The 222,890-nt window shown below is 72.8% G+C and carries 241 protein-coding genes, 4 tRNA genes and 4 pseudogenes (1 of these 249 running past the window's edge); 127 read left to right on the top strand and 122 right to left on the bottom strand.

The window, feature by feature from the left end; genetic code table 11:
- Positions 1 to 597 carry the 5' portion of a CbtA family protein gene (locus tag HOP40_RS20610; protein WP_172161030.1) on the bottom strand. 147 nt of this gene lie to the left of the window's left edge, so 597 of the gene's 744 nt are visible here — the first part of the coding sequence; the start codon lies at positions 595 to 597; the stop codon falls past the left edge of the window.
- Between the two features lie 17 nt (positions 598 to 614).
- A complete protein-coding gene (locus tag HOP40_RS20605) occupies positions 615 to 824 on the bottom strand; it encodes a CbtB domain-containing protein (protein ID WP_172161028.1) in 210 nt (69 codons plus the stop codon).
- A 130-nt stretch (positions 825 to 954) separates the two neighbouring features.
- On the opposite strand from HOP40_RS20605, the gene HOP40_RS20600 reads away from it, so the two are divergent.
- The 3 genes from HOP40_RS20600 to HOP40_RS20590 all read left to right on the top strand — a co-directional run bounded on the left by HOP40_RS20600 (position 955) and on the right by HOP40_RS20590 (position 5,064).
- Positions 955 to 1,533, top strand: a complete 579-nt coding sequence (locus tag HOP40_RS20600; protein ID WP_172161026.1) for a histidine phosphatase family protein — start codon at positions 955 to 957, stop codon at positions 1,531 to 1,533.
- 301 nt (positions 1,534 to 1,834) lie between these two features.
- Positions 1,835 to 4,093, top strand: a complete 2,259-nt coding sequence (locus tag HOP40_RS20595; RefSeq protein ID WP_172161024.1) for a heavy metal translocating P-type ATPase — start codon at positions 1,835 to 1,837, stop codon at positions 4,091 to 4,093.
- Complete coding sequence (locus HOP40_RS20590) at positions 4,093 to 5,064, top strand: cytochrome c oxidase assembly protein (protein WP_172161022.1); 972 nt, start codon at positions 4,093 to 4,095, stop codon at positions 5,062 to 5,064. The genes HOP40_RS20595 and HOP40_RS20590 overlap by 1 nt, the downstream gene beginning before the upstream one ends.
- A 147-nt stretch (positions 5,065 to 5,211) precedes the next feature.
- Here HOP40_RS20590 and HOP40_RS20585 read toward each other — a convergent pair whose 3' ends face one another.
- On the bottom strand, positions 5,212 to 5,706 hold the full coding sequence (locus HOP40_RS20585; protein WP_172161020.1) for a hypothetical protein: 495 nt from the start codon (positions 5,704 to 5,706) through the stop codon (positions 5,212 to 5,214).
- A gap of 389 nt (positions 5,707 to 6,095) precedes the next feature.
- Here HOP40_RS20585 and HOP40_RS20580 point away from each other — a divergent pair, with 389 nt between their 5' ends.
- Entirely contained in the window at positions 6,096 to 7,004 is a 909-nt protein-coding gene (locus HOP40_RS20580) for a cation diffusion facilitator family transporter (RefSeq protein ID WP_172161018.1), read from the top strand.
- A 54-nt stretch (positions 7,005 to 7,058) separates the two neighbouring features.
- Positions 7,059 to 7,334, top strand: coding sequence for a hypothetical protein (locus HOP40_RS20575; protein WP_172161016.1), 276 nt, complete (start codon positions 7,059 to 7,061; stop codon positions 7,332 to 7,334).
- Here the strand turns inward: HOP40_RS20575 and HOP40_RS20570 are convergent, their stop codons facing one another.
- Entirely contained in the window at positions 7,335 to 8,786 is a 1,452-nt protein-coding gene (locus HOP40_RS20570) for a cytochrome c oxidase assembly protein (RefSeq protein ID WP_172161014.1), read from the bottom strand.
- A 743-nt stretch (positions 8,787 to 9,529) separates the two neighbouring features.
- Between HOP40_RS20570 and HOP40_RS20565 the strand changes: the two genes are divergently transcribed.
- Positions 9,530 to 9,943, top strand: coding sequence for a hypothetical protein (locus HOP40_RS20565; RefSeq protein ID WP_172161012.1), 414 nt, complete (start codon positions 9,530 to 9,532; stop codon positions 9,941 to 9,943).
- Here the strand turns inward: HOP40_RS20565 and HOP40_RS20560 are convergent.
- Positions 9,885 to 10,691: a CPBP family intramembrane glutamic endopeptidase gene (locus HOP40_RS20560; protein ID WP_172161010.1), complete on the bottom strand. Its 807-nt coding sequence runs from the start codon at positions 10,689 to 10,691 to the stop codon at positions 9,885 to 9,887. The two genes, HOP40_RS20565 and HOP40_RS20560, sit on opposite strands and share 59 nt — an antisense overlap.
- 178 nt (positions 10,692 to 10,869) lie before the next feature.
- Here HOP40_RS20560 and HOP40_RS20555 point away from each other — a divergent pair, with 178 nt between their 5' ends.
- Together HOP40_RS20555 and HOP40_RS20550 are read left to right on the top strand one after the other, a co-directional pair.
- A complete protein-coding gene (locus HOP40_RS20555; protein WP_172161008.1) occupies positions 10,870 to 11,370 on the top strand; it encodes a L,D-transpeptidase in 501 nt (166 codons plus the stop codon).
- Positions 11,371 to 11,720: 350 nt separating this feature from the next.
- Positions 11,721 to 12,956: an IS110 family RNA-guided transposase gene (locus HOP40_RS20550; protein ID WP_172161006.1), complete on the top strand. Its 1,236-nt coding sequence runs from the start codon at positions 11,721 to 11,723 to the stop codon at positions 12,954 to 12,956.
- A 79-nt stretch (positions 12,957 to 13,035) separates the two neighbouring features.
- Here HOP40_RS20550 and mptB read toward each other — a convergent pair whose 3' ends face one another.
- The 5 genes from mptB to HOP40_RS20525 form a co-directional block, all read right to left on the bottom strand.
- Positions 13,036 to 14,514 (bottom strand): polyprenol phosphomannose-dependent alpha 1,6 mannosyltransferase MptB, encoded by a 1,479-nt coding sequence (gene mptB / locus HOP40_RS20545; protein WP_240157175.1) that lies wholly within the window; start codon positions 14,512 to 14,514, stop codon positions 13,036 to 13,038.
- A gap of 220 nt (positions 14,515 to 14,734) precedes the next feature.
- Positions 14,735 to 15,466: a DUF305 domain-containing protein gene (locus tag HOP40_RS20540; RefSeq protein ID WP_172161002.1), complete on the bottom strand. Its 732-nt coding sequence runs from the start codon at positions 15,464 to 15,466 to the stop codon at positions 14,735 to 14,737.
- Positions 15,463 to 16,260 carry a DUF3105 domain-containing protein gene (locus HOP40_RS20535; RefSeq protein WP_240157174.1) on the bottom strand — a complete coding sequence of 266 codons (798 nt, stop codon included), beginning with the start codon at positions 16,258 to 16,260 and terminating at the stop codon, positions 15,463 to 15,465. The genes HOP40_RS20540 and HOP40_RS20535 overlap by 4 nt, the downstream gene beginning before the upstream one ends.
- A 136-nt stretch (positions 16,261 to 16,396) precedes the next feature.
- On the bottom strand, positions 16,397 to 17,635 hold the full coding sequence (locus tag HOP40_RS20530) for a tetratricopeptide repeat protein (RefSeq protein ID WP_240157173.1): 1,239 nt from the start codon (positions 17,633 to 17,635) through the stop codon (positions 16,397 to 16,399).
- 233 nt (positions 17,636 to 17,868) lie between these two features.
- The gene (locus HOP40_RS20525; RefSeq protein ID WP_172160998.1) at positions 17,869 to 18,246 is read right to left on the bottom strand and encodes a hypothetical protein; all 378 of its coding nucleotides are present in this window, start codon (positions 18,244 to 18,246) and stop codon (positions 17,869 to 17,871) included.
- Between the two features lie 1,047 nt (positions 18,247 to 19,293).
- Here HOP40_RS20525 and HOP40_RS20520 point away from each other — a divergent pair.
- On the top strand, positions 19,294 to 20,529 hold the full coding sequence (locus HOP40_RS20520; protein WP_172160996.1) for an IS256 family transposase: 1,236 nt from the start codon (positions 19,294 to 19,296) through the stop codon (positions 20,527 to 20,529).
- A gap of 266 nt (positions 20,530 to 20,795) precedes the next feature.
- Here the strand turns inward: HOP40_RS20520 and HOP40_RS20515 are convergent, their stop codons facing one another.
- From HOP40_RS20515 to HOP40_RS35525, 5 genes are all read right to left on the bottom strand, one after another.
- On the bottom strand, positions 20,796 to 22,085 hold the full coding sequence (locus HOP40_RS20515; RefSeq protein WP_420821763.1) for an MFS transporter: 1,290 nt from the start codon (positions 22,083 to 22,085) through the stop codon (positions 20,796 to 20,798).
- An 87-nt stretch (positions 22,086 to 22,172) separates the two neighbouring features.
- Entirely contained in the window at positions 22,173 to 23,243 is a 1,071-nt protein-coding gene (locus HOP40_RS20510; protein WP_240157813.1) for a PLP-dependent cysteine synthase family protein, read from the bottom strand.
- A gap of 121 nt (positions 23,244 to 23,364) precedes the next feature.
- On the bottom strand, positions 23,365 to 23,751 hold the full coding sequence (locus HOP40_RS20505; protein WP_172160994.1) for a hypothetical protein: 387 nt from the start codon (positions 23,749 to 23,751) through the stop codon (positions 23,365 to 23,367).
- A 77-nt stretch (positions 23,752 to 23,828) separates the two neighbouring features.
- Positions 23,829 to 24,551: an AAA family ATPase gene (locus HOP40_RS20500; RefSeq protein ID WP_205346846.1), complete on the bottom strand. Its 723-nt coding sequence runs from the start codon at positions 24,549 to 24,551 to the stop codon at positions 23,829 to 23,831.
- 108 nt (positions 24,552 to 24,659) lie between these two features.
- Entirely contained in the window at positions 24,660 to 25,595 is a 936-nt protein-coding gene (locus HOP40_RS35525; RefSeq protein ID WP_240157812.1) for a Mu transposase C-terminal domain-containing protein, read from the bottom strand.
- Between the two features lie 4 nt (positions 25,596 to 25,599).
- Between HOP40_RS35525 and HOP40_RS35520 the strand changes: the two genes are divergently transcribed.
- Entirely contained in the window at positions 25,600 to 26,178 is a 579-nt protein-coding gene (locus tag HOP40_RS35520) for a hypothetical protein (RefSeq protein WP_205346844.1), read from the top strand.
- Here the strand turns inward: HOP40_RS35520 and HOP40_RS20490 are convergent.
- A complete protein-coding gene (locus tag HOP40_RS20490; RefSeq protein WP_172160992.1) occupies positions 26,160 to 27,518 on the bottom strand; it encodes an NAD(P)/FAD-dependent oxidoreductase in 1,359 nt (452 codons plus the stop codon). The genes HOP40_RS35520 and HOP40_RS20490 overlap by 19 nt on opposite strands.
- Before the next feature lie 71 nt (positions 27,519 to 27,589).
- Here HOP40_RS20490 and HOP40_RS20485 point away from each other — a divergent pair, with 71 nt between their 5' ends.
- Positions 27,590 to 28,300, top strand: a complete 711-nt coding sequence (locus HOP40_RS20485) for a TetR/AcrR family transcriptional regulator (protein ID WP_172160990.1) — start codon at positions 27,590 to 27,592, stop codon at positions 28,298 to 28,300.
- A gap of 152 nt (positions 28,301 to 28,452) precedes the next feature.
- On the opposite strand, the gene HOP40_RS20480 is transcribed toward HOP40_RS20485, so the two are convergent.
- The gene (locus tag HOP40_RS20480; RefSeq protein ID WP_172160988.1) at positions 28,453 to 29,787 is read right to left on the bottom strand and encodes a helix-turn-helix domain-containing protein; all 1,335 of its coding nucleotides are present in this window, start codon (positions 29,785 to 29,787) and stop codon (positions 28,453 to 28,455) included.
- Positions 29,788 to 29,982: 195 nt separating this feature from the next.
- Here HOP40_RS20480 and HOP40_RS20475 point away from each other — a divergent pair, with 195 nt between their 5' ends.
- A complete protein-coding gene (locus HOP40_RS20475; RefSeq protein ID WP_172160986.1) occupies positions 29,983 to 30,753 on the top strand; it encodes a hypothetical protein in 771 nt (256 codons plus the stop codon).
- 293 nt (positions 30,754 to 31,046) lie between these two features.
- Here the strand turns inward: HOP40_RS20475 and HOP40_RS20470 are convergent, their stop codons facing one another.
- From HOP40_RS20470 to HOP40_RS20455, 4 genes are all read right to left on the bottom strand, one after another.
- Entirely contained in the window at positions 31,047 to 31,313 is a 267-nt protein-coding gene (locus tag HOP40_RS20470; protein ID WP_172160984.1) for an alkylmercury lyase, read from the bottom strand.
- An 8-nt stretch (positions 31,314 to 31,321) separates the two neighbouring features.
- On the bottom strand, positions 31,322 to 31,609 hold the full coding sequence (locus tag HOP40_RS20465; protein ID WP_240157172.1) for a hypothetical protein: 288 nt from the start codon (positions 31,607 to 31,609) through the stop codon (positions 31,322 to 31,324).
- Positions 31,610 to 31,796: 187 nt separating this feature from the next.
- Positions 31,797 to 33,755 carry a heavy metal translocating P-type ATPase gene (locus HOP40_RS20460; protein WP_172160982.1) on the bottom strand — a complete coding sequence of 653 codons (1,959 nt, stop codon included), beginning with the start codon at positions 33,753 to 33,755 and terminating at the stop codon, positions 31,797 to 31,799.
- A complete protein-coding gene (locus HOP40_RS20455) occupies positions 33,748 to 34,119 on the bottom strand; it encodes an ArsR/SmtB family transcription factor (RefSeq protein WP_172160980.1) in 372 nt (123 codons plus the stop codon). Before HOP40_RS20455 ends, HOP40_RS20460 begins: the two co-directional genes overlap by 8 nt.
- 98 nt (positions 34,120 to 34,217) lie before the next feature.
- Here HOP40_RS20455 and HOP40_RS20450 point away from each other — a divergent pair, with 98 nt between their 5' ends.
- From HOP40_RS20450 to HOP40_RS20430, 5 genes are all read left to right on the top strand, one after another.
- The gene (locus HOP40_RS20450; RefSeq protein WP_172160978.1) at positions 34,218 to 34,859 is read left to right on the top strand and encodes a TlpA family protein disulfide reductase; all 642 of its coding nucleotides are present in this window, start codon (positions 34,218 to 34,220) and stop codon (positions 34,857 to 34,859) included.
- Positions 34,856 to 35,629, top strand: coding sequence for a cytochrome c biogenesis CcdA family protein (locus HOP40_RS20445; RefSeq protein ID WP_172160976.1), 774 nt, complete (start codon positions 34,856 to 34,858; stop codon positions 35,627 to 35,629). Before HOP40_RS20450 ends, HOP40_RS20445 begins: the two co-directional genes overlap by 4 nt.
- Positions 35,626 to 36,288 carry a TlpA family protein disulfide reductase gene (locus HOP40_RS20440; RefSeq protein WP_240157171.1) on the top strand — a complete coding sequence of 221 codons (663 nt, stop codon included), beginning with the start codon at positions 35,626 to 35,628 and terminating at the stop codon, positions 36,286 to 36,288. Before HOP40_RS20445 ends, HOP40_RS20440 begins: the two co-directional genes overlap by 4 nt.
- 16 nt (positions 36,289 to 36,304) lie before the next feature.
- Positions 36,305 to 36,688, top strand: a complete 384-nt coding sequence (locus HOP40_RS20435; RefSeq protein ID WP_205346842.1) for a BlaI/MecI/CopY family transcriptional regulator — start codon at positions 36,305 to 36,307, stop codon at positions 36,686 to 36,688.
- 69 nt (positions 36,689 to 36,757) lie between these two features.
- Complete coding sequence (locus tag HOP40_RS20430) at positions 36,758 to 37,714, top strand: M56 family metallopeptidase (RefSeq protein ID WP_172160974.1); 957 nt, start codon at positions 36,758 to 36,760, stop codon at positions 37,712 to 37,714.
- A gap of 68 nt (positions 37,715 to 37,782) precedes the next feature.
- Here the strand turns inward: HOP40_RS20430 and HOP40_RS20425 are convergent.
- Both HOP40_RS20425 and HOP40_RS20420 read right to left on the bottom strand, forming a co-directional pair.
- Positions 37,783 to 38,683 (bottom strand): annotated as a pseudogene (locus HOP40_RS20425) (cation diffusion facilitator family transporter).
- A 21-nt stretch (positions 38,684 to 38,704) separates the two neighbouring features.
- Positions 38,705 to 39,148 (bottom strand): L,D-transpeptidase, encoded by a 444-nt coding sequence (locus tag HOP40_RS20420; protein ID WP_240157170.1) that lies wholly within the window; start codon positions 39,146 to 39,148, stop codon positions 38,705 to 38,707.
- A gap of 363 nt (positions 39,149 to 39,511) precedes the next feature.
- Between HOP40_RS20420 and HOP40_RS20415 the strand changes: the two genes are divergently transcribed.
- From HOP40_RS20415 to HOP40_RS20385, 7 genes are all read left to right on the top strand, one after another.
- Positions 39,512 to 40,306, top strand: a complete 795-nt coding sequence (locus tag HOP40_RS20415) for a M23 family metallopeptidase (RefSeq protein ID WP_240157169.1) — start codon at positions 39,512 to 39,514, stop codon at positions 40,304 to 40,306.
- Positions 40,307 to 40,863: 557 nt separating this feature from the next.
- The gene (locus HOP40_RS36625) at positions 40,864 to 41,289 is read left to right on the top strand and encodes a VldE C-terminal domain-containing protein (RefSeq protein ID WP_172160970.1); all 426 of its coding nucleotides are present in this window, start codon (positions 40,864 to 40,866) and stop codon (positions 41,287 to 41,289) included.
- Between the two features lie 52 nt (positions 41,290 to 41,341).
- Positions 41,342 to 41,740, top strand: a complete 399-nt coding sequence (locus HOP40_RS20405; protein ID WP_172160968.1) for a hypothetical protein — start codon at positions 41,342 to 41,344, stop codon at positions 41,738 to 41,740.
- A 185-nt stretch (positions 41,741 to 41,925) separates the two neighbouring features.
- Positions 41,926 to 42,597, top strand: a complete 672-nt coding sequence (locus HOP40_RS20400; RefSeq protein ID WP_172160966.1) for a DsbA family protein — start codon at positions 41,926 to 41,928, stop codon at positions 42,595 to 42,597.
- A 10-nt stretch (positions 42,598 to 42,607) separates the two neighbouring features.
- Positions 42,608 to 43,225: a vitamin K epoxide reductase family protein gene (locus HOP40_RS20395; RefSeq protein WP_240157168.1), complete on the top strand. Its 618-nt coding sequence runs from the start codon at positions 42,608 to 42,610 to the stop codon at positions 43,223 to 43,225.
- Entirely contained in the window at positions 43,222 to 43,494 is a 273-nt protein-coding gene (locus HOP40_RS20390; protein WP_172160964.1) for a hypothetical protein, read from the top strand. The genes HOP40_RS20395 and HOP40_RS20390 overlap by 4 nt, the downstream gene beginning before the upstream one ends.
- Before the next feature lie 125 nt (positions 43,495 to 43,619).
- Positions 43,620 to 43,763 (top strand): hypothetical protein, encoded by a 144-nt coding sequence (locus HOP40_RS20385; protein WP_172160962.1) that lies wholly within the window; start codon positions 43,620 to 43,622, stop codon positions 43,761 to 43,763.
- On the opposite strand, the gene HOP40_RS20380 is transcribed toward HOP40_RS20385, so the two are convergent.
- From HOP40_RS20380 to HOP40_RS20350, 7 genes are all read right to left on the bottom strand, one after another.
- A complete protein-coding gene (locus tag HOP40_RS20380; RefSeq protein WP_172160960.1) occupies positions 43,749 to 45,698 on the bottom strand; it encodes a cytochrome c oxidase assembly protein in 1,950 nt (649 codons plus the stop codon). The two genes, HOP40_RS20385 and HOP40_RS20380, sit on opposite strands and share 15 nt — an antisense overlap.
- A gap of 19 nt (positions 45,699 to 45,717) precedes the next feature.
- Positions 45,718 to 46,269: a COG4315 family predicted lipoprotein gene (locus HOP40_RS20375; protein WP_172160958.1), complete on the bottom strand. Its 552-nt coding sequence runs from the start codon at positions 46,267 to 46,269 to the stop codon at positions 45,718 to 45,720.
- Positions 46,266 to 47,504, bottom strand: coding sequence for an HAD family hydrolase (locus HOP40_RS20370; RefSeq protein WP_172160956.1), 1,239 nt, complete (start codon positions 47,502 to 47,504; stop codon positions 46,266 to 46,268). The genes HOP40_RS20375 and HOP40_RS20370 overlap by 4 nt, the downstream gene beginning before the upstream one ends.
- Before the next feature lie 197 nt (positions 47,505 to 47,701).
- Entirely contained in the window at positions 47,702 to 47,950 is a 249-nt protein-coding gene (locus HOP40_RS20365) for a hypothetical protein (RefSeq protein WP_172160954.1), read from the bottom strand.
- Between the two features lie 379 nt (positions 47,951 to 48,329).
- Positions 48,330 to 49,121 (bottom strand): FkbM family methyltransferase, encoded by a 792-nt coding sequence (locus HOP40_RS20360; protein ID WP_172160952.1) that lies wholly within the window; start codon positions 49,119 to 49,121, stop codon positions 48,330 to 48,332.
- 82 nt (positions 49,122 to 49,203) lie between these two features.
- Complete coding sequence (locus tag HOP40_RS20355; protein ID WP_172160950.1) at positions 49,204 to 49,704, bottom strand: hypothetical protein; 501 nt, start codon at positions 49,702 to 49,704, stop codon at positions 49,204 to 49,206.
- A gap of 118 nt (positions 49,705 to 49,822) precedes the next feature.
- A complete protein-coding gene (locus HOP40_RS20350; RefSeq protein WP_172160948.1) occupies positions 49,823 to 50,365 on the bottom strand; it encodes a signal peptidase II in 543 nt (180 codons plus the stop codon).
- A 193-nt stretch (positions 50,366 to 50,558) separates the two neighbouring features.
- Here HOP40_RS20350 and HOP40_RS20345 point away from each other — a divergent pair, with 193 nt between their 5' ends.
- From HOP40_RS20345 to HOP40_RS20335, 3 genes are all read left to right on the top strand, one after another.
- On the top strand, positions 50,559 to 51,848 hold the full coding sequence (locus HOP40_RS20345) for an Nramp family divalent metal transporter (RefSeq protein ID WP_172160946.1): 1,290 nt from the start codon (positions 50,559 to 50,561) through the stop codon (positions 51,846 to 51,848).
- A 94-nt stretch (positions 51,849 to 51,942) separates the two neighbouring features.
- On the top strand, positions 51,943 to 53,478 hold the full coding sequence (gene lnt, locus HOP40_RS20340) for an apolipoprotein N-acyltransferase (protein ID WP_338053077.1): 1,536 nt from the start codon (positions 51,943 to 51,945) through the stop codon (positions 53,476 to 53,478).
- The gene (locus tag HOP40_RS20335; RefSeq protein WP_172160944.1) at positions 53,475 to 54,107 is read left to right on the top strand and encodes a DUF3105 domain-containing protein; all 633 of its coding nucleotides are present in this window, start codon (positions 53,475 to 53,477) and stop codon (positions 54,105 to 54,107) included. The genes lnt (HOP40_RS20340) and HOP40_RS20335 overlap by 4 nt, the downstream gene beginning before the upstream one ends.
- A gap of 25 nt (positions 54,108 to 54,132) precedes the next feature.
- On the opposite strand, the gene HOP40_RS20330 is transcribed toward HOP40_RS20335, so the two are convergent.
- The gene (locus HOP40_RS20330) at positions 54,133 to 55,992 is read right to left on the bottom strand and encodes a bifunctional copper resistance protein CopD/cytochrome c oxidase assembly protein (protein ID WP_172160942.1); all 1,860 of its coding nucleotides are present in this window, start codon (positions 55,990 to 55,992) and stop codon (positions 54,133 to 54,135) included.
- Positions 55,993 to 56,098: 106 nt separating this feature from the next.
- On the opposite strand from HOP40_RS20330, the gene HOP40_RS20325 reads away from it, so the two are divergent.
- Positions 56,099 to 56,929 carry a DUF4394 domain-containing protein gene (locus HOP40_RS20325; protein WP_172160940.1) on the top strand — a complete coding sequence of 277 codons (831 nt, stop codon included), beginning with the start codon at positions 56,099 to 56,101 and terminating at the stop codon, positions 56,927 to 56,929.
- On the opposite strand, the gene HOP40_RS20320 is transcribed toward HOP40_RS20325, so the two are convergent.
- On the bottom strand, positions 56,926 to 57,489 hold the full coding sequence (locus tag HOP40_RS20320; protein WP_172160938.1) for a copper resistance CopC family protein: 564 nt from the start codon (positions 57,487 to 57,489) through the stop codon (positions 56,926 to 56,928). The two genes, HOP40_RS20325 and HOP40_RS20320, sit on opposite strands and share 4 nt — an antisense overlap.
- A gap of 275 nt (positions 57,490 to 57,764) precedes the next feature.
- Between HOP40_RS20320 and HOP40_RS20315 the strand changes: the two genes are divergently transcribed.
- The 5 genes from HOP40_RS20315 to HOP40_RS20295 all read left to right on the top strand — a co-directional run bounded on the left by HOP40_RS20315 (position 57,765) and on the right by HOP40_RS20295 (position 61,911).
- Positions 57,765 to 58,337, top strand: a complete 573-nt coding sequence (locus HOP40_RS20315; RefSeq protein WP_172160936.1) for a hypothetical protein — start codon at positions 57,765 to 57,767, stop codon at positions 58,335 to 58,337.
- A gap of 74 nt (positions 58,338 to 58,411) precedes the next feature.
- Positions 58,412 to 59,791, top strand: a complete 1,380-nt coding sequence (locus HOP40_RS20310; RefSeq protein WP_205346840.1) for a multicopper oxidase family protein — start codon at positions 58,412 to 58,414, stop codon at positions 59,789 to 59,791.
- Between the two features lie 121 nt (positions 59,792 to 59,912).
- Positions 59,913 to 60,464 (top strand): MFS transporter, encoded by a 552-nt coding sequence (locus HOP40_RS20305; RefSeq protein WP_172168679.1) that lies wholly within the window; start codon positions 59,913 to 59,915, stop codon positions 60,462 to 60,464.
- A gap of 227 nt (positions 60,465 to 60,691) precedes the next feature.
- Entirely contained in the window at positions 60,692 to 61,429 is a 738-nt protein-coding gene (locus tag HOP40_RS20300; protein WP_338053026.1) for a thioredoxin family protein, read from the top strand.
- The gene (locus HOP40_RS20295) at positions 61,426 to 61,911 is read left to right on the top strand and encodes a MerR family transcriptional regulator (protein ID WP_172160931.1); all 486 of its coding nucleotides are present in this window, start codon (positions 61,426 to 61,428) and stop codon (positions 61,909 to 61,911) included. The genes HOP40_RS20300 and HOP40_RS20295 overlap by 4 nt, the downstream gene beginning before the upstream one ends.
- On the opposite strand, the gene HOP40_RS20290 is transcribed toward HOP40_RS20295, so the two are convergent.
- The 5 genes from HOP40_RS20290 to merA all read right to left on the bottom strand — a co-directional run bounded on the left by HOP40_RS20290 (position 61,853) and on the right by merA (position 65,689).
- Positions 61,853 to 62,821: an arsenic resistance protein gene (locus HOP40_RS20290; protein ID WP_240157165.1), complete on the bottom strand. Its 969-nt coding sequence runs from the start codon at positions 62,819 to 62,821 to the stop codon at positions 61,853 to 61,855. The two genes, HOP40_RS20295 and HOP40_RS20290, sit on opposite strands and share 59 nt — an antisense overlap.
- A 90-nt stretch (positions 62,822 to 62,911) precedes the next feature.
- Entirely contained in the window at positions 62,912 to 63,232 is a 321-nt protein-coding gene (gene fdxA, locus HOP40_RS20285) for a ferredoxin (RefSeq protein ID WP_172160927.1), read from the bottom strand.
- Positions 63,233 to 63,326: 94 nt separating this feature from the next.
- On the bottom strand, positions 63,327 to 63,566 hold the full coding sequence (locus HOP40_RS20280; protein WP_205346838.1) for a hypothetical protein: 240 nt from the start codon (positions 63,564 to 63,566) through the stop codon (positions 63,327 to 63,329).
- Positions 63,567 to 63,586: 20 nt separating this feature from the next.
- Positions 63,587 to 64,237 carry an organomercurial lyase MerB gene (gene merB / locus HOP40_RS20275; protein ID WP_240157164.1) on the bottom strand — a complete coding sequence of 217 codons (651 nt, stop codon included), beginning with the start codon at positions 64,235 to 64,237 and terminating at the stop codon, positions 63,587 to 63,589.
- A gap of 63 nt (positions 64,238 to 64,300) precedes the next feature.
- Positions 64,301 to 65,689, bottom strand: a complete 1,389-nt coding sequence (merA, locus tag HOP40_RS20270; protein ID WP_172160925.1) for a mercury(II) reductase — start codon at positions 65,687 to 65,689, stop codon at positions 64,301 to 64,303.
- Positions 65,690 to 65,884: 195 nt separating this feature from the next.
- Here merA and HOP40_RS20265 point away from each other — a divergent pair, with 195 nt between their 5' ends.
- The 4 genes from HOP40_RS20265 (at position 65,885) to HOP40_RS20250 (ending at position 68,150) form a co-directional block, all read left to right on the top strand.
- Positions 65,885 to 66,280 carry an ArsR/SmtB family transcription factor gene (locus tag HOP40_RS20265; protein WP_172160923.1) on the top strand — a complete coding sequence of 132 codons (396 nt, stop codon included), beginning with the start codon at positions 65,885 to 65,887 and terminating at the stop codon, positions 66,278 to 66,280.
- Between the two features lie 49 nt (positions 66,281 to 66,329).
- The gene (locus tag HOP40_RS20260) at positions 66,330 to 66,605 is read left to right on the top strand and encodes a hypothetical protein (RefSeq protein ID WP_240157163.1); all 276 of its coding nucleotides are present in this window, start codon (positions 66,330 to 66,332) and stop codon (positions 66,603 to 66,605) included.
- A 97-nt stretch (positions 66,606 to 66,702) separates the two neighbouring features.
- Positions 66,703 to 67,260, top strand: a complete 558-nt coding sequence (locus HOP40_RS20255; protein WP_172160919.1) for a TlpA family protein disulfide reductase — start codon at positions 66,703 to 66,705, stop codon at positions 67,258 to 67,260.
- Complete coding sequence (locus HOP40_RS20250) at positions 67,257 to 68,150, top strand: cytochrome c biogenesis CcdA family protein (RefSeq protein WP_172160917.1); 894 nt, start codon at positions 67,257 to 67,259, stop codon at positions 68,148 to 68,150. Before HOP40_RS20255 ends, HOP40_RS20250 begins: the two co-directional genes overlap by 4 nt.
- 96 nt (positions 68,151 to 68,246) lie before the next feature.
- On the opposite strand, the gene HOP40_RS20245 is transcribed toward HOP40_RS20250, so the two are convergent.
- The 3 genes from HOP40_RS20245 to HOP40_RS20235 form a co-directional block, all read right to left on the bottom strand.
- Positions 68,247 to 69,371 carry a prolipoprotein diacylglyceryl transferase family protein gene (locus HOP40_RS20245; protein WP_172160916.1) on the bottom strand — a complete coding sequence of 375 codons (1,125 nt, stop codon included), beginning with the start codon at positions 69,369 to 69,371 and terminating at the stop codon, positions 68,247 to 68,249.
- A gap of 377 nt (positions 69,372 to 69,748) precedes the next feature.
- Positions 69,749 to 69,988, bottom strand: a complete 240-nt coding sequence (locus HOP40_RS20240) for a hypothetical protein (RefSeq protein ID WP_172160914.1) — start codon at positions 69,986 to 69,988, stop codon at positions 69,749 to 69,751.
- The gene (locus HOP40_RS20235; RefSeq protein WP_172160912.1) at positions 69,988 to 70,182 is read right to left on the bottom strand and encodes a hypothetical protein; all 195 of its coding nucleotides are present in this window, start codon (positions 70,180 to 70,182) and stop codon (positions 69,988 to 69,990) included. Before HOP40_RS20235 ends, HOP40_RS20240 begins: the two co-directional genes overlap by 1 nt.
- Before the next feature lie 150 nt (positions 70,183 to 70,332).
- Here HOP40_RS20235 and HOP40_RS20230 point away from each other — a divergent pair, with 150 nt between their 5' ends.
- Positions 70,333 to 70,518 carry a zf-HC2 domain-containing protein gene (locus HOP40_RS20230; RefSeq protein WP_172160910.1) on the top strand — a complete coding sequence of 62 codons (186 nt, stop codon included), beginning with the start codon at positions 70,333 to 70,335 and terminating at the stop codon, positions 70,516 to 70,518.
- 91 nt (positions 70,519 to 70,609) lie between these two features.
- On the opposite strand, the gene HOP40_RS20225 is transcribed toward HOP40_RS20230, so the two are convergent.
- The 11 genes and pseudogenes from HOP40_RS20225 to HOP40_RS20185 all read right to left on the bottom strand — a co-directional run bounded on the left by HOP40_RS20225 (position 70,610) and on the right by HOP40_RS20185 (position 77,043).
- A complete protein-coding gene (locus tag HOP40_RS20225) occupies positions 70,610 to 70,963 on the bottom strand; it encodes a hypothetical protein (protein ID WP_172160908.1) in 354 nt (117 codons plus the stop codon).
- 44 nt (positions 70,964 to 71,007) lie between these two features.
- Positions 71,008 to 71,651, bottom strand: a pseudogene (locus HOP40_RS35515) (sensor histidine kinase).
- Entirely contained in the window at positions 71,594 to 72,340 is a 747-nt protein-coding gene (locus HOP40_RS35975) for a HAMP domain-containing protein (protein WP_240157161.1), read from the bottom strand. The pseudogene HOP40_RS35515 and the gene HOP40_RS35975 overlap by 58 nt, the downstream one beginning before the upstream one ends.
- A 79-nt stretch (positions 72,341 to 72,419) precedes the next feature.
- Positions 72,420 to 72,605: a winged helix-turn-helix domain-containing protein gene (locus tag HOP40_RS36815; protein ID WP_420821762.1), complete on the bottom strand. Its 186-nt coding sequence runs from the start codon at positions 72,603 to 72,605 to the stop codon at positions 72,420 to 72,422.
- Between the two features lie 236 nt (positions 72,606 to 72,841).
- A pseudogene (locus tag HOP40_RS36810) lies at positions 72,842 to 73,063 on the bottom strand (response regulator); the annotation flags it as partial.
- Between the two features lie 76 nt (positions 73,064 to 73,139).
- Positions 73,140 to 73,997 (bottom strand): cytochrome c biogenesis CcdA family protein, encoded by an 858-nt coding sequence (locus HOP40_RS20210; protein WP_172160906.1) that lies wholly within the window; start codon positions 73,995 to 73,997, stop codon positions 73,140 to 73,142.
- Positions 73,994 to 74,620: a TlpA family protein disulfide reductase gene (locus HOP40_RS20205; RefSeq protein WP_172168670.1), complete on the bottom strand. Its 627-nt coding sequence runs from the start codon at positions 74,618 to 74,620 to the stop codon at positions 73,994 to 73,996. The genes HOP40_RS20210 and HOP40_RS20205 overlap by 4 nt, the downstream gene beginning before the upstream one ends.
- A gap of 2 nt (positions 74,621 to 74,622) precedes the next feature.
- Positions 74,623 to 74,919: a thioredoxin domain-containing protein gene (locus HOP40_RS20200; RefSeq protein ID WP_205346835.1), complete on the bottom strand. Its 297-nt coding sequence runs from the start codon at positions 74,917 to 74,919 to the stop codon at positions 74,623 to 74,625.
- 5 nt (positions 74,920 to 74,924) lie between these two features.
- A complete protein-coding gene (locus tag HOP40_RS20195; protein WP_172160901.1) occupies positions 74,925 to 75,632 on the bottom strand; it encodes a redoxin domain-containing protein in 708 nt (235 codons plus the stop codon).
- Positions 75,632 to 76,579 (bottom strand): cytochrome c biogenesis CcdA family protein, encoded by a 948-nt coding sequence (locus HOP40_RS20190; protein ID WP_172160899.1) that lies wholly within the window; start codon positions 76,577 to 76,579, stop codon positions 75,632 to 75,634. Before HOP40_RS20190 ends, HOP40_RS20195 begins: the two co-directional genes overlap by 1 nt.
- 215 nt (positions 76,580 to 76,794) lie before the next feature.
- Positions 76,795 to 77,043: an SHOCT domain-containing protein gene (locus HOP40_RS20185; protein WP_240157160.1), complete on the bottom strand. Its 249-nt coding sequence runs from the start codon at positions 77,041 to 77,043 to the stop codon at positions 76,795 to 76,797.
- Between the two features lie 105 nt (positions 77,044 to 77,148).
- Here HOP40_RS20185 and HOP40_RS20180 point away from each other — a divergent pair, with 105 nt between their 5' ends.
- The 4 genes from HOP40_RS20180 to HOP40_RS20165 all read left to right on the top strand — a co-directional run bounded on the left by HOP40_RS20180 (position 77,149) and on the right by HOP40_RS20165 (position 79,923).
- The gene (locus tag HOP40_RS20180) at positions 77,149 to 77,550 is read left to right on the top strand and encodes a BlaI/MecI/CopY family transcriptional regulator (RefSeq protein ID WP_338053025.1); all 402 of its coding nucleotides are present in this window, start codon (positions 77,149 to 77,151) and stop codon (positions 77,548 to 77,550) included.
- A 67-nt stretch (positions 77,551 to 77,617) separates the two neighbouring features.
- The gene (locus tag HOP40_RS20175) at positions 77,618 to 78,574 is read left to right on the top strand and encodes a M56 family metallopeptidase (RefSeq protein WP_172160895.1); all 957 of its coding nucleotides are present in this window, start codon (positions 77,618 to 77,620) and stop codon (positions 78,572 to 78,574) included.
- A gap of 49 nt (positions 78,575 to 78,623) precedes the next feature.
- On the top strand, positions 78,624 to 79,325 hold the full coding sequence (locus HOP40_RS20170) for a TlpA family protein disulfide reductase (protein WP_240157158.1): 702 nt from the start codon (positions 78,624 to 78,626) through the stop codon (positions 79,323 to 79,325).
- Positions 79,326 to 79,503: 178 nt separating this feature from the next.
- Complete coding sequence (locus HOP40_RS20165; protein ID WP_172160893.1) at positions 79,504 to 79,923, top strand: hypothetical protein; 420 nt, start codon at positions 79,504 to 79,506, stop codon at positions 79,921 to 79,923.
- A 23-nt stretch (positions 79,924 to 79,946) separates the two neighbouring features.
- On the opposite strand, the gene HOP40_RS20160 is transcribed toward HOP40_RS20165, so the two are convergent.
- The 11 genes from HOP40_RS20160 to HOP40_RS20110 all read right to left on the bottom strand — a co-directional run bounded on the left by HOP40_RS20160 (position 79,947) and on the right by HOP40_RS20110 (position 91,473).
- Positions 79,947 to 80,375 carry a Rieske (2Fe-2S) protein gene (locus tag HOP40_RS20160; protein WP_172160891.1) on the bottom strand — a complete coding sequence of 143 codons (429 nt, stop codon included), beginning with the start codon at positions 80,373 to 80,375 and terminating at the stop codon, positions 79,947 to 79,949.
- The gene (locus tag HOP40_RS20155; RefSeq protein WP_205346834.1) at positions 80,372 to 81,661 is read right to left on the bottom strand and encodes a ZIP family metal transporter; all 1,290 of its coding nucleotides are present in this window, start codon (positions 81,659 to 81,661) and stop codon (positions 80,372 to 80,374) included. The genes HOP40_RS20160 and HOP40_RS20155 overlap by 4 nt, the downstream gene beginning before the upstream one ends.
- Positions 81,658 to 82,692 carry a multicopper oxidase domain-containing protein gene (locus HOP40_RS20150; RefSeq protein ID WP_205346833.1) on the bottom strand — a complete coding sequence of 345 codons (1,035 nt, stop codon included), beginning with the start codon at positions 82,690 to 82,692 and terminating at the stop codon, positions 81,658 to 81,660. The genes HOP40_RS20155 and HOP40_RS20150 overlap by 4 nt, the downstream gene beginning before the upstream one ends.
- Entirely contained in the window at positions 82,689 to 83,594 is a 906-nt protein-coding gene (locus HOP40_RS20145; RefSeq protein ID WP_172168640.1) for a metal-dependent transcriptional regulator, read from the bottom strand. The genes HOP40_RS20150 and HOP40_RS20145 overlap by 4 nt, the downstream gene beginning before the upstream one ends.
- Before the next feature lie 202 nt (positions 83,595 to 83,796).
- Complete coding sequence (locus HOP40_RS20140) at positions 83,797 to 84,453, bottom strand: DivIVA domain-containing protein (RefSeq protein WP_172160889.1); 657 nt, start codon at positions 84,451 to 84,453, stop codon at positions 83,797 to 83,799.
- A 1-nt stretch (position 84,454) separates the two neighbouring features.
- Entirely contained in the window at positions 84,455 to 87,025 is a 2,571-nt protein-coding gene (locus HOP40_RS20135; RefSeq protein ID WP_172160887.1) for a heavy metal translocating P-type ATPase, read from the bottom strand.
- The gene (locus tag HOP40_RS20130; protein WP_172160885.1) at positions 87,018 to 87,344 is read right to left on the bottom strand and encodes a metal-sensitive transcriptional regulator; all 327 of its coding nucleotides are present in this window, start codon (positions 87,342 to 87,344) and stop codon (positions 87,018 to 87,020) included. The genes HOP40_RS20135 and HOP40_RS20130 overlap by 8 nt, the downstream gene beginning before the upstream one ends.
- A 59-nt stretch (positions 87,345 to 87,403) precedes the next feature.
- On the bottom strand, positions 87,404 to 89,455 hold the full coding sequence (locus HOP40_RS20125; RefSeq protein ID WP_240157810.1) for a copper resistance CopC/CopD family protein: 2,052 nt from the start codon (positions 89,453 to 89,455) through the stop codon (positions 87,404 to 87,406).
- 78 nt (positions 89,456 to 89,533) lie between these two features.
- Positions 89,534 to 89,752, bottom strand: a complete 219-nt coding sequence (locus HOP40_RS20120; RefSeq protein WP_172160881.1) for a heavy-metal-associated domain-containing protein — start codon at positions 89,750 to 89,752, stop codon at positions 89,534 to 89,536.
- A 19-nt stretch (positions 89,753 to 89,771) separates the two neighbouring features.
- Positions 89,772 to 90,851: a sulfite exporter TauE/SafE family protein gene (locus HOP40_RS20115; RefSeq protein WP_172160879.1), complete on the bottom strand. Its 1,080-nt coding sequence runs from the start codon at positions 90,849 to 90,851 to the stop codon at positions 89,772 to 89,774.
- A 127-nt stretch (positions 90,852 to 90,978) separates the two neighbouring features.
- On the bottom strand, positions 90,979 to 91,473 hold the full coding sequence (locus tag HOP40_RS20110) for a hypothetical protein (RefSeq protein WP_172160877.1): 495 nt from the start codon (positions 91,471 to 91,473) through the stop codon (positions 90,979 to 90,981).
- A gap of 125 nt (positions 91,474 to 91,598) precedes the next feature.
- Between HOP40_RS20110 and HOP40_RS35970 the strand changes: the two are divergent.
- Positions 91,599 to 91,775: pseudogene (locus HOP40_RS35970) on the top strand (MerR family transcriptional regulator); the annotation flags it as partial.
- 587 nt (positions 91,776 to 92,362) lie between these two features.
- On the opposite strand, the gene HOP40_RS20100 reads toward HOP40_RS35970, so the two are convergent.
- Entirely contained in the window at positions 92,363 to 92,683 is a 321-nt protein-coding gene (locus HOP40_RS20100) for a signal peptidase II (protein WP_205346831.1), read from the bottom strand.
- Positions 92,684 to 92,782: 99 nt separating this feature from the next.
- Between HOP40_RS20100 and lnt (HOP40_RS20095) the strand changes: the two genes are divergently transcribed.
- Both lnt (HOP40_RS20095) and HOP40_RS20090 read left to right on the top strand, forming a co-directional pair.
- Positions 92,783 to 94,459, top strand: a complete 1,677-nt coding sequence (gene lnt, locus HOP40_RS20095) for an apolipoprotein N-acyltransferase (RefSeq protein ID WP_172168634.1) — start codon at positions 92,783 to 92,785, stop codon at positions 94,457 to 94,459.
- A 95-nt stretch (positions 94,460 to 94,554) separates the two neighbouring features.
- Positions 94,555 to 95,094: a DUF3105 domain-containing protein gene (locus HOP40_RS20090; protein ID WP_172160875.1), complete on the top strand. Its 540-nt coding sequence runs from the start codon at positions 94,555 to 94,557 to the stop codon at positions 95,092 to 95,094.
- A gap of 4 nt (positions 95,095 to 95,098) precedes the next feature.
- On the opposite strand, the gene HOP40_RS20085 is transcribed toward HOP40_RS20090, so the two are convergent.
- The 3 genes from HOP40_RS20085 to HOP40_RS20075 form a co-directional block, all read right to left on the bottom strand.
- Positions 95,099 to 95,995 (bottom strand): cytochrome c oxidase assembly protein, encoded by an 897-nt coding sequence (locus HOP40_RS20085; RefSeq protein WP_172160873.1) that lies wholly within the window; start codon positions 95,993 to 95,995, stop codon positions 95,099 to 95,101.
- A 48-nt stretch (positions 95,996 to 96,043) separates the two neighbouring features.
- Entirely contained in the window at positions 96,044 to 96,985 is a 942-nt protein-coding gene (locus HOP40_RS20080) for a copper resistance D family protein (RefSeq protein WP_172160871.1), read from the bottom strand.
- A gap of 145 nt (positions 96,986 to 97,130) precedes the next feature.
- Complete coding sequence (locus HOP40_RS20075; RefSeq protein WP_172160869.1) at positions 97,131 to 97,736, bottom strand: copper resistance CopC family protein; 606 nt, start codon at positions 97,734 to 97,736, stop codon at positions 97,131 to 97,133.
- A 108-nt stretch (positions 97,737 to 97,844) separates the two neighbouring features.
- Between HOP40_RS20075 and HOP40_RS20070 the strand changes: the two genes are divergently transcribed.
- Genes HOP40_RS20070 through HOP40_RS20060 form a run of 3 tightly spaced genes read left to right on the top strand, consistent with a single transcriptional unit; the run spans position 97,845 to position 100,244 of the window.
- On the top strand, positions 97,845 to 98,549 hold the full coding sequence (locus HOP40_RS20070) for a hypothetical protein (protein WP_172160867.1): 705 nt from the start codon (positions 97,845 to 97,847) through the stop codon (positions 98,547 to 98,549).
- Between the two features lie 49 nt (positions 98,550 to 98,598).
- Positions 98,599 to 99,180, top strand: a complete 582-nt coding sequence (locus HOP40_RS36805) for a multicopper oxidase domain-containing protein (RefSeq protein WP_172168631.1) — start codon at positions 98,599 to 98,601, stop codon at positions 99,178 to 99,180.
- A complete protein-coding gene (locus tag HOP40_RS20060) occupies positions 99,177 to 100,244 on the top strand; it encodes a flavin-containing monooxygenase (protein WP_240157157.1) in 1,068 nt (355 codons plus the stop codon). Before HOP40_RS36805 ends, HOP40_RS20060 begins: the two co-directional genes overlap by 4 nt.
- Before the next feature lie 32 nt (positions 100,245 to 100,276).
- On the opposite strand, the gene HOP40_RS36915 is transcribed toward HOP40_RS20060, so the two are convergent.
- Complete coding sequence (locus HOP40_RS36915) at positions 100,277 to 100,477, bottom strand: VldE C-terminal domain-containing protein (RefSeq protein WP_476705422.1); 201 nt, start codon at positions 100,475 to 100,477, stop codon at positions 100,277 to 100,279.
- Here HOP40_RS36915 and HOP40_RS20055 point away from each other — a divergent pair.
- Positions 100,416 to 100,817 (top strand): hypothetical protein, encoded by a 402-nt coding sequence (locus tag HOP40_RS20055; RefSeq protein WP_172160865.1) that lies wholly within the window; start codon positions 100,416 to 100,418, stop codon positions 100,815 to 100,817. The genes HOP40_RS36915 and HOP40_RS20055 overlap by 62 nt on opposite strands.
- 114 nt (positions 100,818 to 100,931) lie before the next feature.
- On the opposite strand, the gene HOP40_RS20050 is transcribed toward HOP40_RS20055, so the two are convergent.
- From HOP40_RS20050 to HOP40_RS20035, 4 genes are all read right to left on the bottom strand, one after another.
- Positions 100,932 to 101,393, bottom strand: coding sequence for a CBS domain-containing protein (locus HOP40_RS20050; RefSeq protein WP_172160863.1), 462 nt, complete (start codon positions 101,391 to 101,393; stop codon positions 100,932 to 100,934).
- 3 nt (positions 101,394 to 101,396) lie between these two features.
- The gene (locus HOP40_RS20045; RefSeq protein WP_172160861.1) at positions 101,397 to 101,597 is read right to left on the bottom strand and encodes a rhodanese-like domain-containing protein; all 201 of its coding nucleotides are present in this window, start codon (positions 101,595 to 101,597) and stop codon (positions 101,397 to 101,399) included.
- Between the two features lie 10 nt (positions 101,598 to 101,607).
- Positions 101,608 to 102,429, bottom strand: a complete 822-nt coding sequence (locus HOP40_RS20040; protein ID WP_172160859.1) for a DF family (seleno)protein — start codon at positions 102,427 to 102,429, stop codon at positions 101,608 to 101,610.
- 167 nt (positions 102,430 to 102,596) lie between these two features.
- Positions 102,597 to 103,034, bottom strand: coding sequence for a MerR family DNA-binding protein (locus tag HOP40_RS20035; protein ID WP_205346829.1), 438 nt, complete (start codon positions 103,032 to 103,034; stop codon positions 102,597 to 102,599).
- Between the two features lie 399 nt (positions 103,035 to 103,433).
- On the opposite strand from HOP40_RS20035, the gene HOP40_RS20030 reads away from it, so the two are divergent.
- Positions 103,434 to 104,060: a cadmium resistance transporter gene (locus HOP40_RS20030; RefSeq protein WP_476705421.1), complete on the top strand. Its 627-nt coding sequence runs from the start codon at positions 103,434 to 103,436 to the stop codon at positions 104,058 to 104,060.
- A gap of 216 nt (positions 104,061 to 104,276) precedes the next feature.
- Here the strand turns inward: HOP40_RS20030 and HOP40_RS20025 are convergent, their stop codons facing one another.
- On the bottom strand, positions 104,277 to 104,459 hold the full coding sequence (locus HOP40_RS20025; RefSeq protein WP_172160855.1) for a hypothetical protein: 183 nt from the start codon (positions 104,457 to 104,459) through the stop codon (positions 104,277 to 104,279).
- Between the two features lie 469 nt (positions 104,460 to 104,928).
- Between HOP40_RS20025 and HOP40_RS20020 the strand changes: the two genes are divergently transcribed.
- From HOP40_RS20020 to HOP40_RS19995, 6 genes are all read left to right on the top strand, one after another.
- Positions 104,929 to 105,510 (top strand): signal peptidase II, encoded by a 582-nt coding sequence (locus tag HOP40_RS20020; RefSeq protein ID WP_172160853.1) that lies wholly within the window; start codon positions 104,929 to 104,931, stop codon positions 105,508 to 105,510.
- A gap of 113 nt (positions 105,511 to 105,623) precedes the next feature.
- On the top strand, positions 105,624 to 106,232 hold the full coding sequence (locus HOP40_RS20015) for a TlpA family protein disulfide reductase (protein WP_240157808.1): 609 nt from the start codon (positions 105,624 to 105,626) through the stop codon (positions 106,230 to 106,232).
- The gene (locus HOP40_RS20010) at positions 106,229 to 107,023 is read left to right on the top strand and encodes a cytochrome c biogenesis CcdA family protein (RefSeq protein WP_172160851.1); all 795 of its coding nucleotides are present in this window, start codon (positions 106,229 to 106,231) and stop codon (positions 107,021 to 107,023) included. Before HOP40_RS20015 ends, HOP40_RS20010 begins: the two co-directional genes overlap by 4 nt.
- 174 nt (positions 107,024 to 107,197) lie before the next feature.
- Positions 107,198 to 107,590 (top strand): TlpA family protein disulfide reductase, encoded by a 393-nt coding sequence (locus tag HOP40_RS20005; protein WP_172160849.1) that lies wholly within the window; start codon positions 107,198 to 107,200, stop codon positions 107,588 to 107,590.
- Positions 107,587 to 107,760, top strand: a complete 174-nt coding sequence (locus HOP40_RS20000) for a hypothetical protein (RefSeq protein WP_172160847.1) — start codon at positions 107,587 to 107,589, stop codon at positions 107,758 to 107,760. Before HOP40_RS20005 ends, HOP40_RS20000 begins: the two co-directional genes overlap by 4 nt.
- A gap of 64 nt (positions 107,761 to 107,824) precedes the next feature.
- On the top strand, positions 107,825 to 108,706 hold the full coding sequence (locus HOP40_RS19995) for a F510_1955 family glycosylhydrolase (RefSeq protein ID WP_172160845.1): 882 nt from the start codon (positions 107,825 to 107,827) through the stop codon (positions 108,704 to 108,706).
- An 83-nt stretch (positions 108,707 to 108,789) separates the two neighbouring features.
- Here HOP40_RS19995 and HOP40_RS19990 read toward each other — a convergent pair whose 3' ends face one another.
- Entirely contained in the window at positions 108,790 to 110,757 is a 1,968-nt protein-coding gene (locus HOP40_RS19990) for a heavy metal translocating P-type ATPase (protein ID WP_172160843.1), read from the bottom strand.
- Complete coding sequence (locus tag HOP40_RS19985) at positions 110,750 to 111,121, bottom strand: ArsR/SmtB family transcription factor (protein ID WP_172160841.1); 372 nt, start codon at positions 111,119 to 111,121, stop codon at positions 110,750 to 110,752. Before HOP40_RS19985 ends, HOP40_RS19990 begins: the two co-directional genes overlap by 8 nt.
- A 190-nt stretch (positions 111,122 to 111,311) precedes the next feature.
- Between HOP40_RS19985 and HOP40_RS19980 the strand changes: the two genes are divergently transcribed.
- The gene (locus tag HOP40_RS19980; RefSeq protein WP_240157156.1) at positions 111,312 to 111,947 is read left to right on the top strand and encodes a class I SAM-dependent methyltransferase; all 636 of its coding nucleotides are present in this window, start codon (positions 111,312 to 111,314) and stop codon (positions 111,945 to 111,947) included.
- Between the two features lie 157 nt (positions 111,948 to 112,104).
- On the opposite strand, the gene HOP40_RS19975 is transcribed toward HOP40_RS19980, so the two are convergent.
- The 4 genes from HOP40_RS19975 to HOP40_RS19960 all read right to left on the bottom strand — a co-directional run bounded on the left by HOP40_RS19975 (position 112,105) and on the right by HOP40_RS19960 (position 116,557).
- Positions 112,105 to 113,487 carry an MDR family MFS transporter gene (locus HOP40_RS19975; protein WP_172160839.1) on the bottom strand — a complete coding sequence of 461 codons (1,383 nt, stop codon included), beginning with the start codon at positions 113,485 to 113,487 and terminating at the stop codon, positions 112,105 to 112,107.
- Positions 113,487 to 114,557, bottom strand: a complete 1,071-nt coding sequence (locus HOP40_RS19970; RefSeq protein WP_420821826.1) for a PLP-dependent cysteine synthase family protein — start codon at positions 114,555 to 114,557, stop codon at positions 113,487 to 113,489. Before HOP40_RS19970 ends, HOP40_RS19975 begins: the two co-directional genes overlap by 1 nt.
- A gap of 831 nt (positions 114,558 to 115,388) precedes the next feature.
- Positions 115,389 to 115,730: a YnfA family protein gene (locus HOP40_RS19965; RefSeq protein ID WP_172160838.1), complete on the bottom strand. Its 342-nt coding sequence runs from the start codon at positions 115,728 to 115,730 to the stop codon at positions 115,389 to 115,391.
- Complete coding sequence (locus tag HOP40_RS19960; protein ID WP_172160836.1) at positions 115,724 to 116,557, bottom strand: MerR family transcriptional regulator; 834 nt, start codon at positions 116,555 to 116,557, stop codon at positions 115,724 to 115,726. Before HOP40_RS19960 ends, HOP40_RS19965 begins: the two co-directional genes overlap by 7 nt.
- 1,126 nt (positions 116,558 to 117,683) lie before the next feature.
- Here HOP40_RS19960 and HOP40_RS19955 point away from each other — a divergent pair.
- The 8 genes from HOP40_RS19955 to HOP40_RS19920 all read left to right on the top strand — a co-directional run bounded on the left by HOP40_RS19955 (position 117,684) and on the right by HOP40_RS19920 (position 126,317).
- Complete coding sequence (locus HOP40_RS19955) at positions 117,684 to 117,980, top strand: hypothetical protein (protein ID WP_172160834.1); 297 nt, start codon at positions 117,684 to 117,686, stop codon at positions 117,978 to 117,980.
- A 12-nt stretch (positions 117,981 to 117,992) separates the two neighbouring features.
- Complete coding sequence (locus HOP40_RS19950; RefSeq protein ID WP_172160832.1) at positions 117,993 to 118,646, top strand: DUF8175 domain-containg protein; 654 nt, start codon at positions 117,993 to 117,995, stop codon at positions 118,644 to 118,646.
- A complete protein-coding gene (locus HOP40_RS19945; protein WP_172160830.1) occupies positions 118,643 to 119,797 on the top strand; it encodes a TrbL/VirB6 family protein in 1,155 nt (384 codons plus the stop codon). The genes HOP40_RS19950 and HOP40_RS19945 overlap by 4 nt, the downstream gene beginning before the upstream one ends.
- On the top strand, positions 119,794 to 121,284 hold the full coding sequence (locus HOP40_RS19940; RefSeq protein ID WP_172160828.1) for an SCO6880 family protein: 1,491 nt from the start codon (positions 119,794 to 119,796) through the stop codon (positions 121,282 to 121,284). The genes HOP40_RS19945 and HOP40_RS19940 overlap by 4 nt, the downstream gene beginning before the upstream one ends.
- Positions 121,285 to 121,308: 24 nt before the next feature.
- Complete coding sequence (locus HOP40_RS19935; RefSeq protein ID WP_172160826.1) at positions 121,309 to 122,784, top strand: hypothetical protein; 1,476 nt, start codon at positions 121,309 to 121,311, stop codon at positions 122,782 to 122,784.
- Positions 122,785 to 122,867: 83 nt separating this feature from the next.
- Positions 122,868 to 124,631 carry a type IV secretory system conjugative DNA transfer family protein gene (locus tag HOP40_RS19930; protein WP_172160824.1) on the top strand — a complete coding sequence of 588 codons (1,764 nt, stop codon included), beginning with the start codon at positions 122,868 to 122,870 and terminating at the stop codon, positions 124,629 to 124,631.
- Positions 124,628 to 125,164 (top strand): DUF4913 domain-containing protein, encoded by a 537-nt coding sequence (locus HOP40_RS19925; protein WP_172160822.1) that lies wholly within the window; start codon positions 124,628 to 124,630, stop codon positions 125,162 to 125,164. Before HOP40_RS19930 ends, HOP40_RS19925 begins: the two co-directional genes overlap by 4 nt.
- Positions 125,165 to 125,168: 4 nt before the next feature.
- Entirely contained in the window at positions 125,169 to 126,317 is a 1,149-nt protein-coding gene (locus HOP40_RS19920) for a VldE C-terminal domain-containing protein (RefSeq protein ID WP_172160820.1), read from the top strand.
- Here HOP40_RS19920 and HOP40_RS19915 read toward each other — a convergent pair.
- On the bottom strand, positions 126,304 to 126,858 hold the full coding sequence (locus HOP40_RS19915) for a hypothetical protein (protein WP_172160818.1): 555 nt from the start codon (positions 126,856 to 126,858) through the stop codon (positions 126,304 to 126,306). The genes HOP40_RS19920 and HOP40_RS19915 overlap by 14 nt on opposite strands.
- 281 nt (positions 126,859 to 127,139) lie before the next feature.
- Between HOP40_RS19915 and HOP40_RS19910 the strand changes: the two genes are divergently transcribed.
- The 13 genes from HOP40_RS19910 (at position 127,140) to HOP40_RS19850 (ending at position 138,563) form a co-directional block, all read left to right on the top strand.
- Complete coding sequence (locus HOP40_RS19910) at positions 127,140 to 127,742, top strand: hypothetical protein (RefSeq protein ID WP_172160816.1); 603 nt, start codon at positions 127,140 to 127,142, stop codon at positions 127,740 to 127,742.
- A 293-nt stretch (positions 127,743 to 128,035) separates the two neighbouring features.
- Positions 128,036 to 128,653, top strand: a complete 618-nt coding sequence (locus HOP40_RS19905; protein WP_172160814.1) for an ATP/GTP-binding protein — start codon at positions 128,036 to 128,038, stop codon at positions 128,651 to 128,653.
- Positions 128,650 to 129,297, top strand: a complete 648-nt coding sequence (locus HOP40_RS19900) for a hypothetical protein (protein WP_172160812.1) — start codon at positions 128,650 to 128,652, stop codon at positions 129,295 to 129,297. Before HOP40_RS19905 ends, HOP40_RS19900 begins: the two co-directional genes overlap by 4 nt.
- A 3-nt stretch (positions 129,298 to 129,300) precedes the next feature.
- Positions 129,301 to 130,101, top strand: coding sequence for a CpaE/TadZ family protein (locus HOP40_RS19895; RefSeq protein WP_172160810.1), 801 nt, complete (start codon positions 129,301 to 129,303; stop codon positions 130,099 to 130,101).
- A complete protein-coding gene (locus HOP40_RS19890; RefSeq protein ID WP_172160808.1) occupies positions 130,098 to 131,489 on the top strand; it encodes a TadA family conjugal transfer-associated ATPase in 1,392 nt (463 codons plus the stop codon). The genes HOP40_RS19895 and HOP40_RS19890 overlap by 4 nt, the downstream gene beginning before the upstream one ends.
- Before the next feature lie 5 nt (positions 131,490 to 131,494).
- The gene (locus tag HOP40_RS19885; RefSeq protein ID WP_172160806.1) at positions 131,495 to 132,382 is read left to right on the top strand and encodes a type II secretion system F family protein; all 888 of its coding nucleotides are present in this window, start codon (positions 131,495 to 131,497) and stop codon (positions 132,380 to 132,382) included.
- Entirely contained in the window at positions 132,379 to 133,281 is a 903-nt protein-coding gene (locus tag HOP40_RS19880) for a hypothetical protein (protein WP_172160804.1), read from the top strand. Before HOP40_RS19885 ends, HOP40_RS19880 begins: the two co-directional genes overlap by 4 nt.
- A 25-nt stretch (positions 133,282 to 133,306) precedes the next feature.
- Positions 133,307 to 133,513, top strand: coding sequence for a hypothetical protein (locus tag HOP40_RS19875; RefSeq protein WP_172160802.1), 207 nt, complete (start codon positions 133,307 to 133,309; stop codon positions 133,511 to 133,513).
- Between the two features lie 12 nt (positions 133,514 to 133,525).
- Positions 133,526 to 133,918 (top strand): TadE family protein, encoded by a 393-nt coding sequence (locus HOP40_RS19870; protein WP_172160800.1) that lies wholly within the window; start codon positions 133,526 to 133,528, stop codon positions 133,916 to 133,918.
- Positions 133,915 to 134,358: a TadE/TadG family type IV pilus assembly protein gene (locus HOP40_RS19865; protein WP_172160798.1), complete on the top strand. Its 444-nt coding sequence runs from the start codon at positions 133,915 to 133,917 to the stop codon at positions 134,356 to 134,358. The genes HOP40_RS19870 and HOP40_RS19865 overlap by 4 nt, the downstream gene beginning before the upstream one ends.
- Positions 134,355 to 134,789, top strand: coding sequence for a hypothetical protein (locus HOP40_RS19860; protein WP_172160796.1), 435 nt, complete (start codon positions 134,355 to 134,357; stop codon positions 134,787 to 134,789). The genes HOP40_RS19865 and HOP40_RS19860 overlap by 4 nt, the downstream gene beginning before the upstream one ends.
- Before the next feature lie 5 nt (positions 134,790 to 134,794).
- Complete coding sequence (locus HOP40_RS19855; RefSeq protein ID WP_172160794.1) at positions 134,795 to 137,932, top strand: AfsR/SARP family transcriptional regulator; 3,138 nt, start codon at positions 134,795 to 134,797, stop codon at positions 137,930 to 137,932.
- 7 nt (positions 137,933 to 137,939) lie between these two features.
- Entirely contained in the window at positions 137,940 to 138,563 is a 624-nt protein-coding gene (locus HOP40_RS19850) for a prepilin peptidase (RefSeq protein WP_172160792.1), read from the top strand.
- On the opposite strand, the gene HOP40_RS19845 is transcribed toward HOP40_RS19850, so the two are convergent.
- The 3 genes from HOP40_RS19845 to HOP40_RS19835 are packed head-to-tail and all read right to left on the bottom strand — an operon-like array spanning position 138,553 to position 141,547.
- Positions 138,553 to 139,443, bottom strand: a complete 891-nt coding sequence (locus HOP40_RS19845; RefSeq protein ID WP_172160790.1) for a hypothetical protein — start codon at positions 139,441 to 139,443, stop codon at positions 138,553 to 138,555. The genes HOP40_RS19850 and HOP40_RS19845 overlap by 11 nt on opposite strands.
- Positions 139,440 to 140,042: a hypothetical protein gene (locus HOP40_RS19840; RefSeq protein ID WP_172160788.1), complete on the bottom strand. Its 603-nt coding sequence runs from the start codon at positions 140,040 to 140,042 to the stop codon at positions 139,440 to 139,442. The genes HOP40_RS19845 and HOP40_RS19840 overlap by 4 nt, the downstream gene beginning before the upstream one ends.
- Before the next feature lie 32 nt (positions 140,043 to 140,074).
- The gene (locus HOP40_RS19835) at positions 140,075 to 141,547 is read right to left on the bottom strand and encodes a relaxase/mobilization nuclease domain-containing protein (RefSeq protein ID WP_172160786.1); all 1,473 of its coding nucleotides are present in this window, start codon (positions 141,545 to 141,547) and stop codon (positions 140,075 to 140,077) included.
- An 8-nt stretch (positions 141,548 to 141,555) separates the two neighbouring features.
- Here HOP40_RS19835 and HOP40_RS36465 point away from each other — a divergent pair, with 8 nt between their 5' ends.
- The 3 genes from HOP40_RS36465 (at position 141,556) to HOP40_RS19825 (ending at position 144,518) form a co-directional block, all read left to right on the top strand.
- Positions 141,556 to 141,678 carry a hypothetical protein gene (locus tag HOP40_RS36465; RefSeq protein WP_275691300.1) on the top strand — a complete coding sequence of 41 codons (123 nt, stop codon included), beginning with the start codon at positions 141,556 to 141,558 and terminating at the stop codon, positions 141,676 to 141,678.
- Between the two features lie 1,290 nt (positions 141,679 to 142,968).
- Positions 142,969 to 143,238, top strand: coding sequence for a helix-turn-helix domain-containing protein (locus HOP40_RS19830; RefSeq protein ID WP_172160784.1), 270 nt, complete (start codon positions 142,969 to 142,971; stop codon positions 143,236 to 143,238).
- On the top strand, positions 143,238 to 144,518 hold the full coding sequence (locus HOP40_RS19825) for a tyrosine-type recombinase/integrase (protein WP_172160782.1): 1,281 nt from the start codon (positions 143,238 to 143,240) through the stop codon (positions 144,516 to 144,518). Before HOP40_RS19830 ends, HOP40_RS19825 begins: the two co-directional genes overlap by 1 nt.
- Before the next feature lie 6 nt (positions 144,519 to 144,524).
- Here the strand turns inward: HOP40_RS19825 and HOP40_RS19820 are convergent.
- The 4 genes from HOP40_RS19820 to HOP40_RS19805 form a co-directional block, all read right to left on the bottom strand.
- Positions 144,525 to 144,596 (bottom strand) — tRNA-Val (locus tag HOP40_RS19820).
- Between the two features lie 22 nt (positions 144,597 to 144,618).
- A complete protein-coding gene (locus HOP40_RS19815; protein WP_172160780.1) occupies positions 144,619 to 145,032 on the bottom strand; it encodes a TIGR02611 family protein in 414 nt (137 codons plus the stop codon).
- The gene (locus HOP40_RS19810; RefSeq protein WP_172160778.1) at positions 145,029 to 145,856 is read right to left on the bottom strand and encodes an anti-sigma factor; all 828 of its coding nucleotides are present in this window, start codon (positions 145,854 to 145,856) and stop codon (positions 145,029 to 145,031) included. Before HOP40_RS19810 ends, HOP40_RS19815 begins: the two co-directional genes overlap by 4 nt.
- A gap of 20 nt (positions 145,857 to 145,876) precedes the next feature.
- A complete protein-coding gene (locus HOP40_RS19805) occupies positions 145,877 to 146,533 on the bottom strand; it encodes an RNA polymerase sigma factor (RefSeq protein ID WP_172160776.1) in 657 nt (218 codons plus the stop codon).
- A gap of 261 nt (positions 146,534 to 146,794) precedes the next feature.
- Between HOP40_RS19805 and HOP40_RS19800 the strand changes: the two genes are divergently transcribed.
- The 4 genes from HOP40_RS19800 (at position 146,795) to HOP40_RS19785 (ending at position 147,608) form a co-directional block, all read left to right on the top strand.
- Positions 146,795 to 147,232: an SsgA family sporulation/cell division regulator gene (locus tag HOP40_RS19800; protein ID WP_172160774.1), complete on the top strand. Its 438-nt coding sequence runs from the start codon at positions 146,795 to 146,797 to the stop codon at positions 147,230 to 147,232.
- Between the two features lie 105 nt (positions 147,233 to 147,337).
- Positions 147,338 to 147,409: transfer RNA gene (locus HOP40_RS19795), tRNA-Gly, on the top strand.
- A 51-nt stretch (positions 147,410 to 147,460) separates the two neighbouring features.
- Positions 147,461 to 147,532, top strand: a tRNA-Cys gene (locus HOP40_RS19790).
- Between the two features lies 1 nt (position 147,533).
- A tRNA-Val gene (locus tag HOP40_RS19785) sits at positions 147,534 to 147,608 on the top strand.
- Between the two features lie 12 nt (positions 147,609 to 147,620).
- On the opposite strand, the gene HOP40_RS19780 is transcribed toward HOP40_RS19785, so the two are convergent.
- The 4 genes from HOP40_RS19780 to HOP40_RS19765 form a co-directional block, all read right to left on the bottom strand.
- Positions 147,621 to 148,586, bottom strand: coding sequence for a site-specific integrase (locus HOP40_RS19780; protein WP_240157155.1), 966 nt, complete (start codon positions 148,584 to 148,586; stop codon positions 147,621 to 147,623).
- Positions 148,587 to 148,842: 256 nt separating this feature from the next.
- Positions 148,843 to 149,064, bottom strand: a complete 222-nt coding sequence (locus HOP40_RS19775; protein WP_172160770.1) for a helix-turn-helix domain-containing protein — start codon at positions 149,062 to 149,064, stop codon at positions 148,843 to 148,845.
- An 87-nt stretch (positions 149,065 to 149,151) separates the two neighbouring features.
- Complete coding sequence (locus tag HOP40_RS19770; RefSeq protein WP_172160768.1) at positions 149,152 to 150,597, bottom strand: relaxase/mobilization nuclease domain-containing protein; 1,446 nt, start codon at positions 150,595 to 150,597, stop codon at positions 149,152 to 149,154.
- Between the two features lie 2 nt (positions 150,598 to 150,599).
- Positions 150,600 to 150,896: a hypothetical protein gene (locus HOP40_RS19765; protein ID WP_172160766.1), complete on the bottom strand. Its 297-nt coding sequence runs from the start codon at positions 150,894 to 150,896 to the stop codon at positions 150,600 to 150,602.
- A gap of 742 nt (positions 150,897 to 151,638) precedes the next feature.
- Here HOP40_RS19765 and HOP40_RS19760 point away from each other — a divergent pair.
- Positions 151,639 to 151,896: an ATP-binding protein gene (locus tag HOP40_RS19760; RefSeq protein ID WP_172160764.1), complete on the top strand. Its 258-nt coding sequence runs from the start codon at positions 151,639 to 151,641 to the stop codon at positions 151,894 to 151,896.
- Positions 151,874 to 152,254, top strand: coding sequence for an STAS domain-containing protein (locus HOP40_RS19755; protein ID WP_172160762.1), 381 nt, complete (start codon positions 151,874 to 151,876; stop codon positions 152,252 to 152,254). The genes HOP40_RS19760 and HOP40_RS19755 overlap by 23 nt, the downstream gene beginning before the upstream one ends.
- Positions 152,255 to 152,287: 33 nt before the next feature.
- On the opposite strand, the gene HOP40_RS19750 is transcribed toward HOP40_RS19755, so the two are convergent.
- Complete coding sequence (locus HOP40_RS19750; RefSeq protein ID WP_172160760.1) at positions 152,288 to 153,109, bottom strand: GAF and ANTAR domain-containing protein; 822 nt, start codon at positions 153,107 to 153,109, stop codon at positions 152,288 to 152,290.
- On the opposite strand from HOP40_RS19750, the gene HOP40_RS19745 reads away from it, so the two are divergent.
- The 3 genes from HOP40_RS19745 to HOP40_RS19735 all read left to right on the top strand — a co-directional run bounded on the left by HOP40_RS19745 (position 153,102) and on the right by HOP40_RS19735 (position 155,323).
- Positions 153,102 to 153,641: an STAS domain-containing protein gene (locus tag HOP40_RS19745; protein ID WP_172160737.1), complete on the top strand. Its 540-nt coding sequence runs from the start codon at positions 153,102 to 153,104 to the stop codon at positions 153,639 to 153,641. The two genes, HOP40_RS19750 and HOP40_RS19745, sit on opposite strands and share 8 nt — an antisense overlap.
- A 463-nt stretch (positions 153,642 to 154,104) precedes the next feature.
- Positions 154,105 to 154,935, top strand: coding sequence for an ATP-binding protein (locus HOP40_RS19740; RefSeq protein WP_172160735.1), 831 nt, complete (start codon positions 154,105 to 154,107; stop codon positions 154,933 to 154,935).
- Between the two features lie 82 nt (positions 154,936 to 155,017).
- On the top strand, positions 155,018 to 155,323 hold the full coding sequence (locus HOP40_RS19735; RefSeq protein ID WP_172160733.1) for a hypothetical protein: 306 nt from the start codon (positions 155,018 to 155,020) through the stop codon (positions 155,321 to 155,323).
- Positions 155,324 to 155,491: 168 nt separating this feature from the next.
- Here the strand turns inward: HOP40_RS19735 and HOP40_RS19730 are convergent, their stop codons facing one another.
- Entirely contained in the window at positions 155,492 to 155,704 is a 213-nt protein-coding gene (locus tag HOP40_RS19730) for a hypothetical protein (RefSeq protein ID WP_172160731.1), read from the bottom strand.
- Between the two features lie 120 nt (positions 155,705 to 155,824).
- Between HOP40_RS19730 and HOP40_RS19725 the strand changes: the two genes are divergently transcribed.
- The 5 genes from HOP40_RS19725 to HOP40_RS19705 all read left to right on the top strand — a co-directional run bounded on the left by HOP40_RS19725 (position 155,825) and on the right by HOP40_RS19705 (position 162,257).
- Positions 155,825 to 158,650 carry a SpoIIE family protein phosphatase gene (locus HOP40_RS19725; RefSeq protein WP_172160729.1) on the top strand — a complete coding sequence of 942 codons (2,826 nt, stop codon included), beginning with the start codon at positions 155,825 to 155,827 and terminating at the stop codon, positions 158,648 to 158,650.
- Complete coding sequence (locus HOP40_RS19720; protein ID WP_172160727.1) at positions 158,644 to 160,791, top strand: SpoIIE family protein phosphatase; 2,148 nt, start codon at positions 158,644 to 158,646, stop codon at positions 160,789 to 160,791. The genes HOP40_RS19725 and HOP40_RS19720 overlap by 7 nt, the downstream gene beginning before the upstream one ends.
- Entirely contained in the window at positions 160,788 to 161,114 is a 327-nt protein-coding gene (locus HOP40_RS19715; RefSeq protein ID WP_172160725.1) for an STAS domain-containing protein, read from the top strand. Before HOP40_RS19720 ends, HOP40_RS19715 begins: the two co-directional genes overlap by 4 nt.
- Entirely contained in the window at positions 161,114 to 161,506 is a 393-nt protein-coding gene (locus tag HOP40_RS19710; protein ID WP_338053076.1) for an ATP-binding protein, read from the top strand. Before HOP40_RS19715 ends, HOP40_RS19710 begins: the two co-directional genes overlap by 1 nt.
- A 337-nt stretch (positions 161,507 to 161,843) precedes the next feature.
- The gene (locus HOP40_RS19705; protein WP_172160721.1) at positions 161,844 to 162,257 is read left to right on the top strand and encodes a copper chaperone PCu(A)C domain-containing protein; all 414 of its coding nucleotides are present in this window, start codon (positions 161,844 to 161,846) and stop codon (positions 162,255 to 162,257) included.
- 1,544 nt (positions 162,258 to 163,801) lie between these two features.
- Here HOP40_RS19705 and HOP40_RS19700 read toward each other — a convergent pair.
- Positions 163,802 to 164,128 (bottom strand): tyrosine-type recombinase/integrase, encoded by a 327-nt coding sequence (locus HOP40_RS19700; RefSeq protein WP_172160719.1) that lies wholly within the window; start codon positions 164,126 to 164,128, stop codon positions 163,802 to 163,804.
- A 96-nt stretch (positions 164,129 to 164,224) separates the two neighbouring features.
- Here HOP40_RS19700 and HOP40_RS19695 point away from each other — a divergent pair, with 96 nt between their 5' ends.
- Positions 164,225 to 164,635 (top strand): ester cyclase, encoded by a 411-nt coding sequence (locus HOP40_RS19695; RefSeq protein ID WP_172160717.1) that lies wholly within the window; start codon positions 164,225 to 164,227, stop codon positions 164,633 to 164,635.
- 119 nt (positions 164,636 to 164,754) lie between these two features.
- Here the strand turns inward: HOP40_RS19695 and HOP40_RS19690 are convergent, their stop codons facing one another.
- Positions 164,755 to 165,051: an antibiotic biosynthesis monooxygenase family protein gene (locus HOP40_RS19690; RefSeq protein ID WP_205346828.1), complete on the bottom strand. Its 297-nt coding sequence runs from the start codon at positions 165,049 to 165,051 to the stop codon at positions 164,755 to 164,757.
- Positions 165,052 to 165,590: 539 nt separating this feature from the next.
- Here HOP40_RS19690 and HOP40_RS19685 point away from each other — a divergent pair.
- From HOP40_RS19685 to HOP40_RS19675, 3 genes are all read left to right on the top strand, one after another.
- Positions 165,591 to 167,027: an amidase gene (locus HOP40_RS19685; protein WP_172160713.1), complete on the top strand. Its 1,437-nt coding sequence runs from the start codon at positions 165,591 to 165,593 to the stop codon at positions 167,025 to 167,027.
- Between the two features lie 73 nt (positions 167,028 to 167,100).
- Complete coding sequence (locus HOP40_RS19680; protein ID WP_172160711.1) at positions 167,101 to 168,084, top strand: helix-turn-helix transcriptional regulator; 984 nt, start codon at positions 167,101 to 167,103, stop codon at positions 168,082 to 168,084.
- 42 nt (positions 168,085 to 168,126) lie between these two features.
- Positions 168,127 to 168,570 carry a hypothetical protein gene (locus HOP40_RS19675; protein ID WP_172160709.1) on the top strand — a complete coding sequence of 148 codons (444 nt, stop codon included), beginning with the start codon at positions 168,127 to 168,129 and terminating at the stop codon, positions 168,568 to 168,570.
- A 16-nt stretch (positions 168,571 to 168,586) separates the two neighbouring features.
- Here the strand turns inward: HOP40_RS19675 and HOP40_RS19670 are convergent, their stop codons facing one another.
- Together HOP40_RS19670 and HOP40_RS19665 are read right to left on the bottom strand one after the other, a co-directional pair.
- Complete coding sequence (locus tag HOP40_RS19670; protein ID WP_172160707.1) at positions 168,587 to 169,576, bottom strand: IS481 family transposase; 990 nt, start codon at positions 169,574 to 169,576, stop codon at positions 168,587 to 168,589.
- Between the two features lie 132 nt (positions 169,577 to 169,708).
- Entirely contained in the window at positions 169,709 to 170,407 is a 699-nt protein-coding gene (locus HOP40_RS19665) for a FadR/GntR family transcriptional regulator (protein ID WP_205346827.1), read from the bottom strand.
- 70 nt (positions 170,408 to 170,477) lie between these two features.
- Between HOP40_RS19665 and HOP40_RS19660 the strand changes: the two genes are divergently transcribed.
- A complete protein-coding gene (locus tag HOP40_RS19660; RefSeq protein ID WP_172160703.1) occupies positions 170,478 to 171,230 on the top strand; it encodes a gamma-glutamyl-gamma-aminobutyrate hydrolase family protein in 753 nt (250 codons plus the stop codon).
- 54 nt (positions 171,231 to 171,284) lie between these two features.
- Here the strand turns inward: HOP40_RS19660 and HOP40_RS19655 are convergent, their stop codons facing one another.
- Genes HOP40_RS19655 through HOP40_RS19620 form a run of 8 tightly spaced genes read right to left on the bottom strand, consistent with a single transcriptional unit; the run spans position 171,285 to position 181,741 of the window.
- Complete coding sequence (locus tag HOP40_RS19655; RefSeq protein ID WP_172160701.1) at positions 171,285 to 172,355, bottom strand: Glu/Leu/Phe/Val dehydrogenase dimerization domain-containing protein; 1,071 nt, start codon at positions 172,353 to 172,355, stop codon at positions 171,285 to 171,287.
- A gap of 36 nt (positions 172,356 to 172,391) precedes the next feature.
- Positions 172,392 to 173,834, bottom strand: coding sequence for an aldehyde dehydrogenase family protein (locus HOP40_RS19650; protein WP_172160699.1), 1,443 nt, complete (start codon positions 173,832 to 173,834; stop codon positions 172,392 to 172,394).
- Positions 173,835 to 173,840: 6 nt separating this feature from the next.
- Positions 173,841 to 175,214 carry a glutamine synthetase family protein gene (locus tag HOP40_RS19645; RefSeq protein WP_172160697.1) on the bottom strand — a complete coding sequence of 458 codons (1,374 nt, stop codon included), beginning with the start codon at positions 175,212 to 175,214 and terminating at the stop codon, positions 173,841 to 173,843.
- A complete protein-coding gene (locus HOP40_RS19640) occupies positions 175,211 to 175,981 on the bottom strand; it encodes an SDR family NAD(P)-dependent oxidoreductase (protein ID WP_172160695.1) in 771 nt (256 codons plus the stop codon). The genes HOP40_RS19645 and HOP40_RS19640 overlap by 4 nt, the downstream gene beginning before the upstream one ends.
- Positions 175,978 to 178,206, bottom strand: a complete 2,229-nt coding sequence (locus tag HOP40_RS19635) for a N,N-dimethylformamidase beta subunit family domain-containing protein (protein WP_172160693.1) — start codon at positions 178,204 to 178,206, stop codon at positions 175,978 to 175,980. The genes HOP40_RS19640 and HOP40_RS19635 overlap by 4 nt, the downstream gene beginning before the upstream one ends.
- 32 nt (positions 178,207 to 178,238) lie before the next feature.
- Positions 178,239 to 179,231 (bottom strand): ABC transporter permease, encoded by a 993-nt coding sequence (locus tag HOP40_RS19630; protein WP_172160691.1) that lies wholly within the window; start codon positions 179,229 to 179,231, stop codon positions 178,239 to 178,241.
- Entirely contained in the window at positions 179,228 to 180,748 is a 1,521-nt protein-coding gene (locus HOP40_RS19625; RefSeq protein WP_172160689.1) for a sugar ABC transporter ATP-binding protein, read from the bottom strand. The genes HOP40_RS19630 and HOP40_RS19625 overlap by 4 nt, the downstream gene beginning before the upstream one ends.
- A gap of 18 nt (positions 180,749 to 180,766) precedes the next feature.
- Positions 180,767 to 181,741: a sugar ABC transporter substrate-binding protein gene (locus HOP40_RS19620; RefSeq protein ID WP_172160687.1), complete on the bottom strand. Its 975-nt coding sequence runs from the start codon at positions 181,739 to 181,741 to the stop codon at positions 180,767 to 180,769.
- 278 nt (positions 181,742 to 182,019) lie between these two features.
- Here HOP40_RS19620 and HOP40_RS19615 point away from each other — a divergent pair, with 278 nt between their 5' ends.
- Positions 182,020 to 182,394: a YybH family protein gene (locus HOP40_RS19615; protein ID WP_172160685.1), complete on the top strand. Its 375-nt coding sequence runs from the start codon at positions 182,020 to 182,022 to the stop codon at positions 182,392 to 182,394.
- Positions 182,395 to 182,491: 97 nt separating this feature from the next.
- A complete protein-coding gene (locus tag HOP40_RS19610) occupies positions 182,492 to 183,481 on the top strand; it encodes a GlxA family transcriptional regulator (RefSeq protein WP_172160683.1) in 990 nt (329 codons plus the stop codon).
- A gap of 28 nt (positions 183,482 to 183,509) precedes the next feature.
- Here HOP40_RS19610 and HOP40_RS19605 read toward each other — a convergent pair whose 3' ends face one another.
- From HOP40_RS19605 to HOP40_RS19570, 8 genes are all read right to left on the bottom strand, one after another.
- A complete protein-coding gene (locus HOP40_RS19605; RefSeq protein WP_172160681.1) occupies positions 183,510 to 184,133 on the bottom strand; it encodes a DJ-1/PfpI family protein in 624 nt (207 codons plus the stop codon).
- A gap of 81 nt (positions 184,134 to 184,214) precedes the next feature.
- Positions 184,215 to 185,228, bottom strand: coding sequence for an App1 family protein (locus HOP40_RS19600; protein WP_205346826.1), 1,014 nt, complete (start codon positions 185,226 to 185,228; stop codon positions 184,215 to 184,217).
- Positions 185,229 to 185,453: 225 nt separating this feature from the next.
- Entirely contained in the window at positions 185,454 to 185,654 is a 201-nt protein-coding gene (locus tag HOP40_RS19595; protein ID WP_172160677.1) for a zinc-ribbon domain-containing protein, read from the bottom strand.
- A 178-nt stretch (positions 185,655 to 185,832) separates the two neighbouring features.
- Positions 185,833 to 186,831, bottom strand: a complete 999-nt coding sequence (locus HOP40_RS19590) for a helix-turn-helix domain-containing protein (RefSeq protein WP_172160675.1) — start codon at positions 186,829 to 186,831, stop codon at positions 185,833 to 185,835.
- 319 nt (positions 186,832 to 187,150) lie between these two features.
- Positions 187,151 to 188,047 carry a VOC family protein gene (locus HOP40_RS19585; RefSeq protein WP_172160673.1) on the bottom strand — a complete coding sequence of 299 codons (897 nt, stop codon included), beginning with the start codon at positions 188,045 to 188,047 and terminating at the stop codon, positions 187,151 to 187,153.
- Positions 188,044 to 188,718: a class II aldolase/adducin family protein gene (locus HOP40_RS19580; protein WP_172160671.1), complete on the bottom strand. Its 675-nt coding sequence runs from the start codon at positions 188,716 to 188,718 to the stop codon at positions 188,044 to 188,046. The genes HOP40_RS19585 and HOP40_RS19580 overlap by 4 nt, the downstream gene beginning before the upstream one ends.
- Before the next feature lie 20 nt (positions 188,719 to 188,738).
- Entirely contained in the window at positions 188,739 to 189,647 is a 909-nt protein-coding gene (locus HOP40_RS19575; RefSeq protein ID WP_172160669.1) for a VOC family protein, read from the bottom strand.
- A gap of 144 nt (positions 189,648 to 189,791) precedes the next feature.
- Complete coding sequence (locus HOP40_RS19570) at positions 189,792 to 190,538, bottom strand: GntR family transcriptional regulator (RefSeq protein WP_172160667.1); 747 nt, start codon at positions 190,536 to 190,538, stop codon at positions 189,792 to 189,794.
- Between the two features lie 180 nt (positions 190,539 to 190,718).
- Between HOP40_RS19570 and HOP40_RS19565 the strand changes: the two genes are divergently transcribed.
- From HOP40_RS19565 to HOP40_RS19545, 5 genes are read left to right on the top strand one after another with little or no spacing between them, the layout of a single operon-like run.
- The gene (locus tag HOP40_RS19565; RefSeq protein ID WP_172160666.1) at positions 190,719 to 191,612 is read left to right on the top strand and encodes a fumarylacetoacetate hydrolase family protein; all 894 of its coding nucleotides are present in this window, start codon (positions 190,719 to 190,721) and stop codon (positions 191,610 to 191,612) included.
- On the top strand, positions 191,609 to 192,715 hold the full coding sequence (locus HOP40_RS19560; protein ID WP_240157154.1) for an alcohol dehydrogenase catalytic domain-containing protein: 1,107 nt from the start codon (positions 191,609 to 191,611) through the stop codon (positions 192,713 to 192,715). The genes HOP40_RS19565 and HOP40_RS19560 overlap by 4 nt, the downstream gene beginning before the upstream one ends.
- Positions 192,716 to 192,754: 39 nt before the next feature.
- Positions 192,755 to 193,591, top strand: a complete 837-nt coding sequence (locus HOP40_RS19555) for an AtaL-like protein (RefSeq protein ID WP_172160664.1) — start codon at positions 192,755 to 192,757, stop codon at positions 193,589 to 193,591.
- Positions 193,588 to 194,424 (top strand): mycofactocin-coupled SDR family oxidoreductase, encoded by an 837-nt coding sequence (locus tag HOP40_RS19550; protein ID WP_172160662.1) that lies wholly within the window; start codon positions 193,588 to 193,590, stop codon positions 194,422 to 194,424. The genes HOP40_RS19555 and HOP40_RS19550 overlap by 4 nt, the downstream gene beginning before the upstream one ends.
- Positions 194,421 to 195,176 carry an SDR family NAD(P)-dependent oxidoreductase gene (locus HOP40_RS19545; protein WP_172160660.1) on the top strand — a complete coding sequence of 252 codons (756 nt, stop codon included), beginning with the start codon at positions 194,421 to 194,423 and terminating at the stop codon, positions 195,174 to 195,176. Before HOP40_RS19550 ends, HOP40_RS19545 begins: the two co-directional genes overlap by 4 nt.
- Before the next feature lie 213 nt (positions 195,177 to 195,389).
- Here the strand turns inward: HOP40_RS19545 and HOP40_RS19540 are convergent, their stop codons facing one another.
- On the bottom strand, positions 195,390 to 196,730 hold the full coding sequence (locus HOP40_RS19540; protein ID WP_172160658.1) for an MFS transporter: 1,341 nt from the start codon (positions 196,728 to 196,730) through the stop codon (positions 195,390 to 195,392).
- 238 nt (positions 196,731 to 196,968) lie between these two features.
- Here HOP40_RS19540 and HOP40_RS19535 point away from each other — a divergent pair, with 238 nt between their 5' ends.
- A complete protein-coding gene (locus tag HOP40_RS19535) occupies positions 196,969 to 197,460 on the top strand; it encodes an SRPBCC family protein (protein WP_172160656.1) in 492 nt (163 codons plus the stop codon).
- An 18-nt stretch (positions 197,461 to 197,478) separates the two neighbouring features.
- Here HOP40_RS19535 and HOP40_RS19530 read toward each other — a convergent pair whose 3' ends face one another.
- On the bottom strand, positions 197,479 to 197,871 hold the full coding sequence (locus HOP40_RS19530) for an ATP-binding protein (RefSeq protein WP_172160654.1): 393 nt from the start codon (positions 197,869 to 197,871) through the stop codon (positions 197,479 to 197,481).
- A gap of 211 nt (positions 197,872 to 198,082) precedes the next feature.
- Here HOP40_RS19530 and HOP40_RS19525 point away from each other — a divergent pair, with 211 nt between their 5' ends.
- Both HOP40_RS19525 and HOP40_RS19520 read left to right on the top strand, forming a co-directional pair.
- Positions 198,083 to 198,373, top strand: coding sequence for a hypothetical protein (locus HOP40_RS19525; protein ID WP_172160652.1), 291 nt, complete (start codon positions 198,083 to 198,085; stop codon positions 198,371 to 198,373).
- A 210-nt stretch (positions 198,374 to 198,583) separates the two neighbouring features.
- On the top strand, positions 198,584 to 198,871 hold the full coding sequence (locus HOP40_RS19520) for a hypothetical protein (protein ID WP_172153786.1): 288 nt from the start codon (positions 198,584 to 198,586) through the stop codon (positions 198,869 to 198,871).
- A gap of 38 nt (positions 198,872 to 198,909) precedes the next feature.
- On the opposite strand, the gene HOP40_RS19515 is transcribed toward HOP40_RS19520, so the two are convergent.
- The 3 genes from HOP40_RS19515 to HOP40_RS19505 form a co-directional block, all read right to left on the bottom strand.
- Positions 198,910 to 200,019 (bottom strand): glycosyltransferase, encoded by a 1,110-nt coding sequence (locus HOP40_RS19515; protein ID WP_172160650.1) that lies wholly within the window; start codon positions 200,017 to 200,019, stop codon positions 198,910 to 198,912.
- A complete protein-coding gene (locus tag HOP40_RS19510) occupies positions 200,016 to 200,870 on the bottom strand; it encodes an SGNH/GDSL hydrolase family protein (protein ID WP_240157153.1) in 855 nt (284 codons plus the stop codon). Before HOP40_RS19510 ends, HOP40_RS19515 begins: the two co-directional genes overlap by 4 nt.
- A gap of 110 nt (positions 200,871 to 200,980) precedes the next feature.
- On the bottom strand, positions 200,981 to 201,934 hold the full coding sequence (locus tag HOP40_RS19505) for a cyclase family protein (RefSeq protein ID WP_172160648.1): 954 nt from the start codon (positions 201,932 to 201,934) through the stop codon (positions 200,981 to 200,983).
- Positions 201,935 to 202,041: 107 nt separating this feature from the next.
- Between HOP40_RS19505 and HOP40_RS19500 the strand changes: the two genes are divergently transcribed.
- Complete coding sequence (locus HOP40_RS19500) at positions 202,042 to 202,473, top strand: PPOX class F420-dependent oxidoreductase (protein WP_172160646.1); 432 nt, start codon at positions 202,042 to 202,044, stop codon at positions 202,471 to 202,473.
- Here HOP40_RS19500 and HOP40_RS19495 read toward each other — a convergent pair.
- From HOP40_RS19495 to HOP40_RS19480, 4 genes are read right to left on the bottom strand one after another with little or no spacing between them, the layout of a single operon-like run.
- A complete protein-coding gene (locus HOP40_RS19495; RefSeq protein WP_172160644.1) occupies positions 202,427 to 203,734 on the bottom strand; it encodes a glycosyltransferase in 1,308 nt (435 codons plus the stop codon). The two genes, HOP40_RS19500 and HOP40_RS19495, sit on opposite strands and share 47 nt — an antisense overlap.
- Positions 203,731 to 204,963 (bottom strand): glycosyltransferase, encoded by a 1,233-nt coding sequence (locus HOP40_RS19490; RefSeq protein WP_172160642.1) that lies wholly within the window; start codon positions 204,961 to 204,963, stop codon positions 203,731 to 203,733. The genes HOP40_RS19495 and HOP40_RS19490 overlap by 4 nt, the downstream gene beginning before the upstream one ends.
- Positions 204,960 to 206,594: a polyketide antibiotic transporter gene (locus HOP40_RS19485; RefSeq protein ID WP_172160640.1), complete on the bottom strand. Its 1,635-nt coding sequence runs from the start codon at positions 206,592 to 206,594 to the stop codon at positions 204,960 to 204,962. Before HOP40_RS19485 ends, HOP40_RS19490 begins: the two co-directional genes overlap by 4 nt.
- The gene (locus HOP40_RS19480) at positions 206,591 to 207,487 is read right to left on the bottom strand and encodes an ABC transporter ATP-binding protein (RefSeq protein ID WP_172160638.1); all 897 of its coding nucleotides are present in this window, start codon (positions 207,485 to 207,487) and stop codon (positions 206,591 to 206,593) included. Before HOP40_RS19480 ends, HOP40_RS19485 begins: the two co-directional genes overlap by 4 nt.
- Before the next feature lie 214 nt (positions 207,488 to 207,701).
- Between HOP40_RS19480 and nhaA the strand changes: the two genes are divergently transcribed.
- From nhaA to HOP40_RS19440, 8 genes are all read left to right on the top strand, one after another.
- Entirely contained in the window at positions 207,702 to 209,048 is a 1,347-nt protein-coding gene (nhaA, locus tag HOP40_RS19475; RefSeq protein ID WP_205346825.1) for a Na+/H+ antiporter NhaA, read from the top strand.
- Positions 209,049 to 209,094: 46 nt separating this feature from the next.
- A complete protein-coding gene (locus tag HOP40_RS19470) occupies positions 209,095 to 209,991 on the top strand; it encodes a halocarboxylic acid dehydrogenase DehI family protein (RefSeq protein ID WP_172160634.1) in 897 nt (298 codons plus the stop codon).
- Positions 209,988 to 210,305 carry a hypothetical protein gene (locus HOP40_RS19465; RefSeq protein ID WP_172160631.1) on the top strand — a complete coding sequence of 106 codons (318 nt, stop codon included), beginning with the start codon at positions 209,988 to 209,990 and terminating at the stop codon, positions 210,303 to 210,305. Before HOP40_RS19470 ends, HOP40_RS19465 begins: the two co-directional genes overlap by 4 nt.
- A gap of 109 nt (positions 210,306 to 210,414) precedes the next feature.
- Positions 210,415 to 210,696, top strand: coding sequence for a CBS domain-containing protein (locus HOP40_RS19460; protein ID WP_172160629.1), 282 nt, complete (start codon positions 210,415 to 210,417; stop codon positions 210,694 to 210,696).
- Complete coding sequence (locus tag HOP40_RS19455) at positions 210,693 to 211,718, top strand: Acg family FMN-binding oxidoreductase (protein ID WP_172160620.1); 1,026 nt, start codon at positions 210,693 to 210,695, stop codon at positions 211,716 to 211,718. Before HOP40_RS19460 ends, HOP40_RS19455 begins: the two co-directional genes overlap by 4 nt.
- A 133-nt stretch (positions 211,719 to 211,851) precedes the next feature.
- Positions 211,852 to 212,331 (top strand): universal stress protein, encoded by a 480-nt coding sequence (locus HOP40_RS19450; RefSeq protein ID WP_172160618.1) that lies wholly within the window; start codon positions 211,852 to 211,854, stop codon positions 212,329 to 212,331.
- 181 nt (positions 212,332 to 212,512) lie between these two features.
- Positions 212,513 to 213,490, top strand: a complete 978-nt coding sequence (locus tag HOP40_RS19445; protein WP_172160616.1) for an Acg family FMN-binding oxidoreductase — start codon at positions 212,513 to 212,515, stop codon at positions 213,488 to 213,490.
- Between the two features lie 101 nt (positions 213,491 to 213,591).
- Entirely contained in the window at positions 213,592 to 213,960 is a 369-nt protein-coding gene (locus tag HOP40_RS19440) for an anti-sigma factor antagonist (RefSeq protein ID WP_172160614.1), read from the top strand.
- A 13-nt stretch (positions 213,961 to 213,973) separates the two neighbouring features.
- On the opposite strand, the gene HOP40_RS19435 is transcribed toward HOP40_RS19440, so the two are convergent.
- The gene (locus HOP40_RS19435) at positions 213,974 to 214,375 is read right to left on the bottom strand and encodes a hypothetical protein (protein WP_205346824.1); all 402 of its coding nucleotides are present in this window, start codon (positions 214,373 to 214,375) and stop codon (positions 213,974 to 213,976) included.
- 58 nt (positions 214,376 to 214,433) lie between these two features.
- Here HOP40_RS19435 and HOP40_RS19430 point away from each other — a divergent pair, with 58 nt between their 5' ends.
- From HOP40_RS19430 to HOP40_RS19395, 8 genes are all read left to right on the top strand, one after another.
- Positions 214,434 to 215,621, top strand: a complete 1,188-nt coding sequence (locus HOP40_RS19430; protein ID WP_172160612.1) for an NAD(P)/FAD-dependent oxidoreductase — start codon at positions 214,434 to 214,436, stop codon at positions 215,619 to 215,621.
- Positions 215,622 to 215,631: 10 nt separating this feature from the next.
- A complete protein-coding gene (locus tag HOP40_RS19425) occupies positions 215,632 to 216,570 on the top strand; it encodes a sigma-70 family RNA polymerase sigma factor (protein WP_172160609.1) in 939 nt (312 codons plus the stop codon).
- Entirely contained in the window at positions 216,567 to 217,664 is a 1,098-nt protein-coding gene (locus HOP40_RS19420) for a hypothetical protein (protein WP_172160607.1), read from the top strand. The genes HOP40_RS19425 and HOP40_RS19420 overlap by 4 nt, the downstream gene beginning before the upstream one ends.
- Positions 217,665 to 217,818: 154 nt before the next feature.
- Positions 217,819 to 218,310, top strand: coding sequence for a sigma-70 family RNA polymerase sigma factor (locus tag HOP40_RS19415; RefSeq protein ID WP_205346823.1), 492 nt, complete (start codon positions 217,819 to 217,821; stop codon positions 218,308 to 218,310).
- Positions 218,294 to 219,400: a hypothetical protein gene (locus HOP40_RS19410; protein WP_172160605.1), complete on the top strand. Its 1,107-nt coding sequence runs from the start codon at positions 218,294 to 218,296 to the stop codon at positions 219,398 to 219,400. Before HOP40_RS19415 ends, HOP40_RS19410 begins: the two co-directional genes overlap by 17 nt.
- Entirely contained in the window at positions 219,397 to 220,353 is a 957-nt protein-coding gene (locus HOP40_RS19405) for an ABC transporter ATP-binding protein (protein ID WP_172160603.1), read from the top strand. The genes HOP40_RS19410 and HOP40_RS19405 overlap by 4 nt, the downstream gene beginning before the upstream one ends.
- On the top strand, positions 220,350 to 221,225 hold the full coding sequence (locus HOP40_RS19400; protein ID WP_172160601.1) for an ABC transporter permease: 876 nt from the start codon (positions 220,350 to 220,352) through the stop codon (positions 221,223 to 221,225). Before HOP40_RS19405 ends, HOP40_RS19400 begins: the two co-directional genes overlap by 4 nt.
- A 40-nt stretch (positions 221,226 to 221,265) precedes the next feature.
- Entirely contained in the window at positions 221,266 to 221,925 is a 660-nt protein-coding gene (locus HOP40_RS19395; RefSeq protein ID WP_205346822.1) for an alpha/beta hydrolase, read from the top strand.
- Positions 221,926 to 222,890: the final 965 nt, after the last annotated feature.

Raw genomic sequence — 222,890 nt, 5'->3', positions numbered from 1 at the left:
GAAGCCGGCCGGGGTCTCGGCGACCGTCGGCAGGAGGAACCCGACGACCCCCACCGCGACGAGATAGGCAGCGGCCGCCACCAGGGTGGCGTTCCACGAACCCGTCCGCACGGCGAGACTACGGCCCAGCATGACCGCACCGACGGCGAGCAGCACCGACAGGATGATCAGCACCATGAAGGGTCCGGTGCGCTGCCCGACCGTGGTGTCGAGCGTCGACGCCGGCGGGTTGGCCGGGTACTTGAGGAACGGGACGAGGGCGACGGAGACGAACCCGATCCCCGCGATCACCGCCGAGGTCGCCCGCGCGCTGAGCCGTCCGACCCGCCCGACCATTGAGGCGTACACCAGCGACAGGATCCCGCCGACCACCACGCCGTAGATCAGTGCGGCGGTGGCCAGCCCGAGGGTGCTCTGGATCCCGCGGCTGACGAGCGGCTCCTCGGTGGACACCTCACCCGCCGCGGCGGCGACCTGGTCCTCGTAGCCGATGGCCGCCTCGACGGCAGGTTCCCCGAACAGGTAGGCGAACACGAAGTAGGCCAGACCGGCGACGAGCCCGGCGATCATGCCCCGGATCAGCAGGGTCCTCACCATGACGGGTGTCCCGGCCCTCAGTGGCAGGGGAAGCCGAGGAGGTGGCGCCCGTCGTGCACGAACTCGTGCAGCATGCTGCCGGAGATCAGCGAGGTTGCGCCCTGGTCCATGCCCACCAGATACAGCAGGGACAGCAGGATGACCCCGGCGAACACCGCCCACGGGAGGAGCTCGTTCAGGGGGATGGTCACTGGGGTGGACGCGGGGAGTGCCGCCGCCTGAGCCATGATCGGATCTCCTTATCGGGGAGGCTGCCGTCCACGCACTTCAGGACGGACCTTCACTCACCTGAACAGATATTCAGATGACAAGTGTCGGGTGCGGGCCGGATCGGTGTCAAGGGCTTCGGAGGGGTTGATGAGCAGCAGGATCACGCTGGTGTCCCATTCGTCGACCTCGGCCACCAACTCGGCCGCGTTCGCCTCGGACGAGCCGCTCGACGCCCGCGGGGCGGGCTGGGTCGAACAGGCCCGTGGGCGGCTGCCCCGGGCGGTCCGGGTCCTGACTTCACCCGCGCCTGCGTGCCGTCAGACCGCCGACGGGCTGGGACTCTCCGCCGTGATCGAACCGGCACTGGCCGACTGGGATCCCGGCCGGTGGCGTGGCCGGACGCTGGACGAGGTCGCTGCTGCGGAGCCGCACGCCGTGACGGCCTGGCTGTCCGAGCCCGACTCGTCACCGCACGGCGGCGAGTCGCACCTGCTGCTGCTGGCCCGCGTGGCCGACTGGCTCGACACGGTTCCCGACGACGTTCACACGGTGGCGGTAACCCACTCGGCTGTCGTCCGGTGTGCAGTGCTTTCCGCGCTCGACGCACCGCTCTCGGCGTTCTGGCGCATCGACGTCGCCCCCCTGACTGCCACCCAGCTTCGGGGAACGCCCGGTCGGTGGACACTGCGCTCCACCGCCGTTCCACTGGTCACGCGGAATGACTAGACGATGCGGGCCGGCACCGGCGCTGTTGCTCGAGCCACCGTGATGGTCAGTGGCCCGCGCTCGCGCCGGTCGTGTCCCGCCGAGCCCGCCGCACAGCCCCTTCGCCAGCCGAATTCATCCCCGTCGACGCCCGCTGCCAGCCCGCCTACAACAACCCGCCGGCCATCCTGTTCCGTCTCCGCCGTCTCAGCGATGAGGGCCCCGCACGACCCATCCGCGGATACTTCTACAGTTTGTAGATGCTGCTGGCGTGGCACAGTCGACCTGCCCGGCCGACGGCGTATGAGAAGGGCGACCCGAGATGACCTCCCCGGTGACCACCGAGCAGGATCGGCTGGTCGAGCTGTCCGTGTCCGGTATGACGTGCGCGGCCTGCGCCGCCCGGGTCGAGCGCAAGCTCAACCGGCTCACCGGTGTGTCCGCCAGCGTCAACTACGCCACGGGGCGGGCCACGGTGTCCACACATCCGGACGTCGCCGACGAGATGCTGGTCGAGACCGTGGTGCGCAGCGGCTTCGGGGCGGAGCTGCTCCCGCGCGACGGCCACCGTGAACCCGACTCCGACGACGCCGGCCGCGCCCGGACGTTGTGGCGACGGCTGCTGGTCTCGGTGGTGCTGTTCGTCCCGATCGCCGACCTGTCGATCACCCTCACCGTCCTGCCGGAATGGCGCTTCCCCGGCTGGCAGTGGGTGCTGCTCGCGCTCGCGCTGCCGGTGATCGGCTGGGCGGCATGGCCGTTCCACCGGGCCGCGGTGGCGAACGCCCGGCACGGCATCGCGACGATGGACACCCTGGTCTCGCTCGGGGTGCTGGCGGCGACCGCCTGGTCGCTCTACGTGATGTTCGGCCCGCCCGGACCGCCGTCGGATGCCACCGGGCTCGATCTGCTGCTGCGCGGCGAGGACGCGATCTACCTGGAGGTCGCTGCCGGTCTGGTGACGTTCGTGCTGGCCGGGCGCTACTTCGAGGCCAAGGCCCAGCGCTCGGCCGGAACCGCGTTGCGCGAGCTCGCCGCGTTGCGGTCCGCCGACGTCGTCCTGGTAGAACCGGACGGGTCGCAGCGCCCGGTGCCGATCGGTGAGCTGCGGGTCGGGCAGCGGTTCCTGGTCCGGCCGGGCGCGTCGGTGGCCACCGACGGGCGGGTGGTGTCCGGGCAGGCCGCACTCGACACTGCCGCGATGACCGGTGAGTCGGTACCGGTTGAGGTGGGGCCGGCCGACCCGGTGGTCGGCGGTACGACCGTGCGACACGGCTCGCTCGTCGTCGAGGCCACCGGGGTGGGTCGCGACACCCAGCTCGGCGCGATGATCCGGCTGGTCGAGCAGGCACAGACCGGTGAGGCGTCGGTGCAGCGGCTCGCTGACCGAATCTGCGGGTGGTTCGTACCGGCCGTCGTCGCGCTGTCGGTGCTGACCTTCGCCGGGTGGATGCTGCTCGACGGCTCGGTCGAGCGCGCGTTCGCCGCCGCGCTCGCCGTGCTGGTAATCGCCTGCCCGTGTGCGCTCGGACTCGCCACCCCGACCGCGCTGATGGTGGCATCGGGTCGCGGGGCCCGCCTGGGCATCTTCGTCAAGGGCTACCAGGCGCTGGAGGCCACCCGCTCGATCGACACCGTCGTGCTCGACAAGACCGGCACGGTGACCAGCGGACGGATGTCGCTGGCCGAGCTGACCTGTACCGACGGCTTCACCCGTGACGAGGTGTTGCGTGCGGCCGGGTCGCTGGAGCAGGACTCGGAGCACCCGGTGGCCGCTGCAATCGTGGCGGCGGCGCTGACCGAGCTCGGTTCGCTGCCCCGCCCGACCGGGTTCACCAGTGAGCCGGGGCTCGGTGCCGCGGGCGTGGTGGACGGCCACCGGGTGCGCGCCGGGCGGGCTCGGCTGTTCGCGGACCTGGGCATCGAAGTGCCCGCGCGGCTCGACGCGCAGCGCGGCGAGTGGGAGGGGCGGGGCCGGACCACCGTCCTGATCGCCGTCGACGACGCGGTGGTCGGCCTGCTGGGCCTGGCCGATCTCGTGAAACCCTCCGCCCGCGCGGCCGTCGGGCAGTTGCACCGCCTCGGCCTGGCGACCGTGCTGCTGACCGGCGACAACACCGCGACCGCGACGGCCGTGGGCCACGAGATCGGCGTGGGTTCCGTCGTCGCCGAGGTGCTGCCCGCCGACAAGGCCGAGCAGGTCCGGCGGCTGCAGGCGGGCGGTGCCTGCGTAGCGGTCGTCGGGGACGGGGTCAACGACGCGGCCGCGCTCGCCGTCGCCGACCTGGGCATGGCCGTCGGCGCGGGCACCGACATCGCGATCGACGCCGCCGACCTCATCCTGGTGCGCGACGACCTGCGGGTGGTACCCGACGCGATCCGCTTGTCCCGGGCCACGCTCCGTACCATCCGCGGCAACCTGTTCTGGGCGTTCGGCTACAACGTGGCGGCGATCCCGCTGGCCGCGCTGGGCCTGCTCAACCCGCTCGTGGCGGGCGCCGCGATGGCGGTGTCGTCGCTGTTCGTGGTGTCCAACAGCCTGCGCCTGCGCCGGTTCTCCCCCGACCTCGAGGATCGCTGATGCTCCCCCCGCCGACCGCGGTGCTGGCCTGGATGCCGGATGCGGATCAGCCGCCGCTCACCGTCAGCCGGATGCTGACCGCCTGGACGTTCGACCCCGTGATGGTCATCCCGGTGCTGGTCGCGGCCGGGCTCTACCTGTGGGGCGTGCGGATGCTGCGCCGCCGCGGCGACACCTGGCCCCCCTCACGGACCGCGTACTGGTTCTTCGGGCTCGTGCTGGTCTTCGTCGCCACCTCGTCGGCGCTGGGCGTCTACGACCGGACCCTGTTCGTCGTCCCCGCCATCCAGCACATGCTGCTGCAGATGATCGCGCCGGTGGGTCTGGCGATGGGCGCTCCGATCACCCTGGCGATGCGCACGTTCCCCGTCGAATGGCGCCGCGTCGTGCTGGCCGTGGTGCACAGCGGACCCGTGCGGTTCATCGGGCGCCCCGGCGTCGCGTTCGCCCTGTTCGCGATCACCCAGTTCGCCTTCTACTACACACCCCTCTACGAGGCGTCGCTGCGCAACGTGTGGCTGCACGACTTCTCACACGTGCACTTCGTGCTCGTCGGGTTCCTGTTCTACTGGGCGCTGCTGGGCGTCGACCCGGTGCCGCACCGGCCGCCGTTCTTCTTCAAGTTCATGCTGGTACTGGCGCTGGCTCCGATGCACATCCTGCTCGGCATCCCGATCATGCTGATGAACGAGGTGCTGGCCGAGGGCTACTACCTCGAGGTGGCGCGCACCTGGGGCCCGACCCTGATCGACGACCAGGAAGTCGGCGGCGGGGTCCTGTGGGGGTTCGGTGACGTGGCCGCGGCGGCACTGATCAGTGCGTTCGTCGTGCAGTGGTACCGCTCCGACGAGCGCGACGCCCGGCGCACCGACCGCGCCCTGGACCGGCAGTACGGCAGCGGCCCGACCATGCCGCCGTGGTGGCTGGAGCCCGAACAGGCCGAACGCCCGCCCCCGCCCCGGGAGGCGTAGTCAGCCACCACGGCTGCGGCGCAGCGTCGAGAGCATGTCCGGGTAGGCCGCCGCATCGTCGTCGCCGGGGTCAGAGCGGACACCCGCCAGCTGGTCGTCGGCATGTCCTTCCAGCACCACGGTTCCACCCGTGCGGGCCCTTCGCCGTCAGTGGCTGTGTCCAGGCTCATCGACGTCGAGCACCAGCCACGGGGTCGGCAGGAGCCGCCATCGACCAGCGACGGAAACCAGCGCGTCGAGGTCGATCCCCAGCGACTGCCCGGGCTCGTGGAACGTGATGCGGTGCACAGTGAGGCCCGGCTGCAGGCGCGGCGCCACGTCGCGGTAGCCCGCGGGGAAGGTCGGCGCCGCACCGGTGCCTGCGGCCAGCTCCTCCGTCGTGACCTGGCTGAGCCGGTACGCGCTGTGCCGGTCGGTCGGGCCGAGGACGCGCGGACTACGCCAGTAGCCGTCGTAGTGGCGGATCGCGGCGACGACGGTGTCGCCGGTGAAGACCTTGCCGTAGTCGGTGAGCTCTGCCTGCAGCTTGGCGAGCAGCGGCGCGAGGTCGTGCCGCACGCGCAAGAACTCATCGGCGAGCTGGGCGAGCCCGCCCGCGGCGTCCCCGCTGCCCTCCTGGTCCCCACCTCCGCAACCGGCCACGGCGACACCGCATGCGAGCGCGAGCAGTCGCAGCAGGTGACGCCGACCGAGCCGCCGGTCGGCGCCACGGGCCGGGGCTACAGCGCGGGCCAAGGGGCCTCCGTGGGCAGGGCAGAGCCGCGATCGTCGTCAACCCCGACCCGACCGCACAAGCGCCGCCCGGGTGACTACCGGTGTGCGGGACGCGACCAGGGCATCTGCCGAGGATTGGGCCGATCCTCGTCACGACCGACTCGCCGACGGCCATGCTGCGCCACCCGCGACCGCGAGGCCAGGGCCCGCAGGGGACGGTGACGAGGGTCAGCAGCTCCTCAACGCCTGGACATGAGCGAAGCCGAGGTGCTATACATGCATCAATGCGCATGTATTGATGAGAGAGGGACACGGACATGGGTCAGGGACACGGCCACGGCCACTCCGGGCAACAGGACCGCCGCAAGCTCGCCACGGCACTCGGAATCACACTCGTCACCGCGGTGCTCGGGGCCGTCGGGGCCGCGCTGACGGGCTCGCTCGCCCTGCTCGCCGACCTCGGACACCTACTCACCGACGCCGGCGCGCTGGCCGCGGCGTTCGTCGCCTCCATCGTGGCCGCGCGGCCCCGCAGCGGGCGCCGCACCTACGGATGGGGTCGGGTGGAGGTGCTCGTCGCCGGCCTCAACGCGATCGCGCTCGTCGCCGTCGTGGCATGGGTCGCCGTCGAGGGCGTACGGCGCCTGTTCGAGCCGGCCGAAGTTCCCGGCCTGCCGCTGCTCGTGATCGGCGCGCTCGGCCTTGTCGGCAACCTTCTGGCGCTGTGGGTGCTTTCCGGCGGGGACGGCCAGAACATGAACGTCCGCGGAGCCGCGCTGCACGTGCTGGGCGACGCGCTCGGCTCCGTCGGAGTCCTGGCGGCCGCGGTCGTCCTGCTCACGACCCGCTGGCCATATGCCGACACCGTCGCGTCGCTGTTCATCGTCGCGCTGATCCTCCCGCGCGCGCTCGGACTGCTACGTGAGGTGGGTCACGTGCTGCTCGAGGGCGCCCCGCGTGACGTCGACGTCGCAACAGTCGAGGACGCGCTGCGCGCGATTCCCGGGGTCGCTGCCGTGCACGACCTCCACGTGTGGACGATCAACGACCGCTCCCCTGCCGCATCGGCACACCTGGTCGTCACGGGGACCCCGGACGCCGGATGCGGCGAGGACTCAGTGCTCGACGCAGCGTCCGCACTGCTGCGGGATCGATTCGGCGTGGCGCACAGCACGCTGCAGGTCGAACGGGACACCCACGGCGACCACGAGGACCCCTGCACGTAGCCCGACCGCACATCACGTGCCGCCGCGTGGCGTCATAGCGGACCCGGTCGGCTGGTGGACGCCGCCCTGGTCACCGTCGGCGTCAACGGACTCCAGATCGTGCAGACGGCTACAGATCTGGCCGTTCTGGAACCGCCACGCCTTCTTCCCGGTCAGATCGGCGCAGGCCGTCGCCGATGCCGTGCAGGGCGTGCCCGGCGCGACCGGCGCGGCCTGCGGCGCGGCGGCAATTGCGCACCGACGGCGCCCTACGGCAGCGGCCCGACCATGCCGCCGTCGTGGCTCGAGCCCGAACAGGCCGACCGCCAGACCCCGCCCCGCGAGACGTAGTCAGCCGCGACGGCTGCGGCGCAGCGTCGAGAGCATGTCGCGGTAGGCCGCCGCATCGTCGTCGCCGGGGTCGGAGCGGAAACCCGCCAGCTGGTCGTAGCGGTACCACTGGACCAGCAGTACGACCTGGGTCGTGATCAGCAGCAGCTCGCCGAGCACCAGCGACAGCACCCCGGCGAGCTGCTGGTCGGCGACCAGGTCGACCGACCACGGCAGGCCGAGCGTGCGGTAGTACTCCCCCGCGACCGCCTCGGTCCGAGTGATCAACAACACCGCGAAGATCACGTGGAACGGCATGACGGCGAACACGACGCCGAGCCGCCCCAAGTGCGGGAGCCGCCGGGGCGCCGCGTCGGCCCCGGCCACCACCCAGCAGAACTGGTACCCGATCACCAGGATGACCACGTTGAGCGCCGTCCGCGACCAGTGCTCGCCGATCACCGTCTCGAACAGGCCAGTGAGGTAGAGCAGGTAGTAGGAGCCGCCGAACGCTACGGCGGCGAGGCCGGGGTGGGCGAGCAACCGGGCGACCGGGGAGTCGATGAGGGCCAGCAGCCACTCGTGCGGCCCGGCCGGTTCTCCGTCCCGGGCCGGGACGAACGCGCGCAGCGCCAACGTGACCGGTGCGCCGAGCACCAGGGCCAGCGGCGCGATCATGTTCAGGGCCATGTGCGCCAGCATGTGCATGCTGAATACCGTCGGCGCGTAGGCACCCACACCCGACGAGGTGGCCAGGAACACCACCGCGCACCCGGTCACCCAGGACGCGCTCCGGGCCGGCGACCAGGTTCGCCCGGCGCGGCGCAACCGGCGCACGCCGGCGAGGTAGAGCACCGCCGCCACCACCGCCGCGGTGCCCAGCAGCAGGTCCGGCCGCCACGTGGCCAAGACGTTCAGCAGCTCCGGCGCGCCCGGGAGCCGGTAGCCGATGGATGCCTCCACCGGGTCGAGCGCGGTGCGGGCCGGGGGGCTACCGACGAGTCCGGTCACCGCGGCGACAGCCACGACCAGCACACCGGTCTCGACGCCCGACACGAGCGCCCCGGCCCGGAACCCCGATGCGACGACGCCCAGCGCGGCCACCGCGGCGAGGTCCACCAGCACCAGCCATCCGAGGGCCGTGCCGAACGGCCGTGTGAGCGGGACGAGGACCAGTGCCGCCACTGCCCCGGAGAACATGAGCACCGCCCAGCACGCCACGGAGAACCGGCGGTACCGCTGCGTCACCGTCCCGTGCGTCGTGAGCCGGACCCCGAGCCACATCGACGCGGCGACGACGTGCAGCAGCAGCGCATTCGTGGCGAGGTCGAGGTCGGGACCGCCCACTGCCCGGCTCGCGACCACGGGCGGCGCGAGCCCGGCCAGGGCCAGGAGCAGCAGCCCGGCGACCGGTCGCCACCGCGTCGTCCACGCGCAGCCCAGCGCCACGACCACCGCCAGAACGGCGACCACGATCCCTGGCGTAGCGGACATATGCTCGCCCACGACATCCAGCGGAACGAGCGACACCGCGGCGACGGCCCACACCCATGCGAACCACCAACCGCCCGCGACCGATCGCGGCGCGGACGACCGACCGGCCGCCGATGTGCGGAAGAAGGCACCGACGACGAGCACACCGACCGCACCGGCCGCGGCGACGGCTGCGACGAACCGCAGCAGCGCCGACGGCACCCCCACACCGGTGGCCACCGCCCCGAGCACGACGACGCCGAGCGCGAGTGTCGCCAGCCCGGCGGCGGCGAACCGCCCACCACGCCGATGCGGGGCTGGGTCGGGGGACGCTAGATCGGGGGCCATTGCAACCGCGCAGAGACCGAGAGCATCCGGCTCGTGATCAGCGTCCAGCCACCCGTCATCATCAGCACCGACACCGTGCACCCAGCACCGTGAACGATGTGCCGCACCGCGCACACGGGGAGCTGAACGACAGCGCCCCGGCCACCGGCGCCGGCGAAACCAGCGCAAACACGTCCACGGCCGCTCCTCCGATGCCGACCCGGTTGCAGACTCGGAACTTCTACACCGCATAGTAAGAACACTGATAGTAGAAGCCGCATGCGATGTGCCGAACCGGGGATGACATGCCACACGCTGGGCCCTCCATCGCACGGGCCGCGCTCCCGGGCGCGGCGGCAGGGCCTTCGCGAGACCGAACCCGAGCCGCTGACCCGACCTGGAGCACGATGCCGACCATGCCCTCCTCGCCCCGCGGCGGCACCACAGTCGTGGCCGTCATCTGGACCGTCGCCGGTGCGCTGCACCTGTGGATCGCGCTGGACGCCGCAGGCACGGCGGTCGTCCTGGGTTTCGCCCTCGCCGCGGTGGCCTTTGTCGGCGCGGCCGCGCTCATCGTGGAGCCCCGCCCCGAACTGCTGGTCGCCGCCGCCGTCGCCGGGGTGATCGGGGTGGGCGCGTTCGCGATTCCGCTGATCCTGCCTCTCCTCGGCGTCGGTGACCCCGTAGCCGATCCCGTCAGCCCCTGGGGCGTCGGCGGATTCCTCGTCGATGGGCTGACCGTCCGGCTGGCCGCCTTCACGCTGCGCCGGGCTACAGCCAGCCGACCCTCCCGTCCAGCAGGGCGTAGCCCAGGAACGCCACCACGTTGATCAGCGTGTGGGCGCCGACGAGCATCCACAGCCGGTTGGTTCGCTGCCACACCCGCGCGAAGACCAGACCCATCACCAGGTTGCCGAAGAACCCACTCGCGCCCTGGTAGAGGTGGTAGCAACCGCGCAGGAACGCCGACGCCAGCGCGGCACGGTTGGCCGACCACCCGAGCTGGCGCAGCCGGGTCAGCAGGTAGCCGACCTCGACGACCTCCTCGGCCCACGCGTTCGCCGCCGACGAAGCGACCAGCAACGGCAGCTCCCACCAGGTACTGCCCAGCGTCGTCGGCGCGATCGTCGCGCTCAGGCCGGACGCCCGGGCGATCAGGTAGAGCCCGAGACCCGGGACCCCGATCAGGGCGGCGAGCCCCATCGCCCCGCCCAGGTCCCGCCCGGGACGGGTGGCATCCAAACCCACCGACCGCAGCGCGAAACCGGCGCGCAGCAGCAGGTAGGCGCCGAGCGCTCCCCAGCCGACCAGCTGCAGCACCCGGACCAGCTGCAGCGCCAGATCGACCAGCTCGACGTCCGCGGCGGGAGCGTTGAGCACCACCTGCTGCTGTGCCAGTGGTGTCGGCGCCAGCAGCGCGTCGACGAGGCTGAGTGCGCTGCGCAAGGCGGACAGGCCGGTGGTGACGGTGAGCACCACGAGCAACTCGGTGAGGATCAGCCGCCTGCGCCGCGGGTCCACGACGACGGGGGTGGTCGACGGAGGGGGGAGGATCCAGTCCCGCACGGTGCCCGCCACGGAGCCGACGCTATCGCCGAAGCCACCAGCCGGTGACGGCGCGCCCCGCCCGGCCGGAGTGACAAGCCGGCGCAACTGTCGGCCGCGGTGAGATTCGCCACATCCCGTTTGGCCTCTCGACCATCACCTTCATCGACTTCAGAGGGTTATCAGGTTGACACCAGGAGTGAGGAGTTTCATGCGCACGCTCAGCCGGGTTCGCCGTCGGGCTGCGATGATCGGGCTGGTCGTGGCGATGCTGCTGTCGGCGGGTTCGATGGCGCTCGCCGGGCCGATACCCGGGCCTCCCGTGCCGGCCCCGCTCGTGCCGGGCACCCCGTGTACCGCTACGGCCAGGGCCTGCGCGGACCTGATCGGGCTGCGGGCCTGGCTGTTCCAGGACGGCCGCATCCTCCGCGGCCCGGTCCCGATCAGCATCGGCGACGAGCTCGACCCCACCCCACCCGGCCGGTACGCCGTGGAATGGAAGGCCAAGGACTGGGTGAGCCGCGAATACGGCACGCCGATGCCCTACTCGGTGTTCTTCGCCCCCGGCGGCATCGCGTTTCACGAGGGCAGCCTGCAGACCAGCTCCTACGGCTGTATCCGCATGGAACGGGGCAATGCGGCGGCGTTCTTCGACTACCTCCAGGTCGGCGACGAGGTTCAGGTGCACAGCGACCCCCCTGTGGCCGGGTAGCAGCCCCCTCGCGTCCAGCGCTCGACAGGCGGCGACACCGCATCCACGTCGCCGAGATCCCGGGCCCGCGGTCCCGTGACGGGGCCGGCCGGCCCTGGCGTCGACCGGGACGATCTACCGCCGGCTCCCCCCCGTTACCTTCTTGATCAAGCCCGGTGAGGGCTTGCAGGCCACCGGCCACGGCATGACTTGTCGCCCCTGTCGTTGATGATCTGGGGGGTGTTGTCACCGTGGTCGGAGGGCGCCAACGACCGCTGATAGAGACCTGACCCGCACGCGTGGTCTGCTCGTAACGTGGCTGCCGGCGCGGGTGTCCGGGTCGGCCTGCCACGGTTAGCGAGGAGGCCTCGTTGTCGGGATCCGACAAGACCAGAGATCACGGGTTCGCAGTGTTCTGCGGACTCGACGTGGGCAAGTCCGCCCACCATGCGTGCGCGCTGGACCCGACCGGGCAGCGGCTGCATGACAAGGCCCTGCCCAACGACGAGACCGCCCTGACCGAGGTCTTCCAACGGCTGGCCACGAACGGACGGGTGCTGGTGATCGTCGATCAGCCCGCCTCGATCGGCGCCCTGGCTGTGGCCGTCGCCCGCTCGCTGGGCATCGAGGTCGCCTACCTGCCCGGGCTGGCGATGCGCCGGATCGCCGACCTGCACCCGGGGCAGGGCAAGACCGACGCCCGCGACGCCTACGTCATCGCCGACGCCGCCCGCACCATGCCCCACACCCTGCGCCGGGTCGGCACCGACGACGAGATCCTCGCCGAACTCACCGTGCTCGCCGGCTACGACGACGACCTCGCAGCACAGACCACCCGGCTCACCAACCGCCTGCGCGACGCGCTGTTGCACGTCCACCCCGCGCTGGAACGCCTGCTCGGGCCCCGCATGGACCGCGGCGGAGTACTCGATCTCCTCGCCGCTGCTCCCACACCCGACGGGCTGCGCCAGCTCGGCGAGGACGGCATCACCGCAGTCATGCGATCCCGCTCGCCGCGTCTGGCCAAGACCTTGCCTCGCCAGATCCTCGCCGCGCTCGACGCCCAGACCGTCGTCGTCCCCGGCACTGTCGCGTTCGGGCGGGTGATCGTCGGAGTCGCCACCCAGCTGCGGGAGGTCCGCACCGAGCGCGACACCCTGGCCGCCGAACTCGAGACCCGCCTGGAGGCCCACCCTCTTGCCGAGGTCCTGACCTCGATGCCCGGCCTCGGGTTCAGGACCGCCCTCAAGATCCTCACCATCGTCGGCGACGGCGCCGCGTTCCCCACCGCCGGGCACCTCGCCGCCTACGCCGGCCTCGCCCCCGTCACCCGCAGATCCGGGACGTCGATCAAGGGTGAGACCCGTTCCCAGCGCGGGAACCACGCCCTGAAATCCGCTCTGTTCTTGTCGGCCTTCGCCAGTCTCGCCGACCCGACCAGCCGCGCCTACTACGACCGCAAACGAGCCCAGGGCAAGCGACACAACGCCGCCCTGATCTGCCTCGCCCGCCGCCGCACCGACGTCATCTACGCCATGCTCCGCGACCGCAAGCCCTACCAGCTCTCCGCACCGGCCGAGCCCGACTCGCACCCCGCCGCCGCTTGACAACGACATAGAGACACCCCCCCGCAGCGGACGTAGCGATCGCTGTGGTGAGATCAGCGCACCGGGTGCTCGGCACCGCTCACAGCGGTCGCGGACGACGCCACCGAGTCCTCGCGGGCTCCGGACTCGGCGATGCGGGCGCGTGGGCTCCAGCGGCCAAGTGCAGCGGGTCCGGCCGCAGCAGCGAGACCGCAGCCAGGCCGGCTAGCAGCGCGCACACCGCCAGGTAGGGCCAGTTGTAGAGCGCGGTCTCGCCGTCCGGGTAGTAGACGACGAGCAGCCACACCGAGCCGAACACCACGTACGCGAGTTCGCGCGGCGACCAGGCCGTCATCGCCAACAGCACCATGCCCCAACTCACGTACCACGGCAGCATCGTCGGCGACAGCACGGCGACAGCGAGCAGCACGACGCCCGCCCGGCGGACGGCGTCGGACCCACCGTCACGGGCCGCCCACCACTGCCGGACAGCGATCACCAGCAGCACCGACGCGCCGAGGATCCGCGCCACGTCGACGAACGGCTGCTTGCCGACCTCGGAGACGAGGTTGACGGCGTTGAACGCCAGCTCGCCGGCAGCGGTCGGCATCGACAACCAGTTCACGATCATCGACGGCGCGGACAGGGCGGGCAGCCAGCCCACCCCGAACCCCGCGACGAAGGTCCAGAACGCGAACACGACGCCGAACACGCCGAGCCCTGCCGCCATCGCCTTCGCGAGCCGGACGCGAAACGAACCCGGGAGCCGGGCTGCCCACACGAGCACGAGGAACGGCAGCGCCACCCCGGCGGTGGCCTTGACCGCCATCGCGCAGGTGACGATAGCGATCCCAGAGACGTGCCGCCCGCGCAGCGCGAACAGGCTGCCGGCGGCCAGCAGTCCGACGACCAGCAGGTCATTGTGTATCCCGCCGACCATGTGGATCACCGTGACGGGGTTCGCCACCGCGACCCACAGCGCTACCGGTACCCGCCCGCCGAGGCGCCGGGTGAGCTCGGGAAGCGCCCAGACCACCAGCAGCAGGCCGGGCAGCAGGAGCAACCGCCACCCGACCACGCCGACGATCATGTTCTGCCCGGTGGCGGAGAACAGCCAGGCCATGCCCTGGGCGAGCAGGATGAACAGCGGCCCGTAGGGAGCCGGGGTCTCCTGCCAGAAGTAGTGCACGTTCTCGCTGAGCACGTCCCCCAGGACATCGGGGCCGACCTGGTAGGGGTCGTGACCGCGCAGCGGCAGCGTGCCCTGGGCGAGGTAGCTGAAGACGTCACGGGTGAACAGCGGCGGCGCCACGAGCATCGGTGCGAGCCACACCGCGGCGGTGCTCAGCACTGCGCGCCCGCCCACCCTGCTCGCCAGGACGTCGCGTCCCAGCCGCACCCACGCCCACACCAGGAGCCCGACGCCCAGGTACACCAGCGCCGTCGCCATCTCGCGACCGTGACCGTAGCGCCAGAAGCCCAGCGCTGAGTTCGTCAGCACCGGATCCCGAACCAGCACCCCGCCCGCACCGAAGCCGCCCACAACCAGGAGCACCGAACCCGTGAGGCCCAGCAGCACCGCGTGACGCGGCGGGCCGCCGAAGCGTGCGTGCCACCGCGGCGCAACGGGCGAAGGCGCCTCCGGGAGGGGCGCTGGTCCGTCGATCGGTGGGGAGGGCTGTGCGCTCACGGGTCACCCTGCTTCTCTCGGTGATGCCGGTTGGCCGTGATCGGTTGGCACAGACCGCGCGACCGGCAGTGCGGGCGGCTCGTGACCCTCGGCAGGGCGTCGAGGACCATCAGGCTGGCAGTGGGGCTGCGCCCCGCTCGGCGAGCATCTGACGGATGGACTGGCTTTCCGCGGTCTGGGCGGTGAGCATCTGGGCGGCCAGGTTCCGCACCTGCTGCCGCCCGGCCCGCTCGGCGGCGTAGCTCAACATGCCGGCACCGCCTTCGTGATGGCGCAGCATCAACTGCAGGAACAGCACATCGGCGGCTGGTCCAGTGCTGGCCCGGAGCCGGGCGAGATCCTCGGTCGAAGCCATTCCCGGCATCTGTGCCCTGCCGTCTGCGACATGGCCCATGCCGAGCTCCGTACTCATGTCCGACATCCACCGCATGTATCCGTCGACCGGGAAGGCAGGCGCGTCCCATAGGGCGAGCCAGCCCTGCATCTGCCCGATCTGAGCGGTCTGTCCGGATTCGATGTCGAAGGCGAGGGTGCGGACGGTCGGATCGCCGCTGCTGTCGCGCGCCCAGCCGGCCATCTGCACGGCGTTGCGATGATGCACGCTCATGTCCTGGGCGAACCCGACGTCGACGGAGTCCGTACCCGGCACGGCCGACCCCGCGGAGCCGGAGCGCCCGAGGATCAGGCCTCCGGTTGCCGCCAGCAGCAACAGCGCCAGCACCGCACCCGCTGCGATCACCCTCCGCGGCCAACGCGCCGGCCCGGCCGACTCGATCGGCAGCTCGTCTGCTGAGGCGTCGGCGGAGGTGTCAGCGCTGTCCGCAGGTGTCCGGCCGGTCATGATCCGTCTCCGGTGGGCTGGTCTGCGGCGGTCTCGGTCTCGGCCCGGACGCCGGGTTGCCCGGCCGCTGAGACCGGTGGGGCAGGCTGGTAGGGCGGTGGAGCGTCCTGATCGAACTGGCCGGGCCCCAGCGCGTCGCAGCTGGCCCCGTTCTCGGGGTGGGTGTTCGGGTTGGCGCGAAGCGCAGCCACGAACTGGTCGATACGAGGGTCAGCGGCGTCGGCGAGCTTGAGCTGATGCCCCCAGGACTGCACCGCGATCGGCTGGTCGAGACCCGGGTACGGGGACAGCGCCATGTAAGGCCGGTCCTGAACACGGTCGGCGAGTTGCTCGAGGGCGGCACCGCCGAGCTGGTCGGGGTTGTAGGCGATCCACACCGCACCGTGTTCCATCGAGTGCACCAGGTTCTCACTACGCACCGGCTGGTCATAGACCACGCCGGAGCAAGCGGCCCACGCCTGGTCATGCGTGCCACCGGTCGGTGGGGACTGGGTGTAAGCCACCTGCTCGGTCGGGCCGACGTGCTGGCCGCCCTCGTAGGTCTGCTCAGCGACTCCCGGGATCTGGGTCGAGGGATCCTGGTTGGCCGCCGACGGAGTGAAGGCGGAAAGCGCCTCGGCACGCGCGTTGCCGGCCTGGGACTCCAGCAGGGCGTAGCCGAAGACACCGCCCGCGAACAGCACCACCATCAGTACCGCGACGATCGTCCCCCACGGGGTGGACCGGTCGGTCACGAGCGAGGTCTTGGCCCGGTCCTGGCGGTTTCGCTTGCTCTGTTTTCCGCTGACCATCATCTCATCCTCATCACATTCGGCTGCGGCGACGGCGGGAGCAGGAGGGATGACTGAGCAACACCTTGAGAGCTTTTCTGCCACCCTGTGCAGTGTCTCGTGGCGTCGATTCGGAAACTCCTGGTACGCCCTTCATGGTTCATGACCCGGACCCCAAGGCGGCGATCGTCGCGCGGGCGATCGGTGCCTGCAGCGGGTTGAAGTAGGGATTGATGGACATCGCCTCGTTCAAAACCGCCAACGACTCGTCGCGGCGACCCAGCGAGGCCAGGATCATTCCGCGGTGATAGAAGTAGCTCGCATTTCGCCAGCCGAGCTCAGCGGCGCGGTCCGCAAACGTGATCGCCTCGGCATAGCGGCCGTTCACGTACAGGGCCCAGGCCATCGAATCGGCACTGAAGATGCTCTGCCTCCGGCCCCATTCGGCCTCAGCCAGCCTCAACGCCTCCGCCGGCTCGCCGTGGTCGGCCGCGATCAACGCGGCAACCTGGTCGTCGGTGGACCCGTCTGCGGCGTAGAGCCGCTGCTGGACGGCGAGGACGTCGTACTGCGCCTGTGCCTCCTCGGTGCGACCCACGGCCTGCAACAATTCGCCGTACTCCAGCAGGTATCCCGGAAGCGGTACCCGGTTGGTGATTTCCTGGTAGCCCACGAGCGCATCGTCGGTGCGACCCTGTGCATAAGCCACCTTGGCCATGCCCTGCAGCAAGGCGACGTCGTCGGCCCGTGCGTCCAGGCCGGCCGCGTACTGGGTGGCCGCTTCCTCGACGTCCCCGCTGTTCCAGGCCAGCTCGCCCAGGTAGTAGCGGCAGAACGCGACGTCCTCGGGAGACAAGGCGGATGACAATGCCCGCTCCAATGCGGCCCTGGCGTCGTCCACGCGGCCGCGGAGCTCCAGGTCGTAGGACGCGCGGGTGAACGCGGCGAGACCGGGCTCGACATCCAGCATGCTCTCGAGGGCGGCAGTTGATGCGTCAGGTTGGCCGAGCTGAGCGTAGGCGTCGACCAGAACGCCGTAGACCTCACCGGTGTAGGGCCGCAGTGGACGTGCTTGTTCTCCGTAGTCGCGCGCGGCCGCGAAATCGTGACGGGCGTTGGCCAGCTGGCCCAACCCGATCAGCGCCTCGCCGTTGTCGACGGGGTCGATCTGCAACGAACGATCCAACGCGCCCTGCGCCTGGCCGTAGTACGACGGGTCACCGGTGATTCGCGCCCGCTCGGTGTAGGCGGCGCCGAGCCGCGCCCACAGCGGGGCGTCCTCGGGTTTGCGCCGCAGACTCCGCTGTGCGTTGTCGATCAGTTCGTCGAGAGCGCTGGGGCCGGCGAACGGCACCGCGGCCTGCGATGTCGGTTCGGGGTCGGGCGTCAGCAGATTCACCCCGGCGATAGCGACCAGTAGTAGACCTAGCACTATCAGCAGAACGGGCACTCGGGAACGGGAACCGGAGTCATCAGTCATCGATGATTACACCTCGTAGCGGCGGAGCGGGGACGCCACGCAGCTCAGTCGGGGATTCGCAGAATTGTGATCCACGACGGATAACTCCCTCATGGACGGATCAGCTACATGAGATGTGAACGGTCCGACAACCACGCAGAAAGGGCGGCGAATCAAGCACATTTCGGGCATCGCATCCTGGCTCCGACAAGCCGCCAACCGTGCGCGGCGGTGACTGATATTCCGTGGACAGGACCGGTGAAATGCACGGCGTCCGAGCCCTCGGAGTACTTGATGCCGCACTCGGCACACCGCACTGTCCAGCACACACGTGATGCGGCCTGCGAGGACTCATCCGAGGAATCGTGAATCTCCCGGCCTTCGTCAGTGTTCCGCACGTTGCAGGCCGCCTGTTCGGCGATGATGCCGACCGGCGGCTCGGGACGCTGCGACGCGCGACGCGGTGCAGCCACGAAAACGGCCGCGACAATGACCCCGACGATGGCCAGCGGTATCCCGCCGAACACCAGCACCGCCTCCAGGGTGTTCATCGTCGAGCCTTGCGGACGGATGGAACCCTGTGGGGGTTTGTCGAACGGTGAAGGTGAAGGTGCACGGCAACTCCGACGGCTACCTGATCATGGCTGGCGGACGAGGCGAACTGCATCGAGCGGGCCACGTGGGGACCTGCGCCGTCCTGCGGTTCGACACCCCAGGTGGCACGTGCAGTCGCATCAGGCGACGGTCAGCCTCGACGGAGGTCCGCGGCGACGGAACTGGCCGGCGCCGGGTCCGGGTACGGCTGCTGCGAGAACGTCAACGAGCGGTGGCGTCAGTCGCGCGGGGACCGGGAGACGGCGTCGCGGTAGCCGAATCGTCCGCCACAACGCACCGGCCAGCAAGAATAGTGATTCCGCCCCAGCGACAGCCGCAATGACGAGCACGGCCAGCACCATCTGGAGCGGGAGGATCGCGCGGTCGCCAGAATGCTCGGTCCCGTAGGGGAGAACGGCCATCGCGGCATGCACGACGGGCTCACTGACCAGCATCCCGCTGGCTGCGGCGAAGTAGCCTCGATGTCGGCCCGGCTGCGCCAGGCGCATCAGCCCCAGTGCGATTGCGGCTGCACCCAGAGTTGCTGTGTGCAGCGGGTGACTCCCGGCCACAGCTCCAGCGGTCACGGCGACCAGCACGGTTGTCATCGCTGCGAACGCCGCAGTACGCGTGCCGGGAGTCGTGATGTCACGGCCCTGCTTCATCGAGCCGCCCTCCTCGCACCCGGTATCCGGACCCATGCCGAGCGATGGGCGGTGGCGCACCGGGCAAGTCAGCGAACTGCACCTGGATGTCCTGGGGGCGGCCACGCTTCTACACAGCATAGTAGGTGCACGATCCGCCGGACCACGGGACCACGGGTTGAGGTGTCCACGACGATTCATCGCGCAGCGCGGCCAGTACGACCGCCGAGTCGGGTCACGTCCCCTGGGTTGGTGGAGTTCGGGTTCGTGGTCTTGGCGTGGCGATCCTGACGGAGACGGCCATCGTGCGACGGTCGGTGAGACCTGGCTAAGGGTTCTCACGGAAGGACACGACGCACGATGGCCTTGGACCATGCTGCCCTATTGGAAGTCCTCGACGCACTCAAGGCCGGTGATGCCGGTGAACGTGTCCGGGTCGCGGCCGAGACGATGTATCAGGCCCTGATCGAGACCGAGGTGACGGCCACGATCGGTGCCCAGCCCTGGGAACGCAGCCCGGGGCGCACGAATCAGCGCAACGGCTCGCGGCCTCGCATCCTGTCCACCACGGCGGGGGACCTGGCGCTGCGGATCCCGAAGTTGCGCACCGGGTCGTTCTTCCCCGCTCTGCTCGATCGCCGCCGGCGGGTGGACCAGGCCTTGTTCGCGGTGGTGATGGAGGCCTACCTGCACGGGGTCAGTACGCGCAAGGTCGATGATCTGGTGCAGGCGCTCGGGGTCGGGTCGGGGATCTCCAAGAGCGAGGTCTCCCGGATCTGCGCTGATCTCGACGACCAGGTCGCGGCGTTCCGGGCCCGGTCGCTGGCCGAGACGAGTTACCCGTATGTGTTCCTGGATGCGACCTACTGCAAGGCCCGCGTCGATCACCAGGTGGTGTCCCAGGCCGTAGTCGTCGCGATCGGGGTGCGCGCTGATGGGCACCGCGAGGTGTTGGGTCTCGATGTCGGGGACAGCGAGAACGGCGCGTTCTGGACCGGGTTCCTGCGCAGCCTGGCCGCCCGCGGCCTGAGCGGGGTGAAACTCGTCATCGCCGACGCCCACCTCGGGCTCGGCCAAGCGGTGCGTACGGTGCTGCTCGGTGCCGGGGTCCAGCGCTGCCGGGTGCATTTCATGCGCAACGTGCTGGGCGTGGTCTCCAAGCCGCACGCGGCGATGGTGGCCGCGTTGATCCGCACCATCTTCGCCCAACCCGACGCGGCCGCGGTGCGCGAGCAACTCACCACCGTCGCTGGGATGCTGGGCCGCCAGTTCCCCAAGGTCACCGCCATGCTCGAGGCCGCGACCGAGGAGCTGCTGGCGTTCACCGCGTTCCCGCCCACGCACTGGAAGAAGATCTGGTCGACCAACCCCTTGGAGCGGTTGAACAAAGAGATCAAGCGCCGTGCCGACGTGGTCGGGGTCTTCCCCAACCCCGCCGCCCTGCTCCGCCTCACCGGCGCCGTCCTGGCCGAGCAACACGACGAGTGGCAGGTCAGCGACCGCCGCTACCTCTCCGAAGCCTCCATGGCCGCTCTGGTCGCGGTTCCGGCCAGGAACACCGCACTACCGGCCACCGCCCTGATCACGGCATCATGAGCACGCACTGACCCGCACGGTGTCGAGCACGAACTCCACCACTCAGCGGGACGTGACCCCGAGTCGGGTGACGGTGATTGCCCGAAGGGCACGGCCGAGGCGAGCAGATGCCTCGTGCCGTCGAAGCGGCGGATCCGACGGGACGAACTCTGTGAGCAGTCCGCAAACATTGCGTAGCCCGCCGAACGGGCTCGACGTATGGCGTGACGACCCTGCACCCGCTCGACTGCAGGGCTGCGCATGTCCTCCGGACCTGCACCGCGCTATCACGGCCTCGACGGACCGCTCGTGATCAGGTGCCTCGATCCGGTGCCGTGCGGTACGGCACGTGCGGACCCGGCCCCCGGTGGTCGACGGCGCAGCCGGTGCCGACCGCCCCGGGGCCGGGTCGGCTCCTCGGCCGGCAGGAGACCGCGACGGCGAAGCGCACCCACCGCGGCCGCGCAGCCGGCCCCGACGATGATCAGTACCACCCAGGGAGCCGCCGGGAGGCCGGTGGACCGGGCGATGTCCAGCGCCCAGCCGGTCCCCAGGTTGCCCAGCAGGATGCCCACACCGCAGACGGTGTTGTAGAGCCCGTAGTGGGTGGCGACCCGGCGATTCCCGGAGAGCGCGACGATGGTGTTCATCTCGAAGGGGAACACGATCGTCGTGCCCAGGGCGAGCACCGCGGCGGACAGCACCAGCGCGGCCATGCCGACCGCCCCACCCAGACGGCCGGGACCCGGCGGTATCGCCTCCGCGGCGAGGAGCGGCACGAACGCTGCGGCCAGTACGAGCAGCCCGGCGGCCATCGAACGGGCGGGCCCGAGCCGGATACGGCACCAGTCGGTGACCCGCAGCTGGCCGAGGATGGTCACCAGGCCGGACACGGCGAACAGGACGGCGACCAGGATCGTGGCGTCAGACGCGGTCGCGGTGACCACCCGGGCCTGCAGAGGCAGGGCCAGGTAGACCTGGAACGACAGGACGTACGACCCGGCCATCGCCGCGGCGAACAATAGGAAGGACCGGTTGCCGAGGATCTCCCGCCAGCCCGACGAGGTCGCGTCGGCGCCGCCGTCCTGTGGGCCGCCGCGCGGCGGAAGGGCTCGGATCTGCAGCAGGGTCAGCACGGCGAAGACCCCCGCGGCCACCAGGCACGTCACCGAGAACGCGATGCCGGTGAGCGCCAGCCCGACGAGCGGGCCGAGCAGGATGCCCGCCTGGTAGAACACGCTGAACAGGGCGAACGCCTCGACCCGCCGCTCCCCCGCGTCGTGCGCCAGGTAGGCGCGGACCGCGGGATTGAACAACGCACCGGCGAATCCCGTCGCCGCCGAGGCCACGATCAGCGCCGGTACGGAGTCGACGAACCCCAGCAGCGCGAACCCGACAGTCCGCAGCGCGCACCCGGCCACGATCAGCGGCTTGTACCCGAAGCGGTCGGCCAGGGCGCCGCCGACGAGGAACATGCCCTGCTGGGCGAAGTTGCGGACCCCGAGGATCAGCCCCACCAGCCACGTCGCGAGCCCCAGCCCGCCCGACAGGTGGGCCGCGAGGTACGGGATCAGCATGTAGAAGCCGAGAGTTGATGGTGAGCTGGTTGAGCAGCAGCAGCTGCACCGGTCTCGGGAAGGAGCGGTACTGGGCCAGCGTGCGCATCACGGGATCCGCGCCGCGCGGGAACGGGTGGGGTCGACGACGGTCGTGCACCGCGTCCAGCTCGTCACCTCGCGCTCGCCCGGGTCGTCGATGCGGGCGGGATGGAGGTCGGGGGCCGCACCAAGCAGGCCGTGCCGACGGCAGAACTCGTCGTTGTAGACGGTGTCGAAGTAGCGCTGCGGACCGTCGGGGAAGATCGCCACGATCCGGGTCCCGGCGGGATGCGTACGGGCAGCCCAGCCGGCGACCAGCCCGACCGCGCCGACGCTCCAACCCCCGCTCGCATAGCTCGTCGACGCCAGCCGACGGCACGCCCACACGGCCTCGGCGGGCGCGACCCAGTGCACTTCGTCGAACGTCGGGTAGGCGACGTTGCGCGGGTAGATGCTCGACCCCAGGCCGCGCATCAGCCGCGGGCGTGGGGACTGGCCGAAGATCGTCGATCCGATAGCGTCGACCCCGATCACCCGCAGGTCGGGGAGGTGTTCGCGGAGCACGGAGGATAGTCCTGCCGAGTGACCACCGGTGCCGACCGAGCACACGAGGATGTCGATGCCGTCGGTCTGCTCGAGGAGCTCATGTGCCATCGGCGCGTAGGCCGCGACGTTGTCGGGGTTGTGGTACTGGTCCGGGCAGTAGGCGCCCGGGTGGTCGCGCAGGATGCTGCCGACGGCGCGACGGCGCGCCTCCTGCCAGCCGCCCTCGGCGCACGGCTCGTCGACGGTGTGGACCTCGGCTCCGTATGCCCGCAGGAGCCGGAGCATGAGCGGCTCCATACCGGGGTCGCTCACCAACGTCACCGGGTGTCCGTAGGCGATCCCGGCCAGGGCCAGGCCGAGGCCGAGGGTGCCGCTCGTGGATTCGACGATCCGGGCACCGTCGGCGAGATCGCCGCGTTCCCTGGCGCGCCGGACCATGTGGAGGGCCGGCCGGTCCTTGATCCCCCCGGGATTGAAGCCCTCCAACTTCGCCCAGAAGCCCCGCGGGTCACCGGTGAAGGGCTGATCGATTCTGACGAGGGGGGTGTTGCCGACCACCAGCGGCAGTCGGGGAGCCGGCGGTCCGGCCAGGTCGGGTTCCGCTGCGGGAAGGGCTGCGGGCAGGGACAGGGCACGTGCAGACACGGGTGCGTTCCTCGGATCACGCCGCAGGCGCGGCGACAGACGGGACAGGAGCACGACTCCGGTCCTGTCACGTCCTCGCGATGCACAACCTGTCGAGCAGACGTCGCCCCGTGGGCGCGCAGCGCCGGCCCCCGGCCCGTCTGGCACGGCGCTGTTCCGGCGCCGCCATCACGTGCGTCACGTCGGGCACATCGACGGGCTCGCAACGGTCCGGTACACCGCTGGGGCCCCGCCAGGTCGAGGCACCGGTCATGTGCTCATCGGCGTGGTGGTCCTCGCAGTGGGCGCTCGCCGCGACGTCGGGCGGTGCGGCCGAGGACGGCAGCGCGATGCACAGGCCGGTCGACTGAGCGAGCATCAGGACCGCGAACAGCAGGACCATGGCCGCCCGTTGCCGCACGACCTGCCTTGCGCCACTCACAGTGACCGGACGGTAATCGCCGGTCTGCGACACGATCGAGGAATCCCCCCGCTGTGACGCGCTGAGATGATCGGCGCTGTTCCGGCGACGCTATCTGGCGCGGCGTAGTGTCAGGCGTTGCCGATCACGAGGGCATCGCGGGCGGCGTCGATGACCTCGACGGTGATGAGGTCGAGGTTGTTGATCGCGGTGATGCGTTGGGCTTGGGCGAGGAGCCGGGTCACGAGCCGGAAGTTGCCGCCGGTGGTGCGGGTGATCGCGGCGTTGGTCTCGGCCCCGGCGGGGTCTGTGGCGTCGAGGCCGAGGTGGGGCCAGTCGGCGATGACGCGGGCGAGTTCGGTCGGGCTCAGGTTGAAGTAGTGGTGAACGAAGCCGATGCGGCTGTAGAGCTGCGGGTAGCGGGCGAGGCGTTTCTCCAGGCCAGGCACGCCGACGAGGATCAGGCCGAGGTGGCTGCGGTCGTAGAAGTCGCGGACCTGTTCCAGGGCCCGGTAGGCGAGCCGGTCGGCCTCGTCGACGACGAGCAGCTCGGTGTGGACCGACGCGCCGTGGGGTTGGCGGCCGGTTCCGAAGTCGATGACGCTCTCCGCGCGGAGCAGGGCATGTCGGGTGGCGAGGGTGTTGAGGTCCTTGTGGATCCGGACCGGGCTGGCGCAGACCAGCGGGGTGTAGAAGATCGTGTGCCAGTCCGGCCGGGCAGTGCCCTGGTGCAGCCATGTGTCGTGGCCGAGCAGAGGTCGCACGTGATGCCAATCGGCGTAGCTGCGGGCGGAGATGGTCTTCCCGACCCCGGGCGGGCCGTAGCAGAGCCCGATGTAGCGGTCGGCGCGCACGGCATCGGCGAACTCGCCGAACCGGCGGTGCTCGACGGTGCTGACCAGCTCGGGAGCCTGCTGGACAACGCCTTTGCTGCGCCGGGCACGGTGTCGGACGTCGTCACGTCACTCCCGGGCGTAGAGCTTGAGCCGACGGGCGTTGCCGCCGCGCTCCGCTGCGGGTGGAGTCGGCCCTTCGGGGTCGGGTTCGGAGTCGGCCGGGATGGGAGCGGGGCCGGCGCGCAGCGTCATTAGCTCGTCGACGGTGGCTCGGCGGGAGGCGAGGGTGGCGGTGAGGTCGCGGCGGTGCCGACTGCGGGAGGCGAGGATCTCGCGCAGGCTGATCGTGGTGCCAGCCAGTTCGGGGCAGATCGCGCGGCTGAGGAATGTGCCCTGGTGGAACAGGCGGATCTCGGCGAGATCGCGCGGGTCGTAGCGGACGATCACGGACTCGCCGACGTAGGCGGCCAGGGTGGGGTCGAGGTAGCGCAGCCCGAACAAGTGCACCCCGTCGGGATGGATCTTGCGGGGTTTCGCGACGGTGAGCAGCAGCAGGTCGAGCTGTTGCAGGGACTCGGGCATCCGGGGAAGGAACCCGCCGGCGACCCACCGCTGGTGCGGTGCCTGCCGGGTCTCGCTGTGCGGGCGCTGGTGGTAGACGTTGGTGATGAACCGCCCGATCGCCTCGTCCAGCTCGGGCAGGTTGAGCCGGGCCTGTCCGGCCCGGTCGAGGGTGCCACGGGGTGCGTACCCGGGCAGCCCAGCCAAGCACATGGTGTTGATCGTGTCGAAGAAGCGTTCGATCTTCCCGCGGCACCGGGGCCGGCCGGGCAGGTAGGTGACCAGGCGGATGTTCAGCTCGGCGGCGACCTGTTCGAGGTGGCGGCTGGTGAAGTCGCTGCCGTGGTCGGTGTAGAAGACCTGCGGGATTCCGCAGACCTGCCAGCCCGGTTCGGTCTTTCGCCAGATCGCTCGGCGTAGTACCAGCGCGGTGTTCATCGTGTTGGGCGCGTCGAGGGCGACGCCGTGAGCGGCGACGGCGCGGGAGTGGTCGTCGAGGATCGCGGTGAGCCACGGCCGGTTCCCCGGTGGCGGTGCGGACCCACAGATCGAGCTCGGTGTGGTCGGCCTGCCAGATCTCGTTCGGCGCGTCGGCCTCGCGGCGGTGCACCAACTCGAACACCTCGCCGTAGCGCTTGGCGCCCTCGGTGCCCAGGCACACCAGCCCCGGGTCCAGCGCGGCGACGATGTCGCACACGGTGCGGTAGCTCGGCACCGCCCAATCGTGATCGGCGGCTACCTCGCTGACCTGCCGGTGGATGACCGCTCGAGTGGGCGCGGGGCGGCGCAGCGCCAGGCCCGCGATCAGCAGCTCCAGCTTGGACTGGACTCGGCGGCGGCCACGGTCGCAGCGCTGATGTCGGGCCAGACCGGCCAACCCGCCCGCACGGTGCGTGGCCAGCCAGCGTTGCGCGGTCCACAGCGGCACGTCGGCGGCACGCGCGGCCGCGGCGAGCGGCACGTCGTCCTCGAGGTGCGGGCGCAGAACACGCCACCGGTGCAGGGCGACATCGCGCTGGTCGTCATCGAGCGCTGCGAGCTCGCCGGGCCCCACAGCCGGCGGGGTCATGACCGGGCGGGGTAGGTGCCCGCGGGAGGAGTTCGCGCCGGGACGGTCTGCTGGGCCGGCGCGGCCGGCACCGACCGGTGCCGCAGCACGCGGGCCAGGACCGGCGGGGCGAACAGCGCGGCCGGCGGGGCCAGCAGGTGGGAGACGGACGTGAACGCCAGGTTCACCCGGTCGTCGACGGCGGCCGCCCGCAGCACCCGGGCCACGTAGCCGTTGACCCGCTGCTGGCCGCGCGGGCGGACCCCGACCGTCCGGGCGTACATGAAGTCCGCCCCCGTCGAGATCCGCCACGGGGCGTCGACCACCGTGGCGAGCGCCTTCGGCGCGGCGGTCGCGAGCGCCCGCCCGGCACCATGCCGGTCGACGAGCCGGCCCAGCTCGCGCACCTGCAGCAGCGCCGAGCTCATCCCCTGGCCGTAGATCGGGTTGAAGCTCGCCACGGAGTCCCCGACCGCGACGTAGCCGGGCACCGGGCGGGCCAGCCGCTCCCAATGGCGACGCCGCCCGGTGCGGAACGTGTAGCGCCACGGCCGGTCGAGGAACGGCCGGCCGACCAACGGGGCCAGGATCGGGTCGGCGAGCGCCGCCGCGGCGTAGGCGCGGGCCCCGTCGGGGTCGGTGGGACCGGTCTGCCCGAAGTACGCCCCGAACCCGACCTGCCAGCGGTCGCCCTCCATCGGCAGCGCGATGGCCATGCGCGGGTTGTCTGGTGTGTTCTGCACCGCCGCGAGCACCGCGCCGTCGAGGTCCTCCGGGCGGCGCTCGACGAGGAACGCCGTGTATCGGATGTCGACGCCGACCTCGCTGGTGGGCGGTACGGGAAGGTCGGCACCGAGCGGCACGCCACCGTCGCGCCCGCCGGCGTCGACCACCAGGTCGGCCTCGACCGAGCGCCCGGAGCCCAGCGCGACGCCCCGGACCGCTCCCCGGCGGGCGAGCGCTCCGGTGACGGTGTCCTGTTCCCAGCGCACGTTCGGGATCTGCTCGACCGACGCGCGCACCTCCTGCTGGATCAGCTCCCGGCTGCAGAGGGTGCGGGTGATCCCGAGATCGGGGAAGCGCAGCTCGCGCCGGACCGCGCCGGCTGCGGCCCAGTAGCACGCGACCCGCGTCGGGTCGGGTCCTCCCGGGGCGGCGCCGCGGTCCAGCAGCCGCTGCCCCAGGTCGGGGAACAGCTCGTTCAGGACCAGCGCGCCGGAGACGAGCATCGCGTGCGGCAGCCCCGCCTGCGGGGGCAGCGCCGGCGCCTCCCGGCGCTCGACCACCACCACCTCCCGAGCGCGAGCCGACAGCGTCGCCGCCGCCGCGAGACCCGCCATACCGCCGCCGACGACGACGACCCGGTTCAGCTCCATGACGCCCACCTCGATTCGCATCATTATATCGATACGATGTTACGATACGCTGCTACGTTACGCTGTCAAGCATGGGCAGACGGCGGGTGCACGACGAGGCGACAGGCGAGGCACTCCTCGACGAGGCGCTCGCGCTGCTGCGCAGGGGCGGGCCGCCGGCGGTGTCCGTGCGGGCGGTCGCGGAGGCGGCCGGCACGAGCGCGCGCGCCGTCTACACGGTCTTCGGATCGATGCAGGGCATGATCGACGCGCTGGCCCAGCGCGGCTACCGTCGGCTCGCCGGGCTGGTGAACAGCGTCGCGCCGACCGACGACCCGGCCGGCGACCTGGTGACGGCCGGCGTGCAGGGCTTCCGCACGTTCGCTCTCGAGGAGCCGGCACTGTTCCGGCTCACCTTCGAGCAGGTCTCGGCCGAGCTGCTCGCCCACGAGCCGGTGGCCCAGGCCGGTTACGACAGCTACCGAGCGCTGCGCGCCCGGATCAGGCGCCTGCGAGACGCAGGTGGCGTCCATCCGCACCGGACCGACGTGGCCTGCTGCTTCGCCTTCCACGCGACGTGCCAGGGCCTCGCATCCTCGGAGATGGCGTCCCGGCAACCGCCGGACGGCCCGGGCCTCTGGGCGATGCTCGACGTCGCCGACCTCGCGCCGGTCTGGCACGACACCCTGACCGGGCTGGTCGAGCGCTTCACCCTCCCTCCCGTCGAGTCAGCCCGCGCTCGCACACCGCGAAGTCGCCCCGAGACGCCCGACGAGTGGCCCGCGGAATGGCCGTCCCGATGAGAAATCGGGTTGCGGACGGTCAGGACCTGCCGACGCCCGCGCCGCCCCGGCGGTGGCTGGTGCACCGTTTCCGGCCGCAGCAGGGTGCAGGACTCACCGCTGACCACGCACCGATCGCCGATCCCGGAAGCTGTTCTGCGCCGCGGGGCGTCTCATGGAGAGGGCTTCGCGTTCACGCTCGAGTGGACGGCGATGGCGGTTCGGGTGCTCACGCCGAGCTTGCGCAAGATGCTGCTGACGTGGTTCTCCACGGTTCGTTCGGAGAGGACGAGCCGTGCTGCGATCTGCCGGTTGGTCAGGCCGTCGGCGACCAGGCGGGCCACATCGCACTCCCGGAGTGTGAGCGGGTGTCCGCGCTGCTGGAGACCTCGGAGCTCGCGCCGGGCAGCGTCACCGAAGTGTGGCGCGTGCACGCGGTCGGCCAGCTCCACGGCCAGGGTGAAGTGGGAACGAGCGGTGGTGTGATCGCCGAGGAGTGCCGCGAGCCTTCCGAGGAACAGGGCCACCGGTCCTTCGTAGGGGCCGACGATTCCTCCCCAGGCGTGCTGGTCCAGGTAGGGCGCGAGCTGCTCGACCAGGTACGGAGCTGTCACGGTGTCACCGAAGGCGGCGCAGAGGTCGGCGTATCCCGCCATGGCGATCAGCCACTCGATCGAGCTGGTCGGGAAGTCAGGCAGCCTCGGAGCCAGAGCCCGCCATATGGTCGCTGCCTCGTCGGTGCGCCCCGAGGCAAGCAAGATCTCGGCGTGCCAGCCGTGAGCGTAGAAGGGAGCGCCGGACAGGACGCGACGCACCTCCGGCTCGATGTCGTGCAGTCCGGTCTGCGTCTGGACAGCGAAGCGAGCCCGTAGGACGAGATCGACGAAGGCGGCGTCCTCGAGACCGGCCGCCGTGCCGCACCGGAGCGCGGCAGCGGCGAGGACGGGCACGTCGTCGAGGTGGCCGTCGAGGAGTGCAACGGATGCGCGTGCTGCGGCCACACGCCATCCCCATGCCGGGGAGCCGAGCACAACCGCCTGTGAGCTGAGCTGCATCAGCTCGGCGTTGAGCTCGACGCGATGGCCGAGCTGTGCGTAGGCGTCGAGTCGCCACAGTGAAGCCCAAGCGGCATCCTCCTCACGCCGAGTCGCGTTCGCGAGCTCCATCAGATCGTTCGCGGTGTCGAGTCGGGTGTGCACCCCGGCCGCCCCGATCGCAGCCGCGTGTCTTGCGTGAAGCTCCCGGGCACGCTCGTCGGCAGCGGCTGGGTCGAGCGCCAGGGGTGCGTTCTCCGGGTGGGGACGCCACGGACTCTGTGTGACCGCGACCAGGGTCCGCAGCCGCTCTGCCCGGACTGGGTCACGATCCCCGATCAGGTCCAGCGCCTCCAGACACAGGGCGTGACGCTGGGCGGCGAAGTCCCACGCACCGATGACCGGTTCAGTGACCACGAGCGCCGCGTCGGCAAGCAGCTCGCCGTCCCCAGCCTCTCGTGCGATAGCCGCCACGGCGCGAGCCGTCTCCCAAGACGACCGCACCGAGCCCCTGCGGTACTCCCCGCGGGCGTGGGCGAGGAGCTCCCAGCCTCGCCTGGTGTCCGCCCCCATCGCGTCCTCGAGTTGATCGTGAGTACCTAGGCCGCACTCAACGGTTGAGTGGTTCCTCGGATGATTCCGGAATGCGCCGATTCTACGCTCGGCCGCATGGTCAGCCAGAACGCACAGCCTGCCGTTGCAGACTCGATGCCTGCCAAGAAGCCCGAGATCAGGCCCCGTCGTCGGCTGGCCTCGTTGCGCGTCCGAACGATCGGGTGGATCGGCCTCGGCGCCGGCGTGTTCGGCGTCGGGGGCGGCCTGCTCAAGGTCCTCCACCCGGCCTCGGTCGACGAGACCCGCTACAGCTACCCCTTCGACTCGCTCGGGTTCACCGTCGAGAACGGCACGCTGGCTGTCCAGCACGCCGCGCTGGGTCTGCTCGTGTGGGGAGTCTGGCGAAGCGGCGCTGCGGGGCGTTCAACCCTGGCTCGGATCGGTGCGGCAGGGACGATCACTGCATGGACTGCATTCGCTGCCGTGAAGGGCTTGGCCATCACGGCGCGCGATGAGCCTGTTGGAAGCCCTCTTGCGGACACCGTCGACGGGCTGTCCGGCCTCGCCGGTACGTCGATAGCGGTATTCAGCATCCTGCTCGGCATCGCCGTGCTTCGAGCCCATGATTGGACCGATTGGGGTCGCTTCATCCCGCTGGTCGCTGGGGTGTTCGTCTTCGCTGCTGTCATTCCCAGCCTGATCCTCGGCTCCTTCACGCTCGCCCGAGTTGCGATCATCGCCTGGATGGGGCTCTGGGCCGCCCTAGGTTGGGTGCTCACGCGAGCCGAGACCCGCGCTTCCCAGCCGGTCACCACTCGTCCTCGCTCGGCCTCGCCAGTGCTGCCTGAGCCGGGGCAATTCCCACCGCCCGGAAGCGGATCGTGATGCTGACTGTGCCGGTGCCGGTGCGCGGAGCGTGACCGTGCAGGGATCGGCTTGCGGGGCAGTCGACGCGGTCCTCGACCCGATGGTTATAGAGATCATCGCCGCCGCTCGCGACGCCATCGTTGGTGGTCGGTGACGCATGACGGCGACTACGCCATATAGCGCCGCTCGAACTGCGTCACACATCGCTGCGCGTCACACCCCCCGCGCCGTCAGACGTCGCGGCACGCGGCGCGCGAAGCGCGTCATCGCCGGGTGGCCGATCGCGATGCCAGCACGATACCGACCGACGCTCACTCGTCTCGGAGCGACGCCGATCTCAACGCATCAGTGACCCGCTCACGAGTCGGCACGTCGAGCCGGCACGCGTCGGTGGGCGTGCCATCGCCCGGAGCGCCCATCACGTCGCGGCCGTCGACCAGCACCGTCGGCGACGGGTACCGCGCCACTCGCTCCGTGACGACGCCGTCGATACCCAGCTCGTGCACGCACTCGCGGACGAGGTCCAGAGCCGCCGCGGCGAGCGGGCAACCCTCATGACGCACGACCTCCACACGCACGGCCCCACTCACGGCAGGAAGCGGTCCAGTCGGCGCAGGAACGCACCCAGCGGCCCGCGCTCGTGCCACCCGTTGCTGATCACCCGGTCCCGCACCCGCTGCACACCACCGCGCACCGCACCGGAGGGTGTCCAACGATGCTCGTCACGCCTGGCCACCGCCCGCCGCTTCACGTACCGCGCGCAGTCCAGACAGATCGCCGCCTCCGGGCGAGCGCCGAGCCGAACCAGGTCGACCTCGGCGAACTCACCGGCGCAGCACCAACACGGTGACACCACCGGTTCGGACGTCGGCACCTGAACCTCCAACCCCGCCGTGCGCTGTGACCGAGGGTCGTGAAACCGGTCGTCTTCGGGGTCGACACCACTCGGAGCCATCCATCAACCCTATGCCCGGGTGTCGCCGGTCCACCACCGTCGACGCCGCCGAGCGGTTCGGGTCCACCTTCACCACCGACGGCTGAGGCCCGCCGGGGCCGGCCGCTCACCAGGCCCGGGCGGCCTCCGGGGCCGGGACCGCAGTGGCCTGCGGCCCGGCGGGCGCGAGGGGACGGGCCCGCCCGGCCCGGACCCCATTGGCGATCACGACGATCTCGGCCAGCTCGTACACCGCGACCACGGCGGCCAGCCCGAACACGCCGAGCAGCGCCAGCGGCACCAGCACCACGACGATGGCCAGCGACAGACCCACGTTCTGCAGCATGATCGCGCGGGCGCGACGCGCGTGGCCGAGGGCCTGGGGCAGGTGTCGCAGGTCTTCGCCCATCAGCGCGACGTCGGCGGTCTCGATGGCCACGTCGGTGCCCATCGCGCCCATGGCGATCCCCACGTCCGCGGTGGCCAGGGCCGGGGCGTCGTTGACCCCGTCGCCGACCATCGCGGTGGGTCGCTCGGCCCGCAGGGCCGCGACCAGCGCGGCCTTGTCCTCGGGGCGCAGCTCGGCGTGCACCTCGGTGATGCCGGCCTGCGCGGCGAGCGCCGCGGCGGTGGCCCGGTTGTCGCCGGTGAGCATGGCCACCCGGTACCCGTCCCCACGCAGCCGGGCGACGACCTCCGCGGCCTCGGGGCGCAGCTCGTCGCGGACGGCGACCATGCCGAGCAGCCGCCCGTCTGCCTCGACGAGCACCGCCGTGGCCCCCGACTCCTGCATCCGGGCGACCGGGCCGGCCAGCTCGCCTGCGTCGATCCAGCCGGGACGGCCCAGGCGCAGCTCCCGCCCGTCGAGCCGGCCGGTGAGCCCGGCACCGGGAACCGCCTCCACGTCGGCTGCGGGGGTGGGCGAATCGACGGCGGCCAGGATCGCCCGGGCCAGCGGATGCTCGCTGCGCGCCTCCAACGCGGCGGCCAGCACGAGCACCTCCGCGCGGGTGGCACCACCGGTGGCGACGACCCCGATCACGGTCGGCCGGTTGCGCGTCAGCGTGCCGGTCTTGTCCAGCGCGATGCCGCGGATCCGGCCCAGACCCTCCAGCGCGGCTCCGCCTTTGACCAGGACGCCGATCCGGCTGGCGGCGCCGACGGCCGCGACCACGGTGACGGGTACCGAGATGGCGAGCGCGCACGGCGAGGCGGCGACGAGCACGACCAGGGCCCGCTCGATCCACACCAGCGGCTCCCCGAACAGGCTGCCGAGCCCGGCGATCAGCGCGGCCACGACCATCACGCCGGGAACCATCGGCCGGGCGATGCGGTCGGCGAGTCGCTGGGCCTCACCCTTGCGGGCCTGCTCGGCCTCGACGATCGCGACGATCCGCGCCAGCGAGTTGTCCTCGGAGGTGCTGGTGACCCACACCTCCAGCGCGCCCGAACCGTTGATCGACCCGGCGAACACCTCGTCGCCGGGCCCGGCCTCGACCGGCACCGACTCCCCGGTGATCGCGGACAGGTCCAGCGCGGTGCGGCCGGTGGTGATCCGGCCGTCGGTGGCGAGGCGCTCCCCCGGGCGCACCAGCATCGTGTCCCCGACCCGCAGCGCGGCCGGAGCGATGATGACCTCCACCCCGCCGCGCAGCACGGTGGCCCGCTCGGGCACCAGCGAGAGCAGCGCGCGCAATCCGCGCCGGGTGCGCGCGATCGAGTACTCCTCCAGTCCCTCGCTGATCGAGAACAGGAACGCCAGCATGGCGGCCTCGCCGATCTCGCCCAGCAGCACGGCCCCGACGGCGGCGATCGTCATCAGCGTGCCGACCCCGATCCGGCCCCGGACCAGGCGGCGCAGCGTGGCGGGCACGAACGTCCACGCGCCGAGCGCCAGCCCGCCGACCTGCAGCGCGAGCTCGACGGACGCCGGACCGGAGGCCCAGCCGACGGCCAGCGACGCCACGAGCAGCACTCCCGACGCCGCGGCGAAGCGCAGCTCGGACACCTCCCACAGCCGCTCCGGCTCGCGGTCCCCCGCAGCCTCGGGACGCGGCTCGTCGGCGCCGCAGCACGCGTCACTCATCGCCGGCTCCCGCGCCGCCGGTGCCGTAGACCGGGCACAGCGCCACGGCCGAGCCGGTGGCGTCGAGCAGCGTCTCCGCCGCTTCCAGCAGGTACCACAGCTCCGGGCGCGCCAGCGCGTAGAACACCTGCCGGCCCTCGGGGCGGCCGACGACCAGCCGGCAGTCGCGCAGGCAGGCGAGATGCGCGGACACCGTCGACTGGGCCAGCCCGAGCTGCTCGGTCAGATCCACCACGCGCGCCTCGCCGTGGGCGAGCCGCTGCACGATCGCCAGCCGGGTCGTGTCGGACAGGCTGTGGAACAGCGCCGCCGCCGGTTGCAGGTCACGCCGGCCGGACACGGCCGTTCCCGATGTCATCGCCATCCGACGATGATAGGACGCCGAACGGCGCCTGTCACCCCGCCGCCCGCTCCTCTTGTTCTACAGCGCATAGTAGTAGCGACGATCCTCCCGGAGGTGAGATGCATCCCGCCCCACTCCACCGTTCGCGTGGCCGGGTCTCGGCCGCCGTCGTGGTGCTGCTCGTGGCGCTGAGCGGCTGCAGCTTCAGTACGCCCGACGGCACCGCACCCAGCCAGGCCGCCGAGTTCACCTTCGTCGCCCCGGGGGGCCAGACCCGCATCTTCTACGACCCGCCCGGGTCCCGCGGAACGGTGAGCGGGCTGTCCGGGGAGAGCCTGCTCGAACCCGGCGCGACGATCGGCCTGGACGACTTCCCGGGCCAGGTCGTCGTGCTCAACGTCTGGGGGGCCTGGTGCGGCCCCTGTCGCGAGGAGATGCCCGGCCTGCAGCAGATCCACCAACAGATGCAGCCCGAGGGCGTCACCCTGCTCGGCATCGACGTGCGCGACAGCGCCGACGCCGCCCGCGACTTCATGGCGGACCGGAACATCATCTACCCCTCGATCTACGACAACCCCGGCCGCTCGCTGCTGGCGCTGAGCGGGTTCCCCCGCAGCACGGTGCCCTCGACGATCGTGCTGGACCGCCAGCACCGCGTCGCCGCGGTGTTCCTCACCGCGGTACGGGTCTCCGAACTGCTGCCCGTGGTGCAGCGCGTCGCCGCCGAGCAGCCGGCACCGAGTAGCGGGGGCGGGACGTGAACGGGCTGACCGAGCTCGCGGTCTCCGGTCCGCTCCTGGTCGCCGTCGCGCTGGCCCTGGCCGCGGGGGCCATCTCCTTCGCCTCCCCCTGCTGCCTGCCCCTGGTACCCGGCTACGTCGGCTACCTGGCCGGGCTGGTCGGCGACGAGGGCGTCTCCGGCGACGGGGTCGCGACCCGGACCGGCCGGTGGCGGGTCGCCGGTGCCGCGCTGCTGTTCGTCGGCGGGTTCACGGTCGTGTTCACCGCCGGGGTGCTGCTCGTGCTCGGCCTGTCGGACTGGCTGGTCGGCAACGAGCTGCTGCTGCAACGCATCGGCGGGGTCGTCACGATCGCGATGGGCCTGGTGTTCCTCGGGTTCGTCCCGGCCCTGCAACGTGACGTCCGGATCCACCACGTCCCGCGGGTCGGGCTGGCCGGCGCCCCGGTCCTCGGCGCGGTGTACGGGCTGGGCTGGACCCCGTGCCTCGGCCCGACCCTCACCGGGGTGATCGCCCTGGCGACGGGTACCCAGGTCGGTCCTTCGACCGGGCGCGGGATCCTGCTGGTGCTGGCCTACTGCGCCGGGCTGGGCGTGCCGTTCGTCCTCATCGCCCTGGGCACCGGCTGGGCCGTGCGCACCGCCGGGTGGTTGCGCCGGCACATCCGCGGGATGCAGATCGGGGGCGGCGTCATGCTCATCCTGCTCGGCACCCTGCTGGTGACGGGGGCCTGGGGCGAGTTCGTCGCGTGGATGCGCGGGCCCATCGCCGGCTACACCCTCCCGCTGTGAGCCGGACGATGAGCTCGGAGTTGCGGTGGACGGTGCTGGTCGTCGTGCTCTGCGTCGCCGGCGTGGTCGCTCTCTGGCCCCGATCCGACGCCTACCCCGACACCTCCGCCGACACGCGGCCGGTCCCGGCGGAACGGCTCGCGGAACGGCCCGACGACGCCGCGCTCGGCCCGGCGCGAGCCGCAGCCGCGCTGCCGCCCTGTCCCGGTCCCTCGGGGGCGCCCGTCCCGCCGGGGCCGCTGGCCGATGTCGTCGTGCCCTGCCTCGGTGAGGTCGGCGCCGTGCCGCTCGGCGCCGTGCTCGCCGGACGGCCGGTGCTGCTCAACCTCTGGGCGTCCTGGTGCGCTCCGTGCCGCGAGGAGGTCCCCGTACTCGACGCCTATGTCGCGCGGCCGGACGCGGTCGACGTGCTCGGCGTGGTCGTGCGCGACCGCCCCGCGGACGCCCTGGCGATGGCCGACGAGCTCGACCCGCGCTACCCCTCGGTGATCGATCCCGACAACGCCGTGCAGGCCGCCCTCGGCGCACCCCCGGTGCTCCCCACCAACTGGGTCATCCGCCCGGACGGCTCGGTCGTGCGCGTCACCGATCCGCTGGTCTTCCGCGACCCCGCCCAGGTCGCCGCCGCCGTCGAGGCCGCGCTCGCGACGACGGGCTAGTCTGCGACGTCGCGACGTGACGGGGGGATGTGTGCGCGGGTTCGGGGAGCTCGAGGCCGCCGTCATGGAGCAGATCTGGATGTCGTCCGAGGGCGCGACGGTGCCGGAGTTGCACGAACGCCTCCAGGCCCAGGGCGACATCGCCTACACGACGGTGATGAGCGTCGTCCACAACCTGTACCGCAAGGGACGCCTGACACGTCGGCGCGAGGGGCGCACGCACCGGTACCGGGCCACCGCGAGCAGGGCGGAGCACAGTGCCGACCTGATGAGCGTCGCCCTGCGGAGCGGTGGAGACCCACACACGATCCTCACCCACTTCGTCCAGCAGATGGACCCGGCCGACACCCGTCGCCTCGCCGAGCTGCTGGCCCGGATGGACGAGGACGGCACGGCGTAGTCAAACGGCGCCTGATCGCGTACGGAGCCGGAGAACATCGACGGTTAGCGTGTACCGGAGGAGGTCGTGATGGCCGGGTTCGGCGGGCTCGAGGCTGCGGTCTGCCTGATCGGCTACGGGATCGTCGTGGCGGTCCTGGCGCCACGCGTCCTCGCGCACCGCAGACACCTTGATCGGGCACCGACGCTCGGCGTAACAGTCTGGCTGGCGGCCTTCGTCGGAGTTCTGGTCGCGTGGGTGGCCGCGGTGCTCCTGGTCGCGGCCGACGTACTCCTGTCCCCTGACGTCCGGCACGTCGTGGATCGGTGCGTCGCCTCGTTCTGCGCGGCGGCGCTCGGCGCCCACGGCACCGTCGGCCAGTGGCTGGCGGTCGGGTCGGCGGTCGTTCTGGTCGCCGGGACCGTCGGTACCGCGTTCGGACTGAGCCGCGCGCTGCTGCGGTTCCGCGCTCGCACGCACCGCCATGCCGACGCCGCCCGGCTGCTCGGACGACACGACGACGCGCTGGGCGCGGTGATCCTGGATGTGCCGGAGAGGGTCGTCTACGCGATCGCCGGACGCCCGCCCACGATCGTCCTGAGCCGCCCTGCGCTTCGTGCGCTCGACGAGAACCAGCTCGCCGTCGTCCTGGCGCACGAGCGGGCCCACCTGACGGGCCGCCATCATCTGGTTCGTGGCCTCAGCAGCGCGCTGGCCCGGGTCATGCCACGGATACCGCTGTTCACCGCGGGCCACCGCGAGCTCGCCCGGCTGGTGGAGATGTGTGCGGACGACGCGGCGATCCGCGGCCGCGACGCACGACACCTCGTCAGCGCCCTGCTGGCGCTCACCGCACCGGTCAGCATCCCGGGGTCGGCCTTGGCCGCCGCCGCCACCGGCGTGATCCGACGCGCGGAGCGGCTCATGTCGTGCCCGAGCCGCGGCGCGCTCCTGTGGACGCGAGTACTGCTCACCGCCGGATCCGTCGCGTTGCTCGCCGGGCCGGTCGCGGCGGGCTCCGTGCTGTGTGGCGTCCTACCGTTCTGACCGTAGGTACCTCACCGCCGCACCCGGACACACGCCGTGCCGACCACCGACGGCCCTCGACGACCGGCTCAGACCGGGGTGTCGCGGTCCTCGTGACGGGCCGGCTCGCACTGCACGGTGACGTGGGTGATGCCGTAGTCGTCGGCCAGCAGGGTCAGGACCCGGTCGAGCACGTCGTGGTAGTCGGCGCCATCGGCCACGACCACGTGCCTGGAGGCGTTCTCCATCCCTGAGGTCAGCGTCCACACGTGCAGGTCGTGGACGTCGAGGACGTCGGGCAGTTCGATGATGCGCCGCCGGATCGCCTCGACATCCATCCCCGGCGGAGCGACCTGCATGAGGATGCGCAGCGCTTGCGCGGTGAGCGTCCAGGTCCGCGGCAGGATGAACAGGCCGATCGCGGCACCGACGATCGGGTCGGCGTAGGGCCAGCCGGTGGTGTAGATCACGATGGCGGCCACGATCACGCCGACCGATCCGAGCATGTCGGCCAGCACCTCCAGGTAGGCGCCGCGCAGGTTGATGCTCTCCTTCGACCCCGCGGTGAGCAACCGGAAGCTGATCAGATTTGACGACCAGGCCGACGACGGCGACGACCAGCAGCGGGAGACCGGGCACGTCCGGCGGATCGGAGAGCCGCTGCACGGCCTCGTAGAGCACGTATCCGGCCACGCCGAACAGCAGCAGGCCGTTGGCCAGCGCGGCGAGCACCTCGAGCCGGTAGGTGCCGTAGGTGCGCTGCGAGGTGGCCGGCCGTTGCGCCAGCGTGATCGCGGCCAGCGCCATGCCCAGCCCGAGAACGTCGGTGCCCATGTGGGCGGCGTCCGAGAGCAGCGCCAGTGATCCGAACACCAATCCGGCCATCAGCTCGACGACCATGTACCCGGCGGTCAGCGCAAAGGCGATGACCAGCGGTCGGCGGTGCCGCCCGCCCGACGTCGCGGCGCCGTGCCCGTGTCCCTGACCCATGCCCCTCGCCTCCAGCAGGCGCTACGCGGCATCGCCTTGCACCTGGACCTCGTCACCGACCTGCAGGTAGTCGAAGAACGCAGCGGCCTCGTCGCGTGCCAGCCGGACGCAGCCCGCGGATTTGGTCTGCAGGTTGCCTTCGTGGAACGCGATGCCGCCGGGGGCGAAGAACACCGCGTAGGGCATCGGCGCGCCCGACTCCCCGCTGATGTGGTCCTTGTTCTTCCACTCGACCTGGAACCGTCCGGCCGGCGTGCGGTCCTCACCGCCGGTCCCGATGCTGATCGGCACCGGCCCCCGCAGGACCTGACCGTCCTGGAAGAGCCACGCCCGAAGGCCGACGAGGTCGACACAGGCGGTGGCGGTCGCGGTGCATGGAGTGCCCGGCACGACCGGCGGGTCGGCCTCCTGGGCCACGGCGATGGATCCGGCGGAGACCAGCGTGGCGGCGACCAGGGCTAGCACGACCGCACCCCGGCGCCCTCTCCACGACACGCGCCGACCCACGACCCCGAAGCTGCCCATACTGGTCCTTTCCGCACTCGACACCCCGTGCAACGGCCGGCCCCGGGTGAGGGCACGGGATTGAACCCGATCGTGTCCGCGGCCGTGCCATGGTCACGGAACAGCAACGGGGGAAGGGGCGCCGCCCCTCCGACGGCGTTGCGGCGGCCCTGCTAACGTCCGGGTACTTCGATCACAACCCGATCACGACGGACGGTCCGAGCTCCCCCACAGGTCCGCCGCCGGATCGACGTCGAGAAGGACTCTGTCGTGGCGCGCCACCGCTCCCCCAGCGGCGCGCGGGCGTCCGAGCCCGATCGGACGATGCCGACAGACATCGTCGCGGCCGGCAGGACGCACCGCCTGCCACCGCCTCCCGGCGGTACCTACTGCGCGCGCACACTGGTCGCCGCGGTGGCGGCCGGAGCCGCGGTGGCCGCGGCCGAGACGATGATCGTCCCCGTCGGCGACGATCTCGAGCCCGTCGTGCTCAGCGCAATGGTCCCCGTCCCGGACGCGCACACGGCGGCGCCCGCCACGGTCTCCTGGGACGGCGTCGGTGGTGACCAGCCCCTGCCCGGCGCCGTGGCCGCCGCACACGCGGACGACTCCCCCGTCGACGTCCGCAACCTCACCAAGGCCGTCGAGATCGGGCAGGAACTCGCTCGGCAGGCGGCGATCCTCGACTCGGCCCTCGCCGCCGGGGCTCCGGGCGCCGCTCTGTTCGGGGACAGCGCCTTCGCCCAGCCGGTGACGGGCCGCGTCACGTCATTGTCCGGCCCCCGGTGGGGCCGCACCCACAACGGCCTCGACGTCGCCAACGCCATCGGCACGCCCATCTTCGCCGTGACCGACGGTGTCGTGGAGAAGTCGGGCCCGGCCAGCGGTTTCGGCCTGTGGGTGGTCCTGCGGCATCCCGACGGCACCCGGTCGGTCTACGGCCACATCAACCGCACCTACGTCGAGGTCGGGCAACAGGTGTCCGCCGGCGCCCAGATCGCCGAGGTGGGCAACCGCGGCTTCTCCACGGGGCCGCACCTGCACCTGGAGATCTGGGACGTCGACGGCACCAAACTCGACCCGACCGCGTGGCTGCAGGAACGCGGCATCGACGTCTGAGCGGCCGAGCCGGCCCAGTGGCTCGGGGCCGTAGCAACGGTCCGGGCCCCGCTCACAGCACCCAGCAGCCCGGTCGTCGCGTTATCGGGGTCCCCATTTGCCGGGGTCGATGTCCGTTTCGTACGGTCGCTGGACCACGGCCCGGTAACGGAACGGAAACGGACGCTCCCCGCTCCGCCTGCTCCCCGCTCGCTTCCGACCGGCCGTCCGGCACGAGAGGTCCGTTCGTGGCACGGCACAGCGCTCCAACGCGCCGATCGACGACGCGCGTACGTCCCGCCCCCGCACCTTCCGCCCCCCCGCGGCACGCTTCCCGCACGAGCAGTCTGGCCGCGCGCTACGGATCCACCGGCGTCCTCGCCGTCACCGCCGTCAGCTGCGGCGCCCTCGCGACCGGTGAACACCTGCCGATCGCCGAGGCGGAGGTCGCACCGGCCGCGGTCCAGCTCGACACGCTCACGTCGCCGGCACTCCCCGACGGCCCCACCCTTCTGTCCAGCGTCGCACCGGTCGCGCCGGAGCCCACCACCTTCGACGCCGGGGCTCTGGTCAAGGCCGTGACCCTGGGCGAGGAACAGCGCGCGAGGCAGGAGGCCGAGGAGGCGGAGGCCGCCGCCCGCGAGGAAGAGCGCCGCGCCAACAGCTGCGCGGACGGCGACTCCGGCTTCGAGACCGTGCAGCCCGCGGTGACCGACGCCGGCACCGAGCTGCGCTGCCGGTTCGGCGTCGACACCGTCTACGGCGTCGCCGGTCGTGCCGGCACTTCCGACCACCCCGCCGGGCTCGCGCTCGACCTCATGGTCGACCGCGACCCCGGTGAGCAGCTCGCCGAGTACGCCGTCGAGAACATGGACCGGCTCGGGATCAAGTACGTGATCTACCGGCAGCGGATCAACACCGGTTCGGGCTGGGAGGCCATGGAGGACCGCGGCGGGGCGACGGCCAACCACATGGACCATGTCCACGTGTCGTTCGAGGACTGACGCCAGCCCACGCCACCCGCCGCAGACGTCCGTTGTTATCGTCGCTGACGTCATGAGCAGCGTCCGCGTGCCCCGTTCCCGCCGCCCGGCGGCCGGATGGGGCACGCGTGCCGTGCTGGCGATCGCGATCCTGGCCCAGCTGTTCGCCTGCCAGGCGCTGCTGGCCCCGACCGGTCCCGCACCGGCGGCGGCCGTGATCCAGGACCTCGGGCACGGGATCGGGCACGACACCGTGTGCGAGGCCGGTGCCACGCCGGTCATCGCAGGCGCCGCGCGCGCCCTGCTCCCCGACTGCCTGCCGCCGGCCGACCCGGCCCTCGTTCTCGTCGCCCTGATCGCGGCCGGTCTCGTCGCCGCGCGGGCCACCGCGGGCGGCACCGCTCCCTGGGCTCCGCGCCGCCTGCTGCCGGGACGCCGCCGACTGCTCGCCGTCGGCATCGCCCGGGTGTGATGACGCACCGGCCCGTCCGCTAGGTCCCGGCGGCCTGCCGGGTCCGCCCGGTGAAGCCCTGCCGTCCGCCGCACGTCGTGCGCGGGCCCTCGACCGGCCGCCGCCCGCCTCCGCCGCGTCCCCACCCGATCTCGCCCCCGGCGCTTCCGCCGACGCATCCGTGAACCCGCCCCCAGAGAGGGATCATGACCAAGAACCTCCGGGCCACCCTGACCGTCGTCCTCGTGGTCCTCGCCGTCCTCGTCGGCGCCCTGCTCCTCACCCGCAACGACACCGCGGTCCCCGACTTCGCCGGCGGCCCACCGGCCGCCCAGCTGGTACCCGACGAGGTACTCGTCCGCGCCGACAGCCACCTCCTGTCCACCCCGTCCGAGAGCCGGGCCACCTTCGTCGAGTTCCTCGACTTCGAGTGCGAGTCCTGCCGGGCCGCGTTCCCCGCCGTCGAGCAGCTGCGCGCCGAGTACGGCGACCGCGTCACCTTCGTCGCCCGCTACTTCCCCATCCCCAGCCACGCGAACGCCAAGAACTCCGCCGTCGCGGTCGAGGCGGCCGCCCGGCAGGGCCGCTTCGAGGACATGTACCGCACGATGTTCGAGACCCAGGCGCAGTGGGGCGAGCAGCAGGAGTCGCAGGCCGCCCTGTTCCGGCAGTTCGCCGTCGACCTGGGTCTCGACCTCGTCGCCTACGACCAGGCCGTGTCCGATCCCACCACCCTGGAGCGCGTGCTCCGGGACCGGGCGGACGGCGAGCTTGCCGGCGTGCAGGGCACTCCCACGTTCTTCCTCGACGGCGCGCGCCTCGAGCCGGAGTCGGTCGACGACCTCCGGGCCCAGCTCGACCTCGCCCTCGCCCGATAGGAGAAGGTCCATGTCCCCACTCGGCTTACGGGCCCGGGGCACCGCGCCCCCGGCCGAGATGAGCACGTTCCTGGGCCGGGCGACCGGCTGGATCCTCCTCGCCGGAGGCGGCGTCGGCGCCCTGGCCGCCTTCGTGCTGATCCTCGACCGCATCGCCCTGCTCGAGGACCCCGAGTTCGTCCCGGCGTGCAGCATCGACCCGGTCCTGTCCTGCGGATCGATCATGTCCTCACCGCAGTCCGAGGTGTTCGGCTTCCCCAACCCCCTCATCGGCCTGCTCGCCTTCCCCGTCGTCGCCACCCTCGGTGCGGCGGTGGTCGGCGGCGTCGTCCTCCCCCGGTGGATGTGGCTGGGGCTGCAGGTCGGTGCGACGGCCGGTGTCCTGTTCGTCCACTGGTTGATCGCGCAGAGCCTCTACGTGATCGGCGCGCTGTGCCCGTACTGCATGGCCGTGTGGGTCGTGACCATCACCGTGTTCTGGTACTCGACGCTGCACAACCTGGGCCGCCGACCGGCCGGTTCCCGGCTCGCCGAGTACCACGGGGCCGTGCTCGCCGCCTGGCTGGTCGCGCTCGCCACGCTGGTGGCGGTGCGCTTCTGGCCCTACTGGACGGGACTCCTGTCATGACCTCCTTCGTGCTGGCCAGCTACGCGATCACCGGACGCCGCGAGATCTGGCCCCTGCTCGTGGTCGCCGGGCTGGTGGTGCTGCTCGTCACCGGCCTGCTGGTCGCGCAGCTGACCGATCCCGACCGCAGGCGACGGGCCGTCGAGCGCCGGGCACTGATCGCCGGTGTCCCCTCCATCGGCCTGGACGCCGACGCCCACGCGCCCGAGAAGGCGCATGACGAGTCCGACGACGTCGACGTGCCGCACCAGGACCGGAGATCCGAGTGACCGGCTCGGTGTGTCGGTCCACGGCGCCGACACGCTGACCCCCGATCGGCGATCCCTCGCAAGACCCTCACCTCGACGGCCACCCGCCCGCCCCCGGGCGACTGCCCGTCACGGAAGGACCCTTCATGACCACACTCCAGGCGATCGGCGTGTTCGCCGGGATCCCCGTGCTCGTCCTGCTGGTGATCGCGCTTCCCCTTTACGGCGGCAGCTGGTTCCGGCGACTGACCCGCCGCGGCACCGGTCCCGACCGATCACACCCGGGCTGACCCACCCGTGACGACGGCGAGCGTGGCGGGCAGCTTCGCCGACCCGATCCGTGGAGTGGCGCCGCGACCGGGCGACACGGTGGCCAGAAGCAGCCCGGCGGCAACCGGCAGACACACCAGCCACACGACCGCGGCCCACCGCTGCTCGGCGAGGAGATCGGGCACCCAGACGAGCCCGACGCCGCGGAAGTGCTCCGCACCGACGACGTCCGGTCGGACGAGGAGGGCGATCCCGACGGCCAGTTGCACACCCATGAGGGTGAGAACCTCCCACGGGCGCGGACGGGACGAGCCGGTGAGGCCGGCCGCGACGACACAGCCCGTCAGGAACAGCAACGCGTCCAGCGCCTGGCGTCCGGCCGACGAGGCCAGCAGGAGGTCCAGCCCCCCGGCGCCGTACAAGGTGAGCTGAACCGCCGCGAGGATCAGCGGCGCGGCGCCCGGCCGGCGCAACCGTCGGGCCAGGGGACGTCGCAGGAGCCACAGCAGACTGCCCCGCGGACTCGGCCCACCCGTCGCACCGACCGCGGGCAGCGCGAGGCACGCGAGCCGCAGCGGCGCGCCAGCGGCGAGCAGCGCCGGTGCGACGGCCAGCAGGAGCACCTGGCCGACAGCGGCCACGCTCGGCATGGCCGCCCCGTAGCGGCCGATGCCCGACGAGGTGGCGACGAGCACGACCAGCGCGCCGGCACACCAGGCGACGGTTCGGCGCAGCGGCCACACCGCGCCCGCAACCCGGAGCATGCGCACCCCGGCGAGATAGGTGATCAGGAGAACGGCCACGACGAGCGTGAACACCACGTCGAACCGGACCGCGGCGACGAGCTGCAGCAGCCCGTCCGGTGGGGCGAGCTCGTACCCGAGTGCCTCCTCGGTCCGGCTCGTCCCGCTCGCCGGCCCGGCCGGTGGTGGGGTGCGCCCGAGCCCGACCGCGAGCCCGATCGTGACCACCATGATCAGGAGTTCCAGCCCACCCCAGCGCAGCAGGTCGACCGTGCGGCCCCGGGCCGCGGCCGGGACGGTGCGTCGCCGGTGGACGAGCCCGATGAACCCCAGCGCGGCGAGGGCCATGGTCTTGCCCACGACGACCGCGCCGTAGGGGGTGAGCAGGGCTCGTGGGTCGACGCCGAGGCGCACGGCCAGGTTGACTAGTCCGGAGAGGGCGAGCACCGCCCAGCACCACCCGGCCAGCGTGGAGAAACGAGGTAGCGCGGTGCGCAGCGCCCGCGGCGCCGAGGTCGCGACCAGCAGGGTCGCGAACAGACCACCGACCCAGAGCGCGGCCGCCACGACGTGCAGCAGCAGGCTGTCGGTGGCGATGTCGTGGGACCCGCCGACGGCGGAGTGCCCCGACGCGGCCACGGGCAGCAGCCCGCCGACGGCGGCGGCGAACAGGACGACCGACCATCCCCAGGTGAGCGTGCCCGCACTCCTGACGGCGACGGCAGCCGCGACGGCGCCGGTCACGAGCCAGGCCGAGGACGTGGGCAGGACCGGCAACGCCGCGGCGAGCGAGCCCAACGCCTCGACCAGCGGGCGACCCGACGCCTCGGCCACGGTGAGCGGCACCATCAGCAGCGCCGCCGCCGCCCACACCGCCGCGGACACCGCGGCCGTTCGCACCGCCCGGAAGCCGGCCACGTCGAGGTAGCCGCTGCGCTGCGGCGGCGCCAGAGCGGCGGCCAACAGCAACATCCCGACCGTGACCGTCGCAGCCACCTCGGACAACACCCGGACCATCGGCAGCGCGACCGTCACGAGCGGCCCGGCGTCGGGCAGACCCGCTGTCGCGGCCGCTCCCGCCGACACACCGAGCGCGGCCGCCACGAGCATGCCCGCGACCGACCCGACCACGAGGAGCACCACGACGGTCCACTGCCGCGCGCCACGGCCGGTGATCGGCATGGACACCGCGGGCACGGCCATGTGTTGCATGCGTCTCCTCGGGTGCAGGTCAGGACGGGGCCGTGGCCCGGTCGCCGGTCGGGGTGACGACGAACCACTGGTCGTTCTCACCGTGCCGGCCGCTGTCGGTCAGGCCACCCTGGTCGGCCGGATCCCGGTACAGGGGCGATCCCGCCAGCGTCACCTGCGTCGTGCCGTCGGACCGGATGAGGGTGCCCACCACGGCCGGATCGACGCCGAGCAGCACCGGCTGCTGGCCGGACGCGACGGTGAACGGCTGCCAGGACGCGCTGCAGGCGTCGGCGCAGCGCGAGGTGGGTGGCGCCGTGCTGTCGGCCTCCGACCGGTAGAGGAGACGTCCGTCCCCGTCGGTCACGACGACACCGAGCGGGCCGCTCTGCACGGCGTACAGCACGGTTTCGCCCGCAGCGGTGTGACCGTCCATCTGCTCGCCGGAGGAGGCGCCCGGGGCAGCCTGCGCCGGGGTGGCTGACGACGGGGCGGTCGCCTCCGCCGCGCAGCCGGACGCCGCAGCGGCCAACGCGACGACCAGCACCAGCCGAGCGGTGCGCGAGATCGGTCGGACTTGTTGTCGGTTCATGGCGATTCTCCGTGATCCGCTCGGTGAGGGTGGGTCCATTCGGGAGATGGGCCCCGGAGGCGGTGGCTGATCGCGGCGACACCGGCCGCGCCGATCAGGACCGCTCCCACCGCGACGGCCGGGTGCAGCAACCCGGCTGCGGCGAGCGGCACCGCGAGGGTCACGGTCGCCGCCGCCGACCTGCGCGCGGCGCGAGCGGTGGCCGGGAGGCACCGGCCCAGCCGCAGGAGTTCGACGACCGCGATCGGGTCGGTGTCCGCGATGACGACGTCCGCGACGTCCACGGCCGACGACAGGGTGATGCCGAGGTCGGCCGCCGCCAGCGCGGGAGCCTCGTCGGGGTCACCGCTGATGACCGCGACCACGGCTCCGGCCTCCTGCAGCCGGCGGACGGCGGCGGCCGTCTCCGCAGGTCGTAGGCCCGCGACGACTGTCTCGACTCCGGCGAGATCGGCGTGCGCCCGCGCGACGTCGTCGGCGCCACCGGTGAATAGGACCGGGTCGAGGTCCAGACCGCGCAACCGGGCGACGGCCGTGGGGCCGAGGGGACGCGTCCCCGCCCCGGCCCGCGCGCCGTCCGGGCCGAGCGTGGCCGATCCGGCGATCAGCGCGGCGCCGACCCGGGATGCGACCGTCAACGCAGGCACTCCGCGGAGCGTGATCCCGAACCTGCGGAGCGCATCCGATGCCGCGAGCTCCGCCGCGGGCCGGTCGAGGGCCAGCGCAACCGGGCAGGACGCCACCAACACCGCCAGGGCGATCTCCAGGGCGGCGGTGCGACCTGCACCGGCGCCGAACCAGAAGAAGGCGCCGCCCACCGCGGCGAACAGGACGGTGGGGACGAACCATGTCCTGGGGGCGGCTGGCCCCGGCCCACCGGCGAGCTGCCGCGCGCCGAGCGCGGCGGTCGTGACGACCGCGGCCACCTCCAGGTAGAGCTGCCCGGAGCCGTCCCCCCAGACCACGGTGAGCGGTATCGCCTGCCGGAAGCCCGACGTACCAGCAGGGCCCGCGAGCAGGCTGTGCACCGACATGCCGAACGCCGCCGACACGGTGAGCGCGACGAGCACGCCCAGTGCCGCGCTCCCGCGACGCACCTCGGCGAGAGCCGACAGGTACAGCGGCAGGGCACCCCACGTGACGATCGGCACAGTGAGCAGCAGGCCGACCCATTGCCAGACGGGGAACTGCAGAGGCGGCACCCACGTCAGCACCACCACCGGCACGGTGAGCACCGCGCAGCCGCGGACCCTGCTGCGCAGCGATCCGCGATCCGGCCGCCCGGATCGGGCGACAGCGACACGATCATCCGCGGCCGATCCGGCCGGCGGCAGCGGGGCGCTCGCGACCCGGGCGGTCGGGGGCACTTTCGCATAGTCCGCCGCCGCAGCGGCACCGTGCGGCAGGTCAGGCCGCGGCAGCGCACCGACGCTCATCGGCCGTGCGCGCCGTCGTGCACGGGGGCCACCCACCTCGGGCCGCCACCATCGTCCTCCGCGCTGCCGGTTCCCGCGGGCACTCCCTGGCCGGAGCCGCCGAGCACGGCCGGGCGCGGGAGGTCGGGGACGGGTACAGGCAGGTCGGACATCCGCCCGACCGTCAACGCGGCGGCCGCCGCCCACGCCAACGCAGTCAGGAACACCGCGACCCGCGCGAGGGGCGGCAGCTCGGCATCGTCCATGCCCGCACAGTAGGAACCGGCCGGTGCGACGGGTTGCCTTCCTGAGAGCTCACGCCGCCCTCCGGCGACTCGGGCGCGCCCAGTGGGCCCGCACACCGCCATCCAGACCAGCATGCTGCGCCGGACGACCCGGGTGGGTCTCAGGGCGTCATCCGGCGGGGACGAGGGCGCGACGAACGGCACGTGAGCCATGAGGACGGTCGAGGAGCCCCGCGACTCCGCCGCGCCCGCGTCGACCCGTGGCCTTGATCGCTGCCGACACGCGACAACGCCCTACGCCTCAACCCGGCCGGCACCGCAGCCATGGACCTCGTGTCGCCGCCTGACAGCGTCGCGGGGCACCGGTGGCGCGGATGGGCGCCACCGGTGCCCTGTCGGGTCACCTTCTGACGAACACCAGGTTCTCGCGTTCGACCAGCAGGTCCAGATCGAGCGTGGCGGTGACCTTCCGGAGAGAGCTGGTGACGCCTTGGCCGGGGTACAGGTAGTCGTGCGGTTCGACGAACATCGCGCTCGCCTGGCCGACCCACTCGGTGTCGGCGGAGAAGAGATCGGCTTCGGACCCTTCTATGTCAATCTTCACCAGGAACAGCTCACATTCGTCGCCTTGATCGGCCACGATCTCGGGAACGGTGAGGATCGGCACGTTGCCGGCCACCTCCCGCCGCGTCCCGATCGCGTCACTCTCGCGCCCGTCGGTCACCAGGGACACGAAGCCCCCCGTCGAGCCGACCGCGGCCTGACGTACCCGGATGTCGAAGCCCGCCGTGTTGGCCCGGCACACGGCGGCGTTGCCCGGATCGGGCTCGACGGCGACGACCACGGCGCGCGGATACCTGCGGGCGAACCACACGGCACTGGCCCCGTTGTTGGCTCCGGCATCGATGATCAGCGGCTGCTTCCCCGACTCGAGGATGGCCTCGTAGGCGGCGTCGACCTGTCGATCGTGCACCGGTGACGTGATGCGGTACTGATCCTCGCGGAAGATCTCCCGCACGATGTTCACATCGTGCGACCCGTTACGGATCGTCAGCCGCCCTACGTCGCGCACCGTCACCGTGACCACCCCACCGTCGTCGGTCGCGAGGCGTCGGAGGTGACGCAGCAGGAAGCGAAATCCCAACCGTTTCACATCAAGAATGTTCTCGATCAAAGAATGCAATACGTTCACGTGAGGATACCTCGTTGATTAGGCGCCGCAAAATGGTGCGAGAAACGTGAAATGAATCGGCCGACGTGGCGTCGGCGAAAGCTCAGCGAGCAGCAACAGGGGAACGCGGTGGACCGCGCGTAGGCATCGCGATCGGCCGGTAGCGGCTGGACGGATGGGCCCGCACCGGCGTGCGGAGCCTGCTCGAACCCTCGCGGGCCGCGTGCAGCACCACCGGACGCGTCCGCAACCAGCAGACCCGAACGACGCCGGAGACGGTGGCGATGAGCTGCTCGGTGAAGGTGACCGCGGCCACGAGCGCCAGGGCGACCGCCAACTGCGTGCCACCGACGAACACGTCGGCCTGCCCGACCGCGGGACCGACACCGTGGTCGAGCTGTGCGTGGGGGACAACCTTCACGGCCGCGTGCAGCACGGGCTGGGCGACGACACAGCCGGTGAGGAACTGCAGCAGACCACGGTTCCGGCCGACGAGCAGGACTCGTAGGGCCCCCATCACGATGGTGATCACACCGAGGATGGCGACATGCACGGCCGCCTCTTCAGCGACGATGGCGGACGCGACGGCGACGGGGACGGCCACAGCGGCCGACGCCACCAGGACGGCGCTGTTCTGCCCGACCGCTCGCCCCGGGCTCACCCGGCACAGCCCGACGACCGGAACCGTCTCGCCCAGGTGCCGACTCCCGGTCGACCTCGGGTCACCGCGCAGCGCCGCCCGACCTGATCAGAACTGGCTGTCCCCGCCAGGACAGCACGAACGCCACGGCCACACCGATGGTCAGCGCCGCGTCGGCCAGGTTGAACGCGGCGAACCAGGCGACGTCCACGAAGTCGACGACCGCGCCCCGGCCCGGTCCCGGCGGGCGGGCCAGCCGATCGATCAGGTTGCCGGCTGCTCCTCCGCCGACCAGGCCCAGCACCAGTGCCCATCCGGCCGTGGCGGCCCGACCGGCGAACCAGGCGATCGCGACGACGACGACACCGGCGAAGGCGGTGATGAACGGGGTGAGCGAGGTCCCCATGCTGAACGCCGCGCCGGTGTTGAACGACAGTGCCAGCCCGACACCGGGCAGGATGGGCCACGGTTCGACGAACAGGCGCAACGCGGCTTCCTTCGTGGCCTGATCGACGATCACGACCACAAGCAGCACAACGGCTACCAGTAGCCACCGTTGTCGACGTCGGCCGGCCCGCGCCGGTTCAGCAGACCGCTCTGCACCGCCGACCGCCTCAAGAGCCACGACCCACACGATACGGACATCGCACGCAGCACCCGCGGCGGCATCGACCCACCCGACCACTGCCGCACGTAGGTCTCCGAGTTGCTCCCGGTCGTGCAGCGCATCGCGGCCGAGCCTGTCGAGAACGTCGTCACCCGCCGGAAGGTCAGGCGACCCCGCAGGCAGACGTTAGAGCCGTCTACCATCCGCGGTAATGGCAACTACCGACGCGGCGACCGGCGCTCACAGTCCCGACACAGACGCACCGACGATTGCCGAGATCCGCGCCCGCGGGCCGCTGCGAGGGCGGCTGATGTTCTTCGGGCCCGCCATCGTCGCGGCCATTGCCTATGTGGACCCGGGGAACTTCGCCACCAACTTCTCCGCGGGCGCCCAGTTCGGATACCTGCTGCTCTGGGTGATCGTCGCGGCGAACCTGCTGGCGATGCTGATCCAGTCGCTGTCGGCGAAACTCGGGCTGGCCACGGGCCGGAACCTCCCCGAGATGTGCCGCGACCGTTTTACCCGCCCGGTCTCCCGCGGGATGTGGGTGCAGGCCGAGATCGTCGCGATCGCCACCGACCTCGCCGAGGTCATCGGCGGCGCGATCGCCCTCAACCTGCTGTTCGGCATCCCGTTGTTCACGGGCGGGGTGATCACCGGGATCGTCGCCTTCGCCCTGCTGGCCCTGCAGTCCCGCGGCTTCCGGCCGTTCGAGCGGGCCGTCGCGGGCTTGTTCGCCGTCATCCTGCTCGGATTCCTCAGCACTGTGGTGCGCATCGACATCGTCCCGGCCGACGCGGTGGCCGGGCTCGTCCCGCGGTTCGACGGCACCGACAGTGTGCTGCTGGCCACCGGCATCATCGGGGCTACCGTGATGCCGCACGTGGTCTACCTGCACTCCGCCCTCACCCAGACCCGGGTCCGAGCCGACACAGCGGCCGATCGCCGCTTCCTCCTGCGTCGCCAACAGACCGACGTCGCGGTCGGGATGGGACTGGCCGGACTGATCAACGCCGCAATGCTGGTGATCGCCGCCACGTTGTTCTTCGGTACCGACGTGCCCGACACCGACACCCTCGACGGCGCGTACAACGGACTCGCCCGGGTCCTCGACCAGCCGGCCGCGTTCGCGTTCGCGATCGCGCTGCTCGCGTCCGGCTTCGCATCATCCGGCGTGGGCACCTACGCCGGGCAGGTCGTCATGCAGGGTTTCATCCGACGGCAGATCCCGCTGCTGCTGCGGCGCGCACTGACCCTGGCCCCCGCGCTCGTCGTGCTCGGCATCGGCATCGACCCCACGCGGGCACTGGTGCTCTCGCAGGTGGTGCTGTCCTTCGGCATCCCGTTCGCGCTCGTCCCGCTGGTCCTGCTCACGCGTCGCCGCGACATCATGGCCGAGCTGGTCAACCACCGCCTCACCACGGCAGTCGCCGGCCTGGCCGCGGTCGTCATCATCGGCCTCAACGGCTTCCTGATCTGGCAGACCGTCACCGGGGCCTGACCCCAGCGACGCGCACCCCAGGTGGTCGACCCGAACTTCTACACGCGATAGTAGAAGTGCCGACCAACCGGCCGGGCCGGACCGAGAGGGACACATCATCAATACGGACCTGCCGTCGGCACCGGGAGCCGCCCCTGCTCGCGTCGACAGGCCGGGCACTACCGGTCCGGCGACGCGCCTGCATCTCGCGATCCTGCTGGCCGCCGGCGCGGGCGCGACCTGGGCGCTCGGGGCGCAGCCCCGAGGATGGTGGCCGCTGCTCCCGCTCGGAGTGGCCGCGCTGACCATCGCCCTGCACGGGCGCGGGCTCCGCGCCCGGCTCTGGCTCGGCGGTCTGGCCGGCGCCGTGTTGTACGGCACCACGCTGGGCTGGCTCACCGGCTTCGCCGCAGCCGGGTACGTCGCGATCGCCGCGTTGGAGGCCGTCATGCTCGCCGCAGCGGTCGGTCTCGTGCCCACCGCCCGCAGCGGTCGTTGGGCGGGAGGCTGGTGGGCGCTGCCGGCCGGGCTGGTGCTGCTCGACGCCGCCCAGACCCGGTTCCCGTTCGGCGGCTTCCCGCTCCCCGCACTCGTGCACGGGCAGCTCGACGGCCCGTTCGTGCTCGCCGCGCCGCTGGGCGGCTCGCTGCTGGTCACTGCCGTGGCCGCCACCGCGGGCGTCGGCCTGGCCGCCCTGGTCCTCTCGAGCGGCCGGGCGCGGCTGATCGCGGTGGGTGCGGCGGTGGCCGTGGCGGGTGTCCCCGTCGCCGTGGGCGCGGCCGTCGCCACCGACGACGCCGGCAGCCTGGACGTCGCGGTCGTGCAGGGCGGCGGGCCGCGCGGTCTCCGCGCGGTGTTCACCGACCCGCAGGACACCACCGACCGGCAGTTCGCCGTGGCGGAGCAGATCGAGGGCTCCCCTGACCTCGTGCTTCTGCCGGAGACCGTGATCAGCGTCGCCGGGTCGATCGCCGGCTCGGCGGGCGACGTACGCACCGCGGAGCTCGCCCGCCGCCTCGACGCGCCCATCGTCGTCGGGGTCGTGGAGAACCAGGGCTCCGGCTTCCGCAACGCCGCCGTGCTGTGGGGCCCCGACGGCACGATCCTCGGCCGCTACGAGAAGGAACACCGCGTCCCGTTCGGCGAGTACATCCCCGGGCGCGAACTGCTCAGCCGCGTCACCGACCTCACCGCGCTCGTGCCGCGCGACGCCATCGCCGGTGAGGGCACCGCCGTGCTGGAGTCCCCGGCCGGGCCACTTGGCGTCGTCATCTCCTACGAGGTGCTCTTCGCCGACCGCGTGCGCGAGGCCGTCACGGCAGGCGGGAGGATCGTCCTCGTGCCTACCAACGCCGCGTCCTACGTCACCGAGGACGTGCCGGCGATCGAGGTGGCCGGCGCTCGGCTGCGGGCCCTGGAGTACGGCCGCACGGTGCTGCAGTCGGCGCCCACCGGCTACTCCGTGGTGGTCGCTCCCGACGGGCGGGTGCTTGCCCAGAGTGGCCTCGACGGCCCGGCGCTGCTGCGTGAGACGGTGCCGCTGCGCACCGGCCTCACGCCCTACGCCCGCACCGGCGACGGCCCCATGCTGGTGCTCGCCGCACTCGCGCTACTGCTCCCGGTACTGATGCGCAGGCGGGCCGCCCGATGAGCGAGCAGCCGGAAGACCGGCCGGTCGGCCGGTGGTCGCGGATCGGCGGGCCGCTGGTCCTGCTGTTGGCCGCCGCGTCGTTCGGGGTGGTCGCGGTGAGCGTCCTGATCCCGTCCGATGCCGAGCGGGAGCTTGCCTCCTTCGTCCCCTCGGCAGAGCAGCCCGATCCCTCGACGCGGATCCCCGGCATCGTCGTCACACCGGTCGCCGACCACGACCACGCAGCTGCTGCGACCGGCTCCCCCGCCGACCGCACGACCGTTCCCCCCGTCGGCGGCCCGCACGGCCCGGGGTACGCGGCGTGCGACGGGGTCGCCTACCCCGATCCGATCCCCGAAATCGATGCCGTGCACGCCATGGAACGGGGTGCGGTCTGGATCACCTACGACCCTGCCCGCACCGCTCCGAACACCGTGCAGGCCCTCACCGTCACGCGGGTCACCGACGCCGACTTCATGCTCATGTCGCCCTATCCCGGTCTCGACAGCCCGATCTCCTTGCAGGCGTGGGGACACCGGCTCGCCCTCGACACCCCCGACGACCCGCGTTTCGAACTGTTCATCCGGGCGCTGAGCGACAACCCGTACACGGCTCCCCTGCCGGATGCCGACTGCGCCCCGGGCACCTGACTTCTCTCGGTCGCGCACCCGGGAATCACCGTGCTCGCGCCCGTGCCACCCCTACCGCGAGGATCGGGACGAGCGCCACCTGTCCCACCAACCACACGGCGCCGGCGACGCGTTGCTGGGCCAGCAGGTCGGGTACCCACGGCAGGCCCAGCCCTCGGTAGAACGTCGCGGCGATCGGCTCGGTGCGCAGCAACAGGCCGATGCCTACCCCGGCTTGGACGAGGCTCAGGAGGGCCACCGCCCGGCCGCGGGCGACGGCCCCGGTCGTCAACGCCCCAACCAGGACGACACCGACCGACAGGAGCAACGCGTCCAGGGCCAGGCGGCCCGGCTGTGACGAGAGCAGGGAGTCGATCAGCCCGAACCCGTAGAGCATCGCCATGGTCGCCGCGAAGACGAGCACCGCGGGGACCGGACGGCCCAGCACGGCGACCGTCGGGTGCGCGAGCACCCGGTTCACCTCCGGCACCGCCTGCCGGGCGAGCGCCAGCGGCGCCCCGAGCACCAGGAGCAGGGGCGCCACCAGCGTCAGCAGCAGCTGCGCCGCGACACCGACGCTCAGCATGGCCGCGCCGTAGCGGCCGAGACCGGACGAGGTGGCGAGGAGCACCACAGCACACCCGGCCAGCCACGCCGACGACCGGCGAATCGGCCACGCCCGCCCCTCCGCGCCCAGCCGCCGCACACCGGCCAAATAGGCCACCAGCATCACCACGACGACGACGACGAAAATGAGGTCCGGTCGCCCGTCGACGACAAGACCGCCGACCCCGGAGGGTGGCCCGGCCAGCTCGTACCCCAGCTCCTCACCGGTGCGCGAGGGTTCACCGGTCTCGCCCGGGGCCGGGGGCGGCGTCCGCCCCAGACCGACGGCCAGGCCGATCGTGGCCAGCATCAGCAGCACCTCGCCCGCCCCGAGCCGCAGGAGCGCGCGGCGGTCACCCCGGACGGCCGGGGCCAGAGCGCTCCGCCGGTGCAGGTAACCGAGAACCCCGAGCAGCATCAGCGACGCCGTCTTGGCCACCGCGATGACCCCGTAGCCGGACAGCAGGTTCGGCAGCGTCAACGGGATGCGGACCGCCAGGTTGGCCAGCCCCGACAACGCCATCAGCCCCCAGCACCATGCGGCGATCATCGAGAAGCGCGGCAGCACCGTGCCCAGCTGGTCGGGCGAGGGACGCGCGGCGAGCGACAGCACCGCGATGAGCCCGCCGACCCATACCGCCGCGGCCACGATGTGGATCATCAGGCTGTCGGTGGCGAGGTCGTGCGACCCCCCGACCGCGGAATGTCCGGTGGCCGCCACCGGCAGCAGCCCGACGACCGCGGCCCCCAGGAGCACACCGGCCCACCCCCACGTCAGGGTCGCCCGGCAGCCGGCCGCGATCAGAGTGGCCAGTACCGCGGTGAGCAACCATGCCGCCGACGTCGGAAGCAACGGCAGGGCTGCGGCCAACGGACCGAGTGCCAGCACGTCACCGACCGGGCGTCCCAGCACCTCGGCCACGGTCAGCGGGACCATCACCAACGCTGCCCCCGCCCACAGCCACGCGCATCCGGCAGCCACACGGACGGATCGGTACCCCGCGATGTCGAGGTACCCGCTGGCCTGTGGGGCCGCCAGTACCGCTGCGAGCAGCAGGAACCCGACCGTCGCCGCCGCACCGATGTCGGCCACCACCCGTACGGCAGGCAGCCCGTATCGCACGACGAGCCCGGGATCCGGCAATCCGAGGACGTCGGCGATCGCCGACCCGGCGGAGGCCGTCAGCCACAGCGCAACGAGCAGACCGAGCGAGGTCCCGGCCACGACGAGGGAGCCGACGGCCGACCGAGACCGCCCCACCCGGGCCGGTCCGGAGGGCATGACCTGCTGATGTGGCATCTACACACCGTAGAACCCGCTCGGTCGGATGAACGCCACGGGCCGGTCGTGCGTAGGAAGGGTCGGCGTACCACCGCGCCCACTTTGCACACCGAAGGGCCCATTGATGCGCACGTCCCTGAGAGCCGGCCTCGTCACCGTCGCCACCGGCGCACTGCTCGCCGTGCCGCTGTCCGCCGCTTCGGCCACCGAGCGGCACGCCCTCGACGTCGTCGGCCTCGTCGACGGCATCACGCTGGTCGACTTCGAGACCGACGACACCGACCAGCACGGCGCCACCGACGTCACCGGCCTCGATGGCGACGTCTCGCTCGTCGGGATCGACTACCGAGTACAGGACGGGGCCCTCTACGGCGTCGGCGACGCAGGCGGCATCTACACGATCGACGGGCACGGCAAGGCCACGAAGGTCGCCCAGCTGAGCATCGACCTCGACGGCGAGCTCTTCGGCGTGGACTTCAATCCCGCCGCCAACGCACTGCGGGTCGTCAGCGACACCGGCCAGAACCTGCGCCAACCCTTCGCCATGCCCGGTGCCCCGACGGTGGCCGACACCGCCCTGACCAACCCGGCGGTCGCCCCCGCCACCGGCACCACACCCGCCGCGGGGGTGACCGCGGTCGGGTACACCAACAACGACGATGCAGCCGGTACCGCCACGACGCTGTTCGCCGTCGACACGGCCGCCGACCGGGTCGCGATCCAGTCCCCCGCCAATGCCGGGACGCTCGCCCCGACCGGCGGTCTGGGGGTCGACGCCGGCCCGGACGCCGGGGCCGACATCTATACGGCCGGCGGCGGCAACCGGGCCTTCGCGACGCTCGAGGTCAGCGGCACGCGCCGTCTGTTCGAGGTGGACCTGCTCACCGGAGCGGTCGAGCACCTCGGGGCGCTCGACGGCGTCACCGACATCGCCCTGCCGATCGACCAGGGCTAGTACGTCGAAGCTCGTCGCCGCCCGCTGAGCCATCGCACCGCCACCACCGAGCACCCGATCACCACAGCACCACCCACCAGCCACGCCCATAGGTGGAGAGGTGGATGCTGGGCCGCCTCCTCATGGTGACCGGAGCCAGCGGTGGCGGTGGGCGGTGTCGCGTGCTGTCCATGGACAGGGCCGCTGGTCTGGCGGACGACGGAGCCCGTCACCGTGAAGCTGATGCTGCCGCGAACGGGATGGCCGTCGGTGGCGACGGCTCCGTACCGGAGGACGTACTCGTCGTTGATCAGGGTCGGCAACGGCTGCACGACCACGGTCCGCGTCGTCGTCGGTGGGGCGAGTTGAGCCTGAAATCCAGCCGAGCCGATCAACCTGATGGTGACGGAACCAGCATCGAGCTCGTCGCCGAACTCCAGCGTGACCGGACGAGCGACCCCGTCCACCGCCCCACCGTCGACGGGATCACTGCGCACGAGGTCGGAGTGGGCCAGCGCCGGGCTGCCGGTGAGCAGCACCAGCGTCGCCGCGATCAGCGGCGCGCCGATGGTTCGCAGCACGAGCCCGACCCGACCGCGAGCACGCGTCGCTGCCGCCACCGTCGCCATCCCTCCACGAGACCCCGTGCAGAGATCGCCGAGACGCCAGCCCGTTCGGGCTCGCGGGGTCCCAACTGTATCCATGACCTGCGCCGGATCTCCTCCACCATGCGGACGGCGGTGACGAAAGTCGGCCCGTCAGCGAATTCATCCTCATCAGCTGCTCCACGGGAGGATCGATGCGCCGACTCGGATGCGGAACCCGGAACGGCGTCATCACCCTGCGTGCGGTCGCCGTGCTGTCGCTCCCGCTGGTCGCGGCAGCCGGATGCGGCAGCGCCGCGCCGACCGACGTACCGCTGGCCTCCGGCACCGCCACGGGTTCAGAAGCGAGGCCGGACACGGTGTTCGTGGGCCGATCGGCCGACGGCGTCATCGCTGTGGCCATCGCCGTTCACGACGATCGGGCCACCGGGTTCATCAGCGACGGCCTCCAGATCGGTGCCTGGTTCGACGGCGCGGCCACCGGCGGACTGCTCGATCTCCGCGCACTCGACGGGTCGACGCTGGTCGGGGGGATCCACGGCCGGGTCGTCCACGGTGGGGTCACCCGCGGCGACGGCGCCGAGTGGTCGTTCGTGGCCCTGCTGGGAGAGGAACCGACCGGCCTCTACACCGCCACCTCCAGCTCGGACACCGACGACAGAGTCGGCTGGATCCGGTTCCCTGACGAATCCGCGGTCGGCACAGCCGACATCGGGGGGTCCACCGGGCCGGCTCCATCGATCGCACCGACGATCACTGTCGAGGACACGCGATTCGAGCCGTCCCACCCGGTGGTCGGCGGTACCGAGATCGGACCGGGATGACGCCAGGGACCCACCTCGGGAGGGGCCGGGACGTACCCCGGCGAGACACCTGGACGCGCCGCGAGGTCTTGATGATGGCCGGCGCCGGAGCGGGAGTTCTCGCGCTGGGCGCCTGCTCCGGCATCACCCTCGCTGGGACGTCCCAGCTCGGGCCGGTCACGACGCTCGGGTTGGATGCCAGGCAGGTCCGGCTCGACCTCGAAGGCACCCCCGTCGAGACCTGGGGCTACAACGGCACCGTTCCCGGACCGGAGATCCGCCTCCGGGAGGGAGAGACCCTCCGTGTCCCGCTGCGCAACGGGCTGCCCGATCCGACCACGGTGCACTGGCACGGCATATCGCTGGTCAACGCGATGGACGGGGCCCCGTTCCTCACACAGGCGCCGGTCGAGCCGGGCGCTGGTTTCGACTACGAGTTCGTGGTGCCCGAGGCCGGCACGCACTGGTACCACGCCCATGTCGGGCACCAGCTCGATCGGGGCCTCTACGGTGCCCTGATCGTGGAGCCGCGCCACGAGGAGCTCTCCTACGACCGGGAGTACACCCTGCTGCTGGACGACTGGCGCGACGGGCTCGACGACCGACCCGAGTACTCCGCCGGCCACGGCGGCCACGACGCGACGGACGACCCCGCTCTCCCGGCCGATCCCCGCGAGTGGGTCTCCTTCGGCGGCCGCTTCTACCCGCTGACCCTGGTCAACGCCCGGCCCCCGGCCGACCCGTACACGCTGGACGTCCGCCTCGGCGAGCGGATCCGACTACGAGTGATCAACGCTGCGGCCGACACCGGCTTCCGCTTCGCCATCGGCGGCCATCGGCTGACCGTGACCCATGCCGACGGCATGCCGGTGCAGCACGTCACCGTCGACGCCATCCGTATCGGCATGGGCGAGCGCTACGACGTCCTCGTCGACGCCGACGCCCCGGGGGCGTGGCAGGTGGGCGTCATGCCGGAGGGACGAACGGGATACGGCCGAGCGATCCTGCGCTACCTGGACGCCGCCGGATCCACCGCACCACCACCCGACCTGCACCCCACCGAGCTCGACGGGCGACTCCTGACCTACGACGACCTCGTCAACACGGGCAAGCAGGAGACCCCGGCCGCCGGCTCCCCGGACCGGACGTTCGCGCTAACCCTGTCCGGAACCGACATCCTCGCCGACGGCCTCGACCCCACCGAACCGTTCTTCGTCGACTCCGGCGAGTGGGTGCGCTTCACCCTGCGCAACGAGAGCATGAAATGGCACCCCATGCACCTGCATGGACACCATTTCCGGGTGTCCACCCCCGGTGGGAACGGGCCACTCAAGGACACCGCCGCGGTTCCGGCGCGCGGCGGTGAGCTGACATTCGACTGGCGCGCGGACAATCCGGGCGCCTGGATGTTCCACTGCCACAACCACTACCACATGGAGGACGGCATGATGCGCACCGTCACTTACCGGGCCTGAGGTCACAGTCTCTGCTGCTACCCCCTCCGTCTTGTGTGGACAGTCGGGTGCAGCAGTGGCACACCGAGCCATGCTCCGAGCCATCCCAGCAGAACGGCGACCGCCGCTCCGCGAGTGAGGGCTGCTCGCCGCCCTCTCCGCCGGCGCCACCAGCGCACTGCTCGTGGTACTGGCCCGCGACCACCTCACCCTGGCGCCCAGCGGCTACGGACTGCTCCTCGGCGCGATCGGCGTCGGCGCCGTGCTCGGACCGTTCCTGCTCACCCGCCTGGTCAGCGACCCACGGCGACCCGTGTTCGTGTTCGGGCCCTACGTCCTGCGTGGCCTGGTCGACCTCGTACTCGCCACGTTCACCGCCCTGCCACTCACGCTGGTATCCCTCGCCGTGTACGGGATGGGCACCTCCAGCGGCGCGGTCACCTTCAACTCGCTGCTCCAGACCCACACCCCCGCAGACGCCCGCGGCCGCATCTTCGCCAGCTTCGACGTGTTCTGGCAGCTCGGCCGGCTGATCTCCCTGCTCGTCGGCGGGCTGCTCGCCGCCGCGATCGGCATCCAGGCCGTCTACTACCTCGGCGGCGCACTCCTACTCCTCGCCGCCACCATCGGATGGCACGGGGCACGCGCCGCGGGAGCGACATCGAACGACGTCACGGACCCGGACAACGGGTAGCGCGCGAGTTATCACGAGATCATCCAGCGCCGCAGCGACCACACGTCTGGGCAGCCGGTAATCCGCAGAACCCGTCGAGCTGCGTGGCCGGTGCTCCTCGAACGACTGCGGCGCGGTGCAGGCAACTCTGCCCGCTGGCGTGGGCCCCCAGACCAGCTCGCGGCGCCCAGCTTCCGGGACTTGCATCCGGTACCTGGGTACAGGCTTAGCGTGGTGTCGGGCCCGAGATGCGGGCCGTGATGGAGGCGAGTGCGGTGCGCGACACAACGGGTGCGGGCGTCTTGACCGAGGTCGGTGACGCGACGTTCGATCGGCAGGTGCGCACGGGCGCTGGGCCGGTACTGGTGGAGTTCTTCGCGACCTGGTGCGGGAACTGCCGCCGGTTCGCACCGACGCTGCAACAGGTCGCGGCTGAGTACGCCGACCGGGTACCGGTCGTCACGGTCAACGCCGACGAGAACCCGGAGCTGGTGCGCCGCTACGGGATCTCCTCGACCCCGACACTCGTGCTGGTCGAGGGCGGTGAGCCGATCGGCACGCTGGTGGGTGCGCAACCCGCGCAGGCGGTGCGCGACCTGCTGGACCCGGTCCTGGCTCAGAGCGCAGGTGCCGCTGCGGCGTCGCCGGCTCCGTCGGGGTCGTGGGTGCCGGCGGATGCGTGCACGCTGCCCACCGAGGAGCAGCCGTTGCGGGTCGCGGAGTTCGACGCCCTGTTCGCCACCGCGCTGCGTCGGCTGGAGCGGCGGGAACCGGGCTGGTTGCGGCTGGTCCTGGCGGGTGACCCGGACGTGGAGGCCTCCGCGCGGGAGCTGATCGCCCGAGAGTCGACGTGCTGCTCGTTCTTCGACTTCCAGCTCACCCCCGCCGGCGAGGAACTCCAGCTCGACGTGCGGGTCCCCGACACCCGGGTCGACGTGCTCGACGGGATCACCCGCCAGGCCCACGCAGCGGGCTCGAGGTCATGACCGGGGCGCTGCGGTCGGGACAGCTGGCCGGCGCGGCCGGGGTGAACGTGCAGACCCTGCGCTACTACGAGCGCCGCGGCCTGCTCCCTGATCCGCATCGCTCACTGGGCGGGCACCGCGAGTACGGCCCGGACGCGCTGCGGGTGCTGCGGACCATCAAGGCCGTGCAGCAGCTCGGGTTCACCCTCGACGAGATCGCCGCCCTGCTCGACCTCGGGTCGCACCGCGGCCCGCGACCGGGACTGCGCGCGGCCGCGCAAGCCAAGCTCGCCGACGTCGACGCGAAGATCGCCGACCTGACCGCGGTCCGGGCCACGCTGCTCGACGTCCTCGACGCCGGATGCACCGACCTGGACACCTGCTCGTGCGCGCCGGCGTGCCCGATCCCCTTCCGCGCCCTCGCCCACCCCGTTGACGTGCCGATTAGCGAATCGACCGTGCCTGCGCAGGGACCAGCCACGGGACGGCCCGCACGTAGATGACCATGCCGATGAGCTCGACCAGGGTTTGGGTGACCACGATGACCGGGGTGATGGCGTAGGCCTCGGGCAAGGCGAGCGCCAGGGGGAGCACGACGAGGGAGTTGCGGGTGGCCCCGCTGAAGATCAGGGCCCGGGAGGAGGGGACGTCGAGTCGGAACACCCGGGCAAGCAGCAGACCGAGACCGGCCATGACCACAAGGAACGCCACGTAGAGCGGTACCACGCTTACGACCGCGCCGACCTGGTCTTCGATCTTGGGGAACTGGCCGGCGACCACGACGAACAGGGTCACGGCCATCAACGGCACCATCGCAGCGTTCATCACGGAGGTGATCCGCTCGCCGGAGCGATGCCGGGCGGCGAAGGTCTCGGTGGCCCACGCCAACCCCAGGGGCAACACGATGAGGATCAGGAAGGCCTCCAGGAACGGGCCGATCTCCACGATGTCGGCCAAGCCCGGCCCCATGAACAGCGCCAGCAACAACGGCAGGGCCACCATCTGGGCCAGCATCAGCAGCGGGGCCGCGGCCAGGAGCCGCTGGTGGGCGCCGCCGGCCAGCCCGGAGAACACGATCACGTAGTCGATGCAGGGGGTCAGCAGCACCAGCAGGACACCCAGGAGCACCGCCTGCGGTAGCGGGATCAGCGCGATCGCCGCGGCGGCCACCACCACCGGCACGACGACGAAGTTGAGCACCATCGTGGCGCTGAGGAACCGCACGTCGCGAAAGGCGCGGGTCAGCGCCGTGAACGGCACCTGCAGGAACGTCGCGTACAGCAACGCCCCCAGCACCGGGTAGATCGCCAGTTCCAGAGCCGACGCGCCCCCCGGCAGGACCAGCCCGGCGACCGCTCCCAGGACCAGGGCGGCGAGGTAGATGACGATCTGGTGGCGTTCGAGCCACTCCACTCGTGACACGCACACGCTGCACATTTCCCGGGGGGTTCAGGGGTCCCGCAGGAGAGCGTGACCCGGATCGTGGTGGTGGGGGTGCGCCGGCTACGCCGGCTGCGGGGGCAAAGCCGCGACCACTGGATGATCGACAGCAAGGGGGCCGGTCTTGGCGGCACCGCCCGGCGAGCCCAGACCGGTGAAGAACTCCGCGTTCACCCGGGTGTAGTCCGACCATTGCTGCGGTAGGTCGTCCTCGTAGTAGATGGCCTCCACCGGGCACACCGGTTCGCAGGCGCCACAGTCCACACACTCGTCCGGCTGGATGTAGAGCATCCGCCCGCCCTCGTAGATGCAGTCCACCGGGCACTCCTCGATGCACGACCTGTCCATCACGTCCACGCACGGTTGCGCAATCACGTAGGTCACTGCGCCACGCCCGCTTCGTCGCGGGTGGAGCCGCGCAGCTCCAGGAAGGAGCACAGGTTACGCACCTGCGGGGCCGCGGTCGAGCCGGTCGCGGTCACCGCGGGGTTGGCAGACGGGCCCCGTCGGGTGGAGGGGCTCGACACGGGGTCAACTTCTCGGCGGCGATCCGGTCGGGTGGTCCCGGGCGGGCGGTGTCCTCCCGGGCTCGGTCGACCTCGGATTCGAGTTCGTAGAGTTTCGTACTGACCGGTTCCATGGCCTTGGTGCCCAGGTAGCCAGCCAGCGTGGCCACGGCGAGGTCCTCGCCGACCGCGGCGGGGGTGTAGGCGGACACGGTTCTCCTGTTCCGTCGGGTCAGCAGCAGCCGGGTCGGCCGGCGACCAGGTCGTGGGCCAGGCGCCGACCCAGGTCGAAGGCGTCGGCGACGCTCAGCACGGTGCCGCCGGGGTGCTCGACGAGCCAGTCCTGGGCGGCGGCGGGGGTGGCGAAGAAGTGCACCTGGTCGCAGAACGACGCCCGCACACTCGACCCGCCGTCGGGGACCAGGACCGACACCACCGCGGTCGCCGGGTCGAGCGCGGTGACCCCGGCGGCGGGATCGACCGACAGGGTTACCGGCTCACCGTTGCCCGGGGTGGGCGAGACGACGTGTGCGGGCCGGTCCAGGACGGTGGGGAAGATCAGGGTGTCCAGCGCGCACCACGTGTAGAGCACCTGGCCGTCCACGGTGAACCGGTGCGGGGTCTCGCGCAGCGTGATCCCGTGCCCGAGCACCGCGCCGGTCTCGTCGTACTCGGTGTCCGACAACCCGCCCAGCCCGTCACGCACCTCGGTGGCGCTGCGGCCGGTCACGCGGGTGAGGTCCTCGACGGTGACCGGGCGGCCGCGGGCGAGCTCGCGCAGCAGCGCCGGCCACAGCCAGCCCATCGCGTCGCCACCTGCCCCGGGGGTGGAGCTGATGGTCTCGCCGAGCCTGGTGGCGAGGTGGTCGGCGTCGATGCTCACGACAGCAACGTCCCTTCTTGGAGATCGAGCAAGCGGTGGGCTGCGGGTTCAGGCGCTGTGGGTTCAGGCGCAGCAGGAGGTGGGCATCTCGTTGCGGAACAACCCGGCCGCGATGCGCAGGCTCTCGGCCATCGTCAGATACGGCGCCCAGGTGTCGGCGATCTCGTCGACGGTCATGCCCGCCTTGATCGCGTAGGTGGCGGCGAGCATGATCTCCCCGGCCGCGTCGGCCGCGGCGTGCACCCCGAGCAACCTGCCGGTGTCGGCGTCGGCGACCAGCTTGACCACGCCGCGGGTGTCGCGGTTGGCCAGCGCGCGGGGCACATCGGACAGGCCCAGCACCCGGCACTCGCAGCGATACCCGGCGGCCAGCGCCTGGGCCTCGGTGAGCCCGGCCGTGCCGAGCTGCGGGCGGGTGAACACCACCCCGGGCATCCCGGTGTAGTCGACCGTCGCCGGGCGGGCGCCGGCGGCGCCGGTGGCGTTGAGCGCGGCCACCCGCCCGGTCGCGGCGGCGACGTAGACGTACTGCGGGGCCCCGGACACGTCACCGGCGGCGTAGATCCGCGGGTTGGAAGTGGCCTGCTGGGCGTCGACCACGACGAAGCCGTGGTCGTCGGTCTTCACCCCGGCCGCGTCCAGGTCCAGCGCGGCGGTGCGCGGGGTGCGCCCGGTCGCCACCAGCAACCGGGCGCCGCTCGCCCGCCGTCCGCTGCGGGTGACCACGTCGACCTGGCCGTTCACGGTCTCGACCGCGACGCCGCGGTCCTCGATCACGGTGATCCCGTCGTCGGCGAACACGGCGCGCAGCGCGCCGGCGACCTCCGGCTCGGCGGCCGGGGCGAGGCGCCCGATCAGGGTGACCCGGGCGCCGAGATGGGCGAACAGCTGCGCCTGTTCCATCCCGACGTAGCCGCCGCCGATCACTACTAACGACTCGGGCACCTCGGTCTGCTCCATGGCGGTAGTCGAGGTCAACCAGTCGATCTCGTCGAGGCCGGGCAGGTCCGGGCGGGCGGGCTCCGCGCCGGTCGCGATCAGGTACGCATGCGCGGGCAGCGGTGCCCCGTCGACCTCGAGGGTGTCGGGGCCGGTGAACCGGGCACGCCCGGGCCGGACCTCGAACCCGTGCGCGTCGGCGACGGCCGCGTACTTACCCTGGCGCAGCCGTCCGACCAGCTCGTCCTTCTGCTCGACGAGCGCGGCCAGGTCCACCGGGCCGGCCGAGGTCGGGGCACCGGGGAACGAATTGTTCAGCGCAGCGTGGCGGGCCCCGGCCGCGGCCAGCAGCGTCTTGGACGGCACGCAGCCGACGTTGACGCAGGTCCCGCCCAGCGTGGCCTGCTCGATGAGCACGACGGTCTTCCCGGCCTGGCGCGCGGCGATGGCCGCGGCCATCGCCGCGCCACCGGAACCGATCACGGCCAGGTCGAGCAGTGGGGTGTCGTTCACGTGGGACCTCCTGCAGTTCGTGCGGTGGAGCCCATGCGGTGGAGCCCAGGCGGTCGGCGGACGGGGGGTCGCGGTGGTCGGCGGGCTGCTGTCGAGGCGGGTACCCGACCCCGAACCATCCAATCCGTTTTGCCGAATGTATGTTAGCGTCCTGACATTCGTCAAAGCGGATGCATCGACGTGGAGGACCGACACATGACTGGTAGATCGGGCACGACCGCCCGGCCGGGCACCACGACAGCTGCGGAGTCGCCGTTGCTCGGAGAGGGCGGCGAACAGGTGCAGATGGTCGCGAAGTTCTTCCGCGCGCTGGGCGACCCGACCCGGCTGCGACTGCTGGAGTTCCTGCTCGCGGGCGAGCACACCGTCAGCGAGTGCGTCACCCACGTCGGACTGTCCCAGGGCCGAGTGTCGGTCCATCTGGCGTGCCTGGCCGACTGCGGCTACGTCGCGGCGCGGCGCGACGGCCGCTACTCCCACTACCGGGTGGTGGACCCGCGGGTGGCCGACCTGGTCGTGCTGGCCCGGTCCCTGGCCGCGGACAACTGCGTCGCGCTGGCCGCCTGCGAGCGCATCACACCCCGCCCCTGACCGGAAAGGAAACCTCCCCACCATGTCCACTGATCCCACCCGACACTCGATGCGGGATTCCCTCGGTATCGCCGCGCTCGGCGGGCTGGCGGTGCTGTGCTGCGCCGGACCCGCGCTGCTCGCCGCCGGCGCGCTCGGCATGCTCGGGTCCTGGCTGCTCAACCCCTGGCTGATCGGGGCCGCAATGCTGCTCGCCCTCGGTGCCGTGGGCCTGCGGTTACGCCACCGCGCCGCCGCCTCGGGTGGTGCCGACGGTGAGCTCTGCTGCCCGCCCGCACCCGACGCCGGCCAGTCGCCCCCCGCGCCCGCCGCCCGCACACGCTGAGACCAGCACGCCAGCACACCGGACGTGCCTCCCGTGCCCGCCCGGCCGCTGAACCGTGCCGAAACCCTCCCTATCACCGACCATCAGGAGCATTCAGGTGTCTGAGTCCACCACCCGTCCGCGATCCCCCCGGCCCCCGAAGCGGCGCTGGCCGCTACTGGCCGGGATCGGCCTCGCGGTGATCGCGGTGCTCGCCGTGGCCTACACCGCGCTCTCCCCCGCAACGAACCCGACCGCGACCGCAGGCTCGAGCACCGGGGTGGAGTTCACCGCCACCACGCTGTCCGGGCAGCAGGTCGAGATGCCCGGCGGGAAGCCCAGCGTCGTGTACTTCTTCACCGTCAACTGCGGCACCTGCGGACCTGACGCCCAGGCCCTCGCCCAGCTCCAGCAGACCACCCCGGGCGCGAACTTCGCCGCCGTCGACCTCGACCCCAACGAGACCGTCGAGGACATCCGCGGCTTCCTGGACACCAACCAGGCCACCGACCTGCCCTACGCCATCGACACCGACAGCAGGCTGCTCAGCGGCTACCAGATCACCCAGATCGGCGTCGCCGTCGTGCTCGACGCCACCGGCAACGAGGTCTTCCGCGGCTACAAGCCCACCACGGAGCAGATCGAGACCGCGCTCACCGAGGCCGGCGCCCGGTGACCGGGCTGCTCGTGCTGGCCTTCGGCGCCGGGCTGCTCGCCCCGGTCAACCCCTGCGGGTTCGGGCTGCTCCCCGCCGTCCTGACCGCCACCACCGGCAACACCCGGGGAACCGGGCTGGTCGAGCGGCTGACCGGTGGGCTCCGCGCCGGCCTGGCCCTGACCGCCGGGTTCACCGCCACCTTCACCGTCATCGGGCTGCTACTCACCGTCGGGGTCCGCTCGGTCATCACCGTGGTCCCCTGGCTGGCCGCCGCGCTCGGTGGCGTGCTCGCCCTGGTCGGGATCGCGATGCTCGCCGGCTGGCACCCCACCCTCCGGATCGGCGCCCGCCAACCCGACACCCAACAGGCGACCAGCACCCGCGGGCTCATCGGGTTCGGCGCCGGCTACGCGATCGCGTCGGCCTCCTGCACCCTCGCGGTGCTGCTCGCGGTGGTCACCCAGGCCGCCGCGACCACCTGGATCGGGGTGCTCGCCGTGTTCGCCGCCTACGCCGCCGGGTCCGCCCTGCTGTTGATCACCCTCGCCCTGCTCGCCGCCGCGACCAGCACCGCCCTCGCCCGCACCATGCGCAGGGTCGCCCCCTACGCCGGGCGTATCGCCGGCGCGCTGCTCGCACTGTCCGGTGGCTACCTCCTCTACTACTGGCTGCCCCCGCTGCTGGGCGCCGACCGGCCCTCCGACGGTGGCGTCGCCGCGCTCTCCGCGCAGGTCGCCACCTGGATCAGCACCAACCTGGCCGCCGTCGCGCTCACCGCCCTCGCTCTTGCCCTGGCCACCGCCGTCGCGGTCCTGCTCACCCGCCGCCGACCCGCCGATACCGCCGGTCTCGATTGCTGCCCGCCCGCTCCCACCGCCTCCGCCGAGTGTGACCGAGCAGTGCCATGATCAGCAGGATCATGAGCAGACCAGCGACTCGCTCCTCCCTCGGGTCTGCCGGGTCTCGATATCTTCGAGGTCGGCCTGTCCTGGTGCGACGGCGAGCTATGGGGTGAGTACGGGAGCCAACACCGCGGCGACGACGACTAGGCCGGCCGCTGCGAGTGTGAGCAGTCGCCCGGCCGAGGTCCGGCGAGGCTCCCGCCGCAGCGGGAAGAGCAGCTGACGCCCGACCGTGTAGGCGGTGACGGCCCCGACGAACAGCGCGCCGGGTAGCGGGAGCGGCCCTGCGAGGAACAGCGCCAGGGTCCCGGTCCCGATCGCGAGCGCCATCACGGCCTCCAGGAGCTGGACCGGGATCCTGCGCACGCCGATGCGGCGGTCCGATGACCAGAGGCCCCACCGCGACGAGGTGGGCCGCCCGACGCAGCAGCCACCCAGGAAGCATCCGGGACGGCCGATCGCCATCGCGAGGAACACCCCGGGGGCGGTGGCGTCGAGAAGCAGCCCGACCGGCGCCCCGGTCACCAGGGAGCCGACCGCGAGGGTCCCGAAGCCGCCGAGGAGGAACCCCTGGATGCACGTGCCGGCGGGAATGAACTTCCGCAGGCTCTGCCGGTGCAGCGCCAGGTACCAGAGCTTGGCCGCCAGGTAGCCGACCGCGACCGCGACCACCGAGACGGTCATCGCCCCGGCCCACGCGCCCACCGACTGCTGCAACAGCAGTGCCTGGGTCACCAGGGCGACGAGCACGCCGAGCAGGACCAGCGCCGGCCACGCCGTCTCGCGCACGCCCGGGCCGTGCAGCAACGGCGCCGGCCGGGTCCGGGTCGTCACCCGCCGCACCGGCGGCCCCGGCCGGCTGTCGGTCGCACCGGTGACTCCCGCGACGGGGGCGGCGACGACCTGCCACTGCCCCGCGTTGACGCCCACCACCTTGGTGGTGATCGAGACTCGTCCGCTGTCCGGCGGGAGCCCTTCCACCTGCTCGGTGCGGTCGAATCGGTCGCGCGGGTCCTGGCCGGTGGCCCCGACCCGCTGGCCGACGAAGCGGATGGTCACCGGTTCGGACGTGGTGCGGACGTGCTCGTGGGGCTCCAGCCAGTAGGTGGCGGTGAGCCCGACCTGGTCGCCCCCGAGGTCGTCCGCGAGCTTCTCCGCGCACCCGCCCGCCGTGACAGCTTCCGCCGTCGGGACCGCGCCCTGCCGCGCCACCGGCGCGGCGGTCACCGTCTGACCCTGGACGCCGGCCGCGCTCGGTTCGGCCCGGGTGGAGCTGGTGTCGCCGGAGGCCTGCGCACCCGCCTCGTGGGACAGCCCTGCGGGTCGCGGGCGGCGCTGTGGTGTTCGGGGCGCCGGGGTGAGGACCAGACCCGAGCGAGCGGCCAAGGCGGACGTCAGCTGCTCCAACCCCATCGAACCCTGGTCCACAGGTCTTCCTGGCGCTGTACCGCCGGTTGTCGGTTGCTTCTTGGTCGATCTCGTCCGTGACTTGGCCACTGGGCGTCATTCCCTGCTGGTCGGTGTGGGGTCGGGGCCGCGCCGTTCACCCAGCGCGCGGGTCGTCGCCCCGTGGCCGGGTCACGCGGCCGGTATCGCGCCCGGATTCAGGCGCCGGTGGCCGGCGGCGTGGGGTGGCTGCGCGAGATGCGGCCGCCGTCGAGTGCGTCCTGGGCGCGCAGCATCCGCAGTTCCTCCCGCAGTTCCGCGATCTGTCGATCAGTGACCGGATCGGCGCCGGTGGTCCCGCTCGCCGCGCAGCGCCGGCGCAATGCCGGCCGGACGCAGAAGAAGTAGGTGGCCGCGATCGCGGCCACTGCGACGAACGCGGCGATCCAGGTCGACATCACAGCCCACCCTTCGCACGCTGGGCGGCACGTTCGGCCTTGAGCAGGTCGATCTCGGAGCGCAGCTCGGCGACCTGGTCCGGGCCCTTCGGGGCACCGCTCCCGGTGCGCTGGCCGCGCATCATCATCCACATCATCGCGCCCATTCCGACCGGGCAGGCGAGCAAGGCCAGGCCGTACAGCAGTGACTCCATCAACGTCTCCTCGTGGACTCGACAAGGGCGCACCCCCGTCACCTACTATCTCCGTACCGACACAGTAGATGATTGATTCGTCGATCGCCACGTCCGTTGATGTGCTTGTCGACGCGGGCTCGGCGTGCCGGCGCGCAGAGGAGGGAACGCATGGTCAGGAGGTGCTCCCATGCCGTCGACATCGCGGTGTACCTGCTCGGTGGCCTGCCCGATGCGGAGGTCGAGGCATTCGCCCGACATCTCGACGGCTGCCCCGCGTGCCGGGTGGAGATCGAGGAGTTGGCACCGGTCGCGCGGCTGCTCATCGCGTCCCGCTCCCGCCTCGGCGGTCCCTGAGCCTTCAGTTGCGGTCGTGTTCGACCGGTGCGCGTCTGCGGTCGGTGGCACGCCAGCCTGTAGCGCCACCGACCGCCCATGGGAGGAGATGTCAGCCGGTGGGCATCTCCTCGTGGTGCTCGCCCGTCTCGCCCATCTGGTCCATGCCGGCCATGTGCCCGAACATCATCGACTCCATCGCGGGACGCATCTCCTCGTGCATGCGGGTGGCGGCGTCACGCTGCTCGGCAGGCAGGTCCTGGACCATCTGCCGCATCATCTCGTCCGTGCCGGCCGCATCGATGTGCGCTGGATCGGCTGCGTCGTCCGGGGTGGCCTGGGTGACCGCTCCTGACGGTGCCGCGGCCGACGGCGTGGCGAAGGCGACGCCGGCGCCGGCTGCGCCGAGCACCGTCACCAGCACTGCACCGGTGATCGCCATTGCGACCTTGTTCGTGATCGTCATCGTGGTCTCCTTGTTCGTGGTCGTCGAAGTGGACGATTTCGACGCTAGGCAGGGGTTGTGAAGATCCGATGAGGGCGCCGCGGTTCGGCGATGTGGTTCACCGGGAGCCGGACGAGGAACCGGCTGCCGCGGCCGGGACGGCTGTCCACGGTGATGTCGCCGTCGTGGGCGCGGACGAGCTCCACTGCCACGGCCAGCCCGATACCCGAGCCCCCGCGGGGGCGGCGGCGCCGCGGAAGAACCGGTCGAACACCCGCGGCATCTCGTCGTCGGGGATGCCGGGGCCGGTGTCGGCGACCGCGATCTCCGCGCCGTCGGGGCCGCGGGCGAGCGTGACGGTGATCGTGCCCCCGGGCGGGGTCCAGATGGCGGCGTTGGTCAGCAGGTTGGTGACGACCTGGCTGATCCGGACGGGATCGGCGTACACGTCGACCTCGTCGAGCCGGCGGACGAGTTCGAGTTCGAGCTCAGTGAAGTGACCGGCCAGCCCGTCGAGGGCGGCGGTGACCAGGGGCCGCAGCGCCACCTCGCGACGTCGCAGGCCGAACCCGGCCGCGCCGGCGTCGGCGAGGGTCTCCAGGTCCGCGACGAGGCGGCCCATCCGCAGCGCTTCCTCGTGCAGCGAGTCAATCAGCCCCCGGTCCGGATGGGTGATGCCGTCCTGCACCGCTTCGAGCTGGCCCTGCAGGATCGCCAGCGGGGTCCGGAGCTCGTGGGCGATGTCGGCGGCGAACCTCTGCCGTAGCTCGTCCTCGCGGTCCACCGCGTCGGCCATGGCGTTGAACGACCGCGCCAGCTGCCGATCTCGTCGTCGGACGACACGCGTGCGCGGCGGTCCCGGTTGCCCGCGGCCAGGTCGTCGGTGGCCTCGGTCAGTTCGGCCAGCGGCCGGGTGGTGCGCCGGGCGACCAGCAGCCCGAGGAGCAGGGCCGCCGCGGCGGCGCCCGCCGCGGCGAGCAGGAGCAGCTGGTTCACCGCGTCGCGGAACTCGAGGTCCGCGGTCGGGGAAACGGCCTGCGGGACCTGCACCGTCGCCGTCCCGACCGGGCGCCCCTCGACGACCACCGGCACGGTGACGGCTGGGCCGAGGTCGGGGACGCCCATCATCTCGCGGTGCATCGCGGTGGTCGCGGGGTAGACGCCGGACTCGGCGAGCGACCAGACGAACCGCCCGTCGGCTCCCTGCACCGTCACGGTCGAGCCGGACATCACCAGGCCCGCCCCCAACCGGTCCAGCGAGTCGGCGCGCCAAGCACCCGCGGTCCGGTAATCCGCGGTTAGCGACGCGACGACCTGCTCGACGCGGGCCTGCTGCTGGGTGTCGAGGTAGCCCTCGAACCGGGCGCCGAAGGCCGCGTTGACCACGATCGCGGTCAACGCGGCCGCACCCACGGCGGTCGCGATGACCGTCAGGGCGAGCCGGCGCGCGACCCCGCGGCGCCTCCACCGAGCTGGTCTAGTCATCGTGGGTGACTCCGAGCTTGTAGCCGACACCGGTCATGGTGAGCACCAGCCGCCCCGCGGCCGGCGGGTCGTCGAGCTTGCGGCGCAGGTTCTTGACGTGGGCGTCGATGGCGCGCTCCTCGGCGCCGCCGTCCCGCTCCCCGCGGATCCGGTTCGCCAGCTCCCGGCGCGACCACACCCGTCCCGGCCGGCCGCGAGCGGGCTCAGCAGGTCGAACTCCGATCGGGTCATGGCGACGGGGTGACCGTCGACGCACACCTCGCGACGCTGCTCGTCGATCCGCAGGACGCCCTCGCCGAAAGAGCGCGCCCCAGCGTCGGGGCTGCCGGGGGCGCTCCGGCGCAGCACCGCGGCCACCCGGGCGACGAGCTCGCCGGGGCTGAACGGCTTGCTCACGTCGTCGTCGGCGCCCAGGCGCAGTCCGGCGATCCGGTCGGCCTCCCCAGCTCGCGCGGTGAGGATGATGATCGGCATCTCGAGGTTCTCCCGGACCTGGCGAGCGACATCCAGAGCGGCCCGGTCGGGCAGGCCCAGGTCGAGGATCATCAGGTCGGCGCCGACGGCCAGCTCCAGGGCCTCGGCGGCGGAGGCGGCCGACAGCACCGTGTGCCCGTCGCGCTCCAGGTAGGAACCCACGAGTCGCCGGATCTTCGGTTCGTCGTCCACCACCAGGACCACCGCCACAGTTCAGCTTCCACTTCGGTCGGAGGGACTAGAGAGGGACGGTGAAGCCGCCGACGGGGACGCGCAGCCACGCGATGAAGATCCCCCACAGGCCGGTGACGAGCAGCACCCCGACGAGCACGAGCATCGCGCCGCCGGCCAGCTGGATGGCGCGGGTGTGGCGGCGCAGCCAGCTCGTGGTGCGTACCGCCCACCCGGCGCCCAGCGCGAGGAACACGAAAGGCAGGCCGAGTCCCAGGCTGTAGGCCAGCACCAGGATCAGCCCGCGCACGGTGCTCGGGCCGACCTGGGTGCCGGCGGCGAGGGCGAGCACCCCGGTCAGCGTCGGGCCCAGGCACGGGGTCCAGCCCAGGCCGAACACCGCGCCGAGGACCGGCGCCCCCCACAGCCCGCGGCGTGGGCGGTGGTGCAGACGCATCTCGCGTTGCATCACCGGGACCAGCCCGAGGAACACCAGCCCCATCGCGATGGTCACCACACCGCCGATGCGCTGCAGCACCTGCTCGTTGAGCAACAGCAGATCCGACAGGCCGAGCACGCCCATGATCGCGGCGGTGAACACCACGGTGAACCCGGCGACGAACAACAACGACGCCAGGACCAACCGCGCACGACCCGCACCGGGCGCCAAGGCCTGCGTCGTCACAGCCGGCTCACCCCCGGCTCCCGGCTCGGCTCCACCGCTGACGTCATCGGTCCCCGCAGTAGGCGGTGTCCGCGAGGGTGGCGGGGTCGAGGTGCCGGCGAGGCCGGCGAGATAGGCGAGGTAGCCGGGCACCAGTGGGATGCAGCACGGGGAGGCGAAGGACACCGCGCCGGCGACGAGCGCGAGGACGGCGGCGAGCAGCAGGGGCCCGGAGATGGCCAGCTCGGTCAGGCCGTTCACGACCCCACCTTGGGTTGTGCGGTGGCGCCGGTTTGCTCGGCCGCGACGCGCAGCACGACCGGCAGCAGCTCGCCGACGCGGACGGCGGTGAGGAACACCGCGGCCACCCGGTGCTCGCGGTCGAGCACGATCGTGGACGGGACGGTGTTGCGGGGGAAACCGCGCAGGGCCGCCAGGGACCGGCCGGGGTTGTCGAAGATCGACGGGTAGCTGAGCCCGCGGTCGCGCATGAAGTCGGCCGCGGCGTCGCGGTCGTCGCGCACGTCGATGCCCAGCACGGTGACCCCTGTCCCGCGGGTGATCTCGTGGACCTGCTGCAGGCCGGGTGCCTCCTCCCGGCACGGGCCGCACCAGGAGCCCCACACGTTGAGCACCACCACCTGCTCGGGGAAGTCCTCGAGCCCGACCGTGCGGGCCGGCCCGAGCAGGCTCTCCCCGGACAGACCACGCACCGTGCCGCGGCTCTGCGGTGGGTCGTAGAAGATCCGGGTCTGCCCGCCGGGGGTGACGAAGGTGAAGGTCCCGCCTGCGGCGACCGCGTCGGTACCGACGCCGCACCCGCCCAGCAGCAGCGCGAGCAGCGCGGCCACGACGGGCGTCCGGCGCCGACCGGACACCGCCATAGTCACCGGTGGATGTCCTCGCCGATACCGCGCGCGACGGACGGACGCGCATCGCGGCCGGCCAGGTGGCGGCGCAGCCGCCGCTCGGACAGCCGCCCGTAGCCGAACATCTCACCGTCGACCAGCACACCGGGCGCGAACACGACGCCGTGGCGCGCGGCCAGCGCCCGGCCGTCAGCGGTGTCCAGGCCGACGTGGCGGACGGCCATCGGATGGTCCTGCGCGACCCGGGCCAGTACCGCGACAGCGATCTCGCAGTACCGGCAGTCGGCCTGGGTGAGCAGGGTGACCTCGATCATCGCCGTCATCCGGCCTGACGGGTGGCGCGCAGGTCGTCGAGCAGCTGGCTGCCGGGGACGTACATGGTGTAGTTGGGTGGGCCGCCGTAGTCGGCGCGCCACTGGATCACCCCGTCCGGCCCGACCAGGACGAAGGTGTGCCCGTTGCGGGAGTTGCCCATCATGCCGAAGCGGTTGGCCTCCCACTGGGCGGAGACGGCGAGGTCGGTGTCGGCCAGCGCCGGGGCCGCCAATCCGTCGTCGCGCATCTTCTGCGCGATCAGGTCCTGCGGACCGCTGGTGATCGTCAGCAGCTGGTCGATCCCGACCGAGGCCAGCAGGCCCGGGTCGGACTCCAGGTCGCGGATCTGGTCCCAGCAGGGTTGGCAGCCCAGGCCCTCGTGGAAGTACAGCAGCACGGTCTCGCCGCGGTAGTCACTCAGCCGCACATTCGGGGCCGGCCCGCCGCCGGCCGGGACGGTCACGTCGGGCAGCACGAAGTCCGGTGCGGTCGCACCGATCCCCGGGTCACCGACGTCGTAGCGGGCGGACGCCACGGCATCACCAGTGGTGCTCGAGGTGTAGACGGCGAACAGCGCGACCAGGGCCAGCACGACCGACCCGGCGACGACGAACGGGGTGCGCGAGCGCTGCGAGCGGCGCGCGCTGCCGACGACCGAGCGGCGAGCGCTGGCGGCCTCGGCGCGGCTGCCACTCGTTTGGTTGCGACTCATCAGGACTCCTTCGCGTTCATGGTGTCCACCGCGATCGGCGGCGTCACGGGGGCAGGGAGATCGTGCGGACCGGCGTCCGAAAGGTCGGCCCGGCGGGTGGCCCGGGTGCGGAGCCCGCGACGCAGGGCCACCGCGAAGCCGGCGACGAGCACGACGGCGAACACCCAGCCGGGCACCCAGTCCAGGGCCTGCGCCGTGCCGGTGGCGGTGTGCTGCAGCCAGGCGCTGACCCGGACCTGCCAGCCGTCGGTCGCCATTCCCGGACCGGCGAACGCCAGCACCCAGGCCAGCACACCCATCCCGATCATCAGCAGCCCGCTCAGCAGGACACCCAGCGGCATCCGCCGCCGCAGCCGCCCGAGCCGGAGCTCGACCGTGCGGGCGGTGAGCAGCCGGGTCGCGCGGTCGGAGTGCTTGTCCCACAGCAACCCGGCGACGGCCAGCGGGGCGACCATCCCGGCCACGTAGGCCAGTCCGATGCCCAGCGCGGCCGGGAACGACGCGGACGCGCCCGACAGCACCGCGATCCCGATCAGGACCGGGGCGCAGCAGGCGCTGGCGATCCCGGAGAAGGCGCCGAGCAGGTAGGCCGACCCGAAGCCGCCACCGGCGGCCCCGCGGCCACCGGGCATCGGCAGCCTCGGCATCCACCCCGTCAGCACCGCCGCACCGGCGAGCACCATCACCGCACCGCCGACGAGATAGATCGTGGCGTGCTGCTCGATGAACAGCCGGCTCAGTACCGCGGCGCCCAGCCCGATCGGCAGGATCACGGTGGCGACCCCGGCGCCGAACACCAGGGTGGCCACCAGCACGCCACCCCGGTGCCGGAACCCCGTCGCCAGGTAGGCCGGCAACATCACCGACACGCAGCACGGCGCCAGCAGCGCCACCATCCCGCCCAGGAACGAGACCAACAACGTGGTCCCCACCAGCAGCTCACTCATCGCGGCAGGCCTGCCCTTCGCCCTCGCCCACCGCTATCTACGGTGTCGGTACGGAGATAGTAGCAAGCTACTCGGGACGGACCGGCCAACCCGACGACGGGAGCATGCGACCGCCCACTACCGCCGTCGTTTCCGCAGGTCGACAGGCTTGAGACCGGGCGCGTGCCATCGCGGACGCGGCCCGGTCCACTGTCCGCCTTTTCGCTGGCCCGCGATCAGCGCCAGTGGGTGAGCGCGGAAAGCCGGCTCTCGTACTCCTGTTCGTCGATCTCGCCCGCGGCGAAGCGCTCACGGAGCCTGCGCAGGGCGGCGTCCTCGTCGTCGCGACCCGCGACCTTCGTGCCGTCGGACTGCCGCCCGCGCAGCCGGCGGTAGATCCACACACTGCCCAGTGTCGCCAGCACCAGCAGAGCGACGACGGTGAGGACCACGAGCAGCATCCAGATCCCCATTCCTGCCGTCATCCCGTCCATCATGAGAATCCGCCCTTCGTCGAGTCCTGGACCTACGACCTCCGTACCTAGACAGTATCTCCGGTATGGTGAGTACGCAGGGTCGGCGAGAGCCGCATGGCGGACGGTGGGGGGCAGATGGGCAGCCGAGTACGGGTCTTCGGAGATCTGGAGACACTGGTCATGGACCGGATGTGGGCCGCGGGCGGCTCGGGCACGGTGCGCGAGGTACTCGAGACGTTGCAGCAGGACCGCACCATCGCCTACACCACTGTGCTGTCGACGATGGACAACCTGCACCGCAAGGGGCACCTGACCAGGGAGCGCGAGGGCAAGGCGTACCGATACCGGACCGCGCTCACCCACGCCGAGCACACCGCCGGACTGATGCGCCACGCATTGACTGCCGGGCCGGACTCCGGGGCGGTCCTGGCCCACTTCGTGGGCGAGATGAGCGAGGACGAACTGGACCGGCTGCAGCAGGTGCTGGCGCGCCGTTCGTCCGGACCCGATCGATGATCGCGGGCCGGACGGGCGACGCGGCGTTCCTCACGAGATCTACGCCGAGCGGCGGGCGAGGCACGCCGTGAGCCTCGCCGCCTGCCTGCTGGCCTACAGCATGGTCGTCGCCGTGCTCGGCCCGCCACTGCTGACCCGGGCGACCCGCACCGGTGCGGCGCCCCGCCTCGGGTTGATCGCGTGGTCGGCGGCGATGGGCAGCGTGGTGCTGTCCTGGGCGCTCGCCGCAGTCCTGCTCACGGCGGATCTGATGCGCGGATGGGGTCAGCTCGACCGGCTGCTCGCCGGCTGCTTCGCCACCCTGCGGGCGGCGGCGGTCGGCGGATTAGGCGGGTTCCTGCAGGCCGTCCTCGCGGTGGTGACCGCGACGACGGTCCTGGCCCTGGCCGTGATGGCTGCCCGTGTCGGTGCCGGGGTCCGGCGGGCCCGCGTGCACTCGCGTCGGCACGCCGAGGCCGCCGTACTGGCCGCGCGCGGCGCCGCCCGCGGCCCCGGCGGATCGGTCGTCGTGGAGGTCGCGCAGCGCAGCGTCTACTGCCTCGCGGGCCGACCCTCCACCATCGTCATCACCAGCGGTGCCCTGGCCGCGCTCGCCGACGACCAGCTCGCCGCCGTCCTGGACCACGAGCGAGCGCACCTCGCCGGGCGCCACCACCAGCTCCTGGGTTTGGCCCGTGCGCTGGCCAGGGCCCTCCCCGGGATGCGACTGTTCACCGACGGCGCCGCCGAGCTCGCGCGGCTGGCCGAGATGCGCGCCGACGACGCCGCCGCCCAGCGACACGGTGGCGACACCGTGGTGGGTGCGTTGCTCGCGCTGGCCGCACCGGGTCTCGTGTCCGCGCCGGCGCCCGCGTTGGGGGCCGGCGGGGTCGGGGTGGCCGACCGGGTCGAGCGACTGCTGTTCCCGCCGGCGTCGGCGCGCTTGCGGCTCGCGGTGGTCCTGGGCGGGCTGCTGGTCGGGCCGGTCATCGCCACCGCGTTGGTCGTCACCCAGTCGCCGCTGTGCATCACCGCCCTGAGCTGATCATGTTCGCGGTGAAGGGTTCGAGCCGATACGTCGGACGGGTTTGCTCGTGGTGAGCCGGACCGGCGAGCTGCGCGCGGTCTTGCGCCGGCCCGACCTGCGCTGGACGGTCGTGGTGATGGTGCTCGCCATCGCCGGGGTGGTCGCGCTGTGGCCGTCGGGGACCCCGCGCGAGGGCGCCACGGCGGCGGCCGGGGTCACGCCGCAGGTCCTCGCCGACGGTCCACGGACCGCCCCTGCTCCGGACGACATCGAGCTGGCACCGCGCCGACGGCTGGCCGCCCTGCAGCCGTGCCCCGCGCCATCGCCTGGTGCCCGGCCCGCGGCCGGCCCGCTGGCGGGGATCACCGTGCCGTGCCTGGGCGCACCGGGTTGGGTCGACCTGGCCGCCGCGCTCCGCGGGCAGGAGGCGCTGCTCAACGTATGGGCGTCGTGGTGCGGGCCATGTCGCGAGGAGATCCCGGTCCTAGCGGACTACGCCGACCGGCCGGGGGCGCTGCCGGTGATCGGGATCAACGTCCAGGACCAGCCCGCCGACGCGCTCGACATCCTCATCGCGCTCGACGCCCACTACCCCTCGGTCACCGACCCCGATGCCGCATTGCTCTCGGCGCTGCGCAGCCCGCCCTATCGTCCCATCACCTACGTCCTGCGCGCCGACGGTTCCGTCGAGCTGGTCACGCCGCCGGTGGTGTTCCGAACACCGCAGGAGGTCAGCGAGGCGGTCGATGTGGCGCTGACGGCGCGCTGAGTCGAGTGGCGCCGCTGCCGAGTTCCCGTCCCGGGCGGGCCGGATGTCCGTCACCGACGGGACGTGATCTCGATGATGCTGGGCATCGCGCGCAGGACAACATCGAGGCGGTCTCCAGCCTCCAGCGCGACGAAACCCTGCGTCGGCACTACGGACCGCGGTCGACCACCTCAACGTCGTGTTCCGGAGTACCCGGCCCCCCGACTCGCTGCGCACCGGCGGCACCGCACCCGACCCGATCTTCTCCGGCGGCAGGTTCGGAGCCCGCAAGCGCTCATCACCGCTGGCGGGGACACAACGCCCTCGACGACCTCGACGACGCCCTCGACCGCGGTCTCATGGGAACGGCTGGCAGCCCAGCAACCCCGGCGCGATCCTGTTCGTCGAGAAGATCACCATCCTCAAGGCCCGCGACGAAATCGAGGAGCTCCCCGCCGTCGCTCAAGGCCGGTTCCTCAACCTGCCCTACGCGTTGTGGACCTCGGGTCCACTGAACATCGACGCCGCCGAGCGGGGACGCAGGGCCCTCGAAGGCTGGCGGCCGGCCCCGGTGTCCACCATCGTGCAGGCCCATTTCGACGACCGGTCGCCTGCCTGACCACCGCCTGCCCGCTCTGGGGTTCAGGCGATCCTGATCGACGTCCCGGCAGTGGCGATCTCTTTCGCGGGTAGGGGTCGAGACGCCGGGCCGTTGGTGACGGACCCGTCGGTGATCGCGAACCTGCTGCCGTGGCATGGGCAGTTGATGGTTCCGCCTTCCACCGTCGTGACGAGGCAGCCCAGGTGGGTGCAGGTCGCGGAGAAGGCCATGAACGTTCCCGTCGTGGGTTGGGTCACGACGAGGTCGTACTCGGCGAGGATCATCCCGCCGCCGACGGGGACATCGGAGGTTGATGCGACCGGCGTTCCGGGTGCCGGGGCGGTGGCCTCGGCGCGGCCGGTGGCGCATCCGGCCAGCGCCGCGGCACAGGTCGCACCCATCCCGACCAGGACGGCACGCCGGGTGTGCTCACCTACCGGACCCGCCGTGGGGTCGGGCGTGGCGGTCATGCCGCCGAGAACAGGCTCGTGCCGTACATCAGCAGCACCCCCAACGCGAGCCCCCCGAGGACACGGGCGTCGAACGCGCGGCTGCCATGTTCGCGCAGGCTGGGCAGGATCTGTACGACGACCTGCGCGATGGCGCCGATCCCGAGGCCGAACAGCACCGCGGCCAGGGCTGGGTTGTTCACGGCTCCACCGATCACCGCGCCGAGGATGGCCGGGGCGCCGGCGACCAGCCCGAGCCCGAGCAGCGCGAGCCATGTCGGTCGCCGGTCGGTCAGCGGCGCGACGATCGCGACGCCCTCGGTGACGTTGTTGATGACGAAACCGATGATCAGCGCCGCGCCCAGGGCGAGCTCGCCCACGGCGTAGGCCGAGCCGATCACCAGGCCCTCGGCCATGTTGTGCAGCCCGATCCCGATGGCGATCAGCAGCGCCAGCCGCATCCCGCCCGCCGCGTCGTCGCGGCGGGCGGCCGCGGTGCGGGAGCGCAGCCAGCGGTCCACGCCCATCAGCACCAGGTAGGCGAACGCGGCGCCCAGGATGACCAGCAGGCCGCCCCCGAATACGGCGCCGCCGGCGGCCAGCTCGAATCCCTCGAAGGTGGCGTCGATGGCGAGGTAGACCAGCACGCCGACGCTGAGTGCCAGCAGGATCTTGACCGACCGGCCGCGCGCCTGGCGCAGCACCGGGAGGAACAGCATCCCCAGGAGCACCGGGATGATGCCGATGTAGGTCCCGATCAGGACCATCCGGCCGAAGAAGTCGGCGTCCGCGGGCGGGGTGGTAACCCCGGCCGCGATCTCGTGTTCGATCACCAGCCCGGTCGAGGTCAACATCGACACGACGTAGGGGCTTCCGTCCGACCACGGATAGTCCAGGACCAGCGTGGTGCTGCGGAGCCGCTCCAGAGGTTCGCCGCCGCCGGTGAACCCGACGAAGGCGTCGTTGACGAAGACCTGGCTGACCTGCACCGGGTCCGGGCCGATGTTGCGGACGGTCAGCTCGATGACGCCCGGCGAGAGCACGGTGCGCTCGACGGCCAGCTCCTCGATGGGCGGCCCGGCCCGCTCGGGCAGCGTCCCGGCGCCGAACACGGCCAGCACGCCCAGCACGAGGCCGATCACGGCCGTGACCGCCACACCGAGCACCCAGACCGGCAGCCGCACCGCGCGGTTGCCGGCCGCGTTCCCGACCCCCCGGCCATCGCCGGTGCCGACGGGCTCGCCCGGGCGGGGATCGGCCTCGCCGCGCTCCGGCTGGGCGGTCGTGGACTCAGTGCGTTCGGTCACGGGGTCACCTCGAAGAAGCCCATCCAGCCGAGGTCGGCGAACTCACTCTTGTGGGCGTGGAACATGAACATCCCCTCGGTGGGAAACGTGACCTCGCAGATCCCGCGCTGCCCCTGCGCCTGCACGATGACGTCGGTGAGCTCGGTGGGCGTCAGGCTGGTGCCGGTCGGGTAGTACTGGAAGAAGTTGCCGTGCAGGTGGAAGCTGTTGATCGGGTCGTACTCCAGGATGTTGACCAGGTAGACCCGCACCAGCTCCCCGCGGCGCACCCGCACCGGCTCGTTCATGTAGTGGAACGGGATGCCGTTGACGGCGTAGAGCTGGTTGCCCTCGGCGTCGAACGTGGTGTTGTAGCCGTGCATCACCATGACCATCTCGTCCGCCGGTGGCCGACCCTGTGCGGGGTCGACGATGAAGGTGCCGTACATGCCGCGGGCGATGTGCTCGGCCAGCGGACCCACGTGGCAGTGGAACAGGTGCAGCCCGAACGGTTCGGCGTCGAACTCGTAGACGAACTCCTCGCCCGGGGAGATCACCCCGCGGCCGACCATCGGGACCCCGTCCATGTCGGCCGGGTGGATGCCGTGGAAGTGCAGGGTGTGCGGATGCTCGGAGGCGTTGGTGAAGCGCACCCGCAGCCGGTCACCCTCGGTGCAGCGCAGCGTCGGGCCGGGGATGCGGCCGTTGAGCGTCCAGGCCGGGAAGACGACGCCCGGGGCGACCTCGATCTCCTTGTCGACCGCGGTGATCGACCACTCCCGCAACGTCCGCCCGTCGGGCATCGTCGAGGTCTGACCCATGTCGAAGTCGCGCAGGGTGTCAGTCGGGTTGAACCCGTTCGCCTCGTGGTCCACCGTCGCGCCGTGGGCGAACATCGGGCCGTTGACACCGCCCCCATGCGTCATACCGGACATGTCGGGAACGGGGTCGGGGACGGGTGGTCCGGCGAACGCGTTGCCGGTCAGTGCCACCCCGGCGGCGCCGGTCAGTGCCACCCCGGCGCCGGTCAAGAACCTGCGCCGCGACGTCACGGGGTGGTCCTGTCCGTCGGCGCGGCGAGCGGGCGAACGCTCATCTGCTGGTCTCCTTCTCTGGGCGGAACGCAGCGGTCCAGGGCGTCGGCCAGGACGCGGTCGGATCGGTCGGGGTACGAAGCGCGACGGCCCGCGCCGCGCTGACCCGCCTCGCTGCCGGGCCCCATGGCGTCGTCGGCGGTGGAACCCCGCTGGTCGTGGCCGGTATCGACCACCCCGTGGATCCGGTGGGTGAGGGGCTCTCCGAGCCCGTGGCGGCGGCCGTCCACCGACACCCACAGCGGCCCTCCGAAGGGTGCGCGCTCCTCGACCAGGAGCGTGACGCCGGGCCGGATACCCAGGTCGCCGAGGTAGCGCAACTGCGTGCCGTGGCGTCCGGAGACCCGCTCGACCCGGAAGCGGGATCCCACCGGAGCGGTGGACAGCGGATCGGGCCAGTCCTCGCGGTAGCTGCCGTCCCTGGGTGGGATTGGGGCGCCGTGCGGGTCGTGGCGGGGATCGCCGAGCGCGGAGGCGATCCGGTCGGCGAGCCGATCGCTGAGCGCGTGTTCGAGCAGCTCGGCCTCGGCATGGACCTCGTCCCATGGGACGCCCAGCATGCGGTCGAGAAAGGTCTCCAACAGACGGTGCCGTCGGACGATCGCCTGGGCGTGGCGCGCTCCGTGCTCGGTGAGCTCGAACCTGCGGCCGAGGCGGATCACCAGCCCGGCCGCGGCGAGCCGCGCCATCATCGCCGATACCGACGGTGGCGACACACCGAGCCGTGCCGCCACCCGTGAGGTGGTCACCGGTTCGGCCTCACGTGCTACCGCGTGCAGCGCCTTGAGGTAGTTCTCGACGGAATCGGACAGCGCGAGCACGCAACACCCGGGAACTCGCCCGTCGGAGCTGTCGGCCATCACCTGCAACACGGTAAGGCGCACACGCAGAGATGCCAAGCCCTTCCTACTTCTTGGCTTAGATCTAGCAATTCTAGGTGATCGAGTCCGCTACCAAAAATGATAGACATGCCTAACCACGCAGCTCCGGGGGAGCTCCGAGGCACGGTCGGAGAATCCTGGGCTGGCCACGGTTCCCGTAGCGCCGCCACCGTCGGCGCCGTCAGGAGTGATCATCAGCGCTGTCCGCGTCCCCGGTGCGCACCGACGCGAGGAGCTGCTCGGCGCGCTGGACCTGCTCGAGCAGGCCGACCTGGTTGCGCAGCCCGGCCAGCGCCGTCTCCACCTGCCGGGCGCGGTCGGCGAAGCGGCGCTCGGCGATCTGCAGCTGCTCGAAGCGGGCCTCGGTCTGGACGCGGACGGCGTCCCAGCGGTCCCGGGCGGCGTCCTCGAGCTGCCGCGCCCGCTGGTCGGCGTGCTCGAGGCGCTGCCGGGCGGCGTCGGCGTCGGCCTGGGCCGCGGCGCGCAGTGCCTGGGCCTGCCTGCCGCATGCGGCGGCGGCATCCTCGGCCTGGGCGAGGATGAGCTCGGCCGCCCGCTCGGCACGGGCCCGGATCGCGGCGGCATCGGCGTCGGCATCGGCGCGGATCTGCTCGCCTGCCTTGCGGACGTCGCGGGTCAGGGCGTCGAGGCGGCCCGTCATCTCGTCGCGTTCGCTGCGGGCCCGGGCACCGTCGTCGGCGACGGTGGCGACCTGGTCGATGGCGCCCACGTAGTCGGAGCCGACCCGGGCCAGGAACCCGTCGACCCGGTCGGGGTCGTAGCCACGCCAGCGGCGGCGGAACGACTGGTTGGTGATCTCCTCGGGAAGGACCGGCATGTCAGGCTCCGCGGTTGCTGGGTGCGGCGAGCGACTCGATGCGCTCGGTGTCACAGGCGGGAAGGAACGCCTCCCGCGGGCGGGGCGGCCGCGCGGCGGCGCCGGGACGGTCACCAGCCGCGACGGGATCGAGCAGCAGCACCCGGTCGTCGGTCACGGTGGACGCACGGCGGTACCCCTCGACCCAGCCGCCGTCGCGCAGGTGCACGCGCACGTAGTCGGCTCCCCCAGGCTCGGAGGTCACGGGCTCGGAGACCACAGGCTCGGAAGAAGCGGGCGCCGTGCGGGGGCGGGGGTCGCGGAACCGCAGCAGGCGCAGCGAGTTGGCCACCACGCTGACCGAGGAGAAGCCCATGGCCGCCCCGGCGAAGATCGGGTTGAGCAGGCCGAGCGCGGCCAGCGGGATCAGCGCCACGTTGTAGCCGAACGCCCAGCCCAGGTTCTGCAGGATCGTCCGGTACGTGCGGCGCGAGAGCCGGATCGCGGTCGGTACCCCGCCTAGGTCGGCGCGCATCAGGGTCAGGTCCGAGGACTCGATCGCGACGTCGGTGCCGGTGCCGATCGCGATGCCCAGGTCGGCGGCCACCAGCGCCGGGGCGTCGTTCACCCCATCGCCGACCATGGCCACGACCTCACCGGCGGCCTGGAGCCGGGCCACCTCAGTCTGCTTGTCCGCGGGCAGCACCTCGGCCAGCACGGTGTCGATGCCCACCCGCTTCGCGATCGCGGCGGCGGTGCGCGCGTTGTCGCCGGTGATCATGGCGACCTTCAGGCCCATCCGGTGCAGCTCGGCGACGGTGTCCGCGGCACCGTCCTTGAGGGTGTCGGCGACCGCCAGCACGCCACGGACCTGGCCGTCCCAGCCGGCGAACACCGCGGTGCGGCCCTGCTCCTCGAGCCGCCCAGCGGTCGCGGCGAGCTCGTCGGGCAGGACGAGCCCGGCCTCGGCGAGCATCTTGCGCCGCCCGACCCACACCGTGGTGCCCTCGACCTCGGCCCGTACCCCGTGCCCGGCGACCGCGGAGAACCCGGTGACGGCCGGCAGTGGGGCGGCGGCGCGGGCGGCGGCCGCGATGGCCTGACCGATCGGGTGTTCGCTGTCGGCCTCCACCGCCCCGGCCCGGCGCAGCAGCTCCACCGGGTCGGTACCGGCGCCGGGCTCGGTGTCGGTGAGCGCCATGTCACCGCGGGTCAGGGTGCCGGTCTTGTCGAACACCACGGTGGTGATCTTCCGGGTGCGTTCCAGCACCTCCACACCCTTGATCAGGATGCCCAGGCTCGCGCCCCGCCCGGTCCCGACCATGATCGCCACCGGGGTGGCCAACCCCAAGGCGCACGGGCACGCCACGATCAACACCGCGACAGCGGCGATCAGACCCGTGACCGGGTCCCCGGCGAGCAGCCACCACGCGGCGAACGTGGCCAGCGCGATCACGATCACGGTGGGCACGAAGACCGCCGAGATCCGGTCGGCCAACCGCTGCGCCTGGCCCTTGCCGGCCTGCGCCGCCGAGACCAGCGAGACGATCTGCGCGAGCGCGGTGTCACCGCCGACGGCGGTGGCCCGGACGGTGAGCACCCCGCTGGTGTTCACCGTCGCCCCGGCGACGCTCGCACCCGGGGCCTTGTCGACGGGCACCGACTCGCCGGTCAGCATCGACTCGTCCACCGAGGAGGACCCGTCGACGACCTCGCCGTCGGTGGGCACCTTCTCCCCCGGCCGGATCCGCAGCAGATCCCCGACCCGGACCTGGTCGGCGGGGACCATCACCTCGACCCCGTCGCGGACGACCCGCGCCTCCTTGGCCCCCAGCTCCAGCAACGCCCGGATCGCCTTGCCCGCACGGCGCTTGGCCCGGACCTCGAAGTAGCGGCCCAGCACCAGGAACGCGATCAACAGCGCCGCGGTCTCGAAGTACAGCTCTGTGCCGCCGCGCAGGAGCACGACCAGCGAGAAGGTGTAGGCGGCGAGGGTGCCGATCGCGATCAGGGTGTCCATGTTGGCCGACAGTCGTCGGGCCCGTCGGGCGGCTCCGACGAGGAACGGCCAGCCGACCACGAACTGCACCGGGGTGGCCAGCGCCAGCTGGGCCCACGGCGCCCACGGCAGGTCCATGACACCCGGCCAGAACGCGATGGCCATCGTCGCCAGGCCCAGCGGCCACGCCACGATCACGCGCCACCACCAGGCCCGCTGCGCTGTGGCCTCCTCGTCGTCGAGGGTGTCCTCCTCGGCGGGTTGTGCGGCGCGCACCTCACCGGCCGGCGCCTTGGGTGCGGCGACGGTGACCGCGGAGCTGTTTCGTCCCGAGCCACCCTGCGTCCGCAGCTCGTAGCCCGCCTTCGCGACGGCGGCGGTGAGGGTCGCCGGGTCGGCGGGCTCCTCGGCGAGCACCACATGGGCGGTCGCGGTGGCGAAGTTGACCTCGGCGCGGGCCACGCCGGGCTGCTTGTTCAGGGTGCGCTGCACCCGGTTCGCGCACGACCCGCAGGTCATCCCGCGTACCGCGAAGTCCAGGGCGGGCTCGGACGACCCGGCGGCGTCGCGCTCGGCGACCGCGGTGTCAGTCATGGTGGTTCCCTTCGGGGTCGAGCTCGCCGCCGTCTCGCACCTGCGGCGGCCGGAACACGTGTTTGTCGAACTTCAGCGTCTCCATCAGCTCGTCGACGATCTCCGTGGTCCGGCCCTCCTGCATGGCCTTGGCCACGCAGGTCTCCAGGTGCCGGCGGAGCATCAGCCGGCTCGCGCCCTCCAGGAGCCCCTGCACGGCGGAGAGCTGTTTCATCACGTCGGGGCAGTAGGCGTCGTTCTCGACGATGGTGATGATGCCGTTGACGTGGCCGCGGGCGGTTTTGAGCCGGTTGAGCACGGCACGCTGGTGGTCGTCCACGGCACCATCGTACCCCACCCCAGGGGGGGTGGGGTCACGGAGGTATTTCGAATGCCCGGTCACGTCGGCGCCGGCGGGAGGTAGCGGAACGTGCGGGTGATCAGGTGGTTGGGGCTGACCAGCACCTGCCGGGTGATGCGGTCCCGGTCGTCGAGCCAGAGCTGGGTGGAGATCCCGTTGGCGGGGAAGGCGAACGCGAGCTGGTCGCCGTCCGGGCCGGACACCGCGACCGGATCGGCGACACCCTCGACGTAGGGCTCCCGAGCAATGAAGTCCGCGCCGGTCATGGGGAGGTCCCGGACGATGCCGGGATCGGTGCGGGTGTCACTGGTGACGGTCTCGATCAGGGTGAAGGGGCCCACCTCGCGCATGGCGGCGAGGACCCGGTCGAGCCGCTCGGGCGCCGGGCGGGGCGGCCAGATGACATCGAGCCGGGCCGGGCCACCGGACCACGGGGGCGCGGTCGCGTCCAGGTCGAGAGTCGTGGTTCCGGGACGCCAGTCCACCGGCGCGGTGAAGCAACCGGTACCGCACGGCACCAGCGCGAGCTCGGCACCGGGCGTGGTGCGTACGGACAACCGGTAGGGCGGCGACTCGGGTGGGTCGTCGTAGGGGCCGTCCAGCGGGGTGCTCAGTCGCACCACCAGCCGCCCGACGCTGGCCATGGCCGCCACCGTGACCTGACCGGCGAGGGTGCCCACCGGGAGCGCCGGCCCGACCGGTGGCGGCGGCAGGGCGACACCGGCGGCAGCCTGGGCGGGCGGGGTGAGCGAGGTCAGCGCGCTCGTCAGCGCGAGGACCCCGGCCAGCGCGACGATCTCGACCCGGACCGCCCTGCCCACCGGCTTGCGCTGCGCCGGGCCCGTCCGCAGCCCCCGGTGGATCCGTCGCCGCGCCAGCACCGCGCACCCGATCACGACCGTGACCACGGCGAGCTTCGCGAGCAGCACCCGCCCGTACCCGGTGCCGAACAGCTCGGCCAGGTCGGGCACAAGCAGAATGCTCTGCACGATGCCGGTCACGATCACCAACATCACCGACCACACCGCGAGCCGGCCGTAGTCCGCCATCAGCAGCCGCGTCCAGCCCGACCGGCCACGCCACCGCACTGCGACGCGCAGCACGTGCGCCAACGCGCCCACCCACAGCGCCGCGGCCAGCAGGTGCACCGCGGTCAGCACCCCGCCGGCGAGCGGGTGCTGGGCCGCCACATGGGTGCGCAGAGCCTCCGCGGCCACTACCGCGAGCAGCGGCATCGCCGCCGCGGTCCGGAGCCGGTCCCACCCCGGCATCCGGGCCGCTGCCGCGACGCCGAGCGCCACCGCGAAGGCCGCCGCCTCGACGCCGAGCAGCGCCCCGGGACGCGACCCGAACACGTCCACGAGGTAGTAGCCGCCGACCACGATCAGGCCCACGGTGGCGAGCACCCCGACCGCGGCGGCCGCCGGCACCGGTGCGGGCACCGCAGCGAGTGCGATACCGGTGCCGGCGGCTTCGCGTCGGATCCGCCCGACCAGGACCGCACCCGCCGCGCCACCCAGACCGAGGGCGAGCGCGGCGAACAACAACCACCGCAGCGCCGCGGCCGGCACATCTAATCCTGCCGAACCGCCGGTCGCGTCGACGGGTGCCGCGGTACTCGTGCCCGCCACGAGCGGGGGGCTGACGGCGAAGGAGAACCCGCCCGAGACCAGGTCGCCGTCCTGGGCGCGGACCTGCCACGCCACCCGGTAGGCCCCGGCCGCGAGCTCGTCGGCGATGCCCACACTCAGCCGTCGTCCCTCCTGCGACAGCACCGGCGGTGAGGTGCTCACCTGCGTGTCCGTGCTCGAGGTGAGCCGCAACGAGTCGTCGAGCAACCCGACCGGCTCCCCGAAATCGAGCGTGACCTCCCGCGGTGATTCCGCCACCGCATAACCGGCCGCGGGCGAGGTGGCCCGTAGGGTCGGGTGGGCGGCCGCGGGAGGCGCCGGCAGCACGACGAGCCCGACCACCGCCAGGGCGGCGACGGTCCCACCGAGTCGCAGGAACCACCCGCGACCGCCGCCCCGACCCCGACGCGGACCCGACGCCAGCCGATCCGCGCCGCACCGCCCAGCAGCACGATCCATACCTACTACCTCCGTACCGAGAACGTAGCAGGCATGGTTCACGCGGCCGGACGGGGCGTCGCCCCGGCGGCGGGGCGATCAGGACATGTGGCGTGCGGTGTAGCCGAGTTCCTCGACCGCGGCGATGACGTCGGCGGCGGTGGCGCCGCCGGGTGCGAGCTCGACGACGGTGCGGGCCCGCTTCATCGAGGTCTGGGTGCGGCGCAGCCCCGGCAGGTCCTCGAGCGCGTCGTCGATGAGCAGTGCGCAGCTGCCGCAGTGCATGCCCTCGATGCGGAAGGTGTGTGTGGTGGACATCGTGGATCTCCCGGGTGTCTCAGGCGGCGGTGATGGTGCCGGTGTACATGCCCATGCCGCACGAGTAGCGCAGCGTCCCGGGCTCGAGCACCCCGAGGTCGATGCGGGTCTCGCCCTCGGCGGGAAGCACCTCCTCCACCCCCCGCGAGGGGATCAGGAACGACCGCACGCACCCCCGGGCGCCCTCCGACCGCACGATCAACGTGGTCGGGACCCCGGCCCGGGCCTGGACGGAGGCGGGGCTGTAGGAACCGGTCCGGGCGGTGATCAGCACCTGCTGCCGCCCGCCCTGCTCGGACACCGCGGACACGTCCGGTTCCGGCTCGCCTGCGCCGAACGCCTGGACGACCCGGGACGCGGCCACCGGCGACCCGGCCAGCTCCAGTCCGCCGTTGAGGGTGAACAGGCCCATCGCGACCACGATGAGCCCGGTGACCAGCGCCAGCCGACCCCGCCAAGCGGTGGCGGCGCGGCGGGCGGCGTAGCCGAGCAGCGCGAACAACGGAGCCGTGCCCAGCACGAACACCGCCATGATCACCGCACCGGACAGGGCCGACCCCGACGCCAGCGCGAGCGCCTGCACCGACAGCGTCACCCCACATGGGATGAGCACCGTCGCCGCCCCCAGCATCGCCGGCGCCAGCGCCGACTGCGACCGGGAGCTGTTGCGCACGACCCGCATCCACGATTGCGGCGGCTCGATCACCAGGCCACGGAACCCCGGCACCCCGAGCTGCGCCAGGCCGAACACGATGATCAGGACGCCGGCCAGGAGCTGCAGCGTTGTGCGCGTACCGATCGACAGCTGCGCGGCACCCCCGAGCGTGCCGAGCAGGGCGCCGAGAGCGGCGTGCGAGACCAGCTTGCCGGCCAGGAACCCGGCAACGGGCGCGATGTCATCGCCCAACCGGTGCCACGGGGACCCAGGCGCCGTGACATCCGTGCCGACGCCGCCAGGACGTCCGCCCGCCGTGACGGGTAGCCCAGCAGCGGCGGCGCGCTGTCGGGTGATCAGACCGGTGAGCAGGCCGCCCTGCACGGCGGCGCACGAGATACCGCCGGCGAACAAGCCGGTGACAAGGACTGCGGTGAGGTTCACGAGGGATCTCCTGTACGAGCGGAACGGACCGGACAAGCCACGCCCACGGCTCGACACGCCTGTGGGACGGGCACCAGCACGCCCACACCAGTGCGGTGGGCGTGCCCATCGGCAAGATCCGCCGGTTCTACGTCCGCAGCACGCAGAGCTCGGCCAGGGTCAACCCCGGGACGACACGAGCGACGATCCGCCCACCGATCACCGGGTCTCGCTGCACCCGGAACGACGACGCCGACCACGGCCGGCGCCACCGGAGTCCCGCCGCCAGGACCGCGATCAGGAACGCGACGCAGGCGAGCAGCATGCCGGACCCCGGTGCCGACCGATCAAGATCAGCCACCAGCGATGTCGAAACACCGGCGGCAGACGGCCCGACACCCATATCGACGGCAGGGCTGACCACGGCGCATGTGCGGTCCATGGCGGGCGCCGACAACATCGAAGTCGAAGGGCTTCCGCCTGAAACGCAGGCGACGCCGTCCACGGCATGGGAGGGCATCGCAGACATGCCGTCACCGCAGAGCGGCACGATCAGCACCAACAGACCGGCCACCACCGCGATCAGCGTGACCAGACGCGCGAACGACCCACGTACAGCGTGGATCCAGGCCGATCGCGACACACGACCAACGTAGAGGAGGTGCCTTCTCGGTCGAACCCCAGCCCGAAGTTCTTCACCCGCCAGAGCGAGACGGCCGCCGACGGGCCGTGCTGCCGGAGCTCAGCCCTGTGAGCGTGGACACCGCGATGACGAACGGCCCCGGGCTGAGGCTGAAGGCCGTGCGGCTCTACGAACGCAAGGGTCTACTGCCCGAGGCCGAACGCACAGAATCGGGCTACCGGCTGTTCACCGCCGATGACCTCGCCGTGCTGCACTTCATCCGACAGGCCAGATGCCTCGATCTCACCCTCGATGAGATCAAGGACGTGTTGGACCTGCAACGCTGCGGGGAGCAGCCCTGCGAGCGCGTCACCGGAACCTCGACGTCCACATCGCCGGGATCGACCGCAAGCTCGCCGACCTGCGCCGGCTGCGCCGCTCCCTGCTGGCCGCGCGCCGCGCCGCCGGTACCGCTCGCCGCGACGGCCACGACGCGGTGGTCTGCAAGATCATCGAGAACGCGCCGCCCGAACCGGTCCACCCGTGACCCGCGTCCCATCTGGCCGGGTCGGATTGCGCACGGTGTTCGCCCAGCCCGGCTACCGCCGGCTGTGGTCCGCGCGCACCGTGTCCCAGGCCGGGGACGTGTGCGCCACCGTGGCCCTGACACACCCCGGACCTCCCGGCCGGCGACGATCCGCCGCGCACGGGAGACACCGCGACGGTCAGATCGACCAGTCTGCAGTGAGCCGCGTCCGGCCGGTCGGCGCTCGTCACCGCGGGTGGCACGGCCACGCTGTTCTTTCACCGTCGGCAGCCCGGCCCAGGACGTCGGGTACTGCCCGGCCGCCCGCTCCCGGTCGTCGACCGCGGGTCACCGCGCCGCGACGGCCGACCTGGTCAGGAGCCGCTACCCCCGCCAGGACAGTACGAACGCCACAGCCACACCGATGGTCAGCGCCGCGTCGGCCAGGTTGAACGCGGCGAACCAGGCGACGTCCACGAAGTCGACGACCGCGCCCCGGCCCGGCCCCGGTGGGCGAGCCAGCCGGTCGACCAGGTTGCCCGCGGCTCCTCCGCCGACCAGGCCCAGCACCAGCGCCCATCCGGCCGAGGCGGCCCGACCGGCGAACCAGGTGATCGCGACGACCACGGCACAGGCGAAGGCGGTGATGAACGGGGTGAGCGACGTTCCCATGCTGAACGCCGCGATCACCAGCACGACCAGCACGACGGCGACCAGTAGCCACCGTTGTCGACGTCGACCGGCCCGGGCCGGTTCGGCGGACCGCTCTGCACCGCCGACCGCGTCCGACGCCGCTGCCAGACGATGCGGACATCGCGCCCAGCACCTGCGGCAGGCCCGTCCCCTCCCGCGTCCACCTCGCCTGCCGAACGATCGGCGGCCCGACCCCCAGGTGGCCGGCCCGAACTTCTACACGCGATAGTAGAAGCGCCGATCTGTCGGCCGAGCCGGACCGAGAGGGGGCGCGCCATCAGTACGGATCTGCAGCCGCGAACGAGCACAGGACTCGCCGCCGGCCCGGCAAGTCGCCTCCCCGTCGCACTCCTGTTGGCGGCCGGGACGGGCGCGGCATGGGCGCTGGGTGCGCAACCTCGGGGCTGGTGGCCCCTGCTCCCGCTCGGGGTGGCCGCGCTGACCATCGCCCTGCACGGGCGCGGGCTCCGCGCCCGGCTCTGGCTCGGTGGTCTGGCCGGCGCCGTGCTGTATGGAACCACGCTGGGCTGGCTCACCGGCTTCGCCCCAGCCGGGTACGTCGCGATCGTCGCATTGGAGGCCGCCATGCTCGCCGTGGCGGTCGGTCTCGTGCCCACGGCCCGCAGCGGCCGTTGGGCGGGAGGCTGGTGGGCACTGCCGGCCGGGCTGGTGCTGCTCGACGCCGCGCAGACGCGCTTCCCGTTCGACGGCTTCCCACTTCCCGCTCTCGTGCACAGCCAGCTCGACGGGCCGTTCGTGCTCGCCGCGCCACTGGGCGGCTCGCTGCTGGTCACCGCCGCAGCAGCCACCGCAGGCGTCGGCCTGGCCGCGGTGGTCCTCACGAGCGGCCGGGCACGACTGCTCGCGGTGAGCGTGGCGGTGGCCGTGGCGGGCGTCCCCGTCGCCGTCGGCGCGGCCGTCGCGACCGACGCGGCCGGCACCCTGGACGTCGCGGTCGTGCAGGGCGGCGGGCCGCGCGGGCTCCGCGCGGTGTTCACCGATCCGCAGGACACCACCGACCGGCAGTTCGCCGTGGCCGAGCAGATCACCGGTTCTCCCGACCTGGTGCTGCTGCCCGAGACCGTGATCAGCGTCGACGGGTCGATCGCCGGGTCGGCCGGCGACGCGCGCACCGCCGAGCTGGCGCGCCGACTCGACGCCTCGGTCGTTGTCGGGGTCGTGGAGAACCAGGGCGCCGGGTTCCGCAACGCCGCCGTGCTGTGGGGCCCCGACGACACGATCCTCGGCCGCTACGAGAAGGAGCACCGCGTCCCGTTCGGCGAGTACATCCCGGGACGCGAGCTGCTCAGCCGGGTCACCGACCTCACCGCGCTGGTGCCGCGCGACGCGATCGCCGGGGAGGGCACCGCGGTGCTGGAGTCCCCGGCCGGGCCGCTGGGCGTCGTCATCTCCTACGAGGTTCTCTTCGCCGACCGCGTGCGCGAGGCCGTCACCGGAGGGGGGAGGATCGTGCTCGTGCCCACCAACGCGGCGTCCTACGTCACGGAGGACGTGCCGGCGATCGAGGTGGCCGGTGCCCGGCTGCGGGCCCTGGAGTACGGCCGGACCGTCGTGCAGTCGGCTCCCACCGGCTACTCGGTGGTGGTCGCCCCCGACGGTCGGGTGCTCGCACAGAGCGGGCTCGGCGACCCGGCCCTGTTGCGCGAGACGGTGCCGCTGCGCACCGGCCTGACGCCCTACGCCCGCACCGGCGACCTGCCGGCCCTGGCCCTGGCGGTACTCGTGCTGCTGCTGCCGGCACTGCTGCGCCGGCGCGCCGCCCCGTGAGCGACCGGCCGCAGGACGAGCCGGGCCGCCGCCGGTCACGGATCGGCGGGCCCCTGGTGTTGCTGCTGGCCGCCGCGTCGTTCGGAGCGGTGACGGTGAGTGTCCTGATCCCGTCGGATGCCGAGCGGGAGCTCGCCTCCTTCGCGCCCTCGGCGGAGCAGCCCGATCCGTCGGCGCGGATCCCCGGGACCGTCGTCACGCCGGTCGCCGACCACGACCACGCGGCTGCCGCAGCCCCGACCGGCTCCCCCGCCCGCCGCCCGGCCGTCCCACCCATAGGCGGCCCGCACGGCCCGGGGTATGCGGCGTGCGACGGCGTCGCCCACCCCGACCCGGTCCCCGACCCCGACGCCGTGCACGCGATGGAGCGGGGTGCGGTCTGGATCACCTACGACCCCGCCCGCACCGCCCCGAACACGGTGCAGGCCCTCGCCGCCGTACGTGTGACCGACGGCGACTTCCTGTTCATGTCGCCCTACCCCGGTCTCGACAGCCCGATCTCCCTGCAGGCGTGGGGACACCGGCTCGCCCTCGACACCCCCGATGACCCGCGCTTCGAACTGTTCATCCGGGCCCTGAGCGACAACCCGTACACCGCTCCCCTGCCAGATGGCGGCTGCGTTCCGGGCACCTGACGCGTTACGGCTTCGCACCCGAAACGGCTGAACCCCGGGCACGCGCCACCCCGACCACAAGGATCGGGATCAGCGCCACCTGGCCCACCAACCACACGACGCCCGCGAGCCGTTGCTGGTCCAGCAGGTCGGGCACCCAGGGCAGGCCGAGCCCCCGGTAGAACGTCCCGGCGATCGGCTCGGAACGCAGCAGCAGGCCGATGCCCACCCCGGCCTGGGCGACGACCAGGACGGCCACCGCCCGCGCACGGGCGGGATCCCCACTCGTCAACGCCCCGACGAGGACGACCCCGGCCAACAGGAGCAGCACGTCCAGGGTCAGACGGCCCGGCTGTGAGACGAGCAGCGGCTCGATCAACCCGAACCCGTACAGCACCGCCATCGCGGTCGCGAAGACGGCCACCGCCGGCACCGGGCGGCCCAGCGCGGCGAGCACCGGATGGGCGAGTAGCCGGCTCACCTGCCCGTCCGGGAGCACCCGCCGGACGAGCGCCAGCGGTGCCCCGAGCACCAGGAGCATAGGTGCCACCAGCGTCAGCAGCACCTGGGCCGCGACACCGACGCTCAGCATGGCCGCGCCGTAGCGGCCGAGACCGGACGAGGTGGCGACGAGCACCACGGCACATCCGGCAAGCCACGCCGACGACCGGCGCAACGGCCACGTCCCGCCCCCCGCGCGCAACCGCCGCACGCCCGCCAGGTAGGTCACCAGCAGCACCGCGACGACGGCTCCGAGAACCAGGTCCGGCCGCGCGTCGACGAGAAGACCGCCGACACCGGAGGGTGGCCCGGTCAGCTCGTACCCCAGCTCCTCACCGGTGCGCGATGGTTCACCGGCCTCCCCCGGGGCGGGCGGCGGCGTCCGCCCGAGACCGACGGCCAGACCGATCGTGGCCAGCATCAGCAGCACCTCGCCCGCCCCGAACCGCAGAAGCGCACGGCGGTCCCTTTAGATCGCCGGGGCGAGGGTGCGCCGCCGGTGCAGGTAGCCGATGACCCCGAGCAGCAACAACGAACCCGTCTTGGCCGTCGCGATGACGCCGTAGGGGGACAGCAGGTTCGGCAGCGTCAACGGGACGCGGACAGCGAGGTTGACGATCCCGGAGAGGGCCATCAGCGCCCAGCACCAGGCGGCGATCGCCGAGAAGCGCGGCAGCACCGTGCCCAGCTGGTCGGACGAGGGGCGAGCGGCCAGCGCCATGACCGCGACGAGCCCGCCGACCCACACCGCCGCGGCCACGACGTGGATCATCAGGCTGTCGGTGGCGAGGTCGTGCGATCCCCCCACCGCGGAATGACCGGTGGCCGCCACCGGCAGCAGCCCGACGACCGTGCCCGCCAGCAGCACGGTGCTCCACCCCCACGTCAGCGTGGCCCGGCAGCCGACCGCGAGCACGGTGGCCACCACGGCGGTGAGCAGCCATGCCCCCGATGTCGGCAGCAGGGGCAGGGCCGCGAGCAACGGACCGAGCGCCAGGACATCACCGACCGGGCGGCCGAGGACCTCCGCGACGGTCAACGGGACCATCAGGAACGCCGCCACCGCCCACGTCCACGCGCACCCGGCGGCCACGCGGACGGATCGGTACCCCGTGACGTCGAGGTACCCGCTGGACTGCGGGGCCGCCAGCACCGCTGCTATCAGCAGGAACCCCACGGTCGACGCCGCACCGATGTCGGCCACCACACGCACGGCAGGCAGCCCGTAACGCACGACGAGTCCCGTGTCCGGCAATCCGAGCACCTCGGCGACCGCCGAACCTGCGGAGGCCGTCAGCCACAGCGCAACGAGCACACCGAGCGAGGTCCCGACGACGACGAGGGGCCCGACGGACGCCTGGTACCGCCCCACTCGGGCCGTACCGGGACGCGCGACCTGCTCATCCGACATCTACACACCGTAGAACCCGCGTGGTCGGACGACGGTTCCGGTCCGTCGTCACCCGTCGTGGACGCCAGGGGCCGACGCATGTGGGGACGGCTTGGCGCGCACCACCGCGCCCGCGTCCACACGCAGGGCCCACCCCTGGAAGGCGTCATTGTCCGATGTGCATCGGAGCTCTCCGCCGCCCGATGAGCCATCGCACCGCCACCACCGAGCCCCCGATCGCGACGGCACCACCCACCAGCCACGCCCAGACGTGGGTGGGTGGATGGCCGGCCGCCTCCACATGGTGAGCGGTGCCGGTGGGCGGTGCCGCGTGCTGTCCATGAGCAGGGCCGCCGGCCCGGCCGACGACGGAGCCGGACACCGTGAAGCTGATGGTGCCGTCAACGGGATGGCCGTCGGAGGCCACGGCCACGTATCGGAGGACGTACCGGTCGTTGATCAGGGTCGGCAATGGCTGGACGACCACGGTCCGCGTCGTCGTCGGTGGTGCGAGCTGAGCCTGGAATCCACTGGAGCCGATCAGCCTGATGCTGACGGAGCCCGCATCGAGCTCCTCGCTGAACTCCAGCGTGACCGGACGGGTGACCCCGTCCACGCCGCCGCCATCGACGGGATCGCTGCGCACGAGGTCGGAGTGGGCCAACGCCGGGCCGCCCATGATCAGCATCAGCATCGCTGCGATCAGTGCCGCGACGGCGGCGCGCAGCAGGAGGCGGATTCGACTGCGAGCAGGTGACGCGGCCGCGTCCATCGCCGTCCCTCCATCAGATCCCGTACAGAAATCGCCGAGATCGCCGATCCCCTCGGGCCTGCGGGATCGCAACTGTATCCACGACCTGCGCCGGGAGCTCCTCCACCCATGCCGACAGTGCGTGACGAAAGTCGGCCCGACAGCGAATTCATCTCCATCAGCTGCTTCGCCGGAGGTTCGATGCGACAACGCAGGTACAGGGTCCGGACCGGCCTCACCCTCCTCCGTGCCGTCGTCCTGACGTCGGCCGTACTGGCGGCGGCTGCCGGGTGCGGCAGCGCCGGGCCCACCGACGCACCGCTCACCGCCGCCTCGCCCGTCGGCGCCACGACTGAGGCGAGGTCGGACACCGTGTTCGTGGGCCGATCAGCCGACGGCACCGTCGCGGTGGCCATCGCCGTACACGACGGTCGTGCGACCGGATTCATCAGCGACGGGCTCGAGGTCGGGGTTTGGTTCGACGGCGCCGCCACCGGCGGACTGCTCGATCTCCGTACGGCCGACGGGTCGACGCTGGTCGGGGGTATCCACGGTCGCGTCATCCACGGCGGGGTCACCCGCGGCGATGCCGAGTGGTCGTTCGTGGCCCTGCAGGGGGAGGAACCGACCGGCCTCTACACCGCCGCCTCCAGCACGGATACCGACGACCGGATCGGCTGGATCCGATTCCCTGACGACACGGTGGTCGGAACAGCCGACATCGGAGGGTCCCTCCGACCTGCTCCAGGGATGACACCGGCGATCACCGTCGAGGGCGCGCGATTCGAGCCACTCCACCGTGTGGTCGGCGGTACCGAGGTCGGCGCGGGATGACTGAGACCCACGCCCTCAGGGGGATCCGAGACGTACCCCGGCGCAACCTCTGGACGCGACGCAAGTTCCTGACGATGGCGGGCGCCGGGCGGGGGTTCTCGCGCTGGGCGCGTGCTCCGTCACCACTGCCGCCGGGGCGTCCCAGCGCGGGCCGGCGACGACGCTCGGTCTCGACGCCGGGCAGGTCCGGCTCGACCTCCAGGGGGCACCCGTACAGACCTGGGGCTACAACGGCACCGTCCCCGGACCGGAGATCCGGCTCCGGGGGGGTGAGACCCTCCGTGTCCCGCTGCGCAACGGGCTGCCCGATCCGACGACCGTGCACTGGCACGGCATCTCGCTGGTCAACGCGATGGACGGAGCCCCGTTCCTCACCCAGCCGCAGGTCGAGCCGGGCACGGGTTTCGACTACGAGTTCGTGGTGCCGGAGGCCGGCACACATGCAGCACCTCTCGCCACCCCGAAGGCTCCCGCGGGGCCGGCTCCTTCGACGACGACACGCTCCGCGGCTGCGGGCGGTGCGCGCCGAGATCGACCCCGACGTCGTGTTCCGGGCCAACCACCTCATCCCGGCGACGTCGTGACACCCGATGAGGCAGACCACCAGCGGCCACCCGGAGGACGACCGTGAACGAGCCCGATCCAGTACCCGAGCAGGTCGACGTCGCTGTGGTGGGCGGTGGTCAGGCCGGTCTGGCGATGGGGCACGCGCTGACCCAGCAAGGCCCGCGGGCCGGGAAGGACTTCGTCATCCTCGACGCCGCCGACCGCGTCGGGGCCAGCTGGGATTCCCGCTGGGACTCGCTTCGCCTGTTCACCCCGGCCGGCCACACGGCGCTGCCCGGGCTTCCGTTCCCCGGGCCTCCCGACGCCTATCCCGGCAAGGACGACGTCGCGTCCTACCTGAGGCAGTACGCGACCCACTTCGACCTGCCGGTACACGCCGGCGCCACCGTGGAGCGGCTGACTCTCGACCCTTGCACCCGGGGATTCGTTCTGACGACGAGCCGGGGCACGATTCGGGCCGGCCGTGTGGTGGCCGCGACCGGGCCGTTCCAGGTGCCTGCCGTTCCGCGTCTGGGCGCCAACCTCGCGCCATGGGTGATGCAGGTGCATTCGAGTGAGTACCGTAATCCCGCCCAGCTCCCGGCCGGCCGGGTGCTCGTCGTCGGAGCAGGCAACTCGGGTGCCCAGATCGCCACCGAGCTCGCGGCGACGCACGAGGTCACGCTCGCGGTCGGCACCCGTCAGCCCAGCCTGCCGCAACAGCTGGCGGGTCGGGACCTGTTCTTCTGGCTGACCCGCACCCACGTCATGGACATCACTGTCGGATCCCGGCTCGGTCAGCGCCTGGCCACCAAGGAGGCGCTGATCGGCACCCGGCTGCGGGATGTCGCCCGACTCGGCGTACGCCTCACTGGTCGGCTCACCGCAGCCGACGGTGGCACCGTGTCCTTCACCGGCAGCGACCGGCAGCAGGTCGACGCCGTGGTCTGGGCCACCGGGTACCGACCCGACTACACCTGGTTGCCCGCCGAGGCGGTCGGCGCGGACGGCTGGCCGCTGCATCGCCGCGGTGTGAGCCCGGTGCCCGGCCTCGGGGTGCTGGGGCTGCCGTGGCTGCACACCCGCGGTTCGGCCCTCGTCGGGTGGGTGGGCCGGGACGCGTGCTGGCTCGCCGAGCAGCTCGGCTGAGTTGCCCGGCAGACCGCGACCGGTCCGGACGCTCAGCAGCTGACGGAGGCGAGCGAGCCACCCGGGCTGCTGTCGAACGATATGTGTACGTGTTCCATGTGGTTGGCCACCGGCGACCCCCGGTCCTCCATCTGCCGCCAGCCCGACCCGCTGTTGATCCGCTGCCGGAAGATGACGTACTTGACCGGCGAGCGGGCCTCGGTTACGCAGCGCGCAGTCGGCCAGCGCGTCACCGGTGGCGCGGTTGACGAACAGATCCAGCGCCAGCCCGGCCGGGTGGTCGGAGGCGTTGGGCCGCGAACCGACCCCGCCGACGCTGCCGATGCCGAACCGGCAGCGCAGCAGCTGCCCGGCCTCGGCGCTGGTAGCCGTCGTAGCCCACCGCTGCTCGGCGAGGAGGTCGGGCACCCAGGCGATTCCGACGGCGCGGAACTGCTCCGCACCGACGACGTCCGGTCGGACGAGGAGGGCGATCCCGACGGTCAGCTGCACGCCCAGGGCGGGCACCTCCCACAGGCGCGGCCGAGACGAGCCGGTGAGGCCGGCCGGGACGACACAGCCTGTCAGAACTAGCAACGCGTCCAACGCCGGGCGTCCGGCCGACGAAGCCAGCAGCAGGTCCAGCAGGCCGTGTCGCCGGTCGCGTCGCGCTCGGCTCCGTCCCGACGCCGCCCGGTGCAGGCCTGATCACAGGTCGGCGAGATGCACTGTGCCCAGCAGGCGCCCGTCCGGGTCGGCGACGATCGCGTAGGTCAACCCCTTGTCGACGAGCCGGTCCTTGATCGCGGCGGCGGGTTCGTGCGGTCGCAGCGTGGACGGCCCGGCCTCCATCACCTGACTCACCGCCCGGGTCGGATCGGTGTCGTCGAGGGCGGCGGCCCGCAGCCGCCCGAGCAGGGTGCCGTCGGCGGTGGTGACCAGCGCGAAGCGGTGCGCGGAGCGGGCGACCCGGGCCCGGACCTGCGAGATGGGCTCCTCCGGCCGGGCGGTCGTCACCTCGTGGCGCAGATGCCGGCCGATCGTCGTGGTGTCGGCGTCGGTTCCTTCGACCGGCTGGTTGCGGGCGAGCCAGTCGACCTTGCCCGGCACGTAGTCGTAGACCTGGGTGAACCCGAGCATGGAGAGCCGGCACGCGGCTCGCGGGCTCATGTCTCAAAGCCCGTCCCAGCAGTACACGATCACCGGCCGGTCCCGGTCCAGGGCCGTGGTGGCGGCGGCATCGAGGGCCTTGAGCGGGATGTTCACCGCGCCCGGCAGGTGCATCTCGGTGTACTCGCCTGCGGGCAGTACCTCCACGAGCTGCGCGCCGTCATCGAGCAGCCGGCGCAGCTGCGGGTAGTCGATCGAAGACATGCGGGTCTCCTCAGCGGTCCGGGTCGCCGGCCGGGTTCGGCCGGAGCAGGGCAAGCACCCAATCGTCGGACGGGGTGCCGCGCAGCCCGTCGGGGCGGGTGTAGAGGCGGCAGCTCAGCCCGTAGTCGCGGCGCTGCGCGGCGGACGGGTCGACGTCGCGACCATTGACCCGGATCGTGGGCGAGCCCAGGAACCGCTCATGCAGCGCCTGCTCTGGGGTGGTGATGATCCGCACCCGCACCGGTTGGGTGATGTCGGCGCCGGCGACCAGCTCCCGCAGCCGTGGCAGGTACTCGATGGCGTTCGGGCAGCCCTCGGTGTGCAGCATCTCCACGGACATCCCCTCCGGGGCGAGCAACGGACCGAAGGACCGGCCGGCGTCGTCGAGGGCCTGGACCTGGTCGAGCACGACGCCGGACAGCTCGGGCCGGCCATGCAGGTGGTCCATGGCGCGATCACGGCTGGTGTGGAAGGTGATGCTCGGGCACAGGCAGTCCGCGGCCGCGCCGCGGCTGCTGCTCTGCCCGAGCAGGACCGCCGTGCCCTCGGGCGTCCACCGCCAGCTCTCACCGCGGCGCTCGATGCGGATCGGATGCCCATCGTCCGGGTCGGCCGACACGATCACCCCGTTCTGCCCGCTCATCAACGGGATACCGAGAGCGTCGATCGCGCACATCGCATGCAGCACCGGGCCGCCGTCGAGCCGCACCGTGTGCCCGGTCTGGCGGCCGGAGAACGGGTAGGCGACCGCGATGTGCCCATCGGTGTCCAGCTGCACCAGGTCGACATCGCTCAGCGCCCGGAATGCGGCATCCCGACCGACCCCGCCCACCGGGACGTCGTCGCGGTGAGGGGCCCACCCGGTCGCGAGGAACGCCCGCAGCAACCAGCGGTGCAGCTCACGCACCGCGGCGGGCAGCCCCGCCTGCCGGGCGGCGACGCCGTCTCGGTCGGGGTCGCGCAGCGATTCGATCCGCAACGGTCGTCCCGGGGGCGTCGTCATGGCCGGTCCCTCGGGTCGCTGTCCTCGGGGTCGCTGTCCTCGGGGTCGCTGTCCTCGGGGTCGCTGGTGATCTGCGCCAGGATCGGGCACTCGCGATGGTTGCGTGGCTGCTCACAGGTCGCCACGAGGCGGGCGAGCGCCGCGCGCATCGCCACCAGGTCGGCGATCCGCCCGTCCAGGTCCGCGATCTTCTCCACCGACATCGCCCGGGTCGCGTCGCAGCCCTCCGGGCCGCCCTCGGCCAACCGCAGCAGCGACACGATGTCGTCGAGCGCGAAGCCCAGGTCTTGGGCCCGTTTGATGAACCGCACGACCTGCACGGCCTGCGGGCTGTAGGCGCGATACCCCGACGCGGACCGCGCCGGCTCCGCCAGCAACCCACGTCGCTCGTAGTAGCGCAGGGTCTGCGGATTCACGCGCGCCCGCGCGGCCACCTCACTCGTCCTCACCCGACCAGCATGAACCCCGTACCCGAGTACAGGGTCAAGCCGCTCTTCGGCCTCGGCAGAGACACCGTGAGCGAGTCACCAGGCCAAGGGCCCGAAGGCAAGTATGACGGGATCAACAGGGGGATCGGTGCTGAGCTGTGACAGCTGTCGATAGTGCTAGCATCGTCGCATGACGATGCTGAGGCTGATTGCGCAAACCCGCGCTAGCTGCCCAGGGCCGCTTCCGAGTCCCGACATCGAACATCCGCGCCGGTCATGTGCCGGGCAGCCAGAAATGCCCCGCCGCCCGGACGGCTGCGTCGCCCCGCCGCTCGTCATGACGCGCCGCTGACCGCCCGCACGGTCATGTCGTAGCTCACCGAGGTGACGCCTTGGACGTTGCCGGTGATCGATCAGAAGGCACTCATGGAACCCCTCACCTGGGCCGTGCAGGCGGTCGGCCTGTTCACGGTCACCAACATCGACGACGTCATCGTGCTGTCGTTGTTCTACGCGCGAGGTGCCGGCGTGCCGGGCACCACGACGAGAATCCTCGGTGGCCAATACCTTGGTTTCGGCGCCATCCTGGCCGCGGCGGTGCTCGTTGCATTGGGCGCGCGCAGCTTCCTGCCCGAGGAGGTCATCCCGTACTTCGGGCTCATCCCTCTGGTCCTCGGTGTGCTCGCGGCCTGGCGGGCATGGCGGGCGTGGCGCGACGATGACGATGACGACGACAAGGTGAGCGGCAAGGCGCTCAGCGTGCCCACCATCGCCGCTGTCACCTTCGCCAACGGCGGTGACAACATCGGTGTGTACGTGCCGGTCTTCGCCACGGTCGGCACCGGGGGCATCGTTGCCTACTCGATCGTCTTCCTCGCCCTGGTGGCGGTGTTGGTCGTCGCGGCGCGTTATGTCGCCACCCGCAAGCCGATCGCCGAGGTGTTGGAGCGCTGGGAGCAGGTGCTGTTCCCGGTCGTGCTGATCGGTCTGGGCATCGTCATCCTGGTCGAGGGCGGCGCCTTCGGCTTGTAGGACCGCAAGCACGGCCGACCGGGCACGGACGAGCGCATGGGGGTCTGATTGACCGGGTCGTTGTGGTCCGGGCAGGGCGAGGTCGCGTGCCCGGGCTCCGTATCACCTAGGTGGCCGGCCTGCCGTCCCGCGACCGCTGTCTGGCGAGCCGGGGCCATCGAGACCGGCCTCGTGTAGGCCGGCGATCGCGGCCGAAACGTGCAGCGGTGACCATGGTCATCGGGCCCGGGGTAGCGCGTGACCGTAGCGGCCGAGCGAGGCGATGTCGTGCGGGAACCGTCGGGGGTCGACCGCGAGCAGCCGCGCGGTGGCGCCGTGTCGGCGCGCTGCGCCCAGCCGTTGTTCGGGCTCGGCGATGCCGGCGGAGTGCACGCCGTGCTGGAACAGCAGGATGTCCACGTTGCGGTAGGCGGCGCTGGCCTGCAGGTGGCGCGGGTCGACGCCCTCGGACGTCGGCGGCGGCCAGAGCGGCGGCCAGGGCCCCGACCGACAGGCCGATCAACAGGGTCCACCGGAGCTGCGCTGATCCGCCGGGCGAGCTGGGCGCTGTAGTCGGGCAGGTCGGCCGGGGTCCCCGGCTCCCCCGGGGCCGGCAGCAGGCGTGCGTCTATCCCGCGGGCAACCAACGCCTCGGCGGCCGGGCGCACGTACCGGCGAACCGCGGCCCCGGGCACGATCAACACCCCCACCTGGCCAGCGGCCGGCCGGGCCGGTTCGCTCGGATGCCCCAGGCCCTGCCGCCCACCGCTGTCCGCCGCACCGGCGCGCGCCGCTGGGCACCGGTGACGCTGCTTCCGGTGACGCTGCTTCCCGCACCATGTCGCGGGCCGCCTCCGCTGTCATCGCCGCCGACTTCTATCATCGCCCCATGACGATCCAGGGTCGGCCCGATCAAGGCGGGTCCTGTCGGGATCCTCAACCGCAGGATCCGCAGGCGAGGCCGCTCTCGTTGCGGAGCCGATTCTCCCGAACCGGCCGGCCGGCCGCAGTGGCCGGCCTGGCCGCTCTGGTGACCGTACTGGTCGATGTGGTGACCAAGTGGCTGGCCGACACCGGGCTGCCCGGGGCCCCGGTGGAGCTCGGGATCGGTCGGTTGCAGCTCAGCCACAACACCGGGGTGGCGTTCAGCCTCGGCGACGGCTTGCCGACGTGGGTGGTGCTCGGCGGGGCCTCGGTGGTCACCGTCGGGGTGGCGGTGGCGATTGTGCTGGGCCGCCTGCGCCCGGCGCTGCCGGCGGGCCTGGTGCTGGGTGGGGCGGTGGCCAATATCATCGACCGGGTCGGGGACGGGGCGGTCACCGACTTTCTGTGGCTGGGTTGGTTCCCCACGTTCAACCTGGCCGACACCGCGATCACCCTCGGCGCGCTTGCCCTGCTGTGGGCGTCGTGGCGCGGCGATGGACCCCGACCTGATGAGCCGGCGCGTCCGGGGACAGCGACGGGCTCATGAGTGACGGGCGCATGGGTGCGGACGGGTCGTCGGTCCGGGCGTACTCACCGAGCTCGACCCGGCTCGCCGCGCCCGTCCGGCTGCGGGTTCTCGCCGCGGCGGCCGTACTGCTGATGATGCTGGCCGGGTGTTCCTTCGCCTCCGCGACCGGTGATGCACCCAGCCAGGCCGGTGAGTTCACCTTCGTGGCCCCGGGCGGGCAGACCCGGATCTTCTACGATCCGCCCGCCACCCGGGGCGCCGTGCGCGGGCTGTCCGGGGAGAGCCTGCTCGAGCCGGGCGCCACGGTCGGGCTGCAGGACTTCCCGGGGCAGGTGGTGGTGCTCAACATCTGGGGGGCGTGGTGTGGGCCGTGCCGGGAGGAGATGCCCGGCCTGCAGCAGATCCATGAGCAGATGCAGCCGGAAGGGGTGACGCTGCTGGGTATCGATGTGCGCGACTCCGCTGACGCCGCCCGCGACTTCATGGCCGACCGCGCCATCACCTACCCGTCGATCTTCGACAATCCCGGCCGATCCCTGCTCGCGCTCAGCGGGTTCCCCCGTAGCACCGTCCCGTCGACGATCGTGCTGGACCGGCAGCACCGGGTGGCGGCGGTGTTCCTCACCGCGGTCCGGGTCTCCGAGCTGCTGCCGGTGGTGCAACGGGTCGCAGCCGAGCCTGCCGACGCGGCGCCGGGGTCCTCGGCACCGGCCGACGCCCAGAATGGGAGCGGGTCGTGAACGGCCTGACCGAGCTGGCCATCTCCGGGCCGCTGCTGGTGGCATTCGCGCTGGCGCTCGCCGCCGGCGCGATCTCCTTCGCCTCGCCGTGCTGCCTGCCGCTGGTGCCGGGTTACGTCGGCTATCTGGCCGGGCTGGTCGGCGCCGACGTGCCCGCGATGCCCGGTGGCGACAAGACCTTCGGGCGGACCGCCGTGCGGGCCGGGCGGTGGCGGGTGGCCGGGGCGGCGATGCTGTTCGTGGGCGGCTTCACCGTGGTGTTCACCGCCGGGGTGCTGCTGGTGCTGGGCCTGTCGGACTGGTTGATCGGCAACGAGTTGCTGCTGCAGCGCCTGGGCGGGGTGGTGACCATCGCGATGGGGCTGGTGTTCCTCGGGTTCATCCCCGCGTTGCAGCGCGATGTGCGCATCCACAAAGTGCCGCGCGGCGGGCTGGCCGGCGCCCCGGTGCTGGGCGCGGTGTACGGGCTGGGCTGGACCCCGTGCCTGGGCCCCACCCTGACCGGGGTGATCGCGCTGGCCACCGGCACCGAGGTCGGGTCGTCCACCGTGCGCGGGCTGGTCCTGGTACTGGCCTACTGCGCCGGCCTCGGCATCCCGTTCGTGCTGATCGCGCTGGGCGCCCAGTGGGCGGTGCGCACCACGGTGTGGATGCGCCGCCACATCCGCGCGCTGCAGATCACCGGCGGGATCATGCTGCTGGTCCTCGGGGCGCTGCTGGTCACCGGGGCATGGGGCGAGTTCATCGCGTGGATGCGCGGCCCCATCGGCGGCTACACCCTGCCGCTGTGACACCCAGCGATGGGATACCTGCTGCTGTGACCCGCGACGCTGTGACCCGCGATGCGGGGATTCCGGACGCGGGGCTGCCCCGCACGACCCGGACCGGGTCCGCCGCGGCCGCGACCGCGACGAGGCACGGCGTTGGCGGCGGCCGGGGTGATCGCGCTGTGGCCCCGACCGAGCATGCCGATCGAGCCGGCCGTCGGGCCACAACCGGTGCCGGCCGAGAGCACCGCCGCCCAGCGCCCCGACGACTCAACGCTCGCCGCCGCCCCGGCCGCGTTACCGCCCTGCCCGACCGCCGCCCCGGATGCCGCGGCGGCCCGGGGCCCGCTCGCCGCGGTCGTGCTGCCGTGCCTGGGCGAACCCGGGGCGGTGCCACTCGGGGCGGTGCTGGCCGGGCGGCCGGTGCTGCTCAACCAGTGGGCGTCGTGGTGCGGGCCCTGCCGCGCGGAGATCCCCGTGCTCAACACCTACGCCGCCGATCCCGACGCGATCACGGTGCTCGGGGTCAACGTCCGGGACCGGCCCGCCGACGCGCTGGCGCTGGCCGGCGAGATCGCCCTGAGTCGGTGACCGACCCGGACCACACGCTGCAGGCCGCGCTGGGCGCACCGCCGGTACTGCCCAGCAACTGGCTCGTCCACCCCGACGGCACCATCGAACGGATCACCGACCCGCTGGTGTTCCATACTCCCCAACAGGTCACCGCGGCCGTACGGGCCGCCCTCGAGCCCACCCCGTGACCCTCATCTGGGGCTGCGCCCAAGCACCCCTCGACGAGCCGGTCCAGCAGGAAGGAACGCCGACATGGCATCTCAGCTGACTCCACGCACCCCGTCCCTTCGGGCCCTCGCGCTGGGTGCGGCGGCCGCGATCCTGCTCGCCGGGTGTTCGGCCGGCACCGGTTCGGAGGGGCACGGTGCAGGGCAGCCGGGGGTCGGCTCGGCCGGGCTGCCCTATGAGCACGTGCACGGGCTGGGCATCGACCCGGCCGACGACACGGTGTTCGTGGCCACCCACGACGGCCTGTTCCGCAGCAGCCCCGGTGGTGCCTTGGAACGCGCGGACAGCACCGGTCGGGACCTGATGGGGTTCACCATCACCGGGCCGGGCGCATTCCTGTCCAGCGGCCATCCCGGCCCCGGTGAGCAGGTCGCCAACCCTCTCGGCGTGGTCGAGAGCACCGACGCCGGCGCCACCTGGACCGCGCTCGGGCTCGCCGGGCAGGTCGACTTCCACGCCCTGGAAGCCGTCCCCGGCGCCGTGTACGGCTACGACGCCACCAACCGGGTCCTGCGGGCCAGCACCGACGGCGGCCACAGCTGGGACACCCGCGTCGCGCTGGCCGCCCTGGACATCGCGGCCGACCCCGCCGACCCCACCGTGATCCTGGCGACCGTGCAGGGCGGCGTCGCGGCCAGCCGCGACGGCGGCCGCATCTTCACCGCGCCCACCGGGCCGGCCCTGGCGTACCTGTCCTGGGCCCCGACCGGCACCGTCTACGGCATCGGCCTCGACGGCGCGCTGTTCGCCAGCACCACCGGCGGAGCGGGCTGGCAGCAGGTCGGCGTCGTTCCCGGCGGCCGCCCGCAGGCCCTCACCGCCACCGGCGCCACGCTGCTCGCCGCCACCGCCGGCGGGGTGTACCGCTCCGACGACGACGGCGCCACTTTCCACCCCCTCACCTGACAGCCGACGAACCGGCCGGGCTTGCAGCATCGTCCTCGCAGGCCTCGGTGATCATCTCGTTTCCGCAGATCGCGGTACGGATGTCAGATCTTGACGCCGCTAGCGACGGGCCGGGTCGGATCCGCGGCGGGTTCCGGCGCTCGGCTGGGCAGGGGGCGGGCCCGCCCAGCGCGGACGCCGTTGGCGATGACCACGATCTCGGCGAGCTCGTGTACGGCGACGACGGCGGCGAGGCCGAGGACGCCGAGCAGAGCCAACGGCATCAGCACGATGACGATGGCCAGTGACAACCCGACGTTCTGAAGCATGATCGTCCGGGCGCGGCGGGCGTGGTCCAGCGCCTGGGGCAGGTGGCGCAGGTCCTCGCCCATCAGCGCGACGTCGGCGGTCTCGATGGCCACGTCGGTGCCCATCGCGCCCATCGCAATCCCCAGGTCGGCGGTGGCCAGCGCGGGGGCGTCGTTGACACCGTCGCCGACCATCGCGGTGGGCCGCTCGGTGCGCAGTGTCGCGATCAGGGTGGCCTTGTCCTCGGGGCGCAGCTCGGCATGCACTTCGGTGATCCCGGCCTGCGCGGCCAGCGCGGTGGCGGTGGCGCGGTTGTCGCCGGTGAGCATCGCGATCCGGTACCCGTCGCGGCGCAACCGGCTGACGACCTCGGCGGCCTCGGGGCGGAGTTCGTCGCGGACCGCGACCGCCCCGAGCAGCTCTCCGTCGGCCTCGATGAGCACCGCGGTGGCCCCGTCGGCCTGCATCCGCGCCACCGGGTCGGCCAGCGCGCCCGCGTCGATCCAGCCCGGCCGGCCCAGCCGCAGCGCCCGGCCGTCGCGCCGGCCGGTCAGTCCGGCGCCGGGCACCGCCTGCACGTCGGTGGCCGGGGTGGGCTGGTCGACCGCGGCCAGGATTGCCCGGGCGAGGGGGTGTTCGCTGCGCGCCTCCAGCGCCGCGGCGAGGTCGAGGACCTGTTCGCGGGAGGCGCCGGCGGCGGTGGCGACCTCGATCACGACGGGTCGGTTGCGGGTCAGGGTGCCGGTCTTGTCCAGCGCGATCCCCCGGATCCGACCCATGCCCTCCAACGCGGCGCCGCCCTTGACCAGCACACCCATCTTGCTGGCCGCGCCGATCGCGGCGACCACGGTGACCGGCACCGAGATGGCCAGTGCGCACGGGGACGCGGCCACGAGCACCACCAGGGCGCGTTCGATCCACACCAGCGGGTCGCCGAGGACGCTGCCGATCGCGGCGATCAACGCGGCGGCGACCATCACCCCCGGGACCAGTGGTTTGGCGATGCGGTCGGCGAGGCGCTGGGCGGCGCCCTTGCGGGCCTGCTCAGCCTCGACGATGGCCACGATCCGGGCCAGCGAGTTGTTCTCCGCGGTGGTGGTGACCTCGACCTCGAGCACCCCGCTGCCGTTGATCGACCCGGCGAACACCTCGTCGCCGGGGCCGGCCTCGACCGGAACCGATTCCCCGGTGATCGCCGAGACGTCCAGGGCGGTGCGCCCGACGGCGATCCGGCCGTCGGTGGCCACCCGTTCACCGGGACGGACCAGCATGGTGTCCCCGACCCGCAGCTCGGTCGGGGCGACCACGATCTCCTGGCCGGCGCGCAGCACGGTGGCCTGCTCGGGGACCAGCGACAGCAGGGCGCGCAGCCCGCGCCGCGTGCGGGCCAGCGAGTACTCCTCCAGGCCTTCGCTGATGGAGAACAGGAACGCCAGCATCGCGGCTTCGCCGACCTCGCCGAGCAGCACGGCGCCGACGGCGGCGATCGTCATCAGGGTGCCGACCCCGATCTTGCCCTTGGCCAGGCGGCGCAGCGTGGAGGGCACGAACGTCCACGCCCCCACCGCCAACGCCGCGGCCTGCAGAGCGAGTTCCAGCGGCGCCGGCCCACCGGTCCAGCCGACGATCAGTGACGCCGCCAGCAGCACCCCCGACCCCGCGGCGAACCGCAGCTCGCTGACCTCCCACAGCCGCTCCGGCTCGCGTTCTGCGCCCTCGTCGCCGCGGGGCTCGTCGTCACCGCAGCCACACGCGTCACTCACCACGCACTCCCGAGACCTCGGCGCCGAAGTTCGGGCACAGGGCCACCGCCGAGCCGGTCGCGCCCAGCAGCGTCTGCGCCGCGGCGAGCAGGTCCAGCAGCTCCGGGCGGGTCAGCGCGTAGAACATCTGCCGCCCCTCGGGCCGACCCTGCACCAGTCCGCAGTCGCGCAGGCACGCCAGGTGCGCCGACACCGTCGACTGGGCCAGCCCCAATCGCACGGTCAGGTCCACCACCCTCGCCTCACCCGCGGCCAGGCGCTGCACGATCGCCAGCCGGGTCGTGTCCGACAGACTGTGGAACAGCGCCGCCGCCGGAACCAGCTCCTGCCGCGGCGGAGCCGACGTCTCACCTGACATCGTCATGCGGCGATGATAGCGGACCCGGACAATGTTGGGCCAGCCGCCTCACAGCTCTTCGTGCCCGCCGGGTCGTGAACTCCGTCGCCGCCGCCCGGGGTGGTGGCGATGCAGGCGCTGGACAACTCCGAGACAAGCCTGATATTCATCGTTGAACAGCGATGCCAACAGCTTCGAACGATGACGGAGGTCGGACATGTTGATGAACCGGGTGGAGACCGCGCTGGTGAACAGCCCGCCGCGGCGGGCGCTGCAGCGGTTCTACGAGACACCGACGCTGCTGCGCCTCGGCGGGGTGCTGGCGCCGGACGCCCACGTGCTGGAGGTCGGGTGCGGCGCCGGGTACGGCACCGAGCTGATCCTGCGGCGCTTCGCCGCGGCCCGGGTGGACGCGATCGACCTCGACCCGGCGATGGTCACCCGGGCCCGCCGTCGACTGGGCGGCTACGGAGAGCGGGTGCGGCTGGCCGTCGGGGACATGACCGACCTGCGGGCCGCACTGGGCGCCGCCGACGCCGGCTACGACGCGGTGTTCGACTTCGCGATCATCCACCACGTCCCGGACTGGCGGGCCGCGCTGACCGAGATCGCCCGGGTGCTGCGCCCGGGCGGCCGGTTCTACTTCGACGAGGTCACCGCCGCGGCGCTGGCCACCCGTGGCTACCGGTGGCTGTTCGACCACCCCACCCATGACCGGTTCAGCGGCCCCGACTTCGTCGCCGAGCTCGAACGCCAGGGACTGCGCGTCGGACCGCGCTGGCTGACCCGCATCCGCGGCCATTACCTGCTCGGCGTCGCCGACCGTCCGCTGCCGTCGCCAGGTCAGCCATGATCCGACCGCGGCCCGGATCTCGACGACAGCAGCGTCCGTCGCCATCGGTCCCCCACGACCGGGCATGGTGACAACCGCTGCAAACGCCTCGAGCGCACGCCTGCGCCATCCGGAATACAGCCTTGGTGCGCATGTTCTCCGGAGATGCGCGGCGGCATCACCGCCTCGACGGAGCGCTCGTGATCAAGCTCTTCGACCGACTGTCGGACGCGCTCGGTACCGCGCCTGCGGACCCGGCCCCCGGTGGGCGGCGGCGCAGGCGGTGCCGTCCACCCCGGGGCCGGGTCGGCTCCTCGGCCGGCAGCAGACCGCGACGGCGTAACGCACCCACCGCGGCCGCACAGCCGACCCCGACGATGATCAGCACCAGCCACGGAGCCGCCGGAACGCCGGTGGACCGTGCGATGTCCAGTGCCCAGCCGGTCCCCAGGTTGCCCAGCAGGATGCCCACGCCGCAGACGGTGTTGTAGAGCCCGTAGTGGGTGGCGACCCGGCGGTTCCCGGAGAGCGCGACGATGGTGTTCATCTCGAACGGGAACACGATCGTCGTGCCCAGGGCGAGCACCGCGGCCGACAGCACCAGCGCGGCCATGCCGACCACCTCGCCCAAACGGCCGGGACCCGGCGGAACCGCCTCGGCGGCGAGGAGCGGCACGAACGCTGCGGCCAGGACGAGCAGCCCGGCGGCCATCGAACGGGCGGGCCCGAGCCGGATACGGCACCAGTCGGTGACCCGCAGCTGGCCGAGGATGGTCACCAGGCCGGACACGGCGAACAGGACGGCGACCAGGATCGTGGCGTCAGACGCGGTCGCGGTGACCACCTGGGCCTGCAGAGGCAGGGCCAGGTAGACCTGGAACGACAGGACGTACGACCCGGCCATCGCCGCGGCGAACAATAGGAAGGACCGGTTGCCGAGGATCTCCCGCCAGCCCGACGAGGTCGCGTCGGCGCCGCCGTCCTGTGGGCCGCCGCGCGGCGGAAGGGCTCGGATCTGCAGCAGGGTCAGCACGGCGAAGACCCCCGCGGCCACCAGGCACGTCACCGAGAACGCGATGCCGGTGAGCGCCAGCCCGACGAGCGGGCCGAGCAGGATGCCCGCCTGGTAGAACACGCTGAACAGGGCGAACGCCTCGACCCGCCGCTCCCCCGCGTCGTGCGCCAGGTAGGCGCGGACCGCGGGATTGAACAACGCACCGGCGAATCCCGTCGCCGCCGAGGCCACGATCAGCGCCGGTACGGAGTCGACGAACCCCAGCAGCGCGAACCCGACAGTCCGCAGCGCGCACCCGGCCACGATCAGCGGCTTGTACCCGAAGCGGTCGGCCAGGGCGCCGCCGACGAGGAACATGCCCTGCTGGGCGAAGTTGCGGACCCCGAGGATCAGCCCCACCAGCCACGTCGCGAGCCCCAGCCCGCCCGACAGGTGGGCCGCCAGGTACGGGATCAGCATGTAGAAGCCGAGGTTGATGGTGAGCTGGTTGAGCAGCAGCAGCTGCACCGGTCTCGAGAAGGAGCGGTACTGGGTCAGCGTGCGCATCACGGGATCCGCGTCGTGCCGGAACGGGTGGGGTCGACGACGGTCGTGCACCGCGTCCAGCTCGTCACCTCGCGCTCGCCCGGGTCGTCGATGCGGGCGGGATGGAGGTCGGGGGCCGCACCAAGCAGGCCGTGGCGGCGGCAGAACTCGTCGTTGTAGACGGTGTCGAAGTAGCGCTGCGGGCCGTCGGGGAAGATCGCCACGATCCGTGTCCCGGCGGGATGCGTACGGGCGGCCCAGCCGGCAACCAGCCCGACCGCGCCCACGCTCCAACCACCGCTCGCGTAGCTCGTCGAGGCCAGCCGCCGGCACGCCCACACGGCCTCGGCGGGTGCGACCCAGTGGACCTCGTCGAACGTCGGGTAGTCGACGTTGCGCGGGTAGATGCTCGAACCCAGGCCGCGCATCAGCCGCGGGCGTGGGGACTGGCCGAAGATCGTCGATCCGATAGCGTCGACCCCGATCACCCGCAGGTCGGGGAGGTGTTCGCGGAGCACGGAGGATAGTCCTGCCGAGTGACCACCGGTGCCGACCGAGCACACGAGGATGTCGATGCCGTCGGTCTGCTCGAGGAGCTCATGTGCCATCGGCGCGTAGGCCGCGACGTTGTCGGGGTTGTGGTACTGGTCCGGGCAGTAGGCGCCCGGGTGGTCGCGCAGGATGCTGCCGACGGCGCGACGGCGCGCCTCCTGCCAGCCGCCCTCGGCGCACGGCTCGTCGACGGTGTGGACCTCGGCTCCGTATGCCCGCAGGAGCCGGAGCATGAGCGGCTCCATACCGGGGTCGCTCACCAACGTCACCGGGTGTCCGTAGGCGATCCCGGCCAGGGCCAGGCCGAGGCCGAGGGTGCCGCTCGTGGATTCGACGATCCGGGCGCCGTCGGCGAGATCGCCGCGTTCCCTGGCGCGCCGGACCATGTGGAGGGCCGGCCGGTCCTTGATCCCCCCGGGATTGAAGCCCTCCAACTTCGCCCAGAAGCCCCGCGGGTCACCGGTGAAGGGCTGATCGATTCTGACGAGGGGGGTGTTGCCGACCACCAGCGGCAGTCGGGGAGCCGGCGGGCCGGCCAGGATGGGATCCGTTGCAGGGAGGGACAGGGCACGTGCGGTCACAGGACGTTCCTCGGATCACGCCGCAGGCGCGGCGACGGGCGGGACAGGAGCACATCTCCGGTCCTGTCACGTCCTCGCGATACACAGCCTGTCGAGCAGACGTCGACCTGTGGGCGCGCAGCCCCGGCCTTCGGCCCGTCTTGCACGACGGTGTTCCGGTGCCGCCGTGCCGTGGGTCACGTCGGGCACATCGACGGGCTCGCCCCGGTCCGGTACGCACGTGGGTCCCCGCCAGGTCGAGGCACCGGCCATGTGCTCATCTGCGTGGTGGTCCTCGCAGTGCTCGCTCGCCATGGCGTCTGGCGGTGCGGTCGAGACCGACGGGAGGCCGATGCACAGGCCGGTCGACTGAGCGAGCGCCAGGACCACGAACAGCAGGACCACGGCTGTCCTTCGCCGTACGACCCGCCTCTCGCCGCTCACAGTGATCGGACGCTAACATTCTGCTAGCGACACGATCGAGGGATCCCCGAGCCGCCCCGTACCTGTCCGAACGCGGGCCCGACGGGCGCGTCTCGCCGGTCGGGCCTCGACATCTCAGCCGGTTCAGGCGGCGCGCGCAGGCGAAGTGCCGCCGACGCTCGTGAGCAGGGCTGCGGCGACGCGTGCCGCTGGTCCCAGGCCCTTCTACGAGACGTGGGTCCTAAACGACCCGGCCGGCATTGGCGTCGAGGACGTCCGACCCCTCCGCGACGAGATCGAACGCTGCGTCCGAACCCTGCTCGCCGGGCCTACTCACCTCGGCGTCCACCTCATCCGACCGGTGCCCGCCGCGAGAGCGATATGTGATCAGGTCAGGCCGGTACGGGGGGCGTACATGATGACGGCGACGCCCGCGAGGCAGACCAGTGCGCCGGTGACGTCGTACCGGTCGGGCCGGTAGCCGTCGGCGACCATGCCCCACGCGAGGGAACCGGCGACGAAGACCCCGCCGTAGGCAGCCAGGATCCGGCCGAAATGGGCGTCGGGTTGGAGCGTGGCGACGAAGCCGTACAGGCCCAGCGCGATGACCCCGGCACCGATCCACACCCATCCCCGGTGCTCGCGGACCCCCTGCCAGACCAACCAGGCGCCACCGATCTCGAACAGGGCGGCGACGACGAACAACGCGATAGAACGTGCGATCAGCACCGGTCCCGGGGCTCCTCTGACTCAGCGGTGAACAGGGCGGCCACGAGCGGTTCGGCGCCCTCCGGTGCATGGGCGGTCAGCACGACGGTCGCGCCGATGAAGGTGAGTTCGAAGGTGAAGAACGGGCAGCACTGTTGTTCGGCCACCACCAGCTCGGCGAGCCGGCCCGCGTCGACGGCGGGCAGCCGTACCGCGATTCCACCGTCTCGCAGCTCCTCGCGGTCGGCGGCGGCGAGGAGCGTGCGCCACTGCTCGATCCGGTCGGAGTACCCGTCGCCGTCGAGCGAACAGGCGATCGTCGATCTGCCGGATTCGGCATCGACCCTCGGCGGGAGCGTCGACGTCCGACGGCCGACCGCCAGGGCGGCCGCCCGGTCGGGAAGCTCGTGCAGGAACTCGCACGCGGGATCACACGGGCCGTCCTTGGCCGGGAGAACCTTCAGGTGCGCGAGGGCGGAAGTGAGCCGATCGCGGAAGGTGCGCAGGTCCGCGATGCGCTCGTCGGCGGCGGTGATCTGCGCGGCGACCATGGGCCGCAGCTCGTCGCGGATCTCGCGGCACATGCCGCCGTCCCACACGCCGAGCAGCTCGCGGATCTGATCGAGCGGCAGGCCGAGGTGCTTCGCCGCCGCGATGAACCGGACACGTTCGGCGTCGGCATCGGTGTAGAGCCGGTACCCGCCCGGGGTGCGGCCAGCGGGTACGAGACCTTCCTTCTCGTAGTAGCGCAGCGTCGTCGCCGGGACACCGGCGCGCTCCGCGAGCTGGGATATCCGATAGGTGCTCACCCCTGACACGCTAATCCTTCGAGCCGACTCGAAGGTCAAGCACAATGCACTCGGAGACATCTCCGACGGGGGCGCCCGACACCCGGGATCCGTTTGCGGTGGCCGAGGTCGGGGCGATCCACACCCTGGTGACGTCGCCCGGCTGCACCGACTGCTCACCGAGCACCCGACCCCGGCCACGGCGCCCGGGCGACGACGGTACGTCGCGCACCGCGTTGCAAGTCGTCACCGACTGGCCGGGGCACGTCCCCCACGGCGCGGACAGCGTGCGGGCGCTGGTCGAGGCCGGCGCGGACGTCGTCGCCCGCTTCCGCGGACCTCACGAGCGCGGCGGCAGGTCCGCTGGAGAGATCGACCGGCAGGCGTAAATGCGCGACCTGCCTTTACGCCACGCACGCGGCGATCCACTTTGACCCTGTATCGCTGCACGTCGTCCCGTGCGCAGTCGACGCGGGTCACGAGTTGAACGACCTGGCTGTGTCCGAGGCCTCGAGCCCATAACAGCGCTCTGTGCCCGTACCGGTGGCCCGCGGTTCCCCGAGCTGGCGGACGTAGCGGGGAACGAGTCGGGCGCGAGATGACGCGGATTCTGTCGATCGACAGCTCATCTCGATCCGGGGAATCCGATGCCCGATCAGGACGCACATAGTCTGCATTCCGCGATACCTACTGTGGCCGGGGTCGCTGGTGGAGTAGGGACGACAACCGTCGCGTGTGCGTTGGGCGGCGCGGATCGCGGGGTCTTCACCGGGCGAGCCGTCGATGTTCTCGTCTGCCGGAGCACCGCCGACTCGGTGATCCGAGCTGGACGGGCGGCGCAGCTGGTCGGCGGTGTCGGGCCTCGGCCGGTTCTCGCAGTCACGGCAGTTGACGGGGTGCGACCGACCCGCGCACTTCTCGCACGGCTGCGCCTGCTCGAACCCCACGCTGCCGCAGTGGTTCTGCTACCGCACGTTGGGCTGTGGCGCGCCTCGGCGGCACCGCTCGACGGGGTCCGCCAGATCCTCGGCCGATCGCTCGAAGAGATGCCGCGAGCTGCGCGCGGATACGCCCGCGCCATCGGGGAGCTGACGGCCGCGCTCGGCGCAGGTCCCCGCCCGACGGGTACAGCCGTCGGCCGCGCAGCACCACGCCAAGTGTCACCCAGCCGAAGGGAACCCACCCCGTGAAGATCAACCTGCTCACCCCGACCGCGGGCTGGCTGGCCGTCGCACCGCCGAACCCCGACGCCACGGTGCCGCCCGGACTCGGCGACTTCGCCGACCAGATTCTGGGCTGGTTGAAGTGGGGAGTCCTGTTCTCCGGCGTGCTCGGCATCCTGGTCTGCGCAGTAATGATCATCATCGGGCGCCGGAACCGTTCCGCGACCGCCTACGAAGGGCTCGTCGGATCGGCGTGGATCCTGGGCGGGCTCGCGTTGGCCTCGGTGGCGGCCGTCATCGTCGGCGCGTTCCAGGTGTAGGCGGACCCGACGATGAGCCTCTCCCTCGCTACCGACGACCGCCGATCACGCCGTCGACGTCATGCTCTCGCTTCGGCCGGTCTGACGACGGCGCTGCTTGCGCTCGGCCTGGCGCTGTCGGTGCCGACCGACCAAGCCGAGGTCGTCGCGCCGCCGGATGTGGTGAGCCTGGCCCGGGTACCGGGCGGGGTTGCCGCCGTCTCTCAACGCCACGGCCCGACACTCACGGCGGACGGCCGCGCCGCAGGTTTCACCCATGACGAGCTCGGCGCCGCGCTGGCGGCCAGCAACCTTGCACCGCGGGTCAGCTCGGCCGCGGGACCCGAGGTCTACGAGACGACGCTCATGGGGCAGTGCTGGGGGGACCCGGCCGGCATACTCGCTCGGCTGCGCGCCGAGCTGCCGGCGTCGGACTCGGCGGCGGCCGGACCCGCGACGGCTGCGCGGTCGCTGTACTACCGGACCATCGCCGGTGATCCGCAGGGCGACTACGTCGTCATGTCGCTGCTCGCCGACACCGAACAGGCCCGCACGGCGGGCGGTCTGGCCCGCGTCGACCTGACGCTGCGGTGGGACGACGGGGACTGGCGGCTGCGCGTCCCGACGCCGCGACCGTCCCTGCATCCGGACACCTCCGGCTATTTCCTGCTCGGAGCGCTGCCGTGATCGCGGTCCTGGCCCAGGCGCAGGAGGAATGCGGGACGTTCGACCTCGGCTGCAAGGCGGGTCAGGCCGTCGGAGGTGTCCTGCAGGGGCTAGTCGCCACCGTGGCTCAGGGGGCCGCGGACCTGGTCGTCTCGACGTCGACGTGGTGGGCGACCACCGACAGCGTCGATCCCCGCGATTCCGCGGTCCTCGCGGCGCAGGGCGCGACGAGCTGGGTGGTCGGCGCGGTCCTGGTCGGCTCGGTGCTGGTCCAGGCGATCCGGCTGATCCTGTCCCGCAAGGCGGAGCCGCTGATCATGGTCGCCACCGGGCTGTTCCGCTTCGCCGTGGTGTCCGCGCTCGGGCTCACCACGCTGCACTTGGCGTTGCAGGCCGGTGACGCGCTGGCCATGCAGCTGCTGGCGGACGCGGCGAACAACTTCGCCTTGTTCATGGTCGACGCCCTGACCGCGCCCGGTGACAACCTGTTCGTCACGTTGATCGTGGCGGTCCTCGCCGCGATCCTGTCGCTGGTCCAGTGGCTGTTGATGGCGATGCGCCAGGCCGGGTTGCTCGTGTTGGCCGCGATGCTCCCACTGGCCGCGTCCGGGTCGCTGACGAAGTCGACGCGGGGCTGGCTCGACAAGCTCATCGTCTGGCTGCTCGCGATGGTTCTCTACAAGCCGGCCGCGGCGTTCATCTACTACATCGGGTTCTCCTACCTGTCCTCGCCGAACTCCAACGCGCCGGGCGACGTCTCCACCCAGATCGCCGGGATCATGGTCCTGCTCCTCGCCGTCATCGCGATGCCGATCATGCTGAAGTTCTTCTCCTGGTCCGGGACGCAGATCGCCGGCTCGGGCGGGGGCGGATCAGGGTTCATCGGCGCCGCAGGTGCGATCGCCCTGGCCCAGGGATCCGGGCGCTCGCCCGCCGTGCAGCGGGCCGTGGATCTGGACGCGTCCGGTCCCGGTTCGGCCGGACCCGCTGCCGGGGGCGGCGCGCCAGCACCAGCAGGCGCCGCCCCGGGGGCAGCGTCCGGTGGAATCGGTGCCGCAGCCGGCGCGGCTGCCGGTTCCGTGGCGGGCGCCGCGGTCCTCGCGGCCCAGGTGAGCAAGACGGTCGGAACGGGCATGACGTCGGGCGCCCCGGACGCGGACGGGCCGCCATGACCACCCGCTCCGACGAGCGCGTGCCGGGACCGCGGCTCTACGGCAACTGGCGTCCCGAGCGCGGCTGGGGCATCGGGTCGCTATCGACCTCGGCGACGGTGGCGGTGTTCCTCGCCGTCCTCGCCCCGGTTCTGGCGATCTCGACGGTGCCTCGCGCCGCGCTGCCACTGGCCGGGATCGGCGCCGTCGTCATCGGTGCGGTCGTGGTCCGCGTCGGGGGCGTCACCGCCGCGGAGGCGGTGACCCGCCGGTTCCGGTTCAGCCGGGCCCGGGCCGGTGGGTGGACCGAGCTGTCCGCCGGGGTCCTCACCGACCACCCGCGCGCGCATGACCTACCCGGTGTCCTCGCTCCACTCGTCCCCCTCGACGTCGACGACGGGCGCGGCGGACGGCACGCGCTGTTGTGGGACCGGATCTCGGGAACACTCACCGCGGTCCTGCGCTGCTCCCCCATCGGTCTCGACCTCGCCGACACCGCCCAGACCGACCTCTGGGTCGCGTCCTGGGGCGTGTTCCTCGCCGATCTCGGCTACCAGCCGCTCGTCCAGCATGTCGCGGTCACCGTCGACACCGCTCCCAGCGGTGGCACAACCGTGCGCGACCACGTCGCGGCCGCACTCGACCCGCGGGCACCCGCCCTGTCCCGGACAGTGCTCGACGAGCTCGTCGCGATCACACCGACGACAGCGGCCGAGGTCGACGCCCGGCTCACCGTCACGTTCGACCCGAACCGCGCCAACCCCCGACCCACGGACCTGTTCGCGGCCGTGGTCGACGTCGGCCGCTGGCTACCCGGCATCGAGACCGGGCTCGGCACCTGCGGGGTCGCCGTGCTCGACCGGGCGACCACGAGCTGGCTGACCGGACGCATCCGCGTCGCCTTCGATCCGGCCGCTCGATCCGAGATCACCCGCCTCGACGACCGCGCCGCGCTGCTCGCCTGGTCCGAGGCCGGGCCGGTCGCCGCGCAGGAGAGCTGGGAGACCTACCGGCACGACTCGGGGATCTCGGTGTCCTGGGCACTGCGGGAGGCGCCCCGCCAGGCCGTCGCCCCTCGCGTCCTCGCCTCGCTCCTGACCCCGGGCCCGTATCCACGGCGGGTCACCTGGCTCTACGAGCCCTACCCCGCCGACCAGGCCGCCGCCAAGGTCGAGGCCGAGGTCACGTCCGGGCAGATCCGGCGGGCCTGGGCCGCGCGGACCCGCCGCGACGAGACCCAGCGCGAACGCGATGACCGCGACCGCGCCCTCCAGTCGGCCCGCGAGGAGGCCGAGGGCGCCGGAGTGGGCCGGTTCACCGTCTACCTCACCACCACGGTCACCGACCCCGACGACCTACCCGCCGCAGTCGCCGACCTCGAGCAGCGGGCCGGGCAGGCCAAGCTCCGGCTCCGCCGCCTGCGCGGCGCACAGGCGGCCGGCTTCGCCGCCGCTCTCGGGGTCGGCATCAACCCGGCCGAGACAGCCCGCAACCGCACACGGCGCTGAACCCCGCTGCTGAGGAGGACTCGCATGGAGCACAGGACCGTTGACCCGGCGCTGCCTTTCCGGGAACGGCCCGTCCCCCGCCGCTGGGGATGGCCGGTACGCGGTGGAGGGCGCGCGGCGCATGTCGAGGCGGGCGTCCGCTACGCCGCCACCACCAGCCAACTCTGCGGGCTGTTCCCGTTCGCGGTGTCCTCCGGGGCGTCGGTGCACGGCGTGCCGATCGGGCGCCACATGCACACCGCGGAGCCGGTCGGGCTCGATCCCGCCGAGTGGCTGCGTACAGGGCTGGTGTCCAACACCGGCGTCTGGGTCCAAGGCCAGCCGGGGATCGGCAAGAGCTCCATCACCAAGCGCATGATCACCGGGCTCGTCGGCTACGGAATGACCGCCGTCATCCCAGGCGACATCAAGGGCGAGTACACCCCGCTGATCACCGCGCTGGGGGGCTCGGTGTGGCGCATCGGGCGGGGTCTGCACGCGCTCAACCCCCTCGACGCCGGACCGCTGTCCGCCGCTCACGACCGATCGAACGGGGCCGTGCGCGAACGACTTCACGAAACGATCAGGGCCCGCCGGCTGTCGTTGCTCGAAGCATTGATCACCATCGTCCGCCGCGGAGACGTCACCGTCACCGAACGCCGGCTGCTCGGCGCCGCCCTCGACACCGCGGCCGACGGCCTGGGCCGGTCGGAGCCGGTGATCCCTGACGTCCTCGACGTCCTGGCCACTGGTGTAGGCCCGCTACAGGGGATCGCGGCGAGCAGCGACGACGCCGACTACCGGCGCGCGACCCGCGAGCTCACGAACACGCTCGGGCTGCTGTGTGAGGGGGCTATCCGGGGGATCTTCGACCGCCAGTCCAGCGTCGTCGCCGATCCGCACACCGCAGCGCTGTCGCTCGACATCTCCGCGCTCGACGAGGACGACGACGATGTCGTCGCGGCGGCGATGCTTTGTTCCTGGGCCTGGTCGGCGAGCCTGATCGACGCCACCCACGCGCTCGGAGAGCGCCGTAACGTCGTCCAGGTCCAAGACGAGCTGTGGCGCGCCCTGCGGGCGGCGCCCGGTCTGGTCGAGCGCTCCGACCGGATCACCCGGCTCAACCGGCACCGCGGTGTCGTGTCGTTCCAGGTCACCCACTCCCTCGACGACCTCGAAGCCCTGCCCACCGAAGCCGACCGGGCCAAGGCCCGCGGCATGGCCTCTCGCAATGGGATCCTGCTGCTGGGCGGCATGGCCGACAAGGAACTCGACGGGCTTCGCCGCATCACCTCATTGACCGCCGGAGAGGCCTCCCTCATCACGTCCTGGGCGGCACCCCCGACCTGGCACTCCGGACGCCTCCACCCCGGCCGCGGCAAGTACCTGATCAAGTCCGGCGAACGCATGGGCCTGCCGGTCGCGCTCACACTCACCCCCACCGAGCAGCAGCTCTACGACACCGACGGCGCCTTCCGGCGCCCGGTGACGTCCGCTCCCCCGGCCGGGCACCGGCCATGAGCAACCCGAGCTCGCCGATCCTGCGTGACGCCGCCGCGCCGCTGTTGCTCCTGGCAGCAATCGCCGCGGCTTGGCTCGCAGCCATGGACGTCTGGCTGGCCGCGGCCGTCGCCGCAGGTTCGGGACCGGTGCCCGCCCTGTCATTCGACCTGCCGCTGCGGGTCGCTCGTGACGGTGTCGACGCCGTTGTGCCGCCAGCCGCGTCGACGACCGTCTTCACCACGACGTTGGTGGCACTTGTCGGTATCGAGGTCGTCGCTGTCGCGGGCGTCGTCGTACTGGCCACCAGCGGTGGGCGCCTGGGCGACCCGCGCCGCGCGCTGCTGCGCCGCCGCGACCTCGGCGACCTCAGCGGCCGCTCATCCGCTCGGCGCGCGCGGCGCCTGCGCCCGTCGCTGGACAAGCATGCTGACGTCCCCGCGGCGGGGCGGGGCATCCGCATGGTGCGCATCGCCGGGCGCGACGTGTGGATGTCCTGGGAGGACGTCGCGCTGGTCGTCATGGGGCCGCGGTCCAACAAGACCAGCGCCGTGGCCGTGCCGGCGGTGCTGTCAGCTCCCGGGCTGGTCGTCGCGACGTCCAACAAGGCCGACCTCTGGGCACTGACGTCGGGCCTGCGGGGCGAGGTCGGCGCGGTGTGGACCTTCGACCCGCAGCAGATCGCCCACGCCGAGCAACGATGGTGGTGGGACCCGCTGCGCGCCGTCCGCGAAGCACCGGACGCGCACCGATACGAGGCAGCCAGCCGGCTGGCCGAGCACTTCATGGGCACCATCGGCGGCACGCGACGCGACCCCTTCTTCCATGCCGCGGGCGAGCAGGTCCTCGTCGGGACGCTGCTGGCTGCTGCGCTGTCCGGCGGAACACTGCGCGACGTGCTGCTCTGGCTGCAGTACGGACGCCGCGACGCCATCACCGCGCTGGACAACGCCGGCGCGGGACTGGAAGCCGCCGATCTGGAAGCGAGCCTGGCGGGCGCCGACGTCACGACCAAGGGCATCTTCCAGACCGCCCGCACCGCGACCAAGGCCCTCACCTCCGAACGGACCCTGCGCTGGATCACCCCACCGGAGACCTGGCGGACCCCACCCCCGGGCCGGCAATTCCTCGAACTCGACCCGTGGCAGCTGCTGGCCGACGCCGCCACCGGACCGATCACCGCGCACCTGCTGTCCAAGGAGGGCGCCGGCACCGCCGCACCGGTCGTCGCCGCGCTCGTCGACCGCATCCTGGAAGTCGCCGAGCTGACCGCGCAGGCCCGCGGCGGTCGGCTCGACCCACCCGTCGTCGCCGTACTCGACGAGGCCGCGAACATCTGCCCGATCAAGACCCTCCCCCAGCTCTACAGCCATTTCGGGTCCCGGGGAATCCAGGTGATCACCATGCTGCAGAGCTACCAACAGGGCGTCGGAGTCTGGGGCAACCAGGGCATGGACGCGCTCTGGTCCGCCGCCACCGTCAAGCTCGTCGGCGCCGGCGTCGACGACCACGAGTTCCTGCGCCGGCTCTCCGGGCTCATCGGGGACCACGAGGTCGAGAAGCTGTCCACCAGCTACGACCGTGCACGCGGGCCCAGCCGGCAGTACTCGACCACCCGCGAACCCGTCCTTCCCGTATCAGTCCTGCGCGCCCTGCCCCGCTCCCAAGCCGTCCTACTCGCGACCGGGCGGCGAGCCGGTCTGGGCGAACTGCGGCCCTGGTACCACGAACACGACGCCGCCGACATCCGCACCTACTCAGCGGTCGCCCTCGCCGAACTCCGTGCCGCCGCACAGGAGGCGCTGGGGCCGGACAACCCACTGACGGTCTGCACCGCGACGTCGGCCCAGAGAGGTGACGCGACGTGACCGACGACCCGACCGCGGCGGCCCGACTGCTGATCGAGCTGCAGGCTCGTATCGGCGTCCTCGAAGGCTGGCGAGCCCACCAGAGCGAACTCCTCGACAGCATCATCAACGGCCGAACCGAGCTGGTGGCCGACGAGGCTGCCGAGCACGACGACGACTACACCCACAGCAGCCGGGACGTCGTCGCTGAGGACGAGCGAATCGATGCTGATCGGCTGATCGGCTGGGTCCACCGGCACGTCGCCGCCGTCATCGCCCGACCGCTGCGCGGCGAGCTCAAGTGGTGCCCGCTGTGGTGGGAGCACCCGGAAGCGGTGTTCCGGTTCGAGGCCCTGCGCCGTGCGTGGACCGATCTCGCACCCGAACCGGGGGTCGGGATGTCGGTGTGGATCCGCGACCACCTCGACCCGTGCCTGCGTGAGCTGCTCTCACCGCTCGGCCCGTTCGCTGACTGCTCGCACAACGAGCGCTTCCAGACTCTTACCGCGCACGCTCCACTACCCACGCTCCCGACCGTGCTGCCCGACGAGTAACGACGTGAACCGCGCTGCCGGTGCCGGGGCCGCCGCACTCGCCGTGATCACCGCACCGATCGTGCTCGTCGTCGCTCTGCTCGGCGGCCTTTCGGCCGTCGCCGCCGAGACTGCGACCGGTGGGGTCGACGCGACGAAGATCCCACCCCTGGCCCGGGAGCTCCTTCCCGACATCACGGCCATCACCACGGCCACGTGTCCGGAGCTGCCGCCGCTGTGGGTCGTCGCCGAGGTCGCGGCGGAGAGCAGCTGGGACCCGACCGCGTACAGCAGCGACCGCAACGGCGGCGCGGCCGGGCTCTACCAGCTCAACGAAGCCAACTGGGTCGCCGCCGGGGGCGCGCCGTGGGGCGCCTCACCGCCGCCCGCCGACGCCGACGTCCTCGACGCCCGACGGCACCTGGAGCTCGCGATCCCCTTCGTGTGCGCCAACCTCCGGGCCGCAGCCGAGCACCTGCAGGCCACAGAGAAGCCGACGTCTGCGCTAGACGGGATGCTGGTCTGCCACATCGCCGGTTGCAGCCGGGTGACCGGCTCGGCCACCGGCATCCCCGTCCCGGGCGAGGCCGGCTGCGACCGCACCTGCGCCGACCTCGTCACGAACTACCTCGACCGGGTCCACAGCCTCGTCGCGCAGTACAGCGCCAACGCAGGACCGGTGTCCGTGGACGACCTCCCCGCCCCGACACCCTTCGACGGCGTCAACGCGCTCTGCACCGCCGTCGACCCCACCGGCGGCCGCTGCCTCACCCCCGCCACCCGTCATGCCCACGACGAGATCGTCCGCGCCTTCGGCCCACCCGGCCCCGAATCGCCGATCCGGTCGGCGGCCTGCTGGGACGAACACGCCTGGAATCCCGACAGCGACCACTCCCGCGGCCAGGCCTGCGACTACTTTCCCGACACAGCCGGCCGCTTCCCCGAGGGCCAGGAACTCCAGAACGGCTGGCGCTTGGCCACCTGGCTGCGCACCCACGCCGCCACGCTCAAGGTCAAGTACCTGATCTGGCAGGGCCGCTTCTGGTCACCCGACACTCCCGACGCCGACGGATGGGGCCGCCCGTACACCGGCGGCGGCATCTACGACGCCGAGGACGCCACCGGCGGCCACTTCGATCACGTACATGCCTCGTTCGAAATCACCGACGGATGATCAGTACCGGTAGGACGCGGCCGGCGCGAAGAGCACGCGCCATCCCGGCGACCAGCATTATCCCGCCGACCGCGGCGAGGGGAGGGAGGTAGCGCCACGCCGCGCGTCCGCCGTCGTCGTCGAGCGGGAGCGGCGAGTCGAGCGCAGGGTCCCGCGGGCCGAAGACTGCGGCGAGCTGGTCCCGCTCGAGCACCACGGACTGGGGCCTGGTCCGGTCGGGGTCCTCCGCAGTGCGGTACACGGTCACCATGACCGAGTCGAACCGGTGGGTCGGCGTCGACCACATCGCCCGTCCCACGGCTCGGGCCGCCTCGTCCCGCCCCACGAGTTCTCCGGTCCGTCGCGGTTGGGCGCCGACGCATTCCTGGACGCTGACCGACAGGACGACGCCGCTCGCCATGCGCTGGTACTCGACCGCCGGCACGCCACCGCAGCCCACCTCGGCCAACGCCTGCACAAGATCCCGCTGTGCCGAACCGGCGCAGCCGGATATCAAGATCAGAAGCGCAACCGGGGTGAGCGCGATCCGGAGGAGGTACACGCGCTGAGGATCCGAGGCCGCGGCGTACCGGCGCAACGGTCGTTAGTGCCGCTGGTGATCATTTGGCCAGGTGTGGACAAGTCACGCCCTGCGCGACACGGCAACGAGCAGGTTTCGGGTCGTTCCCCACGGTGCTCCATCCGGGGGACCTGCTCCGATTCGCCCACGCTCGTCGACGCCGCCTGGTACTCCATGTCCGGGTCGGCGCACGACAACGGTCAGTCGTGGCCGGACAGGCAGGCGACAACGGGGAACGGCAGGGAACGGAAAGGGGAACGGTCATGGTGACGATCAGCCACGTGCACGATCGGCCGGCCTCACCGACCCGGCATCGGCGATTCGCCCGCGCCCGGCAACACGCTCTCGTCGCGATAGCGGGTGCATCGCTGCTGTCGGCGTGCTCGGGTACCGCTCCCGAACCGCCGGGGGCACCGACGCCGTCCACCACCTCGACGGGCGAGATCGCATCGTCAGCGGCGGGAATGGCCGCATACGGGGAGTTCTGGCGGGTGAGCGAGCTGGCGTTCGCCGCACCGACGGCGCAGGACTGGGAGACGGAGTTGAGCATGGTGGCCCGTGGACAGGCGTTGACCGATGTCGTCATCGAGGTCCGGAACTACGCCAGCGTCCCGGCGCACGTCGAGGGAGCGATCACCCACGACGCACGACCCGACCCAACGGTCACCCCAGGGCCTGGTCGCGTCGCGGTGCTCGATTGCATCGACATCAGCGGGTCGAGGCTGGTCGCCGATGCGGACGGTGCGGTGCTCGACGATCAGGCGAACCAGACCCCGCGCTATCAGTACCGGGCCGAGGTCGTGCGCGACGCGTCCGGGCGGTGGTTGGTTGTGACCACCGCACCATCGTTGGACCAGCCGTGTTGAGGCGAGCGGGGTGCCTCGCGCTGGCCACGACACTGTTACCGCTGGTCACCACTGCATCCGCCGAGCCGCCGCCGTGCGAGGTGGTGGCGAGCAGCGGGCGCTGTCTGGTCGAGGCACTCGACCCCGGAAGGCCGGGCGGTCCCGCCGAGGGCCACGGCCGTAGACCGGACCAGGACGAGAACGCCGGCGACGGCTCGAGCCGAGGCGACTCGCAAGGTGGGCGACGCACACAACAGGACGAACCTGTTGCTCTCCCTGAAGACCCCGCACCCCGTCGGCCGTCGGTTCTGCCGTTGATCGGCGAGAACGGCGGCCCTGGCGGTCTCGCGGTGGGCCCCGATCGCAGCGCAGAACTCCTGGCGCTGCTTTCTACTGAGGCTCGGCTCGACGCCATAGCACCGCTGGCAACCGATCCAGCGATTCCTGCGCAGCTCGCCATCAACGAGCTGGAGCTGAGCGGCCCGATGATCAGATTGTCCACCGGTGAAACCGGATTCGTCGGGGTGCCGGTCTGGATGTGGATCGAGCAAGGTCGCGGCCTGGCCGGCCCTCGAAGCGCGACGGCCGCCGTCGGCAACGCCGCGGTCACGGCCACCGGCCGGCTGGCCTCGGTGGAGTGGGCGATGGGTCCGTCCGGCGGCAGGGTGGTCTGCGACGGCCCCGGAACGCCGTGGACCGGGCAGGCCGGACCCTCACCCGACTGCGGTTACGTCTACGAGCTGCGGTCGCTGCCCGAACGGACCGGAGGGACGGGTCGCTGGCCGATCGTGGCAACGATCGTCTGGCAGGTCGACTGGGCCGGCACCTCCGGCGGTGAGCCGGTCTCCGGGCAGCAGACGGTGAGGGTGTCCGCCGAGACGAGCGTGTCGGTCGGTGAGATCCAGGTTCTCGTATCCGGAGGTGGATCGTGACCACAGGCACCGCGATGCGCGGCGACACGGCAGCGAGCCGAGCGCCGAGTACGGCCATAACGCCGACGACTGCCCGGCGGCTGGGCCGGTCGCGCCGACTGTCGATCGGTGCGCTGCTCATCGTGCTGGGGGCGGTCGCCGCCGTGGTCGTGTTCCAGCAAATCGGGGATCGCGTACCCGCGATCGGGATCGCGCGGGCCGTCCCGTTCGGCCAACAGGTCACCGAACAGGACCTCCGCCAGATCCTGCTGCCGAGCGGGTCCGAGCTCGCATTGGTCGAGTGGGAGCGCACCGACGAGATCGTCGGCCGGTTCGCCGTGACGGACCTGCTGCCCGGCCAGATCATGACCCGCGACGCCGTTACGGCGGAGCGCCTACCGGGACCCGGGCAAGCGATCGTCGGGGTGGCTGTGGAGCAAGGTCAGGTTCCGGTCACGCCGATGGCGCCACGGGATCAAGTCCTGGTCGTCGACGCCGGCGAGAGCAGCGGGTCGGGGGTTGACGCGAACGTCCTGCGCACCGGACCGGCCGACGTGGGTGGCCGGCGGACCGTCGATCTCCTGGTGTCCGACGTCGATGCACCCCGCGTGGCCCGACTGGCCGAGGCAGGTCGAGCCGTGCTCGTCCTGGTGGCGCGGCGGTGACCCATGCTGATCTCGTTCCTCTCGGCCAAAGGCAGCCCCGGCGTCACCACCGCGGTCCTCGCCCTTGCGACGCGATGGCCGCGCAGCGCGATCGCCGTGGATCTCGACCCGCAGGGCGGCGACATCCTGGCCGGGGTCGGAGGAGGCCGGCAACCGGCTCGGCATGGGATCGTCGAACTGCTCGTCGAGGCTCGCACCGACAGCATGCTCGCGGCGATGGGCCGGCAGGTCGTTCGGCCCGCTCCGCACAGCCCGCCGGTGCTGGCCGGGTTCGGCGCCCCGGGCCAGGCGGCGAACGTCCCGTGGGACCTGCTCGGGAGCCACTTGGTGGACGTGCCTGGGGCGGACGTCGTCGCCGACTGCGGCCGCTTCACCCTCGACCATCCGGTCTCGGCCGTACTGCGTCACAGTGACCTCGTCGTCCTGGTGGCCGGTTCGTCGCTGCGGATCGTGCGCGCCGCCGCGCGGACGCTGCCACTCATCCGTCGCGAGCTGGGGACAGCCGGCGACGCGATCAGCGGCCCCGGGCGGCTCGTTCTGGTGATCGTCGGTCCCGACCTGCCCTACAACGCCGAGGAGATCGCCGGGGGGTGCCAGGCCGAGGTCGCCGGGACGCTGCCCGATGACCCGGTGGCTGCGAGCGTGTGGAGCGACGGAGAGCTTCCCGGCCGTGGCTTCCAGCGGTCCAGACTGCAGCGCGCGGCGGGTGTACTCGCCAGATCGTTGGCCGACCGTGCGATGGCATGCCGCGAGGTCAGAACACCTCAGCCGTGCGTCGGGATCAACGGCAGGGTCCTGCGATGAGAAACGGCGCGACGGCCATCGCCGACCGGCGACTCGTGGACACGATCCGCACGGCGGTGCTGCAGCGTCTGGGATCCGATGCCGGGCGGCACGGCCTCGGCCTCAGTGATCAGCGCGAACTGCTGCGGTCCTGGGTCGAGAACGAGCTCTCGGTCGAGTCGCGGCGGCGGGTGACCGACGGGGAGCCGCAGCTTGACCGGTTCACCGAGATCGCCGTGCTGCGCGCGGTCGAGAACACCATCTGGGGGCTCGGGCGGCTGCAGCAGCTCCTCGACATCCACGACGTCGAGGACATCCACATCGTCGGTGCCGAACGGCCCATGCTGCGTATGGCGGACGGATCGCTGCGTCGTGCCGGGGAGCCGGTGGCCGATTCCGACGACGATCTCATCCAGCAGCTGCAGTTCATCGCGGCACACCACGGCGCGTCGGAACGGGCGTTCTCCCCGGCGCAGCCGTGCCTGAACCTGCAGCTGCCCGACGGGTCACGGCTCGCGGCGATGCGCGACGTCGTGCCACATCCGGTCGTGACCATCCGCCGCCACCGCCTGCTCGACGTGGGTCTCCCCGACCTGGTCCGGCTCGGCACGCTCACCGAGCACGCGGCACGCTTCCTGTCCGCGCTCGTAGGCGCCCGGTGCAGCCTGCTCGTGACCGGAGCGCCCGCCTGTGGCAAGACCACGCTGGTGCGCGCGCTTGCGAAGGAGATCCCCGCCGGGGAACGCATCGCCACCCTGGAGACCGAGTACGAACTGGCCCTGCACCGGCTGCCCGGCGCATCATCGCTGCTGGTGGCGATGGAGACCCGCCCTGGATCCACCGAGATTGACCCCTCGACCGGGCAAAGGGCCGGGGAGATCACGCTGTCCGAGCTCCTGCATCAGACCCTGCGCATGTCGGTCACCCGGGTCATCGTCGGCGAGGTCCGGGGTGCTGAGGCGCTGCCGATGCTGGAGGCGATGAACGCCGGGATGCCCGGCTCGATGTGCACGCTGCATGCCGGGTCCGCGGCCGACGCACTCGAACGTCTCGTCACCGCCGCGCTCAAGGCGGCGGGCCAGGGCTGGTCGGACACCTTCGTGACCCGACTCGCGGCGCAGGGCATCGACTACGTCGTGCATATGCGCCACACCGCGCATCCCGGATCCGAGGGACGTCGCCGGTTCGTCGCCGAGATCGCCGAGGTCACCGACGTCAACGAAAGCGGCAAGATCGCGATGAACCGGATCTTCGCCGAGGACCCGGAGTCCGGCGACCCCCGCGCGGTCTTCCGGATGGCGCCGCAGATCCGGTGGCCCTTCCACGAAGCCGGCATCGACATCGGGTTTCTCACCGGCGAGCACCGCGGGGCATCGCCGGCTCACGTGGGGAGGACGCCATGGAGTTGAGTCCGATGACCTGGCTGGCGGCGGCTTCCGGAGCGCTCGTCGCGGCCGGGTTGACAGTCATGGTCGCCGGCCCCAACGTAGCCGACCGTGCGGTGACCGGGCAGCGATCGAGACGTCGGTGGAGTCCCTTGCGGGCGGTGCTGCACGCAGCCCGCGTCCCGGGGACGGAGCGCGGGCAGCACCGCTGGCGGATCACCGCGTGGATGGTCGCCGGGCTGCTGGTATGGGTGATCACCGGCTGGCCGGCCGCCGGGGCCGCGCTCGCCGGCATCGGGGCCTGGTCGCCGTGGCTGCTCGGTTCGGCCCGCGCGGCGCAGGACCAGATCAGCAAGATCGACGCGCTGTCCACGTGGTGCCGCCGGATGGCCGACACGTTGACCGGTGGCGGAGCGATCGGGCTCGCGCAAGCGATCACCCTCACCTCCGATCACGCCCCGATGCAGATCGCTGGCCCGGTGCAGCAGCTGGCCGAACGGCTCCGATCCGGACACGGAACTCCGATCGATGCGCTCCGGGAGTTCGCCGACGGCATCGACGACCCGGTCGGGGACTCGGTTGCGGCCGCGCTCGGGCTGGCCCTGCACCAGCAGAGCAGCGGCATCGCCCGCGTGCTGCGCCAACTCGCCGACGGCGTGTCCCGGGACGTTCGCGCCCGACGCGACATCGAGGCGGAGCGCGCCGAAGCGCGCCAGTCCATCCGGACGCTGCTCCTCATACAGGGCGGGGTGCTCGCGATGCTGGCCCTGGTTCCCGGTTTCGCCGCTCCCTACGGGAGCCCGTTCGGGCAGCTCATCATGGCCACCCTGCTGGCGGGCACCTTCGCGCTCCTGATCTGGATGCGGAAACTCGCGGTCGGACACTCGGCCCCCAGGTGGTTCGGAGCGAGCCGGTGAACGCGCTGCTGCTGGCCACCATCGGAACAGGCGCCCTCGTCGGCGCCGGGTTGGCGGTGCTTCTGGCTGGGCTGACAAGGTGGCATCCGGTCCTCTCGGACGCGCTGGCGAACCTCGATGAACGCCTCCCCCGCCCGGCTGCCGCCCACTCCAGTCGCGCACCGGGGACGCGCGCGGCTGTGTTCCACGTTCTCCTCGACGTCGCACGGCGCCTGCCCGGGTCGGTCGGCGAGCGCGATCTGGACGTCCTCCAGCTCGACCGGGACCGCCACCTCGTCGGGCGGCTCGGTACGGCGCTCGCGTATGCGGCGATCGGACCGGCGCTCGCCGTGGTGCTGCTGGTCCTGGATGCGAGCCTTCCTGTCGTCGTGCCGACCGGGTTCTGCGTGGCCGGCGGCGTCATCGGATGGACGAGCTACGGGCGCCGCACCCGAGACCGGGCCGACGATGTCCGGGATCAGATGCGCTACGTCCTCGTCGCCTACCTGCAGCAGGTGAGCCTGTTGCGCCGCGGCGGGGCAGGCATTGCCACCGCGCTCAGCCTCCCCACGCAGTTGCTCGACGACAGCGAGGCGATGCGTCGCATCGGCCGTGAACTCGAACTGGCCGAACGCGCCGGACTGATGCCATGGGAGGGCCTGCGTCGATTCGGCGCCCAGATCGACGTCAACGAGCTCCAAGACCTCTCCACAATCGCGGAGACGGCGGGACACGACGGCGGCGCCGTGATCGACACCCTGCTCGCTCGGGCCGAGAGCCTCAACGACGAGCTCATCGCCGACGCCCACACGGACGCGAACCGGGCGACCGGCCAGATGAGCACACCCGGCGCGATCCAGGTATTCCTGATCGCGGCGTGGGTGTTGTTCCCGGCCGCAGCCGCACTGCTGAGCTCGTGACGGCATCGAATCGGAGGAGGAACCGATGGAGAAGATCCGCATGACCCTGACCCTGCTGACGATGGACGTGATCGGACGCCTGGGCGCACGGCTGGGCCCGGTCGACGACCGCGGCGGAGGACGCAACACCGACGAGGGCTTCCACATCTCCGGCGGCGCCATCGTGGCGGGTGCGATCGCTGCCGGCGTCGGGGCGTTCATCGCCAGGAAGCTCGGCGCCCTCGGCGAGTGACGGGAACGCGCCGTGACCACGATCGACAGCGGGGAACGGGGCGGAGCGACGAGCGTGCAGATGGCGCTCCTGTGGCTGGCCATGCTCACGTTCATCCTGGCTGTGGTCCAGGCCGCGCTGTTGTACCTCGCCGGCCAGCTCGCGCTCACCGCGGCCGAGGACGGGCTGCGGTCGGGGCGCTACTACGGCGTCGGATCCGCGGAGCAGGCCCGCCGTGGGGCGGAGGACTTCATCGCCCGCACCGCCGGCACCACCCTCGGCGCACCGGCGGTGGAGGCCGTGATCAGCGACGAGGGTGGAACGCTGCAGGTGACCGTCAGCGGGACCGCGCTCGCGGTCGTGCCCGGCTTGGAACTGCACGTTGCCAAGCAGGCGACCGGCGCGATCGAGCGGGTCACGCCGTGATCGCGCCCATTGACGCGCGGGGGGAACTGGGAGGCGGACCGTCGGTCGAGGCCGCGTTGCTCGCCACGCTGATGGGACTGCTCATCGGCTTCGTCATCGCCGCTGGACGCTTGGTGGCCGCCGAGTCGGCCTGCGACCACGCCGCCCGCGCAGCCGCGCGCATGGCCTCCATCGAGCGGGACGCTGCCCAAGCCCAGGTGCAGGGCCAGATCGCTGCCGAAGCGGCCGCGGCGTCCCAAGGTCTGACGTTGGCGCAGCTCGTCGTCACGATCGACACCAGCCAGTTCGGCGCACCACTCGGCGAGCCCGGCGTCGTCCGAGCCGACGTCGCATGCCAGGTCCGGTGGTCAGATCTCGCGCTTCCCGGCGCGCCCGGAACTCATGATCTTGAAGCGTCGTTCACCAGCCCGATAGATCAACTCCGGGAAAGGCAGCGATGACCCGGACCGAGGACGAACGGGACCGCGGCGGCGGGTCGGTCAGCGCGCCGATGGCCATCGCCATGCTGGCGCTGATCGCCGTCAGCGGACTGGCGATCGACGGGGCACGCAAGGCCCAGCAGATCGCCACGGCAGACGCGGTGGCCGAGGAGGCCGCCCGCGCGGGCGGCCAGGTCGTCGACCTGGCGGCGGCGCAGCGCGGGGAGGCGGCGCTCGATGCGGACGACGCACGCGCAGCGGCCCAGGAGTACCTGGGCGCCGCGGGGGTGACCGGCGAGGTGTTCGTCGTGGCCCCGGACCGGATCCGGGTCGAGGTCGTCCTCCGGCAACCCACTGTGCTGCTTGGGTTGTTGGGTGTCGACGAGATCTCGGCGACGGGCTCGGCCGAGGCGGATGTCGTGCCGTCGCGGCCTGCGCCGGCTAGTGGGTGATGACCGTGTTGCGGATCGCGCGTGGGCTGATCGCGCTCGTCACACTGGCCGGGCTGCTCGCGGGAGTCCCGGCGGCACTGTGGTCGCTCGGGTCGCCGTTCCTCCTCGACCACGTGCCGACCATGGACGACGTCGTCGTGGCGCTCACCCGACCCGACGACGGCAGCCTGCTGCTCGCGCTGCTTGTGATCGTCGGCTGGATCCTCTGGCTGCAGCTCGCCTACTCGATCCTGGTCGAGACCGCGGCCCAGGTTGGCTCATTGCCGCGGCTGCGCGCCGATCGGTTCGGGTTCCGGACGACCCGCACGCTCGCCGCCCTGCTCATCGGCTGGGTCCTCACCATGGCCACGACGCCGGCGACCGCATCGACCACACGTCCCGTCACGGTGGGCGCATCCATCCATCCCGCTGCCGCCGCGTCGGCGGAGTCATCACCCGCGGCCGGGACCGTTCACGTCGTGCAGGAGCGTGACACGTTGTGGGACATCGCAGCCCGCGTCCTGGGCGATCCGCTGCGGTGGCGCGAGATCTTCGATCTCAACGTCGGGCATCTCCAGTCCGACGGCGGCCGGTTGAGCGACGGATCGGTCCTGCATGTCGGGTGGGAGCTGCGGCTGCCCGCCGAGCAGGACCCCTCCGAGCGGCGAGTGCGTGTCGAGGTCGGGGACAGCCTCACCGGTCTCGCGGACCAGTACCTCGGCGACCCTGCGCGGTACCCGGACCTCTACGAGGTCAACGTCGGTGTCCGCCAGCCAGACGGCAGCTATCTGAATGACCCCGACGTGATCCGCCCCGGCTGGCTCCTTTCCGTCCCCACCGCTGAGGGACCCGTCGAGCAACGGGCGGGCGACATCCCACCGCCGGTTGACGGCGCCGCACCCGTCCTGCCACCCCGCACCACCCCATCACCGCTAAGCGAGCCCCCGGCCCCGACCGGGGATCCGCCACCCTCGATCGCGCCGCCCGAGACATCGGCACTGGCCCCGCCGAGCGATCCAGCAGGCGACACAGATTCGGAGCAGCCGTCGTTCGCGGTTCCGGCGACTCTCGTCGTCTCAGGACTCGCCGCCAGCGGGATCGTCGCCGGTATCGTCGCGTACCGGCGCCGTCAGACGCGGTGGCGCCGCGCCGGCCGCCAGATCGCCCTGCCCGATCTGGACCATTCCCGGCTCGAGTCCGCCACTGTCGCCGCCGCACAGACTGCCGGCACGCGGTTCCTGGACACCGTGCTGAGATCCCTCACCGCCACGCCCGGTCTGAGTCCCAGCTTGCCGTCGCTGGATGCCGTCTGGCTCGCACCGACGGGCATCGATCTCGTGCTCATCGAGCGACGGGAGGCGGTCGCGCCGTTCGTCGCGGAGGACGAGGGATCGGTATGGCACGTAGATGCGGAGGCAAGACTGCCGATCACGGAGCAGGAGGCGGTCGGCGTCGCGAATCCGTTCCCCGCTCTCGTCTCCATCGGCATTGGCGAGGACGGAGCGACCCTGCTGGTCGATGCCGAGCGGGCCGGAGCGCTGCACCTCGTCGGCGACCGGACCAGGACGGTCGATCTGCTGCGGAACATGGCGGTGGAGCTGGGCACATGCCGTTGGGCCGACGACACCTCGATCATGGTCGTCGGGCTGGAGGCCGCCCTGACCGACCTCCCCCCGAACCGGGTCGAGCAGGTGCACGACGTTCGGGTCGCGGCCGATCGCCTGCGAGCGGCGATGTCTGTGACGCAGGAGCACCTGGAGCGAGTGGACAGCGACTCCGTCGTGGACATGCGGATCCAGGACCGGCTCAGCGACTCCTGGGTCGTCACAGTCCTGCTCGTGGCCGAACCCGACAAGGCGCACCTAGAGGCGCTCGCCGAGTTGTGCGGTGATCTCGCAAGCGGCGAACGGAAGTCGGCCGCCATCATCATCGCCGGAGCACCGACGACGCTGCCCGGGGAGCAGGTGCACATCGACTCCGACGGCACGGTCCAGATACCGCGGCTGGATACGGGAACGCTGCGCGCCGAGCAGATGCCGGCCGACATCGCCCTCGGACTGCTCTCCGTCATCGGCACCGCGCTGGATCACGATGTGCCAGTACCGTCCGCGCCCGAACCGCAGCCCTGGGCGAACGACATGCGCAGCGACGGATCGCTGCAACTCGATGCGGGCGCCCCCGACTCCGCTCCACTCGAGATCCAGATCGACGATCTGCATGAAGCTCCAGCCCACATACCGCACCTCGCGGAGCCTCCTGATCAGCAGCCGGACGAAGTCGCGCTTCGACGGCTGCTCCTGGTGGAGAAACATGATCCGGGACTGGACGACGACGTCGCGCTGTGGCACGTCGAGGGTCCGTCATCCCGCCCGCTCGTCTCCATCCTCGGCGAACCGGCCTTCGACGCTGCCGGACCCCCACCCGAGAAGCGGCGCAGCTGGTACGTCGAGGTCGTGGTCTATCTGGCGCTGCACCCGACGGGGGTCGACCGGGACAAGATCACAACGGACCTCTGGCCGGAGGGCAGCACCGTGCGGCCTCCGACCATCCGACGGGCCGTTGCGGAGGCGCGGCAGTGGGCCGGCAAGGACCACAGCGTCGACCCGCCCGTCGACCACATCCCGAGCATCTCGCCGGCCGGCGGTGACCGATACCGGATCACCGGGCACCTCATGGACTGGGACCTGTTCCGTCGCCTGCGCAAACGCGCGCAGGCCCGCGTCGCTGCCGGTCGACGAGCCGACGCGACCGACGACTACGAGAACGCCCTGGGGCTCGTCCGCGGCCCGGTGCTCCACCCGCTGCGGCAGCGGGGATACGGATGGCTGCACAACCCCGACCAGCGCCACGAGCACCTCATCCCCGGATTCATCATCGACACCGCCCACGAGCTGGTCGACCTCGCACTCGACGACGGCGACATCGAGCTCGCCCGGTTCGCGGCCGAGGCGGCCCAACGGGTCGACCCGGACCGCACCTCCGATCGCCCGTTCACCGACCTGATGCGCATCGCGCACAGGGCAGGCGACCTCGCCGAGATGCGCGAACACGCCGAGCTGCTCCTCGCCGAGCGAGGGTTCGAGGTCGGCGAGGATCTTCCACCCGAGAGCTTCGCGGTGTTCGACGCCCTGTTCCCCCACGGCCTCCGCGTCCCGACCAGCTGAGGCCCGGGTGGCGGCGATCCTCGTGTCGGCAAGCTGCGCCGTCGGCGCGGCCGCACTCACGCCCCTGCTGGTTCGCCTCGCCGACGCGACCGCGCACCGGAACGCCGTCACCACGGCGCCGGTCCGCTTCGCGCTTGCCGTGGCCCTCGGAGGCGTCGGCGCCGCGGCGGGCGCACGGCTCGAGACCGGCCACGCGGTCGGACTGCTTCCCGTCCTGGTCCTGGCCGGCGCTGCGGCGCTGGTCGACGCCCACGAGCGCAGGCTCCCCGACGTCCTCACCGGCTGCCTCGCGGCCGGCGTCGCCGTGACGATCACACTTGCTGCCGTCGGCGGGCACGCCGACGGCAGACGCGCGCTGTACGGCTTCGTCGCCGGTCTTCTCCTCGCGATCATCGGGAAGTGGCTGAGCGACGCCGCGGTTGGCTGGGGCGACGTCAAGCTCGCGCCGAGCCTGACCGCGTGCCTGGCCTGGAGCGGCTGGTTCACCGTGTACGTCGGCCTGCTCGCCTGGGCGCTGTTCATCCTGGCAACCGCCGCTCTCCTGGCGGTTCGTTCGGGTCGGGTCGTGATCGTGCCGTACGGCCCGTCGATGGTGACAGGGACACTGATCGCGGTGCTGGTCACGGCCTGATCGGGCCGCGACCGGGCGCAGGTCGGGCGCCCACTTGCGGGAGGCGCGGGGCACGGCCGGGCACGTCGCCACGGGCTGCGCGGGCACTGGACGCTTCGCTCTGCTGGTTGAGGCGCTCGAGGGCGTCATCGTCGGCTTCGACCGCCAGTGCACGCGACGCGGCTCGGAACGGCTGCCGCGCCGTCGCCTCGCTGGACGTCTGCGAGGACGCGGCCCGCTGAGGCGTGCGTGCCGGGGCCGCGGAAGCTGCATCGAGGTCGTCGCCGGCGAACTTCTCGGCGATCACCCCATCGACCTCGCTCGACACACCTCGCAGGTGCCGCCCGACCGCCTGGTGCTGCGCGCGTCGTGGATCGAGGTCGGCCGCGGCAGCGGCCTCATCGGCTGTGCCCCACCGGTCCTGGCCCAGTCGCAGCGGCCGATCGGTCACGCTCCACCCGACGAGCTCCCGGGCGGGCCGAGTGAGGACGTGTTCCCGCAGCGCTCCGGCCAGGTCGTGGTTCGCCAGCTCTGCGCCGACGGGGCCGAGCCCGGGCACGAACCCGACAACCGCCCAGCTGTCGCGGCCGAGGCTGGACAGCGACACGACCAGCGCCTGACGCTCCATCTGCCCGGCCAGCAACCCGCGCGCAGCGCGGTAGGTATCGGTGTCGAGTGGACGCGGCAGCGGCCCGCCCGCCGCGGACGGATCGCCGGTGGCGTTGGCGAGGGCCGCGCGACCGGCGTGCACATCGCGCGCCGCCCGGCGCCGACCCGGGCGGTCCCGCGCCACGGCCGCACGCCGGTGTCGGACGAGCCCGTCCGCGATGAACGTGGCGATGTGCGCGAGCTGGTACAGCTCATAGCCGGGAACCGCGAGCAGTGGGTAGTCGGTGCTCATCGCGCCGTCCCCGATGTCGGCGGCCGGCGGTACGGCCCCGACTCCGAACGCTGCGGGGGAGCTGCCGCGGCGGGCCGCAGCCGCGACGGCGTCGCTCGAAGGTCCCGCTTGACCAACGCCGGGAAGAAGGCGTCCGACGCGACGTCCACGGCACCCCGGAGCACCCGCTCGGAGCCCGGCGGCACGAAGACGTACCGAGCAAGGTTGTACGCGTCGCGGAACGCATTGGTACAGCTGTGGAACGCACCATGGTCCCGTACCTCGAACGCGACACGACCGAGCTGGATCCGCAGGTACGAGCGGTGAACCTGCTCCCCCTCGCCGACGATGGTCACGCTGGACGCCGGACGGCCGATGGCGTTGACGACGACACCGGGTTCGGGCATCCCCCGCAGACCCCGGATGGTCCTGCGGTCGGCATTGACCGGCAGCGCCCTGGCCGCCTCGTGGCTCTCCAGCCAGACGTTGAGGAAGTGCTCGGCCGTCGTCTGCTGATGCAAATACAGCAGAGTCCGCCCGATCCGCACCGCCACGGCCGCTTCGTCCGTGCCCGGATGCTGGACGGTGACGTCCGTGTCCTGGACTCCGACCAGCCGCACGATCGCCAGTACTGCCTGGTCACTACGACGAGTCATCGCCGCGGGCCTGTTGATCGTCGCGTCATCCCCGCCTCGCTCTCCGGCACCAGCTGTATCGCCGAGCCTGGCTCCCTGGTGAATCCAGCGCGTTCCCTCCCGCTCCCCTGCACCGCTGCCGAGCCGAAGTCGGGATCCCGCTGACGCACGTGGCGGGCCTGCAAGCGAGCGCCCGCAGCGTCGGCCGCAGCTGCCTGATGTTCGCGGCCCCGTTGGCGTTGCCAGGCCGCGACCTCCTGCAGCAGCCCGGCCACGGCGATCGCCAGAGCCACCGAGCCGACCGCGGCCTTCCCGCGGAAACCGCGAGCAGCGAGCAGTCTCCGTGCGAGCAACCTCAGCTCCGCCCCCACCGGGCCGACGTCGGGAACCCGCCCACCCGGCGGCCGCGAGGCCCGCTCGTACCGTTCGGCGGCATCCCACCAGCCCCGCTTGTGGCCCCGGTCGTTCGCGGCGAGCGCGGTCAGCACATCGCCGGTGGCATGGACGATGCCGTCGACGCCTTCTCGCGAATCCCGCGCGCCGACGGCCACCCGGGCGCGCACGACGAGGTCCTCGGCCTCCGCCGACAACGGCCGCCCACCCAGGCCGGGCCGGTCCGGGTTCTGGGCCCATCGACGGCGCAGCTGCGGCAACGACAGATCGGGGGCAAGCTTGCTGCCGCTGTAGAAGACCTGCTGGCCCGCCGCCGTGACGTCACCCGCTCGCCCGATCCGGTAACCCAGGGCGTCACCCGAGGGCCCGCGTCGCAGCTCAGCCAGGTAGCCCATCGCCCGCAGCTCCGCGACGAACTCCTCCGGCCCGCCCGCCCGGATCGCCGCCTGCTGCGCGGCGCGGCGCAGCTCGGGCCTGGCCGGACCCCGCCCGCGCCGAGCCGCCTTCTCCGTCTCGCCGCGACCCGGCCGCCGCGCCGCGGTGTCGTCGGCCACGGCGGTGACGGTCAGGCCGAGGCGTTGCTCGATGGCCCGAGCCGCTGACCGCAACTTCGGGTAGTCGTGATGCGGCCAGAACCTGCGACCGGTGTCCTGGCGCACGAGAACGACCGCGATATGGATGTGGTCATCCGCATGCCGGATCACCACCCAGCGCGGCTCACCCGGATCGCCGCGCTCGGCGATGCCCGCGCCATCAAGCAGTTCCCGAGCGATGTCCGCCCACTGCCCGTCGCTCAGCGTGCGGTCCGACGCGGCGAGCCGGGCCGAGCAATGCCAGACGTACCCGCGCTTCGACCCGTTCCGGGGCGCGCGAGTCGGCAGACCCGCAGCGACCGCCGGCGCGTGCAGCGCATCCACCAGCGGACCGAGCCGCAGATCGTACTCGGACGGCCCGGTCCGCTCCGGCTGCCAGCCCGCATCGAGGCCGTCCCAGCTCGCGATCACCCGAGGCGAACGGTGCACCTCGGCCGTACCGGGGCCCAGCAGGTAGGCCAACAACCCGGCTGGCCGCCATCCGTGCACGACCTTGGTGATCATGGTCCCGGGTGCCGGCCGCGAATGGCCGCAGCCAGGCCCGGCCTACCAACCGCAAGGGCTGCAGCCGTCACGGCGTCAACCCGGCCCAGCAGCTCACCCGCAAGCTCGGCGACGACGACGGCTCCGGGTAGCTGTGCGCCCGGCGTGACCTCCTCGATGAGGTCCACCGCCCGGCGGACATCGGCCCGAAAGCGAATCAGCTCAGCGACGAGCTCCTGCCACGAAACCGACACCGGGTGTGCTTGGCCCTGTGCCCGTCCCACTGCGAGCTGCCCGACCCAGGCCCCGACCGACAGCCCGTCGCGCCGTGCGGCCGCGCCCACAGCGTCGGCTTCGACGGGGCTCAGCCGCACCCGCACCTCGTGCCGGCGGGGGGCGTCGGCCGGCGGGCGACGTCGACGTGGCCCTGGCCCGGGTCGGTTGACGCTGTTCACCGGATCAAGGCTGTACGCCGTGACGGCCACGGCCGTGCCCCGCGGTTCCCGGCGCCGCCCACGACGCCGACGTCACGCTGCCACTCAGCGCGGAGAGATCCTCCATAGGCACGGCTTGCACGCCGCACCCGCCGGATCGTCAAGCAGCGAGGTCAGCAGCACCAGCCGTCCGCAGAGCGCGATAGGCCCGGGTGGATCCCGCTGAGGCGGGAGTTGGTCGGCCGGCACGGCATGGAAGAGCCGGTCTTGCGCATCGCGTAACCAAGTGATCATCAGCGGGTCGATCTCGTCATTCGGCGACATCAGATGACACCTCGCGACGCGCGTCCCAGTCCCAAACCAGCACAATACTCACCCTTTCGGCCGTGACCTGCCATGGCAGCAAGTGCGCACTCCGCACGGGACACGAATCGAGGACATGTGGACAAATCGGGCCGTGCTGACCCGTTGTGGACAAGCATGAGTACGGAACCCCCCGGTTCCGGACGTCACAGCGCGCGTTGTAGACCGAAGGTCTACTTAGCGCATATCTTGCTCCGCCGGGGGCAACGGCAGGGATCAACCAGGTCGAAGCCGAGATCATCGCAACATGAGCGTATGAGTTCGTTGAAACCGACGACATCGCAATCGAATTGAACCCGACGCTCCGTTCCGGATACTGGCGGCAGGTTCATCCACATTCGGACTCGTACCTCCACAGCGGTTAGTTGCTCCGCTCGCGACCGGTCATCCGTGGGGGAAACTCGTCCGAATCGCGTTCGACACACGCCAGTCACGCCGGGCTCGGCTGCACGTGCGGGAAAGGGGGAACAGCACAAGCTCGAGCAGCGACATCGCCGGTTCAGCCGCAGCGCGCGGGGAACCTTCCGTGCCACTTCGATGACGACAGTGGAGGCCGCCAGCTCACACCCAGGGCGGCGTTGGGTGAATCGCCTGGTGTTCTCAACGGCTCCCGCCTGCGGTCGCCCAAGCGAAGTGGAGAAGAAGATGACCAACGAAACCGCTTCAAGGTCATTCCGGCGCCAGCGTTGGGATACGACCTTGATCAATCCCACCGACCCGACATCGGTCAACGACCTTCCACTCATAGAGATCTACACGGTGGATCAGGTCGCAGTCCGTCTCGGCATCAGTGTCGGCCTCACCTACGAGCTCGTGAAGGAAGGCGCGATCCCGGCGAAGCGGCTGGGACGGCGCTGGATCATCCCTCGAGTTCGATTCCACGCATGGCTCAACGACCAATCGGAGACAGCCTGATGGCCCACATCACACCGACACCCGCAGGCAGCTGGCGCGCGAACTGGCGCGATCCCTCCGGTCGTCAGCGGGCGAAGACCTTCGCCACCAAGCGGGACGCGAAACGATTCCTCGCCGAGCTCGAGACCAGCCTGACGCGCGGACTTTACGTCGATCCGCACGCGGGCCGGATGCTGCTGGCACCCTACGCAACCCGCTGGCTGAGCAGTCGCAACGACGAGATCACGACGCGGGCCCGAGACGCCTCGGTCATGCGCACCCACGTCCTCCCTGCGTGGGGCACCTGGGCACTCGGCCGGATCGATCACACCAGCGTTCAGGAATGGATCAGCGATCTCGGTCAGCGGCGTTCTGCGGCCACTGTCGCAGAGGCCCACCGGCTCCTGTCAGCCGTCCTGCGGGCCGCTGTCCGCGATCGGAAGATCGCCTACAACCCGTGCGACGGCGTCAAGGTTCCTCGCCGGCGCAAGCGCGACACAGCGGATCAGATCGTGGAGCGGAACCTCGTTCGCCATCGATTGCTGCCCGTTGTGCCGCTCCGCTACCGGGCACTGATTGCCACCGCCGCGGGCACGGGGATGCGATGGGGCGAACTTGCCGGGCTGTGCGACGACGCGATCGACGACGGGCTCCGGACAGTACGAGTAGTCCGCACCGTGGTCGAGGTCAGCGGAACCACCACTTTCAAGCCGTTTCCCAAATCCGCTGCGGGCCGGCGGGTCATCCCGGTCCCGTCCTGGGTGCGCCCGATCCTCGCAACGCACCTCGAGCACCATCCGCTCGGAGACAACGGCCTGATCTTCGGCAACCAAGTCGGGAGGCCGCTGCGACGAACACTGTTCCGAATCCGGGTCTGGCGACCGGCACTCGTTCGGGCCGGCCTCCTCGGCCGCATCACGCACACCGGTGATGACCGCTTCCTCGCCACATGGGTCGAGTCGGGCGGCGCGACGATCAGCAAGCCGTTCGACACCGAGCCCGCCGCGGTGTCGTACATCGCGGAGCACGCCCCTGGCGGACTGCGCTTCCACGACCTTCGCCATTCCTACGCGACGTGGCTGGTCGACGACGGCGTGCCCATCAACATGGTGCAGAGGGTGATGGGACACGAGCGCTCGTCCACCACGCTCGACCTCTACACGCGCCGCACCGACAACCATCACCGCATCCTGCAGGCGATGGACGACGATGGAGGCGACCCCGACACGACCACTCTTGCTGACTTTCCGCTGACTCCAACGGCAAAGGCCCGGTTCGAAGATCTCGAACCGGGCCTCTGACCTGCGTGGGCGATACTGGGATCGAACCAGTGACCTCTTCGGTGTGAACGAAGCGCTCTCCCCCTGAGCTAATCGCCCGAGCCGTCGCAGACTCTACACGTCAGAAGAACGGGCTCTGCAGCCAGGTCCATCCGCCCAGCCCGACCCAGCCGGCCACGAGGTAGAGCGCGCCGAGCAGGTAGAGAGTCGTCAGGACGATCAGTCCGGTGGCGGCCAGGACGGCCGCCCGGACGACGACGGACTGGCGTCCCAGCCACTGCGTCCACGCGTCGTACTTGCCGCGGGCGTAGCGCAGGACGCGCTTCGCCCAGGCGAACTCGCTGGCCAGGATGGCGAGGCCAGCGAACACGATGAGCCAGCCGGGGCCCGGGTACGGGATCGCGACGATGCCGAGCAGCAGCACGATCGTGCCGACCACACCCACGCCGACGCGGTAGGTCTTGCGCAGCGCCGGGTTCTCCTCGATGCGCTCGCGGAACCCCGGCGCCCCGGACTTCTCGGTGCTGCTGCTCATACCTCGACCTGCCCGCTCGCCACGACCTCCGTCGGCGACGAGGGTGCTTCGCGGCCGGGCTCGATCGAGATCGCGTACTGCGCGAAGTCCTCCGTCTGGGGCGCCGCGCCCACCGGGCGCGAACCCTGGTCGGCCGTCGCGACGTCGAAGGTGCCGAGCGGCACCGGCGCGGCGTCGGGCTTGATCCCCCACAGCACGTAGGTGTGGTCGTGCGGGTTGGCCTCGAGCCCCAGCGAGTAGACCTGGCGCTCGCCGCTGTCGAGCAGGACGGCCGCGACCATGGTGTTGTCGGCCCCTGCCAGCATCGCGTGCTTCGTGCCCGGCTCGTCGAGCCGCGCGATGAGCTCGGACAGCCCCTCGGCCTGGGCCGACTCGGCGTCGCGCTGCTGCTCGAGCTGCGTGGCGCGGACGGCGAGACCGCCGACCGACAGCACGGCGACGACGGCGAGCGACGCCGCGACGAGCTTGCGGCCGCGGCTGCTGAGCCACGACGGGCGTCGACCCGCGCGGTCCTCCTCGTCGAGGCGGTGGCGGCGGCCGTCGCTCGGGTACGACGGGACGGGCACCGGCGTCGGCTCCGGCTGCTCCACGCGCGGGGCGGGCACCGGACGCTGCTCGGTCTGCGCCACGGCGGACATCAGGCGGTCGCGCAGCGCCGGCGGCGGCTCCGCGGCCGCGACGACCCCGCCGAGCGCGGACAGGACCGACTCGGCCTCCGCCACCGCTGCACGGCAGGAGGCGCAGTGAGGCAGGTGCAGCAGCACCGCCATCTCCTCGTCGGGCTCCAGGGCGTGCAGCGCCCACCCGACCGCCTGCTGCGTCAACGGGCATTCCTGTGGTGTCGTCATCGTGCGCCGCCGAAATCGGTCGCGAACTCGCCGAGCAGCGGGCCGAGCACGCTCCGCAACCGCTGCACGCCGGTGAACATGCGGGACTTCACGGTGCCCAGCGGCACTCCCGTGAGAGCGGCGACCTCACGCTGCGTGTACCCCCCGTAGTAGGCGAGCGCCAGCGCCTGGCGCTGCTCGGCCGGCAGCCGGCCCAGCGCGTCGCGCACCTGCCCCGCGACGACCTTGCCCAGCGCGGCCTGGTCGGCACCCGGTCCGGGCGGGGCCGACCACTCGTCGCCGTCCTCGGCCGCGGGCACGGTGCGGCGGCGGATGGAGCTCTCGCGGCGCACGGCGTCGACGGACTTGTGGTGCACCAGGGTCAGCAGCCACGTGCCGAAGGCCCCGCGCTCGGGGTCGAAGCGGCGCGGGTCGCGCCAGAAGGCGAGGAACACCTCCTGCACGACGTCCTCCGCGATGCCGTCATCAGCGCAGATGCGCCGGGCCAGGGAGTACGCCGGACGGCCGTAGCGGTCGTACAGGGCACCGAGAGCGGTCTGGTCGCCGTCGACGATCCGCGCGACGAGCAGCTCGTCGGCAGGGTCGTGGGCGCGCGCCGACGCCGCTCTGGGCCGCCGTCCGGCGGGCCCTGGCGCATCGGCGACTTCAGCCACCAGCGGGATCCTCACGTCATCGTCTTCGCTGCGACGCAGCGATCGGTTCAGATTAGTCCCCACCACCCCGGTCGGCGCAGGATCACCCTCTGCGGAGCGTGACCGTTGCCCCGTCGGAGTGAGGGCGTACCGGCATCCGGGCGGTGTGTGTAGCTCGACCCGTCACATCTTGGCGACACGGTCGTTTTTCTCTCTGACGAGCCACGCAGGACCACGAAATCTCTCTGACGAGCCACGCAGGACCACGAAAGAGGACGCACGATGCGCGACGAGCACACGGTCATCTGCTCACCGGCGGTGTTCGAGCTGATCACCGATGACGCCCCTGCGGTGCGCGTCAAGGTCGATCTGACGTACCACAGCCGCGACCCCTTCGCCGTGCAGGCGTCCTTCCGCACCGGACACGGTAGCGCGGTGGACTGGGTCTTCGCCCGGGACCTGCTGCACGACGGTCTCATCGCCCCCTCCGGGAGCGGGGACGTGCGGGTGCAGCCCGTGCCGCACGACCCGAACCGGGTGCAGCTGGAGCTCTCCTCCCCGTCCGGCCACGCGGTGTTCACCACGTGCGCGCAGACGCTGGGCGAGTTCCTGCACCGCACCTACGACGCGGTCGCGCCCGGACACGAGTACTCCTGGCTCGACTTCGACAGCGCGCTCTCGGAGCTGCTGCACAAGGACGACGACCGCGCTCGGGACTGATCGAGCAGGTCGGAAGGCCTTCGCCGCCGCGCAGGGGGTGGGTGTGGAACCCCCTGGCGGGCTAGGCTAAGGTTCTCCACAACGCGGTGAACACATCGCAAACAGGCGGACGTAGCGCAGTGGTAGCGCATCACCTTGCCAAGGTGAGGGTCGCGGGTTCGAATCCCGTCGTCCGCTCGGAGGGTCCGCTCGGACCTCCAGGTCTAGATCCCTGACGTCACCGGATCTGGCGGTGTGGCCGAGTGGTTTAGGCAAGGGCCTGCAAAGCCCTGTACGCGGGTTCGATTCCCGCCACCGCCTCGGGCGATTAGCTCAGTGGGAGAGCGCTTCCTTGACACGGAAGAGGTCACAAGTTCAATCCTTGTATCGCCCACCACGTAAGGCCTGGTCAGAGCCCCATCTGGGGATTCGGACCAGGCCTTCTTGGCATTCTGACGCGCTCTGGGTGACTAACTGGGTGACTAACTCGTCGACGACCCGGAAAGACCTGGTTCATCGCCGTCGCGCCCTCCTCGATGACGGGCCGCAGCTGCTTGCGGTAGACCGACTCGGTCACCTTCGAACCTCCCGTGTGCCCGATCAACCGGGCGATCTCCTCGATCGGCACGCCACCGTCCGACAACAGCGACACAAAGCTGTGGCGCAGCTCCCGCGGTGACCACCGACGGTCGTCCAGCCCGGCGGCGACGACCACGCGCTGGAAGTCGCGCCGAACGTTCGCCGCGTCCATCGCCGTCCCGGCCTCGGTCGCGAAGACCAGGTCGCGGTCGGTCCACCGCCTTCCCGCCGTTGCTCGAGTGACGACCTGGCGATCGCGGTGCTCCTCCAATGCCTCGACACAACGCTCCGGCAACGCGATGGTCCGCCGCGAACCCCGCGTCTTCGTGTCGCCGCCGGCGCGTACCGAACGCCACACCCGCACGTTCGGCGGAACCGGCGGAACACCGTCCGGATCCCCTACCAGGTCGACGTGCTCCCACGTCAGCGCCCGCAGCTCCTCGGTGCGGGCACCGGTCAGCAACGACACGACCACGTAGGCGCCCATCGTGGTCGCCGGCGCGGCCTCGAGCAGCGCCTGCGCCTGGTCGAACGTCATCGCCTGCGACGGCCGCCCGCCCAGCCCGGTCGGAGTTCCGCACAGCAGCACCACGTTGCGCTTCACCTTGTCCCGCGCCTGCGCGCGGGTGATGGACCGGGACAGGATCGACTTGATCCGCGACACCGTGCTCGTGCTCAGCTCTCGCGCCTTCTCCGCCAGCCAGCGGTCGACGTCCTCCGCCGACAGCTCCCGCAGCTTGCGTCGGCCTAGCGCCGGGACGACGTGGCGCAGCGCGAGGTTGCGCAGGGTCTGCACCGTGCTCGGGTCCCGCCCGCCGAGCCCGTGGTCGAGCCAGTCCTGCACCGCCTGATGCACGGTGTAGCTCTGCGCGGCGATCAGGACGCCGTCGTCGTGGTCGCGGACGAGCTCCTTGAGCCGGTTGCGTGCCTCGGTCCGCGTGCGTCCGCTGGCCTTGCGGACGATGCGCTTGCCGGAGGGCGTGTGACCCACGGTGATGGTCGCGACCCATCGCTGTCGTGCCTCGTCGTAGTGCAGGCCACCGTCGCCGCGGCTACGCCGCGCCGTCATCGGCTTCCCGCACCAGCAGAGCGACGTACTCAGCGATCGCGGCGGCGGGGATGAGCCGGGTCCGGCCCTGGGTCACCGAGCGCAGCCGGCCCGAGCGGATCAGCTCGTAGATCACCGAACGGCTCAACGACAGCAGCCGCATCGCCTCGGGAACGCGGTACAGCTGCACCGTCTGGTCGCCGCCCTCGTGCTCCTCGTTCCGCATCTCTGCCTCCTTCGACCGATCCACGGGAGGCCCACGGTGACGATCCGCGTGACGCGCTCCGTGGCCACCACCTCGACGGCGACGTGGTCAGAGGCCGGATGCCGGCCGGTTGGCGTTCGCGCCCGCGCGCCTGCCTGGAGCGGCGTGGTCGGGGCGTGGTCCACGCGTGGTCACCGGGCGGTCGAGAGCGGCGGGCGGGCGCAGACCATCCACCGTCCGCTCCCCCACCCAACCGGCGATCAGAGTCGCGCTCGCACGGGCCGCCGCGGCCTGGTGCGCCCGGCCGCGGTCCTGGTGCCAGGCCGCGATCTCCCGAACCAGCGAGGACACCGCCAAGGCCAGCGCCAACGACGCAGCGCCCGGTTCATCCACCGCGCCCAGCCCGCGCCGCTGGCGCAGCAGGTGCCGGGCAGTCCGACGCAACCCGGCGGCTAGGTTCCCCTCCTGGACACGCACGCCTCGGGGGATCCGGGCGGCCCGGTCGAACACGTCGGCCGCGGATCCGAGTTCACCCGACCACTCCCGCAACGCCGTCACCACCGCCCCGGTGGCTTGAACGATCCCGTCCGCGTCCTCCCCCGCCTCACCACGACGCGATGATCCGACCGCCGCCCGCGCCGCCTGCACCCGCCGCCGCGCCCCGCTCGGTGACACAGACGCACCGGACCCGCGGGCGGCCGACTCCCATGCCTGTGTCAGCCGCGGCAGCGAGAGGTCCGGCGCCAACTTGCTGCCGCTGTAGAAGACCGGCTCCCCCGCCACCGTCAGGTCACCGGGCCGGGCCACCTTGTACCCCAGCGGATCCCCCGACGGGGCGCGCCGCACCTCCACCCGATACCCCGCAGCGTCCAGAGCAGCGATGAAGCCGGGAAGGCCAGCAGCGGTCACCGACGCCGCCCGCACCGCCCAGGCGAGCTCGACCCGCGCCGGCTCCCGACCCTGCCGGCGCGCCTTCTCGATCTCACCCCGCCCCGGCGCCCGCGCCGCGGTCCCGTCCGCCGTCGCCGTCACCACCAGCCCGAGGCGCCGCTCGATCTGCTGAGCCGTCGTCCGCAACCGCGGGTAGTCGTGCGACGGCCAGAACCGCCGGCACGTGTCCTGCCGCACCAGCACCACCGCGATGTGCACGTGGTCATCGGCGTGACGGATCGCCAGCCACCGCGGACCACCCGCATCGCCGCGCGGCGCCACCCCGGACCCATCCAGCAGCTCCCGCGCGACCTGAGCCCACTCCGCGTCGGACAACACCCGATCACCGCCCGCCACCCGCGCCGAGCAGTGCCACACGTAGCCGCGCCGGCCCTGGTCGTCGGACTCGCCCAACCCCGCGGCGATCGCCGGGGCGCGCAGCGCCCGGATCATCGGGCCCAACTCGAGGTCGAACTCACCGACACCGGTCTGCGCCGGCTGCCACGCTGCGTCGCGCCCGTCCCAGCTGGCGATCACCCGCGGCCGCACGTGCTCCTGCGCCCGCCCCGGCCCCATGAGGTAGGTGACCAGCCCGCCGACCCGCCACCCGTGCACCACCTTCATGATCACTGGCGCACCTCGAACTCCACCGCCGCGACCTCGACCACAGCCTCCAACCGGACCAGCAGCGCCTCCAGCCGCCCGTCCCCCACAGCACCGGCACGCTGCACCGCCACCACATCGGCGTGCAACCGCAGCAGATCCGGAAGCGCCCACACCGAACCGCTGCCCGGCTCCGCGGTGTCCAGGACCGTCTCCCCGATCCAGGCCCCGACGGCGAGCCCCGCGGCGGCCGCCCGCTCCCGCACCACCGCAAGCTCAGCATCGCTGAAGCGGACCACGACCTGCTTCAGGCGCGGCACGCCCGACCGCACTCGACGCCGAACCACTCGCTCCACGCTCGATACGGCACCAGAGGGCCGCTACTGCACCGTGGTCACCAGTACTGCTCACAACCACCGCAGATTCGGACGTGGAAACAGCAGGTCACGGCCTCGCTCGTGGTCAGGTTCGAACCCGAGGAACGCCCCCGTTCCGCCCTGACCACGCTCCTGACCCGGCCGGAAGCATCGCTTCCGGCATATCTCGCTCTGCTCCTACTCCTCCCGCTCGGGCCGAGCACCATCACTGGTGATCGTCACGGCACGCATGTCCGGACTCGGATCGATCACTCGACAAGGGAAACGCTCCCCGCGCTGGTGTCGGATCCTGCACGGCCGCCTGAAGACCGGCACCCGCTGCGACGAGGCGACGGCGCTATTTCGCCCCGGGAGCGAACGCCGGGATCCGTGGCCGCCAGCACGAACGTGTGGGTCAACTCCTCCACGATGACACAGAGAGGGGACGGCCCGACCGAGCTCGTCCCTGCGCTGGGTCAGCGTCCGAAGCGGTCGCGCCCCAAGCACCTAGTGGTCGCGAGCTGGCACGTCGAGGCCTCCAGCGAAGCGCTGAGACAGGTCCACTACACCGTCCGTGCGCAGGCGCAGACCTGGCGGACGAGGAGGACACCTACGCCCTGCTGCTGGTCGCGATCGAGCTGGTGACCAACGCGATTGAGCACGCCCGCACCCCTGTCGGCTGAAGGTGCGACGACTGCGCACGGTCGTGCGGATCACCGTTGCCGATCGGTCCACAGATCTGCCGCAGATCCAGGTTCACGACGTGCACGCCGGGCGCGGCCGGGGCCTGCAGATGGTCGACGCACTCAGCACCCCCTGGGGCTGGTTCCGAGTCGGAGGCGGCACAGCCGTGTGGGCGACCCTGCCGGTGTCGAACAGCCCTCTGCTCGCGGCAGGAACGGCCGACCGGTCGCCGGCCGAGGACCAGAAGACCACCGCAGATGTCGACCGAGAGCACCAGTAGCAGAGGGCTGACCCGACAGACCAGCTGGATCCGACCCGACGTCGTGCGGGTCCGCCTGCTCGGTGACCTCGACCTCGCGACCGCGCCGGGCGTCACGACCTACCTGCGTCACCTGACCGCTGACGGTGTCCGGCACCTGGTCCTCGACCTCACCCCGGTCACATCCATGGCATCGCCCGGGATCAGCATGCTGGTGACCGCACTGGCCGAGGCCCAGGGCGTCGACCGGGTGCACCTGGTCGGGGTGGCCAACAACGACCACGTGCGCCGCGTCCTGGACATCACCGGCGTGCGGGAACGATTCGCCGATCACGATGACATGGACGGACTGCTCCACGCACCCGACGCCGGCCGGTGACGGTCCGCCGCGTCGCGTCACGCGACCGGCACTTCAGTCGAGCATCCTGTCCGCACCGGGAGCGTTCTCGATCTCACCGGTGCGGGCGAGGTGGTCGGCGACGTCGCGCAGCTTGGTGTTGGTGGACTGACTCGCCCGGATCAGCAGCTGGAACGCCACCCCACTGTCGATCTTGAAACGCTCCATCAAGATCCCTTTGGCCTGGCCGATCAGGTCCCGCGACTCCAGACCCCGGCTCAGCCGCTGGTGCTGCTCGGAGCCGACCATGGCGATCGCGGCGTGGCTGGCCAGGAGCAGGGCGACGTGCTCGGACTCGTCGCCGAAGCCGTGGGGTTCGCGGTTGTACAGGTTGAGCGCGCCGAGGTTCTCGCCCTCGACGAACAGCTGCACCGACATCATCGACCCGATGCCCAGCGCCAGCGCTCGCTCGGTGAATCGCGGCCACCGGTCCTCACTGCTCATGTCCGAGAGCCGCATGGAGCGCTCGTCGTAGATGGTGCTCAGGCACGGGCCCTGCCCGGTCTCGTACTGGGCCTCGTCCACTCGCTGGGCCAGCTCGCTGGTGCAGGCCGTTGTCTCGATCGTCGTGCGCCGGGTCACGCGGCTGATAGCGGCGATCTGCGCGCCGGGCACGTTGTCGACCGCCGCCGCCACGATGCCCGCCAAGGTGTCGTCCAGGCTCGGTTCCTGCTGCAGCTCCCGGGCCAGCTCGCTCAGGTGCACCGCAAGGTCCTCCAGGTCGGTGTACCGGCCGGTGTCGCTGCTGGACGGCTGGCCGCGGCCGTCGCTGTGGGTTCCGCCGTCGTCGGGGCGGTTGGAAGTGCTGGTCACTTCGTGGGTGCTCGTCGTGCTCACCTTCTTCACCGCGCAGGGACTCGCCGTCGGACGCACACAGCCCATCACAGGTACCGCTGGGCTGGCGAGGCTGGTAGACAGGTGGTGCCTGGTGCTGGTCTTGACGACGCAGGATTGCGAGCAGGCGCGACACAGTGAGGCCGTCGTGCGCGACACCACCGGTCCCCGGTACCCCTCAGGGGACGACAAGCGCCTCATCAGCGTCCAGATCGCCTATCCGCGTCCCACCATCAGACTGGTGTGCGTCACCGGTGAGGTGGACATGAGCACGGCACCGGTCCTGCGCGACGCGTGCACCCGCGACGCCAGAGGCCGGGCACCGGTGCGCCATCTGGTGGTGGACCTGAGCCGGGTGACGTTCCTGGCCTCGGCCGGGCTCCACGTCCTGATCGAGTGCCACGCACACTTCGCTGCCATCGCTGTGGTCGGGAACCATCCAGCGGTGGCCGTGCCGCTCCGGATCACCGGCCTGGACGGGGTCTTACCTGTCCACGCCTGCCTCGACAGCGCGCTGTGCGTCCTCGATGGGTGAGCAGCACGTCGCCGTGAGCGTCTCCGGTCATGTCGCGCGGGTGCGCGCGCACCGGGTCGCGCTGTGCGCAGAACTGGACGCGGTCCGGCGGCGGGCGGCCCAGATGCGTGCGGACGACCGGGCACGCCGACAGCGCATGCGCTCCATGAGCCGGTACCGAGATCCCGGCGCTTCCACTGCGACGACAGGGTCCGACCCGTGCCGGCCCTCGGAGGGGTTCTCGTCCGCCATGGCGACGTGAGCCCCTGGGTCCGGTCGTTGAACACATAGTCGGCCGGGCTGCCGAAACCATCCAACCAGTTGGATCCCACGGTGATCGCCCTGGCTGTGACTATGACGGTCCCGACCTCTACTGCGCCAACCCCACCCGGGGCAGCCACGCCCCAGACAGCCACGCCGAGGACATCCACGCCGAAGGCGCTCACACCGCCGGGAACGGGACCGGGACCGCATCATTGTGCTGGTGATCCTCCTCGTCGCCTACGCCGGCGGGCGCATGGCCCGCTTCAACGGCGCCAAGCAGGGCATCGCGGTCTGGGTGTGGGCGATCGTCATCGCCGTCGTGGTCGCGATCCTCACCGCCGTCGTCGGCAGTCGGTTCAGCATCCTGGCCACCCTCAACGGTCTGCCCCGCCTTCCGATCGGTGAAGGCGCCCCGACCACCGCCGGCGTCATCACCGCGCTCATGGCCCTCGCCGCCTCCCAAGGTGTCCGGCCAACGGGGGTCACTTCACGGTGCGGTTCTGGGCGGGCTGGCCGGCATGCGCTTCCACCGCAAGGTCGACCGCGCCGGCTCCGACCACTGAACCTCGCCACACGCACGAAGCAGGCCACGCGAGTAGACGGCGCGCTTCCGGGCAGTTACGAGGCGACCGCGCGCCGATCGGCGCTGGGCACTGACAGGACCGGGGGCCGAACGGTGGCGGAGGAGGTGTGGTTCTGCCGGGAGATGAGCCCGGACGCCGCCGAGCTACGGCGACTGCGTGCCGACCTCAGAACAGCAGCGCAGGGTCAGCAGCTCGACCCCCGCCTGGTCGAGTTGTTGCTGGCACTGGCGACCGAGCTGGCCACGATGGCGATCGAACACGCCCGAACGCCGAGTGTCGTACTCGTCAGCCGCCGCGGCGAGGCGGTACGGGTGACCGTCGACGATCACTCACCTCTTCCGCCCCGAGCTGATCTGCACCAACAGGTCATCGCTCTCCTGGCCACCGACTGGAACTGGTGCACCCACGAGACCGGCAAGTCCGTGTGGGCAGAACTCGACGTCACATCGTGCCTCGACAACCCGTGATCAGAAAAATGGTGGCAGCTTCGACGGACGGTCAGTCCTGCTGCCTGGCGTCGACAGTGCGTCCCGGGGGTACTCACACAGCATGCCGAGCAAGCCCGATCCTGCTGACCACCTCGCCGCACGAGTAGCCGCCAGCGAGCAGCGATCTCGTCAGCTCACGAGGCAGGTGTCGCGCGTTGCAGGAGAGATCGCCGAGACCGAACGCCGCGTCGCCACCACGCTGGAGCAGATCGCCGACGACGAACCGGACCGAGCCGAGACCCTGCTCGCGAAGGCGCGGGAAGCGCGCGAATTCGCCGAACACGAGCTCGCCGAGCAAGAGCGATGGGACAGCTGGCGGTCCGGACGGTCAGCGACGACCACACCGCGCCCGTCCGAGGCGAAGTAGACCGCGGGCTCATCGGGCGACCACGAGATCTTCCTCATCGGCCGCGACATCGCGAGGTGGTCACAGACCCACGTGTGCAGCCTCGCCGAGCCGGCCGCGACCACGGCGTGCAGCTCGACCCTCAACCGCGCCGGAGCGTGCCCGCGGCGGCCTCGATGGTGCAGCGGCTCAGCACCGCCGCCCGGTCGCCGCCCGCAGCCCGGGCTGCTGCTGCTCGCCGACCTGCGTCGCGTGGGCCAACGCCCACCTGAGGGCCCCCTCGCTCCAGATCATCGCCTCGTGAGCCTGCGGCGGCAGCTCGGCCGGTTCGCGGTGCGCGACACGGCGAACGGCGACATACTCGTCCCGCGGCTTCAGCCACGTGGCCGCGAGGAGTGTCATGACCCACCGGCTCCGTCGATGCGCAACGCCCGCCCGCGTTGCGCGGTCGTTCGCGCCCTCGTCCGATGAGCGCGTGTTCCCCGCGCCCCCTGGACCCTGTCCGTCGTCCTGGGAAGGCCGATGACGACGGCTCCCGGGGCCGAGGACGCCACGGCTGACGCCGGACACCAGGAACAGGTGGCGGGCGCGGGCGCCGACCGGCCCATCGTCCTGGTCGTCGATGATGACCCACGGCGACGCAGCCTCGTCGCGAGCCTGCTCGATCCGCACTGCACGGTTCTCGTCGGGCACGACGGGGCCGACGCGTTGGAGGTCGTCGGGCGGCACGCGGTCGACGTGCTGGTGCTCGGATCCACCAGGTCCGGCCTGCTCACCGAGCTCCGCGCGCGGCCCGCGTCGGCAGCGGTGCCGGCGATCCTGCTGACGTGCCGGGCGGAGGAGGACGCCGTGCTGCAGGGGCTGCAGTCAGGCGTGGACGATCTGCTCTCCGTGCCCTCGTCCGCCCACGGCGTGCTGACCGGTCTGCGATCAGCCCTCGATGTGGCGCGCTCGGACCACCTCGACCGGGCTTGGCGCAGCGCGGTGCTCGCCGCAAGCCAGGAGGGCTGCTGCGTCGTGGACGGCGCCCGCGGGGCGATCGTCTCGGCCAACGCGGCCGCGACCGATCTGCTCGGCCTGCAGCCCGAGGACCTCCCGTTCGGTCCGCCGCTCCCCTTCCTCCCGGCGGCCGAGGAGGACCCGGAGGGGTCCGCCATGGTCGAGTCGGCGTGGACGCGCGCGTCGACCGAGGAACGCGGGCGCGCCGTCGTGCCGCTGCGGCACGCCACGACCCGGGCCCGCATCTGGGTGTCCATCTCCTACATCGCGCTACCGGACCGCAGCCGTGGAGGCCGGTCCTACCTCGCGACGCTGCACGATGTGACCGCCGCCCGGCGCGCCACCGAGCGCGACGCGCTGCTGGCCCGGGCAGCGGCGCTACTGACCGAACCGGGTCCGCTCACCGAGCGGCTGCGACAGCTCATCCCGATCATCGCCCGCGTACTGGGCGGGCGGGTCGCGGTGGAACTGCGCGGTCCGGACGGCCGCAGCGCACCGGTCGCAGCAGCACCGGTTGATCGGCAGGCCGGGAACGGGAACAGGCAGGACGGTGACGACCTCGTCGTGCCGCTGGTCGGCACCGACCGGGTGCTCGGGACGCTGCGCTTCGCCGGGCTCGACTTCGCGACCACCTCCGACACCGGCCCAGCCGAGGGATCCAGGGCCGATGTGGACGTGGCCGAGCTGCTCGCGCGGCGCATCGCCGCCGCGGTGGACGCCGATCGGGTCGCGGAGCGGGCCGCCCGGTTGCACGAGGTCACCACGGCCCTCGCCTCGGCAGGAACCCTGATCGAGACCGCCCGCGCCCTGGTCGACGGGGTCCAGCGGGCGCTCGCCACGAGCACCGCCACGGTCTACGCGCTCGACCCCGACGGCGTGCACCTGCACCTGGTGCACCGCGACGGCGAGGGCACGGCGAGTGGGGAGCCGGTCCTGCGGGTCGACGGCCCGGGCGCGGTGGCGCGCGCCGCGTCCGGGCACGGCCCGGTGTGGCCGCCGACCTCGACAGGGCCAGTCGCCGCGATCCCGCTCACCGTGGGCGAGCGCGTCGTCGGGGTGCTGGCCGTGGAGCGCAGCGGCTCCGGTCACCTCCTGCCCGACGAACGCGAACTCGCCGCGATGCTGGCCGGCCAGGCCGCGCAGGCATTCGAGCGCGCGGCGCTGGCCGATCAGCGGTGGCAGCTCGCCCGCGCCTTGCAGCGCGCTCTGCTGCCCTCGTCCCTGCCCGCGTTCGCGCAGCTGGCCCTGGCCGCGCACTACGAGCCCGCGCAGCGGGAGTTCGAGGCCGGCGGCGACTGGTACGACGTGTTCGCCCTCGGCCCGGCCCGGGTCGCGCTCGTGGTGGGCGACGTGGTCGGGCAGGGCCCCACCGCGGCGGCGGTCATGGGCCAGCTGCGCAGCGTCGTGTCGGCCTACCTGCACGACGGGCACTCACCCGCCCAGGCGCTGGAGGGCCTGGACCGCACCGCGCGACGCATACCCGGCGCCCGGGGCAGCACGGCGCTGTGCCTGATCGTCGACACCGACAGCGGCGACGTGGCCTGGTCGGCGGCAGGACACCTACCGCCCCTGCTTGCCGGGCCCGACGGCACCCGGTTCGCGCACGGGGGGGAGGGCGCACTGCTCGGGGTGTCCGGCCGCGCACCCTACTGCGAGGGCCACGAGACCGTCGTCGCGGGCACGACGATCGCCCTGTACACCGACGGGCTCGTCGAGCGGCGCGGCCAGGTCGTCGACGACGGGCTGCAACGGTTCGCTGCCGTGGCCGAACGAGGCCACCAGCGCCCTTCCGGAGAACTGCTCGATCTGCTTCTCGCCGAGGTCCTCGGCTCCGACACCGGCGACGACGTGGCACTCGTCCTCGCGCGGCTCGTGCCCCGCCCGCTCGAACGGAGCCTCGACGCCGACCCTCTGCTCCTCCCCGGGCTGCGGCACGACGTACACGCCTGGGCTGTCACCGCGGGCATGTCCGAGGACGGCGCCGACGACCTCCAGCTGGCCCTGAGCGAGGCAGTCACCAACTGCGTCGAGCACGCCTACGCCGGGGGTACCGGCGAGATCCGCTGCCGGGTGCACCGCACTGCGGACGGAGCGGTCGAGGCGAGCGTGCAGGACTTCGGCGCCTGGCGGCCGCCGCCGGCCGACCCCGGCTACCGCGGCCGCGGGCTCGCCGTCATCCACACCCTGGCCGAGCACGTCGAGCTCCACCCCACCTCGCAGGGCACCACGATCGTCTTCCGCGTCCCCGCGACGACCGAACCGCTGGCCCAGCGCACGCCGGGCAGCGGCGCGCCCCAGTGGTGGACGCGCCAGGAGACTCCCGGTCCCGGTACGGTCCCCGGATGCTGACCGACGTCGTCGAGCTCGTCGGCCACCTGCCCTTCCCGATCTGCGTCACCGCAGGCCCGGACCACGTGGTGCAGCTCCTTGACCCGACCGCGCACCGGCTGCTCGGGTCCGATCTCGTCGTCGGCACGACGGCACGAGCGTCCCTGCCCATCGGCGACGCCGTCCTCGCCGCGTTGGACCGGGCGTACCGCGAGGGCGAGCCGAGCCACGCCGGGGTGGAACCGGCCGCGGTGACGGTCGGCTGCGTCCCGATCCGCGACCCCGACGGCAGCGTGGCCGGGGTGTTGCTGCACGTCGCCGGCGAGGGGCACGACGGCCTGGGGCTGATCGACGCCGTGCGCGCCCGCCAACGGTCCTCCGCGCTGCAGCAACTCGCCACCGAGCTCTCCCGGGCTGCCACACCGTCGGCGATCGGGGCGTTGTGCGTCACCGCCGCCGTCGAGGTGCTGCACGCCGACGCGGCGGGCGCGTACTCCTCAGCCGGGCCCGGGCGCCTTGAGGTGCTGCACTCCCTCGGCTGGCCCGATGCCACCCTCCGGCAGTACGAACACCTGGTGCTGCAGCGCGGCCGGCCCCTGTCCGACGCCGTCCTCGCCGGCGAGCCCGTGTGGCTCGAGGACGCCGAGCAGTGGCGGCTGCGGTACCCGGAGATGGCCGCGGTGGGCACCTCGGGAGGCTTCCAGGCCACCGCCTGCATCCCCTTCCGGGTCGAAGACCGTGACCTCGGCGCCGCGGTGTTCACCTTCGCCCGGCCCCGCGCCTTCACCACCGGCGAGCGCGGGCACCTGCTGGCCGTGGCGGCGTTGTGCGCGCAAGCTCTGGACCGCGCCCGCCTGCTGGTGGCCGAGCAGGCGGCACGTGCCGCGGCCGAGCAGCAGCGCGACCGTATGACGTTCCTGGCCCGGGCCGGTCGGCTGATGGAGGCCCCGCTGTCGGTGCAGGAGCGCCTGCGGCAGCTCGCCGACCTGGCGGTCCCGACTATCGCCGACTGGTGCGCCGTGCACCTCGTGCGCGACGACGGCGTCGACCGGGTCGCCGTAGCCCACGCCGATCCGGACAAGGTGCGCTTCGTCGACGAGCTGCAGCACCGGTACCCACCCGACCCTCACGCGCCCGGTGGCGCGATCCAGGTGGCCCGCACCGGCGTGCCCGTGCACCTGCGCGACATCCCCGACGAGATGCTCGTCGCGGCGGCCGTCGACGAGGCGCACCTGGACATCCTGCGGGGCATCGGCATGCGGTCGGCCGTGGTCGTCCCGCTGGTCGTGCGCGACACCCGCCTCGGCGCACTCACCCTGGTGCATGCGGAGTCCGGCAACCGCTTCGACGAGACCGACCTCGCGTTCGCGCAGCAGCTGGCCGCGACAGCGGCCCTCGCGCTCGACAATGCACGGCTGTTCGAGCAGCAGCAGGCAATCGCGCGCACCCTGCAGTCGGCGCTGCTGCCGCGGAGCCTGCCTGCGGTGACCGGGTTGGAGCTCGCGGCCCGCTACGTCCCGCAGGCCGCCCATCCCGGGGCCGTCCACGTGGGCGGTGACCTCTACGACGTCGTTCCCGGCCACGGCAGCTGCGCGGTGACCGTCGCCGACGTGTGCGGCAAGGGTACCGAGGCCGCGGCGCTCACCGCGCTGATCCGGCACACCGTCCGCGCCGAGGTCGACCACGGCGTGCAGCCCGCCGAGGTGCTCCGCCGGCTCAACGCCGCGATGCTGCGCGAGCCCGGCACGGACCCCGCGCGGTTCGCCACGGTGGTGCACGCGCAGTTCGACGTCGGCGACGACGGCGCGTCGGTGCGCCTGGTCAGCGGGGGGCACGAACCGCCGCTGGTGCTGCGCGCCGGCGGGGTCGAGGTGCTCGACGCGCCCGGTACCCTCCTCGGCGTCTACCCCGATGTCGATCTGCTCGAGATCGACGTCCGGCTCTCCCCCGGCGAGGTGCTGGTGCTCTACACCGACGGCGTGACGGAGGCTCACGGAGTGGACGGTCTGTACGGCCCGGACCGTCTGGCGGCGGTGGTCGCGGGGTGCGCCGGACGCAGCGCGGAGTCGGTCGCCGAGGCCGTCCTCTCCGACGTCGCGGCCTTCCGACACGGCCCGCCGCGCGACGACGTCGTGCTGCTCGTCGTCCGGGCCGCACCGTGACCCAGCACGACGACGGTGACGTACGGCGGGTCGTGCTGCGCGGAGAGCTCGACATCACCACCGTGGAACGGGCCGACGCCCAGGTCACCGAGGCCGAGGCGAGCGCCCCGGCGGTGCTGCTGCTGGACCTGTCCGAGCTCACCTTCGTCGACTCGTCGGGCGTGCGGCTGGTGTTGCTGGCCGACGACCGGGCCCGGGCCTGCGGACGCCGCCTCGCGGTGCGCCTCGGCGCCGGTCCGGCGCTGCGCGTCTTCCGGGCACTGGGGCTGCTGCCCAAGCTCGAGATCATCCCCGAACCACCACGCAACTACGACACAGCGTGATGCCGGACTTCGCTGCCGCGTTGAGCGCGTCGATCGACCTGCCGACACACCCCCGCAGCGTCCCGACCGCGCGACACCTGCTCTCAGAGCTCCTGATTGCCTGGGACGCCGACCGGTTCCGCGATGACGCGAACCTGCTCGTCAGCGAACTCGTCACCAACGTCGTCCGTTACGTCGACGACCGGACATCACCGATGGTGCTCGAGGTTCATCTCTCCGGCCCCGGCCTCCGCGTGGCGGTGGTCGACTCGTCCAGCGCCCGGGCCGCACTCGTCGATCAGCCCTCGTCGGACGGCGGGCACGGTCTTTCGCTCGTCGACGCGCTGTCCGAGCGGTGGGGCACCGAGCCCTTCGGTGACGGCAAACGGGTCTGGTTCGAACTGCGAGGATGACCGGCGCCGGCTCCTGGCGCGCCGTCGCGAGCATCCCGACGGCCACGGACCCGGAGCACGCCACCCTCGGCTCACACCCTCGGAATCTTCCGTGTCGGTGAGGTGACGATCCGGACACAAGGCGCAGAGACGGCGGTCGACTGCTACTGCGACGCAGTGGCTGCGGGTACGCACGCACATGCAGAGCAACAGGAACGCCTCGACCTGGTGCGTACACGCGGTGGCGACGGCGTGCTGCGTCGCCGCACTCGCCGGTTGCGGGTCCGGCCAGCAGGCAGCAACAGCGACCCAACAGACGTCTTCCTCGGGAGCGGCCGCAGCAGTGGGGTCACTCCAGGTGCGAGACGCGCAGATCGCCTGGTCCGGTGAGGTGCCCGGCGACGAGGTCTACGCGGTGGGCGAGGACGCGCCGCTGCAGCTCACCATCGTCAACACCACCGACGCCGGACTGGACGGAAGCGACACCCTGGTCTCGTTGTCCAGCCCGATCGCGTCATCGGGACGCATCGTCGGGAACGCCACCATCCCTGACGGGCAGGTGCTCGCCGCAGGCTACGACCAGCCGGTGGCGTCCATCGTCACCGAAGGCACCCGCGAGGTGGAACTCGCCCTACTCGACCTCACAGCGCCGGTCCGGGCCGGCATGACCTACCCGGTGGTGCTCACGTTCGCCCGCGCCGGCGAGCTGCGCCTGCAGATCGGCGTCGAGAATCCGTCGATCCTGCCACCCAGGGCCGACGACGACGCCTAGCTGCCGTGACCACCCACGTACAACCCGATCCCGTCACGGAGTGACAGCGCAACCGCACACGATCCCGTGGTCCTTGAGGTCGGGGCCGCAGCCACGTCGGCCCGGCGATCAGGTACCCGACGCGCACCATCCGCTCCCACACCAGGTGGGACGGGATGCCGTGCGCCGCGGTCACGGCCTGGTCGTGCGCCCTCCGGCACGCGGTCGCGTCCCTTGCACCAGCAACCGCAGCTCCGACGCCCGCTCGCGCAGCTGCAGCTTCAACCGGTCAAGGAACTCCACCGGCAGCGGGTCGTCACCGGACGGCCCGCGGCCCGCGATCCCGGAGAGCCGGTCGCTGACCGCCCGGCCGAGCCCGACCGCCGCACCCGCACGCCGTCGCGGCTCCCCCACCGCGACCACAGACAGCACCGTCAACCGGCTGACGAACAACCCGACACGTCGACGATCACGGCGTCGAGGACGGGCTCGGTCAGCAGCGCGACCCGCCCGCCGACTTCGGACGGATGCCCCACTGCCGCCCACCGCGCCCACCGCGCCCACCGAGACGTTGCTGATGCCCAGCTCCGCCGCGAGCCAGCGGGTCGACCACCGGCTGCGTCCATCGCAGGTGCTGCAGCGTGCGCACCACGACCACGGCCGGGTCCAGCGTGACCGGCCCCCCTACGCGGGGCGTCGCGCGGCGACGCTGCGGCCGACGGCAACGCCGCCTTCGCCACCCTCGAGGTCGACGGCCAGCGCCCCTCTGGGTCGTTGACGTCCTGACCGGCGGCGCCACCGACTTCGGCACCTTCAGCAACGACGTCACCGACCTCGCCGTCCTGCTCGACCAGTAGGAACTCCGACGCCAACGGCCCGTCCCCCGATCGCGGAGACGGGGCGTTCGCGTGTTCAGCGGCGGGAGGAGCAGACCGGGTCCGCCGAGCTTCCAGGAGTGCCGATCAGTCGGACACGAACACCAGGACTCCCCCAGGGCTCAGGCAGGTGGTGGCGCATCCGGCTCAAGGATGAATCGCGGCCTTCGATGCGGGTCGTCCACACACCGAGGTGACCGGGCGGGCGGCCACGTCGCGTACCCCCGGTGAGCCGAACGACTCCCCACGAGCCACGTCTCCCGACCCTTCACAGTCACTTCGGGCCACGATGATCACTGCTGTCAGATCGCGAGATCGTCGACGCAGCACCGACTGCACACGCGAGTCGGCGACGTCGACACTGCGCCATCGTGATCCGATCGGCTCAACACCGAGCGGAAACGCATCGACCACGCAGCTCGACCGGACGGTCCGTCATGACCACGCACGACCACGGACCAGCAGCGGTGAACACGTGGCGCTCCAGCAGCCGAGCAGCACGAAGAGATCAACATCTGGGTGACTAACTGGGTGACTACGGACCCGGATCCGGGGGGATTTCCGGGGACGCCAGGGGACGGCGCAGCGCCCTGACCTGCACATATGCCCTTGACGTGTCTTGACCCGGCCTTCTTGACACGGAAGAGGTCACAAGTTCAATCCTTGTATCGCCCACCACGTAAGGCCTGGTCAGAGCCCCATCTGGGGATTCGGACCAGGCCTTCTTGGCATTCTGGGCGGCACTGAGGGCCTAACTCCCTGACGCGGGAAGACGCGGTTCGTCGCGGTCGCGCCGTCGTCGATGACGGGTCGCAGCAGCTTGCGGTAGACGGCCTCGGTGACCTTCGAACCACCGGCGTGTCCGATCAGCCGGGCGATCTCCTCGATCGGCACCCCACCGTCCGACAGCAGCGACACGAAGCTGTGGCGCAGCTCCCGCGGTGACCACCGCCGGTCGTCCAGACCTGCTGCGGCGGCCACTCGCTGGAAGTCACGCCGTACGTTCGCCGCGTCCATCGCCGTCCCGCCTCGGTCGCGAAGACCAGGGCGTGCCAGCGGGAGGTCCGCGTACGTCGTCTCCTGGAGGCGGCAACGCTGTGTCACAGTGGGTCGGTGCTCGAAGCCAAGCAGGTCGCGCAGGCCTACGCCCGCTGGATCGCGGACGGCGAGCCCGACTTCCAGGCCATGATGCGGCCCGATCTGCACGATCACGTCAGCGGGCAGCGCGGGCCCGAGACATGGGACATGGTCTGGGGCTGGATCGAACGGAGCTTCGACGAGCGGACAGCGGAGCTCCACGGCTGGGGCACCCTCGACGACGGCCGGATCGCGGTCTGGGTGACCTTGCACGGCAGGCACACCGGCAGCGGGATGCCCTGGCTCGGAGACCGGGCGCCCAGCGGCGCGCAGATCGCCTGGAAGCAGCTCCACGTCTTCACCGTCGAGGGCGACCGCTTGACCGAGCACTGGGCGGTCCGCGACGACCTCAGCGTGATCGAGGCCGTCGACGCCGCCAACAGCTGAGCAGCCAGGGAAGCGAGCCTCCCCGGGGACCTGACCCGGGCGTGGTCACGATGCTGGGGCTGCCGGCCGACCAGGTGAGCACGGCTCGATCCGGTAGCCGTCCGGGTCGGCCGACGGCGTCAGGCCCGCCCCTCCGTCACGACCTCGTACCAGACCATCTCGCCACGACCCTCCTGCAACCCGTCCATCCTGGTGCGGGTCTCGGCGAACGTGTCGTCCTCGTGCCACGCCTCCCAGTCGGCCCGGCTCTCCCAGGTACCGATGACGGCCCGCTTGTGCGGCGCATCGAGCGGGATGGTCAGCTGCCCGCCCACCCAACCGGGGCGCTCGTGCGCCGCCGACAGTCGTTCCCGCATGGCCGCGTCCCACTCGGGTTCGCAGCCCGGCTTCAGCGTCACCTCGGTCACCACGGTCATCATCTGATCGCACCCCGTCCCTGTAGGTCGGACACCGTCCACGGACTACCACAGCGGGACCGGTTCGACACGGACCTCCATCACGGCAATGCACGCTCAGGGCGGTCAGCGGGCGCGGCGCAGTGGTCGGACACTGGTGTCGAGGCGACGGGGTCACTCCACGAATGCCGAGGTGGCGGGGCCGGCTCGGCCGGCCACGCGCGCGTGGCCCCAGGCGGACCTTCGAGTGCAGGACGAGCGTGTCGGCCAGCTGCCACTGCGCCCGCGTGATGAGGTTCAGGAACGGGGACCGGGTCGCGGAGGACCTCGTGCCGCACGGTAGCGCCCGGACTGTCGAGGGCAGACGGCGATCCGGTCGCCGCAGGATCTGGCGGCACCGCCGACCCCGTTGCCGCAGCGGACGTCGCTCGATGTTCCTGTCTCCTCCCCTGCGTGCTCCCGAGCTCGAAGTAGGGCAGATCTGCCCTGGGGACCGGCCTCCGGGTGGACGAACCTCGGAGACGGCAGCACGCCGACCGAGCATCGCCTGGGGAGACCGCATGAACATCGAGGAGTACGCCGAGCTGGATGCGACAGGGGTCGCGGAGCTGATCAGATCCGGCGCCGTTCCTGCCGACGAGGTGCACCAGGTGGCGGTGGAGGCGATCGGCACGGTGCAGCCGGAGATCAACGCGTGCGTGGCCGAGCCCTGGTCGAGTCCCCTGGACTACGACCGGACCGGGCCGTTCGCGGGGGTCCCGTTCGGGCTGAAGGACCTGGTCTGCCACGCGGCGGGCGTGCCGAGCAGGTGGGGAAGCCGACTGACGGGTGAGCGCGGGGTGGTCTTCGACCACGACTCCGAGCTGATGGCCCGCTTCCGCAAGGCGGGCCTCGCCACCACGGCGCTCACCGCCACACCCGAGATGGGCTACGGCGGGAACACCGAGCCACTGGTCAACGGGTCGACGCGGAACCCGTGGGACCTGAGTCGATCGGTGGGCGGGTCGAGTGGCGGGAGCGCCGCGCTGGTGGCGTCCGGCGCCGTTCCGGTCGCGCACGCGAACGATGCCGGTGGTTCCATCCGGATCCCGTCGTCGTTCAACGGAACCGTCGGGCTGAAGCCGAGCCGGGGCGTCGTCTCGCTCGGGCCGCACTTCGCCGAGGGGGCCACCGGTCTCGCATCCGAGTTCGTCATCACCAGGAGCGTCCGGGACGTGGCCGGGATCCTCGACCAGGTCGCGGGCTGGGTGCCCGGCGAGCGCTACCGGGTGCAGGCACCGTCGCGGCCCTACGTCGACGAGCTGTCCGCCGAGCACAGCGGTCTCCGGATCGCGGTCCACACGGACTCGTGGGCGGGGACCGCCGTGGACCGCGACGTCGTCGCCGCCGTCGAGTCGGTCGCGTCGGCGCTGCGGGACCTCGGGCACCACGTCGAGGCCGCTACCCCGACGTTCGACTACGACGAGTTCATGGTGGCCGAATGCCGCTTCTGGGCGACCTTCGCCAAGGACTGCGTGGTCGCGGCGAGTGCCCTGTCCGGTCTCGCGCCCGGTCCGGAGACGCTCGAGGCGAGCACTCTCGCCGGGTACGAGGCCGGGCTGCGGATGACCGCGCCGCAGTTGTCGGAGGCCCTGGACATCCAGAACCGCACGAGCCGCGCCCTGGGGGAGTTCTTCACCCGCTACGACCTGATCATCACGCCGACGACCAACTCGCCCGCGTTGCCCCTCGGGTTCCTCGACCACGACGACGACACGATCAGCGCCGAGGAGTGGACGCACGAGTTCCACGACCACCTCTCGTTCACACCGCTGTTCAACCAGACCGGGACACCCGCGATCAGCCTGCCGCTGGGGCAGTCCTCGACGGGTCTTCCGATCGGGGTGCAGCTCGCTGCCGACATGTGCCAGGAGCCGCTGCTCATCGCCGTGTCCGCCCAGCTCGAACGGGCCATGCCGTGGAAGGGCCGCAGGCCGGCGGTGCACGTCTCGCGGTGACCGTCGACGGTGCACGGACCGGGCGGTAGCGTCGCAGACCGGCGGAGGGTCGACCTACGGCAGGGAGCCGGCGGTGGCTGACGAGGGCGGGTACCCGGAGTTCGGCTTCACGCTGGCCGACATCGCTGCGGGTGCCCTGCGCGGACGACGGCCGGACGTCCCCCTCCTCGAGCTCCTGAGCTCCGTCGCCCCGGCCGAGGCGGCGATCCTCACCCGGTGCAGTCGCACCTCGCACCTGCTCTACGCCGGTGCCGTGTTCGGTTACGGCCCCGGAGCGGTCGCACCGATGACCTCGCCCGAGTTCCTGAGCCGCGATCCCGCCTACCGGAGCATCCTGCGTGGCGGGAGCCGTTCGCCCATCCGGTCCTGGGTCGATCCCGACTACGCCTACGAGCAGAGTCCGGCGGCACGGGGCTTCCTGCTGCCGGCCGGCTTCCGCGGCGGCCTGTCGATGCGGTTGAGCACAGCGGCGGGCCACCACGTCGGTGACTTCCACATGAGCACGAAGGACCGGTTCGTGCCGTCCCCGGCGCAGCTGGCCGTGCTCGGCCGCTCGCTGGCGGTCGTGGCCGACATCCTCGACGACACGGCCACCGGCCCGCAGCAGCCGTTCGTCCTGGTCGACGACGGCCGGACAGTGGTCGTCGACGGGGCGCAGCAGAGTGAGTTCGCGCCTCTGCTGCCCTGCCTCCGCAGCCACGCGACCGCGGGCCGGTCGGAACGGAGCCGCTCGTTCCGGTGGCTCGGTCCCAGCCGCACCTGGTACCGCGTCGATCTCCACTGGTCCGGCCCGGGACTTCGGGCCGAGGCCCACCGCGAGACCCTGCCCCACCGGCTCTCCCACCGGGAGCTGGAGGTCCTCGACAGGCTCTGCACGGGGGCGACCAACGGCGAGATCGCCCAGCAGCTCTGCCTCAGCGAACGGACCGTCGCCCACCACGTCGAACGCATCCTGGACAAGCTCGCCTCACGCACGCGGACGGCAGCAGTGGCCATCGCCGTCCAGGAAGGACTGACACTCTGCCCCGCCGTCGCACCTCGTCGTCCACGGCCTTGACCGCGGCGAGGTCGCCGCGGCCGGGCGGGCTAGCGTGCCGGGATGAGCCTCCTCGAGACCGTCGCCGAGCGCGACGGCTGGCGGTGCTGGGTGTGCGACGAGCCGGTCGACCCGGACATGTCGGTGAACGACCCCCGCGGACCCAGCGTCGACAGCCGGACCGCCGACCGGAAGGCGAAGATCGCCGAGCGGCTCGCGCACCGCGGGTGCAACACCCGCAAGGGCGCGGTCACGGTCGTCATCGCCTGGCCGGACCACCTGTACGTGGTCGACCCCGCACCGCTGATCACCGTCGCCGGGCGGCTGGAGCGCAAGGGCGGACGCGAGCTGGTGGCCCGCTGTCCGACCGAGCACGATGCCCAGCAGGCTGCGGAGTGGCTGGTGGACCGCTTCTCCCGACTGGTCCCGGGGTTGCCGGTGAGCGCCGGGATCACGGCGGGCGGCGGTCAGTTCCTCGTCACCCTGGTCGCCGGCCGCCGTCGCTGACCGGGATCGCGAGGGACTAGGTGTACTGATCGGACAGGTTGGTCAACCTGGTGATCGGTGGGTGTCCGCCGCAGGCGGTGTGGGGTCGGTGATGGTTGTACTCGTGAATCCAGCCGGGTAGGGCTTTGCGGCGGTGGGTTTCGCTGGCGTAGAGCCGGCGGAACGCCCACCCCTCGACCAGCGTCCGGTGAAACCGTTCGACCTTGCCGTTGGTCTGCGGGCGGTAGGGGCGGGTGCGGCGGTGGCGGATCTCGAGCTCGGCGCAGGCCTCGCGCCACAGGTGTGAGCGGTAGCAGGCTCCGTTGTCGGTCAGGACCGCTCGGACGGTGATGTGGCGGGCGGCGAACCAGGCCACTGCCCGGTGTAGCACCGCGACCGCGGTGGTGGCGGTTTCGTCGTCGCATATCTCGGTGTAGGCGACGCGGGAGTGGTCGTCGAGGACGGTGTGCAGGTAGCCGGTGCCCATCTTGGGCTGGTGGTGGCGGTTGCGCGGCTTGCCCGGGGTCGCGGCTCGATGACGCTTGCCTTGGGCTCGTCCGACGAAGCGCCATCCGCCGCCGTCGGGGATGTTGCCCAGCTTCTTCACATCCACGTGGGCCAGGTCGCCGGGGTGGGGGTGTTCGTAGCGGCGCACCGGTTCCCCGGTGGCCCGATCCAGGTGGGAGAGCCGGTTGATCCGGCATGAGGTCAGGATGCGGTGCACCGTGGAGGTCGACAGCCCGAGGATCGCGGCGATCCCGACCGGGCCCAGGCGTTGCTTCCAGCGCAGGTGCACGATTTTGCGCACCGCCGGGGCCGGGGTCGCCAGCGGCGAGTGGTGCGGGCGGGAGGACCGGTCCTGCATCCCGGCCTCGCCCTCGCAGGCGTAGCGGTCGGCCCAGCGTTTCGCCGTCGGCCAGGACACCTGGAACCGTTCCGCGGCCCGGGCGACGGGCCAGTCCTGCTCGACGACCAGCTTCCCCAGGCGTAGTCGTGCGGTCGGGGTCAGCGCAGCGTTAGCGTGCACGGTGAGGACCTCCTGGGGTCGTGGTGTGGGTGCCGTCAGACAGCTCCACACCACCCCAGGGGGTCCTCACCTATCAAGATCAGTCAGACCGTGTCGTCACACGACCTCGACCAACGTCTCCGATCAGTACAACTAGGCCTCCGTGAACCGGGCGTACACCTCGGCGATCTCACGGCCCGAGTCGGCCAGGTGCGCCGCCATCCGTCGCTCCGCCAGCTTCGCGTTGCCCTCCGCGATGGCGGCCAGCACGCGACGGTGCGCCCGCTGCGTCGACGCGAGGGCGACGTCGAAGTCCAGCCGGTCCAGCGGTTCGAACATCGCGATCCGGGTCGCCTCGACGGCGGTGAGCAGCAGCGGCAGGTCGGCCATCTCCGCGATCAGCAGGTGGAACGCGGAGTCCAGGGCCCGGAACGTCCCGATGTCCGTCGCCGTGCCCAGCCCCTGCACCGCCCGGTCCAGGCCGGCGAAGCCCTCGTCGGTGAGGCGCTCCGCCGCGCGGCGGGCGGCGAGCGGTTCGATGCAGGCCCGGAGCTCGAGCAGTCCCTGGAGCTCCGACCACGGGACCAGCGGAGGCACGCGGCCGTCGGCCGCCGGGGGTGTCGTGACGATCGAGCCGCCGTGGACGCCTCGGCGCACCTCGATCAGGCCCTCGCCCTCGAGGACGCGGAGCGCCTCGCGCAGGGTCACCCGCGAGACGCCCAGGCGCTCGGCGTGCTCGCGCTCCGGCGGGAACCGTTCTCCGGGCGACACCCGGCTGAGCATGATGTCCCGCCGGAGCCTCTCCACCACCACCGAGTAGGCCGCGGGAACACGCACCTGGGGATCGGCCACGTCGCCGAGCCTATTCCGGAGCACCGGATCTCCGCCTCTCGAGGTCTTGTGGTCTAGAATCCATACCATTATGAGACCCGATCCCGATCGTCGCCCACCCGTCGTCGGCCTGACGGGCCGGCGCACGACCGCCTCGCGCATCGGCTCACCGCCCGGCTTCGCCGACGCGGTGGTGGAGGCGTACTACAGCGACTACGCGCGCTGCGTGGCGCAGGCGGGCGGGCTCCCCTTCCACGTCGCGGTCGACAGCCCGCCCGAGGCGGTCGCCGACGTGCTCGACGCGCTCGTGCTCTCCGGTGGCGACGACGTGGACCCGACCCTCTACGGCGCGGTGGCCGGCCCGAGGTCCACCGTGCTGGACCCCGTCCGCGACGCCGTCGAACTGGCGCTCCTGCGGGCCGTCCTCGACGCCGGCAAACCGGTCCTGGGCATCTGCCGCGGGGCCCAGCTCCTCAACGTGGCACTGGGCGGCACCCTCGTGTCCGACCTGCCGATCGGCGAGGGCGACTCGCACGCGTCCCACGCCTACCCCCGGGCCAGCCGCCGCCACGACGTCCACCTCGAGGCCGGCAGCGTGGCGCACGGTCTGTACGGCGGGCGGGTGGCGGTCAACTCCTTCCACCACCAGGCCGTGGACCGGCTCGGTCACGGGCTCCGGGTGAGCGGGCGGGCGGGCGACGGGGTCGTCGAGGCGATCGAGCTGGACGGCGCGCCCGTGCTCGGCGTCCAGTGGCACCCGGAGTGCTTCGCGGGTGACCCGGTGTTCGGCTGGCTGGTCTCCGCAGCGCGGGACACCACGTCCACCCTGGCCGCGTCGGCCTGACTGCGGAGACCGGTGGGACGGCGGACCCCGCGGGGACCGCCGTCCACCGCCGTCTCACGGGCCGGTGTGGAGGGCGCGCAGGCGGCTGACGCCCGCGATCCGCTCCTCGGCCAGCCGGTCCGCGGCCGCCGCGGTGGTGACACCCGTGGACGCGGCCAGTTCGAGGACCTGCAGCGTGGTGTCGAAGATGCCGGTGGCCCGCGCCTTGGCCCGCTCGGGGTCGAAGCCCCGCAGCTCGTCCGCGATCTGGATGACGCCCCCGGAGTTGACGCAGTAGTCCGGTGCGTACAGGACGCCCCTGGCCGCGAGCTCCCGGTCGATCCCCGGCTCGGCCAGCTGGTTGTTGGCTCCCCCGCACACGATCTCCGCCCGCAGCGCGGCGAGCGTGGCCCGGCCGATCGCCCCGCCCATGGCGCACGGCGAGTAGACGTCGAGGTCCCCGGCCAGCAGCTCCTCGGTGGAGTCGACCACGGTGACGTGCGGGCAGCGGGCGACCAGCGCGTCGAGCGCCGGGCGGTAGGGGTCGGTGACCGTCACGACCGCGTCCGCCTCGACCAGCAGCTCGGTGAGGCGGGACCCCACCTTCCCGGCTCCCGCGATCCCGATCCGCCTGCCGCGCAGGGCCGTGCTCCCCCAGCGGTGCTGCGCCGCCGCCCGCATGCCCTGGAAGACGCCCCACGCGGTCAGGATCGACGAGTCGCCCGCTCCGCCGTTCGCGACGGTCCGCCCGGTGACGTGGGGCGTCTCGCGCGCGATGACGTCCATGTCCGGGCTGTAGGTGCCGACGTCGCACGCGGTGATGTAGCGGCCGTTCAGGCCGTGGACGAAGCGGCCGTAGGCCCGCAGGACGATCTCGGACTTGTGCTTGTCCGGGTCGCCGATGACGACCGCCTTGCCCCCGCCGTGGTCGAGCCCGGCGAGGGAGTTCTTGTAGGCCATCGCCCTCGACAGCCGCAGCGCGTCGTCGAGGGCCTCCTGCGACGAGCCGTACGGGTAGAAGCGGGTTCCCCCCATCGCGGGCCCGAGCGCAGTGGAGTACAGGGCGATGACGGCCCGGAGACCGGACTCCTCGTCGTGGCACAGCACCACCTGCTCGTGCCCTGCGCCGAAGACCTCGTCGATCATGGTTCTCCTCGGTTCGATGTGGACGGTCGTGAGGGGTCAGATCGCGGGGTCGAGCAGGTCGGCGCCGAGCACCTGCTTGCCCGCGTAGAACTCCAGGACGTCGCGGTCGCCGTGCCCGCCCAGGCCGCTGCCGCCGAAGAAGCTCTGCGCCGAGTCGCGCGCCATGTCCAGCAGGCTGGTCCCGTTGAGCTTCACCTCGCCCGCGACGATCCGGGCACCGACCTGCATCCCCCGTTCCTCGTCGCCGGTGAAGACGTAGCCCGCGAGGCCGCCCCCGAGTGCGTTCGCCGCGGCCACCGCCTGGCGGTCGTCCGGCACCGGGCTGATCGCGAGGACCGGCCCGAACACCTCACCGGGGAGCCGCACGTCGTCACCGAGGAGCAGGGTGGGCGAGAGGAACCAGCCGCGCGGGGGCGTGGTGAGCGGCGCCAGGCGCCGGGCGCCCCCGGCCACCATCCGCTCGATCTGGTCCTCGAGAGCCGCCTTCCGCCCGGCGAACGCCAGGGGCCCGAAGGTCGTGTCCCCGGAGGTGCTGGGGCCCATCGCGATCCTGCCGATCTCCGCGACGACGGCCTCGACCAGCGGCTCGACCAGGCGGCTCTCGGCGAACACCGCGCGGGGCGCCTCGCACCACTGGCCGTTGAGCTTGGTGAACCCGGCGACCAGAGCCCGGGCCGTGGCCGGGACGTCGGCGTCGGCGAGGACCACGGCCGGGTTGTTGGACCCGAGCTCCAGGCGGAGCCGGGTCAGGTTCCCCCCGGCGGTCGCCGCCACGCTGCGGCCGGTCGCCGTGGACCCGGTCAGGGACACGGCCCGGACCCTCGGGTCGGCGGCGATCAGCCCCCCGACGTGCGCGCCCCCGTGGACGAGCCCGAACACGCCGTCCGGGACGCCCGCCGAGGTCAGCGCGCCCGCCACGACCTCCGCGCTCCACGGCGACTCCGGCGAGGGCTTGGCCACCACCGGCGCCCCGGCGACGAGGGCGTAGGCGAGGCTCTTGACCAGCACGGCGGCGGGTGCGTTCCAGGGCAGCAGCAGGGCCGTCGGGCCCCACGGCACGTGCCGCAGCTGCACGCTCCGCCCGTCGGCCTCGAGCCACCGGCGGGCGGCCTGCTCCTGCGCCAGCTCCACCGCGCGGCGGACGGTGTCCGGGAGGCTCCGCGCGAACATGCGGGTGAACCGCACCGGCACCCCGCTGTTGAGGGCGTCCAGCTCGGCGATCCGGTCGGCCACGCCCTCCAGACGGGTGGCGAAGGCGGTGAGCACGGCGGCGCGCTCGGCCGGGTCGGCCTCGGCCCAGACGCCGGACGCGTGCGCCGCCGACGCCGCGGCCAGCACGTCGTCGACCTGGGCGTCCGACGAGAACGCGTAGGTCTGGAGGACCTCGCCGGTGTTGGGGTCGTGGAGGTCGTGGGTGGTCGTCGCACCGCCGGCGCGCGGTGCGCCGGCGAGCCAGGTGCGGGGGACGGGGGTTCCCATCGGCGGTCAGATCCTGTCGAAGTAGCGGTCGAGGTCCCAGTCACCGGTGTGGGCCATGAACGCGCGCCACTCGTGCTCGGCCAGGACGGCCATGTGATCGCGCTGGTCCTCGCCGACGGTGTCGGCGACGAAGGCGGAGCCCCGGAGCCGGGCCGCGGCCTGGCCCAGGTCCACCGGGAACGCCGGGTCCACCGGCGCCGCGTAGCCGTTCCCGGTCGTCATCGGGGGCGGGGCGGTCTTGCCCAGGATCCCGTCCCGCGCGGAGGCGAGGAGCCCCGCCAGCGTCAGGTACGGGTTCGTGTCGGCCCCGGGCAGGCGGAACTCGAAGCGGAGGTCGTGGGAGTGCCGCCCGACGACGCGCACCGACGTCGTCCGGTTGTCGAGCCCCCAGGTGCTCCCCCAGCCGGCGACGTCGCCCGAGTTCACGCGCCGGTAGGCGTTGACGGTCGGGACGTACCAGGCCATCAGGTCCGGCGCGTGCTCGAGGACTCCGCCGATCGCCTGCGCCATCGTGCCGGCGATGCCGTGCTCCTCCGCCGGGTCCCAGAAGGTCGGCCGTCCGTCGAGGTCCACCATGGACACGTGGACGTGGCACGACGACCCGGGCTGGCCCTGGTTGAGCGGCTTGGCCATGAAGGTGGCCGACATCCCCGCGGCCGCGGCGCTGTCGCGCACCGCCAGCTTGTACAGGGCGTGCCGGTCGGCCATCTCCAACGGCTCGCCGTAGCGGAACGTCATCTCCCACTGGCCCGAGCCCCACTCGCTCTGGGCCGCCTCCACCTCGATCCTCGAGTCGCGCAGGTCCCGGCGGAGCGCGCGGAAGAACGGCTCGTGGAGGTTCCCCTCGTGGATCATGAAGTCCGACGGGACCAGGGTGGTCGGCTCCAGCCCGCGGAACCCGGCTCGGCGCAGGTCCCGGGGCGCGTTGAGGAACAGGTAGAACTCCAGCTCCGTCCCGGTCAGCGCGCGCAGGCCCACGGCGCCGAGGCGCTCGATCTGCTGCTTGAGGATCTGCCGCGGGGAGATGGGCAGGGGCTCCCGGGTGGCCTTGTCGACGGCGTCGGCGAAGCAGAAGGCGATCCCGTCCAACCAGGCCGCCCGGCGCAGGGTCGTGAGGTCCGGCAGGAGCGTGAAGTCCGGTATCCCGTTGTGCAGGCCGCACAGCGTGAAGACGTTCGCCTCCACGAGCTCCAGGCTCTGCGTGAGGTCCCAGGCGAAGACGCAGGTGCAGACGTCGACGCCCTCCTCGACGACCCGTGCGAAGCCCTCGACCGGGACGCGGCGGCCGACCAGGCGGCCCTGCAGGTCCGGCGTCGCGACGACGACGGTGTGGATCTCGTCCTCGGCGAGTCCGGCCGCAGCGAGGATCTCGGCGCTCACCGGGTCAGCCACCCGCCGTCGACGGGGAGCTGGACCCCGTCGATGAACGACGCCTCGTCGGACAGGAGGAACGAGACCGCCTGCGCGACGTCCTCGGGTCGTCCCACGCGCGGCACCAGCAGCCGCTGCTTCATGAACTCCAGCCCCGCCTCCGACGTCACCGCCTCCAGGTCGAAGAAGTCCGTCGCGATCGGCCCGGGCGCCACGCAGTTGACGCGGATGCCGTCGGCGGCCAGTTCCACGGCCAGGGCCTTCGTCAGCATCGGGACGCCGCCCTTGCTGGCGTTGTAGTGCGGCTGCGCCGTCGTCCCCGACGTGACGACGACGAGCGCCTCGATCGTCGACAGGTTGACGATCGCGCCACCGCCGGCCCGGGCCATGGCGGCGGCCACGGCCCGCGCGACGAAGAACTGTCCCTTCAGGTTGACGTCGACGACGAGGTCCCAGGCCTCCTCGGTCAGGGTGGCCAGGGAGTGGTCCGTGACGACACCGGCGTTGTTGGCGAGCAGGTGGATCGCGCCGAACGCCTCCTCCGCCCGGGCCACCGCCGCGTCGATCTGGTCCGGGCGCCGGACGTCGAGCGCGACGGCGACGGCCTCTCCCCCGTCGGCCACGACGGCCTCGGCGACCACCGTCGCCGCCTTCTCGTCGAGGTCCGTGACGACGACCCGGGCCCCCTCGGCGGCCAGCCGGAACGCGATCGCGCGTCCGATGCCGGCGCCGGCCCCGGTGACGAGGGCGACCCGGCCCTGGTGACGCGCGGTCATGCGCTGCTCCCCTCGGTGGTGTCGAGACCGGCGAAGCGCCGGACGACGTTCTCCGTCATGCGTGAGATCCCGTTCTTCGCGCCGTTCTCGAGCAGGGCGCCCGAGTACGCGATCGACCCGGCGGCGAACACCGCTCCCCCGCCCGGTGTCGTGAAGTGGACGACGTCGGAGTGCACCTCGGGATCGACGTCCCCGCCGTGCTGGCCGTCGAGGATGAACGCCACCTCGGCGGCGTCGCGCTGGTAGGTGCGGTCGTGGTCGCGCGAGGCGGCGAGGACGACCGCGTCGGCGGGCGTCCCCAGTACCGGGTCGGCGCGGTCGAGCTCGTCACCCGCGGCGCCGCCCATCACGCGCCCGTACGCGCCGATCGGCTCCTCCTCCACCCCCTCGAAGATCCACGCGACCTCGGGGGCGTACGAGGCCTCCGTCCGCCAGTACGGCTGCGAGCCGCCCCAGCCCTGGCCCGCCATCCCGACGCCGACCAGGCGCTGCGGCTCCCGGCCGCGGTGCCGCCAGGACCCGCCGAGCAGCCCGGTGGAGACCAGGCAGGTCTCACCCGGTCGGGACTTCCAGGCCGTGATGCCGGCGAACCCGCGGCGGACCTCCAGGACCAGCGGCGACTCCGAGACGACGCCGGTCACCCAGTAGAAGCCGTTCCCCCCGAGGTAGACGAGGTGACCGCCGGTGTCGCGGTACCGGGTGAGCGCGTCGAGCATCTCGCTCGAGTGGTACTCCGGATGGGCGCCCGACAGGACGACCTCCCACCCGGCGAGGTAGTCGGCGCCGAGCGTGTGCAGCTCGAAGTCGGTGATCACGTCGAACGCGATCCCGACGGTCGCCAGCCACTCCAGGAGGTACATCTCCGCCGAGAAGCCGCGACCGCTGTCGCTGAGCCACATGCGGTAGTCGTGCCGCGTGTTGACGATCGGGCGCGCCGCGCTCGAGAACACCACCCCGTGGCCGTCCGCGTGGGTGTCGTACTGCGAGAGCCCGAAGGTCCGGTTCCCGACGTGGGCCAGGTCCGCCTCGCTCGGGCCGGTCGTGAAGTGTCCGGTGACGGACGGGACCATGCCCTCGAAGAGCGACTCGTTGGCGTAGGACAGGTAGGTGAAGGTCGGGATCACCACCACGACCGGCTTGCGGGCGTCGGCCGGGGCGGGCGCCACGACGAAGGGGACGACGTCCGTCTCCCGCTCGGTCGCGACCCGGAGGGCGTAGGCGCCCGAGGGCAGGTCGGCGGGCAGTGCGCCGGAGAACGTCTCGCTCCAGCCGGCGTCCACGAGGTCGGTCGCGTGGAAGTGGGCCGCGGAGTACTCGGCGGGAGCCTCCACGAAGCGGGTCGTCCGCCGCTGCCAGTTCGGCCCGGGGACCGCCCGGGTCGGCAGGTTGTGCAACCGTCCCGGTTCGCCGCCGGTGGCGGATCGCGCGAGGCCGTCCTCGCCGTCGCCCGGGAACAGGTCCCAGGCGCCGAGGAGCCCGTCGCCGAACGCCGCGGCGTCGAGGGCGCGCTGCTGCGCCAGGGCGCGCAACTGCTCGGGGTCGAGCACGGTCGAGGTCACGAACGGCCAGCTGACGGTGGCGGTGAGGTTCGCCGCCGCGCGCCCGTGGGCGGTGGCCCCGCTGCCCCGGGTCACGACCGGGAAGGCCCCGGCGACGACGACGTCGGTGCCCAGCGGGGCGGCGCCGGGCAGGCTCCCGGTCGCCGACGCCGTGGCGGCCCCCACCTCGACGGCGAGGGCGTGCACCTCGGCCCGGTCACCGTCGACGGTGCCCACGAGGAGGTACCACGCGTTCGGGTCGAGCGGCTCGGTGCATCGGACCGCGCCGTCGGGGCTGCGCAGCACGAGCCGGGCGTCCTCGACACCGAGGACGACGGCCCGCTGCTCGTCGCCCACCGCGACGACCGCCTGCAGCGAGGGCCCGATGCGCTCGTCGAAGCGCACGAAGGCCCCGACCGTGAAGCGGGTGCCGGGCGCCGCGGCCAGGACCCCGGTCATGAAGCCGCCGAAGTGGCCGTCCTGCCCGCCGACCGGCACGGTCGTCGCGTCGGCCCACGGGACCTCCGTGGTCTGCGCCTCCTTCCCCGGGGAGTCGAGGGCGGCGTCCAGGTGCACCAGGGACACCCTCGCCCGGTCCTCCTGCGGGCTGGAGACGAACAGGTGGATCGCCTCACCGGGGAAGTAGGAGAGCCGGTCGGTGTAGGAGGTCAGGATCGAGGGGATCACGGGCAACTCCCGAGGGGTCGAGGGCCGGAACGTCAGTGCGACGACCGGTGGAGCCAGGAGCGGATGCCTTCGAGCGCGGCCGCGAGCACCAGGACGAGACCGGTGAGGACCTGGCTGAGCTGCGAGCTGACGTTCATCAGGGTGATGCCGTTCGTGAGGATCCCCATCAGCCAGACGCCGAGGACGACCCGCCACAGGTGGCCCTTGCCGCCGCTGTAGGGGATGCCGCCGAGCAGGACCGCCGTGAGGACGCTGATCTCGAGTCCCGCACCCAGGGTCCCGCTGGGGGCGCTGTCCAGGCGCGAGACGATCATGAGGCCGCCCACGGCGCTGAGCAGGCCGACCAGGGCGTACATCCCGAAGACGAGCCGCCGGACCGGGATCCCGCTGAGGTAGGCCGCCCGGCTGTTGACGCCCACCGCGACGATGTGGCGCCCCACGGGGAGCATCGCCATGACCAGGCCCCCGAGCGCCACGACGGCGACCGCGATCCACACGAGGTTCGCGACGCCGAGGACCCTCGCGCTGCCGAACTCGAGCACGGCGTCGGGGAACCCGTAGAGCGAGTCCGGCGAGAGCACCTGCGCCAGTCCCCGCCCGGCCGCCAGCACGCCGAGCGTGACGATGATGGGCGACAGGCCCAGGTAGCCGATGAGCAGGCCGTTGAGCACGCCGAAGGCGAGACCGACGCAGAGCCCGACCAGGACGCCCGCCGGGACGCCGGCGGCGTTGAAGGTCAGACCGGCGCAGACGCCCGACACCGCGATCACCGAGCCGACGGACAGGTCGATGTAGCCGCACATCAGCAGCAGCGCGGCCCCCACGGCCACGACCATCAGCGGTGCCGACTGGAGCGCGACGAGCAGCAGGTTGTCGGCGGTCAGGAACGCGGACTCGCGGACGGCGAAGAACACCATCAGCCCGACGGTCGCGACGGGCATGATGCTGTCGATGCCCGTGAGCAGGCCGGACCGGAGCGGGACGGCCGCCGTCGGCCGCGTGCTGGTGGCGAGGACCTCGGTCATGCGGCACTGCTCCCTTCGGGTTCGACGCCGCCGGCCGACGTCTGGGCGAGCACGAGCAGGTCCCGCTCGGAGGCGTGGCCGGGGACGACCCCCGTGACGCGGGAGTCGGCGAGGACGACGATCCGGTCGGCGAGGGCGTTGAGCTCCTCGACGTCGCTCGAGACGAACACGACGGCGCGGTCGCCCGTGCGGGCGAACTCCCGGACCATGCGGTGGAGCTCGGCGCGCGCCCCCACGTCGACGCCCTGGGTCGGCTCGTCGAGCAGCAGCAGGGTGACGCCGCCGTCCTCCACGAGCCACCGGCCCATCACCAGCTTCTGGGCGTTGCCGCCCGAGAACCGGTCCCCGGGCAGTCCCGGGTCCAGGGGGTGCAGCCGCATGCGCTCGGCGACCTCGCGGAACGTCCGCTCCTCGACCCCGGGGCGGCGCACCCGTCCCGACAGCCGCCCGTAGTGCGGCACCAGGACGTTCTCCTGCGCCGACAGCGACGGGAACAGCGACTGCACCGCGCGGTCCGAGGGCACCAGGGCGATGCCGGACCGGCGGGCGACCCGCGGCGAGGGCACCGGCACCGCACGCCCGGCCAGCCGGAGCCCGCCCCGGCTCGGCCGCGCCCCGGCCAGCGCCTCGACCAGGTTGGTGCGACCGGACCCCAGGAGTCCGAACACCCCGACGACCTCGCCGACGCCGACCGCGAGCGAGACCGGGGGCGCGCCCGCGGCGCGGAAGTCGGTGAGCTCGAGCAGTGCCTTCCCGCCCGCGCCCGGTGCGTCCGTCCCCGGGGGCCGGTTCGACGTGGGCGCGGGAGCGCCCGTGATCCCCTCCACCAGGTCCTCGAGGGTGAGCTCGGCGCTGCGCCGCGTCCACTCCACGCTCCCGTCCCGCAGGACCGAGACCCGGTCGGCGATCGCCGTCACCTCCCGCAGGAGGTGGGTGACGTAGACGACGGCGAGCCCCGACCCGTGCGCGAGCTTCGTGACGAGCGCCAGGAGCACCTCGGTCTCCCGCGCGCTCAGGGCGGCCGTCGGTTCGTCCAGGACGAGCACCTCGGGCTCGTGCCGGAGGGCCTTGGCGATCTCGACGACCTGCTTCTGCCCCGTCGTCAGCGAGGTCAGCGGCCGGGCCGGGTCGAACCCGGCCCCGACCCGCCCGAGGAGCTCCGACGCGATCCGGTGCTGCGCACGCTGCCGGACGGTCCCGAACCGGGTGCGCAGCTCGGTGCCGAGGAAGATGTTCTCCACCGCGGACAGGTCGTCCACGAGCTCCAGGTGCTGGTAGATGATCGCCGTGCCGGCCCGCAGGGCCGACTGGGGGGTGAAGCCCGTGTGGGACTCGCCGTTCACGACGATCGACCCCGCGTCGGGCCGCACCGCGCCGCTCAGGCAGCCGAGCAGCGTCGACTTGCCCGCGCCGTTCGGACCCAGCAGGGCGTGGACCTCGCCGGCCCGGATCTCCAGGTCGACACCGCGGAGCACCGCGTTGGGCCCGTAGGACTTGGTCAGTCCCTCGATGGTCATGCCGGTCGTGGGCACCGCTCACCCACCGAGCTGGGCGATCAGCGCGTCGAGCCTGGCGGGGTCGTCGAGGGAGGCGGGGACGACGGTCGCCTCGGTCTCGGTCTCGCCCGTGCCCGTGACGGCGTTGATCGAGTTCTGGACGATCGCGCGGGCCAGGTCGTTCATGTCGATCGCGGCCGACAACCGGTAGGCGCCGCCCGCCCTGACCGCCTTGAGGGCCTCGACGTTGCCGTCCTGCCCGGCGATGAAGACCTCGCCCGGGTCGATGCCCCTGCTCTCGAACGCCTTGAGCGCGCCCAGGGCGGCGTCGTCGTTGGCCCCGATGTAGACCCGCAGGTCCGGGTGCGCGTTGAGGAGGACCTCGGCCTGCTCCAGACCGCAGGTCTGGTCGGCGCAGTCCTGGAGGGACACCACCTCGACACCGGCGGCGGGGATCAGCTGCTCCGGTTGCGTCCAGCGCCCCCGGACGTCCGGGAGTGCGCTGATCGAGCTGATGGCGGCGGTCACCCGTCCGCCGAGCTGGTTCTCGGTGATCCAGTCGGCGGCCGCCCGGCCCACCAGGTCCCCGCTGAGGACGTTGTCGAACCCGGTGTAGCCGTCCGCCCCCTCACCGGGCGTGGCGTAGGTGAGCCACTTGATCCCGGACGACTGGGCCTGCTCCTGCAGCGGCGAGAGCGCCTTCGCGTCCACCGGGAGCACGACGACGGCGTCGACGCGCTGGGTCACCCAGGTCTCGACCGTGTTGCGCTGGGACTCCAGGTCGTTGGCCTGCGTGTCGTCGAACAGCATCTCGACGCAGCCGATCCGGTCGGCCTGGGCCTGGACCTCCCTCTTGAGGGCCTTCACGAAGGCGGCCTCACCGACCGGGTGGCTGAGCCCGATCTCGTAGGTCTCCGCGCAGTCGCCACCGGCGGCCGCGGCGCCCGAGCCGCAGGCGCCGACCCCGAGCACCACCAGCGCCGTCGCCGTCGCACCGGCCACCCGTCGCGCCATCCCTGCCCTCGTCATCTCTCACCCTCAGACTTGTTGGTCTTGTGGCCTGCATCCCAGACCAATTGCTCCGACGCCGACGGCCATCCCGCTCGCCGCACACCCCGTGAGCAGGTCAGAACGAGCGATCGCTGGAAGGCCTGAGCTAAGCCGCTCCGCGGACGACGGACAATGACGACCGGCCCACCTATGCGGACAGACCGGGACCGCACGCTCCGAGCCGTTGCTAGGTTCCGTGCCGCCACCCCGGACGGCGGGGTGCCCCACCCAGGAGAGCGCCCATGCCCAGCACCGCGCAGACGATCGAGGAGACCCGAGCCCGGTTCCCCGTGCTCTTCAACGAGGGCCGGTTCGAGGAGCTGGGCGCGTGGTTCTACACCGAGGACGCGGTGGCCATGCCGGCCGCCCAGGACCCCATCGAGGGCCGGGCCGCGATCTGCGACTACCTCTCCGGGCTGCGGGAGCAGCACGGGCTCCGGTTCCAGCTGGGAGTGATCAGGACCGTCGCGGGCGAGGACAGCGCCCACCTCGTCGGCACCTACGTCGCGACGGCCGGGGACGGCACGCGCGCGGAGGGCGTCACGCACGAGGCGTGGGCGCTGCAGGCGGACGGGACCTGGAAGTGCAGCGTCGACATGTGGCACGACCGGGCCTGAGGCGGCGCTCCGGCTCCCGGCGTGCTCGTGCCGGGGCCGGGGCGCCACCCGACCGTCCGTCGTTGCCCCGGAACCCGACCGAGCGGAGACTGCCGCCATGCGCCCGCGGACCGTGGTGATCTTCGTGTTCGACGGGGCGCAACCCCTCGACGTCGTCGGCCCGTACGACGCCTTCACCGGGGTCGCCCGGTACCACTCGTCCCCGGAGGGGCCGCCCTACGTCGTGCGCACCGCGTCGATCGGGGGGCGCCCGGTCCGGCTCGCCGGAGGCCTCACGGTCACGCCGGACCTGGACATCGACGACGTCCGGCGACCAGACATCCTCCTCGTCCCCGGCGGGCCCGGCGCCGAGGTCCCGAACCCCGCGATCGCCTCGAGGTTGCGCGTGCTGGGCCGGGACGTGGAGCGCCTGGCGTCGGTCTGCACCGGGTCACTGCTCCTCGCCGAGGCCGGCCTGCTGGACGGCAGGCGGGCCACCACCCACTGGTCCTACTGCGGCCAGTTCGCGCGGGAGTACCCGAAGGTGCAGGTCCAGCGCTACCCGATCTTCGTCGAGGACGACGGCATCTTCACCTCGGCCGGGGTCACGGCGGGGATCGACCTCGCGCTCGCGCTGATCGAGCAGGACTGCGGTCGCGAGCTGGCGCTCCGCGTGGCCCGCCTGCTCGTGGTCTTCGTGCGCCGGCCCGGCCACCAGGCGCAGGTCAGCACGCAGCTGGCCGTGCAGTCGACCCGGCGGACGCGGCTGGGCGACATCCGCGCGTGGCTGGCCGACCACCTCGACGAGGACCTCTCGGTCCCGGCCCTCGCCGAGCGGGCCACGATGTCGCCCCGGCACTTCGCCCGGCAGTTCCAGTCCGAGACCGGCACCACCCCGGGGAAGTACGTCGAGCAGGCGAGGGTGGAGACCGCCCAGCGGATGCTGACCGACACCGTCGACAACGTCGACCGGATCGCCCGCCTCTGCGGCTGGGGCACCTCCGAGGCGATGCGCCGGGCGTTCCTGCGGGTCCTGGACGAGTCGCCGGGCAGCTACCGGGCCCGGCACGCGGCGTCGGCGCACCCCTCGCACCGGTCCCCCGCCTGACCCGCGCCGACGCCCTCCCCGGCCGGGTCTACCCCAGGGCCGCGCGGGCGCGCTCGACCACCGACGCGGGAGCGACGTCGATCGAACCGGCCCGGAAGGGCGGCTCGGGGGCGTACTCGATGATGAGCTGCACCATCTGCGCGGTCTCCTCCCCCGCGATCTCCCCGGCCAGGGTCAGGGACATGTCGATGCCCGCCGAGACCCCGGCGCCGGTGACGTAGTGGCCGTCGACGACCACCCGCTCGTGCGCGGGGATCGCACCGAACCGCTCGAGCTCCCCGAACGCCGACCAGTGGGTGGTCGCGCGACGTCCCTGCAGCAGCCCGGCCGCGGCCAGGATCGGCGCGCCCGTGCACACCGACGTGGTCCAGGTGCTGGTGCGGTCCACGGTGCGCAGCCACTCGTGCAGCTTCCCGTCGCCCAGCTGGCCGAAGAACCCGGGACCCCCACCGATGAGGACGATGTCCGGCTCCGTCACCTCGTCCAGGGTCGCCTCCGGGCTGACCGACAGGCTCCGCTGGTCGTTGCGCACGAGGCCGGGATCCTCCGCCACGAACACGACCTCGGCACCGGGCAGGCGCCCCAGGACCTCGTAGGGCCCGATGATGTCCAGGGCGGTGAAGTCCGGGTAGAGGACGATGGCGATCTGCACGGTGCGGCTCCTTCGGGCGACGGTCCTGGCGCCACCAGGCTGGCAGTCCGTGCTCCTGACCAGCAATGACGAGATGCGCGCCTATTCGGCCGCACCGGTGGCGGACGCCGTCGACCCCCGGGCCGGGAGGAGTCCGTGCTCGCGCAGCCGGCGGGCCAGGCCGGCGCCGTCGGGCGCGTACATCCACGACCGCCGCTGCCCGTCAGCCGGAGCGGGGCCGTCGGCGGGTGCCGACAGGCCGCCGGCGAGCACGGACTGGGTCGGGGACAGCTGGCGGATCGCCACGGCGGCGACGTGCTCCGGGTGCGACGCGGCGAACTCGCCGTAGATCTCCTGGTCGTGCTGCCCGTCGTCGCCGATGAGCAACCAGCGGACGTCCGGGAACTCCTCGGCCAGCCGGGCGAGCGTGGCCGCCTTGTGGGCCTGCCCGCTGCGGAACCAGCGGTCGGTCGTCGGGCCCCAGTCGGTGAGCAGCAGCGGCCCCTTCGGGTACAGGTTGCGCGACAGGAACCGCGTCAGCGCCGGCGCGACGTTCCACGCCCCCGTCGACAGGTAGAACACCGGTGCCTCGGGGTGCGCCGTCACCAGCCGCTCGTACAGCACGGCCATCCCGGGGACGGGCGAGCGCCCGTACTCGTCGAGGACGAACGTGTTCCACGCCGCGAGCAGGGGCCGCGGCAGCGCCGTGACCATCACGGTGTCGTCGATGTCGGACACCACGGCGAAGCGGACGTCCGGGTCCAGCACGCGCACCGGCGCCTCGACCGACTCGGCGCCCGCCCGGTGGAACCGGACGCTGCGCCACCCCGGTTCGAGATCGGCCTCCACCACGGCGTCGACGTAGCCGCCGCGGTCGGTCCGCACCTCGTGCCGCCGGCCGCCCACCTCGACGGTCACGGGCTCGTCGGTGACGGGGAGCGTGGCGAAGCTGCGCCAGCCCCGGACCGCCTTGACCCGTGCCGGCGCCAGGTCGGGACGGCGCAGCAGCAACCGCCCGAAGACCCGCACCCACGACGTCGTCCCGTAACCGGTGTAGGGGACGAGGGTGTCGCGCCAGCCGCGCTGCCGCAGCCTCGGCTCGACCCTGCCGTACACGGCGTCCTCGAGACGGGCTGCGCGGTGGAGACCCGCGACGGCCGCCGACGACCTCAGGACGTCTGGCTCCGACCCGTGCGCCACGAGCTCACCCTGCCACACGACGGTGACGGCCGCGGGTCGTGGACGGAGCGGGAGGCACCACCCGTCAGGACGGGGGCGGCCGGTGGACGGCGGTCCACGGGAACGCCGCGGCCTCCGAGCGGCGCACCCCGGTGCCACCCGTCACCGCCACTCGCCGCGGCAGACGGTGCACCGCTGCGCCTCCTGACCGCGCCCGATCGGGAAGATCGGGATCCAGAACACGTGGAACCACGACCGGAGCGCCACCCGCTCGCACGTGCGCAGCTGACCGCAGTAGGGGCACCGGCCCGTCTGCGAGTCGAGGACGCGCGTCCTGACCCGGGTGCCGAAGAACAAGATCATGGGTTCCAGCCTTTCGAGCTCCGTCGTCCCACGCCGGTGGCGCGGTCCGGTCCTGCGTGCGGCAACGCCGGTCACCGCGCTGCTGACGCCGGCGTACCCGCGCCGGGGTGACGACCACCGTCGGGCAGGTCACCGCGTCGGCGCGCTCGCCGCTCGTGACGGCGTCGCTGCCGACCGCTCAGGAGCCGGTGGCCGTCGAGGTCGGGTCCGGTTCCCTGTCGGCCCGGCGGAGCCAGCCGAACGTGCCGCCGTCCCCGTGGTCGGTGATCGCGGCGCGCAGCGCACCGACCGAGGCCGCGCCGTCCTCGTCGGACCCGGCGATCAGGCACCCCAACCGCACGATCCGCTCCCACGCGAGGTGCGCCGGGATGACGTGGGCGGCGACCACGGCCTGCTCGAGCGCCCACCGGCACGCGGTCGCGTCCCCCTGCACCAGCAACCGCGCCTCCGACGGCCGCCTCGCGCCCTGCTCGCGCAGCAGCACCTCCAGCCCGTCGAGGAACTCCACGGGCAGCGGGTCGTCGCCGGACGGCCCGCGTCCGGCGACCCCGGAGAGCCGGTCGCTGACCGCCCGGCCCAGCCCGACGGCCGCGCCCGCCCGCCTGCGCGGCTCCCCCACCGCGACCGCGAACAGCACCATCGACCGGCTGACGAGCAGCCCCACCACGTCGACGATCGTGGCGTCGAGGACGGGCTCGGTCAGCAGCGCGACCCGGCCCTCCGGCTCCGGGCGCATGCCCCACTGCCGCCACACCGCACCCACCGACACGTTGCTGATGCCCAGCTCGGCGGCGAGCCGTCGGGTCGACCACCGGGAGTGCCCGTCCCCGGGCGGCTGCAGCGTGCGCACCACGACCACCGCCGGGTTCAGCGTGACCGGCCGGCCCTGCCGCGGCGCGTCCCGCAACCCGTCGACGCCCTCGACGCGGAACCGCTCACGCCACGTGACCACGGTCCGCCGGCTGCACCCGACCTCCCGGGCCACGACCGACGACGACGACCCCAGCACGCACATCAGCACCATCGTCGCGCGCAGCGCCAGCACCGGGTTCGCCGTCACGTCCGCGGCCAGCTCGCGCAGCACGGCCACGTCGTCGGCGTGCGACCGGTCGGTGCAGCTCGGACCACCGGTGCCGCGGCGGCTCTGCCACGCACCTCCGGCCTCACGGATCGTCACACCCGGCGCGTTCGATGAGGATCACGCCGGCGGTTCGTGCCGGTGCGTGGCCGACCGACGACAGGCTGCGTACCTGCACCGCTGTGGACGCCCGGTGTGAGATAAGTGTCGGCTTCGTCGCCTTCCTCCCGACGGGCCGCCGCTGTTCAGTCGAACAGGAACACCGCGACGGTGACCGCCGCGACCGCGACCCAGAGGGCGACGAAGAACGTCCACCGCGGCATCTCGCGCATCGCGCCACTGTGCTCTCTGCCGCCGGGCCGGCACAGCAGTTCCGGCGGACCTTGACGCGATCCCTACGCCCCGACCGCCCGCGAGATCAGGTGTGCGTGGCCGAGACCTGCGACCGCACCTGGTACTGGGTGGACGGCTTGGAGGTCGGGCCCGCCCAGAGGTCGACGGCGTCGGGCTCCGCGGGGTCGAAGTAGCGGGGACGCCACGCGTCGTCGTCCTCGATCCGGCGCACGCCCCACGAGTACTCGTACGTCAGGCCCTCGGGGCCCTTGAAGTACAGGAACACCGCCGTGGACTGGGGGTGGCGGCCGGGGCCGAGCTCGATCTCGACCCCCGCCCGCTCCAGGACGTGCCAGCTGCGCATGACGTCGTCGAGGGAGGCGACCTGGAAGTTCATGTGGCACAGCCCGGGGCGGTCGCCCTGGAAGACCGCGAGCTTGTGGTGGACGGGGTCGAACCGCATCAGCGCGGCGCGGTCACCGATCCAGTCCGAGATCCTGATGTTGAACAGGGAGGACCAGAACGCGTAGGCCTCGCGCGTGTCGGGGGCGTCCAGGCAGATGTGCCCGAACTCGGTGATCCCGGCGGCGCGACCGAAGTGGACGGGCCGCGGGATCGTCACCTGCCCGCAGACGAGCTCGACGCGGTTGCCCCACGGGTCGTCGAACTCCAGGTAGTCGACCACGCGCCGGTGCGCCGCACCGGCCCGGTCACCGCGACGGACCCAGCACCCCGCGAGCGAGAGCTCGGCCTCCGCGGCGTCGAGGGCCGCCGGGTCGCGGACGACGAACCCCGTCGACAGGACCCCGGACTCCCCCTCGACGAACGCCAGGCAGTGGTGGCGGTGGTCGGCCCGCAGGTACGCGGTGCCGCCCTCGCGGGCGATCTCCTCGAGACCGACGACGTCGACGGCGAAGCGGACGGCCGTCTCCAGGTCGGCGGTCCCGGAGCGGACGTAGGCGATGTCCTGCAGCTCGATCATGTGGGGCGCTCCCTTGCGGTGGACGGGTCGTCGGGAAGGTCGAGGTAGGCCCGGACGCGGTCGAGGAGCTCGCCGGACACCGCGCGCCAGCTCGCGATCTCCTCGTCCGACAGGTCGCGCGGGGTACCGGCCGAGGCCGCGAGGGCGACCGACCGGGCCACCCGGGCCAGCAGCCACATCCGGGCGACCGCGCGGCCGAGGGCGTCGGCGGTGGTGACCGCGCCGTTGCCCCGGAGCACGAGCGCGTCGCCCGCGCCGAGGGCGGCGACCGCGCGTTCCGCGGTCGCCGCGTCGCGCACGAGCACCGCAGGCCCCGAGACCGGGACGGGTGCCCCCGCCAGGACGGCGTGCCCGGTGACGGGGCCGATGCGCACCCCCGCCGCGGCGAGCGAGGTCGCGTCGTCCGGCTGCGCCCGGCACACCGCGCCGACGTCGGGACGGGCCCGGTAGACGGCGAGGTGCAGCCACGCCTCGGCGGGGACGCCCGCCGGGAGCGCGGTCGCGCCCAGCGGGACGCGGCGGCAGTCGGCGGCGGCCGCGACGCGCAGCGGCACCGGCGGGGTGATCACCATGTCGTCGCCCTCGCGGACGGACACGTGCCCGAAGGCCGTCACCAGCCCGTGCCGGGCCAGGACCCGGCCGCCGTCGACGACCTGCTCCGCAGCACCCATGCCCGTGGCGCCGGGCGGGGTCAGTGGTCCAGCGACGGCTGGTGGACGGGGCCCCAGATGTTGACCGTGGCCAGGTCGACCTCCCAGGTCCGCGGGCCCTGCGGGTACGTCTCGTGCCACGGGCGCGGCTCCCAGTGCCCCTTCGACTCGTCGTGGATGACGTCGATCTGGGTGAACAGCTCGATCGTGTTGCCGTCGGGGTCCTTGTGGTAGGTGAAGAGGTTGTGGCCCGGGCCGTGGCGCCCGGGACCCCAGTGCAGCCGCACCCCGTTCTTCCCCATGTGGTCGAGCATGGTGATCAGGTGGTTCGGATCGCGCATCTCGTACGCGATGTGGTGCATCCCCTCGAACTTGCTGCTGGCCATGAAGTTGGCCGCGTGGTGGTCGGCGTTGCACCGCAGGAACACGAAGAAGTCGCCGATGGTGTCGGACCACCGGAAGCCGAGGAGGTCCTGGTAGAACTTCTGCATCGAGGCCAGCTCGGGCGTGAACGCCGCGATGTGGCCGAGCTTGGTGGGGCGCAGCGGCGGGTAGCCCTCGACCCCGCTGCGGTCCTGGGCGGTGAACAGGTGCAGCGGGACCCCGGTGCCGGGCTCGTCCAGCACGAGCACGTCGGGGGTGCCGGGGCCGATGTCGCTGCGGCGTTCGACCTCATAGCCCGCCTCCTGCAGGCGGCGCCGGGCGTCGTCGAGGGAGTCCTGCACCTCGTAGCCGACGGCCGACCTCGCCCGGGTCCCGCCCGTGGTGAGCACGACGCAGTGGTGGTCGGCGCCGGTGGTGAGGAAGGCGCCGTCCGCCGAGCGCTCCTCGACGTGGAAGTCGAGGACCTTCGTGTAGTACTCGACCATGCGGTCCAGGTCGGGGGTCTGGAACGCCACGTAGCCCAGCTTCGAGACGCGGACGGCGGGCTCCGCCTCCGGTGCGGTCATGACCTGGTCCTCCTCCTGCGGCGGCGACGACGGATCGGTGGTTCGCCTCCGTCGGACGGCGCCGCGATCGCGGTGGTGCGGCGGACAGAGCCGGCACCCCGGCCATAGTGTCGACACTTGGGCAGGATGTCCAGAGCGGATCCGCTACTCGCCGGACGACCCCAGGGCGCTGGCGTACGCCACGGCCTCCTCGACCGCCCCGGCCGGCCGGTCGGGGGTGAAGTCGCACAGGACCCGCCGGGCCGTGCCGGCGAGGTGCTCGGCCATCAGCCGCGCCGCGAGGTCGCGGTCGCCGGCCAGGACCGCGTCGAGGATGGCGACGTGCTCGCGGTGCCGGTCCGGGAACAGGTCGCGGTGCCGCGCCTGGAACGCGCGGACGTAGGGCTCGCTCTGCTCCGCGTACGAGGCGACCGTGCGCAGGACCCGCGCTCCGCAGCGGATCACGACGATGCGGTGGAAGCGGTGGTGGGCCCGCGACCAGCTCGTCATGTCCGAGGCCCGGTTGGCGCGGTCCATCTCCCGCAGCGCGGTCGCGGCGTCCTTCGCCTCCGCCGCCGTCAGCCGGCCCGCCGTCAGGCGGACGCCGAGCGCCTCGAGCGCGATCCGCGCGGCGTAGAGGAGCTCGAGCTCGTCGGGGTCGAAGCCCGCGACCCGGCTGCGCTGGTTGAGCTCGCCGACGACGAGCCCCTCCTCCTGCAGCATCCGGAAGGCCTCCCGCAGCGGCGCCCGGCTGACGGCGAAGACCCGCGCCAGCTCGGCCTGCTTGAGCTCCGTGCCGGGCTCGAGGGTGCCGCTGACGATGAGCTCCCGCAGGTGGGCGTGCACCTCCACGCTGATCCGCCGGGGGTCGGTGATCCGCAGTCCCGGCAGCCCTGCGAGCGCCTCTGACACCGTGATGCCCGCCTCCCCCGTCGACGACCCGCCATCGGTCGCTCGCACTGTAGCGGCAAGACCCCCCGAACCGACCCTTGACGTCCGCAAAAAGTGTCGACACTCTGGCGGAACGCCGACGACGACGAGCAGTTCAGCGCCCCGTCGGCCCCCGGTGTCGACAGTCGGAAGAGGTCCCGCATGCATGCGCCGCCATGGTCGCTCGTCCAGTACACCCGCGCCGGGCACACCGGTGTCTCGGTCGGCGCCCTGGTCGACGACAAGATCGTGAGGACGCCCCCGGGCCTCGGGGACGGTGACCTGATGGCGGTCCTGCGCCGGTGGGCCGAGGTCGCACCGCTGCTGCGGACCTGGACCCCGGACTCCGACGACGTCGTGCCCGACGCCGTGCTCGCCGCCCCGCTCACCTACCCGGCGAAGATCCTCTGCGCGGGCGCGAACTACTACGCCCACCTCGCGGAGATGGGGATCGCGGCACCGGCGACCCCGCCCGAGCCGTTCTTCTTCTTCAAGCCGCCGACGACGACGGTGATCGGTCCCGGCGCCGCGATCCCGCTCCCCGTCGGGGACACCCGCATCGACTGGGAGGCAGAGCTGGGCGTGGTCATCGCCGACCGGTGCCGCGACCTCTCCCCCGAGGACGTCGCCGGGCACATCGCGGGCTACCTGCCCGCGAACGACATCTCCGCGCGCTCCCGGCTGACGCGGTCCGACGCGGTGGCCGCGCCCTTCGGCTTCGACTGGGTCGGCTCCAAGGCCCAGGACGGCTTCTGCCCCCTCGGACCCGGCCTGGTGCCGGCCTGGCTCGTCGGGGACACCGCCGACCTGGCCGTGCGGCTGCTGGTCAACGGCGTGGTCAAGCAGGACTCCTCGACCGCCGACATGATCAGTCCCGTCGCCGACCTGGTCGCCGCGGTCAGCCGGATGGTCACCCTCGAACCCGGTGACCTCGTCCTGACCGGCACCCCGGCCGGGGTCGGCCTGCCCCGCGAGGAGTTCCTCGCCCCCGGGGACGAGGTGGTCGTGGAGATCGACCGGGTCGGGCGCCTCGTGAACCCGGTGGTGGCGTCGTGAGCGCCGCGACCCGGGTCACGACCGGGGCCGACGCCTGGCCGGTGCCCGTCGCCCCCGGCGCGGAGATGAGCGCCGTCGTCTTCTCCGAGTTCGGACCGCCCGAGGTGCTGCACCGCGCCACGATCGCCACCCCGCAGCCCGCCCCGGACGAGGTGCTCGTCCAGGTCGCGGCGGTCAGCGTCGGCCGGCTCCTGGACCTGCGCGCCCGCGCCGGGACCCACCCGTACGCGCGGTTCGTGCTGCCGCACGTCCTGGGTGCTGAGCACGCCGGCGTCGTCGCGGCGGTCGGGAGCGGCGTCACCTCCTCTCGCGTCGGCGACCGCGTCGCGGTGTTCCCGTCCGTGTGCTGCGGCGGGTGCCGGTACTGCCTGCGCGGCCAGGCCGAGGCCTGCCAATCCCTGCAGCTCATCGGGACCCACCGCCCGGGCGCCTACGCCGACTACGTCGCGGTGCCCGAGCGCAACGTCACGCCGGTGCCCGACGGCATCTCCCCCGTCGAGGCCGCCGCACTCGCGCTGTCCGGACCCGTCGCCCGGAACCAGCTGACGCAGGCCGGGTTCGAGCCCGGGATGTGGGTGCTGGTGCAGGGGGCGGCGTCGGCGCTCGGCTCGACCACCGCGACGCTCGCGGCGCACCTGGGTGCCCGGGTCATCGCGACCTCGCGGTCGGCGGAGAAGCGCAGCCGGCTCGAGGCCGCCGGGATCGAGTTCACCCTCGACGGCACCAGCCCCACCTTCGCGGCGGACGTCCTCGACGTCACCGGCGGCCACGGCATCGACATCGCCATCGACGACCTGGGCGAGCCCGCGATGTTCGCCGCCACCCTCGACGCGCTGGCGGTCGCCGGCTCCGTCGTGACCTCGGGGGCCTTCCTCGGCGGCGGCGCGTCGGTGGACCTGCTGCGGCTCTACTCCCGGTGCCAGCGGGTCATCGGCGTGCGCACCGGCAACCCGGAGAGCGTCCGGGCGTCGTGGGCCGAGGTGGCCCGCGGCTTCCGGCCCGTCGTCGACCGCTGGTTCCCGCTCGACCGCGCCGCCGAGGCGCACCACCACGTGGAGTCCGACACCAACGTCGGCCGCGTCGCCCTCGTCACCCAGCCCTGACCGACCCAGCCCTGACCGACCCGGAAACGGAGATCAGCCATGATCGAGATCAGCAGGACGCTCGTCGTGAACGACGGCACCGAGCCCGCACTCAGCGTCGACGACGTGTGGGCCGGTCTGCTGGACAAGGCCGGCAACCCGACGAAGTACGTCCGCAGCATCACCTCGTGCCGCATCGTCGACCGGTTCGAGGGCGGGCTGGTGCGCGACATCGTCCACGCCGGCCGGCCCGTGCGCGAGGTCATCACCTTCCACCCGAAGCAGCTCGTCCACTTCCAGCGCACCCACGGCGAGGCGCGCGGCACGATCGACAACGAGCTCCGCGAGCAGGACGGGGAGCTCACGCTCACCTTCACCTTCCGGATCGCCGTCGACGGGGTCGAGGCGGGCAGCGCCCGGGAGGACGAGTTCGCGCGCCACATGGAGGAGGACTACCTCGACGCCGTCCGCACGACCCTCGACGCCGTGCGGGAGAGCGTCGCGACCGGGACCCCGCTCGGCGGCGACGCACCCGTCGCGGGTCCGGAGTTCATCCGGGACGTCTTCGCCCGCGTCGACGCCTTCGACCCTCCCCGGTTCGCCGAGATCTTCGCCCCCGACGGCACCATGGTCTTCGCCAACGGCGACCCGATGGTCGGGCCGGACGCGATCGTGGCCGGCGTCGGCGGCTTCTTCTCCACCATCGACGGGCTGAGCCACCGGATCCTGCACGAGTGGCACGAGGGCGACGCCAGCGTGGCCCAGCTGGAGACGACCTACGACCGCAAGGACGGCAAGCAGGTCACCGTCCCGGTCGTGTCGATCATCCGGCGCCGCGACGACGGGCTCGTCGCGGACTACCGCGTCTACTTCGACATCGCCCCGGTCTTCGCGTGACGGGCCGGGTGGAGGGCAAGGTCGCCCTCATCTCCGGGGCCGCCCGCGGGCAGGGCCGGGCGCACGCGGTCCGCCTGGCCCAGGAGGGCGCCGACATCATCGCGTTCGACATCTGCGGCCCGGTCGACGCCCAGGGCGCCCCCGCGGCCAGCGAGGAGGACCTCGCCGAGACCGTGGCGCTGGTGGAGAAGCTGGACCGGCGGATCGTCTGGGCGAAGGCCGACGCCCGCGACTTCGCCGCCGTCGAGCGCCTCGTCGACGACGGGGTCGAGCAGCTCGGCCACGTCGACATCGTGTCGGCGAACGCCGGGATCCAGGGCATCGCCGCGGACTCCGCCCACACCCGGGAGGAGGACTGGCGCGCGGTCCTCGACACCAACCTCACCGGCGTCTGGAACACGGCCCGGGCGGCCATCCCGCACCTCGTCGAGCGCGGCCGGGGCGGCGCCATCGTCCTGACCAGCTCCTCGCTCGCCCTCAAGGCCGCGCCGAACTTCTCCGCCTACACCTCGGCCAAGCACGGCGTCGTCGGGCTGATGCGCAGCCTCGCCGTGGAGCTGGCGCCGCACTCGATCCGGGTCAACTCGCTGCACCCCACCACGGTGCCCACGCCGCTGCTGCTCAACGAGAACAACTGGCGGATCTTCCGGCCCGACCTCGACGCGCCGACGCTCGACGACGTCATCCATCTCTACCAGGGCCTCAACCTGCTGCCGGTGCCGTGGGTGGAGGTGGAGGACATCGCCCACGCTCTGCTGTTCCTCGCCTCCGACGAGGCCCGCTACGTCACCGGGGTCGCGATGCCCGTCGACGCCGGGATGTCGGTCAAGTGAGCGCGCCCCGGGAGGACTTCACCGGCCGGGTCGCCCTGGTGACCGGCGCCGCGCGCGGCATCGGCCGGGCGAGCGCCCTCGCCTTCGCCGCGCGCGGCGCGTCGGTGGCGGTGTGCGACGTCCTCGACGACGCCGAGCAGACCGTGCGCCAGATCGAGGAGTCGGGTGGGAAGGCCCGGTTCCTGCGCGTCGACGTGTCCGACCCCCACCAGGTGGAGGCGGCCGTCCAGGAGACCGTCGGGCAGTTCGGAGGCCTGCACCTCGCCCACAACAACGCGGGCACCTTCGTGCCCGCCCCGTTGGCGGACCTCGCCGACGACGACTGGACGACGGTCCTCGCCGTCAACCTGACCGGCGTGTTCCTGTGCCTCAAGCACGAGATCCGGCACATGCTGGCGTCCGGCGGGGGCGCGATCGTCAACACCGCCTCGATCTGGGGCGACCGCGGCGCCGGGATGCAGGCCGCCTACACCGCCAGCAAGCACGGCGTGATCGGCCTGACCCGCACCGCGGCCATCGACCACGGCGGCTCGGGCATCCGGGTCAACGCGGTCTCGCCCGGACCGATCGAGACGGCCATGACCGCCGCCGTGCCGAAGGAGGCCATGGACGCGGTGATCGGCCGCACCGTCCAGGGCCGCTACGGCCAGCCTCCGGAGATCGGCGAGGCCGTCGCCTGGCTCTGCTCCGACGCGGCGTCCTACGTCAACGGGGCCGTCCTCCCGGTCGACGGCGGGTGGCTGGTCACCTAGGGGTCGGCCGCAGAGGTGACCGGGGTCTGCCCCGCCGGTGCGCCGGCGGGGCAGACCTCTGTCCGGGGGCAGTTCGCCCCACCCGCGCACGCCCCCCACCCGCGCACGCCCCCCACCCGCGCACGCCCCCCACCCGCGCACGCCCCCCTCCCGCGCACGCCACTGCGGGCCGCTCCCGCACCGGGGAGCGGCCCGCAGCAGTGTCCGGCTCGGTCACCCGGTGACGGCGGTCTGCTCCCGGTCGGCGGGGGCGACCACCCGACGGGCACCCCCCGCGGGCACCAGCACGACGAACACGGCACCGAGCACGCCCGCCGCGGTGAGCGCCAGGAAGCTCGCCCGGAGCCCGAGACCGGATCCGAGGATCAGCCCGAGGACCACCGGGGCCGCCACCGAGCCGAGTCGCCCGACCCCCAGCGTCCAGCCCAGCCCGAGCGGCGCCAGGCCCTGCGGGTAGTGCTGGGTCACGAGCGCCATGAGGAACGACTGCGTGCCGATCGTGCCGATGCCCGCGAGCCCGATCGCGACGTACATGACGACCTCGGCCGGGCGGGCGCTCAGCAGGGCCACGCTGGCCGCGCCGAGGACGAAGGTGGCGATGAGCACCGGCTTGGACCCGACCCGGTCGGCGACCAGGGCGACCAGCACGGTGCCGACGCACGCCCCGACGTTGAAGACGAGCAGGAACGTCAGCGCGCCGCCCAGGGAGTAGCCGGCCTGGCGCATGATCTGCGGAAGCCAGGTGTTCACGCCGTAGATCATGAACAGGCACAGGAAGCTGGCCCCGAGGAAGCACAGGGTGGCGAACAGGTACCGCCGGGCGAACAGCCCGCCGGTGCGGCCGACCGCCGGCGCGGCGGCCACCTCGGCGGCGGTGGGTGCCGGGGCCTCGTCGAGCGCGAACCGCGCGACCAGCGCGTCGGCCTCGTCGTGCCGTCCCCGACGGCGCAGCACCGTCACGGACTCGGGCAGCCCCCGCAGCGCGAACGGGAGGATCAGCAGCAGCGGGACCAGGCCGACCGCGAACATCCACCGCCACCCCGCGGTGGGGATGATCACCAGTCCGAGCAGCGCCGCGGTGATGCCCCCGATCGGGAAGCCGCTGAACATCACGGCGTAGACCATGTTGCGGAACCGGCGCGGCGTGAACTCCGCGGTGATCGCGCTGGCGATCGGCAGGACACCGCCCAGCCCGAGACCGGCGACGAACCGCAGCAGGGCGAAGACCTCCGGCGACGGGGCGAACGCGCAGCACGCCGTCAGGACGGAGAACCAGGTCAGGCAGCCGATCAGCATCCGCCGCCTGCCGACGACGTCGGCCAGCGTGCCGGCCAGCAGCGAGCCGACGAACATGCCCACCAGGGGCACGGAGCCGAGGAGGCCCGCGGTGGCGGGCGTGAGCCCCCATCCCGGTTCCTGCAGCAGCGACGGCAGGACCGCCCCGTAGACCACGACGTCGTAGCCATCGGCCACGATCGTCGCCCAGCAGATGATCAGTACGGCGAAGCCGGCAGAGGTCATCCGGCCCTTCGACGACGACGGCAGCGGTTCCATGGGCGTCTTCCTCCTCGATCGGCCCGCGACGATGCGGACAGGGCGCGACGTGCAGGGGTGCGGGCGCGCCTCAGAGTGTCGACACTTGTGTGCGCTGTCAATGGGGCATCCTGGTCGTAGAACTGGCGATAAGTCCTCACTTCGCCGGGCGGCCGACCACCTCACTGTCGACACATAACAGGCCTCGGGTTCGATAAGACTGGACTAATATAATCGCGCCTTGTTACTGTGGGCCGCCATGAGGTACACCGTCACCATCGAGGTCGCCCAGCCGCGGGAGAGGGTGGTCCGGCTGCTCGCCGACCCCGCACACCTGCCGAAGTGGCTGCGGGGCCTGGTGCTGCACGAGCCGCGGAGCGGGGTGCACGGGCAGGTCGGCACCGTGTCGCGGGTCGTGCTGCGCACGGGACAGCAGGAGATGGAGCTGACCGAGACCGTCACCCGCCGGGAACCGGCGGACCTGCACGGCCTCCCGCGGGACGGCGTCGTCCACTTCGAGCGCGAGATCGTCGGCGAGGGCATGTGGAGCGCCGTGCGGGACCGGCTGACCGAGGCCGGTCCGGAGACGACGCTGTGGGCCCAGGAGAGCGAGTACCGGTTCAGCGGCGTGCCGATGCGACTGGTGGCGCCCTTCCTGCGCCGTACGTTCCGCACGCAGTCGCGCCGGCACATGCAGGACTTCGCGGCGTTCGCCGAGCAGGGGACGGACGTCCGCGCTGCGGAGGGCTGAGGCCCGGCGAGCAGCGGGTCAGAGGAGGACCACGGGCACCTCGGCCCACACCGTCTTCCCCCGGGCCGTCGTCCGGTGACCCCAGCGCGCGCTCACCGCACGGATCATCTGCATCCCCCGCCCGCGGATGGCCCGGACGTCGTGGGGTCGGACCACCGGCGGGACGGCCGACTCGTCGGACACCGCGACGAGGACCAGGGACGCGTGCAGGTCGAGGGTCAGCACCGACGGCGTGCGGGCGTGCTCGGCGGCGTTCGACACCAGCTCGTTGACCACCACGAGGAGGTCGGCGGTGCTGTCCTCGTCGATCCCCCACGCACGCGCCGCACGTGATGCCGTGGCCCGGGCCCGCCGGGCAGCGTCGACGGACGCGTCGAACGCGGCTCTGACCGCACCAGGATGATCGAGCACCGACCGTGCCTCCCTCGTCGTCACGACGAGGGAGCAGCACCGCCCCGCCCATGCATCACACGTCGTCTCGTGGGTGCGGGTGCCCGCCGTCATCCGCCCGAAACACCGGCGCATCCCGCGCAAGCCGGCTGCAAGGGCCGCGCAACGCCGTCGGTGGACCGTGGTGCGGACCGGGCCCACGAGGGGACCGGGCATCCACCGGAGGTGCACCGTGGCCGAGGACCCGACGCCCACCGTGGTCCGCTGGTTCACCGAGGGGTTCGGCGGTCCGGCGCGGCCGGGGTACCGGACGACGGGCCCGGCGGAGGGATCCACCGGCCGCTTCGGCGCGGCCGCCGAGTACGCGCGGGCCCGGTACCCGGGCCGGGTCGGCGAGCTCGTCCGCCGCGAGATCCTGGCCTACGAGGACCTCGCGCACCTCTTCGACGGGAGCGGGCTCATCCCCCGGCTCGTCGACGACCTGCTCGCCGACCGGGGCGCGGACCGGGACGCCCGCCCCTGATCTCGTGCACGTCAGCGGGCGGCACGGTGCACCCACCGCGCCGCCCGGCTCCGACGTCCCCCTGCCGGGGGCGGGGGACTACTTCTTCTTCTTGTCCTTCTTGCTCTTCTTCTTCTTCGCCATGACCGGACCTCCCTCCGCGCCGTCGTCAACTCAACGTTGACCTCGGTCAACATAGCATTGACCCCGGTGCCGGGATAGCATCCGATCATGACGGCGGGTCGGTCCGAGGAGGTCAGGCAGGCGCTCGACGCCCTGGCCGCCGCCGGCGACCCCCTCGACGCACTGGCCGCGGCGCGTCGGGTCCGTGAGGCGGCGGAGGCGCTCGAGATCGCCGCGGCCGCGGAGGTCCGGCGCGAGGGCGGTACGTGGACCGAGATCGGCGCCGTGTACGACACCAGCAAGCAGGGCGGCCAGCAGCGCTTTCGCCACGCCCTGGCCTCCACCGAGGACGATCCGGAGGTCGCGCGACGTCGCCGGCGGCGCCGGCGGGCGTGACGTCACCGGCTCACGACGGCCCCCGGACGGGCCGCGGGTCACGAGGCGCGCAGGACGGTGAGCATCCCGCTCACCGAGGTCGACCAGGGGTACTGCTCGGCGCGCCTGCGCGCTGCGCGCCGCTGCCGGACCCGCTCCCCCGCGAGGACGCCGCCGAGCGCGTCGGCGAACCCGGCACCGGTGTCGTGGGCCAGCGCACCGCACGCGGGCCGCACGATCTCGGCGAGCGCGGAACCGGCCGACGCCACCACGGGCGTGCCGCAGGCCAGGGACTCCAGCGCGGCCAGGCCGAACGTCTCGTGCGGGCCGGGGGCGATGGTCGCGTCGGCGGTGGCCAGCAGGCGGGCGACGCCGCCGCGGTCGGGCACGAAGCCGAGGAAGTCCACGGGCAGGCCGGCCGCCCGTCGCTGCAGGGCGGGCCGGCTCGGCCCGTCGCCGGCCAGGACGAGGCGGACCGCCACCCCGGCCCGGCGGAGTCCCGCGACCGCGGCGATGCTGCGCTCGGCGTGCTTCTCGGGGGACAGCCGGCCGCAGTGCACGACCAGGAAGGCGTCGTCGTCGACGAGCCGCGACCGCAGGCCGGCGTCGGAGCGGTCGGGCGCGAACGTGTCGAGGTCGACCCCGAGCGGCACCCGGACGACGGTGCCGCACCCGATCCGGGCGAACTCCTCTTCGGCGAACCGCGTCGTGCACACCACGGCGTCGTAGGCGGCCGCGGTGCGCGCGTTGGCCGCGTCCGCGAGCCGGGCGGCCACCGCGGGCGGGAGGCCGGCCTGCCCGAGCAGGCGGTCGAGGCGCTCGTGCGAGATCGCGATGCTGCGGATCCCGCGACGGGCCGCCCACCGGCCCAGGCGGCGCAGCGTGAGCCGGTCCGACACCTCGACGACGTCCGGGCGCAGCTGCTGCAGCACCCGCTCCACCCGGTACGGGTCGATCACCCGGTAGCCCCCGGTCCCCGGGACGGGCGGCGCCGGCACCGTGATCCGCACGACCCCGTCCGCGCACACCTCGGTGCCGGACCGGGCCCCGGGCACGACGCGGACGACCTCGTGGCCGTGCGCGACGTACCCGGCACCCAGCTGCGCCAGCGCCGTGCGGAGCCCGCCCGAGCGCGGCCCGTAGAAGTTGGCGACCTGCGCGATCCTCACCGGGCCGTGCCCCGGGCGCGCGCCGGCACGGGCCGCACCGCCGCGCCGTCCAGCAGCGCCCGCAGGACGACGGGCCCGAGGTCGCGCCCGCGGCGCACCGCCCACGGCACGCCCTTCACGACCAGCCAGACCGCCCGTTCCAGATCGGTGACGCACCGGCCCCCGGAGCAGGCGAGACCGACCGGGACCGGCACGGCGAACCCGGCGGTCCCGAGCAGCTCGCCGATCGCGGCCGCGAGCAGCCGGTGCCCGCGCTCGAAGGGGTGCAGCCGGTCCACCGACCACATCGACCGGTCGTAGGTCCCCGGCAGGGCCGCGAGGTCCAGGACGCTCACGCGCACCCCGGCCCGCGTCGCGGCGACCAGCACCTCGTCGACCACGTCGTTCAACGCGGCGATGCGCCCCTGCAGCGCCCGGCGCAGCGGGGCGGGCAGGAGGAACACGCGGGAGTGGTCGTGGTGCCGGACCAGCACCACGTGCGCCCCCGCCGCGCCCAGCGCGCGGACGATCGCCCCGAGATCGGCGGCCAGCTCGTCGCGGTCGAAGTGCGCGCGCAGGGTGTCGTTCATCCCGGCGAACACGACCGCGACGTCCGGAGCGGCGGCCACGGCGGACGCCAGCTGCTCGGCCCGCACGGAGGCCACCGTGGCGCCGGTGCGGGCGGGGTTGACGAGGACCGCGGCGCCGACGGCGTCGCGCAGCAGGAGCCCGAACCCGCGCCAGCCGCGGTCGGGCAGCGAGTCGCCGAGCCCCACCGCCGTCGAGTCGCCGAGCGTCGCCAGGACGGCGATCCGGCGCGGCGGCGCGGTGGCGGGAGCGGGCGGGGACGTCAGCACCGGGTGCACGGTCACCCGCACACGGTCACCGACCAGCGCGGCAGCACGGTGTGGGCGACGTGACGGGCACGGGACGGCCGGGGGAACACGAGCTGCTCGGGCCGGGCGCGGCGGACCCCGTGCCGTCAGAACGTCGCGATCGGGTTGACCGGACTGCCGGACGTGCCCGCGAGGCGGACCGGCGCGACCGCCAGCTGGAAGTCCCACCGACCGAGCTCGGCGGCCGTGGTCGCGCACGCCTCCAGGTCGCAGTTGTCGAGCAGCCACAGCCCCATCGCCACGAGGCCCACGGCGTGGACCGGCATCAGCACGTCCGGGTACCCCGACGGCTGGACGTCCTGGGGCGTGTCGGCGCCGATCAGCGCGACCTCCCGCTCGTGCAGCCACGGCAGGCAGGACGCGTGCCAGCCGGCCTGCTCGACCCCGGGCGCCGGACCCTGCTCGTGCCGGGCGCGGCCCCGGCCGGTCCGCAGCAGCACCGCGTCGCCGCGGCGCACCCGCACGCCCTGGCGGCGCTCGGCCTCCTCGAGGTCGTCGGGGAACACCCCGTCCCCCGGCTCCAGCCACGGCACGCCGCGGACCGCCGCGACGTCGAGGAGGACGCCCCGCGTGACGATCCCGTCCGCCGCCGCCGTGACCGCGGCCCACGCCGAGCCCGTCGCGGGGTCGACCAGCGAGTGCGGGCGCCCGTTGTACATCGTGCCGTCCCAGAAGAGGTGGCACGGCGAGTCGAGGTGGGTGACCGCGTTGCCGTGGAACGTCATGCCCAGGTGCTCGGTCGAGAAGCCCCAGCGCCGGTCGGCGTGGAACGCGGGCGGCATGCCCTCGGCGCCCGGCATGTCGGCGGCGCACGGGCACGCCGTCGTCGACCGCTCCATGTCCCCCGGCACCGCGACCTCCCACGCGCACGACACGCTCCGGCCGTGGCGCACGGCCCGCGCCGCCGCCAGCCGGACGTCGTCGGTGACGTGGTTCAGCGTGCCGCGCTCGTCATCCTCGCCCCACCGCCCCCAGTTCGACAGCGTCGCGAAGTAGCCGAGCACGTCGTCCTGCGCGGGGACCTGTCGCCCTGCTGTCATCCCACGACTCCTCCGTCACGCGGTGTCCGGAACGGTAGTACGGCCCTCCGGACGCTCCCCCGCGGCGAGCACGGAACAGCCGCCGCCGGCGCCGCGTTCGTCCGGGCATGACCGCCCCCGCGTTCGACCCCCACGCACTGCTCGCCGAGAGCCGCCTGGGCGTCCTCGCCACGATCAAGTCCGACGGCCGGCCCCAGCTCTCGCCGGTGACGCCGACCTACCACCGCGAGGCGGGGGTGCTGCAGGTGTCGATGACCGAGGGCCGCGCCAAGACCGCGAACCTGCGGCGCGACCCGCGGGCGGCGCTGGAGGTCACCAGCCCCGACGGCTGGGCCTGGGCGACCGCCGAGGGCACCGTCGTCCTCACGGGTCCGGGCACCGACCCGCACGGCCCCGAGGTCGAGGCCCTGGTGGAGTACTACCGCGCCGCCGCGGGCGAGCACCCCGACTGGGACGAGTACCGCGCGGTCATGGTGTCCGACCGGCGGGTGCTCATGACCATGACGGTGGAGAAGGTGTACGGGGCGCGGCTGCGGTAGCGCCGGTAACGAGCGCCTCGAGGGCCCGGACGGCCACCGCGGTGCCGTCCTCCTCGCGGATCCGGGCGCCCAGCGCGGCGGCGCGCGCGGCCACGGCCGGGTCGCCCGTCGCCATGCGCAGCGCGGCGGCCAGGGCGGCGGCGGTCATCCGCCGCTGTGGCACGGGGGCGGGACCGACACCGAGGTCGTGGACCCGGCGGGCCCAGAACGGCTGGTCCGCCACGAAGGGGCACACCACCTGCGGACGACCGGCAGCGGCGACCGCCGCGGTCGTCCCGGCCCCGCCGTGGTGGACGACGGCGGCGACGCGGGGCAGCAGCACGTCGTGCGGCACGTCGTCGACGACCAGCACCGAGGCAGGAACCTCCCCTGCGACGAGGCCGCCCCACCCGGTCGCCACGATCGCGCGCAGGCCGGCCGCGCGGACGGCGTCGAGCACCGTCCGGGTGGTCGCAGCCGGGTCGGCGCCGGCCATGCTGCCGAACCCGACGAGCACCGGCGGCTCACCCGCGGCGAGGAACTCCTCGACGCCGGCGGGCAGCCCGGGCCGGGCGGCGGGGAGGAACCAGTAGCCGGTGGTGGTGACCGACGGGGGCCAGTCCTCCGGCGGGGGCACCACGTGGCGGCTCACCGCGTTGAGCACGGGCACGGGCACGCCGTCGGGGCGGCGCAGCGGGTCGTGGCGCCCGCGGCGCCGGGGCAGCCCGAGGTCGCGCCTGCGCCAGTCGTCCACGACGCGGGCGAACACCACCGCCGGCCCGCGCATGCCGAGGTAGCCGGCCCGGTTCGCCCACCCGGGCAGCCAGGGCGGCAGGGGCGCCCCCGGCCAGGGGAACTCCCGCGTCGGCACGTACACGGGCACGGTCAGCGCGAGCACGCAGGGCACGCCGAGCAGCTCGGCCACGTGCGGGGCGCCGATGACCTGACCGTTGTGCACGACGACGTCGGCGTCGTGCCCGATGCCGCGCGCGATCGTCGCGCAGTCCTCCAGCACGCGGCCGAACGCCGCGGGCATCGCCCGGGCGAGGGCCAGCTTGGCCCGCACACCCCCGGACACCGCCGCCCCGGCGACGCCGTCCATCAGCGCCAGGGGGCCGTCGTCGATCCGCACGAGGTCGAGCCCGTGCGCGGCCGCGAGCGGGCGGAAGCGCTCCGGCGCGGCCAGCACCACGTCGTGCCCGCGGTCGCGCGCGGAGCGGGCCAGTGCGACGAACGGCTGCACGTCACCGCGCGTGCCGAGGGTGACGACGAGGATCTTCACCGGGCCTCGGAGTGCTCGACGGCGTCCAGCGCGGCGCCGCAGCCGTCGTCGTGGGCCATGCGGTCGGCCACGACCTGCACCGCGGCCGCCCCCGGGAGGGCGCCGAGCGCCGCCGCGACGCGGCGGCGGTCGAGGCGGCGGGACGGGACGGGTGGCGCGGCCAGCCCGCGCCGGTGCAGCAGGTGGGCCCAGAACGGCTGGTCGGCGAGGAAGGGGACCACCACCGAGGGGATCCCGGCGCGCACCACGGCGTGGGTGGTGCCGGCCCCGCCGTGGTGCACCGCGGCCGCGCAGAGCGGGAGGACGTGCCCGTGGGCGACCGCGGACCGCACCAGCACGTCGTCGCCGGCGAGGTCGCCGGGCAGGCGCAGGCCTCCCCACCCGGTGACGAGCAGGACGCGCAGGTCGTGCTCGCGGGCGGCGCCGACCAGGGCCCGGGCCCGGCGTTCCGGATCGCCGTCGGCCATCGACCCGAACCCGGCGCAGAGCACCCGGCCCGCGCGGAGGAAGTCCGCGAGCTCCGGATCGGCCGCGGCGGGCCGCTCGGGCCGCGTCCACTGCCCGGTCAGCACGGTGGCGGCGGGCCAGTCGGCGGGCCGGGGCAGCAGCGCCGGGCTGACCGGCACCAGCGTCCGGGCAGGGCCCGGGAGCGCGCCGCGGGTCGGCAGCCCGGCCTCGGCGCGCAGGTCGCGGAGCACCCCGCGGAACACCGCCCCGGCCGCCGCGGCGAGGCGGTAGGTGAGCGGGTTGAGCGGTCCCAGCCCGGTCGTGGTGATCCCGGCGGCGGGGAACTCCCGGGTGGGCGTCAGCGTCGGGACGATCTCGACCAGGACCCGCGGCCGGTCCAGGCGCGCCGCGGCGACCGCGGCGCTGAGCACCTTCGGGTGGTGCACGATCACGTCGGGCCGGCGCTCCATGGCGACGCGCACCGCCGAGCGCAGCATCCCGGCCATCATCGGCGCGACGGTCGAGCGGAACGCCCGCGCGGCGGCCCACGGCGACACCCCCTGCGCCTCGACCACCGCGGCGAAGTCGCCGTCCAGCGCGGCCACCTCGAACCGGGGCGCTCCCCCGTCCGCCCCCTCCGTCGCGGCGAGCCGGGCACCGTCGACGAACTCCCGGGTCACCCCCAGCACGACCTCGTGCCCGGCCGCCGCGGCGCGGTGGGCGAGCGCGAGGAACGGGTCGACGTCACCGCGGCTGCCCGCGGTCAGCAGCAGGATCCTCACCGCACGTCCCGGCGCCCGTAGCCGACGGTGCCGACCACGACCAGCGCGGCCGCGACCACCGTCATGACGGCCGCACCCCCGACGTCCGGCCCCACCGCCGGCACCGCGGCCAGGTGGGCGAACGGCGAGACCCCGACCACCCACGGCGGTGCCCCGACGCTGTCGGCCACGACGGTGAGCAGGAACCCGCCGGCTCCGGGCAGCAGCCCGACCGGCACCACCGCGCCCGGCGCGAGGCCCAGCGCCGCGACGGCCGCGCCCAGGCCCAGCGCGGTGACCGGGAGGCTGTTCAGCGCGCCGGCGAGGGACTCGCCGAGCCCCAGCGGGCTGCCGACCGTCGCCGCTCCCGCCCAGAGCGCGGTCCCGGCCACGACGGTGAGCGCCACCGCCGCGGCCGCCGTGACGGCGACGTGCCCGGCGAGCAGCCGGGTGCGGGTGACCGGCCCGGCCAGCAGCAGGTCCAGCCGTCTGCCGGTCTCCGCGGCGCCCAGCGCCCCGGTGCGGACCGCGGCGAACGCCCCGGCCGGCACGGCGAGCAGGGAGAACAGGGTCGACGCGTAGCCCTGCACCGAACCCAGCTCCGCGAACCCCGCCTGCCCGGCGAGGTCGGCGAACACCGGGTTGGCGTCGAGGAAGTCGGTCATCGACCGCGACACCGCCCCGATGAGCAGGAAGAACGCGCCGATCCCGGCCGCCCACCCGGCCAGCGGGGCGAGCACCAGGCGCACGGCGAACCGGGCGGGCGACGCGAGCAGCGCCGTGCGGGCGGGGCGCGGCGGCCGGGCGGGGAGCAGCCCCGCCCGGACGTCCCGCCGCGCGGCGAGCGACGGCACCACCGCGACCACCGCGAGCGCCACCGCGGCCAGCACCAGCAGCGGCAGCACCCGGTCGGTGTGGAACGGCTCGACCAGCGCCACCAGCCCGAACGGCGACAGCCACCGGATCCACCCCAGCGGCTCGACCCCGTCGCCGACCATCCGCACCAGCAGGCCGCCGAGCAGCACCGCCACCGCCAGGCCGCTCGCCGCCGCCCGCGCCGGCGCCGCCTGCGCCGCCACCCCGGCCGTCCCGATCGCCGCGATCCCCACCGCGGCCGTCCCGGCCCCGTGCAGCAGCGCCCCGACGGGCCCCGCCCCGGCCAGCACGAGCCCTGCGGCGGTCGCGACACCCGCGGCACCCACCGCGCCCAGCAGCACCGCCAGGTGCAGGCGGACCACCGCCGCGACCGGCAGGACCCCGCCGAGCAGCAGGTCCAGCCGGCCGGTGTCCTCCTCGCCGCGCAGCACGCGGGTGGTGGCGAGCGCGGCCCACACCCCCACCAGGACCGCGAGCACGGTCCCGGTGCGCCAGACCGCGAAGCCCCCGGGGTCGTCGAGCGCCACCGGGTCGCCGAACAGGGTGCGGACGGCCGGGTTGCCCGCCAGCGCCGCCAGCGCGGCCGCGCCGCCGGGGGCCGAGCCGACGACGTCGTCGTAGGTCGCGACGACCAGCGCCGACATGCCGCCCGCCACGGCCGTCACGACCAGCGCGCCCCGCCGCACCTGCCGCAGCGCGAGCCCGGTGACGGCCCGCCGGGCTCCCCCGGGACGCACCGGCGTCGGGGTCCGGGGCCGCTCCACCGTCGTGCTCACGAGGTCCGCCCGTAGTAGCCGAGGAAGATCTCCTCCAGGCTCGGCTCGTGCACGCGCAGCGCCGCCACCTCCGCCGCGGCCAGGGCCCGCAGCGCCGGGCCGGGTGGCCCGTCGAGCGCGAACCGCAGCCGGGCCCCGTCGACCTCGACGTCCGACACCCCCGCGACCCCGGTCAGGTCCGGCACCGCCCCGACCACGAGCGCCTCGACGCGGCTGCGGTGCAGCCCGCGCAGCCCGCCCACCCCGGCCACGTCCACCAGGCGTCCCGCGCGCAGGATCCCGACCCGGTCGCACACCGCCTCGACCTCGGCGAGCTGGTGCGAGCACAGCAGCACCGTCCGCCCCTCGTCGCGGGCCTCGCGCACGACCTGCTGGAACTGCTGCTCCATCAACGGATCCAGCCCCGCCGTCGGCTCGTCGAGCACCAGCAGCGGCGCCCGCGTGGCGAACGCCGCCACCAGCGCCACCTTCTGCCGGTTGCCGCTGGAGTAGGTCCGCGACGGCTTCCCCGGGTCCAGCGCGAACCGCTCCACCAGCTCGTCGCGCCGGGCCCGGTCGACCCCCGGGCCGATCTCGCCCAGCAGGTGCAGCACCTCTCCCCCGGTCAGCGTCGGCCACAGCGCCACGTCGGCCGGGACGTGGGCCAGCAGGGCGTGCGCGGCCGCCACGTCCGAGGCGGGAGCGTCGAAGATCCACGCCCGCCCCGTGGTGGGCCGGGCCAGGCCCAGCAGCATCCGGATCGTGGTCGACTTCCCCGCCCCGTTCGGGCCGAGCAGGCCGAAGACCTCGCCCGGCTCGACGGTCAGGTCCAGGGACTCGACGGCGGTGGTGGCGCCGTAGCGCTTGCCCAGGCCCTCGGTGCGGATCGCGGGAACGGAGCGGGATGCGGGCACGACGGCCTCCGGTGGTCAGCAGTGATCGACATGCCGACCAGGCTTCCCGGCGCTCCTGGGCGGACCGTACCCCCGCCCGCGCCGCCGGGGAAGACCCCGGGCCGCTGTGATCCGCGTCCGCCCGTCCGGCACGGTGCCCCACGCGCCCGTACAGTGCTCACCGGTGTGCCGGGAAGTCTGGTCGGCGTCATTCCGTCGACCCCGGAGGAAGCCCGTGCCCCCGCCCGCACAGCCCACCAGGAACCCCCTCTTCGGCCGCGGCAGCTGGCCCGAGGCCAGCCGCATCGCCGACATCCTGCGCACCGAGACCGTCGGCGGGATGCTGCTCGTCGGGGCGGCCGTCGTCGCCCTGCTCTGGGCCAACTCCCCGTGGCGCGGCGCCTACACCGCCCTGAGCGAGTTCACGATCGGCCCGGCCGCGCTGCACCTGGACCTGTCCCTGGCCACTTGGGCCGCCGACGGCCTGCTCGCGATCTTCTTCTTCGTCGCCGGGCTCGAGCTCAAGCGCGAGTTCGTCGCCGGCGACCTGCGCGACCCCCGCCGCGCCGCGCTGCCCGTCGCCGCCGCCGTGGGCGGCATGACCGCGCCGGCGCTGATCTACGTGGCCGTCAACCTGGGCACCGGCGGCGACGCCCTGCGCGGCTGGGCCATCCCCACCGCCACCGACATCGCGTTCGCCCTCGCGGTGCTCGCCGTGATCAGCACCCACCTGCCGTCGGCGCTGCGGGTCTTCCTGCTCACCCTCGCCGTGGTCGACGACCTGCTCGCCATCACCATCATCGCGATCTTCTACACCTCCGATCTGCACCTGCCGGCGCTCGCGCTGTCCCTCGTCCCGCTGGCGCTGTTCGCCGTGCTCGTCCAGCGCCGCGTCCGCTCCTGGTGGCTGCTGCTGCCGCTCGCCGTGGCGACCTGGGCGCTGATGCACGAGTCGGGGGTGCACGCCACCGTCGCCGGGGTCCTGCTCGGCTTCGCCGTCCCGGTCGTCCGGCGCGCCGCCGGCCCCGGCCCCGGGCTCGCCGAGCACTTCGAGCACCGGTTCCGGCCCGTCTCCAGCGGCGTCGCCGTGCCCGTGTTCGCCTTCTTCGCCGCGGGCGTGTCCGTGGTCGACGGCGGCGGGCTCGGCGCGACGCTGACCGACACGGTCACCCTCGGCATCCTCGCCGGGCTCATCCTCGGCAAGCCCGTCGGCGTCATGGGCGCCACCTGGCTCGTCCAGCGGTTCACCCGCGCCCGCCTGGCCGACGGTCTGAGCTGGTGGGACGTCCTGGGCCTGTCCCTGCTGGCCGGCATCGGCTTCACCGTGTCCCTGCTGATCGGCGAGCTCGCCTTCGGCGCGGGCACCGCGGCCGACGACCACGTCAAGATCGGCGTCCTGCTCGGCTCCCTGCTGTCCGCCCTCCTGGCCACCGTCGTGCTGCGCATCCGCAACCGCCACTACCGCCGCATCTGCGCCGAGGAGCAGGTCGACGCCGACGCCGACGGCATCCCCGACGTCTACCAGCGCGCCGACGCCGGGACCGGCGACGACAGCGGCCCCGACGACCCGCGCCGGGCGTGACCGGGCCGGGCCACCAGGCACCGGGCGCCGGTGGCACGATCGGCCGATGAGCGCCGGACCGAAGTTCCCGCAGGTGGAGTACGAGGAGTCGACCGGCGCACTGCGGGAGTGCTACGACGACGTGCAGTCGGTCCTGCGGGTCCCGTGGGTGATGTTCGCGGCGCGGAGCCTGGCCGTCTTCGGCGGGTTCGTCCCGGCCGCCTGGCGGGCCGCCGCGCCCGTCTTCGCCACCGAGCAGGTCGAGCGCGCCGCCGACGAGCTGCGCGCGCTCGCGGTCCTGCCCGGCGAGGACCCGCCCGACCCGCGGCGGCGGCTGGCCGGGCTCGGGTTCGGCGAGGACCGGATTGCCGAGGTCCGCGCCGCCCTGGCCGCCCTGAACCACGGCAACGCCCAGTACCTGCTGCTGATCACGGCCTGGTGCGAGGGCGTCCAGGGACGGGCGAGCGGGGGCGGGCCGTCCGCCGGGGCCCCGGGTGCGCCCCGGCCGTCGGGGCTGCCGGACGGGATGGCGGCGCTGCACATGGTGGACCCCCGCGACGCCGACGAGCGCGTGGCCGGGCTGTTGACCCGGGTCACCGACATGCACCTGCACCACGGTCCGTCGAGCGACTTCCGGGTGCTCGCGCAGTGGCCGGACTTCCTGGAGGTCGCCCTGGACGACGTGCTGGGTCCGGTGGTGCGCACCCCGGCCTACGAGGCCATCGCCCTCGCCCTGCTGGACCGCGCCCGGGCCCACGTCCGGCGCTTCCCGGCCCCCGCGGGGCTCTCGCCCGAGCAGGCCCTCGCGGTGTGCACCGAGTCCGAGGTCGCGGCGGTCACCGGGCTGCTCTTCCTGTTCCAGCGCTTCATCCTCGACGTCACCATCGACATGGTGCGGTGCACGCAGGCCCTGGACGGGCGCGGCGCCGCGGCGTCGTCCCCGTTCTCGGTGCGGGAGGCGTGAGCCCGGCCGGGCCCGGCATCGACGGCGCCGACGACCTGTACGTGCCCGAGCTGCTCGCCCGGGTCAAGGACTTCCACTACGCCGAGGCGCACGGCGGCGAGCACCGGTCCGATGCGTCCCGGGGCGCGAAGAGCAGCGGCTCGAACGGCAAGAAGGCGGAGGGGAAGAAGGCGGAGGGCAAGAAGAAGGCCGCCGGGAAGAAGAGCGAGAACAAGGACGGCGGGCGGAAGGCGCAGCGCGCGGTCGCCGACCTCCGCCGCAGGCTGGCGAAGCTCGAGGAGTCGGTCGACGAGCTCGAGGCCGCCCTGTCCTGAGCAGGGGCCGGGAGGCCGCTGCGCCAGGGCCGTCCGGCCCTGCCCCGCGCTGCGGTCCGCGCGCCACGCTGACGGCGTCACAGGTCCCGCACGCCGCCGGAGGCGCCCCATGACCACCCGACTCCACGACGGGCGCGTCGCACCGCCCGAGACCCTCGACGACGACCCGCGGATCGCGGCGCTGATGACCGCCCGGGTCGTCGCCGTCACGCCCGACGCGCCGCTGCACACGGCGCTGCGCCTGATGGCCGTCGAGGACGTGCGGCACCTCCCCGTCCTCGACGGGGAGCGCTGCCTCGGGATGGTCGGCGAGACCGACCTGGTGCACGCCGTCGCCGTGGCGCGGCCGGCACCGGTTCCGGCGCCCGAACGCCCGGGAGGGACACGATGACGAGAGCGACCCGGACGAGCGCGGCGCTCGGACTGACCGCCGAGCAGACGGAGCTGGTGCTCGCCACGGCGGGACGGGCCCCGTCGCTGCACAACACCCAGCCCTGGGCGTTCCGGGTGCGGCCGGACCTCCTCGAGCTCCACGCCGACCCGCAGCGGCGCCTCCCGGTCGTCGACCCGGCCGACCGCGAGCTGCGCATGGCCTGCGGAGCCGCGCTGTTCACCCTCCGACTCGCCCTCATCGACCTCGGGGTGCGCCCGCTGGTCACCGTCCTCCCGGACCGCCGACACCCCACCCTCGTCGCCGAGATCCGCCGCGGCGGAAGCATCCTCCCGACCCCCGAGCAGCGCCGCCTGCTCGAGGCCGTCCCCCGCCGGCACACCAACCGCAGCCCGTTCACCGACATCGCCGTGACCCCTCCCGAACGGCACGCGCTGCGGCGCGCCGCCGCCGACGAGGGCGCCTGGCTGCACCTGGTGACCGCCACCGACGAGCTGGCGACCCTGCAGCGCCTGGCCGTCCGCGCGCACCAGGAACAGGACGCCGACCCCGCGTTCCGGGCCGAGCTCCGTCGGTGGACCGGCACGTCGCCCCGGCGGCCCGACGGGGTGCCGGTCGCGGCCGGCGGGCCCCGGCCCGTCCTGCACGACCGCTGGGTGCTGCGCGACTTCACCGACGGCACCGCCCCGCAGCGGGCACCCGGCAGGGAGTTCGAGAGCGACCCGCTGATCGCCGTCCTCACCTCGCACCTGACCGGGCCGCACGCCGACGTCCGGGCGGGCGAGGCGCTGCAGCGCGTGCTGCTCACCGCGACCGCCGACGGCCTCTCCGTCTCGTTCCTCTCCCAGCTCATCGAGGTGGACCGGGCCCGCGACGAGCTGCGCCGCCTCGTCGGCGGGCCGCTGCCGCCGCAGGCCGTCCTGCGGGTCGGCCGCGGCTGGCCGGCCGTGCCCATCCCGCGGCGTCCGGTGGCGGACCTGGTGTCCGACCAGGTGTCCGACGACGACGGCCACCGGCGTTAGCGCATGCGGCCCCCGCCCGCGCGGGACCTCCGGCGGGCCCGGCGGGACCTCCGGCGGGTGCCACCTCGCCGGTGCGCGGCCGCACCATCGACCTCTCGGGCCGCACCGGAGGCCCGGACGGAGAGGAGCTCCCGTGGAAGGGCGCAGTGCACTCGTCGTCGTGGGCGTCGACAACTCGGAGGGAGGGCGGGCGGCGCTGCGGTTCGCGCTGCAGGACGCCGTGCGGCGCGATGCCCGCGTCGACGTCGTCGCCGCGTTCCGCCGGCCGGACCACGAACGGCGGGTGCCGGCCCCCGGGCGGTCCCCCGCACAGGTGCACGAGGCCGTGCGGGCCCGGACCCGGGAGGTGGTGGAGGAGGCCCTGGCCGGGATCGACGCCGAGCAGCGCCCGCCCGTCACGGTGCTCGCCGTGCGCTGCAGCGCCGGCCAGGCGCTCGTGCACGCCGCCCGGACGGCCGACCTGCTCGTCGTCGGGAGCCGCGGTCAGGGCGCCGTCCGCAGCGCGGTGCTGGGCTCGGTCGGCCTGCACTGCGTCCTGCACGCGCCGTGCCCGGTGACCGTCGTGCATCCCGCGCACGACCGCCGGCCGGTCGGCGCGGCGCCGCGGTCGTGAAGCCGGACGCTCACGGCGGGGAGCCGTCGCGACGATCGTCGCGGTGCCCCTCGGCGCCGGAAGTCCCCGGTCGCGGCGCCGCACGGTCCCCCGGCCGGACGGACCTCGTGACCGGGGGCAGCGGCGTCCCACGCCGGACGCGCGCCGCCACCGGGCGGCCCGGACCCAGGAGGACGCCACCGTGCCACCGCTGCTGACGGCCGCCGTCGAGCAGGCCCTGCGCGCCCCGTCGGTGCACAACACCCAGCCCTGGCGGTGGCGGATCGGGGCGGACGCCGTCGAGCTGCACGCCGACCCCGACCGGCACCTGCCGGTGACCGACCCCGACCGCCGCGACCTGCTCCTGAGCTGCGGGGCGATCCTGCACCACCTCACGGTCGCCCTCGCCGCAGCCGGCGCCGCCGTCGTCGACCGCCTCCCCGACCCCGAGGACTCCACGCACCTCGCGACCGTGTCCGTGTCGGTGGGCCGGGGACCGGCCACCGGCGCCGAGCTGTTCCCGGCGATCGCGCAGCGCCGCACCGAGCGCAGGCGGATGAGCCACCGCCCGGTCCCCCAGGAGCTCCTGGCCGGTCTCGCCGCACGCGCCGCCGCGATGGGGGCGGTCCTGCTCCCGGTCACCGGCCCCGAGGCCCGCGCCCGGCTCGTCGAGACGTTCCGGCGCGCCGGTCAGCTGCAGCGCTGCGCCCCCGGCTACCCGGCCGAGCTGCGGCTGTGGACCCACCGCCTCCCCGGCGCCCGGGACGGCGTGCCCGCCGCCGCGCTCACCCGGGCCGGGCCCCGCGCCGCAGCGGCGGCTCCGCTGCGCGCGTTCCCGGACGGGCAGCTGCGGCAGGGAGCCCAGCAGAAGGGGCACGACGGCCCCGACGACGGAGCGGAGTACCTCGTCGTGGCCACCGCGGACGACACCGTCCTCGACCGGCTCCGGGCCGGCGAGGCCACGAGCGCCGTGCTGCTGGCGGCGACCCTCGCCGGCCTCGCGACCACACCGCTCAGCCAGGCGACGGAGGTCCCCGCCGTCCGGCAGGCCCTGGGGAGCAGCGTGCTGCGAGTGCCCGAGCAACCCCAGCTCGTCCTGCGCGTGGGATGGCCCGCGACCCACGCCGACCCGCTCCCGCCCACCCCCCGCCGCCCGCTCGCCGCGGTGCTGCTGACCTGAGGACCGCCGTGCGGGGCGGTCGCCTCGCCGACTCCGGCGGGGTGACCTAGTCTCGGCTCTCCACGGGTCGGCGGCGGCCTCGTCCACGAGGAGCGGCCACGGTGACGATCAGCAGCTCAGGGTCGCCTTCCGGGTCGATCTGCGTCAGTGCGGTCCACCGGCCGAGCCCGGGGGTGGTCGTCCTCGACCTCACCGGCGAGCTGGACATCGCGACGACACCGTCGGTCGCCGCGTGCATCGACGAGGTCGCGGCCGACGGGATCGAGCACCTGGTCCTGGACGTGCGCGACGTGTCGTTCATGGCCTCGTCCGGGGTGGGCCTGCTCTTCGGGCTGCTGAACCGGGACGGGATCGCCGCGGTCCACCTGGTCGGCGTGCACCGCAACGACCAGGTCCGCCGCGTCCTGGACGTGTCCGGGCTGCGCCTGCTGTTCCCCGACCACGGGTCGGTCGAGGACGCCCTCGCCTGACCGGTCGCAGGGGTCAGCGCATGAGGTCGGCCAGCGCCGCCATCTCCGCCTCCGGGTCCACCACGGGCTGGATGACGATCTCGTCGATCCCGGCCCGCTCCATCCCGGCGATCCGGTCGAGCAGCTCCTCGCGCTTCCCGATCAGGCCCAGCTCGTCGACCAGGGACGGCACGACGAGCTCGCGGTCGTCGGGGTCGCTGCGGCCGAGGTAGTTGCGGTAGAGGTGGTCGTGGCGGTCGGGCGAGGTGGCGGTGGTGCCGCGCTTGTCGAGCAGCCGCTGCACCGCGTCGGCCTCCTCGGGCTCCAGCGTCTCGCGGAAGCCCGGGTTGTCGGCGGCGAAGGTCAGCAGCGCCATCGCGATGTGGCCCATCGTGTCGCGCGCCAGGGAGACGAAGGGGTCACAGGGATCGCCCACCTGTCATGGATCGCGGCGCCGTCCCGTCAACGGGGGGAACGAGCAGACAGGAGCGAACATGCAGCACCGCATCGTGGTCCTGGGCGCCGGGTACGCCGGGGCCTGCGCCGCCGGGTACCTCGCCCGCCGGCTCCACCCCTCCGAGGTCGAGATCACCGTCGTCAACGCCGAGGCCGAGTTCGTCGAGCGGATGCGCCTGCACCAGCTCGCCGCGGGCGACGACGGCCGCCGCCACCAGCTGGCGGACCTGTTCGCGGGCACCGGGATCCGGCTGCGCGTGGCCCGGGTGACCGCGCTCGACGTCCACCGGCGCGAGGTCACCGTGACCGACGGCGCCGGCACCGACCTGATCGGCTACGACACCCTGCTGCACGCGCTCGGCAGCACCGCCGCCGACCGCGGTGTCCCAGGGGTGTCCGAGCACGCGTTCGACGTCGCGGGCCGGCCGTCGGCGCTGCGCCTGCGCCGGCGCCTGGACGAGCTGGGCGGCGAGGGGACGGTGCTGGTCGTCGGCGGCGGCCTGACCGCGATCGAGGCCGCCACCGAGATCGCCGAGTCCCGGCCCGGGCTCCGGGTCGTCCTCGCCACCAGCGGTCGGCCGGGCGGCTGGTTCGGCCCGAAGGCGCGGCGGCACCTGCTGCGGGCCTTCGACCGGTTCGGCATCGAGGTCCACGCGCACACCACCGTGGTGGGCGTCGACGCGTCGGGCGTCCGCACCGCCGACGGCACCGTCCTGCGCTGCGACGCGACCGTGTGGGCGGCCGGGTTCTCCGTGCCGTCCCTCGCCGCGGACGCCGGTCTCGCCGTCGACGACGACGGCCGGATGCTCGTCGACCGGCAGATGCGGTCGGTCTCGCACCCGCAGGTCTACGCGGCCGGGGACGGCGCCCGCGCCGTCGGCGACAACGGGAGGCCGCTGCCGATGTCGTGCGCCACGGCCGGGCTCACCCGGATGCAGGCGACGGCGTCGATCATCGGGGACCTCACCGGTCGGCGGATCCCGGTGTCCCCGCTGGCGTACACCGGCAACTGCGTCAGCCTCGGCCGGGCGGACGCGCTGTTCCAGGTCGTCGACCGCGAGGGGCGGTCGACGTGGTCGCTGCGCGGGGCCGCGGCCGCGTGGATGAAGGCGGGCGTGCTGCGGGCCACGGCGTGGAACCAGGGGCACCCGACGTACGGGCTGCCGGCGCGCCGGCTCCGGCTGCCGGGCGCGATCGACCGTCCCGTCGAGGCGGTGCGGCCCTAGGGTCCCGTCCATGGACACGGCCACCGTGGAGCGCTTCGAGGCCAACCGGACGCGGCTGGCCTCGCTGGCGTACCGGCTGCTCGGGTCGGCGGCCGACGCCGAGGACGCGGTGCAGGACGCGTTCCTGCGCTGGCAGGCCGCCGACCGGCAGCGCATCGAGACCCCCGAGGCGTGGCTGACGACGGTCGTCACCCGCCTCGCGCTCGACCGGCTCCGCTCGGCGACCACGCGGCACGAGCGCGCGGCCGGCGCCTGGCTGCCCGAACCGCTGCTCGACGGCGACCCGATGCTGGGCCCGGCCGACACCGTCGAGCAGCGCGAGTCGGTGACGCTGGCGGTGCTCCGGCTGCTCGAGCGGCTCACGCCGGTGCAGCGGGCCGTCTACGTCCTGCGCGAGGCCTTCTCCCACAGCCACGCCGAGATCGCGCGGATCCTCGACATCAGCGAGTCGGCGAGCCAGCAGCACGCACTGCGGGCCCGGCGCCACGTCGCCGCCGCACGTGGGGCCGCCGCGGTCGACCACGCGTCGGCACGCCGGATCGTGGAGGCGTTCGTCGACGCCGCGGCGTCGGGGCGCACGGAGCGGCTCGTGGCGCTGCTGACCCACGACGCGACCGCGGTCACCGACGGCGCCGGCGGGACGGCCACCACGCTGATCGAGATCTCGGCCCCCGAGCGGATCGCCGCCGCGCTGCGCGCCGGGTTCCGTCCGACGCCGGCCAAGCGGAGGCTGGTCGGCGGCTCGCCCGCGGTCCACGCCTGCGTGGTCAACGGCTCCCCCGCCGTGGTCGTCGCGTTCGACGACCGGGTGGTGGGCGTGCTGGTGCTCGGCGTCCGCGGGGGGCTGGTCGCGACCGTCGACGGCATCGCCTCCCCGGCCCGCCTCGGGCGCCTCACCGCGCAGTGGCGCCGCCACGAGCACCCCGACCCGCTCATCGCGCAGTGGTGAGCGCGCGGGGCGCGTCCGCGGCACCGGTCGCCGCCGCGCTGGCCGCGGTCGCCGTCGTGGTGCTCGTCCTCGTCGCGGCGCAGACCGGCGGGGGGTCGGGTCCTGCCCCGCCGGGCCCGCCCCCGCCCGCCTCCCTGGACCTGGGCGGGCAGAGCCTCGACCGGTGCGCGCTCGCGATCGGCGCCGCCGGGCTCGCCGACCGCTACCCCGACCGCGGCTCCTGGCGGCCGCTCGCCGTCCTGGTCACCGACGACGCCGTCGTCACGCTGCTCGAGGACGACGTCCCGTTCGTCTGCGCGACCGGCCCGCGGACCGTCCGGGTGTCCGACCCCGCGGCGGCCGTGCCGGTCGGCCCCGCCGCGCTGCTGCTGACGACGGCCGACGGGGTGCTCGCGGCCGTCGCCCCGGCGGGCGCGACGGTGGACGTCGCCGTGGCGGGCACCGGACCGCCCGCCGTCGCGGCGGAGCGGTACCTGCTCCGCGCGACCGGCGCGACCCCGACCCGCCCCGAGCAGCTCACCGTGACCGTCGCAGGCGCGGCGGTGGTGCCCGATCGGCTCGCGCCGCCCGCACTGGACCTCGTCGACCGGCCGTGGGTGCCGCCGCGGCCCGCAGGCGACACCGGCGACCTGCTCGACCGCTGCCGGGCCGTCCCGGTCGCCGGCGAACCTCCCCGGACGTGGCAGACGGTGCACCTGCTGTCCCACCGCCGAGGCGCCTCGACCGCCGTGCTCCTGGTGGCCGTCGACACCGGGACGATCGGCGGCTGCGCCGTCGGGCCGGCCGGGCCGACCCCGCTGCGGACCTGGCGGGTCGGGCTCATCGGCGACGGGGCGCGCCCGTTCACCTGGCTGCCCCGGCCCGGCGAGGTGCTGCCCGACGTCGGCGACGACCTCGCGGCGGGGCTCGTGCAGCCGGCCGTCGCGCGGATGGTGGTCACGGCCGGCACCGGCCCGCCGTGGGAGGCGAGCGTCGCCGGCGGCACCTTCGCCACGCAGCTCCCCGCCGGCGTCGCGCCCGACCCGCGCGGCCTGACCGTGCGGGCGCTGGACGCCGTCGGCCGGGTGGTCTACGAGGGTCCGGCGGCGGACTGATCCGGGCCCGGTGTCACATCCGGGGCCGCGGCGGTGCTCTGAGGGTGTGGAGTCCGTACGGCACGATGTGCACCCACCACCCGTCGCCCGACGGGCTGGTCAGCCCGACCGGGGGGACGGCCTGGCGGTGTCGGCTCGGCGGCGGCGGGGCGCCGTGCGGACCGATCTCGAGGAGGTCTTCCGCGCCGCCTACCCGCGCGTCGTGGCCGTCGCGGCCCGGGTGCTCGGCTCGCGGCACGAGGCCGAGGACGTGGCGCAGGAGGTGTTCCTGTCCTTCGCCCGCACCGCGGTGCCCCCGGGCGAGGCGGCGGGGTGGCTGTCGGTGGCCGCGGCGCACACGGCGCTCAACCACCTGCGCACCGGACGGCGCCGCGCCGCCCGCGAGTCGGCCGTCGACGGTGGTCCCGGCGTCCAGCCCGACGTCGCCGACGCCGTCGTGACCCTCGAGGAGCGCCGGCGCGTGCGGAGCGCGCTGGCCCGGCTGCCGAGGCGGCAGGCCGTCGCGCTCGTCCTGCGGCACAGCGGCCTGAGCTACGCCGAGGTCGCCGCCGCCCTCGACCTCTCCCCCGGCAGCGTCGGCACGACCGTGCGCCGCGCCGAGACCGCCCTACGCGAGGAGCTGACCCGCCATGCGCCACCCGACTGACGGCACGCTGCGCCGCCTGCTCGACGAGCCCGCCGGGGTCCCCGACGCCGAGCGCGAGCACGCGGCGGGCTGCCCGGCGTGCCTGACCGCGCTGCGCTCCGCCCGCGCGGACGCCGACCTCGTCGGTGCCGCGCTCGGCCCGGACCTCGTCGGCGCCGACGCCGCCCCGGCGGTCGACGTGGACGCGGCATGGGCCCGGCTCGCGCACGCGGTCGCCGCCCCGCCCCGCGCGGCGGCCGCCGCCCCGCGCCCCCGGCTCGGCCTGCGCCGTCCCACCCTGCGCCGCCCCGCCGTGGCCGTCGTCGCGGTCGCCGCCCTGCTCACCGGGGCGGGCGTCGCCGCCGCGTCGGACTGGCTGCCGATCTTCCGCACGGACCGGATCGCCGCCGTCACGGTCACCCAGTCGGACCTGGTGGCGCTGCCCGACCTCGACGCCTACGGCGAGCTGGAGCTCACCGACGGGGCCGACCTGCGCGACGTCGCGGACGCGGACGCCGCGGAGGAGGTCACCGGGCTCCCGGTCCCGGAGGTGCGCGCGCTGCCCCGCGGCGTGACGGGCGAGCCGCAGTTCCAGGCGGGCGAGCAGCTCGGTGCCGAGTTCACGTTCTCGGCGGCCGAGGCGGCACGGACCGCCGCCGCGGCGGGCGCCACGCTGCCGCCGCCCCCGCCGGGCATGGACGGCGCGCGGTTCCGGCTCGTCGCCGGCCCCGGCTACGCCGCGGTCTGGCCGACGGGCAGCGGGCTGCCGGGCCTGGTCGTGGCCCGCGCCGTCGCCCCCACCGGCTACTCGTCGGGCATCCCCTTCGAGACCGCCCGCGACTACCTGCTGTCCCTGCCCGGCATGCCCCCGGGCGTCGCGGACCAGCTGCGCGGCTTCTCCGGCGACGGGACGACACTGCCGCTGCCGCTGCCGGCCGGGGAGGTCACGAGCACCGCGGCCGACGTCGGCGGGCGGCCCGCGACGGTGCTCACCACCCGCGACGGCGCGCTGGCCTGCGTCGTCTGGGTGCGCGACGGCGTCGTGACCGCGGTCGCCGGGTCGCTCGACGCCGACGAGGTCCTGGCCGTCGCCCGCGAGCTGGGCCCGTGACGGAGACCGCCACCGCTGCGGCCGGGCTGGTCGACCTCTCGCCGTCGCCCGCGGTGTGGTGCTCGGGCCTGCGCAAGCGGTACGGCCGCCGGACCGCGGTCGACGGCGTGTCCCTCACCGTCGGGCGCGGTGACGTGGTGGGCCTGATCGGGCCGAACGGCGCCGGCAAGACCAGCACGATCAAGATGCTGCTCGGCCTGGTCCGGCCGGACGCGGGCGAGGTGCTGCTGCTCGGCCGGCCGGCGCGGGACCCGCGGGCCCGGGCCCGCGTCGGCTACCTGCCCGAGCTCTTCCGCTACCAGCCCTGGCTCACCGCGGCCGAGGTACTCGCGCTGCACGTGCGGCTCGCGGGCGCCGACGTCCCGGTCGCCGAGCAGCGCGGGTGCCTGGACCTCGTCGGGCTCGGCGACCGCGCGGGCGACCGGGTCGGCGGCTTCTCCAAGGGCATGCAGCAGCGCCTCGGGCTGGCCGTCGCGCTGGTGGCCCGCCCGGAGCTCGTCGTCCTGGACGAGCCGGCGAGCGCGCTGGACCCGCTCGGCCGCGCCGACGTCCGCGACCTGCTGCTCGGCCTCCGGGAGCGCGGCGTCGCGATCCTGCTCAACTCGCACCTCATCGGCGACGTGGAGCGCGTGTGCGACCGGGTCGTCGTCCTCGACCACGGCCGCGTCGTGGCCGCCGGCACGCTCCCGGAGCTGCTCGGCGGGCGCGAGGTGCGGCTGCGGCTGACCGGGGTGGGCCCGCAGGCCCAGGCCCGGCTGGCCGCCGCCGGCCGGCTGACCCGCAGCGCCGACGCGTTCACCGTCGCCCTGCCGGCCGACCCCGGTCCGGCGGTCGTGCCCGACCTCGTGGCCGACCTCGTCGGACTCGGCGTTCGCGTCCACGCCGTCGAGCCGGGCCGGGTGAGCCTGGAGGAGCGGCTGCTGGGCATCCTGCGCGGCGGGGAGCAGCGGTGAGCGCCCCCGGCCGGCCGGCGGTCGTCCTCACGATCGCGGCGCTCACGGTCCGCGAGGCGGTGCGGCGCCGGGTGCTGCGCGCGGTGCTCGGGCTGACGGTCGCCCTGCTCGTGATCACCGCGCTCGGGTTCCCCGCCCTCGACGCCGCCGAGGCCGACAGCGGCGGCCTGACCACCGGCGAGGGCCGGCTGGTGGCCGGGATCGTGCTCAACCTCGTGCTGTTCGGGCTCAGCCTGATCGCCGCGCTCGGCACCGCGTTCCTCGCCGGGCCCACGGTGTCGGGCGAGGTCGAGTCGGGCACGGCGCTGGCGGTGCTGGCGCGTCCCGTGCACCGCTCCGCGGTGCTGCTGGGCAAGTGGCTGGGCCTCGCCGTGTTCGGCTGCGGCTTCGTGGCGGTCGCCGGGTCCGCCCAGCTCCTGGTCGTCCTCGCCACCGTGGGCTACTGGCCGCCGCACGCCGCGGCCGGGCTGGCGCTGCTCGCAGGTCAGACGGCCGTGCTGCTCACGCTGGGGGTGCTGCTGTCCACCGTCACCTCGCCGCTGGCGTCGGGGGTCGCGGCGGTCGGCCTCTTCGGGGCCACGTGGATCGCGGGCGTCGTCGGCGGGCTGGGCGTGTCGCTGCGCAGCGACGCCGTCGCCGCCGTCGGCACGGTGTCCCGGGTGCTCCTGCCGACCGACGGCCTGTGGCGCGGCGCCATGAACGCGTTCCAGGACCCCGTCGCGCTGGCGCAGTTCGGCGGCCCCGCGATCGAGGGCGGCGTCCCCTTCCTCAGCGAGGCCCCGCTCAGCGGCGCCTACCTCGCGTGGGTCGCCGTCTGGGTCGTCGCGGTCCTCGCGCTCGCGGTGGTGGCGTTCCAGCGGCGCGACCTCTAGACGCAGGAGTGGAACCCCCCGCGGCGGGGAACGGAGCGGTGTGGACGCGACACCCCGCCTGATCACGGTCTCCCACCCCCGGCACGCCGAGGGGCTGGTGCTCGTGCTGCACGGCGGCGCGAGCCGGCCGGACAGCCCGATGGTCAGCCCGACGCAGCTGTCGGTCCTGCGGATGGTGCCCATCGCCCGCCGCATCGCCCTGGCCGGGCGGCGCCGGCTCGCGGTCTACCGCCTGCTGAACTCGGTGCGCGGCTGGGACAGCCGGCACACCCCCGTCGACGACGCCCGATGGGCGCTGCGGCAGCTCGCCGACCGCTTCCCCGAGCCGGTCCCCACCGGTCTCGTCGGCCACTCCCTCGGCGGGCGCGCCGCGCTGCTGGCCGGCGACGAGCCCGCCGTGCGGAGCGTGGTCGCCCTCAACCCGTGGGTGCGCACCACCGACACCGTCGACCTGGCGGGGCGCGAGGTGCTGGTCGTGCACGGCTCCGACGACCGGATCGCCGACCCGCGCGAGTCGGCGTCGATGGCCCGCCGCCTGTCCGGCAGCGCGCACGTCAGCTACGTCCAGGTGCGGGGCGGGAAGCACGCGATGCTGCGCCGGTTCCACACGTTCGACACCCTCGCCGCCGACTTCACCGTCGAGTCCCTCCTCCACGCGGGTGCGGTGAGTCGGGCCGGGGAGGTGTGGGACCAGGTCTGACGGCCCGCCCCCCGCCTCCCGTCCTCTGTCCTCCTTGCCGCGCGCGGATCCGGTTGCTGCGCGCCGATCCGGCTCCCGCGGCTGACCCGGTTCTCGCACGCCGATCCGACTGCCGCGCACCTATCCGGTTCCCGCGCACCGAACAGGGTCCCGCGCTTCGCCGGGGGCACGCGGGAGCTCAGATCGCGCGCGGGAACCGAGAACGCGCGCGGGACGGGCGTCGGGTGCCGCCCGGATCGCCGGCGACGCGGGGCCTGGTCGATGATCGGCGGAACCGCACCACCACGGTCCCCGCGACGACCCCACGTGCACGGTCCTGACGATCACCCGACCCATCGGCCGCACCCATCGCCCTTGATCGCCGGGACCGCACCACCAGCGCCCCGCCCACGACCACCACGTCACACTCCCGACGATCACAGACAGCCGGAGCCGCAGCCCGACGGCGGGTGAGTCGCACCCCGTCGGACGCCCCGCGCTACCCACCCACCGAGCCGGGTTCGCCCAGCGGGTGGCGCGCACCGAGCCGCACCCCGCGCACCGAGCCGGGTCCCCGCGTCGGGCCAGATCCCGCGCGCCGATCCTGTTCCCGCGCACCGAACAGGCTCCCGCGCGCCCCCGGGGCCGCGCGGGAGCTCGGAACGTGCGCGGCAGACGGGAACGCGCGCGGGACGGCGGCCACACCGCGCGCAGGACGGGCGCCGGTGGCCCGCCGATCGCCCTGAGCCCGTGCCACTTGATGATCACCGAAACCGCACCACCACGGCCCCCGCGACGACCCCACGTGCACGGTCCCGACGATCACCCGGCCCATCGGCCGCACCCACCGCCCTTGATCACCGAGACCGCACCACCAGCGCCCCACCCACGACCACCACGTCACACTCCCAACGATCACCGGACCCGACCGGCGACGGGCCGGCCCGCCCGCCGGCGACTGCGCCTCCCGCTGCGCGAGCACGGAG

It is taken from the genome of Pseudonocardia broussonetiae, from assembly GCF_013155125.1.
Classification (GTDB): Bacteria; Actinomycetota; Actinomycetes; order Mycobacteriales; family Pseudonocardiaceae; genus Pseudonocardia; species Pseudonocardia broussonetiae.
This window is presented reverse-complemented; position numbering and strand designations above follow the sequence as displayed.

What these genes read in the sequence shown, in the direction of transcription:
- HOP40_RS20605 (WP_172161028.1), bottom strand. Translation starts at nt 824, where the DNA reads ATGGCTCAGGCGGCGGCACTCCCCGCGTCCACCCCAGTGACCATCCCC.
- HOP40_RS20600 (WP_172161026.1), top strand. Translation starts at nt 955, where the DNA reads ATGAGCAGCAGGATCACGCTGGTGTCCCATTCGTCGACCTCGGCCACC.
- HOP40_RS20595 (WP_172161024.1), top strand. Translation starts at nt 1,835, where the DNA reads ATGACCTCCCCGGTGACCACCGAGCAGGATCGGCTGGTCGAGCTGTCC.
- HOP40_RS20590 (WP_172161022.1), top strand. Translation starts at nt 4,093, where the DNA reads ATGCTCCCCCCGCCGACCGCGGTGCTGGCCTGGATGCCGGATGCGGAT.
- HOP40_RS20580 (WP_172161018.1), top strand. Translation starts at nt 6,096, where the DNA reads ATGGGTCAGGGACACGGCCACGGCCACTCCGGGCAACAGGACCGCCGC.
- HOP40_RS20565 (WP_172161012.1), top strand. Translation starts at nt 9,530, where the DNA reads ATGCCCTCCTCGCCCCGCGGCGGCACCACAGTCGTGGCCGTCATCTGG.
- HOP40_RS20555 (WP_172161008.1), top strand. Translation starts at nt 10,870, where the DNA reads ATGCGCACGCTCAGCCGGGTTCGCCGTCGGGCTGCGATGATCGGGCTG.
- HOP40_RS20540 (WP_172161002.1), bottom strand. Translation starts at nt 15,466, where the DNA reads ATGACCGGCCGGACACCTGCGGACAGCGCTGACACCTCCGCCGACGCC.
- HOP40_RS20535 (WP_240157174.1), bottom strand. Translation starts at nt 16,260, where the DNA reads ATGATGGTCAGCGGAAAACAGAGCAAGCGAAACCGCCAGGACCGGGCC.
- HOP40_RS20525 (WP_172160998.1), bottom strand. Translation starts at nt 18,246, where the DNA reads ATGAACACCCTGGAGGCGGTGCTGGTGTTCGGCGGGATACCGCTGGCC.
- HOP40_RS20520 (WP_172160996.1), top strand. Translation starts at nt 19,294, where the DNA reads ATGGCCTTGGACCATGCTGCCCTATTGGAAGTCCTCGACGCACTCAAG.
- HOP40_RS20515 (WP_420821763.1), bottom strand. Translation starts at nt 22,085, where the DNA reads ATGCTGATCCCGTACCTCGCGGCCCACCTGTCGGGCGGGCTGGGGCTC.
- HOP40_RS20490 (WP_172160992.1), bottom strand. Translation starts at nt 27,518, where the DNA reads ATGGAGCTGAACCGGGTCGTCGTCGTCGGCGGCGGTATGGCGGGTCTC.
- HOP40_RS20485 (WP_172160990.1), top strand. Translation starts at nt 27,590, where the DNA reads ATGGGCAGACGGCGGGTGCACGACGAGGCGACAGGCGAGGCACTCCTC.
- HOP40_RS20475 (WP_172160986.1), top strand. Translation starts at nt 29,983, where the DNA reads ATGGTCAGCCAGAACGCACAGCCTGCCGTTGCAGACTCGATGCCTGCC.
- HOP40_RS20460 (WP_172160982.1), bottom strand. Translation starts at nt 33,755, where the DNA reads ATGAGTGACGCGTGCTGCGGCGCCGACGAGCCGCGTCCCGAGGCTGCG.
- HOP40_RS20455 (WP_172160980.1), bottom strand. Translation starts at nt 34,119, where the DNA reads ATGGCGATGACATCGGGAACGGCCGTGTCCGGCCGGCGTGACCTGCAA.
- HOP40_RS20450 (WP_172160978.1), top strand. Translation starts at nt 34,218, where the DNA reads ATGCATCCCGCCCCACTCCACCGTTCGCGTGGCCGGGTCTCGGCCGCC.
- HOP40_RS20430 (WP_172160974.1), top strand. Translation starts at nt 36,758, where the DNA reads ATGGCCGGGTTCGGCGGGCTCGAGGCTGCGGTCTGCCTGATCGGCTAC.
- HOP40_RS20415 (WP_240157169.1), top strand. Translation starts at nt 39,512, where the DNA reads ATGCCGACAGACATCGTCGCGGCCGGCAGGACGCACCGCCTGCCACCG.
- HOP40_RS20405 (WP_172160968.1), top strand. Translation starts at nt 41,342, where the DNA reads ATGAGCAGCGTCCGCGTGCCCCGTTCCCGCCGCCCGGCGGCCGGATGG.
- HOP40_RS20400 (WP_172160966.1), top strand. Translation starts at nt 41,926, where the DNA reads ATGACCAAGAACCTCCGGGCCACCCTGACCGTCGTCCTCGTGGTCCTC.
- HOP40_RS20395 (WP_240157168.1), top strand. Translation starts at nt 42,608, where the DNA reads ATGTCCCCACTCGGCTTACGGGCCCGGGGCACCGCGCCCCCGGCCGAG.
- HOP40_RS20390 (WP_172160964.1), top strand. Translation starts at nt 43,222, where the DNA reads ATGACCTCCTTCGTGCTGGCCAGCTACGCGATCACCGGACGCCGCGAG.
- HOP40_RS20385 (WP_172160962.1), top strand. Translation starts at nt 43,620, where the DNA reads ATGACCACACTCCAGGCGATCGGCGTGTTCGCCGGGATCCCCGTGCTC.
- HOP40_RS20380 (WP_172160960.1), bottom strand. Translation starts at nt 45,698, where the DNA reads ATGCAACACATGGCCGTGCCCGCGGTGTCCATGCCGATCACCGGCCGT.
- HOP40_RS20375 (WP_172160958.1), bottom strand. Translation starts at nt 46,269, where the DNA reads ATGAACCGACAACAAGTCCGACCGATCTCGCGCACCGCTCGGCTGGTG.
- HOP40_RS20365 (WP_172160954.1), bottom strand. Translation starts at nt 47,950, where the DNA reads ATGGACGATGCCGAGCTGCCGCCCCTCGCGCGGGTCGCGGTGTTCCTG.
- HOP40_RS20345 (WP_172160946.1), top strand. Translation starts at nt 50,559, where the DNA reads ATGGCAACTACCGACGCGGCGACCGGCGCTCACAGTCCCGACACAGAC.
- HOP40_RS20335 (WP_172160944.1), top strand. Translation starts at nt 53,475, where the DNA reads ATGAGCGAGCAGCCGGAAGACCGGCCGGTCGGCCGGTGGTCGCGGATC.
- HOP40_RS20330 (WP_172160942.1), bottom strand. Translation starts at nt 55,992, where the DNA reads ATGCCACATCAGCAGGTCATGCCCTCCGGACCGGCCCGGGTGGGGCGG.
- HOP40_RS20325 (WP_172160940.1), top strand. Translation starts at nt 56,099, where the DNA reads ATGCGCACGTCCCTGAGAGCCGGCCTCGTCACCGTCGCCACCGGCGCA.
- HOP40_RS20310 (WP_205346840.1), top strand. Translation starts at nt 58,412, where the DNA reads ATGGCCGGCGCCGGAGCGGGAGTTCTCGCGCTGGGCGCCTGCTCCGGC.
- HOP40_RS20300 (WP_338053026.1), top strand. Translation starts at nt 60,692, where the DNA reads ATGCGGGCCGTGATGGAGGCGAGTGCGGTGCGCGACACAACGGGTGCG.
- HOP40_RS20295 (WP_172160931.1), top strand. Translation starts at nt 61,426, where the DNA reads ATGACCGGGGCGCTGCGGTCGGGACAGCTGGCCGGCGCGGCCGGGGTG.
- HOP40_RS20265 (WP_172160923.1), top strand. Translation starts at nt 65,885, where the DNA reads ATGACTGGTAGATCGGGCACGACCGCCCGGCCGGGCACCACGACAGCT.
- HOP40_RS20260 (WP_240157163.1), top strand. Translation starts at nt 66,330, where the DNA reads ATGCGGGATTCCCTCGGTATCGCCGCGCTCGGCGGGCTGGCGGTGCTG.
- HOP40_RS20240 (WP_172160914.1), bottom strand. Translation starts at nt 69,988, where the DNA reads ATGTCGACCTGGATCGCCGCGTTCGTCGCAGTGGCCGCGATCGCGGCC.
- HOP40_RS20235 (WP_172160912.1), bottom strand. Translation starts at nt 70,182, where the DNA reads ATGGAGTCACTGCTGTACGGCCTGGCCTTGCTCGCCTGCCCGGTCGGA.
- HOP40_RS20230 (WP_172160910.1), top strand. Translation starts at nt 70,333, where the DNA reads ATGGTCAGGAGGTGCTCCCATGCCGTCGACATCGCGGTGTACCTGCTC.
- HOP40_RS20225 (WP_172160908.1), bottom strand. Translation starts at nt 70,963, where the DNA reads ATGACGATCACGAACAAGGTCGCAATGGCGATCACCGGTGCAGTGCTG.
- HOP40_RS20205 (WP_172168670.1), bottom strand. Translation starts at nt 74,620, where the DNA reads ATGGCGGTGTCCGGTCGGCGCCGGACGCCCGTCGTGGCCGCGCTGCTC.
- HOP40_RS20200 (WP_205346835.1), bottom strand. Translation starts at nt 74,919, where the DNA reads ATGATCGAGGTCACCCTGCTCACCCAGGCCGACTGCCGGTACTGCGAG.
- HOP40_RS20195 (WP_172160901.1), bottom strand. Translation starts at nt 75,632, where the DNA reads ATGAGTCGCAACCAAACGAGTGGCAGCCGCGCCGAGGCCGCCAGCGCT.
- HOP40_RS20190 (WP_172160899.1), bottom strand. Translation starts at nt 76,579, where the DNA reads ATGAGTGAGCTGCTGGTGGGGACCACGTTGTTGGTCTCGTTCCTGGGC.
- HOP40_RS20185 (WP_240157160.1), bottom strand. Translation starts at nt 77,043, where the DNA reads ATGACGGCAGGAATGGGGATCTGGATGCTGCTCGTGGTCCTCACCGTC.
- HOP40_RS20180 (WP_338053025.1), top strand. Translation starts at nt 77,149, where the DNA reads ATGGCGGACGGTGGGGGGCAGATGGGCAGCCGAGTACGGGTCTTCGGA.
- HOP40_RS20160 (WP_172160891.1), bottom strand. Translation starts at nt 80,375, where the DNA reads ATGACCGCCACGCCCGACCCCACGGCGGGTCCGGTAGGTGAGCACACC.
- HOP40_RS20145 (WP_172168640.1), bottom strand. Translation starts at nt 83,594, where the DNA reads ATGGCCGACAGCTCCGACGGGCGAGTTCCCGGGTGTTGCGTGCTCGCG.
- HOP40_RS20140 (WP_172160889.1), bottom strand. Translation starts at nt 84,453, where the DNA reads ATGCCGGTCCTTCCCGAGGAGATCACCAACCAGTCGTTCCGCCGCCGC.
- HOP40_RS20135 (WP_172160887.1), bottom strand. Translation starts at nt 87,025, where the DNA reads ATGACTGACACCGCGGTCGCCGAGCGCGACGCCGCCGGGTCGTCCGAG.
- HOP40_RS20125 (WP_240157810.1), bottom strand. Translation starts at nt 89,455, where the DNA reads ATGGATCGTGCTGCTGGGCGGTGCGGCGCGGATCGGCTGGCGTCGGGT.
- HOP40_RS20120 (WP_172160881.1), bottom strand. Translation starts at nt 89,752, where the DNA reads ATGTCCACCACACACACCTTCCGCATCGAGGGCATGCACTGCGGCAGC.
- lnt (WP_172168634.1), top strand. Translation starts at nt 92,783, where the DNA reads ATGCGGACATCGCGCCCAGCACCTGCGGCAGGCCCGTCCCCTCCCGCG.
- HOP40_RS20085 (WP_172160873.1), bottom strand. Translation starts at nt 95,995, where the DNA reads ATGCTGGCCACGATCGGTCTGGCCGTCGGTCTCGGGCGGACGCCGCCG.
- HOP40_RS20080 (WP_172160871.1), bottom strand. Translation starts at nt 96,985, where the DNA reads ATGTCGGATGAGCAGGTCGCGCGTCCCGGTACGGCCCGAGTGGGGCGG.
- HOP40_RS20075 (WP_172160869.1), bottom strand. Translation starts at nt 97,736, where the DNA reads ATGGACGCGGCCGCGTCACCTGCTCGCAGTCGAATCCGCCTCCTGCTG.
- HOP40_RS20070 (WP_172160867.1), top strand. Translation starts at nt 97,845, where the DNA reads ATGCCGACAGTGCGTGACGAAAGTCGGCCCGACAGCGAATTCATCTCC.
- HOP40_RS20055 (WP_172160865.1), top strand. Translation starts at nt 100,416, where the DNA reads ATGACGTACTTGACCGGCGAGCGGGCCTCGGTTACGCAGCGCGCAGTC.
- HOP40_RS20050 (WP_172160863.1), bottom strand. Translation starts at nt 101,393, where the DNA reads ATGAGCCCGCGAGCCGCGTGCCGGCTCTCCATGCTCGGGTTCACCCAG.
- HOP40_RS20045 (WP_172160861.1), bottom strand. Translation starts at nt 101,597, where the DNA reads ATGTCTTCGATCGACTACCCGCAGCTGCGCCGGCTGCTCGATGACGGC.
- HOP40_RS20020 (WP_172160853.1), top strand. Translation starts at nt 104,929, where the DNA reads ATGACGATCCAGGGTCGGCCCGATCAAGGCGGGTCCTGTCGGGATCCT.
- HOP40_RS20015 (WP_240157808.1), top strand. Translation starts at nt 105,624, where the DNA reads ATGATGCTGGCCGGGTGTTCCTTCGCCTCCGCGACCGGTGATGCACCC.
- HOP40_RS20005 (WP_172160849.1), top strand. Translation starts at nt 107,198, where the DNA reads ATGCCGATCGAGCCGGCCGTCGGGCCACAACCGGTGCCGGCCGAGAGC.
- HOP40_RS19995 (WP_172160845.1), top strand. Translation starts at nt 107,825, where the DNA reads ATGGCATCTCAGCTGACTCCACGCACCCCGTCCCTTCGGGCCCTCGCG.
- HOP40_RS19985 (WP_172160841.1), bottom strand. Translation starts at nt 111,121, where the DNA reads ATGACGATGTCAGGTGAGACGTCGGCTCCGCCGCGGCAGGAGCTGGTT.
- HOP40_RS19980 (WP_240157156.1), top strand. Translation starts at nt 111,312, where the DNA reads ATGTTGATGAACCGGGTGGAGACCGCGCTGGTGAACAGCCCGCCGCGG.
- HOP40_RS19975 (WP_172160839.1), bottom strand. Translation starts at nt 113,487, where the DNA reads ATGCGCACGCTGACCCAGTACCGCTCCTTCTCGAGACCGGTGCAGCTG.
- HOP40_RS19950 (WP_172160832.1), top strand. Translation starts at nt 117,993, where the DNA reads ATGAGCCTCTCCCTCGCTACCGACGACCGCCGATCACGCCGTCGACGT.
- HOP40_RS19940 (WP_172160828.1), top strand. Translation starts at nt 119,794, where the DNA reads ATGACCACCCGCTCCGACGAGCGCGTGCCGGGACCGCGGCTCTACGGC.
- HOP40_RS19935 (WP_172160826.1), top strand. Translation starts at nt 121,309, where the DNA reads ATGGAGCACAGGACCGTTGACCCGGCGCTGCCTTTCCGGGAACGGCCC.
- HOP40_RS19930 (WP_172160824.1), top strand. Translation starts at nt 122,868, where the DNA reads ATGGACGTCTGGCTGGCCGCGGCCGTCGCCGCAGGTTCGGGACCGGTG.
- HOP40_RS19910 (WP_172160816.1), top strand. Translation starts at nt 127,140, where the DNA reads ATGGTGACGATCAGCCACGTGCACGATCGGCCGGCCTCACCGACCCGG.
- HOP40_RS19895 (WP_172160810.1), top strand. Translation starts at nt 129,301, where the DNA reads ATGCTGATCTCGTTCCTCTCGGCCAAAGGCAGCCCCGGCGTCACCACC.
- HOP40_RS19890 (WP_172160808.1), top strand. Translation starts at nt 130,098, where the DNA reads ATGAGAAACGGCGCGACGGCCATCGCCGACCGGCGACTCGTGGACACG.
- HOP40_RS19885 (WP_172160806.1), top strand. Translation starts at nt 131,495, where the DNA reads ATGACCTGGCTGGCGGCGGCTTCCGGAGCGCTCGTCGCGGCCGGGTTG.
- HOP40_RS19875 (WP_172160802.1), top strand. Translation starts at nt 133,307, where the DNA reads ATGGAGAAGATCCGCATGACCCTGACCCTGCTGACGATGGACGTGATC.
- HOP40_RS19860 (WP_172160796.1), top strand. Translation starts at nt 134,355, where the DNA reads ATGACCCGGACCGAGGACGAACGGGACCGCGGCGGCGGGTCGGTCAGC.
- HOP40_RS19845 (WP_172160790.1), bottom strand. Translation starts at nt 139,443, where the DNA reads ATGAGCACCGACTACCCACTGCTCGCGGTTCCCGGCTATGAGCTGTAC.
- HOP40_RS19835 (WP_172160786.1), bottom strand. Translation starts at nt 141,547, where the DNA reads ATGATCACCAAGGTCGTGCACGGATGGCGGCCAGCCGGGTTGTTGGCC.
- HOP40_RS19830 (WP_172160784.1), top strand. Translation starts at nt 142,969, where the DNA reads ATGACCAACGAAACCGCTTCAAGGTCATTCCGGCGCCAGCGTTGGGAT.
- HOP40_RS19825 (WP_172160782.1), top strand. Translation starts at nt 143,238, where the DNA reads ATGGCCCACATCACACCGACACCCGCAGGCAGCTGGCGCGCGAACTGG.
- HOP40_RS19815 (WP_172160780.1), bottom strand. Translation starts at nt 145,032, where the DNA reads ATGAGCAGCAGCACCGAGAAGTCCGGGGCGCCGGGGTTCCGCGAGCGC.
- HOP40_RS19800 (WP_172160774.1), top strand. Translation starts at nt 146,795, where the DNA reads ATGCGCGACGAGCACACGGTCATCTGCTCACCGGCGGTGTTCGAGCTG.
- HOP40_RS19775 (WP_172160770.1), bottom strand. Translation starts at nt 149,064, where the DNA reads ATGCGGAACGAGGAGCACGAGGGCGGCGACCAGACGGTGCAGCTGTAC.
- HOP40_RS19770 (WP_172160768.1), bottom strand. Translation starts at nt 150,597, where the DNA reads ATGAAGGTGGTGCACGGGTGGCGGGTCGGCGGGCTGGTCACCTACCTC.
- HOP40_RS19755 (WP_172160762.1), top strand. Translation starts at nt 151,874, where the DNA reads ATGTCGACCGAGAGCACCAGTAGCAGAGGGCTGACCCGACAGACCAGC.
- HOP40_RS19735 (WP_172160733.1), top strand. Translation starts at nt 155,018, where the DNA reads ATGCCGAGCAAGCCCGATCCTGCTGACCACCTCGCCGCACGAGTAGCC.
- HOP40_RS19730 (WP_172160731.1), bottom strand. Translation starts at nt 155,704, where the DNA reads ATGACACTCCTCGCGGCCACGTGGCTGAAGCCGCGGGACGAGTATGTC.
- HOP40_RS19725 (WP_172160729.1), top strand. Translation starts at nt 155,825, where the DNA reads ATGACGACGGCTCCCGGGGCCGAGGACGCCACGGCTGACGCCGGACAC.
- HOP40_RS19720 (WP_172160727.1), top strand. Translation starts at nt 158,644, where the DNA reads ATGCTGACCGACGTCGTCGAGCTCGTCGGCCACCTGCCCTTCCCGATC.
- HOP40_RS19710 (WP_338053076.1), top strand. Translation starts at nt 161,114, where the DNA reads ATGCCGGACTTCGCTGCCGCGTTGAGCGCGTCGATCGACCTGCCGACA.
- HOP40_RS19700 (WP_172160719.1), bottom strand. Translation starts at nt 164,128, where the DNA reads ATGGACGCGGCGAACGTACGGCGTGACTTCCAGCGAGTGGCCGCCGCA.
- HOP40_RS19690 (WP_205346828.1), bottom strand. Translation starts at nt 165,051, where the DNA reads ATGACCGTGGTGACCGAGGTGACGCTGAAGCCGGGCTGCGAACCCGAG.
- HOP40_RS19685 (WP_172160713.1), top strand. Translation starts at nt 165,591, where the DNA reads ATGAACATCGAGGAGTACGCCGAGCTGGATGCGACAGGGGTCGCGGAG.
- HOP40_RS19675 (WP_172160709.1), top strand. Translation starts at nt 168,127, where the DNA reads ATGAGCCTCCTCGAGACCGTCGCCGAGCGCGACGGCTGGCGGTGCTGG.
- HOP40_RS19660 (WP_172160703.1), top strand. Translation starts at nt 170,478, where the DNA reads ATGAGACCCGATCCCGATCGTCGCCCACCCGTCGTCGGCCTGACGGGC.
- HOP40_RS19655 (WP_172160701.1), bottom strand. Translation starts at nt 172,355, where the DNA reads ATGATCGACGAGGTCTTCGGCGCAGGGCACGAGCAGGTGGTGCTGTGC.
- HOP40_RS19650 (WP_172160699.1), bottom strand. Translation starts at nt 173,834, where the DNA reads ATGGGAACCCCCGTCCCCCGCACCTGGCTCGCCGGCGCACCGCGCGCC.
- HOP40_RS19640 (WP_172160695.1), bottom strand. Translation starts at nt 175,981, where the DNA reads ATGACCGCGCGTCACCAGGGCCGGGTCGCCCTCGTCACCGGGGCCGGC.
- HOP40_RS19630 (WP_172160691.1), bottom strand. Translation starts at nt 179,231, where the DNA reads ATGACCGAGGTCCTCGCCACCAGCACGCGGCCGACGGCGGCCGTCCCG.
- HOP40_RS19625 (WP_172160689.1), bottom strand. Translation starts at nt 180,748, where the DNA reads ATGACCATCGAGGGACTGACCAAGTCCTACGGGCCCAACGCGGTGCTC.
- HOP40_RS19620 (WP_172160687.1), bottom strand. Translation starts at nt 181,741, where the DNA reads ATGGCGCGACGGGTGGCCGGTGCGACGGCGACGGCGCTGGTGGTGCTC.
- HOP40_RS19615 (WP_172160685.1), top strand. Translation starts at nt 182,020, where the DNA reads ATGCCCAGCACCGCGCAGACGATCGAGGAGACCCGAGCCCGGTTCCCC.
- HOP40_RS19610 (WP_172160683.1), top strand. Translation starts at nt 182,492, where the DNA reads ATGCGCCCGCGGACCGTGGTGATCTTCGTGTTCGACGGGGCGCAACCC.
- HOP40_RS19595 (WP_172160677.1), bottom strand. Translation starts at nt 185,654, where the DNA reads ATGATCTTGTTCTTCGGCACCCGGGTCAGGACGCGCGTCCTCGACTCG.
- HOP40_RS19585 (WP_172160673.1), bottom strand. Translation starts at nt 188,047, where the DNA reads ATGATCGAGCTGCAGGACATCGCCTACGTCCGCTCCGGGACCGCCGAC.
- HOP40_RS19580 (WP_172160671.1), bottom strand. Translation starts at nt 188,718, where the DNA reads ATGGGTGCTGCGGAGCAGGTCGTCGACGGCGGCCGGGTCCTGGCCCGG.
- HOP40_RS19575 (WP_172160669.1), bottom strand. Translation starts at nt 189,647, where the DNA reads ATGACCGCACCGGAGGCGGAGCCCGCCGTCCGCGTCTCGAAGCTGGGC.
- HOP40_RS19565 (WP_172160666.1), top strand. Translation starts at nt 190,719, where the DNA reads ATGCATGCGCCGCCATGGTCGCTCGTCCAGTACACCCGCGCCGGGCAC.
- HOP40_RS19555 (WP_172160664.1), top strand. Translation starts at nt 192,755, where the DNA reads ATGATCGAGATCAGCAGGACGCTCGTCGTGAACGACGGCACCGAGCCC.
- HOP40_RS19540 (WP_172160658.1), bottom strand. Translation starts at nt 196,730, where the DNA reads ATGGAACCGCTGCCGTCGTCGTCGAAGGGCCGGATGACCTCTGCCGGC.
- HOP40_RS19535 (WP_172160656.1), top strand. Translation starts at nt 196,969, where the DNA reads ATGAGGTACACCGTCACCATCGAGGTCGCCCAGCCGCGGGAGAGGGTG.
- HOP40_RS19520 (WP_172153786.1), top strand. Translation starts at nt 198,584, where the DNA reads ATGACGGCGGGTCGGTCCGAGGAGGTCAGGCAGGCGCTCGACGCCCTG.
- HOP40_RS19505 (WP_172160648.1), bottom strand. Translation starts at nt 201,934, where the DNA reads ATGACAGCAGGGCGACAGGTCCCCGCGCAGGACGACGTGCTCGGCTAC.
- HOP40_RS19500 (WP_172160646.1), top strand. Translation starts at nt 202,042, where the DNA reads ATGACCGCCCCCGCGTTCGACCCCCACGCACTGCTCGCCGAGAGCCGC.
- HOP40_RS19470 (WP_172160634.1), top strand. Translation starts at nt 209,095, where the DNA reads ATGAGCGCCGGACCGAAGTTCCCGCAGGTGGAGTACGAGGAGTCGACC.
- HOP40_RS19460 (WP_172160629.1), top strand. Translation starts at nt 210,415, where the DNA reads ATGACCACCCGACTCCACGACGGGCGCGTCGCACCGCCCGAGACCCTC.
- HOP40_RS19455 (WP_172160620.1), top strand. Translation starts at nt 210,693, where the DNA reads ATGACGAGAGCGACCCGGACGAGCGCGGCGCTCGGACTGACCGCCGAG.
- HOP40_RS19430 (WP_172160612.1), top strand. Translation starts at nt 214,434, where the DNA reads ATGCAGCACCGCATCGTGGTCCTGGGCGCCGGGTACGCCGGGGCCTGC.
- HOP40_RS19425 (WP_172160609.1), top strand. Translation starts at nt 215,632, where the DNA reads ATGGACACGGCCACCGTGGAGCGCTTCGAGGCCAACCGGACGCGGCTG.
- HOP40_RS19410 (WP_172160605.1), top strand. Translation starts at nt 218,294, where the DNA reads ATGCGCCACCCGACTGACGGCACGCTGCGCCGCCTGCTCGACGAGCCC.